The sequence below is a fragment of the Isoptericola halotolerans genome, from assembly GCF_013149785.1.
Classification (GTDB): domain Bacteria; phylum Actinomycetota; class Actinomycetes; order Actinomycetales; family Cellulomonadaceae; genus Isoptericola; species Isoptericola halotolerans.
Genome location: NZ_JABEZU010000002.1, coordinates 621,490 through 852,175 on the forward strand (window position 1 = coordinate 621,490; position 230,686 = coordinate 852,175).

The following is a 230,686-nucleotide window of genomic DNA, read 5'->3' on the forward strand; positions in this document are numbered from 1 at the left end:
ACGGCGAGCAGCTCACCTACGGTGGCGAGCTGCGGGAACCCACCTTCTTCCTCGCGGTGCAGACCGCCCAGCGGGCGTCGGTGTCGTTCGAGGTGTCGGCCTGGGGTGCCTACATCAAGGCCGCCCAGATCGTCGCGCTCGTCGTGGTGGCAGGGGTGGTGGCCATCGCCGCCGGGGTGGCGATGGCGGTCTGGCAGGCGAACCGGCTCTCCGCGCCCCTGGTGTACCTCGCGGCCTCCGCGGAACAGCTCGGTTCCGGTCAGGTGCGCCCGAGCCTCGAACCCTCCGGCGTGGAGGAGATCGACCTGGTCGCGGCAGAGCTCGCCCGCAGCGCGGACCGGTTGGCAGGGCGCCTGGCCGCTGAACGACAGTTCGCGCAGGACGCCTCCCACCAGCTGCGCACCCCGTTGACGGCCCTGACCATGCGGCTCGAGGAGATCATGCTCACCAGCGGCGACGACGACGTGGTCGAGGAGGCGCGGGTGTCGCTGGAGCAGGTCGAACGGCTGGTGACCGTGGTCGACGACCTGCTCGCCACCTCCCGGCGCTCGACCGGTGGCACCACCGAGGCGGTCACGGTCCTCGACGTCGTGCACCAGCAGGAGGAGGAGTGGGCGGAGACGTTCCGCGCCGCGGGCCGTCGGCTCGCCGTCGACGTCCCCGAGGAGCACCGCGTCCTGGCCACCCCCGGGGCGCTGGCACAGGTCATCGCCACTCTGCTGGAGAATTCCCTGAAGTACGGCGACGGGACGACGACGGTCCGGTCCAAGCCGTCGGGTCCGAAGGGTGCGGTGGCGCTCGAGGTCTCGGACGAGGGCCCCGGGGTGCAGGACGAGATCGCGCCGCGGATCTTCGAGCGGGGGGCGACGACGGGAGGCAGCACCGGTCTCGGGCTCGCGCTGGCCCGGGACCTGGTCGCGGCCGACGGCGGACGTCTCGAGCTGGCACAGCGGCGGCCGCCGGTCTTCCGTATCTTCCTGGTCGGCGTCCCACGCACCCTCGACCCGAGCGTGGTGCTGCCACCGGGGACGACCATCTCGTCGCGCGGCCGGCGCCGCGGCTGGCTCCATCACCACGATGGCTGACCGAAGGTTGTGGGCGTGATTTCTGGTCCGTCTCGCCCGTTTCGAGGGGCGAGACGGACCAGAAATCACGCCCACAACACCGCGGTGCAGTGGAGTGGGCGGTCGACGGTCAGCTCGCTCCGCGGAACACGACCGTGCGGTACATCACGTAGCGGAACACGGTGCTCAGCACGAGCCCGATCCCGTTGGCGGCCACGTTGTCCGCGAGGGGCGAGTCCAGCCCGAGCACGTAGCGGGACACGGCCAGGCAACCTGCCGAGATGGCCAGCCCCCCGACGTTGACGGCTGCGAACTCCAGCAGCTCACGGGTACGACGGCGGGTGCGACGGGCCGCGAAGGTCCAGTACCGGTTGCCGACCCACGCCACGAGCGTCGCGACCGCCGCGGCGATGACCCGCACGGTGATCGGCTTGTGGGCGAGGACGTCGACCGGTCCGTGCAGCATGAGGTTGAACACCGCGAGGTCCACCACGAAGGCGACGGCCCCGACGGATCCGAAGCGCAGCAGCTCGCCTCGGCGCCCCCAGAGCCCGGAGACCAGGCGGCCTGCCCAGCCGCGGGCTGCGGGGGTGGCCGGGGCGGGGGCGCGGGACATGCGGGTCACCTTATCGGCCTGGCCGGTATCCTCGACGTCCGTGACGTCCCCTGCCAGTGCTCCAGTCCCTCCCGTGGTCGCCGTCGTCGGCGGTGGCCAGCTCGCGCGCATGATGGCGCCGGCCGCCGCCGAGCTCGGTGTGCACCTGCGGGTGCTCGTCGAGGACCCGACGACGGCGGCCGCGCAGGTCGTCGTCGACGCCCCGGTGGGCGCCGCGTCCGACGAGGAGGCGATCCGCGCACTGGTGACGCCCGGTGGCGCGAGCCCGGGTGCCGACGTGCTCACCTTCGAGCACGAGCACGTCCCGAACGCCCTGCTGGCGGCGCTGGTCGACGAGGGCACCCCGGTGCGGCCCGGTCCCGCCGCGCTGGTGCAGGCGCAGGACAAGATCGTGATGCGTCGCCGGCTCACCGAGCTCGGGATCCCCTGCCCCCGCTGGGCGGCCCTGCCCTCCGACCCGGACCAGGCGCGTGCCGCTCTCACGGAGTTCCTCCGGGCGACGCCGGGCGGCGAGGCGGTCGTCAAGACCGCCCGCGGCGGCTACGACGGCAAGGGCGTCCGGGTGGTCGCGGAGGCGACCGCGGCGGACGACTGGATCGACGCCCATCTCGCGGGCGGCCCCGAGCTCCTGGTCGAGGACAAGGTGCCGTTCACCCGAGAGCTGGCGGTGCTCGTGGCCCGGCGGCCCTCCGGCGAGGTCCGCACCTGGCCGGTGGTGGAGTCGGTCCAGCGAGACGGGGTGTGCGCCGAGGTGATCGCACCGGCGCCCGGTCTGGCACCGGAGCTGGCCGAGCAGGCCCGGGCCGTGGCGGTGCAGGTCGCGGAGGGTCTCGACGTCACGGGGGTGCTCGCCGTGGAGATGTTCGAGGTGCCGGAGCGTGACGGCCGAGGTTCCGGCCCGGCTGTGCTGGTCAACGAGCTCGCCATGCGACCGCACAACTCCGGGCACTGGACGATCGACGGGGCGGTGACCAGCCAGTTCGAGCAGCACCTGCGAGCGGTGCTGGACCTGCCGCTGGGGGGGACGGCACCGACGGCTCGGTGGACCGTCATGGCGAACGTCCTCGGCTCGACGCTCGAACGCCTCACGGACGCGCTGCCGGAGCTCGGCGCGCGCTTTCCCGAGGCGCGCGTCAACCTGTACGGCAAGGGCGTGCGCCCGGGCCGCAAGCTGGGCCACGTGAACGTGAGCGGTGAGGACCTGGACGAGGTCCGCCGTCGGGCCGTCGCAGCGGCAGCCCTGCTGCGCGGCGAGAGCATCGAGGAGAGCTGATGAACGACAACGCACCCGTCGTCGGGATCGTCATGGGGTCGGACTCGGACTGGCCGGTCATGCAGGCCGCGGCCGAGGCCCTCGACGAGCTGGGCGTGCCGAGCGAGGTGGACGTCGTCTCCGCGCACCGCATGCCGACCGAGATGATCGACTACGGCCGCCAGGCGGCCGACCGCGGGATCCGGGTGATCGTCGCCGGGGCCGGGGGAGCTGCGCACCTGCCCGGGATGCTGGCCGCCGTGACACCGCTGCCCGTCATCGGTGTCCCGGTGCCGCTCAAGCACCTGGACGGCATGGACTCGCTGCTGTCGATCGTCCAGATGCCGGCCGGCGTGCCCGTCGCCACGGTCTCGATCGGCGGGGCGCGCAACGCGGGCCTCCTGGCGGCGCAGATCCTCGGGGCCGGGGTCGACGCCGAGTCGCTCGCGCTGCGCGAGCGCATGGTGGCCTTCCAGGCGGAGCTGCGGGACGTCGCGCACGCCAAGGGCGAGCGGCTGCGTGCGAGCCGTCGCGGCGCCACCACCACGGGCTTCACCGCAGGGTAGCGCTCCCTCGGCGAGACCTGCTCGACCCTCCGAGAGCCCTCCTCGACGTCGCGGTCAGAGCCCGCCGACGGTCGAGCCGGGCTCGAGGTCGCCGTCGCGCACGTCGACCCAGAACTGGTCGGCGTCGTCGGCGAGGAGGACGGTCGACCCGACGCCGCCGCCGGGGTTGTACCCCGGGTTGGCGATCGGCGGGGTGCCGGTGACGCCCTCGGGCCCGGTCGCCGCCTTGAAGGCCAGCGCGAGGCGGCCGAGGTCGACCAGTCCCGTCTTCTCGTCCACGACCATGGCGTCCGTCCCGGCGCCCACGAGCTGGACCTGGTCGATCGGGTTCAGGAGCACGCTCGGCTTGACGACCGTGTCCGCGAGGGCGCCGATGACCTGCTGCTGGCGCTCCCCGCGACCGATGTCGCCCGTGGGGTCGGAGTACCGCATCCGGGAGAACGCGAGGGCGGTCGTGCCGTCGGCCTCGTGGCAGCCCGCCTCCCACTCCAGCTCGGACCTCTTGTCGGAGACGTCGTAGTCCAGGCACAGCTCCACGCCCCCGACGGCGTCGACGAGCTGCTCCAGGCTGCCGAAGCCCACCTCGGCGTAGTGGTCCACGGTCAAGCCGGTCAGCTGCTCCACCGACCTGACCAGCAGCGGCGCGCCGCCCCAGGCGTAGGCGGCGTTGATCTTGCTCATGCCCTCGCCGGGGATCTCCGCGTAGGTGTCCCGCGGGATCGAGATCAGGGCCGTGGGGCCGCTGCGGGGCTTGTGCAGCACCATGATCGTGTCCGTGCGGGCTCCGGAGGTGTCGTCGTCCACGCCTCCCGAGCCCCGGGCGTCGGAGCCGGCCAGCAGGTACGTCGTCCCGGCGGTGTTCTCCGCGTCCGAGAGGGCGTCGACGTGCTGGATCTGTCCGTTCGCCCACACGACGAGCCCGATCGGCCAGGCGAGCAGCAGCACCAGGACGAGGAGGGCCACCAGTCCGGCCACCCGGCCCTTGCGCAGACGGATGCCGCCGGACCCGCCGGTGGGCGTGGCCGGAGCGCCGCGGCGTCCGGCGCCCCCGCCGGATCCGTGCGCGGCGGCAGCGGCCGGGGCGGCCGCCGCCGGGCGCTGCCGGGCGGGCATCACGCGGGTGCCGTGGTCCGGGGCGGGCCGCGACGCCCCGGGGGCGGGCCTGGCGGCGCCGGGGGCGGGGCGGGCCGCGCCGGTGCGAGAGCTGCCGACGGCCGGCGCGTACGACTGCGGCGGGCGGGCCGGGGCGGCCGAGCGCCGCTGCGGCGGCGGGGTGACGGGGATCTCGCGGGACGACTGCCGGCGGACCCGGGGCTCCCGGGGCTCCATCGGCACGGCGTCGTCGCGGCGACCCACGCGGGCTCCGGCGGGGGGCGGCGGGGACGGCGGACCGCCGACGGAGATCGCGTCACCCGTCGGCTGCGGGCGCGATCCTCGGCCGCCGGACGGCGTGAAGCTCGGGGGGATGCGTCGTTCGTCGTTCATGCGATCACCCGCAGACCGAGGTGACGTCGGCGCCGGTGAAGGCCTCCGCGCCCGCCTCGCGAGTCTCGGCGGGTTCCGGGTCCGGCTCCGCCTCGGTGGTGTCGTCCGTCGCGGGCTCGTCCGCTGCCGGCTCGTCGGTCTCGTCCTGGGCCGGCTCGTCCTGGCCGTCGCCGTCGTCGCCGGACGTCCCGGAGCCCTCGCCGTCCTCGGCGGGCGCGTCGGCCTCGTCCTCGGGAGCCTCGTCCTCCACGATGACGTCGCTGAGGAGACGGTCGTGCTTCAGGTTGTCGAACACGGTCGCGGCTTCTTCCGTCAGGACGACGTTGTTCGGGTTCGACGGGTCGTACTGCCAGGGGACCGTCATGAAGGCGATGGTGTCAGGTCGCACCCCGCGGGCGCTGTACGCCAGCCCGGCGAGTCCCTGGATCGAGCCGAGGTTGCTGCTCATCGTCAGCGACCCGGTCACGGCGCCGAGGAACTGCAGGAGCTGCGGCGAGTCGGTGAGCAGGTTCTGGTCGAGCACGGTGCGCGACAGCGCGGCCATCAGCTCCTGCTGCCGTCCGATGCGCCCGATGTCCGACCCGTCGCCGAGGCCCTTGCCGGTGCGGGCACGGGCGTACTGCAGGGCGGTCTTGCCGTCGAGCGTCTGCACCCCGGCCTGGAGCACGAGGTTGTCGGCCTTGGGCGCGTCGATGTCGGTCGGGATGCACATCTCGACGCCGCCGAGCGCCTCGATCATGTTCTCGAACCCGGCGAAGTCCACGACGATGAACCCGTCCAGGAACACGTCGGAGATCGTCTCGACGGTCTTCATCGCGCACAGCGCCCCCGACTCGACGTCGCCACCGGTCATGATGCCCTGGGCGAACGCGGCGTTGAACTTCACGCCGTACATCGGTGAGGTCTCGCCGCCGGACGTCGTGGGGCAGGAGGGGACGTCGACCGTGGTGTCGCGCGGGATGGACATCAGCTCGATGCGTGACCGGTCCGCGGCGATGTGCAGCACCATCGTGGTGTCGGCGCGGGCACCGGACACCCCGTCGTTCACGACGTCGGCGTTGTCGCCGCCGCGGGAGTCCGAGCCCAGCAGCAGGATGTTCAGCGGCATCCCGGCGGACGGGTCCTCGGGGGCGACGACCTCCGGCCGGTCGGTCCCCAGAGCGGCGTCGGCGTCGACGGTCTGGATGTTGCCGGTCAGGGTGACCGCGGCCGTCGCGGCACCCACGCCGGCGAAGGCGACGACGGCGGTCGCCACCATCCCGACCGCACGCAGCACCGAGTGCCGTCGCAGGGTGCGGGCGTGCGCGGGCCCCCGGGACGGGACGTGCCGCGGCGCGACGTGGCGGGCAGGGGTGTGCTTCACGATAGGTGAGCATAGATGCCGCAGCCGTCCGCGCTGCGGTCTCCCCGGTCCGATGCCGTAGAGGTCCTGTGACGGTCAGAGCCGCGAGCCCTGGGGAAGCTCCTTCATGGTGCGGGCGAGGACCACGTGCACCCGCGGCATGGTGCCGCCGTTGACCTGGCGGGCTCGGGCGTTCGTCACGGGCCGCAGGACGCCGTCCCGCAGGATGTACACCTGGTCCTTGTTGCGCTGCCGCACCGCGACGACGCTGGGCCGTCCGGAGATCCGGGGCACGTTCGCCATGGTGACCTTGCCCCAGTTCTGGCCGGTGGAGGAGGCGCGGAGCCTGCCCGTCCCGTCGACCCGCACCAGCCCTCGTGTCGTCAGCAGGAACTGGCGGCCGTTGGACCTCTTGACGATGCCGGTCGTCGTGCGCACGTTCGGCATGCGGGCGACGCTCGCGCCGTCGAGGCGTTCGCGGTCGAGCTTCTGCAGCGGGGTGCGGTCGCGCATCGCCGACCCCAGGAACCCGTGCTTGCGACCGGCCACGACGAGCCGGTGGTTGCCGTTGTCGCGGTTGACCACGACCACGCCGGGACGCACGATCGGATTGCCGTGGCTCAGCTTCTTGATCGCGTTCGCGTGCAGGGTGACGACCTTGGTCTTCTTCTTCGCGCGCTCGAGCGACGCCATGTCGAACGCCTCGCGCTTCTTGCCGTTGACGACCCGGTAGAGCCGGCCGTCGGTGGTCTTGACGGTGCGCTGCAGACGGCCGCCCGGCACGAAGGCCTTCCACTGCGCGGACGTCACCTTCCTCGCGCCGCTGCACTTGCCCCCGAAGTCCTGCACCACGGAGCAGTGGGCGACGTGCTTGCGCCCCTTCTCGACCATCGCCAGGTTCCCGTTCGGGTTGACGACGAAGCTGCCGTCGGGGATGTTCCCCTGGATCTGCTGCGCCGCGGCCTTCTCCTGCGCCGCGGCGGCACGGCGGCGGATCTCACCCATCTTGGCGTACAGGGTGCGCCCGGGGCAGGCGGTCGCGGAGACGTCGCGGTGCCCGAAGATGCGCTGCACGCTGCGCCCGTTGATCGTCGTGCTGCCCGTCGCCGGCACCCCGTGCAGGGAGAGCTTCCAGGCGACGAGGCGGACGACGGCGCTGACCGCGGCGTTCGAGACGGTCGCGGTCTCGTAGTTGCCGAGCACCGAGATGCCGGTCGCGTTCGTGTTGTACCCGACGGCGTGCCCGCCGATGGTCTGCCGGTTCACGCCACCGGCGCGCCCCTCCCAGACCCGGCCGTACTTGTCGACGACGAAGTTGTACCCGATGTCGCCCCAGCCACGTGTCTGGGCGTGGTAGGCGTAGATGCCGCGGATGATGCCGGGGACCTGGGCCTGGGAGTAGGAGTTGGTGCCGGCGGTGTGGTGGATCGTCGCGCCGCGGATCGAGCCCTGGCGTGGGGTCCACGTCATGATCCGTTCGTCCGCGCCCCAGGCGGCCCGGCTGGAGATCGTGGGCCGGCTGGTCACGGCGGCCGCCGCGACCGAGGCGCCGGCAGGAGAGGTCTCGGCCGGGGGGACGGGGACGTCGTCGTCCGCGGCGGACGTCCCCGGGTCGACGACGGTGAGCTTGAGGTCACGGACCGGCTCGGGGCTCGTGATGCGCGCCTGCACGCGGGCGACGTCCCCGACGACGACGGGCTCGGTGCCGTCGAGCGTGCCGTCGGGGGACGGTTCGGCGTCGACCTCCTCCCAGGCACCCCAGCCGGTGTCACCGGCGTCGGGTGCGGACGGGTCGTCGGTGGTGCGCACCTCGATGACGAGCGCGTCCTCGGCGACGTCGCCGGACCAGGTGACCCCGACGACGGCGAACCCGCTCGCGTCGGCCGTGGCGACCAGCGGCGCGACGGCGCCCGGAGCGAGCAGGGGGGCGACCTCGTCGGGCTCGCTCGCGCCGACGGTTCCCTCGGCGGAGGCTGATGGGGCGGGGCCGTCCGGCTCGGGCGCGAACGTGGCCTCCTCGGCCTGCGGCGCGACGGGCCGGGCGTCGCCGGTGCTCAGGTCGTCGGCGGTGTCCTCGGCGACCTGCTCGTCCGTGGACCCTTCCGCGACGAGAGGGTCCGCCTGCGCGCCCGGCGGGACGACGAGGGCGAAGGTCAGCAGTCCGACGACGCCGGACGCGAACGCGGTACGGCCCCGGGCCAGAGTGGTACGTGTCACAGGTGGCACGCTACGACCGCCCGAGCAGTTGCGCAGGGCGACAACGGGCGGATCGCGACGCGGGCGGAATGTCGGATCCGTGCACCTCCGTCGACCGAGATTTCACCTGCCCGCCACCCGGGTTTCGTCTGGCTGCTCTGCCCGGGACGCCGGCCCTCCCTACACTCGCCAGCATGCGGATCTCCGTGATCGGTCTGGGTTACCTCGGTGCCGTGCACGCGGCGGCGCTCGCGGCGTCCGGGCACGAGGTCGTCGGCGTCGACGTCGATGCCGAGCGGGTCGCCTCGCTCGCCCTGGGCAAGGCGCCCTTCTACGAGCCCGGGTTCGACGACCTGCTCGCCGACGTCGTGCGCGACGGTCGGCTGCGGGTCGGCACGGACGTGAGCGAGGTGGCCGGGTGCGCCGTGCACTTCGTGTGCGTGGGCACACCGCAGGCCGCGGACTCGGCCGCGGCGGACCTGCGGTTCGTGGACGCGGCCGTGGACTCGCTGCTGCCGCACCTGGGGGCCGGTGACGTCGTCGTCGGCAAGTCGACGGTGCCGGTGGGCACCGCCGAGCGGCTGGCCGCCGTCGTCGGCGCCGCCGCACCGGAGGCCGTCCTGGTCTGGAACCCCGAGTTCCTGCGCGAGGGGCACGCGGTGGACGACACGCTGCACCCCGACCGGATCGTCTACGGGGTGCCGGCGGGTCCCGCGGGAGTGCGAGCCGCGGAACGGCTCGACGCGGTGTACGAGGCCGCCCTGTCCCGGGGGGTCCCCCGGATCCTCGCGGACTACCCGACGGCCGAGCTGGTCAAGGTGGCGGCGAACTCGTTCCTCGCCACGAAGATCTCGTTCATCAACGCCATGGCCGAGCTGTGCGAGGTGGCCGGCGGCGACGTGACGCAGCTGGCGGACGCGATCGGCCACGACGCGCGGATCGGGCGGTCGTTCCTCAATGCCGGTCTCGGGTTCGGCGGAGGCTGCCTGCCGAAGGACATCCGGGCGTTCACCGCCCGTGCGGACGAGCTCGGTGCGGGGGAGGCCGTCGCGTTCCTCGGCGAGGTGGACCGCATCAACAACCGCCGTCGGGAACGGATGGTCGAGCTGGCGACCGAGGTGCTGGGCGGGTCCGTGTCAGGGCGGCGGGTGGCGGTGCTGGGCGCGGCGTTCAAGCCCGAGAGCGACGACGTGCGCGACTCGCCGGCGCTCGACGTCGCGGCGCGTCTCGGAGAGGCCGGTGCCGACGTGATCGTCACGGACCCGCGAGCGGTCCCCACGGCCAGGGTGCGCCAGCCGCGGCTGGCCTTCACCGAGGACCTCGAGGTGGCGCTCGCCGGCGCGGACGTCGTCCTCGTCCTGACCGAGTGGCGACAGTTCCGCGACCTCGACCCGGTGCGTGCGGGGGAGCTGGTCGCCCGCCGCACGGTGCTCGACGGCCGCCATGCTCTCGACCGCACGGCGTGGGAGTCGGCAGGCTGGCGCTACCGCGCGCTGGGCCGGGCCTGACCGGTCCTCACGACCGCGTGACCTGCTCGGTGGCGAGCAGGCGTTCGAACCGGGCCGGGTCAGCGCTGAGCTCCCGGGTGGTGGCGGCGGACGTGAGCACCACGGAGCCGCCGCCGGCCCACGTCCCGAGGGTCTCGCCGAGCACCGTGGCGACCCCTCGGTCGCCACGGACCAGGGTGCGGCCGCTGCCCGCCTCGCCCGTGCCGACTGCGCCGCTCGTGGCACCCGGCAGCGCGGTGAGCGCGGGCGGGTTGCCGGCCACGGGGTCGAAGCCGATGACGTCGCCGTAGGTCATGACGGCCGCGGCGGCGTCGATCGCCCCGGGCGGGAGCTCGCCGTCGAAGCGTCGCGCCAGCGCGGGCAGGGCGACGGCGACGAGGTCGGCCGTCGTGGCGGTCCAGGTCCCGGGCCGGGACGTGACGACGACGTCGGCGCCGTCGGTCGGGGCCGCGGGGCTGCCGGGCACGGCCGGGTCGCCGAAGGTGACCGTCGCCCCGCAGCGCGCCGCGGACAGCGCCCACACGGTCTGGCGCCAGCCGACGGGCAGGTCGACGACGACGTGGGTGCCGGGACCGGCGTCGAACTCCTCGACGAGGAGGTTGACCGTCTTGGCGACCCAGTTGCCGAGCACCGCGCCGGAGAGCTCGATGCGCTCGCCGTCGTCGCCGTACCAGGTCAGGGCCGGTCGGCCGGCGGTGGCGACGAAGTCGTCGAGGAGGGCGGTCACGGTGCCGGGTGCGGTGCTCACGCCGCCAGCCTACGAGCAGCCGGCAGCCTCAGGGGGACCTCAAGTCGACCTCAGACAGTTGTGAACACGCGGTGCAGTTTGGCGACTTAGCACATTTCGGCTTGACGCCCTGGAAAGACACGCGTGTAATTCCAGGTATGCAGTTTCCGACAGAACGGCATGGAGGGGCACGCCATGTGGAACTTGCTCGACGGGGGCGAGGTCTTCCCGTCTGATGTGACGAGCGAGCCGGACCGGGTAGCACCGGTCCTGCCGCTGTTCGGGCAGGAGGTCGTCGAGGACGACGAGACCCTGCTGGGGTGGCAGGAACGAGCTCTGTGCGCCCAGACCGACCCGGAGGCCTTCTTCCCGGAGAAGGGCGGGTCCACGCGCGAGGCCAAGAAGGTCTGCGCCTCCTGCGAGGTCCGGTCCGAGTGTCTGGACTACGCCCTCGAGAACGACGAGCGCTTCGGGATCTGGGGCGGGCTGTCGGAAAGGGAGCGACGCAAGCTCAAGCGGCGCGCCGTCTGACGGATATCCCACGCGGTCCGCCTCCGGCGCCGCATCATGGCGGACAGGATGACTGCTCCGCACCTGACCCAGGAACCTCTGCACGGCGGGGACGCGCCACCCGGCGCGACCCCGGGGCCGCTGCCGTCCCCGCCCGGGAGCGGCCGCGTCGCGGTCACCGTCACGACGGTGGTCGTCACCCAGGGCCGCACGCCCTACCTGCAGGCGACGCTCGACGCCGTCGCCGCGCAGGATCGCGCGCCCGAGGAGGTCGTCGTCGTCGACGTCGACACCACGGCATCGACGGCGGGCCACACCGACCTGCGCATGGGCGGGCGCCGGTTCGTCGGCGGTGCCGGTGCCCGTACCCTCGGCGAGGCGGTCGACCGCGCCCTCGCCGTGACGGACCTGCCGCCGACCACGTGGCTGTGGATCCTGCACGACGACTCCATCCCCGCACCCGACGCCCTCGGCCGGCTGCTGCGGGCCGTGGAGCACTCCGCCGCGGTCGCCGTCGCCGGCTGCAAGCAACGCCGGTGGCGGGCCGCCGAGGACGGCCACGCCACCGCACCCGACCCGGACCGGCCGGGACTGCTCGTGGAGGTCGGCTACACCGTCTCGCCGCTGGGTCGGCGGATGACGGGGGTCGACGACAGCGAGATCGACCAGGGTCAGCACGACGCGAACGAGGACGTGCTGGCCGTCGGGCTCGCCGGAGCCCTCGTGCGCCGCAGCGTCTGGACCGCTCTGGGCGGCACCGACCCGGAGCTCGGCCGGTTCGGCGACAGCCTCGACCTCTGCCGCCGTGCCCGCCTCGCCGGACACCGGGTGATCGTGGTGCCCGGCGCCGTCGTGCACCACGTCCAGGCCTCGCTGCACGGGCTGCGGGGTCACCGGGCGCACGGTGGGACCGAGTCCTCCGCGTACGCCCGACGGCGCAGCCAGCTGTACGCCCGGCTCGTCACGGTGCCGCTCGGGCTGCTGCCGGTGGCCGTGGTCGCGATGCTCGTCTGGGCGCCGTTCGCCGCGGCGTACCGCCTGGCGCTCAAGCGTCCGGCGCGCGCCCGCGACGAGGTCGTCGCGCCCCTGGTGACGGTCCTGCGGGTCGTGCCGTGGGTCCGAGGACGACGCCGGGCCGCGCGTACCCGCACGCAGCCGCGTCGGGTGCTGCGTCCGCTGCAGGGGAGCTGGCGGCGAGTCGTCGCCGAGCGACGCGACGCCCGCCTCGCCCGCGCCGAGGTGCACCGTGCCGTGCGACAGCCGACCGACCTGGAACGCATCGAGCTGCGACACCTCGCTCGCCGCCGGCGCACCGCGCTGCTCGGCGTCCTGACGGTCACCGTCGCGGTCGCGGCCGCAGCCTTCGGGTCCTGGCAGGGCCTGCTGGCCGACGGCGGCCGGATCGTCGGTGGCGCGCTGCTGCCCGCGCCCGCCGGTCTCGGTGAGACGGCCGTGGCGGCGACGTCGGGATGGGTGCGCGACGGCCTGGGCACCGGCGCCCCGGCCGACCCGGTGCTGCTGGTGCTCACCGCGCTGGCCGCCCTGGCCGGCGGGAGCGCCCAGACGGCCGTGAACACGCTCGTGGTGGCCGCCGTGCCCGTCGCGGCGCTCGGTGGGTGGTTCGCCGCGGGTGTCGTGACGCGGTCGGTCTGGGCCCGGGCTGCCGGAGCGCTCGTCTGGGCGGCCGCGCCCACGTCCGTCGAGAGCCTCGGGTCCGGACGCACCAGTGCGCTGATCGCCCACCTGACGCTGCCGTGGGTGCTGGTCGCCGTGACGCGGGCCGTCGGTGCGCAGGCCCGCGACGCGGCCTCGCCGGCCGCGCCGCACCGAGGGTCCCTCGGTGCCGCCGCCGCCGCCGGGCTGCTCCTGGCCGTCGCGGTCTGCGCGGCGCCGGTCCTGCTGCCGGTCGCGGTGGTCGCCGTCCTGGGCGGGCTCGTCGTGGCCTGGCGTCAGTGGCGGCGCCTCGTGCTCGTGCTCGTGCCGGCCGTCGTCGCCCCGCTGCCGTTCTGGTGGCACGCCGTGGCGACGTGGTCCGACGGCGGTTGGCGACTGCTGCTCGCGGAGCCGGGCGTCCCGGTGGCCACCGCGTCGCCGCACGGCCTCATGCTGCTGCTGGGCCGGCCGACGGACCCGGACCCGTGGCTGTCGGGGACGATCCCGGCCGACGGTCCGGCAGGGGTCCTGCTCGGCGCGGGTCCGTGGCTGCTCGGGGCCGGTGTGCTCGTGCTCGCGACCGCCGGGCTGCTCGTGCGACGCCGCCTGGTGGCGTCACGGGCGGGGATCGCGTTGGCGGTCCTGGGCCTGGGGGCGGCGCTGCTCGCCGCCGGGACCACCGTCGCGTCCGGGCGTGCTGCCGACGGCGCCGTCACCGCGGTGCACGGCTGGCCGGGCGCGGGACTGTCGGTCCTCCTGCTGGGACTGGGTGTCGCGGCGCTGGCGGCGACACCCGAGCCCGGGTCGGGACGCCCGCGACGCATCGCGGTCGGCGCGCTCGCCGCCGTGGCGCTGCTCGTCCCGGTCGCGGGACTGGCCGCCTGGTGGCAGGACGACGCGCGAGGCGAGTCCGTGGCAGGCCTGCGGGTGACGGACGCCGCCGTCGTCCCCGCCGTCGGGCAGCAGATGCAGGCCGATCCCCGGGCGGCCCGCGTGCTCCAGCTCGACCGGGCCGACGGCGTCGTCGACTACGCGCTGCTGCACGCCGACGGCACCAGCCTGCTCGACTCCTCGGTCGTGGTGCGGGCCCGGGACGCCGGCCTCGTCCCCGGTCCGCGCCGTGACGACGTCGCCGCGCTGGACGAGCTCGTCGCGCAGGTCGCCGTCGGCCGGGCACCGGACCTCGCCGCCCGCCTGGGCACGATGGGCATCGGGGCGGTCCAGCTCCCGCGCGGCGGGGACGCCGAGCTCGCCACCACGCTCGACCTGGTGCCGGGACTGACCCGCGTGACCGAGGGTGGAGTGCCCCTGTGGCGCGTCGACCTCGAGGACGGGCCGCCCCCGGGCTGGGCCACCGTCCTCGAGGCTGCTCCCGAGGACGGAGCCAGCGGCGTACCGGTGCAGACGCTCGCCGCGGACGGCGTTCGTGTCGTCGACGTCGTCGACGAGGGCGAGGAGGCCAGGGTGCTCGTGCTCGCCGAGACGGCCGGTCCCGGATGGCGTGCCGGCCTGGACGGACGCCGGCTGACGGCGCTCGAGGTGGACGGCCGGCAGGCGTTCGAGCTCGGGGCGGCCGCAGGCCGTGTGGAGGTGTCCTACGACGCCTCGTCCAGGCCACCGTGGTTCGCGCTGGCCGGGTTCGTGCTGGTCGTCTACACGCTGCTCGCGCTGCCGGTCGGCCGACGGAGGTCCCGATGAGCCGCCTCAGGAACGCCGGACGGACCGCGCTCGCGACCGTCTCGGGACTCGCCGTCGTCGGCGTGCTCGGGGTGACCGCGGCGGTCGGTGACCAGTGGGTCGGGCGCTGGACGGGAGCGAGCCAGGCGGCCCTCGACGCCGGCACCCGGGAGATGCCCGTCGAGCCTGCCGAGCTGCCGTCCGTCTGCCCCGGCCCGGTGGCGCTCCCCGCCGGTGCGGACGTCGGCGACCAGCAGTTCAGCGCGGCACCCGTGCAGACCTCGACCACGCTCGCCGCGGCCGTCGACGGTGCGACCCGGGCCCCCGGTCTGACCGGTCTCGACGGCTCGGACGCCGGTGCGCTGACCGAGGGGCCGGAGGCGGACGTGTCCGTCGGGCCGACGGACGACGTCCGGGTCCTGCGCGTCCAACCGTCCGCGGCCGACCCGCTGCGGGGCTCCGCCGCGGTCGCGTCGGTGACGACGGCCGGAGACCTGCGCGGGCTCGCCGCCGCCTCCTGCACGACGCCCAGCACGTCGCACTGGCTGGTCGGCGGCAGCAGCCGGGTCGGCTCCAGCGCCCTGCTGGCCGTGCAGAACCCCAGCAGCCGCCCCGCGTCCGTGGCGCTGGAGGTCTTCGGGCCGTCCGGCCCGGTCGCGGTGGGCGGCCAGGCCGCCTTCACCGTCGCGCCGGGCGAGGAGGTCGTCACCCGTCTCGACTCGCTCGCGCCCGAGCAGCGGCGTCTCGGGGTGCACGTGCAGGCCAGGGGCGCCCGCGTGACGGCATCGTTGCAGAGCCAGGAGATCGACGGGCTGGTCGCCGCGGGGACGGACCTGGTCGAGCCGGGCGGGGTGCCCGCGTCCTCCTTCGCCGTGACGGGTGTCGTCAGCCGCGGCGAGCCGGCGGACGACGAGCACGCGGCAGCGCTGTGGCTGCTGGCCCCGCAGGAGGCCGGCACCGCGCACGTCAGCGTCTACGGCCCGGAGGGTCGGGTGACGCTGCGTGGCGCGGAGGAGGTCCCGCTCGCGGCGGGCGCCGTCACCGGGGTACCGCTCGGCGGCCTGGAGGCCGGCACCTACGCGGTGGTCGTGGACGCCGACGTCCCCGTGACCGGCGCGGCACGGTTCGCCGTCCCGGGGGAGCTTCCCGACGACGACGTCGTCGACGGCACCCCCTACGACGTCGCGTGGAGCGCCGCACGGGCGGTCGCAGCCCCCCAGGAACCGGCGTCGGGCCAGGTGGCGCTGCCACGGGGGGCCGACGGCGCGACCGTCGTCCTCGCGGGCGTCCCCGCGGTGCGCGACCCCGACGTGGCGCCCGACGGCGAGGTCGTGGCGACGGTCCGTGGGCTGGACGCCGAGGGCGCGGTCGCCGGCGAGCGGGAGGTCCGGGTCCCCGTGGGCGGGAGCGTCGAGGTACCGGCCGAGGACGTCGGGGCGTCGACGGCGGTCGTGGTCGACGCCGCGGCCGGCCCGGGATCGCTCGCCTGGTCGGTGCGGCTCACGACGGCCGACGCCGCAGAGACCCCCGGCGCACTGGTCGCCACGCTCGACCCGACGCCGACGCTCGTCGCACCCGGCGGGGTCGAGGTCCGGCGCGTCGACGCCTGGTGACGCGCCGGACGACCTGCTCGGCCGACCCGCTCAGCGCCGCCCGAACCCGGGGTCGATCTCCTCCGGCGTGCGCGCCAGGAGGTGTGCCACCTGCTCCACGACGACGTCGTGCACCAGGACCGCGAGGTCCTCGCCGTCGAGGCTGCGCGACTCGACGGGTCGCCGGTACACGACGATCCGCGCGGGCTGCCCCGACTCGGCAGGGAAGAGCCTGCCCAGCAGGACGCCGCCGGACTCCCACGGTGCCGGGTCCGACGGCGGTACGTCCTCGACGGCGAGCTCGGTGCCACCCACCGCGGGCCAGGAACGCTCCACCCGGGCCAGGGCGTCCAGGACGAGGTCGTCGAACCGCTCGGCCCGTGTGCGGTACCCGGGCGAGCCCGGGGGCAGCAGCGGGCCGCGGATCCCGCGCCCCCGGCGGTCCCGCCGACGACGCGCCTCCGGCGCGGGCGCCGTCTCGACGTGCCGGTCGCCGCCCGCAGGGCTCAGGTCGGAGCTGCTCACCGTCCGAGGGTATCCGTGACCGGCGCGCCTGGACGGGGAGGGCGCAGCGGGCGCGTATCCTCCCTGCGTGAGATCGACCAGGCAGTGCTCGCGCACGGCATGCACGGAGGCTGCTGTGGCGACCCTCACCTACGTCTACGCGGACTCCACCGCGGTGCTCGGCCCCCTCGCCCAGCACGCGGAACCGCACAGCTACGACCTGTGCTCCGTGCACGCCGAGCGACTGACCGCTCCGCGCGGGTGGGAGGTCGTCCGCCTGCAGCCGGAGTTCGCGGTCCCGCCGCCGTCGAAGGACGACCTCTCGGCGCTGGCCGAGGCGGTGCGCGAGGCGGGACGGGCGCGTCCCGAGGTCACACCGTCCTCCGGTGAGCCGGACACGGTCACCGAGACCGCGCGCCGGGGTCATCTGCGCGTGCTGCGCGCCGAGTCCGACTGACCGTCACGGCACCCACGCGCACACGAGGTGCCCCGCACCGGTGGCGTGCAGCGGACCGGCGTCGTGCGGCACGAAGGCCGAGGACCCCTGGGGCAGGACGGCCGGTTCCGCGGCACTCTCCGCGCACAGGGTGACACGACCCCCCAGGCAGAGCACGACGCGCGGCCCGACGGCCGGCAGCACGACCTCCTGGCCCGGGCCCACGTCCGCGGTCGTCAGGGCGAACTCCGTGACCGGCGCGCGGTACGTGTGCACCGTGCCGTCCGGCCCGGACACCGTGCGCTCCGGCGCCACGGGTGGGCGCGGGACGAACGACGCGCACTCGAGCAGCGCGTCGCTGTCGACCCGCTTGGTCGTCAACCCGGCGCGCAGGACGTTGTCGCTCGACGCCATCACCTCGACCGCCAGGCCCGACAGGTAGGCGTGCACCTCGCCCGGCGGGAGGAACAGCCCCTCGCCCGGGTCGAGCGTGACCCGGTTGAGCAGCAACGAGGCGAGGGCACCGGGGTCGCCCGGGTGCTGGGCGGCCAGCGCCAGGACGGTCGCGTCGGCCCGGGCCGACGGCGAGGAGGCCAACCGGTCCCGGACGGCGTCGACGGTGGCGGCCACCTCCTCGGCGCACCGGTCCGTCCCGCGTGCCGCCAGGAGGTGCGTGAAGGCTGCCCGGATGCCCCGCGGCGAGCGGTCGGCCTCCAGCGCGCCGCGGACCCGCTGGATCAACGGGCCGTCGAGACCGGCGAGCAGCTCCAGCACGGTCCGCGCCGTGCGGAACCCGGCCAGCCCTTCGAACTCGGTCAGGGCGACGACCATCTCGGGCTTGTGCTGGTCGTCGTGGAAGGACCGGTCGGGCGAGCCCGGTGCGACGCCGAGCCGGTTCTCCCGGTTGAAGCCGGCCCGGGCGAGGTGCGGCCGGGGGTGCACCTGCAGGGAGAGCGCGCGGTCGGCGGCCAGGACCTTGAGGAGGAACGGGAGCCGGGGGCCGAAGAGGTCCGAGACCCGTCGGCCGAGCATCGCCTCCGGCGCCGACCGGACGAGCTCGTGCAGCGGGACGCCGTCGGCGCGGCTCGGGGCGCTCGGGTGCGCACCCAGCCACAGCTCGGCGACGGGGCCGCCGTCCGCGGGCGATCCCAGCAGCGCCGGGATGCGCGTCGGGGAGCCCCAGTCGTAGCGCCGCAACGGGTTCTCCAGAGGGTGCAACGCGGTCACGGAGCCAGCCAACCACAGCAGCGCGGCGCGTCCAGGCAGGCGTCTCGTGTTCACCCGCAGGTCGCCTCCCGGCCACCGGCCGGGGCTAGCGTTCGTCGGACGTGCCGAGACGCTCGGCTTCCGGACGTGAGGAGTGGTCGTGGCGGAGTCCGCGCGCGCCGTCGACCGGCCCCTCACCGGCGGGCCGCGGCACATCGTCGAGCTGCACGGGCTGCGCGGCCTGGCCCTGCTGCTCGTCGTCGTCTTCCACCTGTTCGGCGACGGCCGGGTCTCCGGCGGGGTCGACGTCTTCCTGATGGTCTCAGGGTTCCTCGTGACGACCGCGCTGGTGCGGCGGGCGGGCAGCGGGCGGCTGTCCCTGCGCGAGCGCTACGGCAGCTACGCCACGCGGCTCGTCCCTCCTGCGCTGGTGGTGCTGGTCTTCGTGGCGATCGCGGCCCGGACGGTGCTCCCTGCGGAGCAGGCGCTGCAGACCGGCCGAGAGATCGTGGCCTCGGCGCTGTACGTCGAGAACTGGGAGCTCATCGTCTCGCAGCTCACCTACGACGCGGCGGGAGCGGCGACGAGCCCCGTCCAGCACTTCTGGTCGCTGGCGGTCCAGGGCCAGTTCTTCCTCGTCTGGCCGGCCGTCGTCGTCGCGCTCGCGATGCTCGCCCGTCGACGCTCGCTGCGCCTCGAGCTCCTCGTGGCCCTCGTGGCGGGGGCAGGCACCGTGGCCTCGTTCCTGTGGGCTGCCCAGATGGTCGACAGAGACCAGCAGGTGGCCTACTTCCACTCGGCCGCCAGGTTCTGGGAGCTCGGTGCCGGTGCCCTGCTGGCGGTCGCCCTGCCGTACCTCGCGCTGCGCGGACCGGTGCGGGACGCGCTGGCGTGGGTCGGGCTGGTGATGGTGGTCGCCTCGGGCCTCCTCGTCGACGGCGCGACGCAGTACCCGGGCCCGTGGGCCCTCGTGCCCGTCGGTGGGGCCGTCCTCGTCGTCGTCGGCTCCGGCAGCGCGACCGGCCGCGGGCCGTCCATGGTGCTCGGGGCAGCGCCACTGAGGGGTGTCGCCCGGATCTCCTACTCGTTGTACCTGTGGCACTGGCCGTTGCTGATCACCTACCTCGCGCTGCGTCAGCGGGACGCCGTCGGCTGGCGGGGGGCCGTGCTGGTGCTCGTCGCCTCGGTGCTGCTCGCCTGGGCGACGCACGGTCTCGTGGAGGAGCGTGGCAGAGCGCTGCTGGTCCGTCGCGGGACCGGGCGCGGGGGACTGACGGCAGCGGTCGCCACGTCCGTCCTGTGCCTGGTGGTCGGTGGAGCCGTGGCCGTGGTGGAGTCCCGCCAGAGCGCACACCTCGACCTGCTCGCCGAGCCGTCCCGCGACCACCCCGGCGCAGCGGTGCTGGCAGCGGGCTACACCGGGCCCGGCACGTGGACGGCGGCGCCGCGTCCGCAGCCGGAGATCGCGAGCCGGGACGCGGCGCAGAGCAACGTCGACGGGTGCGCCGTGGACTCCGGTCCCGCAGAGGCCGAGGTCCGGGTGTGCCCGGTCGTCGAGCCGGCCCGCGCGACCCGCACCGTGGTCCTGCTCGGCGCCTCGCACGTCGTCCAGTACGAGCCCGCCTTCGAGATGCTCGGTGCGGCGCACGGCTGGCGCGTGCTGACGGTCTCCAAGTCGGGGTGCCACTTCCAGCGGCCCGACGACGGCACGGAGGCCAGCTGTGCGACGTGGAACCGGGGTGCGCTCGACCGCGTCGTCGCGCTCGAACCCGACCTGGTGGTCGTCCTCGGGGCGGTCACGCGACGCGACGGCCCGGACCGGGTCCTGCCAGGGCACGTGGAGGCATGGCGAGACCTGGAGGCCGCCGGTCTGCGGGTGGCCACGCTGCGCGACAACCCGCGGTTCGAACGGTCCCCGACGATGTGCCTGCGGGACGACGGCCCGGACGCATCCTGCGGGAGGAGCCGCGACGAGGTGCTCGCTCCGCGCAACCCGGCGGAGCACGCCGACGGTGTCCCGGCGACGGTGGCCCACGTCGACCTGACGCGCTGGATCTGCGACGGCGCGCAGTGCCCTGCGGTCGTCGGCAACGTGCTCGTCTACCGGGACAAGGGCCATCTCTCGGCGACGTACGTCCGGTCGCTCGCGCCCTACCTCGACGAGCAGCTGCGCCGCGAGGTGCCGTGGCTCCACGCCGCCGGTGAGCAGGCCGTCGCACCGTAGGCTGGCCCGGTGACCGACCTGTCGAGCATCATCAAGGCCTACGACGTCCGTGGCGTGGTCCCCGACCAGCTCTCGCCCTCCGTGGCCCGGGCGATCGGCGTGGCGTTCGCCACCGCCGTCGTGCGGGCCGACGGCGCCACGCGCGTCGTCGTCGGGCACGACATGCGCGACTCCGGGCCCGCCCTGGTGGAGGCCTTCACCGAGGGCGTGACGGCGACCGGCGTCGACGTGGTGCGGATCGGCCTGTGCTCCACCGACGGCCTGTACTTCGCCTCGGGCCGGCTCGACGCCCCCGGTGCGATGTTCACCGCGTCGCACAACCCCGCGCGCTACAACGGCCTCAAGCTCTGCCGCTCCGGCGCCCGGCCCGTGGGGCAGGACACCGGGCTGGCGCAGGTCCGGGAGCTGGCCGAGCAGATCCTCGACGGCGACGGCGTCGCGGCAGCCGACGCTCCGGGCCGGGTGAGCGACGTGGACCTGCTGGGCGAGTACGCGGCGTTCCTGCGGGACCTGGTGGACGTCTCGGACGTGCGGCCGCTGAAGGTCGTGGTCGACGCGGGCAACGGCATGGCCGGTCTCACCGTCCCCGCCGTGCTCGGCACCGGCGCGGGCCTGCCCGCGCTGCCGCTCGACGTCGTCCCGCTCTACTTCGAGCTCGACGGGACCTTCCCGAACCACGAGGCGAACCCTCTCGAGCCCGCGAACCTCGTCGACCTGCAGGCCGCGGTCGTCGCCCACGAGGCGGACCTCGGTCTCGCCTTCGACGGCGACGCCGACCGCTGCTTCGTGGTGGACGAGCGCGGAGGGGCGGTCTCGCCGTCCGCGATCACGGCGCTGGTCGGCATGCGCGAGGCCGCCCGCGAGCAGGCCGCCGGACGCACCCCGACGATCATCCACAACCTCATCACGTCGCGTGCCGTCCCCGACCTGCTCGGGTCGGGCGCCACGCGCCTGGTGCGCACGCGGGTGGGACACTCGTTCATCAAGCAGTCCATGGCCGAGCACGACGCGGTGTTCGGCGGGGAGCACTCGGCGCACTACTACTTCCGGGACTTCTGGTTCGCCGACACCGGGATGCTCGCGGCGCTGCACGTGCTCGCCGCCCTGGGCGAGCAGGCCCACCCGCTGTCGGCGCTGGCCGAGATGTACACGCCGTACAGCGCCTCCGGGGAGATCAACACGGCGCTCGGCCCGGGCGCCGACGTCACCGCCGTCGTCGACCGTGTGCGGGACGCCTACGTCCGGGCCTACCCGGACGCGGTCGTGGACTCGCTCGACGGCATGACGATCGCCCACTGGGACGGGATGCACCCGCAGTGGTGGTTCAACCTGCGGGCGTCCAACACCGAGCCGCTGCTGCGCCTCAACGTCGAGGCGGCCGACGAGGACATCATGATCAAGGTGCGCGACGACGTCCTGTCGCTCGTGCGGGAGGAGAAGGCATGACCACCGACCACACCCCCTGGATCGACCCCTGGGTCCGCTCCGTGCTGCGGTGCCCCGTGACCGGCGCCGAGCTCGTCGACGCGCACGGTCCGGACGGTGAGCCCGAGCTCCGCTCGACCGACCCCGAGCGGCCGCTCGCCTACCCGGTGCGGGACGGCATCCCGGTGCTCCTGGAGTCGGAGGCGCGGGCGGTCTGATATCGCTCGAATGAACTGGCGGTGAATAGATGTCCGCCGCGGAGTGAACATCTGTCCAGCGGCTCTTTTTCGCCAGAATGCGTCTTTGCTCTCGCTACGATTCCTCGGGTCAGCAGGTGTCTGAGGGAAGTTGAGATCGATGAGCCGGACGGTGTCGGTGGCCAAGCAGAGATTGCGCGGCGCCGCGATGGAGCGGTTGCGAGGAGGGCCACGGACCCGGCGTCAGAACGTCGAGCTCTCGGTCCTCGTCGCCGAGCTGGGTGAGCTCGCCTCGGTCCTGTCGGCGAGCGCCGCGTGGCGGGACGTCCAGCTCGTCCGCGCCGTCGTCGACCTCCAGGCCGCGCTGGCGGCCGACCGGACCGACGAGGACGTGGCCGTGGACCTCGCCCTCGGCAGGCGGTCCTGGCACGCACGCCCCTCGCAGGCGTGGGAGGCCCTGCTGCTGGTCGCCCGTCGCGCACGAGCCGGCGAGCCCGACCTGGCGGCCCGTGCGGCCGCGCTCCTGCTGGCAGCCCGCCCCGACGACCCCGACGCCACGGCGGTCTCCCAGGAGTCGCTGCGGGCGCTGCAGGCCCGTGGGGACCAGTCGTGGCGCAAGCGCGCCGCGCGGCGGTCTGCCGACGACGCCGTCGCCGCGACGCTCGCGGCGCTCACCGTGCCGGGCGCGCCCGGTACGGGATGGTTCGGTGTCGAGGAGTCGCTGCGTGAGGGGACCGACCTCGCGGAGGCCGCCGCCCACGAGCTGCGGCAGGCCTACCTGGGCGACCCGTCGGCCGCCCGCCCCTACCTGCCGGCGCTGCGGGCCACGGTCGCCCGGGGCCTGGCGAACGACCTCCCGCTCGCCCGCACGCGGGAGATCTTGGCCGCCACGGCCGAGGAGTTCTCCGCCAAGGCGCGACCGGAGCTGGTCGATATCGACACGGTGAACATCTCCGGGCTGCGCGACGAGCTCGCCGGCAGGTCGGTCTGTCTCGTCGCGAACTCTGCCGTCCTGCTCGAGCACGAGCTCGGTGCGCAGATCGACACCTATGACGTCGTGGTGCGATTCAACTCCTTCGCGATCGACCCGGTCCGCACCGGTGAGAAGACGGACGTGCACGCGACGATCCACCTGCACGACTTCAACTGGGACGTCCCCGTCGACGTCCGGCTCGTGTTCGGAGGGGCCCCGGCAGCGTGGGCCGAGAACGTGCGCGGCTTCGTGCACCCGGGCGCGCAGCGGCTGCTCGGTGACGAGTCGCTGCGATGGCCCCGGCGCTCCCTGCTCGGACCGGCGCTGCGCGAGCGCTGCACGGTCCCCACGACCGGGTTCAACATGCTGCTGCTGCTCGACTACCTCGACGTCAGCACCCGGATCGACCTCTTCGGCTTCGACTTCCACTCCGGGGCCCCCTACCGCCGTGACGACGCCATGCACCTCCCGATCGCGGAGGCCCACTCCTACGAGGTGGAGCGTGAGTGGGTCGCCGAGCGAACCGTCGCGACCGCCCCGGGAAGGATCTCCCTGCGATGACCACGAACACCGGACGACGCGCCTACGTCTCGTTCGTCGACGACAACTACTTCGTGGGGTTCGTCGCGCTGCTCAAGAGCCTGCACCTGACGGAGCCGGGCACCACCGCCGACCTGGTGGTGCTGCACGACGGGCTCGACCCGACGAACGTGGCTCGCCTGCGGGTGCTGCGGCCCGACGTACGGTTCGTCCGTATCGACCCCGCGCCGTACGAGAGGTACCGCAAGGGCGACGACGCGAACTATCTGTACACCAAGGCGTACTACATCCTCGACGCGTTCCGGCTGCGCGACTACGACCGGGTCGTGACGCTGGACACCGACATGATCGTGACCGGCCCGATCGAGGAGCTCTTCGACCATCCTGCGGCGTTCGCCGCCGTGCCACAGCTCTTCGACTCCGACGACGGCCGCAAGCTCAACAGCGGACTGCTGGTCTTCGGCCGCGAGCACATGAGCGACGAGTTCGTCGCACGGCTCGACGAGATCGGCGAGTCCGGGCGGTACGAGCTCGAGCGGCACGACCAGGGGGTGCTCACCGCCGCGCTGGACGGCGACTACACGCCTCTGGACAGGATCTTCAACTGGGTCAAGCGCGCGACGAGACCGGGCGGCGCACCGCCGGCCGACGCCCGCATCATCCACTACACGGGCCGGTTCAAGCCCTGGACCGGGGGCGAGCAGGGCTACGCGCAGCTGGAGAGCGTCTGGCACCGGTACGCCGTCTCGGACGCGGCGTTCTTCTGCCGGTTCGTCGAGGCCGCCCGTGCGCACGCCGCTGCCGGCGGGACCGTGCACGAGGAGCTCGTCGCCTACTGCGCGGACCAGGTGACCGACCTGCCCGCGGAGCTCGTGGCCGGGCTCCAGCAGGAGGACCTGCCGGTCAAGGCGCTCATGCAGACGGCGGGCGAGCTGTCGGCCCAGGGCGACTTCGCCGCGGCCGTCGCGGTGCGCCGTCTGGTCGCCGCGCAGCTCGGCAGGGTCGACCAGGGGCTGCGCCACGCCGCGGACCTGCGAGCCGTCGGGCGGTACGACGACGCCATGGCCGTCGCCGGCCTCGCGGCCCTCGACGGGGACGCGGCCGACGGCCGGTACTTCCAGGGCGAGACGGCCTGGGTGCGGGGCGACGTCGAGGCCGCCGCCGCGTACGTCGACGACGCCCTCGCACGCCAGCCCGTGCACGCCAAGGCGCGTTCCTTGCGGCGCCGCCTCGCGTGGCCCAGCCCTGACGCCCGGGTCGAGTCGACCCTGACCGAGGGTGGGCTCCGCCTCTCCCACGCTGCCTTCTACGTGGACGAGCTCGGGAACTTCGGGGACGAGCTCCTGCCGGTCGCCGTCCGCGAGAGCGTCGCCGCGCTGCGACCGGTCGAGTCCTGGACGGGCGTGCACGTGCACCAGGTCTTCGACGGGGAGGTCGTCGACCGGGTCAACGCCACCGACGCGCTGCTCGTCGGAGGGGGTGGGCTCTTCCTGCCGGACACGATGCCCAACGCCCACAGCGGGTGGCAGTGGAACGTGCCCGACGAGAGCCTCCGCCGGTTGAGGGTGCCGCTGGCGCTGACGGCGGTCGGCTACAACCTCTTCGACGGCCAGCAGATCCACGGCAGCAGGTTCGCCGAGTCCTTGCGGCAGACGGTCGACACCGCGGCGCTGGTCGGGCTGCGCAACCACGGGTCGATCGACAGGGTGCGGTCGATCCTCCCGGCGGACCTCGCCGAGAAGGTCGTCTACATGCCGTGCCCGACGACGTTCCTGGGCCTGCTCGACCACGGCCCGGCTGCCCGGGTCCGACGTCGCACGGAGGCCCAGGCGGCCCCGGTGGTCTATCTCAACATCGCCTACGACCGGTCGTCGTTGCGGTTCAAGGACGACTACCCGGCCTTCCTGGCGGCGATCGACACGTTCGTGCGCGCCGTGCGGGACACGGCAGACGTCCGGGTGGCTGCTCACACCGTGGGGGACGAGAAGGTGGCGCACGACCTCTACGCCCACCACGGCACCCGGATCCCGGTGGACGCCTTCTTCCGGATGGGTGTCGGGCGCGCGGTCCAGGCCTACGCGGACGCAGCCGTCGTCGTCGGTATGCGCGGCCACGCGGGCATGATCCCCTTCGGCGTCGGGACGCCGATCGTCTCCCTGGTGTCGCACCCCAAGCTCCGCTACTTCCTGGAGGATGTCCAGCACCCCGAGTGGGGTCTGGACATCCGCGAGCCGGACCTCGCCGAGCGCCTGGTGGAGCTGGTGAGTGACGTCGTCGGTGACCAGGAGCGGTACCGCGCACAGGTCGCGGCGGCCCGGGAGACGCTGCGCGACGGCTACGACGAGGCGCTCGGCAAGCTGCTCGCCCTGCTCTGAGCGGGGGCGGCCGGCGCGTTCAGGCGAGCAGCTCCGCGAGTCCTCGGGCCACCGTGGCGCCGTTGGTGCGCGCGCTGTGGCGCACCTGCTGGCGTGGTGCCCGGCGGCCCGCGACGTCGCCGACGGCGAGGGTCAGCGCCTCGGCCTGGGCCCGGCCACCGGTGAAGAACGGCTGCTCGTCGGCCCGCCACCCGCTGTCGACGACGTCGAGCAGCGACCGGGTCTTGTGGGAGTTGGACGCCATGAGCAGGAACGGCGTGCCACCGAGCGAGGCCAGGATGCTGGGGTGGTACCGGCCCGAGATCATCGCGGCGGCGTGCCAGAGCAGCAGGGACGCCGCCGCGAGCGGCACCCGAGGGTCGACCTGGTGCACGTCCAGGCCGGTCAGCGACTCGGCGAGCTTGCGGTCCGGGGTGTCCGAGCCGGCGAACACCAGGTGGGTCCCGTCAGCACGCAGGCGTTCACCGAGCGGGGCGACGGTCGCGCGGAAGTCGTCCGTGTCGACGCCGGCGAGGGACGTCCCGGACAGGACGACGTACGGGTCGCCGTCCGCGAGCATCCGGTGAACCGCCAGGGGCAGGCCTTCTGCGACGGGGGAGAACCCGACGCGGTCCGCGAGCCGGTCGGCGTGGGGTGCCCAGGCGAAGAGCGCATCCGGCAACCACGAGGCCGAGATCTCGGGGTAGAGCTCGCCGTGCAGCGCCAGGCTGGCGGGGTCGCGGTAGCAGACCGCGTCGCACCGGGCGAGCGTGCGCCCCACCTCCTCGCGGGCGAGCGCGTGGGCGTCCGACCGGCCCCCGGCGTAGGACAGGATGCTGTTCACCAGGAACACGGGCTTGCCGAGCAGCTTCGCCGCCCGCATCATCGCCATCGTCCGCACGAGGGTCAGGCGCTCGGTGAGGATGAAGTCTCCCTCGCCGTTCACGACCAGCTCGTCGGCCGCGGTGAGGGCGTCATGGATCTCCGCGAGCTTCGTCGTCGCCGGTCGGGGGGCAGCGATCTCGACCGCCAGGTCGTCGACCAGCTCGAACACGCTGCGGCCGTCCGTGCGGACGTCGATGTCGCAGAGCTGGCCCAGGATGTGCGGCGCGCCGATCGTGGAGACGATGCTGCGCCCGGCGTGCTGCTCGAGGATCTCCGCGAGCGCCAGGCTCGTCGACCGCCCTCCCCAGTTCAGCCGGGTCTGTGCCTCGTGCATCCGCAGCACGCACGTGCGACGCCTCACCTGGTTGCCTCCTCGTCGGACCGTCTCGTGACTGTCCGGCCACGTTAGTCCGGCGAGGAGCTCCGTCCGTCGCGGCAGCGATGAACGTCAGGTGAACGTCAGGAGCCTCGGATCCCGGTGATCCACGCCGCCGGCATGCTGCCGTGCGTCGTCGCCCGGCCCACCCAGGCGCGCATCTGGTCGGCCTTGCCGGTGATGGTCGCCGTGCGGCCGTTCGGCTGGGTGGCGGTGAGGGTGCGCACCTGGCCGCTGGACCAGGTACGGGTCACCGTGATGGAGGCGACGTTGTTGAGCCCGAAGAGGTTCCTGGCCTGCTGCTGCGTCATGGTCCTGGTCCAGGACGCCATGGAGTTGCCGGGTGCCCGCAGGCTGTACGGGTCGTCGACGCTGCGCTCGTACGACAGCACCGAGGACCACACGTCCTCGGAGTTGGCGGTGCGTCCGCCGCTCGAGGAGAAGTAGTGGGCGGCGACCGAGCGGCCGCCCACCTGGAGCACCCGGGCCGAGCTCGCGCTGCGGGTGGTGGCGTCGACCGCCTTCTTCCACACCGCGCCGTACCGGCCGCCGCTGCCCTCGTTCTCCTTCTTCCAGCCGCTGAAGTACTGGTCGCGCACGTCGTCGACGAGGTGGCAGCGGCAGGCGGGCTTGCCGGTGTGCTTGGAGATCGCGTAGGAGCGGGCGGTCATGGCCTGAGCCCGCAGGGCGTTCGCGCCGCCGTTGAGGCCCCACGAGGACGGCATCTCCGCGATGCCGTACAGGTACTCGGTGTTGAGCAGCACGTCGTTGGTGATGTTCGGCGTCGACTTCCGGTTGACCACGGTCAGCCGCCCGTGCCGGTAGGAGCCGTGCGCGCCGTCGATCGTGGCCACGGCCTTCTTGCCGTTCGGACGCCAGTACGTGGTCCCGGACCACTGGATCCGCATCATGTCGCCCTTGTAGACCTTGCCGTTCACCTTGACGCGTACCGCGCCCTTGGTGCCGATGCGCACCTTCATCCGCACGTCGCCCGAGCCCCTGGCGACCTCTCCCGTGCCGGGCTTCATCACGCGCCAGTCCCCGCCCCGGATCGTCACCCAGGTGTTGCGCCCCGAGTCGCCGTAGCCCGAGAAGCTGTACGGGTCGGGACCGTGGACCTGCACACGGACGCGCTTCGGCGTCGACGTGTACGGCGCCTTCGACCCCGTGTAGTAGTGCTTGAGGATGCCCACGCCGCTCTTGCCCTGCCGGGCGAGCTCGTAGGCGCCGTACTGGCTCATGCCGACCCCGTGCCCGTAGCCCGACCCGGAGATCGTGAACCGGTCGGGATAGCTCGCGGCCGATGCGGGCGCGCCGACCGCCACCCCTCCGGCTGCTGCGACGAAGAGCGCGGTGACGACGGCGACGGTGCGTCGGTACCAAAGATGTTGCTTCATGTGGACTACCCCCTCAGCCACTGTGCCTCAGGCATCCGTCGTGGGCATCTCGAAGCGTTCGGTCGCCACGGATGCCGTCCCGCGCGGTCGACTATCGTGGCCTGCGATCTCCCGCCATGCCGACCAGGAGCACCATGACGACGAACCGTCCGAGCCCTCACGACCTGCTGCTGCCGGAGCGCTCCCGGCTGCTGCACATCGGCCTGATGAAGACGGGCACCACGAGCCTGCAGCACGCGGCGTCGGTGCTGCGTGACGAGCTGCTGGAACGCGGTGTGCGCTACCCGGGCACCGGGCTCAACCACCGCACCGCGCTGACGGCGGTCATGGGACGCGGGTGGGGGTGGGACTCCGCGCCGAACCCGGCCGCCTGGGAGACCCTGCGAGCCGAGATCGACGCCGAGACCTCGCGGCGCGTCTGGGTCGGTCACGAGCTCGTCTCGGAGGCCGAGGAGACAGACGTCGAGGCCTACCGCGACGGACTCGGCGACCGCACCCACGTCGTGGTGACGCTGCGCAACTACGCGGCGATGCTGCCTTCCGCCTGGCAGCAGATCATGAAGGGCGGCCGGCACCGGACGTTCGAGAGCTGGTTGCGCGGCCACCTGTCCGCGAAGCCGAACCTGGAGCGCACCCGACTGGAGCAGGAGCGGCTCGACCAGGGGGCCGTGGTCCGGCGCTGGGCGCAGGTGTTCGGTCCCGAGAACGTCACCGTCGTCGTGGTGGACAAGTCCACCCCGAACCTGTTGTTCGAGGCGTTCGAGGACATGCTGGGGCTCGACCGCGGCTTCCTGTCGACGGCGGAGCAGGACGGCTTCGCCTCGAACCGGGGGATGAGCGCCGAGGAGGCCGAGCTGTTGCGGGCGATCAACGTCGAGCTGCGCGACGAGATCTCCTGGCCCGACTACCGCCGGTGGGTGCGGACGGGGGCTGCCGGCACGATGCTCGCGCAGCGCTCCCCGGGCGAGCACGACACCAGGCTGGTGCTGCCCACCTGGGCCGCGGAGAAGGCCGCCCGGCGCGCCGCCCGGTTCGTCGAGGAGATCGACACGTCGGGCGTGCGCGTCGTCGGCGACCTCGCGCTGCTGAACCAGCCCGTCCCGCACACCGACGAGCCGCTCACCGAGCCCACCAGCGTGCCGGTCGACGCGGCGGCCCAGGCCGTCCTCGGGGCCGTCCGGCAGGCGCAGGCCGAGCGGGAGCGGGCCGAGTACTACCGCGAACGGCTGCGCATCTGGGCGGAGTCGGGCCGCACCTACGGTCCCCGGGTGGGCAAGGCCTCGGGCCGGGAGCTGGCCGTCGCGCTCGCGCAGCGCGTGCGCCGTCGCCTGGCGGGCGCGGGCCGTCCCAGCCGGGTGGACGACGCCGAGAACCTGGGCGCCGTGGAGCAGTACGAGGCCGACGCGCTCCGACGCGAGGAGGAGAGCCAGTAGGCTCGCCGTCGTGCATCTCGCCCACCGCCTGATCTTCTCCGACCGGCCCGAGCGGCGGTTGCTCTGCCTCGAGGAAGGTCCGGGGGTGCTCGACGACGGTGCGCTGCGGGTTCCCCCCGGCACGACGCAGGGGATGGGCGCCTACCTCAACGGCTTCCCGGGCGCGTACTGGGCCTGCTGGGCCGGCGCGACCCGGGTCCGGTTGCAGCTCCATGCCTCCGGGGACGGGACCGTGCGGCTGCTGCGCTCGGACGCCGCGGGGCGGGTGAGCGAGGTCGCGTCCGGCCCGGTCGGCGAGCCGCTGGAGTCGGACCTGAGCGCCGTCGGCGGCTGGCTGTGGTGCGAGGTGACGGCCGGCGCCGCCCCCTCGGCGTCCGCGGACCCGCCCGGTGTCGTGGTCACCGGCGGCGAGTGGTCGGTGGACGCCTCCGTGCGCCGGGACGGCGAGGTCGTGGTGTCCGTCACCACCATGGACAAGCCCGAGTACTGCGTCGCCACGCTGGCGACCCTCGCGGGCGCACCGGAGCTGGCCGAGGCCGGTGTCCGGATCCAGGTCGTCGACCAGGGCACCCGCAAGGTGGCCGGCCACCCCGGGTTCGCGGAGGTCGCCGCGGCGCTCGGGCAGCGGCTCCGGATGGTCGACCAGCCCAACCTCGGGGGGTCGGGCGGTTTCTCGCGAGGCATGCTGGAGACCCTCGACGGCGGCGCCGACGCGGTGCTGATCTGCGACGACGACGTCGAGGTCGAGCCCGAGGCGCTGCTGCGGGCCGTCCGGTTCCACCGTGCCGCCACCGCGCCCGTGGTCGTGGGCGGCCACATGCTCGACCTCGCCCGGCCCACGGTGCTCAACTCGTTCAGCGAGGTGATCCACCGGCGCGCGTTCAACTGGGGGCCGCCCGTCATGGACCGCCAGTGGCACGACCTCGCCGGTGGCCTGCGCGCCACGCCGTGGCTGCACGAGCGCGCCGACTCCGACTTCAACGGCTGGTGGATGTGCCTCATCCCCACCGCCGTGCTGCGCGAGGTCGGCCTCAGCCTGCCGCTCTTCCTCAAGTGGGACGACGCCGAGTTCTGCCTGCGCGCCGGCGAGGCCGGCTTTCCGACGGTCTCCCTGCCCGGCGCCTGCCTGTGGCACATGGCCTGGACCGAGAAGGACGACTCCGTCGAGTGGCAGGCCTACCTGCACGTGCGCAACCGGGTGATCACCGCGCTGCTGCACGCCGACGGTGCCGGGCTGCTGCCCCTGGCGCTCCTCGCGACCGACCTCAAGCTGTTGCTGGCCCTGCGCTACTACCCCGTCGACCTGCACGTGCGCGCGCTGCGCGAGGTGCTCGCCGGGCCGGGTCGCCTGCACCCCGAGCTCGCGTCCGTCGTCGGGCAGGTGCGGGCCGTCGGGGTCGGGCACCCCGAGACGGTGCGGCACCGCGCGGGCGACCCCGCCTTCGACGCGGTCGCGCCGGCAGGGGCGACGGAACAGGACGGGACGACACCCGGTGGTGGCCCCACGGCACGGCCCTCGGGGCCGCTCGGGCTGGCCGGGTTCGTCCTGCGCGGCCTGGCCCGCACCCTGCGGCCGCTCCCTGCCGACGCGCGCCGGGCGCCGACCGCGGTCCTGCCACGGACGGAGGCGACCTGGTGGCGGGTCCCCGCCCACGACTCCGTGCTGGTGCTGGACTCCGACGGCGGCTCGGGCGTGTGGCTGCGCCGGGACAGCCGGACGTTCTGGCGCCTGGCGGGTGCCGCCGTCGTCGGCCACGTGCGGCTGGCGCTGCGCTGGCGGTCCCTCGCCCGCACCTGGCGTGAGGCCGCACCGGGCCTGGTCTCCCCGGAGGCCTGGCGGGCGGACTTCGCACCTGCTCACGCCGACTAGGATGTTCCGGATGCCCGCCCCCGTCGTTGTCGCCGTCGTCGTGTCGTACAACCGAGCCGAGCTGCTCGGTGCCGCGCTCGACGCCCTCGGTGACCAGAACCGCCCCGTGGACCGTGTCGTCGTCGTGGACAACGCCTCGACCGACGACGCGCTCGCCGTCGCGCGCGGCCACGCCACGGCCCCGCACGTCGTCGCCCTGGCGCGCAACACCGGGGGAGCGGGCGGGTTCGCCGTCGGTATCGCGACCGCCGTCGCGGAGCTCGGCGCCGACCTCGTGTGGGTCATGGACGACGACACCATCCCGACCCCCACGGCGCTGTCGGCTCTCCTGGAGGCCCGCGAGGCCTACGACGGCGAGGTCGCCGCGCTGTGCAGCCGGGTCGTGTGGACCGACGGCTCCGACCACCCCATGAACACGCCGCGACGGCGGCCCGGTGCGTCCGCCGCCGACGTGGAGCGGGCGCGAGCCGTCGGCGCGATCCCCGTGCGGTCGATGTCGTTCGTGTCGATGATGATCGACGCCGCCGCCGTGCGGCGTGCGGGCCTGCCCGTCACCGACTACTTCATCTGGAACGACGACTTCGAGTACGCGACCCGCCTGCTGCGCCATCGCGTCGGGCTGGCCGTGCCCGGCAGCGTCGTCGAGCACCGCACCAAGAAGCTCGGCGCCACCGACGCCGACCCGGGTCCGCGCTTCTACTACGAGGTGCGCAACAAGATCTGGATGTTCTCCCGGTCCGGTGCCCTGTCGTTCCGCGAGCGGGTGCTGTACGGCGGGTCCACGGTGCGACGCTGGTTGCGCACCGTGGTGCGGTCGAGCGACCGGCGGACCCTCCTCGGCGCCGGGTGGCGGGGTTTCTGGCACGGCATCACCCGTGGGCCGCGCCCGGACACGGAGGTGCTGTCCGGCGTCGGGCCGGCGGCGCTGACGGTCGCACGTCTCGAGGCGGGCGCCTCCCTGCCCGCGCCGGTGCACGTCAACCGCAGCGCGGCCTCGGCCGGCACCTTCGGTGCGGGCGAACCTCTGGACGACCAGCGCTTCTCCGTGCTGCTACCCGTGTACCGCGGCGACGACGCCGGGCACCTGGAGCGTGGCTTCCGTTCCGCGACCGTGGACCAGACGCTGCGACCCGACGAGATCGTCGTCGTGCGCGACGGGCCCGTCGGCGACGACATCGCGGCGGTGCTCTCCCGGCTCGAGGAGATCACCGACGTGCCCGTCACGGTCGTGGCGCTCCCGCACAACCTGGGCCTCGCCCGGGCGCTGGAGGAAGGGCTGGCCGTGTGCCGCCACGAGATCGTGGCCCGCGCCGACGCCGACGACATCTCGCTGCCCGAGCGGTTCGCGGAGCAGGTGCCGCTGGTGGCCAAGGGGTACGACATCGTCGGCTCGGCCATCTGGGAGTTCGAGGACGACGAGGACGACCACGGGATGGTGCGGGTGCCGCCCACCGGCGAGGGCATCGCCGAGGCCGCGCGGTTCCGGGACCCGTTCAACCACCCGTCGGTGGTCTACCGGAAGTCCGCCGTCGCCGCCGTCGGGGGCTACCAGCACCTCGACCTCATGGAGGACTACCTGCTGTTCGCCCGGATGCTCGCCGCCGGGGCGCACGCGCAGAACATCACCGACCCGCTCGTGCTGTACCGCGTGGGCGCCGGCGCCTACGCGCGGCGGGGCGGACGACGACTGCTCGCCTCCGAGCTGGCGCTGCAGCGCACCCTGCACGAGGAGGGCTTCGTGTCCACGCCGCAGATGGTGCGCAACGTGGTCGTGCGTGCCGGGTACCGGCTCGTGCCGCAGCGGCTGCGCCAGGCCGGGTACCGCCGCTACACCCGCCAGCGGGGCGGTTACGTCCCCGACGACCTCTAGTCCTTCCAGGAGCTGTGCATGAACGTCGACCTCGTCGTCGTCGGGACCGGGTTCTTCGGTCTCACCGTGGCCGAGCGCATGGCCGCCGCCGGGCGCCGCGTGCTGATGATCGACCGCCGTGACCACCTCGGGGGCAACGCGTACTCCGAGGACGAGCCCACCACCGGCATCGAGGTGCACCGCTACGGGGCGCACCTGTTCCACACCTCGAACGAGAGGGTCTGGGAGTACGCCAACCGGTTCACCGACTTCACGGCCTACCAGCACCGGGTGTACACCACGCACCGCGGCGAGGTGTTCCCCATGCCGATCAACCTGGGGACCATCAACCAGTTCTTCCGCTCGGCGCACGGGCCCGAGGCGGCGCGCGCGCTGGTCCGCGAGCAGGCCGCCGAGCTGGGGGGCAAGGAGCCGGAGAACCTCGACGAGCAGGGCGTGCGCCTCATCGGGCGGCCGCTGTACGAGGCATTCATCCGCAACTACACGGCGAAGCAGTGGCAGACCGACCCGCGTGAGCTGCCGGCGTCGGTCATCTCGCGGCTGCCGGTGCGGTACACCTACGACAACCGGTACTTCAGCGACCGGTTCGAGGGGTTGCCCGTGGACGGGTACACGGCGTGGCTGGAGCGCATGGCCGACCACCCGAACATCGAGGTGCGCCTGGGTGTCGACTTCTTCGACACCTCGCAGCCCGTCCACCAGGCCGCCGTGGTGGGCCAGGTGCCGGTGGTCTACACCGGACCCGTGGACCGGTACTTCGACTACGCCGAGGGCGAGCTGTCCTGGCGGACGCTGGACTTCGAGACCGAGGTGCTCGACGTCGGCGACTTCCAGGGCACGACCGTGATGAACTACGCCGACGCCGAGGTGCCGTACACCCGCATCCACGAGTTCCGGCACTTCCACCCGGAGCGGGACTACCCGAGCGACAAGACCGTGATCATGCGCGAGTTCTCGCGGTTCGCGGCGCGCGAGGACGAGCCGTACTACCCGGTGAACACTGCCATCGACCGGGCGCGTCTGCTGCGTTACCGCGAGCTCATGGGCGGGGAGGCGCAGGTGCACTTCGGCGGCCGGCTGGGGACGTACCAGTACCTCGACATGCACATGGCGATCGGCTCGGCGCTCTCCATGGTGGACAACCACCTCACCTGACCCCGCCGGTGCCGAACAGGAACCTGGGCCCGCTTTGGCACGCCAAAGCGGGCCCAGGTTCCTGTTCGGCACCGATCGGACGCCGTCCCCAGGGGTGCGGTGCCCACAGCTGGGCCCGACGGCGCAGCGCGCGCCGGCGCAGGGTCGCTGTCATGGCCTCCATGCGGACCTTCGCCCAGCTCCCGGATGCCCTGACCTGGACCGCCGAGGCCCAGGAAGGGCTGCTCAGCGCCCACCAGTGCGACCTGCACGGCGTCGGTTCGTCCCGACGCTCTCGCCTGGTGCAGGCGGGACGGTGGCGTGCCGTGACCCGCGGGGTCGTCGACACGATCCCCACGGACCCGTTCCGTCGGACGGCCGAGGACGTCCCCGTGCGACCGGCGCTGCCGCTGGTGGTGCGCGACAGTGCTGCCGCCCGGGCGCGGTCGCGGGCAGCCCGCGCGGCCGCGCACCGGCCTCGGTCGGACACGGACCGGCTCTTCGACCACCTCCGCCGACGCGCCGCCTGGATCGGCCTGCTCGCGCACGGCCCCGGCGCGATCGCCGTCGGGACCAGCGCCCTGGCGCTGCACGGCGTCGAAGGGCTCGCCTGGCCGGCGATCCCTGAGGTGGCGCTGGACCGCGCGGGACGTCGTCCGCACCGTCCCGGCGTCCGGCTGCGACAGTTCGACGACGGGATGACCGTGGTCGGGTTCGGCGATCCCCGGACGGCGGAGGCACGTGTCGCCACGATGGGCTGGGCCCTGGCGCAGGCGGTGCCCGAGCAACCGCCTGCGCGAGGACTGGCACTGCTGGACTCGGCTCTGCAGCTCGGGCTCGTCGACGCGCGAGGCCTCGAGGTGGCGCACGACCAGGCGCGGGGTCGTCGCGGTGTGGCGTCGAGGCACGTCCTGTGGGAGGTGGCCGACGCGCGGGCGCAGTCGCCGCTGGAGTCCTTCGGGCGCTGGCAGTGCATCGAGGCGGGGGTGCCGCCCGACGTCTTGCAGCTGCCGGTCAGTGGCCGGGACGGGTCCCTGCTGGGCCTCGGCGACATGGCGTGGCGGCAGACGTCGGGCCGGACCCTCGTCGTCGAGATGGACGGTCGTGACTGGCACGAGTCGAGTACTGATGGCGGGCGGCGGGACCGCGACCGGGACAACGCCTTCGCGGCGGTCCCGGGCGTCGACGTGCTCAGGTTCGACGTGCGTCACGTGCGCGACGGGGTGGTCGGCCGCCGCGTCCGCACCTTCCTCCGCCGGTGAAAGCTCGGTGTCGAACAGGAACCTGGGCCCGCTTTGGCGGAGCAAAGCGGGCCCAGGTTCCTGTTCGACACCGAGGGGTCAGGGGACCCAGGCGCACACGAGGTGGGCGGCGCCGTCCGCGGTCACCGGCCCGGCGGCATCGGGCACCAGGCAGGACTCGCCACGGCGCAGCTCGGTCTCGCCCGACTCCGTGAGCAGCCGCACCGCACCGTCCAGCACGAGCACCACGCGCGGGCCGTCGGGGGCGAGCGCCACCGGTTCGGCGGGGTGGACGTCGGCGGTCATGAGCGCGAACTCGCTCACCGGCGCCCGGTAGCTCGTCACCAGGCTCTCGGTGCCCGCCACGACGGTGTCGGGGCGGACCGGCGGACGGGGGGAGAACGCCGAGCACTCGACCAGCGCGTCCGCGTCGACGTGCTTGGTCGTCAGGCCGGCCCGGAGCACGTTGTCCGAGGCGGCCATGACCTCGACGCCGAGCCCGGACAGGTAGGCGTGCACCTCGCCCGCCGGGACGAACATCGCCTCGCCCGGCTCGAGGGAGACCCTGTTGAGCAGCAAGGAGGTCACGGCACCCGGGTCGCCGGGATGCTCGTCGGCGAGCTGCAGCACGGTCGCGTCGGCGCGGTCCGACGGCGAACCGGCCGCCGCGCGCGCCCGGACCGACGCGACGGTCGTCGCGACGTCCTGCGCACACCCGGCGGTGCCGCGTGCCGCGACGAGCAGCTCCATGGCGGCGCGCAGCCCGGCGGAGGACCGGGTGCCGTCCAGCGCACCGCGGATCCGGCCGACGAGCTCACCGTCGAGACCGTCGAGCAGCTCCAGGACGGCGCGCGGGCTGCGGAACCCCGCCAGTCCCTCGAACGGGGTGAGGGCGACGAGCATCTCGGGCTTGTGCTCGGTGTCGTGGAACGACCGGTGCGGTGCGCCCGGCGCCGTCCCTGCGCGGTTCTCCCGGTGGTAGCCGGCCCGGGCCTGGTGGGGGCGGGGGTGCACCTGCAGCGACAGCGCCCGCCGTGCCGCCAGGACCTTGAGGAGGTACGGCAGCCGCGGCCCGAACCGGTCCGCCACGCGGCGCCCCAGCACCTCGACCGGCGCGGTGGCGATCAGGTCGGCGAGCGTCGAGCCGGCGCTCAGGCGCGACGGTGCCGAGGGGTGGGCACCGAGCCACAGCTCGGCGGCGGGCCGCCCGTCGCGCGGCAGGCCGAGCAGGTCCTGGATGTGGTCGTGCGACCCCCAGTCGTAAGGCTGGACGGTGTTCTCGAGCCGGTGCGCGGAGGCGAGAAAGACCGGTGCTGTTGGTGAGGTGTTCATCAGCAATTCATCGACTTTCGTGAGGCGGTTGTGATTCACTCGGCGCTCGATCTACGCGCCTCGAAAGACCGGAGCCCCCGTGCACGCTTTTCATTCCCTGGCCTATCTCGACGTCGAGAAGTCCGGCTCGACGTACGTCTCGCGCTTTCTGCGTGACTTCCTGGACGACGACGAGGTCGCGTTCCGCAAGCACGTCGAGCTGGAGGACCGGCCCCCGGCGGGTCGCCTGCACGTCATCTCGGTGCGTGACCCGCTGGACACCTACCTGTCGCTCTACTCCTACGGCTGCCAGGGCAAGGGCGGTCTGTCCGGCACGATCCGGGAGGCCGGCCTCGGTCACCTCTACGACGGCACGGCCGAGGGGTTCGACGGGTGGTTGGACGTCGTGCTCGACCCGGCGTACGCCTCGGCCCTCAACCCGCGCAGCTACGACAAGTCGGGCGTCGCGCCGCACACGGGGCTGCTGTCCTACCGGGTGGCGCGCCTGTCGAGCCCGCGACCGCGCCGTTGGATGCGTCAGGCCACCTCGGCGGACGACTTCGTGGCCCGGTACCGCAGCAACACCGTCGTCGACGTGGTGCTGCGCAACGAGTCGCTCACCGAGGACCTCGAGGCGCTGGTGCGACGCACGGACCTGGAGTGGCGCCCGTCGCGCGCCGTCGCGCTCGAGACGCTGCGGGCGCAGCGGCGGCTGAACACGAGCCGCCGGCTCGACGACGACGGCGCCTTCACCGTCCCGCACGACGCCCGACGCCGCGTGGCGGCCCGCGAGCGCCTGCTCACGGAGGTCTTCGGCTACGACGACGGTCATCGCAGCTCCACCACCGAGGCGACCCACGCGAGGTCCTCGGCGTAGCGCTCGTCCAGGGCGGAGACGGCGCCGTCGTCCAGGAACGACGCCGGGACGTCACCGGGGGCGGGGTGGCGACCGAGCGCCCCGGTGACGAACCGGTGGAAGGCCACGCGCTCGTCGGACCCGCGCAGCAGCGGGAGCACGTCGAGGGACAGGTCGGCCATGCGCTGGGTGTACCGCGTGTTGGTGCGGCGGGAGACCTCCTCGCCGACCTCCACGCCGCGCGCGCCGAGCCGGTCGAGGGCGTCGGCGAGGATCTGCCCCACCAGCGGGCGGCTGCCGCTGCGGTCGCGGTCGTAGTCGTAGACGGTGACGTGCTCGGCGCCGAAGGTGCGCACGAGCTCCTCGACGACGCCGCGCCAGGACAGCGTCGACCCGACGCGACCGGCCAGCTCCTCGAACCGGACGACCTTGCCGTGCTTGAGCTGCTGCTGGTAGGCGGACTCCAGGAACGCGGCGTAGCCGCGCACGGTGAACTGCACGTGGCGGGGCACGCCGTCGGTGGCGCGGTCGATCCCGGCGAGGTTCTCGGCGATCCGGGGGTACAGCTCGGCGCTGTCGGGCGCGAAGGCCGGTCCGGTGTTGGACTCGCAGGAGTAGAACAGCCCGGGTGACCGGCTGGTCCGCCACGCGTCGTCGAGGAACTCGCGCAGCCGCTGGTCGGCGCCGGGCCTCGCGACGTCGTACCACCCGTCGAGGGCGGCCCGGATGTCGGGCTGCGTGGTCCGTGTGGTGACCCCGGCGGCGGCGAGCTCGGCGGTGTGCTCGCGGCACCAGGACTGCACGGCGGTCGTGCCGGTCTTCTGCGAGCCGAGGTGCAGCACGACCTGGTGCCCGGTGGGCAGGGGGCGGCGCGCGGCGAGGGTGTCGCGCAGCCGCTGGGCGAGCTTCATCGGACCTCCACGATGTCGCGCAGTCGGGCCAGGTCGGCGTGGTCGCGGGCGGCGAGCTCGGCCTCCTGGACAGGGCTGAGGGGCTGGGCGGGGGCGCCGCCGTCGTCGACGTGATGGTCGACGAAGGCGCGCAGCTCCCGGCGCTCGTCGTGGGAGCGCAGGTGGGGCAGCGCGGTGCGTGCCACCTCGAGCTGGCGTGCGCTCCAGTGCTGGGCGTCGACGTGCTCGACGTCGTCGAGGGGCAGCGCCCCGACGTCGTCGGTGAGATGCCCGAGAGCGCTGGTGAGCACGGAGCGTGCGACGACGGCGCTCGCCGCGGCGGGGTCGGTGGCGGTCCGGACGCCGGTCGCGTCGTGGACGCGGACCCGGTCGGGGCCCACGGCGGCGACGAGCGCCTCGACGAGCGGGACCCAGCTCGGCTCCTGCACGCCGGCCCAGAAGGCGTCCAGGCCGACGTCGTGCCCGTGCCGCACGGAGGCCACCCACGCGGTGGCGACGGCGTCGGCGTGGGCCGTCAGGGTGACGTCCACGGTCCAGGGGACGTCGCGGAGCGCCGCCGCGAGGCCGTCGACGCCGGCACCTGCGTGCGGGTACAGGGTGCCCCCGCGCGGCAGGTAGGCGGGGCCGAGCGGGGCCGAGCCGGAGAAGAGCACCGGGCCGTCCGCGACGAGGTGCGCGCGCAGCCGGGCCCGGCTCTTGTCGGAGCGCCAGTCGAGCCCGGGGACCGCGTCGCGCAGGTCCGACCAGGACGTCCGAGCCGCGACCTGGCGTTCCGTGAGCGACGCGCGGTGGACGCCGCACCACGTCCGCACGGCACGCACGGTGGGCCGGTGGGTGCTCAGGTGGACGGCCACCGGCGATCTCGCCTCGGGCATCTTCTCGAACTCCTTCTCGCCATGTTCCGGACGGAGGGAACGTTAGTCCCCTCGATGGGTCGGAAGTGACATCTTCATGGCCTCGGAGCACAATGCGCGACGGAATGGGCGAACTGTTCACCGACGGGTCACGGAGTGTTCGTCGACAGTTTCCAAGATATGGCCGAATTCGCCGTCTCGGGCTCATAGTGTCGCCGCCATGAACGAATCCGTGCTCGTCGTCGTCCCCGCTCGTGGCGGGTCGGCCGGCGTGCCGCTGAAGAACCTGCAGCGGGTCGGGGGCAGCTCCCTGGTGGCCCGCGCGGTGCGTTCGGCGGCCGCCGCGCCGGCAGTGACCGACGTCGTCGTCTCCACCGACCACGCCGAGATCGCCCGCGAGGGGGCGCTGCACGGCGCCCGGGTGGTCGAGCGTCCCGCGGACCTGGCGGGAGCGACCGCCAGCTCGGAGTCCGCCGTGCTGCACGTCCTCGACGCGCTCGTGGCCGAGGGTGCCGAAGAACCGGCGGTCACCGTGCTGCTGCAGGCGACGAGCCCGTTCGTCGACCCCTCCGACCTGGACACCGCGGTGCGCCAGGTGCTGGCCGGGCGGCACGACGTCGTCGTCGCCGTCGCGCCGACGCACGACTTCCAGTGGCGGATGGACGACGACGGACCGGTGCCGGTCGGGCACACCGCCGACCACCGCCCGCGGCGGCAGGACCGCGCCCCGCACTTCCGAGAGACCGGCGCGTTCTACGTGATGCGTACGGCGGGCCTGCGCGAGCACGGGACCCGGTTCTTCGGGTCGGTCGGCCTGCAGGCCGTCGCGCCGCAGTGGGCCGTGGAGATCGACGACCCCCGCGACCTGTGGCTCGCGCGGACCCTCCTCGACCAGCCCGCCGACCAACCGTCCGACGCCGAGCCCGGCCCGGTGGAGCGGATGGACGTGGACGCCCTCGTCACGGACTTCGACGGCGTGCACACCGACGACGGCGTGTACGTCTCCCAGGACGGCGTCGAGCAGGTGCGGGTCCACCGCGGCGACGGCCTGGGCGTCGGCCACCTGCGCGCGGCCGGCATCCCGCTGCTCATCCTGTCCAAGGAGACCAACCCGGTCGTGACGGCCCGGGCTCGCAAGCTCGGCGTCGACGTCCTGCAGGGCATCGACGACAAGGAGACGGCGCTGCGCGACTGGTGCGCCGCGAACCGGCTCGACCCCGACCGGGTCGCCTACGTCGGCAACGACGTCAACGACCTCCCCGCCCTGCGCGTCGTCGGCTGGCCCGTGGCCGTCGCCGACGCCCACCCCGACGTGCTCGCCGCCGCGCGGGTCGTCACCGAAGCGCGAGGCGGCCACGGCGCCGTCCGCGAGATCTGCGACCGCATCACCACCCATCGGAAGGACCCCGTCATGACCGCCACCTCCACCGCCCCCGTGGCCCAGCCCGTCCAGATCGGCGAGCACGCCGTGGGCGTCGGCGAGCCCGTGTACGTGATCGGGGAGATCGGCATCAACCACAACGGTGACGTCGAGATCGCCAAGCAGCTCATCGACGTCGCGGTGGCCGCGGGCTGCCAGGCCGTGAAGTTCCAGAAGCGCACCCCGGAGATCTCCACCCCGAAGGACCAGCGGGACAAGATCCGTCAGACGCCGTGGGGCGAGATGACGTACCTGGAGTACAAGTACAAGGTCGAGTTCGAGCACGAGCAGTACTCGGAGATCGACCAGTACGCCAAGGCGCAGGGCATCCAGTGGTTCGCCTCGCCGTGGGACGTGCCCTCGGTCGGGTTCCTCGAGGAGTTCGGGGTGCCCACCCACAAGATCGCCTCGGCCTCGGTGACCGACCACGAGCTGCTGCGGGCGCTCGCCGACACCGGCAAGCCGCTCATCCTGTCGACCGGGATGTCCACCCTGGAGCAGATCGACCAGGCCGTGGAGATCCTCGGCAGCGACGACCTGGTGATCCTGCACTCCACCTCGACGTACCCGCTGCCTCCCGAGGAGGCCAACCTGCGCACGATCAACACGCTCCAGGAGCGGTACGGCGTGCCGGTCGGCTACTCCGGCCACGAGACCGGTCTGCAGATCTCCGTGGCCGCCGTCGCCCTCGGTGCGGTCGCCGTCGAGCGGCACATCACCCTCGACCGCGCCATGTGGGGCTCGGACCACGCCGCGTCGCTGGAGCCCAAGGGCCTGACCAACCTCGTGCGTGACATCCGCATCCTCCAGGACGCCCTGGGCGACGGCGAGAAGAAGGTCATGCCGGGCGAGCTCGCGCCGATGTCGCGCCTGCGCCGCGTCGACGCCTGATCGCCGAGCACCACCGAGCCCGCCCGAGCAGCTCCGAGCAGCCCGAAGGACCGTCCGCATGACCGCCTCCCGACCTCAGGTGTCCGTCGTCGTCCCCGCCCGGGACGCCGGCGGGCACCTGCCCGACGCCCTGGGCAGCCTGCAGCGGCAGGGCCTGGACCTGTGCGACCTCGAGGTGGTGGTGGTCGACGACGGCTCCACCGACGACACCCTCGCCGTGCTGGAGGAGGCCTCGTCCCGGCTGCCCGTCCTGCGGTGGGTGCACCACCGCACGCCGTTGGGGGTCTCCGCGGCCCGCAACCGTGGTGTCCGTGAGTCGCGCGGTCGCTGGGTGACGTTCCTGGACCCGGACGACTGGTTCTTCCCCGGTCATCTGGCCGCGATGGTGGACGCCGCCGCACGGTACGAGGTGGACTTCCTGGTGTGCGACCAGGTGCAGGCGTACGGCAACGACCGTCGCCGGGTCCGGGCGCCCGAGCCGCGCCGGCACGTGCCGCTCGACCCGCGCAGCGGCATCATGCCGACCTCTCGTTCCACGATGGTCAACTACGTGCAGGTCTCGTCGCGGTTCCTGTCGCGGCGGGTGGTCGACGACGGTCTGGTGGTCTTCGACGAGGACCTGCCGACGGCGGAGGACCGCGAGTGGGCGTGGCGCCTGCTGCTCGGGACCCGCCGCTACGCCGTCGTGGACGCGCCGGGGTACGTGTACCGGCGGGCGGTGTCCGGGTCGCTGACCGACGTCGGTGACGCCCGCCAGCTCGGCTTCCTCGAGGCCTATGACGCGGTCCTGGACCGGCTGCGCCGCGACGACCTGCCGCAGTACGAGCCCAAGGTGCTGCGTGACGTGCTCGCCGTGCTCCACCATCACGTGGCGCGCCGCACGGTCTACCCGGACGACGTCTGGCGGACGATGACGGCGCGTGCCCGCGAGGTGGTCGGGCGCTTCGACAAGCAGGTGGTCGCCCAGCAGGTCGCGGCGCTCGGTCCGGAGCGGGTCCGCGCGGTCCGCAAGCAGGGGGTGTCCCTGTGAGCGCGGTGACCACCCAGATCGTCACGGCGTCGACCCTGTTCGGCGCGGCCACGGTCGCGGCGGCCTGGGACGCGGGGGCTCTGCCCCGGCGCGACCGCACGGTGCTCGTGGTGCAGCACAACGTGCCGGCACCCGAGTGCTCCGACGACTTCACGGCGAGCCCGGCCTTCGCGGCGCTCGGCGACCGGTTCGACGCCGTCGTCGCCTGGAACGACGTCGTCACCCCGCACCACCCCAAGGAGTGGAAGCCGCGACCTGCGGACGTGCCCCTGTGGGAGCGGCTGCTGCGGCAGCGGTGGGACCTGGGCGACGGTCCGCTGGAGATCGTGGGGGAGTCGGTGGCCACACCGCCGACCGGTGCCCTGGTCGCGATCTTCGCGTCGGCCGCCGTGAGCGTGTATGCGGACGGCCTGATGGTCTACGGCCCGACCCGCTTCGACCTGCGCCACGAGGTCGGCGGACGGGTCGAGCGGCTGCTCCACCTGGACCTGCTGCCCGGGGTGCGCCCCACGCTGCTCGCGGAGTGGGACGTTCCCGGAGCGGTGGTCCCGGCCGAGGCGTTCCGCAAGGTCGTGGGTGCGCTGACCGAGCAGGCCGTCGCCACCGACGTGGCGCGCGCGGAGCGGGAGGGGCCCACGAACGGCCACGCCGCCGTCGTCCCGCGCACGCTGGCCGACCGGCTGCCGGAGGAGGGCACGTACGCCCTGCTGCTGGGTCAGTACATGGCGGCGATCGGGTTGCTGACCGAGGCCGAGGAGGCCGAGTTGCACCGCGGCATGGTGGACGCGGCTGCTGAGCGGGGGTTCACGCGGGTGCTGCTCAAGCCGCACCCGTCGGCGCCCCGGCAGGGCACCGCGGAGCTGGTCGAGCACGCCCGCACCGTGGGGGTGGACCTCGAGGTCGCTCCGGCCGCGGTGCTGGCCGAGTCGTTGTACGGCGAGTCGGCCCCTGGCCTGGTGGTGTCGTGCTTCTCGACGGCGCTGGCCACGGCCCGGGCGTTGTACGGCGTGCCGACGCTCAACGTGGGGACCGGGATGCTGCTGGAGCGGCTGGAGCCGTACCCCAACTCGAACCGGGTGCCCGCCGTCGTCGTGGACGCCCTCGGACGGCAGGACGGGCGGTGGCAGGACCCGGCCGCGATGCAGCGCCTGGTCCGGGCGGTGTCGTACTGCCAGCAGCCGCGGCTGCTGGCGCGCTTCCGTGACGAGTCCGCGGATCTGCTGCGGGAGCTCGACGACGCGACGCTGCGGCAGTGGTTCCGCCGCAAGCGGCTGACCGCGCTCGCGCTGCCCGGTGGGATGCCGGTGCCGCGCTGGCGCTCGGCGCGGGTGATCGCCTCGGTCGACGCCCTGGACCGTCGCCTGCTCGGGGGTCGGCTGCGGCGCCTCGTGCGACGGCGGTACGCCGGTGCGGGGGACGACCTGCAGGCGGCGGTCGGTGCGGCGAAGGGGCAGCTGGATGGCTGAGCCGCTGGACGCCGGCGCGCTGCGGCTGGTGGGCGACCTGCCGGTCGACTGCGGGGTGACGGTCGTCGCGTGCGTGCGCGACGAGGAGGCCTACCTGGCCGCGGCCGTGCGGTCGGTGCTGGCGCAGGACCACGACGGCGACCTGCGGCTGGTGCTGGCGGTGGGGCCGTCCCACGACGCGACGGCGGCGATCGCCGAGCGGCTCGCCGAGGACGAGCGGGTGACCGTGGTGGACAACCCGACCGGGTCCCGGTCGATCGGTCTGAACCTGGCCATCGAGCACGGCGCGCGGGACCAGGCGTCGGCCGAGCACGCGGTGGTGGTGCGCGTCGACGGTCACACGGAGCTCCCGCCGGACTACGTGCGGCGCTGTGTGGAGCTGTTGCGGACCACGGGCGCCGTGGGCGTGGGCGGGATGATGACGCCGGTGGGCCACGGGACCGTGCAGGAGGCGGCGGCCCGGGCCATGAGCCACCCGGCGGGCATCGGAGCCGTGCAGTTCCACACGGGTGGTCGTGCGGGGGAGGCGGAGACCGTCTACCTGGGGGCGTTCCGCCGCGCGGCCGTGCAGGCCGTGGGGGGCTACGACCCGACGCTGTTCCGCGCGGAGGACTGGGACCTGTGCCTGCGGCTGCGACGAGCAGGTGGTCTGCTGTGGTTCGACCCGTCGCTGGTGGTGGAGTACCGACCGCGGCGGACGTTGCGGGCGGTGGCCAAGCAGTTCTGGCGGACGGGGATGTGGCGCCGCGAGGTGGTGCGGCGCGACCCGTCGACGGCGGGTCTGCGGTACCTGGCGCCGCCGCTGCTGGTGCTGGCGCTGGGGCTGTCGGTGCTGCTGGTGGTGTGCGGTGCGGCGGTGGGCTCGTCGTTCGTGCTCGTGGCGGGGCTGGCCGTGCCGGTGGGGTACGTGGTGGGAGTCCTGGGCGCGGCCGTCCATGCGGCGTCGCGGCGTCCGGCGCTGCGTGGGCAGGCGGCGGTGGTGCTGCCGGTGGTCCTGGTGGTGATGCACGTGTGCTGGGGATGCGGGTTCGTGCGCGGGCTGACGGCGAGGGCCGCGGCGGACCATCGCGCCTGACCTCCACCCCGGGTGCCGAGCAGGAACCTGGTCCCGCATTCCGGCTTGATAGCGGGACCAGCTTCCTGCTCGGCACCGACTTCGGGGAGGTCAGCGGGTCAGGCGGGCGGAGAGCGCCACGGGCAGCGCGGACCGGGCCACCGACCACAGGTGCCGTGGCCGGGACCAGGGCACGACGGCGTCGCGCGGGGCGAGCGTCCCGGCCCGGGAGCTCTCGGCGAGCTCGCGGACCGCTCCGGCGAGCTCGTCGCCGGTGTGCAGGTAGCCGTCCTCGCACCAGGCCCGGTCCGGTGTCGGCCCGCCGGCGCGCAGCGTGGCGGCGACCTCGTCGAGGCGGCGCAGGCAGCCTGACCCGGTGTAGGCCTCGTTGAGCTGTTCCGGCCCCACCCCGAAGTCGGTGAGGAACACGGTGGGCAGCCCCCGGGCCAGCGACTCCAGCGCGGCGGTGGAGCTGACGGTGAGCAGCGCGGTCCCCGGGGTGAGGTGGTCGCCCATGGGCCCGACGGCGAAGCCCACCGTGTCGGCGGACCTGCCGAGCCGACGGTGCTCCGTGGCCCACAGGGTGTCGAGCGGGTACGGCTCGTTGTGCGTCTGGCGTTCTCCGGCGCGTGCCCGCAGCTTGACGGTCACCTCGAGACCGTCGTCGGCGAGCCGGGCCAGACCGTCGAGCAGCGCGACCCTGTCCTCGCGGGTCGCGGGCACCTTCGCCTGGGCGGCGAGCACCACCCGGTGCGGGACGCCCTGCGGCGGGGTGCCCGTTGCACGGGTGCCCGCCGGCGGGTCGAGGAACGGCAGCCGGGACAGCACGATCCGTGGGTCGGCGTCGTGCCGGGCGAACGCGTCGCGGTAGGGGGCGGCCTCTCGCCGCCCGTGCACCACGAAGGCGTCGGTCCAGCGTCGCCAGCCCGTCCCGCGATCGGTCGCGGGCAGCGCCATGCCGGGCAGCCCGGTGACCAGGGCCGGCCGGTGCCCGTGCCGGGTGGCGCGCAGCACCCGGTGGGCGACGAGCTCGGCGACGGGGCCGGTGGCGGCGACCAGCACCACGTCGGGCAGGTGGGTGCGCACGTACCGGGTGAGCGCTCCTGGCGTGAGCACGGACGGTGGGTGCAGGCCGGTGCCGGCGACGGCGGCTCGTGCCTGCTCGGCCGTGGGGGCCAGCGGTGAGCGGAGGACGACGACGGCGGGCTCGACGACGGGCTCGCCGTCGTGATCCCGCAGCCGGGCGAGGCTCCATGCCGCCCACTTGAGGTAGGAGTCGGCGTCGGCGACCGCGAGGACGCGCACGCGACTCATGCGACGGAGCGAGAACCGTGCCGGCCGGCGGTGCTGCGAGGTCCGGCGGCGCGCGCGAGGTGCGCGGCGAGGCCGAGGTGGTCGCGCAGCGCGGGCGTGGCCCGGGTGGTCCACCACGCGTCCGGCACGTCCTGCGGCAGCACGGCGACCCCGCGGGGCGTGAGGAGCCGGGTGAGGGTGACGGCAGAGGTGGACGGCAGCGACACGACCCGCTGGTCGGGACGGAGACCCCGCAGCCGCAGCTCGACCGGGGCGCCGGGGTCGTCCACCCGCACCCCGGGCAGCTGCTCGAACAGGGCGGTCACCAGCGTGTCGTGGCGGCGGTGCGGGATGTAGCGCACGGGGCCGTCGGCGGCGAGGCCGGTCAACCAGGCGGCGTACTGGTCGGCGTGGACGAGCCGGTCGGCGACGAGACCGGAACCGACCACGACGGTCGGCTCGTCGACGTCGGACGAGGCGTCGTCGGCGGGCCGGGAGGCCAGCCAGCCGAAGGCGTGGCCGACGACGTCGACCCCGAGAGCGGTCAGCGCACCGGTGAGCTCGTCGTCGAGCGGGAGCATGGTGCACAGGGTGAGGCGACCGGCCCGCGCCAGGCGCCGCAACCGGCGCGTGGTGAGCATGCCGAGGGTGTGGCGCAGCGGCCCGGCCGGGGCGGTGAGACGGATCATCGGCGCGGCGTCGACGAGGCGCCGCGCGACGTCGAGGGTGGCCAGGCCGTCGTCGACGACCACGAGCCGCCCTACGGTGCGGCTGCGGGCCAGCGCGGTCTGGAACACGCCCGAGAAGGGGTCGCCGACCAGGTGCACGGGGGCGTCGTCCAGGGTGCGGCTCGTGGGCCCGACGGTGACGTCGAGGCCGTCGGGCAGCCCGAGGTCGCGGACGGCGCCGACGGCGGTGGCGAGCGTCGGGACGTCCGAGCGGGCCACCACCCGGGTGCGGTCGCCGGGCGGGGTGCGCAGGTGTCCGTCGGCGAAGGCCTCGACGGCGCACAGCAGCTGCAGCGGGGACTCGACCAGGGCGCTCACGCCCTCAGGGAAGCACGGCCGGGCGTCGTGCGGGCGACCCGCGGGTGTCCACGGGGTGAACGCGGGACGCCGGGCCGTTCCCCTCTACGGGAGCGTCGTGACGTCCGGGCCGACGAACAGGTGCAGCACCTGGTGCAGGCCGAGGCCGAACGCACGGTGGTCGGCGAGGACGACGTCGGAGAACCGGCGCCGGCGCAGCTCGTCGAGGTCGAGCACGAGGACGCTGGTGTCGAACGCCTCGAAGTCGAACACCTGCCGGGCGTGCATGGAGCGGTAGAGCTCGAACGCCACCTCGGGCCGGTCGTCCAGCGCGCGGGCCGCCCGGTACAGGACGCCGAACCCGCTCGTGTCCCAGTGCGCGCTCGGTCGGGCACCGACGGGCCGGCCGGCCAGGTCGACGGCACCGAGGGCGGTGGCGTCGACGTCGGTCTCGCCGACCGGCACGACGACCACCCGGTCGAGGTGCAGCAGCACGCTCGGCAGGAGCATCCCGGCCCGTTGCCCGCCTCCCTTCGTCGTGGGGCCGAGGACGTCGTCCAGGGCGCCCGCGGTGTCGGGCTCGACGACCCAGACGCGGACCGGCCCGGACGCGGCCTCCTCGATCGAGCGGACCGCGTCGTCGACGGCATCGAGCTCGGAGCGGTCGGGCAGCAGGACGACGTCGGTCCCGGTCTCGGTGGTGTCCGCCTCCTGGTCGGTGGTCGTCGCCCGCTGCGAGACGGAGAGGCGCCCGGCCAGCTCGGCCGCGGGGACGGACAGCGGCGGAGGAGCGGGCTCGGCCTCGTGCCGGCGTCGGGCCTCGGCGACCTCCGGGGCGACGGTCTCGCGCCAGGCGGCGTAGACCTCGTCCGCGGGACGCCCGGCGAGGATCGCGTCGAGTGCGGGCCGCAGCCGCTCGAGCATGCCGGTGCGGATGGCCTCGAACTCTTGCGCGGAGAGGCGGAACAGGCCGTTGAACCGGACGTCGGCGTTGTGGGCGGGCCGGAAGTCGACCTCCATCCCGAGCGAGGTGGTCGGCAGGTAGCAGTGCAGGCGCTTGGTGACCACGCGGGTGAAGCTCGTGCGGTACCAGTCGAGCAGCCGGTAGGCCTCGCGCATGTTCTCGACGTAGGTGCGGTCCTTGACCTTGCGGTAGCTCTGGCGGACCTTCGTCGCACCGTCGGGCACCGGTTCGCGGACGGCGTCGACGTACACGGTGGCAGGTTCGGGGCGGGCGTCCGTCGGGGGGAAGACGGTGCTGACCGTGGTGGTGAGGCAGCCGGAGAAGAACGCGGGCACGTCGAGCGAGAGCAGCAGGTCCACGGTGGTCCAGTCCCGGCAGCCGATCGGGCCGTGCTCGCGCAGGTAGTCCAGCACCTTCGGGGTCAGGAGCCCGCGCTTGTTGCAGTGGAACGAGACGAACAGCGGACGCAGGTTCCGGTGCGGGGGGAAGTCCCACACGCCGGTGCCGGCGAGGTCGTGCATGAACCACCCGAACTCCAGGAGCCACGTCTCGTCGGGAAAGCGCTGGAAGGTGGACCCGTCGCGGTCCACGCGGTAGAGCTCGACGTCGGTCGGCTCGTCGCCGTCGAGGTGCAGCTCGGGCCGGACGTTCCCCTGCAGCTCGGACACGAAGTCCGCCAGGTCCGGGTCGTCGCTGTGGAAGCGCAGGTTCGTCCGGCGGGCCAGGTGGCCCATCGACGCGAGGGTCTGGACGTGGTCGCCGATGTTCTGCGAGGACTTCCCCTTGCCGGGCTGCACGTAGTCCAGCACACCGAACGCCACCCGGCCGGCAGGGGCGGGGGCGTCCTCGTGCTCGCCCGCGCCACGCCACCGCTCCAGCCACGCGATCTCGGCGGTGCCCTCGGGCCATCGGTCCTCGTCACCCGCGTAGGTCTGGACCATCCGGTCGTGGACGGTGTGGCGCAGCTCCGGCACGCCCAGCGGGAAGAGGTGCCTCAGCACGGTGTGCCAGGTGCGGGCGCGCACGGTCAGGGACCCGTCGGCCAGCCACTCCTCGGCCCGGGCCACGCCCTGCGTCGGTTCGACACGGAACAGGGAGTCGACGTAGGGCACGGGGGTCACGTGGGACGCGCGCTCCTCGTCGTGGCGGAAGTGGGCGAGCGCCCTGCGGTAGTGGCGCCGGTCGTGGTCGATGAGACCGGCGGCCAGGTGCGTGTCGCTCGACTCTCCCGACCGGGCCAGCTCCGCGTCCAGGAGCGCCTGCGCGGCCTCGTGGCCCTTGTTCCGGAGGGCGCGGCGAACCGTGCGCACGAAGTCGTTGCGCGAGCGGTCCGGCGGCGGGCTCGCCGGGGGAGGGGTCGGCGGCGGCACCGGATCGGGTCGTGCGGTCGCCCGTGTCAGCCTGTTCCAGATCTGTCGCAACAACGGTCCTCCTCGGATCCAGCGGGTGTCCGTCCGGCGGGCTCGGTCCCCGCGTGCCTACCATCATGGGATGTCGTTGCTCCGCGCACTACGCGACAGGCTGCGAGAACCGGACCCGGGTTCGTCCACCGCTGCCGGGAAGGTGCTGCCCGCCGGGAACCACGTGGCGGTGACGTGGACGGTCCCCTCGGACTACGGAGGGATGACCTCGGCGATGCTGCGGCGGTCGCGCGCCTTCGCGCAGGACACCGCGTCGCCGGTCCGGATCCTGACGTTCGACCCCACGCTGGATGCCGCGGCGGCGCGGACGCGGCTGAGCCGGGCCGGTGAGCTGGTCGGAGGGACGTTGCTCCAGCACCTGTGGGAGGACCTGGCGGCCTGGCCGGACGAGGACCTCGGCGTCGAGCCGGACGCCCGGCCGGCCGTCTGGCCGCGGGCCGACGGTGGCCAGCTCTACCGCTCGGAGACGGACGAGGCGGGCAACCTCGTGCGACGGCTGCACTTCCGGCCCGACGGCACGCCGGCGGCGGTGGAGCGGGTGCGGGGCCGGGGACGTGTCGTGCGGCTCGTCGACCGCCAGGGGCGCCGAGGACGTCGGTGGACGTCGATCTGGCAGCTCTACGCCGACTGGATCGACCGGATCCTGCCGCCCGGGCCCACGTACGTGGTGGTCGACAGCAAGTCGATGGTCCGGCCGTTCGCACGGCTCGACCGGCCGCGCACGGTGGTGGCGCACGTCGTGCACGGGGCGCACCTGCGCAGCGGGGCCACCGACCCGCACGGGCCGCTCTCCGGGAGCCGCCGGGCTCTGGTGCAGCACCTGGACGACTTCGATGCCGTGGTGCTGCTCACGGACGGGCAGCGTCGCGACCTCCTGGAGCGCGTGGGGCCGCGGGACCACGTCCACGTGGTGCCCAACAGCACCGACCTGCCGCGGGTCGACCCGGACCGGCCCCGGCCGCGAGGGGCCGGGGCGGTGATCGCCCAGCTCTCGGACCGCAAGCGGGTGGACCACGCCGTCGCGGCGCACGCCCGAGCCGTGGAACGGACCGGATCGGCGCTGCGGCTCGACGTCTACGGGGACGGTCCGCGCCGCCAGGACGTGGAAGCACTGGCCAGGACGACGCGCGGGGTCCGGCTGCACGGCTACGTGCCGCGGGCCGCCGACCGGCTGAGCGAGGCGTCGTACCTGCTCCTGACCAGCCGGAGCGAGGGGCTCCCGCTGGTGCTGGCCGAGGCCATGTCGCGAGGCTGCCTGCCCATCGTCTACGACGTGCGCTACGGCCCGGCGGACTTCGTCACCGACGGCACCGACGGGTTCCTGGTGCCGGACGGCGACGTCGACGGAGTCGCTGCCCGTGTCGAACGGCTGCTCCGCCTCGACGACGACGCCGTGCGCCGGATGCGCCGGGCCGCACGGAGGACGGCGGAGCAGTACGCCGACGACGCCGTGGTGGCGCGGTGGGCGCAGGTCTTCGAGGCGGCGATGCGACGGGCGGACGCACGGGTGGCCGGTGGGGCCGTGCCCGTGACGTCCTCCCCGTCGTGATCAGCGGGTGCCGGACGCCCTGGCGGTGACGAGCTCGTCGCGGTGCTGGACGCACTCGTCGACGAAGTCGAGGAACCGTGTGCTCGACTCGCCCCGCTCGAAGCCGAAGTAGTGGTTGCGGGCGGTGGTCCGGGCGTCGCGGTGCGGGTCCTCGGACAGGTTGCGGCGGATGATGCCGGCAAGGTCCCCCACGGTGTCGGCGTCGACGACGTCGACGGCGCCGGCGATCGGCGACTCCGAGACGAGCTGGGCCCGGTCGGTCCGCCGGTCGGTGAGCACGACGGGCGTCTGCGGGTGCAGGTAGAGGAAGTCGAGGCCGATGGAGGAGATGTCCGTGACCAGCAGGTCGACCCCCTCGAAGACGCTCAGCGGGTCGGCGTCGAACGGCAGGAGGTGCTTGCCGCCGTCGTCGTTCGCCGCCTGGACGAGCTGGAGGATCTCTTCGTGCGCGGCACCGCAGCCGGGGTCGGTGTTGTTGATGACGCGCGGGTGCGGCTTGTAGACGACGCGCACGTCGTCCTGGGCGAGGAGGGTGCGCACGATGTCCACGCCGTAGGGGTCGAGCGAGGTGTAGTTGTTGGCGTCGTTCTCCCCGGACCAGGTGGGGGCGTAGAGGACGGTCCGGCGGCCGGAGCCGTCGGGGTGGAGGGTCGGCGCGACGTCGAGGTCGAGCTGGGGGCGGCCGCAGACGGCGAGCCGGCTCGCGTCGAAGTTGACGAGGGCGCGTCGGTGACGCTCGATCGCGGCCTGACCGGCGACGACGACGCGGTCGTACGCCTTGGCCTGGTTGGAGACCATGGAGACCTTGTCGGACTCGCCGTGGTTGACGTGCACGTGCAGCGCGCTCTGGTAGATGAGGGACTGGAAGTTGCGCATCCCGTTGTTGACGTAGACGACCGTCTTGACCTCGACCTGGTCGTAGAGCGCGATGACGCCGTCGATGGTGCGGGCGTAGGCCACCGGGAGGTCCGTGAGCCCGCGCAGCTGGCGGGTCGTGTCCATCTTGCGGGTCACGATGAGGAAGGGCTGGCGCTGCGCCACCTGCTCGAAGACGGGTAGCCACTGCTTGATCTGGTAGATCGTCGCCGGGGAGTCCGCGAAGTACGCCACGACCGGCACCTGCGGCATCTGCGTCAGCGGTAGGTCGAACGGTGGTCCGCTGCCGGCGGTCGTGCGCAGGGTTCGCTTGAGTCGCGCCCCGAGGGACAGGATCGCGTTGGCGACCCCGGCGCGGGCGCGGGCGAACGGGTGACGGGCAGGGGCGCTGGTTCTCGGCATCGGTTCATTCCTCGGCCATGGGCCGTCGTCCTGGGGGCGGGCGGCGCTCAGTATCTCACCTTGTGGGTAGTATCAGGCGGTCGGATCCCCCTGAAGGACAGGTTCGCAACCCACCGTGACCTCTGAGAAGACCCCGGCCGCGGGCGCGGCCTCGCCGGGCGGCGAACGACCCCCGGCGCCGGTGCCCCCGGACCCGATCGTGCCGGCCATCTCGTCGGCCGAGCGCCTCGCGCTGGCCGAGCGGTACGGCCTGACCAAGATGGGCGTCCGGCCCCCGTTGTGGGCGTACGTCAAGGACGTCGCCTCACGCTGGGCGTTCATCCGCGTGCTCGGCACGGCGTCGGCCTACGCTCGCAACCAGAACACCTACCTCGGCCAGCTCTGGGCCGTGCTGAACCCGATCCTCAACGCGACCGTCTACGTGCTGATCTTCGGGCTCCTGCTCGACATCGCCCGCGGCGGCGTGGAGAACGTCGTCGCGTTCATCGTCATCGGCGTCTTCCTCTTCCGCTTCGTGGAGCAGTCCGTCAACGGCGGGGCGCAGTCGATCGCGAAGCGGACCAACCTCATCCGCTCGTTGCACTTCCCCCGGGCGGTGCTGCCGATCTCGAACGTGATGTCGCACCTGACCACGCTCGTCCCGGCCCTCGTGGTCATGTGCCTCATCGTGTGGAGCTCGGGCTACATGGGGGAGAACGACCTCGTGCCGGTCACCTGGGAGTGGCTCCTGCTGGTCCCGGCGGTGGCCCTGCTGTGGATCTTCAACATGGGCCTGGCGTTCATCATGGCCCGCGTGGTGGCGATCACCCCGGACCTGGACAACGTCATCTCGTTCGTCCTGCGGTTCGCGATGTACGGCTCGGGCGTCATCTTCCCGGTGGTGCGGTACGTCCAGGAGCTGCCGGACGCCCTCCAGGTCTGGCTGGGTCCGATCCTGGAGTACCAGCCGATCGCCGTCTACCTCTACCTGGGCCGCTCGTCGTTGATGGACGAGGAGGCCTTCGTGCAGGACCCCACCATGTGGATCCTCGGCGTGATCTGGGCGATCGTGTTCTTCGTGGCCGGGTTCATCATCTTCTGGCGCGGTGAGGAGAGGTACGGACGTGACTGACGACGTGACCGAGGCCGACGCCCATCTCGACTTCGACCTGGAGGTCGAGGAGGACGACGTCGGCGAGCACGCGGAGGCGATCCCGCTCGGGGACCCGTGCCTCGTCGTGGACGACCTGCACATCGTGTTCCGGGTGTTCGGCGGCAAGAGCCGCGAGCAGGCGGAGAAGTCCGGGGCGCACGTCGAGAAGGCCGCGCCGCCGAAGAAGCCGTTCGTCAAGCGCCTCCTCGGCGCGGGACGCCAGCACGTCGGGGCGGTGAGCGAGGTGCACGCCGTGCGCGGGGTGTCGTTCACGGCGCGCCACGGCGAGTCGATCGGCATCGTGGGCATCAACGGGTCGGGCAAGTCGACGCTGCTGCGGGCGGTGACGGGACTGATCCCGCCGCACTCCGGCTCCGTCTTCGTCGACGGGGAGCCGGCGCTGCTCGGCGTGAACGCTGCGCTGATGCCGCAGATGACCGGGGCGAAGAACATCGAGATCGGTGGTCTGGCCCTGGGCATGACGCCCAAGCAGATCGACGAGAAGTTCGACGAGGTCGTGGAGTTCGCCGACATCGGCAGCTTCGTGGACCTGCCGATGAAGACGTACTCCTCGGGCATGGCTGCCCGCCTGCGGTTCGCGATCAGCTCGGCCGCGATCCCGGACATCCTCATGGTGGACGAGGCGCTGGCCACCGGCGACGCCGCCTTCAAGGCGCGGTCCAAGGCCCGGATCGAGGAGGTGCGTCAGCAGGCGGGCACCGTGTTCCTCGTCAGCCACTCGATCTCGACCATCGAGGCGATGTGCACCCGCGTGCTGTGGATGCACCAGGGCAAGCTCGTCATGGACGGGCCGGTCGAGGAGGTCACCGCCGCCTACCGGCAGTTCGTCCGGGCCCACCGTCAGGCGCGCTCGGGCGGCCGTGCCGGGGGTACCCGCCGCGGTCGCAACGGGGGGAAGAACAAGCGGAAGGGCTGACGGCCCTGCCCGGTGCGCGCGGTCAGAGGACCGAGCGCACCTGGGCGACGGCGTCCTCGACGGACGTCACCGACGTGTCGATGACCAGGTCGGCGTCGTCCGGCTCCTCGTACGGCGAGGAGATGCCGGTGAACTCAGCGATCTCGCCGGCGCGCGCCTTGGCGTACAGGCCCTTGCGGTCGCGTGCCTCGCAGACCTCCAGCGGCGTCGACACGTGGACGAGCACGAAGCGCCCCGCGGCCTGCGCGAGCTCGCGCACGCGGGCCCGCCCGCTGGCGAACGGTGCGATGGGGGCTGCGACGGCGATCCCGCCGTGGTGGGCGACGAGCGAGGCCACGTAGCCGATCCGTTCGACGTTCAGCTCGCGGGAGGCCTTGTCGAAGCCGAGGCCCTTGGACAGGTGCTGGCGCACCTCGTCCCCGTCGAGGAGCGTGGTGGGCAGCCCCTCGTCGTCGAGCTCGGCGGCCAGCGCACGGGCGACCGTCGACTTGCCCGAGCCGGACAGGCCGGTGAAGAACACGACGGTGCCCTCGCGGCGGGCGCCCTGGGCGGTGCGGGAGATCTCTGCGGCGACCGGGTCGGGGTACAGGGCGGCGACCTCGTCGGCCCAGAGGCGGTCGAGGCGCGCCAACCGGTCGCGGGTCTCCTGGGTGCGGCGGTCGGCGAGCCGGAGGGCCCGGTCCGCCCCGTAGGCGGCGGCGACGTCGTCCCAGCGCAGCTCGGCCGTGACCGGCATGGCCGCGGGCCAGGGGACGACGGCCGCGGTCGCGCGCGCCCCGGCGCCCAGGAGCGCGTCGCGCACGACGGCGGCGGCGCGGGCCAGGCCGGGGCCTCCGAGCGTGCCGGGCGGGGGGGTGCGGCGCGTGGCGGGTGCGAGGACGACGACGGCGGCAGTGCCGGCCGCGAGGTCCGCGAGGGCGTCGATCTCGTCCCGGGTGGGCGGTTCGTCGACGACCAGGGCCAGGACGTCGGCGTCGGGTCCGACGGCACGCCGGACCTCGTCGCGGACGTCGTGGGCGCCGCGGCGCAGGGCGGCGTCCCAGTGGGGTCCGGCGGCGCGGGCCAAGGGCTTCACGGGGGTGGCGCGCCCGTCGCTCTCCAGGACGGCGAGGGGCGTGTTCTCGGCGTCGGTGAGGGTGACGGGTCGGTCCGTCACCGTGCCGAGCGCCATCGTGGGCGTGCCGCCGCCCAGGTGGAGCTCGAGCAGGTCCAGCTCGTCCGAGGTCAGGACGTGCGTCGTCGCGGGGAGGTTCATGGGATCGTGGTGCCGTCCGGGGTGCCGGGTCGTGGGTGTCTCGGCCGTCGGTGGATCCGGGTGGCAGGCATGCTCGAAATGGTAGCCTCAGCGACGGCCTGGAGCCGACGCGCGCCACCTCCCGAGACACCGAGGAGCTCGATGACCACGATCACCCCCGCCTACCCGGAGCGGGTGCTCGACGACGCCGCCCTGGCGGCCGCACTGGCCGAGGGTGCCGGGTCCGTCCTGCTCGCGCTGCGTGCCGAGACCGACGCCGCCGGTGGCACGTTCGAGCCACGCGTGTTCAAGGACGCCGGTGACGCGGCCGCCCAGTCGTGGCTGGCCGCCGCGCTCGCGCACGCCCGACCCGGCGACGCCGTGCTGTCCGAGGAGGCCAAGGACGACGCCGCGCGGACGGACGCCGACCGGGTCTGGATCATCGACCCGCTGGACGGCACGCGCGAGTTCGCCGAGCGTTCGGCGGACGTTCAAGCGGGCACGGCACCCTGGCGCGACGACTTCGCCGTGCACGTCGCCCTGTGGGTCCGTGGCGTCGAAGACGTCACGGACGGTCCCGGTGGCCTGGCCGCCGGGGCGGTGGCCCTGCCCGCGCGCGGCGTGGTGCACACGACCGGTGCGCCGTCTCCGGCCGCTGACCGGGAGGCGGACGCCCGTGCCGTGCTCGCGGGGGAGCGGCCGCTGCGGATCGCCGCCAGCCGGAGCCGTCCGCCCGCGTTCGTCGCCGAGCTGGCCCGGCGCGACGACGTCGAGCTGGTCCCGATGGGGTCGGCCGGTGTGAAGGTCGTCTCCGTCGTGGACGGTACGGTCGACGCCTACGTGCACGGCGGCGGCCAGTACGAGTGGGACTCCGCGGCTCCGGTCGCGGTCGCGCTCGCGGCCGGGTACGACTGCACGAGGCTCGACGGCACCCCGCTCGAGTACAACCGCCAGGATCCCTGGCTCCCCGATCTGTTCGTCTGCCACCCGGCCCTGGCCGTGCACCTGCGCGCGGCGCTCCAGGGAGTCGGCGTGGCGATCAAGGAAGGTGCCCAGTCGTGACATCCCACGTCCTGAGCCAGCTCCGCAGCCTCGAGGCGGAGAGCATCCACATCATCCGTGAGGTGGTCGCCGAGATGCAGCGGCCCGTGCTGCTGTTCTCCGGCGGCAAGGACTCGATCGTCATGCTGCACCTGGCGGCCAAGGCCTTCGCGCCGGCGCGGATCCCGTTCCCGATCATGCACGTCGACACGGGGCTGAACTTCCAGACCGTGCTCGACTGCCGTGACCGGTGGGTCGAGCGGCTGGGCATCCAGCTGGTCGTCGCCTCCGTGCAGGACGCGATCGACCGCGGTCTGGTCAAGGAGGAGCCGAACGGCTCGCGCAACCGGATCCAGACGCCGGTGCTGCTGGAGGCCGTCGAGAAGCACGGCTTCGACGCGGCGTTCGGCGGGGGCCGCCGCGACGAGGAGAAGGCACGGGCCAAGGAGCGCGTGTTCTCCTTCCGTGACGACTTCGGTCAGTGGGACCCCAAGAACCAGCGCCCGGAGATCTGGAGCCTGTACAACGGCCGCGTCCACCAGGGCGAGTCGATCCGGGTCTTCCCGCTGTCGAACTGGACCGAGCTGGACATCTGGTCCTACATCGCCGCGGAGAACATCGACATCCCGGACCTGTACCTCGCCCAGGAGCGCGAGGTCGTGGAGCGCGACGGCATGCTGTTCGCGGTCAACGAGTTCACGCCGCTCAAGGAGGGCGAGACGTCCGAACGTCGCTCGGTGCGCTACCGCACCGTCGGTGACGCCAACCTGACGGCCGCCGTCGCGTCCGACGCCACCACGCTGACCGCCATCGTCGAGGAGACCGCCGCGGTGCGCATCACCGAGCGCGGCGCCACGCGAGGCGACGACAAGGTGAGCGAGGCAGCCATGGAGGACCGCAAGCGAGAGGGCTACTTCTAAGCCATGAGCACCACGACCGAGAACCTGGCCGAGGCCCTGACCGACGGCTCCACGGACCTGCTGCGCTTCGCGACGGCCGGGTCCGTCGACGACGGCAAGTCGACCCTCATCGGCCGCCTGCTGTTCGACTCGAAGACGATCTTCGAGGACCAGCTCGACTCCGTGGAGAGTGTCTCCAAGGACCGCGGCAACGACTACACCGATCTCTCGCTGCTCACCGACGGCCTGCGGGCCGAGCGGGAGCAGGGCATCACGATCGACGTCGCCTACCGCTACTTCGCGACGCCGAAGCGCAAGTTCATCATCGCGGACACCCCGGGCCACACCCAGTACACGCGGAACATGGTCACGGGCGCCTCGACGGCCGACGTCGCGCTCATCCTCGTGGACGCGCGCAAGGGAGTCATCGAGCAGTCGCGCCGGCACACCTTCCTCGCGACGCTCCTGGGCGTGCCGCACATCGTGGTGTGCGTCAACAAGATGGACCTCGTGGACTACTCCGAGGAGGTCTTCGAGAGCATCCGTCGCGACTTCACGGAGTTCGCCTCACGGCTGCGCGTCCCGGACCTGACGTTCATCCCCATCTCCGCGCTGGAGGGCGACAACGTCGTCAACCGCTCGGAGAACACCCCGTGGTACGAGGGCTCGCCGCTGCTCAGCCATCTCGAGCGGCTGCACGTGGCCTCCGACCGCAACCTCGTGGACGTCCGCTTCCCGGTGCAGTACGTGATCCGGCCCCAGTCCCACGACTCGCGCGACTACCGCGGGTACGCGGGCACGGTGGCCTCCGGCGTGATGAAGCCCGGCGACAAGGTGGTGGCGCTGCCGGCCGGCCTGGAGACGACGATCGCGTCGATCGAGACCGCCGACGGCCCCGTCGAGGAGGCCTACCCCCCGATGGCCGTCACGGTGCGCCTGACCGACGAGATCGACATCTCGCGCGGTGACATGATCGCCCGTCCGAACAACACGCCGGCCTCGCTGCAGAACATCGACGCGCAGATCTGCTGGATGGACGAGTCGGCTCCGCTGACGGTGGGCAAGAAGTACGCGATCAAGCACACGACCCGCTGGGCGCGTGCCATGGTCAAGAACATCAACTACCGCGTGGACGTCAACACGCTGCACCGCGACGAGGACGTCACCGAGATCAAGCTCAACGAGATCGGTCGCATCCAGCTCCGGGTCACCCAGCCGTTGTTCGTCGACCCGTACCAGCAGAACCCGGAGACCGGGTCCTTCATCCTGGTCGACGAGTCCACCAACAAGACGGTCGCCGCCGGCATGGTCGGCGGACTCCCGCACCGGGTCTGAGGGGCGCTGCCATGCCGATCTTCACCAAGGACGGCCGCGGGGTGCTCTTCATCCATGTCCCGAAGACGGGGGGCTCCTCGATCGAGAAGCACTTCGTCGGTGCAGGGTGGAAGATGTCCTACCACGACGGGCGTATCGGCAAGGGGACGGTCAACGACTACCGGCGGACGACGCCGCAGCACATGCATGCGGCGATGTTGCGGCAGAACTTCCGGCTGGGCAGGTTCGACGCGGTCTTCATGGTCGTGCGCGAGCCGGTCGCGCGCTTCAGGTCCGAGTACGCCTGGCGCAACGGTTCCGAGATGCGGCCCGGTGCCGCTGAGGTCGACACCTCGGCGGACGCCGTCGACGCCTGGGCCGACAAGGTGCTCGACCGCTACGGTCGGAACCCCTATGTCCTGGGCAACCATCTGCGGCCGCAGGTGGAGTTCCATGTCGACCGGGCGAAGGTGTTCTGGTTCGAGGACGGCTTGGACCGCGCGATCACCGTCCTGAACCAGGACTACGACCTCGGCCTCCCCTCGGGGATCGGCCGGGCGCGCACCAGCGAGAAGGCCAGCGGGGTCCCGAGCGGCGACGTCGAGGTGAGCCGACGGCTGGAGCGGCGCCTCAAGAAGTTCTACGCCAAGGACTACGAGACCTTCAGCTACTGACGCGGCCCCCCGGCCGGCCTCCCCGCGAGGGGGAGCCGGCCGGGGACGCGCACCGACAGCCCCGCTACCCGGGCAGCCAGCGTCGTGCGCGACGCTTGGCCCGCCGCGCGGCGACGTGCCACAGCGGTTCGGACTCGAGGTCGGCGGCGCGTCGGCGCGCGTCGGCGAGCTGCCGTTCGGTGTCCCGGAGCAGTGCGGCGACCTCCTTGCGCTCCTGGTTGAACTCTCGTGCACGGGTGCTCAGGGCCCCGATGCGCTCGTTCGCGGCCACCTGGGCACGGACGTTCGCCAGCGCGTCGTCGCTCCAGGAGTCGACGAACCGGACCTGGTCGAGAGTCCAGCGGCCCGGGAAGGCCTCGAAGTCTGCGGCGTAGGCGTCCTCGACGGAGCGGCGCACCTCGTCGTCGAACAGGTCTCGCACCGGGGGGAGCGGTGTCTCGTTCGCACGGGGGACGTAGAGCTCCTGGTCCCTGCCGAGCGCTGCCAGGTGCTGGTGCACGTCCGCGAGCAGCTCGGGCATCGTGTGGACGTCGTACACGCGCGAGTAGGGAACGACGTCCAGCGCCAGGGCGGCGGACTGCGTACGGAAATGAGTGTCCGTCGACAGCAGGGGGTGGCTCCGCCAGGGCTGCTGGACGGCGAACTGCCTGAAGTCCTCGATCACCTCGCCGGCGCTGGTCGGTACCCGCGGGTAGAACGGCTCGTCCGCGTAGTCGCGCAGGTACTTGCCGTGCTGCACGAGGAACTTCGACTGCCACGCGGACCAGAGCCGGCTCCAGGGATCGCGCACGACCGCGAAGACGAACCAGCCGTTGTCCGGGTGGACCGCGCTCAGGGCCTCGGCACCGAGCTCGCCGAGGGTCGGCGTCTTCTTCCACCGTTCCCGTCCACCGTGGATCGTCATGAGCTGGGTCTGGGTCGCTCCGGTGCTCCGAGGGAAGCTCGCGAGGTCCTCGCCGGACAGGTCGGCGACCATCCAACGCAGGGAGGTGCAGGCGGCCTTGGTGACCGACAGGTAGGCGATCTTCCGGTCGGGGATGACGAAGGAGTTGGGGGGAGCGGTTCGTGTCGTGAGCGGGGAGGCCATCAATCCGGTCCGGGGTCGTCGAGTACGGGGGATCGGATCATATCGTCGGCGGGGCGCGGACGGCTCCGACGGTCACGCCGGCGGCGCAAGGGCGCCACGAGCCGACCCCGTACCCTTCTCCTGGGACAGATCGTCCTGATCCCGCCAGTCGGGACCATCGACAAGGAGTTCCTCTATGACGAGTGCCCTGGTGATCGGCGACCTGGGGTTCACTTCGATGTACCACCTGGGCGACGAGGCGATGTCGGAGGCGGCGGCCGAGGTGCTGACCGGGGTCGGCATCGACGTCACCCTGATCGCCGGCCAGCCTGCCGCGGCGACCGAGCGCTACGACCTGCCGGCGGTCGCACGCCCGGGTTTCCGCAAGGTCATGTCCCGGCAGCAGAAGGACGCGCTGCTCGAGGAGATCACCGACGCGCTCGCGTCCTCGCGCCCGCTTCCGGGCCCCGCCGCAAAGGTGTTCCAGGCGGTCGAGGCCGCGGACGTCATGGTCATCGGCGGCGGTGGAAACCTCAACTCCCAGGGGACGCACCACCTGTACGACCGGGTGGCCCTGGCGCGGATGGCCGGCGCCACCGGTACGCCCTTGGTCGTGAGCAGCCAGACCGTCGGCCCGGCGCTCACCGACCGTGACCGCGAGCTCGTCACCGAGCTGGGCAGGTCCGCGGTCGCCTTCGGCGTCCGTGAGGCCACGACCTACCAGCTCATGCAGGAGCTCGTCGGGGCGGACGGACAGGTCGTGCTCACGATGGACGACGCGGCCCTGCTGTCGCCTGCCCCGTCCGTCGAGGCCGCAGGGCCCGCCGTGCTCGCCCGCAAGGGCCGCTACATCATCGCGAGCTTCACGTCGCACACGGGAACGTCCGGCATGAACCAGGAGACCTACGTCTCCGAGCTGACGCGCCTCCTGGACGAGCTCGTCGCCGAGCACGACCTGGACGTCTATCTCGTCGCGCACATGGGCTCGTTCGTCGAGCCCGCTCGCAACGACCAGCTGCTGAACACGGCCATCGAGGCAGCGTCCACCAGCGGTCGTGTGCACGCCCTGCCGATGATCGACGCCCGGACCACCCTGGCCCTCACGCAGGGTGCCGAGTTCACCCTGTCGACCCGGTACCACCCGGTCGTCTTCGGGCCGGCGCTCGGGGTTCCCTCGTTCGGGCTCGTGCTCAGCCACTACTCGTCGGTCCGGATGCGCGGTGCGCTCGGCAACGTGGGGCTGACGGATCTTGCTCTCCCGCTCGACTACTGGCTGTCGGGCGGGCTGCAGCGCTCCGTCCGTGCCGTGATCGAGAATCGAGCGTCCTTCGACGAGCACGTGGCGCACGCGTCGTCCGTGCGGCGGGCGGAGCAGCTGGCCTGGTGGGCCGCTGTCGAGGGGTTGGCCAGGACCGGCCGCTGGACGCCACCTGCCGCACGAGCAGAGCTGCCTGAGTGGGCGGTGCCGGGCGTCTCCGGGTGGGAGTTCGACACCCTGACGTCGACCTCGGACACCCTGGCCCTCCAGCGGCGGGAGGTCGCGGACCTGGCGAGGCAGCTGAGCGAGACCCTCGAGCAGAACTCCCGGCTCGAGGAGCAGAACGCCAAGTTCAAGGGCCGGATCGAGCGACTGACGGGGAAGCTCGATCGTTCGCGCACGCAGCTCGACCGCGTGCGCCACGAGAAGGTGGCGGCCGTCAAGCAGATCCGCGTCCTGCGCGACGAGCGAGACCAGGCCCTGCGGATGGCTCTGCCGCACGCGCTCAAGCGCGACATCCGGCGGGCGCCGCGGGCGGTCGCACGGCGCCTGCGGCGCCTCGTCCCCTCCCGCTGAGCCGAGGGCCCGGCCGTACGGCACGGGCGAGACGCAGGGACGAGCAAGGCCTCGGGGCCCGAGCGACGACGTCGCTCGGGCCCCGAGGCCTTGCTGGGTCCGTGGCCGCCACCAGCCGTCGGGCTGGTGGCCCCCTGCCTACGAGCTGCTCGTCATCGCGTCGACCGGCGCCGCGACGGGCGAGCCCTGACCGGTCCAGCTGATCGCCGCGAGGAACTCGTCGAGAGCCTCGAGGTTGTACTCGCCGACGTCGAAGGGCTTGTGGGGGATGCCCTGCTCCAGGAACCGGAGCATCCCGCCTGCCAGGGCATCGGTGTCCCGGGCGACGACGAGTCCCTCGTCGTCCTGGAGGGCCCCGGCGGCCGACCCGAAGCTGGTGGTGATGACGGGTACGCCCAGGGTGCGTGCCTCGAGGATCACCATGGGTTGTCCTTCGTAGTCGCTCGAGAGCACGAAGCAGTCGGACGCTGCCAGTGCGGCGTACGGGTTCGACTGGAAGCCTGTCAGGTGGACGTTGCCGGCGAGCCCGTGCAGACCGACGAGTGCTCGGAGCTCGCCTTCGAGCGGCCCGGTCCCCAGGATGGCGAGCTGTGCGTCGGGATGCTCGACGACGACCTGTGCGAAGGCGTTGATGAGTCGTGCGTGGTTCTTCTCCGGGGAGAGCCTGCCCATCGTGATGAACCGCGGCCCCGTGCCCTCGAACGCGCGGGACACGCTCTCGCGTCGTGCGGTCAGCTCCTGGATCCGCTCGGGGCCGTAGAGGTCCTCGAGGAGGCTGAGGTCCGTCGCCAGATCCTTCCCGAACTCCTCGCCGGGGCGGAGCGCCCGGTCCGGGCCGAGGTCGGCCTCGCGGCCTGACAGCCGGAGCACGCGCTCGCCGTCGAGGAGGTTGCGCGCGTGCGTGAACTGCTCGGGGCGAGCGTGGTCCGCGAGCTTCTCCCGGTTGATCGCCGCGAGCGTGCTGGACACCGACACGATGCTGTCGAAGTACCGGTACGTCGAGAAGACGGCACGCAGACCCTGTTCCAGGGGTCGCTTGCCGTCGACCTCGCGCTGCGAGTCGGCTACTACGTCGTTGTGGAGCCAGATGGACTTCCGTCCGGACGGCGCCGCCAGCAGGATGTTGGGCCACATCGGGCCGTAGCCGCTGAAGTCGATGACGTGGTCGAACTCGGCCTCGCCGAAGCACCGGTGCCACTCGTCGCGGAAGTAGGGGCGGATCTGTTCGGGGTTCACCTCGTGGTGCGACTCGTGGAGACCGTTGAAGAGCGACCGCCGAGCCGCGCGGTGGCGCTTCGAGCCGTTGTAGCCGCCGACGCGCGGGAAGACCCGCACGGACTCGGGGAGCAGCTTCTCGTTCTTGCGCTCGTCGGCGCTCCCCGGCGGTCCGTAGAAGGCCGAGACGTCGTACTTGGTCGGGTCGAGCGCGGAGAGCATGCTGAGCATCGACGTGGTGATGCCGTTCGATCGCAACCCGCCCACGTAGACGAGGAGCGACGTACGGCCGTCGTCGTCGAGGCCGTCGTGCACGGTGCCGCTCGCGCGCCCGCCGAACACGTTCTCGATCACCCGCTGCGTGGCCCCGCCGTCCTCGTGCGGTACGTACTGCTCCACGAAGCGGTCGTAGGCCGCGGCCCGCTGGGGGTCGAGGCCGTCCAGGCCCGACTCGACGAGCTCGCGCACCGCTGCTGCGAGCTCGGCGAGGCTGGAGGCCACCGGGCCCGGCAGGTCCTGGGGAGCTTCGTAGAGCCCACGGGTGGAGTCGTACTCCTGCCCGTCAGGCATGTAGAACGCCAGGGGCGTGCGGGTCGGCAGGGCGTCGAAGAAGATGCTCGAGTAGTCGGTGACGAGGGTGTCGGTCGCCGCGAGGACCTCGTTCGTCGGGATGTCGTTCGGCACGATCACGCCGCGCCCGAGCCCGCTGCGCACGGCGGCCTGGTAGGCCACCTGGTGGGTCTTGAGCAGGACGAGGTGGTCGGTGCCGACCTCTCTCTGCAGGGTCGCGACGGTCTCCAGCAGCTGCGTGGTCTCGTCGCTGGGCCGGTAGAACGAACCGCGCCACGTCGGCGCGTAGAGGATGACCCTGCGGTCGCCGACCTGGACTCCGGCCTTCTCGAGCGTGCGCCGCGCCCGTGCGCGTGCTTCGTCCTCCAGCTGGACGTCGATGCGCGGCAGGCCCGACTCGAGGATCGATCCACGGTAGATCCCACGGAGCTTGTACCCGGTGAGATACATCTGCTCGGTCATGAAAGGGCTCGACGACACGAGGTAGTCCGCCATGACGAAGTTGCGCAGCACGTTGCGCGAGCTGCTTCCCCCGCCCGGCATGTCGTACCCCATCTTCTTCAGAGGGGTGCCGTGCCAGGTGTTGAGGTAGATCTGGCCGCTTCGCTTGCTGAACTGGTTCGGGAAGGTCGCATTGTTCACGAGGTACTGCGACGTGGCCAGGGCCCGGTAGTAGGCGCGGGACTCCTTGCGAACGAACTGGACATTCTTCGGCCAGCTCGACCGCGCTGCGCGGATGGCCTCGTCGGAGTCGAGGACCCAGATATGCTTGAGTCGTCGGTAGGCGGGATCCGCGAGCAGCGCCTCGAAGATCGCCCGGGGGTTGCACAGCATGCCGTTGCCGGCGAACGACTCGTAGACCACCGTGTCCGGCACGATCGGTCGCTCACGCCAGTAGGCGTGTGACTCGAAGTCGAGTGCGCGGCCATACCGCCGGACCAGGCTCTTGATCGCGGGCTTGCCTGCCATCCAGGTTGCTCCAAGTTCGTTCTGTACGTCAGTGTGCACCGTGGCCGGAGTCTGTTCGGCGCAGGAGCGACGAGTCTAGCCGCTGCGTGAACTTTCGATGAACCCTGCCCGAGCCTTGTCCGTCGGGGCGATGTCTCGGCTGACCGGCCGGTGACTAGACTGCTCCGAAGTGTCTGGCGCTCGCCAGGCCGGAGGCAGAAGCGAGGTGCTCATGGCCGGTGCGACGCGCGTCGCTGGGCTGCGCCGTTCCGTCCGTTCGTCCGGCGGCAAGCTGATCCGCCGCCTGGGTCTGCTGCCGGGCGGGGTGCCCGACGGGCTTGGTGAGGATGCCGTGCTGCAGGGCACCACGCTGTCGGCGCGTGCCGTCGTCTTCTTCGGGGACCCGCCGGAGAGCATGTACCAGCTCCGGCAGTGGTACACGGCCCTGGAGGCGTTGGACCGACGGGTCCCGCTCGTGGTGATCACGGGCGACTCGCGCACGGCACGGCTCGTTCGCGCGGAGACGCCGCTGCGTGTCGTGACGGTCGCTCAGCATGCGACGCTCGACGAGATCCTGACCGACAGCGACGTCCGCCTGGCCCTCTACGTCAACCACAGCCCGCAGAACTTCACGATGCTGAGCTTCGGCGGGCTCGTCCACGTCTCGCTGCTCCACGGCGACTCGGACAAGACGGTCTCGGTCTCGAACCAGCACAAGGCCTACGACCTCGTGTTCGTCGCCGGCAAGGCGGCCGTCGATCGGTTCGCGCGCAACCTGCCGTACTTCGACGCCGAGTCGAGGTGCATCCCGGTCGGACGGCCCCAGCTCGATCTTCTCGGGCCGGACCCGGTGAGCCGGGAGCGTTCCGAGAGGTCCGAGCGGTCGACCATCCTGTACGCGCCGACCTGGGAGGGTGCCAACCCGTCGGTGGCCTACGGGTCGGTCGACGTGCTGGGGCCGGAGCTTGCCCGTGCCGTCGTCGCCGATCCCGGCCTGCGGCTGCTCTACCGACCGCATCCGTTGACGGGGGTGCGTTCCCAGCCGTACGCCGACGCCGACGCCGAGGTGCGGGAGGTCGTCTCGACCGCTGCGGCTGCCGACCCCGGTGCGGGACACGCGGTGCGGACCGCCGGTGAGCTGGCTGCCACGTTCGCCGAGGCGGACGTCCTCGTCTGCGACATCTCGGCCGCTGCGACCGAGTGGCTGCCGACGCTGCGGCCGCTGATCGTCACCGACGTCGCCGCTCCGTGGGCGACGGTCGCGGCGACGCCGCTGCTCCGCGTGGCGCGGAGACTGCGGGTCGACGACGTCAACGGTGCCGCCGAGCTGTTGCGCACGGAGGCGGCGGAGGATCCGTCACGTGAGCAGCGCCGCCGGCTCGTCGAGTACTACCTCGGAGACGTCGCCCCGGGTGCGTCGCTGGAGCGGTTCGTGTCGGCGTGCGAGTCCGCCATCGAGCGTCACGAGGCGGAGCTGGAGCGGCTAGGGCGCTGACAGCAGCAGGTCGCTTGCGGATGAGAATCGTTCTCCGTAAGGTTCCGTCGCGTGCCCATCTCATCGACCTCGCGCGCCTCGACCACGGCGGAGGCGGGATCGGCGTCGAACCCACGGCTCAGCGCTCGCCGTCGACTGGCGCGCCGGACGTGGTGGACCTGCGTGGCCCTGGTGCTGTGCCTCCTCCTGCTCGTCGTGGTCTCGGGCGCCGTCGGTGCGGTGGACGTCGACCCGACCCAGGCCGCCCAGATCGTCCTCGGGCACCTGGTCCCGGGGATGCCGTGGATGTCGGACGGCTCGCTCACCCCGCTGCAGGACCAGGCGGTCTGGCAGTTCCGGCTGCCGCGCGCCCTGCTCGCCGGGCTGGCCGGGGCGGGGCTGGCGCTGGCCGGCGCCCTGATGCAGGTCACGGTCCGCAACCCGCTGGCTGAGCCCTACATCCTGGGAGTGTCCTCCGGCGCGAGCGTGGGAGCTGTGCTCGTGATCGTCTTCGGTTCCGCGGCCCTGGGCGGTCTGTCGTTGAACCTTGCGGCCTTCGCCGGCGCCCTGGGGGCGTGCCTGTGCGTGGCTGCGCTCGCCCGCAAGGACGGGGCGCTGTCGCCGACACGGATGATCCTGGCCGGGGTCGCCCTGGGAACCCTGTTCAGCGCGGTCACGAGCTACCTGACGATCACCACCAGCGCGCAGAACGTGGTCAGCGTGCTGTTCTTCCTGCTCGGCAGCGTGTCCGCGGCCACGATGTCGAGCCTGATCGGCCCGGCGCTCGCCCTCGGTGCCGCCGTCGTCGTCTCCGGCCTGCTGGCACGTTCCCTCAACGCCCTGATGACCGGCGACGAGTCCGCCGTCTCGCTCGGCGTCGACGCCACCCGGCTGCGCGGCCTGCTGCTCGTGGTCGCCTCGCTGCTCACCGGCACGGTGGTGTCCGTCGCGGGCGGGATCGGGTTCGTCGGCCTCGTCATCCCGCACATCGCCCGCATCGTCGTCGGTGCGGACCACCGGCGGATGCTGCCCGTCACCGTGCTCGGCGGGGCGGTGTTCCTCATGGGGGCGGACCTTCTCGCCCGTACCGTGGCCGCCCCCACCGAGATCCCCCTGGGCATCCTCACGGCGTTCGTCGGGGCGCCCTTCTTCCTCTGGCTGATGCGTCGCGGCGGCGCGGAACGAGCGGGGTTCGGACGATGAGGGTCGAGCTCGACGACATCACGGTGACCCTCGGCGGTCGCGACGTGGTGCAGCATGCCTCGCTGGTCGCCGAGCCGGGCGCGGTGGTCGGCCTCGTCGGGCCGAACGGCAGCGGCAAGTCGTCATTGCTGCGCACGGTCTACCGTGCCGTGCGGCCACGGCTCGGCACGTGCCGGATCGACGGACGCGACGTCCAGAGGCTCCGCGGCCGGCAGGCGGCCCGGGCCGTGGCGGTCATGCTCCAGGACCCGCCCACGGACTTCGACCTCAGCGTCGAGGAGACGGTCATGCTCGGCCGGGTGCCGCACCACGCCTCCTTCGGCCGCGACACCGCCGAGGACGTCGAGGTGGTGGCCGACGCGATGCGTCGCGCCGAGATCACCGACCTCGCCGACCGCATGGTCGCGACGCTGTCCGGCGGGCAGCGGCAGCGCGTCATGCTCGCCCGCGCCCTCGCGCAGCAGAGCGATGTCATGGTGCTGGACGAACCGAGCAACCACCTGGACATCAGCCACCAGCACGAGCTGCTGAGCACGGTGCGCAGCCTCGGGCGCACCGTGATCGCCGCCCTGCACGACCTCAACCTCGCCACGCAGTACTGCGACCACGTCGTCGTGCTCGACGCCGGACGCGTGATCGCTGCCGGCCCGCCGCAGCAGGTCCTCACCCCCGAGCTCATCCGCTCGACGTTCCGGGTCGACGTGCGCGTGCTCGGCGGGCACGACCCCGTCTTCGGCTTCCGCCGGCTCGAGCCTGCTACCGAACGAGCCGCAGAACGAGCCCCTGAGCCCTCCTCCCACGATCTCCGGACAGAAAGCAGCATCCCCACATGAACCCCCGAACCTTCCGTCACGCCGCCGCGATCGGCACCCTGAGCGCGACCGCTCTGGTGATCTCCGGCTGCGGGTCGTCCGTGACCTCCGAGGCGAGCGAGACCGACGCCGACGCCGCCACCACGGTGACGCTGGAGAACTGTGACCGCGAGGTCGTCGTCGAGGGCGCCCCGGAGGCCGCCGTCGGCATGCACCCCGCCCAGACGGAGCTGATGCTGCGGCTCGGCCTGGCCGACCGGCTCGCCGGACAGGCCCAGGCGGCCGCGCAGGCGCTGCCCGACGACGTCGCGTCGCTCGCGGCGGACGTCCCCGTCATCGGTGAGGTCATGCCCCCGAGCCGCGAGGACCTCCTGGCCGTCGAGCCCGACTTCGTGTACTCGCCCACCACGTACGAGTTCACCGCCGAGCAGGGCTTCGCGAGCATCGACCAGCTCGAGCAGGCCGACGCCACCGTCTACGTCGCCACGGGCGGGTGCGCCGAGCGCCGCATGACCGGCGAGGTGACCGACCTGTTCGACGACCTGGAGAACCTCGGCGAGATCTTCGGCGTCCAGGACGAGGCCGCCGACCTCGTCGTGCAGAGCCGGGCGCAGCTCGACGAGGTCGCCGCGGCGATCGAGGACGTCGACCCGCTGCGCGTCGCCCAGGTCTACGTCGAGGGCACCACGCTGCAGGCCATCGGTGCCGGCATCGAGTACGACATCCTCGGGCTGGCGGGCGCGGACAACGTCTACGGCCCCGAGGACCCGATGTTCGCGGACTTCTTCGCCGCGACCATCACGCCCGAGTCGCTGGCCGCCGAGGAGCCGGACGCCCTGGTCTTCTCCGCCTACGACGCCGAGCACGAGGCCGCCACCCGCGAGTACCTGACGACGACGTTCCCCGACCTGCCGGCCGTCACCGAGGACCGGCTCATCGCCGTCTCCAGCTCCGACGTCTTCCCCGGCACGCTGGGCAACATCACGATCGTGCGGGACATCGCCGAGCAGCTCTACCCCGACGCGTTCTGACCGGTGGTCCACCGCCGGCTGTTGCAGCTCGCCGGCGCCGTGCCGGGCGTGATCCTCGCCCTGGCCGGCGTCGGCGTGCTGCTGTCCGCCATGCACGTCGGGTTCGCACTCACCGCGGGCTCGGTGATCGCCACGCTCGTGCGCGACGACGGCGACCTGGCCTCGACGCTGCCCGCTCTCGTCGCGCTGGCGGCGATCGCCGTCGTCCGCGGTGTGGTGGTCGCGGTACGTGAACCGGTCGCGACCCGGCTCGGGGCGTCGGTGCGGCTGCGGCTGCGGCGTCGGCTGCTCGCCCGGCTCGTCGCGGTGCCCGCCGCGGAGCGGGACGCGGGCGAGGTGGCGGCCACGGTGATCGACGGCGTCGACGGCCTGGACGCCTACTACACCCGCTACCTGCCGCAGCTGGTCGTCGTGCTCGTGGTGCCGGCCGCCGTCGTCGGTCTCGTGGCGGTGCGCTCGACGGCCGCCGGGGCCGTGCTCGCCGTCGCGGCCGCCGTCGCGGTCCTCGCACCCCGGGTGTGGGACGCGCGGCTGCTGCGCAACGGGCGCCGACGCTGGGACGTCTTCACCCGGCTCTCGGCGGACTTCGTCGAGGCGCTGCAGCAGGTCCCGTTGCTGCGTGCCTTCGGGGCCACCGGCCGCGTCGCGGACCGGCTGGCCACCACCGCCGAGGGCCTGCGCCGCTCCACCATGACCCAGCTGCGGGTCTCGCTCGTCGAGACCGCGGTCAGTGCGCTGGCCCTGCACCTCGGTACCGCACTGGCGGTCGTCGCCGCCCTGCACGGCGTGCTCACCGGCGACGTGCGCGCCCCGGTGGCCGTCACCGTGCTGCTGCTCGCCCGCGAGTGCTTCCGCCCCGTGCAGGACCTCGGCACCACCTGGCACGCCGGCTATCTCGGGCTGACCGCCGTCGACGGCCTCGACCGGCTGCTGTCGATGCGGCCGTCGGTCGTCGAGGCCGGCGACCATGCCGCTCCCGCCGCCACCGGGACGATCGAGCTCACGGGCGTCACGTACCGCTACCCCGGGAGCACCACCGGCGTGCGAGACCTGAGCCTGCGCGTCGCCGCGGGGGAGACCGTCGCCGTCGTCGGCCCCTCGGGTTCCGGCAAGAGCACGCTGGCGCGGCTCCTGGAGCGTGACGTGGACCCGCAGCAGGGCGTGGTGCGGGTCGGCGGCCTCGGCCTGCCCGACTACACCCCGACGGCGCGCAGCCGCAGCGTCGTCGTCGTCCCGCAGGACCCGACGCTCTTCGCGTGGACCGTGCGGGAGAACCTGCGGCTGTACCGGCCCGACGCGACCGGGTCACAGATCGAGCAGGCTGCCCGCACCGCGGACGTCCACGAGGTGGTCCAGTCCCTGCCGGACGGCTACGACACCGTCCTGGCCGAGGACGGCGGGCAGCTCTCCGGTGGCCAGCGTCAACGCCTCGCGCTCGCCCGGGCGCTGTTGTCCCCGGCGCCCGTGCTCGTCCTCGACGAGATCACCTCGGCGCTCGACGTCGGCACCGAGCGCCGGGTCATGGATGCGGTCGTGGCCGCCACGCGGGAGCGCACCGTGATCGTCGTCGCGCACCGCGAGAGCGCCTGCACGCACGCCGACCGGTGGGTGCGTCTCCAGGACGGTCGGATCGTCGCGACCGGCGACGGGGCGCCGGTCGTCGAGGCCCCGGCGGGTGCGCGATGAGGGCCGTGCTGCGCCTGCTGCCGGTGGTCACCCTTCACCGCGGCCGGTTCGTCGAGACGGTGCTGTGGAGCGTGGTGTCCCAGGCGGCGGTGCTCGGGCTCGCGCTCGGCCTGGCCGTCGTCGTCGGACGGGTCGTGGCGGGCGAGCCGCTCGGGCTGATCGGCCCCGCCGCCGCGCTGGTCTCGGTGGGTGTCCTGGCGTCGCTCGCGGCGTGGCGGGAGTCGTGGGTGTCGCACGACCTGGCCTACCGGCTCATCGGGGTGCTGCGCGGCCGGGTCTTCGGTGCGCTGCGCCGGGCCCTGCCGTCCAGGACCCGGCAGAAGCGCACCGGCGAGCTGGCCACCACCGTGGTCTCCGACATCGAGACGCTGGAGTGGCTCTACGCCCACACCGCCGCCCAGAGCCTCAGCGCGCTGCTCGTCCTCGCCGTGAGCACCGGGGTGTCCGTCACGATCGACCCGTCGCTGCTGCTCGTGTGGGTGCCGCTGCTCGTCCTCGGTGTGGTCGTACCCCTGGCGACCGCCCGGCGGGCCCGGCGGGACAGCGACGCGCTCGCGGCCGGCTCCGCCGCCGTGCGCTCCGAGCTGCTCGACACCGTCCGGGGGCTGCGTGAGCTCACCGGTGCCGGAGCCCTCGACGCCCAGCTCGACCGTGTCGCGCAGGACACGCGCGACCTCGCCCGTCTGCAGGTCCGCGAGTCGGCCCGGCTGGGCCTGGAGCGCGGCATCGCCGACGTCGCGCTGGCCGCCGCCGCGCTCGGCACGCTCGCCGTCGTGCTGCTGCAGCGCGACGCCATCGCCCCGGCCGACATCCCCCTGGCGGTGACCGTCGCGGTCGCGGGCCTGGGGCCCGCCGCGCAGATCGCGGACCTGCTGCGCAGCGCGAGCACGCTGCGGGCGTCGGCCGAACGCATCGGCGGCGTGCTCGACCTGCCGCCCGCCGTCGTCGGACCCGAGGGCACCTCCGACGACGACGCCGTGGCGGCGCCCGGTGCCGGCCTGCGGCCCGACCCGGTGCCGGAGGAGGCGGGCCTGGTGCTGGACCGCGTCAGCTTCGCCTACGACCCGGCGCGGCCCGTGCTGGAGCACTTCAGCCTGCACGTCCGGCCGGGGGAGGTGGTGGCCCTGGTCGGTCCGTCCGGCGCGGGCAAGACCACCGCGGCCCGCCTCGCGCAACGGCTGTGGGACCCGGACAGGGGTGCCGTGCGGGTCGACGGCGACGACGTGCGCACCCTGCCGGACGTCGAGCTGCGCGCGCGCCTCGCCGTCGTCCCGCAGTCCTCACCGCTGCTGCGCGGCACGGTGCGCTCCAACATCGTGCTCGGGGACCCCGATGCGTCCGACGCCGCGGTGGAGGCCGCGGCCCGCGCGGCCGGGCTGCTCGACGCGGCGGCCGGGCTGCCCGCCGGGCTCGGCACGCCGGTGGGGGAGCACGGCAGCGGGCTCTCCGGCGGCCAGCGTGCCCGGGTCGCGATCGCCCGGGCGCTCCTGCGCGAGCCGCGCGTCCTGGTCCTCGACGAGCCGACGGCGTCCCTCGACCCCGAGGCCGACGCCGCGCTCCTCGAGCTCCTCGGCCGTGCCGAGCACCGGGCGACGCTGCTGGTCGCGCACCGGCCGGCCACGATCGCCGCCGCCGACCGCCAGGTCTCCCTCGGCGACCGGTAGGGATTCCATGTGGCAGCCAGATCGGACAACATGGATTCCATGTCTGCAGCGACACGACGACGCATCCACCTGACGGAGACGGCGCGGCTGGCGGCGATCATCGACCGGAACGCCATGGCCGGGGAGCCGCGCGCAGCCACCGTGGCGCGACTCGTCGAAAAGGCTGACCTGCTCTCCGCCCGGGACGAGGACTTCCTCGTCTTCGACCCGGACCGCCCGACGATCACCACCGAACAGGTGGCCGATCTGCTCGACGAGGACGACGTCGATGCCGTCGCGGAGACCCGGCGTGGCTGATCGCGTCTACCTGCCGGACGTCAACGTCCTGTTCGCCGCCCATGTCACGGCGCACGTGGACCACGCGACGGCCCTCGGCTGGTTGCGGGGAGTCCTGGCGTTCGCCACGTGCGCGACGACCGAGCAGGGGCTGGTGCGGTTGCTGTCGAACCCCGCCGCCAACCCTGGTGCGTCCACCGCCGATGCGCTCGCCGCACTGCGTCGTGTCCGTGCACGGCGACAGCACGAGTTCTGGCGCGACGACACGAGCCTTGCCGACCCGGTCGTCGACCTGGCGCGCATGGTCGGGCATCGCCGGGTGACGGACTTCCACCTGCTGAACCTGGCTGCGGACCGTCGTGGCGTGCTCGTCACGCTCGACGCCAAGATCGAGCGTGCGCTGGCGCCCTCGGACCGGCGACACGTCCTGACGCTCGCCGGCTGACCGACGGGCAGGAGGAGCGGTCAGGCCGGTGTCGTGCACGCCGCGAGGCGGGCCGCGATGGTGGCGACGTCGTTCAGCTCGCTTGATGCGATCGCCATGACGAGGTCGTACGCATCAGCGTGGTCCATGCGGAGCGCTTGGCCGTTGTAGGCGTAGAACAGCCTGACGGCGACCCAGCCGACGCGCTTGTTGCCATCGACGAACGCGTGGTTCTTGACGACGGAGTCGAGAAGGGCGGCAGCCTTCTGGTGGATGCCTGGGTACGCCTCGGTTCCGAGCATGCTCGCTCGGGGTCGGCCGACGGCGGAGGACAGCAGTCCTGTGTCTCGGACCCCCGGTGGGCCGCCGAGCACCGCAGCGGCTGCGGCCAGAAGGTCGTCCTCGTCGACGAAGGTGGTCACGGGGAGCCCGTCATGCGAGGCGGTCGAGCAGCGGCTTGTCCTCGGCGACGATCTGGCGGATGAGCTCGTCGCGCAACGCGGTCCGCTTGTTCGCGTACTCCTGGACGGCACGGTTGATGACAGCGTTCTCGGAGATGTTCTCGTCGCGGGCGACCTGCTTCAGCGCCTGCTCGGTCGCCTGGTCGAAGCGGATGGTCCGGGGCATGAGGTCCTCCCTTGTGCAGGGCGCAGCACGGTGTGGTACTGCCACAGTACCACTGGGTCATCTGCCGACGGCATACCCCTGCGCCCCGCGGGAGTTCGCCGCCGCACCAAGAACCCCGGTGGCCGGGTCCCGCGTCACCGCGGAGATCCGCCCGAGCGACCACGGCCCCGCGTCGGTCAGCACGTGTCCCCGTGCCGTGAGCCCGGCGAGCACCTCCGCCCCGAGCCGCGACTCGACGACGGCCCCGCCCGGTGTCCAGGTGCGCGGCCAGAACGAGTCGACAGCCGACGTCGTGTGCAGCGTCGGGGCGTCGATCGCCTCCTGCGGGGTGTACCCGCCCACCAGCACGCGCAGCAGGAACGGCAGCTGCCACTGGTCCTGCTGGTCGCCGCCCGGCGTCCCGCACGCCATCACCGCCTCGCCCTCCGGTCCCAGCACGATCGTCGGTGACAGGGTGGTCCGGGGCCGCACGCCCGGCGCGAGCCGGGACGGCGAGTTCTCGTCCAGCCACGTCATCTGCAGCCGCGTGCCGAGGCAGAACCCGAGTCCGGGCACCGTGGGCGACGACTGCAGCCAGCCGCCCGACGGCGTCGCGCTGACCATGTTGCCCCACCGGTCGACCACGTCGAGGTGGCAGGTGTCGCCGCGCGTGGTGCCGTCCGTCTGCACGGTCGGCTCGCCCACCCCCGAGCCGTCCGGCGGCGCCTCACCGGCCACACGCAGCGGCGGCAGCGGGGGCGTGGTGCGCCCGGGGACGACGCCGGGACGCAGCTCGTGCGAGGCGTTCTCGCCCACGAGCGCTCGCCGCTCGGCCGCGTACTGCGCGGACAGCAGGTGCTCCAGGGGGACGTCGGCGTCGCCGTACCAGGTGTCACGGTCCGCGAGCGCCAGCTTGAGCACCTCCAGAACGGTGTGGGCCCCGCGCTCGGTGGAGGGGTCGAGGCGGTCGTCGTCGAACCCGTCGAGGAGCCGCAGGGCCTGCAGCAGCACCGGCCCCTGCCCCCACGCGCCGGTCTTGACGACCGTGTGCCCGCGGAAGTCCGCCGTCGCCGGGGTCTCGTAGCCCGCCCGGAAGCGGGCGACGTCGTCGGCGGTGAGGACGCCGGCGTGGTCCCGCCCGTCCGCGTGCCGGTGCGGGGTGGCGACGAAGTCCTCCACGGCCGGGCTGACGATCTCGCGCCAGGCCGCGCGGGCGGCGTCGACGCCGGCCTCCCGCCCGGGGGCACCGTCGGCGGCCTCGACGAGACGCCGCAGGACGTCGGCGTACTCGGGGTTCGTGACGAGCTCACCGGGCCGGGGGACCCGGCCACCGGGTGTCCAGCGGGCGGCGGAGGTGGGCCAGTGCTCGGCGAACAACCTCGCGACCCGGTCGATCGTCGCGCTCGCGGCGGCCAGCAGGGGATGCCCGTCCCGGGCGTAGCCGACGGCGTGGGCGAGCACGTCACGCACCGGCCAGGTGCCGTGGTCGCGCAGCAGCAGGAGCCAGGCGTCGACGGCGCCCGGGACGGCGGCGGCCAGCGCGCCGGCGCCGGGCACCAGGTCGAGGCCCTCGGTGTCGCGGTAGTGCTCGATCGTGGCGCGCGCCGGTGCAGGGCCCTGGCCGACCAGGACCTGCGGGGAGCCGCCGGCGGGGGCGACGATGCCCGTCATGTCGCCGCCGGGACCGTTGAGGTGCGGCTCGACCACGTGCAGGACGAACGCGGCGGCGGTGGCGGCGTCGAAGGCGTTGCCGCCTCGTTCCAGCACGGACTGGGCGGTGGCGGTGGCGAGCCAGTGGGTGGTGGCCGCCATCCCGAAGGTGCCCTGCAGGTCGGGACGGGTGCGGTGCGGGTCGGGCGGTGTGTACGTCATGCCGTCGCCTCCCGCCCGCGCGCGTGACCGACGACGGCCACGGCCACCGTGATGAGCGCACTGAGGCCGACCCCCCAGGCGAGGTGGACCTGGAGCAGCAGCGCCCCCACGCACGCGCCGGCACCGATCAGCCCGATCGCACCGAGCCGCCGCAGCGCGTGGTTCCCGTGCCCTCCCAGGACGCGGGAGTCCATCGCCAGGCCCGTGATCGTGCTCGTGACGACCACGGTGGTGATCTCCTTGACCGCCAGGTGCCGAGCCACCGCCGCCTGCAGGCCCATCGCCGCGGCGAGCAGGCCGGTCACCGTGAGCTGGACGCCGTGCGGCATCCCGTCGTCGAACACCACGAGGATCACGGTGAGTGCCACCAGGACGGCCCCGACGAGCCCGAACATCGCCGTCGTCCGTCGGGACCACCCGGCCTTGATCGGCCGCAGCGCGACCCCGCCGATCGCGGCCCCGCCCATGAACGTGGCGAACGCGAGCAGCGGGCCGGTCACGGGCAGGTCGTCGCCACCGGCGAGCGCCATGCCGAGGATGACCACGTTGCCGGTCATGTTCCCGGTGAAGACGCGGTCGAGGCCGAGGTACCCGACGGCGTCGGCGATCCCCGTGGAGAACGTCAGCGCGAGCATGAGGCCGAGATGGAGGCGTTCGCGAGGCACGGTCGTCACTCTAGGCGTGGTGAGGGCGTGAGGATGTTCACGGGAGTTCTGCACGCCAATTCCAGGTCGATCGCCCTCGTTCGGTCACAGGGTGATAAAGATCATCGCTCAGCAAGGCCTCACGTGACGGAGCAGCGAAGGCCGTGACCTACGCTCGTGCAAAGAACGTGAAGGCCGACCCGTGGCCGAAACTCCCGGGTGCGGGTCGAAGGACCCGCTCGGACACGTCCATCAGCGGTCCGACGGCACGTCAATGTCCCCGACCCGGGAGAACCGTGCCAGCCATCGAGGCAAACGGCCTGACAAAGATCTTCGGACGCCGCCCGCAGCGCGGCGTCAAGCTGCTCGCACAAGGTGCCGACCGCGCCCAGCTTCGACGAGAAGGCCTCACACCGGCCGTCATCGACGCGACCTTCGAGGTCGCACCCGGTGAGATCTTCGTCGTCATGGGCCTGTCCGGCTCCGGCAAGTCCACCCTCATCCGCATGGTCAACGGCCTGCTGGAGCCGACCGACGGCGTCATGCGCATCGACGGCCAGGACGTCACGCACCTGTCCGCGGCCGCCCTGCGCGAGGTCCGGCGCACCAAGGTCTCCATGGTGTTCCAGCACTTCGCGCTGCTGCCGCACCGCACCGTCGGCGAGAACGCCGCCTACCCGCTCAAGCTGCGCGGCGTGAACAAGGTCGAGCGCGAGGCGAGGGCCGAGGAAGCGCTCGCCATGGTGGGGCTCAAGGGCTGGGGCGGCTCGCTGCCCTCCGAGCTCTCCGGCGGCATGCGCCAGCGTGTCGGCCTGGCCCGGGCGCTCGCGGCCGGCACCGACATCATGCTCATGGACGAGGCGTTCAGCGCGCTGGACCCCCTCATCCGCAAGGAGATGCAGGATCAGCTCCTCGAGCTCCAGGCCGAGCTCGGCAAGACCATCCTGTTCATCACCCATGACCTCAACGAGGCCATGCGCCTCGGCGACCGCATCGCGATGATGCGCGACGGACGGATCGTGCAGGTGGGCACCGCTGAGCAGATCCTCAACGAGCCGGCGACCGACTACGTCGCGCAGTTCGTCGCCGACGTCGACCGCAGCCGCGTGCTGACGGCCGGCGCGGTGATGGAGCGCCCCGTCGCCGTCGTCGGCCCGGAGGCCGGCCCCAAGGCCGCGCACAAGCTGATGCGCGAGCACCAGACGTCCTCGTTGCTGGTCACCGGGCGTGACCGCAAGGTCGAGGGCCTCGTCTGGGAGGACGACGTCGCCGAGGCCGTGCGCACCGGCAGCGAGGCGTTGCCGGTGAAGAGGGACGAGGTGGTCCGCGTCGCGCCCGACGCGCCGCTGGCCGACCTCTTCCCGTACGCGGCTGCGAGCCGGGCGCCGCTGGCCGTGGTGAACGACCAGGGTCGGCTGGAGGGCGTCATCCCCCGGGTGACGCTGCTCAGCGCCCTGGCCGTGCCCGGCAGCGACAGCGCTCTCAGCCCCGCCGACGCACCGGGCGACGACCCCGCCGACGGCGAGCCCGTCCTCGACACCGCAGGAGCCCGCTGATGACCCCGACGTCCGTCGTCGTCCCCAACGTGCCCATCGGCGACGCCGTCTCCGACGGCGTCGACTGGATCAAGGCCACGTTCCGGCCGCTGCTCAACGGCATCAGCGACACGATGTCGCTGCTCGTCGACTCCATCGCGGACCTGCTCCTGCTCCCGCCTGCACTCGTGGTCGTCGGGCTGTTCACCCTGCTCGCGCTCCTGGTGCGCTCCTGGGGCTTGGCGGTGTTCACGCTGCTCGGCACGCTCCTCATCGTCAGCATGGGGATGTGGGAGCCGGCCATGGAGACGCTCGCGCTGGTGCTGGTGGCCACGCTGATCGCCGTGGTCGTCGCGATCCCGGTGGGGATCCTGGCCGCTCGGAACAACACGGTGAGCGCCGTCGTCAAGCCGGTGCTGGACTTCATGCAGACCATGCCGGCCTTCGTCTACCTGGTTCCCGTGGTGATCTTCTTCGGCATCGGTGTCGCACCGGGCGTCGCCGCCACCATCGTCTTCGCCCTGCCCCCGGGGGTGCGCCTCACCGAGCTGGCCATCCGCCAGGTCGACCGCGAGACCGTCGAGGCCGGCGAGGCCTTCGGCGGGACCAACCGCCAGATCCTGCGGGACATCCAGCTCCCGCTCGGCCTGCCGACCATCATGGCGGGCGTCAACCAGGTCATCATGCTCGCGCTGTCGATGGCGGTCGTCGCCGGGCTGGTCGGCGCGGGCGGCCTGGGTGCCGAGGTCGCCAGGGCGATCTCCCGGGTCGACGTCGCCCTCGGCTTCGAAGCCGGCCTGGCCGTCGTCATCCTCGCCATCTATCTGGACCGGCTCACGGGTGCCATCGGTCAACCCACGGGCCGGTCGCTCGTCGCTGTCCTCCGTCGTCGACAGGCCGCGACGGCCGGATCCCCGGTCTGAGACCCCGTCGACACACCACCACGAACGAACGCCCCCGGCACGGGACACCCACCGGGCATCCAGCGGACACGAACCGCACGGACGAAAGGAGCTCTACATGAGCACCCATCGTAAGAACCACCGGACGCGTCAGACGGCGGCGCTGGTCGCCACCGCTGCGCTCGGCCTGTCGCTCGCGGCCTGCAGCACCGACGACGGCGGCGACGACACCGGCAGCGAGGGGGAGGACATGACGATCACCCTCGGGTACCTCCCCTCCTGGACGGACGGCCTGAGCTCGGCCTACCTCCTCGACAAGGAGCTCACGGCGGCCGGGTACACCGTCGAGCACGAGGAGATGAACGAAGTCGGTGTCCTGTTCACCGCGCTCGCCGAGGGCGACATCGACATGTACCCCTCGGCCTGGTCCGACCTGCACTCCACGTACCTGGACCAGTACGGTGACGACCTCGAGAACGTCGGCTCGTACTACCCGAGCGCTGACAAGTTCCTGGCGGTGCCCGAGTACACCGAGGTCGACTCGCTCGACGAGCTCGCTGACAACGTGGACCTGTTCGACGGGACCATCACGGGGATCGAGCCGTCGGCCGGCATCATGGAGGCCACGACGGACGACGTCATCCCGGCCTACGGGTTGACGGAAGCCGGCTACATGCTCCAGGAGTCCGGCACGTCGCCGATGATCACCGCGCTCGACGAGGCCATCGCCAACGAGGAGGACATCCTCGTCACCATGTGGACGCCGTTCTGGGCGAACGAGGAGTACCCGCTCAAGCGGCTGGAGGACCCGCAGGGCGCGTTCGGCGAGAGCGAGAACCTGGAGTTCATCGCCACTGCAGGCTTCTCGGAGCAGCACCCGGAGGTTGCCGAGTGGCTGGGGCAGATCGATCTCACCGAGAGCTTCCCGGAGCTGGACAGCATGGTCAACGACTCGACCGACGACCCGGCCGCGGCCGTGGACGCCTGGCTCGCGGAGTACCCCGACGCCGTCCCGCCGTTCGAGGGCTGAGCCTGACGCTCTGACCAGTCGTTCGCGATGCCCGCTCCGGCCTGTGCCGGGGCGGGCATCTGGCGTCAGAGATCCGCGTCGGTCCCGGCGCAGGTCTTCGCGCGACCGGGGGGCCATCGGTAAGGTGACGACGCTCAGGTCCACCGACGAGGAAGGCATCCCATGACGACGGCCCGGAGGCTGGTGGCCGCCGCCGTGACATTGACGGTGGCCGGCGCCTTGGCCGCCTGCGGTACCGACGAGCCCGCGCTGACCTCGCTCGCGGAGCAGCAGGCGTCGGCGAGCCCGAGCCCGAGCCTCACCGAGGAAGAGTCGACGAAGCAGGAGCGGATCGCGGAGGCCGAAGCGGTGCTCGCCGAGTACCGCGGGCTGGAGTTCGAGGTCGCCCAGGGCGGCTACGGGAACTGGGCGCTGCTGGCCCCCTACTGGGGTGCCGAGCTCGCCGACTCCGTCGCCGGGACGTACCGGGAGTTCTCCGAGCGGGGTCTTTACACCACCGGCGAGGCCGAGCTGGTCTCGTCGGAGGTGACGGCTTACGACGGTGAGCGCGTGGGCTACGAGGACGTCGAGGTCACCGCGTGCCTGAACACCTCGGGCCTGCGCATCTTCGAGGAGGACGGCACGGAGCTGGACCTCCCGAACGACACGCTCGAGCAGTACGTCAACGTCTACCGCCTGTCGCACACCGGCCCGGACGGCCGGTGGCAGGTGCTGGAGTCCACCGCCCGTACCGACAGGGAGTGCTGATGCGCCGCCTCGTCCGACCGCTTGCCGCTCTCAGCCTGGCGACCGCGGTGGTCGCCGGACCGGTGCCACAGCTCGGTGCGTCCGCCGACCCGTCGTGCGACGGGAGCACCACGGGCGGGATCTCGGCAGGTTGTGAGGACCCGCCCGGCGGTGGCGGCCCCGGGGAGGAGAGCGGCGGTCCCGGTGGTGGCGGCGGCGGTGGTGGTCCGCGGGTCTGCAGCGTCCCCGGTGTCGAGGGCGAGGACGACTTCGTCGTCGACTGTGAGACGTCGGCCGGCGTCTGGAGCAACGACCGGCTCTGCTACCTCCAGGTGGTGGACCCGCCGCCTCCGAAGAGCGACGACGTCTGGGACGGCAACGACGAGGGCGTCATCGTGCAGTGCTCGCCTTCGGAGGCGTACTGCAACTCTCTCGATCCGAACCCGGGTGCGGCGTGCGTCCGGCCGAACACCCGCTGGGAGGCCCAGCCGCCGGCGGTTCTCGACCCCCCCGACCCGGCCGAGCTCGCCCGCCAGGCGTTCGCGTCGTTGGCATTGGACCCGATCGACATCGGGATCGTGCCGGAGGACGAGCCGGGCCGCATCGGCCTGGTCGGCCTTCCCGTGTGGATGTGGGTCGAGAACCCCGACGAGCGGACCTTCGGCCCTGACGAGGCCTCGGCGTCGGACCAGGGGCTGACCGTGACGGTCCGGGCCGAGGTGGACAGGATCGTGTGGGACCTGGGTGACGGCACCACGGTGACGTGCACGGGCCCGGGTTCACCGTTCGAGGACCGGTTCGCCGGCGAGCCGTCCCCGGACTGCGGGCACCGGTACACGCGGCAGGGCGAGTTCGAGGTGACGGCGACGTCGTACTGGACGGCAACCTGGAGCGGAGGCGGCCAGAGCGGGGAGCTTTCCGCGGACCGCACCACGAGCACCACGGTCCGTGTCGGCGAGCTGCAGGTCGTCGCGCAGTGACCCGGGGCACCGTGGCAGGAGCGTGACCCCGAAGAACTACCCGGCTTCGTCGATGTCTGACATGCTAGGAATGCCCGGATCATCGTCCTGCAGACTTCCTGGCACGCCTCGAGGATGGGCAACCGGTCCTTCCGCTGACAGCAAAGGCACTCGTGCGCCACTTCGTCAGACCGCTGCATTGGACCCGCCGACACGCGATGGTGGGGTTGGCGACAGTCCTGACTCTGGTCGCGACGACCCTCGCTGGCGCTGTGCCGGCGCAGGCGGCCCGGGGGGCCGCCACCGAGCAGGTTGCCGGACAGGTCGTCGCCTCGCCTGGCGGCCGTCCCGGCATCGCCGAGGCCGTTCAGGCAGCGATGGCTACCGTCGAGCGGTTCACCACGACGGCCGAGCCTCGGATCACGGGCCTGGCCAACGGTCGCGCTCGCATCGGGAAGACGCTCACGGCGCGACACCGGCCGGGCCAGTGGTCGCCGAAGCCCACCTCCGTGCGCTACCAGTGGCGAGCGAACGGCACGGCGATCACGGGCGCGACCCGGTCGACGTTCACGCCGCGTGCGCGGCACCACGGCCAGCGGATCTCCGTGCGGGTCGCGGTGACTCGGCCCGGGTACGAGACGGTCCGGGCGACGAGCAAGGCCGTGGTCGCGGCGAAGTCGTACACGAAGGCGCCACGGCCGAAGGTCGTGGGGACGGCACGAGTCGGTCAGACGCTCACCGCGCGCCCGGGGGAGTGGCGTGCCTCGCCACGGACGTTCGCCTTCCAGTGGAAGCGCGACGGCAAGCCGATCAAGAAGGCGACCTCGCGCACCTACCGGCTGAAGAAGGCGGACCGCGGCAAGCGGATCACGGTGACGGTCGTTGCCCAGCGCAAGGCCTACGTCCTGACGCACCGGACGAGCGCGGCCACGGCGAAGGTGCGGTGGCCGGTCGGCGTCAAGCACAAGCCGCGCATCACGTCCCAGCCGAAGGACGCGACCGTCAACTCCGGCAGGACGGTCACGTTCTCGGCGTCCGCCAGCGGGGGCAAGCTGAAGTACCAGTGGCAGCGCCGCACCGCGACCGGCACGTGGAAGAACATGTCGGGCAAGACGTCCCGGTCGATCTCGGTGAAAGCCACGTCGAAGCGGACGCTGTGGGACTACCGGTTGCGGGTCAAGAACCGTGCGGGCACCACGTTCAGCCGGCCTGCGCTGCTGGTGGTGAACTCGACGAAGACGGACCCTTTCCGGCCCGGGCAGTGGTACGCCGGTAAGGCCCATACTCAGCGGATCTCCAAGTCCTGGAACGTCCGGCTGCGAGAGCCGGACGGCGCGGACCGGAAGAGGTGGCGGACCGCCGCCGTGCTGACGGCCTGCTCACCGCCCGGCGAACCGAAGCCGACCCTGCGGAGGCTGGACATCCGGTACACGTGGCGGGGGCCCGAGCCGGTGTGGAGCGAGAGGATGGAGTGGGCGGAGCTCCAGTGGCGCGATGGCCAGTGCGCGGCGTGGACGATCTACGCCGGTCCCGGTCCGCGCCTGGCGCCCGGCGGGATGTGGCAGGTCCGAGACAAGGGCAAGTCTGGCCGGTATGGGAAGGCGACCCAGTTCGTGCGGGGCATCCCCTGATCGGGCCAGCTCATCGGTGCGACGAACCGGCCAGGGGCCGCGGACGTGATTGCTCGACCCGCGCAGCCGCCGTCTCCTCGGCGGGTTCGGTCGCCGGCGCCGGGTCGGTCGCCGGCGTCGGGTCGGGCTGAGGCGTGCGCGACGATCCCTGCGCGGCCGAGGTGCCGCCGTCGGACCGTGTCGCGACGTCGGACCGGCTCAGCGCGCGGGTGACCGCCCGCCGCAGCCGGGTGGAGAAGACGCGCTCCGCGCCGTAGTGGATGGCCAGCGCGACCACGAGCGAGACTCCCGTCGCTGCGGCCAGCGTGACCCAGACGCCGGCTCCGGCCGCGCTGAAGAACTCGGTGACGGCCCAGCCGAACTGGGTGTGCACCAGGTACAGCGGATACGTCAGCGCACCTCCGAGCGTGCAGGCGGCGGCGAGCCGACGGTTGCGCACGACGGCCCGCGGGTGCATCGAGAACCACACGGCGACGATGATGGCCAGCAGGATCGCCACGGCCACGCGGCCGTCGACGGGGTTTCCCTGCAGGTCCGTGGCACGGTCGGCGGCCTGGAGCACCTCGTGCACGCTCAGGGCCAGCAGGATGGCGCCGGCACCGAGGACGACGGCGGTGCCGTGGCGCTCCTGCGCGCCCGTCGCCTGCCCGGATCGCCGCTTCGTGGCGTCCTGGTAGAGCAGGAACATCAGCATCCCCAGCCCGATGTACGGGGAGTGGCGCACCACGAAGTGCTCGGCCAGCTCCGGGTAGCCGAGGCCACGCATCACGAAGCCGACGGCGGGCCAGGCGAGCGCGAGGGTCACGACTCGGGTGCGGGTCAACGGGCCCAGCAGGAGCAGCAGGGCGACCAGCAGGTAGAACTTCAGCTCGACGAGCAGCGTCCAGTAGACGACCTGGGAGCTCGTGACCCCGAAGAGGTCGGGGGTCAGGGTGAGGTTGACCAGGGTCTCGCCGACGCTGAGCTGACGACCGCTGGTCCAGACGGCCTGGAGGGCGGCGGTGACGAGCACGCACGCCCAGAACGCCGGGACGAGGCGGCCGATGCGGGACCCGGTGTACTGCGCGAGGGTGCGCCCCTGGCTGCTCCACAGGATCGCGAAACCGCTGATGATGAAGAACGCCTCCACCGCGAGCCAGCCGTAGCTCACCACGCCTTCCAAGCCTGCGAACTCGCTGGTCGGAGCATCGCCCCAGTAGCGATCGGCGGTGGGTGAGGCCGTGAAGTGGTACAGCACGACTGCCATCGCTGCGGCGAAGCGCAGCACGTCCAGCAGGTGCATGCGCTGCGGTGTCTGCGTCGTCGAAGTCATCCCGGCACCCTAGATCACGAATTGATAACATTCTAGCCCGGAGCAAGTGGGGAGCGCCAGCAGGGTGAAATCTGGGCGGGGGTGCGACATCGAAGGTTGCCGTGCCATAGCATCCCTCCACGCCTCCCTGGAGCCGTGACCAGCAAGGACGCGGGCCAGGGGCGACGTCGGAGTCGCGTTGGCGTTCGACCGGTCGGCAGCCTTGTCCCTGCCGCCAGAGCCCGGAGTAGCCGTGAAACTGTCCTCCTTCGCCCCTGCGCGCCTACGTCCTGTTGCGCTGATCGCTGTCCTGGCGCTCGGTGTGGGGCCGATCGTCGCGGCCCCGGCCGCAGCCGCGCCGGCCGCGACGTCGGCCGTCGCCGTACCCGCGGCGGTCGCCGCAGCAGCGCCGACCTCCGCTCTGCCGGCCCGGCTCGGGACCGCGCTCAAGAGCTCCAAGCCGACGATCAAGGGAGCTGCCCGGGTCGGCAACCGACTCACCGCCAAGCCGGGGACGTGGGCGAAGGGCACCACGTTCTCCTACACCTGGAAGGTGGGCGGCAAGAAGGTCGCCACCGGCAAGACGTTCACGCCGAAGAAGAAGCACCTCGGCAAGAAGGTCACTGTCACTGTCAAGGGCAAGAAGTCGGGGAGTACCGCCACCCGGACGAGCGGGTCGAAGAAGGTCGCCAAGGGAACGTTCGCGGCTCCGAAGCCGAAGGTCTCCGGCACTGCCAAGGTCGGCGCGACGCTGATCGCCAAGCCGGGCACCTGGAAGCCGAAGCCCGCCAAGCTGCGCTACCAGTGGCTGGCGAACGGCAAGGCGATCAAGGGTGCGACGAGCAAGAAGTTCACGATCAAGAACGCTCAGCACGGCAAGAAGATCACGGTCCGGGTCAAGGCCACGCGCAGTGCCTACAAGACCCGCTCCCGGGTCAGCGCCGCGACGGCGCAGGTGGTGAGGAAGCCGGCCATCCGGACGCAGCCGTCGTCGGTCATGGTCGACGCCGGCAAGACCGCGAAGATGACCGTCGCCGCGACCGGTGGTGGCCTGAAGTATCAGTGGCAGCGCAAGGCGCCGGGGAGCAGCAAGTGGGCCAACCTCTCCGGCAAGACCTCGAGCACGCTCAGCTTCAAGACCCAAGCCAAGGACACGCTCGGCGAGTACCGCGTCGTCGTGAAGAACGCCGCCGGGACGGTCCGGAGCAAGTCGGCCATCCTCTTCGTCGAGTCCACCCAGACTCAGCCCTACCCGGCAGACACCATCTACGTCGGCAACTACTGGATGCAGGTCGTCGGTGAGACGGGCAAGGTCGAACTGGACGATTCCACCTTCGGTCTCTACGCCTTCCTCTACGCTTGCCCGCTCGACGACGACGTCTCCAGCCGTCCCTACTGGGACCTGGACTCCGCCTACCAGGGTGCGAAGAACAAGACGTGGTACGCGGGCACGGAGTGGGACGAGGGTGTCGACAGTGACGGGTGCGGACTGTTGGAGATCAACGCGTCGGTACCCAAGACGCAGGCCAAGGGCGGGATCTGGTCCATCACGGACTACAGCGGTTCGCAGACGTACTACCCGACGACGCAGTACGTCGCCGGGCTGAAGTAGTCGCGACGAGGGGCGCCGTGGGTGAAATTGCCCACGGCACCCTGTCGGCGAGGCGAGCCCCGCTCTCGTGGCTCTACGATCGAGCGCCCCCAACACGCCGGTCGTCCCGGCCCTTCGCGAAGGATCCCCCCATGCGCTCGTTGCTCGCCTCGCTCGCCCTCGGCGCGCTGCTCGCCTCCGGGGCGGTCGTCGCCACCGGTTCCGCTGCGACCGCCGCACCGTCGGCCGGCGCCCCGGCGGTCGTCCAGGCGGGCTCGGTGCAGAGCAGCATCGCCACGGCCACCAAGCCCGCGAGGGTCACGATCAAGAAGATCGGGACGAGGACCGCGCCCTACGGCGGCAAGGCGAAGATCAAGCCTCGCGTGTCGAAGTCCGGGCAGGTCAAGGTCACGTCGAAGACGCTCACCGTCAAGAAGGCGGGCAAGACCGTCGCGAAGAACAAGAAGACGGTCTCCCTCAAACCCGGCACCTACCGAGTGGTCACGAAGGCGAAGTACAAGCGCTACACCGTGAAGACGACGGCGCAGGGCACCACGAAGGTGTGGGGCCCGACGAAGACCAAGACGCTGAAGCAGAAGCTCGTCGTCAAGCAGGGCAAGCGGCCCACGAGCACGGCCCCGGTCAGCAAGTGGAACTGCCCGAGCTGGGCGCCGGTCAAGGGCAACCAGTCCGGCATCTACCACCTGCCGGGCGGCCGCTACTACGACATCACCACACCCGAGAGGTGCTTCACCACCGCGGCCGCCGCGCGCAACGCCGGCTACCGAGCCTCCAAGAACGGCTGACCTCCACCGGCCGCCGCCCACCTACTACCCTGGGAGTGGCGCGCCACCGGCGTGCACCCAGCGCACACGGGAGCCCCCAGCGCGCGACAGCACCCGACGTCCCAGGAGGGCACCCATGACCGACACCACCGCGGCCACCGCCACCGCACCCACACCCGGCTTCGACGAGCAGCCCGGGCGCTACAAGGTCCGCTCGCTCGCGCTCGCGGAGGCGGGCCGCCACCAGATCCGCCTCGCCGAGCACGAGATGCCCGGGCTGATGGCCCTGCGCGAGGAGTACGGCGCCGCCCAGCCGCTGGCCGGCGCCCGCATCGCAGGCTCGCTGCACATGACCGTCCAGACCGCCGTCCTCATCGAGACCCTCACGGCGCTCGGTGCGGAGGTGCGGTGGGCGAGCTGCAACATCTTCAGCACGCAGGACGAGGCCGCGGCCGCCGTCGTCGTCGGCAAGGACGGCACGCCCGAGGACCCGCAGGGTGTGCCCGTGTTCGCCTGGAAGGGCGAGTCCCTCGAGGAGTACTGGGACTGCACCGAGCAGATCCTCGTCTGGCCCGCGGGCGAGGGCCCCAACCTCATCCTCGACGACGGCGGTGACGCCACGATGCTGGTCCACCTCGGCCTGCAGTACGAGCGTGCCGGCGTCGTCCCCCCGGACACGCTCCCCGGCGAGCCCGACCACGCTCACGAGATGAACGTGGTGCGCAGCGTGCTGCGTCGCGCGCTGGAGGCCGACCCGCTGCGTTGGACGGGCATCGCCCAGCAGATCGGCGGCGTCACGGAGGAGACCACCACCGGCGTGCACCGCCTGTACCACCTGGCGGAGTCGGGCGAGCTGCTCTTCCCGGCGATCAACGTCAACGACTCGGTCACCAAGTCGAAGTTCGACAACAAGTACGGCATCCGCCACTCGCTGCCCGACGGGATCAACCGCGCCACCGACATCCTCATCGGAGGCAAGGTCGCCTTCGTGGCGGGCTACGGCGACGTCGGCAAGGGCGCGGCCGAGGCGTTCCGCGGTCAGGGCGCGCGCGTCATCGTCTCCGAGGTCGACCCGATCTGCGCGCTGCAGGCCGCGATGGACGGCTTCCAGGTGGCACGGCTCGACGATGTCGTCGGTGAGGCGGACTTCTTCATCACCACCACCGGCAACTTCGGGGTCATCACCGCGCAGCACATGCTCGCGATGAAGGACAAGGCCGTGGTCGGCAACATCGGCCACTTCGACAACGAGATCGACATGGCGGGTCTCGCCGACGTCCCCGGCGTCGTCAAGACCGAGATCAAGGCGCAGGTGCACGAGTGGACCCTGCCTGCCGGCTCCGGACCCTCGCTGCCCGACGGCAGCGAGCGCCCCGAGCGGTCGATCATCGTGCTGAGCGAGGGGCGCCTGCTCAACCTGGGCAACGCCACCGGCCACCCGTCGTTCGTCATGTCCAACTCGTTCGCGAACCAGGTCATCGGCCAGCTCGAGCTGTTCGCGGACATGGCGCGCGCGGCCGGCGAGCGTCAGTACGCCCGGCAGGTCTACCGCCTGCCGAAGGTCCTCGACGAGAAGGTCGCGCGCCTGCACCTCGACGCCCTCGGCGTGCGCCTGACCGAGCTGAGCCCGCAGCAGGCCGACTACCTCGGTGTGCCGGTCGAGGGACCGTACAAGCCGGAGCACTACCGCTACTGACCGGTGTCGTCGGGTACGGGGGACAACCCCCGTGCCCGACGGCGGCACGCACCCTGGGCACGGCGGCGCGCACTGGCGAGGATGGTCACCATGACCACGTCCTCGCCGGCCCCCGGCTTCCTCGAGGCGCCCTTCGCGCGACGCACCTGGCGCGCCTACGGGTTCCTGTGGATCGCGCTCCTGCTCGCACCGTTCGCGTTCGCCTACGCGTTGCTCACCACGGTGCTCACCGCCGGGCTCGCTGTCACCGTGGTGGGCCTGTTCGTGGCGGGCGCCCTCGTGGTCGGTGGACGCGGCTGGGGCGCGATGTACCGCCGGATGGCGCGCAGCCTGCTCGGGGTCGAGATCGCCGATCCGGCGCCGCGGCGGCGGCGCGCGGGCTTCTGGCGCCGGCTGGGCGGGTCGATCGGCGACGCCACCGGCTGGCGGGCGATCCTGTACCTGCTGGCAACGTTCCCGCTGGCCCTCGCCTCGTTCGTGGTCAGCACGGTGTTCCTGGCAGTCGCCCTGGGCGGAGCGAGCCACTGGGTGTGGTCGCGGTTCCTCCCGCTGCAGGAGGCCCCGGACGGGACGCTGCACCGTGGGTTCTCCGTCGTCGCGGGGGACTGGTACTGGTTCGCGGACACCCCCGCCCGCCAGGTGCTGCTCGTGACTGCGGGGGTGGGGCTCTTCTACCTCTGGCCGCTGGTCCAGGCGCCCTTCGTGGCCCTCTTCCGCCTCCTCGCGGGCGCGCTGCTCGGACCGACCACGGCGAGCGTGCGCGTCGCCGAGCTGGAGGCCACCCGGGCCGTGGTGGTCGAGGACGCCGACGGCCGGCTGCGTCGCATCGAACGGGACCTGCACGACGGCACCCAGGCGCGGCTCGTCGCCGTGGCGATGCAGCTCGGCGAAGCCCGGGACCTGCTCGCCACCGGCACCGGCACCCCGGAGGACGTCGCTCTGGCCGGAGACCTCGTCGGGACCGCCCACGACTCCACCAAGGAGGCGCTCGCCGAGCTGCGGGAGATCGCACGCGGCATCCACCCCCCGGCCCTGGACAGCGGCCTGGCTGTGGCGCTGGAGACCCTCGGTGCCCGTGCGGCAGCTCCCGTCACCGTCGACGTCGACCCGGCCGTCGAGGCCGGCGGGCGGCTCAGCCCCGCGATCGAGTCCATCGCCTACTACACCGTCGCCGAGCTGGTCACGAACGTCGTCAAGCACGCCCGCGCGACCGGCGCGTACGTGCTGGTCCAGCGCACGGCCGACGGGCTGCGTCTGCGTGTGCGCGACGACGGCCGAGGGGGCGCCGTCGTCGTCGCACCGGACGGCAGCGGGAGCCGCACGGGCCTGGCCGGACTGATCGACCGGGTCCGCGCCGTCGACGGCACCTTCGACCTGTCGAGCCCTGCCGGAGGTCCTACGGTGGTCACCGTGCTGCTTCCCGACCAGGCCAGGCCGACGCTCCCGACCACCACGCGCGCATGAGCCCGGGACCGGGCGTGCGACGCGCCACACCCTCGTCCCTGCGGGTCGGGATCGCCGAGGACTCCGCCGTCCTGCGCGACGGACTGGCCGCGCTGGTCGAACGGCGTGGCCACACGGTCGTCGCCGCGGTGGCCGACGGCGCTGCCCTGGAGCGGGAGGTCGCCCTGCTCCACGCCGCCGGCGAGCTGCCCGACGTCGTCGTCGTCGACATCCGGATGCCGCCCACCTTCACCGACGAAGGGCTGCGCACGGTGCTGGCGCTGCGCGAGACCCATCCGGACCTGGGCGTGCTGCTCTTCAGCCAGTACGTGGAGACCCGGTACGCCGGGCGTCTGCTCGCCGGGAGCTCACGCGGCGTGGGATACCTCCTGAAGGACCGGGTGGCGGACGTCGGCGACTTCCTGGACGCGCTGGCACGGATCGCGGACGGGCAGACGGTGCTCGACCCGGAGGTGGTGTCCCAGCTCATGGGGGCCTCGCACGGTGACGACGGGGTCGCACGGCTCACCGCGCGCGAGCGCGAGGTGCTCGACCTCATGGCGCAGGGGCGCTCCAACGGCGCGATCGCCGACCTGCTGGTGCTGTCGTACGGCGCGGTCGAGAAGAACGTCGCCTCCATCTTCACCAAGCTCGACCTGCCGCAGGACTCCGCCGACCACCGCCGGGTCCTCGCCGTGCTGCGCTATCTCGGGGCCGACAGCGCAGAGTAGGGAGAACCCCCGAGCTTTTCCGGGGGTCGACGGCGCCAAGACCGGGGGAAGCACCCATGGTCCGTGTCGTCGCAGGTCAGCAGGCTGGAGGGGTACCGACGCCCCCCCGACCTGCGGAGCCTGCCATGACCCTGACGACACCGGTGCCCACGGCGCCGGCCACACCCGCTCGCACCGACGACCCGGGCCGGGCTCCACGCGACGGGTTCGTCGACGCCGTGCGTGGTCTCGGCGTCGTCGCGGTCGTCCTGCTGCACTGGCTCATGGCCGACGCGACCTGGGACGGCACGACGCTCCAGATCGGCAACGCCCTCGCCCACGGAGCCGGGTGGACCGTCACCTGGCTGCAGACCCTTCCCCTGCTCTTCCTCGCCGCCGGGGCAGCAGCCGCCTACCGCGGCTCGCGCACCCTCGGTCTGCCCGGTCGCTGGTGGCGCGCCCTGGGCGGGAGCGTGCTCGGCGCGGCACGCCCCGTCGTCGTGCTGCTGGGCACCTGGGCGCTGGCGGTCGCGGTGCTGCTCGCCGCGGGCGTGCCCGACGACGCCGTGTGGCGGCTGGCACGCATGGTCCCGCAGCCGCTGTGGTTCCTCGGGGTGTGGGTCGTGCTGGTCGCCCTGGCGCCGCTGCTGGTGCGGGCGTGGCGCCGGTGGCGGTGGCGTGCCGCGGCCGTGGTGGTCGCCCTGCCGCTGGTCGTCGACGCCCTACGGTTCGGCGCCGGTCTCGGCGACCTCGCGTGGGCGAACGTGCTCCTCGCCTGGGCCGTGCCGTTCGGTGCGGGTGTTGCGTACGCGACCGACCGCACCGACGGGCGCCGTGCCGTCCCGCGGGCCAAGACGTTCCTGGTCGGTGCCGCACTGGTCGCGCTGGCCGCGGCGGTGCTGCTGATCGCCCTCGGCCCGTACCCGGCGAGCCTCGTCGGGATGCCCGGCGCCGAGATCTCCAACCTGGCGCCCCCGACCGCGCCCGTCGTCCTGCACGCCGTGGCCATGGTGTGCCTGGCGCTCACGGTACGGCGTCCTCTGGCCCGGTGGGCGGCCGGGCGCGGCCGCCCGGTCGTGCAGGTGGTGGCGCGGCGCTCGATGACCGTCTACCTGTGGCACCTGACCGCGATGTTCGCCGTCGTCGGCTCCGTGGTGCTCGGTCTCGGCCAGCGGCTGCCGGACGCGTGGACCGCCGCCTGGTGGGCGGGGCGGCCCTTCTGGTTCGCCGCCTACCTGCTCGTGCTGCTCGGGCTCGTGGCGGTCTTCGGACGCTTCGAGACGTCGCGGGCCGGGTCTCGGGGCGTGACGCTCACCCGCGCGGCGACCGGACGATGAGACGGCGACGCCCCGCCCGGTCGAGGACCGGGCGGGGCGCCAGCAACGTCAGGAGGAGACGGTCAGGAGCAGTTCTCCGCCGTGTACTCCTCGAGCTCCGTGCTGGCCGCCGTGAACTCCTCGTCGGTGAAGGCGCCCATCGCCTCGGTCAGCGCCGTCGGGTCGGCGTTCTCGAGGTCGGACAGGGTCTCGGTGGCGGCGTCGCTGAAGGTGCGGAACGCCGAGGTGATGACCGCGTAGGAGTCGGAGATCTCCGCGGGTGCCTCGATCGACTCGACCTCGGCCGTCAGCTGCTCGAGCGAGGCGACCGCGGCGTCCGGGTCGTTGGGGTCGACGTTCTGCAGGTCCGCGGTCAGCTCGTCCATCGAGCCGAAGGAGTCGCAGAACGCCTGAGCGCTCTCGTCCGAACCGCCGCAGGCCGCCAGCGAGAGGGTGAGCACGCCGGCAGCAGCCAGAGCAGTGGTACGGGAAAGGTGGTTTCGCATACAGCCACCCTAGAGGTTGCTCCGAGGAACGGCACAGGTGGTCTGGTGGTCGAGACGATGAACGCCCGGGATCAGTCGCGCGGGTCCGCCACCGCGTAGGGCAGCCGGTGGAGGACCTGCGCCTGCTGCGTCGCGCGCTCCCGCTCGGCCTGCCCCCGCACGAGCTCGCGGTCACGGCGCTCGTACAGCACCGCGTGCAGGAACGCCTCGGCCGGGGTGCCCGGCGGCGGGCCCGGAGCGACGTAGGCCTCGACCTGGCCGGCCAGCTCGTTCGTCAGCCGCGCGCGCGACGACGGCGCCAGGCGGGGCCCGCGGTCCAGCACCTGACGGGCGCGCAGCGCGAGCCCGTCGGGCAGGCGGCGGATGTCCGCCGCGCGCGCCCAGCCCACCAGGTCCGGAGCCATCACCAGGGGGCGCTCCCAACCCCGCGCCCCGCGGACCCGCACCGCGTACGTGCCGGCGAGGAGGTCACCCAGCCGCTTGCCCCGGGCGTTGGAGAGCGAGGTGATGATCGCGATCGCCCCGAAGGTGAACCAGATCTCGAACACGCCCACCAGGGCCCGGACGAACGCGTGCCGGAAGCGGACGGGACCGCCGTCGTCGCGCACCACCCGCAGCCCCGTCGCGAGCTTGCCCAGGGAGCGCCCGCGGGTGAGCGTCTCCACCGTGACGGGCAGCCCGACGAGGAACGTCACCATCAGCACGACCGCGAGCGTGTTGCCCCACTGGGCGTTCAGACGGTCGATCGCCGTGCCCACCACGAGGCTCATCGTGCCCACGAACAGCACCACCGTCACCAGCGCGTCCAGCAGCGCGCCGAGCGACCGCGTCGCGAACGACGCCGGGCGTGCGTCGAGGACCACGCCCTCGCCGATGAGGATTCCGTCCTGCACGGTGCCTCCGTCTCCTGGATTCGTCCCGGCCCGGCCGGCGGACCGACCCGGGGTGGGGGACACCGTCGTCGTCGCGGCGTCTCCTGTGGCAGGGTATCGGGCGTGGACCTGGATGCCTTCACCGCCGTGCACCGCCCGGAGTGGGACCGCCTCGACCGTCTCGCCAAGCAGCGCCGGCTGGACGGCGCCGAGGCCGACGAGCTCGTGCGGCTCTACCAGGCCGTCGCCACCCACCTGTCCACCGTCCGCTCCGCCGCCCCCGACCCCGTCCTGGTCACCCGGCTGTCGGAGCTCCTGAGCCGTTCGCGTACGCGGATCGCGGGCGCCCACGAGCCCGCCTGGTCCGAGGTCGTGCGCTACGCCACCGTCACCGTGCCGGCGGCCCTGTACCGGATCCGCTGGTGGACCTTCTGGGTCACGGCCGGGTTCCTGCTGGTGGCGGTCGTCGCCGGTGTGCGGGTCGCGACCGATCCCGAGGCGCTCGCCGCGCTGGGCACCCCGTCGTGGCAGGAGCAGTACGTCGACGAGGCCTTCGCCTCCTACTACGACCCCGGCACGTCGTTCGCCGCCATGGTGTGGACCAACAACGCCTGGATCGCGCTGCAGATGATCGCGTTCGGGGTCACCGGTGCGTGGCCCGTGTACGTCCTGCTGCAGAACGCCGTGAGCATCGGGGCCATCGGCGGCATGATGGCCGCCCACGGCGAGCTCACCCTGTTCCTGCAGCTGATCACCCCGCACGGCCTGCTCGAGCTCACCAGCATCTTCGTGGCCGGGGCCGCAGGGCTGCGGCTGTTCTGGGCGTGGGTGGACCCGGGTCCGCGGCCCCGGTCCACGGCCCTCGCGGCCGAGGGGCGGGCGCTGATCACCGTCGGGGTCGGGCTCGTCGGTGCGTTGGCCCTGTCCGGCGTGGTCGAGGGCTTCGTCACCGGGTCCACGCTGCCGTGGTGGCTCAAGATCATCATCGGAGCGCTCGCGCTGGCGGCCTTCCTGGCCTACTACCTCGTGCTCGGCCGCCGGGCGGTCGAGGCGGGGGAGACGGGGGACCTCGACGTCGACAAGGCCGGCGCCGTCCTGCCCACCGCCGGCTGACCCTCGTGCGGTCGTGCCCGTGCGGTTGTGGGCGTGATTTCTGGGCTGCCGTATCGGACAAAAACGGGCATAGCGGGCCAGAAATCACGCCCACAACACTGAGGTCAGAGGCGACCGGCTGACTTCAGCGCGAGATAGGTGTCCGCCAGGCGCGGCGCCAGGTCGTCCGGCAGCGCCTCGAACACCTCGGCCCCGTGCTGGCGCAGCACCGCCGCCACGGCAGAGCGCTCCAGGTCCCCTCGCGCCGCCGCGGCCGCGTCGTAGACCTCCTCGACGTCGGCGCGGCCCGCGCGCATCTGCGCCACCTCGGCATCGGTGACCGCCGCGACGACGACCTGGTGCTCGGCTGCGAGCTGGTCGATCACGGGGAGCAGGCCGTTCTCGACGACGGCGGGGTCGAGCGAGGTCAGCAGCACCACCAGCGCGCGCTGCGAGACCCGCGTGCGCACCTGGCCCACGAGCCCCGCCCAGTCCGTCTCCAGCAGCACCGGCTGGACGGCGGACAGCGCGTCGGCCATCGCGGGCAGCAGCCGTGGTCCCGAGGCGCCGGCGACCCGTGACCGCAGCGTGCGGTCGTAGGCCAGGACCTGGACGCGGTCGCCCGCCCGGTCGGCCAGGGCCGCCAGCAGCAGCGCCGCCTCGACGCTCGCCTCCAGCCGGGTCCCCCCGCTGTTCAGCGAACCGTCCGACGTCGTCCCGATCCGTGCCGCCGACGTCCGGCCGGTGTCCAGCACGATCACCACGCGCCGGTCCCGCTCGGGGCGCCAGGTGCGCACGACGACGTCACCACCGCGGGCGGTCGCACGCCAGTCGATCGAGCGCACGTCGTCGCCCACCACGTACTCGCGCAGCGAGTCGAACTCCGTCCCCTCGCCCCGTACCTGCACCGAGGCGCGCCCGTCCATCTCGCGCAGGCGGGCCAGACGGCTCGGCAGGTGTCGCCGGGAGGCGAACTCGGGCAGCACCCGGATCCGGCCGCCGACGTCGATCGAGGCCTGACGGCCCGCCAGCCGCAGCGGGCCGAGCGTCCTGATCGTCACCGGCCCGGCGACCCGGTCGCCGCGTCGGGTCGGCAGCAGCGGGGTGCTCAGCCGCGCCGACTCGCCGACGGGCAGCTGCACGGAGTGCCGCGCGGTGCGGGCCGGCTGCGCGGCGTCGGTGTGCGGGCGCAGGCCCCCGTCGTCGTCGCGCGCCGCAGCCAGGGACGGCGGCCAGGCGTCCCGCACCAGCGCGCGCAGGCGCCGTCGGCCCGCGTTGGTCAGCACGAGCCGGGACGTCGCCGGGGTGCCGAGACGGACCGACGCCGGGACCGTGCGCTGCAGCGTGACGTCCCGCGGAGACGCGGCGAGGGCCACGTCGAGCAGGCAGACGACCACGATCACCAGCGCCCAGATCAGCACCGTCCCGGGAACCGGCCAGATCGCGACCGGCACGAGGCCGAGCGCGGCCAGGACGACCGCGCGCCAGGACAGCGCCATGTCAGCGGGGGACCGGGACGGCGGCGAGGACGGTGCTCAGCACCGACTCGGCGGTCACGCCCTCGAGCTCCGCCTCCGGTCGCAGCTGGACCCGGTGCCGCAGCGTCGGGTGGGCGAGCGCCTTGACGTCGTCCGGCGTCACGTACATGCGGCCCGACAGCCATGCCCAGGCGCGGGCGGTGGACAGCAGGGCCGTCGCGCCACGGGGCGAGACGCCGAGCTGCAGCGACGGGGACTGGCGCGTGGCCCGGCACACGTCCACGGCGTAACCGAGGACCTCCTGGGACACCTCGACCTGGCGGACCTCGGCCCGGGCCGCCGCGAGCACTCCGGGATCCCCCACGGCGCGCACGCCGGCGGCACCCAGGTCACGCGGGTCGAACCCGCCGGCGTGGCGCGCCAGCACCTCGACCTCGGCGTCCCGCTCGGGCAGCGGGAGCAGCACCTTGAGCAGGAAGCGGTCGAGCTGTGCCTCGGGCAGCGGGTAGGTGCCCTCGTGCTCGACCGGGTTCTGCGTGGCGATGACGAGGAACGGCTCCGGCAGCGGCCGAGGCTGGCCGTCCACCGACACCTGGCGCTCCTCCATGGACTCCAGCAGGGACGCCTGCGTCTTGGGGGGCGTGCGGTTGATCTCGTCGGCGAGCAGCAGGTTGGTGAACACCGGACCCGGACGGAACGAGAACTCCGCGGAGCGGGCGTCGTAGACCAGCGACCCCGTCACGTCGCCGGGCATGAGGTCGGGGGTGAACTGCACGCGCTTGAAGTCGAGGTCGAGGGACGCCGCCAGGGTCCGGACCAGCAGGGTCTTGGCCACGCCGGGGACGCCCTCGAGCAGCACGTGGCCCGAGCAGAGCAGGGCGATGAGCAGGCTGGTGACCGCGGAGTCCTGGCCCACGACGGCCTTGCCGACCTCCGTGCGGACCGCGGCCAGCGCGCGCCGCAGCTCCAGCGAGGGCTGCGGGGGCTCCACCGGCCCGGCGGGGGCGTCGGCCTGCGCGGTGGTGGTGGCGCCCGCGGGCGGTTCCGAGGAGCCGGTGGCGACGGGCGCAGCCGTCGCCGTCTCCGGGGGGCCGGGGACGGGGGGCGTCTGCTGGTTCTCGTCGGGTGGGGTCACGGTCGGTGAACCTCGCTCTCCAGGGTGTCGAGCCGGCGGGCGAGCTCGCTGAGCGCGGCGTCGTCGGCGGGTGGTGGTCCGTAGATCAGGTCGGCGACCTCACGAGGGTCGCGCCGGGTGGCACGCACGACGGCGTCGACCACGGAGTCGGGGTGGCTGGACCTCGGAAGGCCGAGTCGCAGGGCGACCGCCTGGGCGGTGGCGGCGCGCAGCCCGGCCGCTGCGTGCCCGCGGGCGCGCGCCCGCCGGTACAGGCGGGCCCGCCCCCGGGTGGACTCGGCGGAGGGCACGACCACGGGAAGGTCCTCGGCGACGAGCCGCCCCAGGCGACGACCGCGCCAGAGCACGGTGACCAGGGCGACCAGGACGGCCCACCACAGGGCGGTGCCGAACCAGGAGGGCAGCACGGACCCGGGTGCCGGGTCCGGGGAGAGGCCCTCGTCGACCGTCGAGTCGGCCGGGTCCGCCACGAGCCACACGAGTCGTTCGTGGGCACCCAGCAGGTGCAGCGCGAGGGCAGCGTTCCCCTCGGTGAGCACCTCGTCGTTGCGCAGCAGGACGGGGTCGTCGACCACGACGACGGAACGACCGCCGCGCTCGAGCGCCGCCAGCACCGAGGCGCCGTCGGCGTCCGCCCAGCAGGTGGACACGTCGGGGGTCGTGCTCTCGAGACCGGGGGCGAGCAGCGAGGGTCCCGCCACCACCGCCGCCGGGACGGCGCACCCCGGTTCGACCGGTGCGTCCGGGGCCGGGCGCCAGGAGGTGCGCTGGACCTGGTTGCCGGTCGCCGCCCGCAGGAGCCCGTCGTCGGCGCCGGCGAGGACCAGGTCGGCGTCGACGGCGGCCAGCGCCTGGACCTGCTCCGGCAGCAGGTAGGTGGCGGGGGTGACCAGGAGCGTCGTCCCGGGCCCCGCGGCTGCCACCGCGTCGGCGACCCTCGTCACGTGCTCCACCTGGACACCCTGCCGTCCGAGGACCTGGGCGAGCGCCTTCGACCCGTCCGGGCGGGAGTTCTCGGGGTCGTAGGGGATCACGGACCCGGCCGGGCGCATGACGGCGAGGACCAGCACGGTCAGCAGCAGGGCGGCGATGCCGCCGACCACCCAGCGCGCCGCACGCCACCGGCGACGGCTCCGCGAACCGAGGGTCGTGCCGTCGCCGGTCACGGCGGCGGAGGTCCAGGTCCCTGTCGGCGACGTCGTGGGCGCGCTCACGACACCTCCTCGGCCGTCGTGGTCGGTGCCGTGGGCCGGGTCGCGGCCGCCTGCGCGTCGAGCGCGCGCAGGGCGGCGTCGTCGTCGGGGCCGGCCGGCAGGTGGCCGTAGCAGACGCCGTCGAACCGGCCGGCCGCGTCGTGCAGAGCCGTGCTCAACCCGGGCAGGCGGACGCTCGCAGCGACCGCGGCCTCGCGGGCGGTCCGACCGGGACGTTCGTCGAGCACCACGCGTTCCTCCAGCCCGCGCACCACGGCGCGGAAGCGTTCGAGCACGGCGAGCGCCCAGTCCTGCCGACGGGCGGCGTCGTCGGCGGCGGCACGCATCTGGTCGGCGGTGCGGGTGTCGTCGTCGTGGACGACGGCGGAGCCCCGGGCGGCGTGGCGGCGCAGCCGGGCCGGGCCCGCCACGAAGTACGCGACGGCCACCACGACGACGAGCACGACGAACAGGATCAGCGCCAGCCGCCACGGGCTGACGTCTACCGCACCGACCCCCTCGAAGAGGTCGACGATCCACAGGATGAGCCGCACCAGCAGCGACGGGTCCTCGGAGTACTCGGGCTTCGCGAGCTCCTCGACCAGCCAGCCGCGGGCCGTCTCGCGATCCGGTTCCACCGGTACCTCGGTCGCGTGCAGCAGGAGCAGGTCGCGTGCCGTCCCCACGCTCACCACTGCGGGGCGCCTCCTGCGGCCGCCGACGGGCCGGCCGGTCCGGGCGGCGGCTCGTTCGCCGCGCGCTCCGCGGCCGCGGCGAGCTGCACGTCGAGGCCCTCGCGGCGCATCCGCACGTCGGTGTAGACCAGAGCGACGACGCCGGAGACGAACACGAGGTAGACGATGCTCGCGACGACGGACGCCACCACGGTGGTCAGGAGGAAGCCCCAGCCGACGTCGTCGCCGTCGATGAAGATCCCGAAGAAGATGAGCGGTGTGGTGACGACCTGCCCGACGAACCCCGTGATGATGCCGGCGAGCAGCACCGTGCCGAAGACCCGCCAGAACGATCCGCGGGTGAGGCGCCAGGCGCGGGCGATCGTGCGGCCCAGGCCGCTGCCCTCCAGCACCAGCGCCGGTGCGACGAGCACGATCCGGACCCACAACCAGGCCACGAGCGCCACGAGCCCTACCGCCACCAGCACGCCCAGCAGGACGGTCAGGGCCACGGACTCGGTCGCCACGGCGACGCCGGCCACCAGCAGGACCAGGCCGATCGCGACGACGTAGACCGCGACGACGAGGACCACGGACCGCAGGATCATCCACCCGATGAGCACCGCGAGGCGGGGGCGCACCTTGTTCCAGACCTCGCCCACGGACATCTTGCGGCCGATCACCGACTGGCTCACCGAGACCGTGATGAGGCCCTCGGTGATGGGCTGGGCGATGAGCAGGGTGAGCGACAGGGCGCCGGAGACGGCCATGAGCTGGGCGAACATGGAAAGGTCCGTCGCGGTGAAGCCCTCAAGCCCCGTCTCGCCGCTGAACGGCTCGGCGAACAGGCGTGTCAGGGCCGGGACGGCGAACTGCGCGAGCAGGGCCGCGAGGAGAGTGGCGGCGGCGACCACCACCGACACGAGCCCGAGCATGACGGCGGGGTTGTGGCGGACCGCGCTGAAGGCGCCGTCGAAGATCTCGCCCAGGGAGAGCGGCCGCAGCGGGACGATGCCGGGCTTGGTCGCGGACGGTCCGTACGGGTTGGGCGGCTGCGGGCCGGCCGAGGGAGTCCCCGGGCCGTACTGGCCGGTTCCCTGCTGGTCGGAGCCGTACTGGCCCGGACCGTACTGTCCGGAGCCGTACTGGCCCGGACCGTACTGTCCGGAGCCGTACTGGCCCGGACCGTACTGCCCGTAGGCGGGAGGGCGTGGTGCCTCTCCCCACCCGGAGGGCGGCGTCGGCTGGTCGGGCGTGCTCATGCGGCCTCCTGGGGCACGGCGAACGGGACGGGTGCGTGACCGCCACGACCCTATAGGTTCGGGCGCCCCGCGGGCGCGCCCGGGACGGGACCTCGTGGACACTGGCACACTGTGGCCATGAAGTCCCGCGTCCTGGTGGTCGACGACGACACTGCCCTCGCCGAGATGATCGGCATCGTCCTGGAGTCCGAAGGGCTCGATCTGAGCTTCTGCTCCGACGGCGATGCCGCGATCGGCATGTTCCGTTCGACCCAGCCCGACCTCGTCCTGCTCGATCTCATGCTGCCCGGCAAGGACGGCATCGAGATCGCCCGTGAGATCCGCGCCGAGTCGGGCGTGCCCATCATCATGCTCACGGCGAAGACGGACACGGTCGACGTCGTGCTGGGCCTCGAGTCCGGTGCCGACGACTACGTCACCAAACCGTTCAAGCCGAAGGAGCTCGTCGCCCGCGTGCGCGCACGGCTGCGCCGTTCCGACGAGCCGGGACCCGAGCGGCTCAAGATCGGCGACATCGACATCGACGTCACCGGCCACACGGTCACCCGCGACGGGGAGCGCATCAGCCTCACCCCGCTGGAGTTCGACCTCCTCGTCGAGCTGGCCCGCAAGCCGTGGCAGGTCTTCACCCGCGAGGTGCTGCTCGAGAAGGTCTGGGGATACCGCCACAGCGCCGACACGCGCCTGGTGAACGTCCACGTGCAGCGGCTGCGCTCCAAGATCGAGACCGACCCCGAGAACCCGGTGGTCGTCCAGACCGTGCGAGGGGTGGGCTACAAGGCCGGTGCGCCCCGCTGACCGGCGCGTCACCGGTGCCGTGAGCAGGTGGGCCCGGTCGGTCGTGCACCGCTGGCGCTCCTCGATGCAGGTGCGCGTCGTCACCTCGGCCGTCGCGCTCGGGGTGGTGGCGGTGGCCGTCCTCGGGGTCTACGTGTCGACGTCGATCCGTGACGGGTTGTTCGACCAGCGCCTGGACCAGATCGAGCGGGAGAACGCCGCGGTGATCCAGGAGGTGCGCACCCGGCTCGCCGCCTCGCCGGCGACGCAGACCGGGGAGCAGCAGGCGCTGCTGCGTGACGTCATCCTCTCCCTCAGCGCGGGCGGGTCCAGCGCCCAGGACTACTTCCTGCGGCAGGCCCCCGACGAGCAGCTCCCGCTCGCCGACCCGTCGTCGCGCCAGGGTCTGGCGGTGACCGACGTCGTCACCCCCGAGATGCGCCAGGCGACGCTCGAGACGGGGGACCAGGTGCTGCAGTCCGTGCCGGTCCCCGCGGACTTCACCGAGACGGGCATGGAGGAACCGGGGGTCGTGGTCGGCGCCACGGTCGAGCTGCCCTCGGCCGGGACGTTCGAGCTGTACTCGTTGTACTCGCTCGCGTCCGAGCAGGAGACCCTCGGTTTCGTCCAGCGCACGCTCGCCATCGGCGCGGTGGCGATCCTGGCGATGATCGGGCTGCTGACCTGGACCGTCACGCGGCAGACGGTCGCCCCGGTGCGGCGGGCAGCGACCGCGGCGGCCCGCCTGGGCGAGGGCCACCTCGACGTGCGCGTGCCCGGCTCGCGCGGCTACGACGAGATGGCCACGCTGGCACGGACCTTCAACGAGATGGCTGACAACCTCGAGGACCAGATCGCCCGGATGGAGGAGCTCTCGGCCGCCCAGCGGCGGTTCGTCTCGGACGTCTCGCACGAGCTGCGCACGCCGTTGACGACGATCCGGATGGCCGGCGAGGTGATCCACGCCGCGCGAGCTGGCCTCGAGCCGTCGGCCCGGCGATCCGCGGAGCTGCTCCAGACCCAGCTGGACCGGTTCGAGGAGCTGCTCACCGACCTGCTCGAGATCAGCCGGTTCGACGCGGGTGCCGCCGTGCTGGACGCCGAGCAGCGCGACGTGCGCGGTGTGGTCAGCGCCGTGGTCGACACCTGTGCGCCCCTGGCGGAGCGCAAGGAGGTCTTCCTGTCGGTGGAGATGCCGGACGAGCGTGCCGACGCGGACATCGACCCGCGCCGCGTCGAGCGGATCGTGCGCAACCTCGTCGTCAACGCGATCGAGCACGCCGAGGGCCGGCCGGTCGAGGTCACGGTGGGTCAGGACGCCCAGGCCGTCGCGGTGGTGGTGCGCGACCACGGCGTCGGGCTGACACCGGAGCAGCTCAACCGTGTCTTCGACCGCTTCTGGCGGGCCGACCCGGCCCGTGCGCGGACGACGGGCGGCACCGGGCTGGGCCTGGCGATCTCGCAGGAGGACGCGCACCTGCACGGCGGGCGTCTGGACGTGTGGGGCCGCCCCGGGCACGGTGCGAGCTTCCGCCTGACGCTCCCGCGGCGGGCCGGCATCGAGATCGGCCGCCCCCCGCTGCCGGTCGAGGGCCCGCCGCGCTCCGGCGGGCAGCACGTGCCCACCGGGCAGGTACCCGTGGTCAACCCCCCGACCGGGCCTACCCCGACCGCTATCCCCGTCCTGCCGCCCGAGGAGGAGCACCGATGAGCCGGTCCACCCGACACCTGCTGTCGGCGGTCTGCGCCGCCACCCTCGCGGTGTCCGTCGCGGCGTGCGCGAGCATCCCGATGTCGGGTGGCGTCATGGAAGGGTCGGCCGAGGTCGACAGCGCCGAGGATATCGCGTTCGACGTGCAGGGCCCCGCCACCGACGCCGACCCGCAGCAGATCGTGCAGGGCTTCGTGAGCGTGGCGCAGTTCGGGCCCGCGTCGGCACAGACGTTCGACATCGCCCGGGAGTACACCACGCAGGCCGCGTGGTCCTCGTGGGACGAGTACACCCGGGTGCTGCTGCTCTCGGAGTTCCCGGAGTGGACGGTCGAGGAGCACGACGACGCGGCGGCGGCGACGACCGTGCGCGGGGAGGCCACCGTGGTCGCCTCCCTCGACGAGTCCGGGGTGTTCACGGAGCTTCCCGAGCCCAGCGTGGTGGACGTGACGTTCGACCTGACGCGCGGACCGGACGGGCAGTGGCGCATCAACGCGCTGGACGACGGCATGCTGGTGCTCGCGAGCTTCCTCACCTACGCGTTCCACCGCACGCCCCTGTACTACCCGACGTCGGACCGCCGGTGGTGGGTCCCCGACGTGCGGTGGTACCCGAACCAGTCCTGGCGGACGACGGCCACGCAGGCGATCCTCGCCGGCCCGCCGCCGTGGCTGGCGCAGTCGACCGTCTCGGTGGTGCCGGAGGGCGCCACCCTGGCCATCGACGCGGTGACGGTGGCCGACGACGGCACGATCGACGTCAGCCTGACCTCGGCGATCACCGAGGCGCCCCCGGACGACCGGGCACTGCTGGTGGCGCAGCTCGAGGCGACGCTGCGCGAGGGCGACGGCCGCAGCGTCGTGCTGTCCGAGGGGACCTCTCCGTTGGCCCCCACGACAGCGGCCGAGCCGTCCCGCCCGCTCACGACGGGTGACGCGGTCGTGGCTCTGGACGCCGACGAGGGACCGGAGCTGCGCCGTGTCGTGGGGCGGGAGCTGACGGACCTGGCCGCGCCGGTGGACGTCTCCGGGCTCGACGTGACCGCCGTGGGCGTCGGGCCCGACGACGGCACGATCGTCGTGCGGGACGGCGCCGACCGGCTGGTGCGGGTGTCCGACGAGGAGAGGTCCGAGCTGCTGGTCGGCGAGTCCCTGGTGGCCCCGTCGGTCGACCGCTTCGGCGTCGTGTGGACGGCGGACGGCGCCGGGCTGCGGGTCGCGCTGTCGACCGGTGGGACCGTGACCGTCGGGGCGGACTGGCTGAGGAACCAGACGGTCCGCTCGCTGCGGGTCTCGCCCGAGGGAGCACGGATCGCCCTGGTCACCGACGGCCCGGACGGCACCGAGGTCTGGTCCGCGGCCGTCGAGCGGGACGCCGACGACGTCCCGACCGGGTTGTCGGCACCGGTGCCCGTCGGCGGACCGGTCCAGGACGTGCAGTCCGTCGACTGGTCCGAGGAGTCGACACTCCTGCTGCTCGCCGGGTCGTCGGCCGCTGCGCGGAACCTCTACGTCGCGGGCGTCGGGGGCCTCGCCGGGTCGAACGACGGTCTGTCGCGCGTGCTGCCCACCACGACCGCGCCGGCGTCGGTGACGACCGGGGTCGGTGCGAGCCCGGCGCTCGTGATCGACGCCGAGGGGATGCTGCGCGTGCGCCAGAGCGCGGCGCTGTGGCCGACGATCGCGACCGACGTGGTCGCGGCGGCCTACCCGGGCTGACGGACCGCCCCGGTCGGAGCCCGTCCACAGCCCGCCATGGTCCACGTCGGCCTGAGCGCCCGTCGCTGCCGGTCACGCGCCTCGCCCATGCTGCACCGGTGCTCACCCGCCTCGCCCGCCTCGTCGTCCCCGTCTCCTGCCCCGGCTGCGGGCGGTACGACGTGCGGTGCTGCGCCCGGTGCGCGGGCGCCGTCGTCGGCGGGCCGCTGCGCCGGGTCGAGCACGACGCGCCGCGGCTCGACCGGCTGGACGACGAGGGGCCGCTGCCGGTCTGGGCGGTGAGCCGCTGCACCGGACCGGTGCGCGACGTCGTCGTGGCGTGGAAGGACCGTGAGCGCGCCGACCTCGACCGGCTGCTCGTGCCCGCCATGCGTCGGGCGGGGACGTGGGTGGCCCCGGCGGTCCGCGCCGCGGTCGGCGGATCCCCGGTGGCGGTCGTGCCCGCGCCCTCGGCGCCGTCGTCCCGGCTGCGTCGCGGACGCGAACCCGTCCGGGTGCTGGCGCGAGCGGTCGCCGACGGGCTGCGGGCCGGCGACGTGCGCGCCACGGTCGTGCCGGCGCTGCGGCGTCGAGGTGCCACCCGCGACCAGGTCGGGCTCGGCGCCCGGGCGCGCGGGCGCAACCTCGCCGCGTCGCTCGTCGTGCGGCGGGGCGCCGCCGTGGCCGGCACGCCGTGCCTGCTGGTGGACGACGTCCTGACCACCGGCGCGACCCTCGCCGCGGCCGAGCTCGCCCTCGCCCGCGCGGGAGCCGCGGTCCTCGGCGCCCTCGTCCTGGCCGCGACACCGCCACCGGACAGCGTCACCGAATCTCCCCACGCCGGACCGTCGCCAGCGGTTCACCCCGACGACACCTTGGGGTTAGTGTGAGAACCCGACGGCGAGCAGCCCGCGGCAGCGGACGGCTCGTCGCACGCGAGCGGACCGGGCGCAGCCCGGCGGCGGGAGGTGGTGTCACGACCGGCACCGACCGCGGTGCCCAGACAGCACAGCGGGCCGCCCCGAGGGATGCAGCGTGGGTGGCCCACGACGAAGTGGAGCACACGATGGAGATCGCCGTCGTCGGCAGGCACACGGACGTCACGGACAGGTTCCGTGACCACGTGGAGGACAAGCTCGCCAAGGTCTCGCAGCTCGCGCCGAACGCGCGCCGCGTGGACGTCGAGGTCACGCACGAGAAGAACCCCCGGCTCGCCGACCTGAGCGAACGGGTCGAGCTGACCGTCCGGGACAAGGGGCCCGTCATCAGGGCGGAGGCGGCCGCGGACGACCGCTTCGCGGCCCTGGACCTCGCGATCGACAAGCTCAGCGAGCGGTTGCGCCGATCCCGGGACCGGCGCAAGGACCACCGGCGTCGCGGACCGGACGTGATGCCCCCGGTCGACGTGCGCCCCTACGACGAGGTCCTGGCCGGCCGGCCCGAGCCCGAGCCGGAACCGGCGTCGCTCACCACGCCCGGCGACGCCGTCGAGCACCAGCTCGGGGACTCACCCGTGGTCATCCGCCAGAAGCTCCACCGTGGCGAGCCGATGACCGCCGACGAGGCCGTGGAGCACATGGAGCTCGTCGGGCACGACTTCTTCCTCTTCATCGACAAGGAGTCCGCCCGCCCGGCCGCCGTCTACCGGCGGCGCGGCTGGACGTACGGCGTGATCGAGCTCGACGCGACGTGCAGCGGCGTCGCGCCGGTGACCGACCTGGGCTGATCCCGGTCCGCTCCGGACGAGGAAGGCCTCCCGTCGCACGATCGCGTCCACGGACGCTGCGCGTCCTCCACTTCGGGGAGGACGATCGTGCGACGGGAGGCCTTCCTCGTCCTCGTCGGCCGTCGTGCGTGTCGGTGCCGACCGGCAGGATGCGGGCATGGAGTCGCTGACGAACGCCGAGGCGCGCCGGATGGCGCTGCGGGCACAGGGCCTGGACCGACCGCGCCGCGAGGCCCCCGTCACCCTGCGGCAGGTCACCGGCGTCGTGGACCGGCTGAACCTGCTGCAGATCGACTCGGTCAACGTGCTGGCGCGCGCCCACCTCGTGCCGTTGTACTCCCGGCTCGGCCCCTACGACACCGGGCTGCTCGACCGTGCGGCCGGGAAGGCACCACGACGGCTGGTCGAGACGTGGGCGCACGTCGCCTCCTACGTCCCCGCCTCGACGTACCCGCTGCTCGCCTGGAGGCGGCGGGCCTACGAACGAGAGGCCTGGGGCTCGATCTCCGCGGTGCCGCAGGCGCACCCGGCGGAGCTCGGGCTCGTGCGCGCCCTGGTCGCCGAGCAGGGGCCGGTGACCGCGAGCCGGATCCACGACGAGCTCGAGCGCACCGGCCGCACAGCCCCTCGCTCCCGCCTCGAGTGGGGCTGGAACTGGACCACGGCCAAGCGCTGCCTGGAGTACCTGTTCTTCACCGGCGAGGTGATGTCGGCCCGACGCAACGGTGCCTTCGAGCGCTGCTACGACCTCCCCGAGCGGGTGCTGCCGCCGGCCGTGCGTGACGCCCCGGACGTGCCGGACGACGAGGCGCTGCGGCGCCTCCTCGAGCTCGGTGCCCGCGCCCACGGCATCGGCACGGCGCGGTGCTTCCGCGACTACTTCCGGCTGCGCGGCCCCGGAGCCCAGCGGGCTCTCGCCGACCTCGTCGACGCCGGGGTGCTCGTCCCGGTCGCCGTCGACGGCTGGGCCGAACCCACCTACCGCCACCACGCCGCCGTCGTGCCGCGGCATGCCACCGGGTCCGCCCTGCTCAGCCCGTTCGACCCGCTGGTGTGGGAGCGCCGGCGGCTCGAGGCGCTGTTCGACGTGTACTACCGCATCGAGATCTACGTGCCGGCGGCGCGTCGTCGGCTCGGGTACTACGTGCTGCCGTTCCTGCAGGGCGACGAGCTCACCGCGATGGTCGACCTCAAGGCGGACCGGGGTGCCGGCGTGCTGCGCGTCGTCGCCGCGCACCGCACGCCCCACGCCGGCGCCTCGACGCCGGAGGCGCTGGCGGCCGAGCTCCGGCTGCTCGCGTCCTGGCTCGGCCTGGCCGAGGTGGACGTCGCGCGCGTCGGCGACCTGGCGCCGGACCTCGCCGCGGTGGTGCGCGGCGCGGCCGCACACGGTGCGCGGACGGTCGCCGGCTGAACAGGCACCGGTTGCTGCGCCGGTAGACTGCGAGCTCGATGCGTCGCGCGCGGGAGGAGTTCGGATGACAGCAGGCCTTCCCGCGGACGTCTGGATCCTCGCTGCCGGTGCCCTGCTCGTCGCCGCGATCCTGGCGGCCGGGTTCGCCGGGAAGGTCCGCATCCCAGGACTGCTGCTGTTCCTCGTCCTGGGGATGCTCGTCGCCGACGACGGCCTCGGCCTCGTGCGGCTCTCCGACGTCGAGCTCGCCCAGACGCTCGGCACGGTCGGCCTGCTGCTCATCCTCTTCGAGGGTGGGCTGACGACCAAGCCGGGGGACGTCCGCCGGGCGGCCGGTCCCGCGCTGGTGCTGGCCACCGCCGGCGTCGTGGTCACCGCGGCCGTCGTGGCGCTCGCCGGATGGTGGCTGCTCGACCTGGACCCGCTGACCGCGATGCTCATCGGGGCGGTCGTCTCCTCGACCGACGCCGCCGCGGTCTTCGCCGTGCTGCGGCGCTCGCCCCTGCCGCGCCGGATGTCCGCGCTGCTCGAGGTCGAGTCGGGGGCCAACGACCCGGTCGCGATCATGCTCACCGTCGGGCTCGTCGCGACCTTCACGGGGAGTCCCGACCCCACCGACTGGGTCGTGTTCGGCGTCACGCAGATCCTCGGCGGTGTGCTGGTCGGCGCGCTCGTCGGGCTGGCGGGCAGCTGGATGCTGTCGCGGGCAGCCCTCGGGCCGACGGGGGTGTACCCGGTGCTCGCGCTGGGGATCGCCGGGCTGGCCTACGGGACCGCGGCCCTGGTGGGTGGTTCGGGCTTCCTGGCGGTGTACATCGCAGGGCTCGTGGTCGGTGCGAAGGTCACGCTGCACCGGCGCGAGATCCGCACCTTCCACGAGGGCCTGTCCAACACGGCCGAGGTCGGGCTCTTCCTGCTGCTGGGCATGCTGGTCTTCCCGTCCCAGCTCCCGCCGGTGGCCGGCACCGCCGTGCTCGTGGCGGTCGTGCTGGTGCTCGTCGCCCGCCCGCTCGCCGTCGGGCTGTGCCTGGTCTGGTTCGGGTACTCGTGGCGCGAGATCCTCTTCGTCTCCTGGGTCGGGCTGCGTGGTGCGGTCCCCATCGTGCTGGCGACGTTCCCCGCGGTGGCGGGCTACCCCGAGGGCGACCTCATCTTCAACGTCGTGTTCTTCGTGGTGCTGACGTCCGCGGCGATCCAGGGAGTCAGCATCCGCTGGGTCGCGCGCGTGCTCGGGATCGAGGCGACACCGCACGACCTCGACCCCGTCACCTCGGGCCGCCCGCTCGCAGGGACCGGGGCCGAGCTCTTCGAGGTCCCGGTGCGGACGGACCTGGCGCTGGTCGGGCGCGCCGTCGCCGCCGTCGTCCCGCCGTGCGGGACGATCGCCGCCGTCGTCCGCGGCAAGGAGGCGCTCGCACCCCAGGCCCCCGTGGTGCTGGTACCCGGCGACGTGCTCCTGCTCATCGTGCCCCACCGTCCCGACGCAGCCCGTCAGGTCACGGCGTGGGCACGGGGCGAGGCGGTCGAGGAGCGACCGCACGACGTGGTCGACGAGCGACCGCACGACCCGAACCAGAAAGGCTGACGGCGCATGGACGTCCTCGCGTTGTACCTCGGAGCCGCGTTCGCCGGAGGGCTGCTGGCACGTCTGGCCAAGCTGCCGCCGCTGGTCGGGTTCCTGGTGGCAGGGTTCGCCCTGGGGATGGCGGGTGCACCGCACCTGCCCGGGATCGAGACGATCGCGGAGGTCGGCGTCGCGCTGCTGCTCTTCACCATCGGTCTCAAGCTCGACGTGCGGACGCTCGCCAAGCCGGTGATCTGGATCACGATGGCGACGCACATGGCGCTCAGCGTGGTCATCGGCCTGGGGTTCCTCGGTCTGCTGGCCGTCGCCGGTGCGGCGCTCCTGGGCGGCGAGTCCCTGCAGACCTTGGCCCTCGTCGGGTTCGCCCTGTCGTTCTCGTCGACGGTGTTCGTCATCAAGGTGCTCGAGGACCGGTCGGACGCCACCAGCCTGTACGGGCGGGTCGCCGTCGGCATCCTCATCATGCAGGACATCGCTGCGGTCGCGTTCATCGTGCTCGCCACCGGAGAGCCGCCCAGCCCGTGGGCGTTGCTGCTCGTCCTCCTCGTCCCCGCCCGGAGGGTCCTGCACCGGATCTGGGACGCGGTCGGGCACGGGGAGCTGCAGGTACTGTTCGGCGTCGGTCTCGCCCTCGGTCCGGGCTTCTACCTGTTCGAGCACCTGGGCATCTCGGGTGACCTCGGTGCGCTGGTGATGGGGATGCTGCTGGCCTCGCACTCCGGCTCCGGCGAGATGTCCCGGTCGCTGATGTCGTTGAAGGACCTCATGCTGGTCGCGTTCTTCCTCGAGATCGGGCTGCACGGCACGCCGACCCTCCAGCACCTCGGCATGGCGGCCGGCCTGCTCCTCCTCCTGCCGCTGCAGGCGGCCGGCTTCGCGCTGCTGCTGTGGATGCTGCGACTGCGCCGCCGGACGGCGATCCTCACCGGGCTGGTCCTCGGCAACTTCTCCGAGTTCGGCATCATCGTGGCCGCGGTGGGGGCTGACGTGGGGATGCTCGACGAGGACTGGCTGATCGTCATCTCCCTCGCCGTGGCGATGAGCTTCGTGCTGGCGGCGGTGGTCAACCGGCGGGGGGTCGAGATCGCCTCCGCCCTCACCCGCTTCCTCCCGGCGAAGGACCCGGCGTCCCTGCACCCCGACGACCGGCTCGTCGACATCGGCGACGCGGATGCCGTGGTGCTGGGGCTCGGCCGCGTCGGCACCACGGCCTGTGCCCGGCTCCGCGACGAGTACGGTCTGCACGTGGTGGGGGTCGAGCACGACGAGCAGCGGGTGGCCGCGCTGCGGGAACAGGGTGTCGACGTGGTGCTGGCCGACGCCACGGACCTCGAGTTCTGGGCCCGGGTCAAGCGCGCCGGCCACGTGCGGATGGCGGTGCTCACCATGCCGTTCCACAACGCGAACCTCATCGCGTTGTCGCGGTTGCAGGAGGCGGGCTTCGACGGGCAGGTGGCGGCGATCGCCCGGTACGACGACGACGCCGCCGAGCTGCGTCGGCACGGGGCGGACGCGGTGTTCCACCTCTACGGTGCCGCGGGCGCCGAGCTCGCCGACCGGGCCGCCGAGGCGCTGTCCACCGAGCGGTGACGTTCGTCGGTCGCGAACCTGGCCCCGGGGCCCGCCACGGGGGAATAGGATGACAGGCGGTGCGACCGGGACGACGGCGCCGTCGTCGGGCCCTGGTCGATGCCGCCGAACGGGCCCGGGAGGTTTCCCGGGCACCACCGACACGGGAGAACTGCGTGCCTGCGATCCTCGAGAAGATCCTCCGTCTGGGCGAAGGCCGGATCCTCAAGAAGCTGACCGGACTCGCCGAGCAGGTGAACCAGCTCGAGCCGAGCTTCCTCGAGCTCAGCGACACCGAGCTGGCCGAGGAGACGGGGCGGTTCAAGGAGCGGCTCGAGCACGGGGCGACGCTCGACGAGCTCCTGCCGGAGGCGTTCGCGACGGTCCGTGAGGCTGCCCGGCGCACGCTCGGTCACCGTCACTTCGACGTCCAGCTCATGGGTGGCGCGGCCCTGCACCTCGGGAACATCGCCGAGATGAAGACCGGTGAGGGCAAGACGCTGGTCGCGACGACGGCCGCGTACCTCAACGCCCTGACCGGCAAGGGCGTGCACGTCGTGACCACCAACGACTTCCTCGCCAAGTACCAGGGCGAGCTGATGGGCCGGGTCTTCCGGTTCCTGGGGATGACGACGGGTGTCATCATCTCGGGCCAGAACCCGGCCGAGCGCCGCGAGCAGTACGCGGCGGACATCACGTACGGCACCAACAACGAGTTCGGGTTCGACTACCTGCGCGACAACATGGCCTGGTCCCCGGACGACCTCGTCCAGCGCGGCCACCACTTCGCGATCGTGGACGAGGTCGACTCGATCCTCATCGACGAGGCCCGGACCCCGCTGATCATCTCGGGTCCGTCCGCGGGCGACACCAACCGGTGGTTCGTCGAGTTCGCCAAGGTCGTCAAGCGGCTCCACCGGGAGTCCGACTACGAGGTCGACGAGAAGAAGCGCACCGTCGGCGTGCTCGAGCCCGGCATCGAGAAGGTCGAGGACTACCTCGGCATCGACAACCTCTACGAGTCGCTCAACACGCCGCTGATCGGCTTCCTCAACAACGCGATCAAGGCCAAGGAGCTGTTCAAGCGCGACAAGGACTACGTCGTGCTGAACGGCGAGGTGATGATCGTCGACGAGCACACCGGCCGCATCCTGGCCGGGCGGCGGTACAACGAGGGCATGCACCAGGCCATCGAGGCCAAGGAGGGTGTGCAGATCAAGGCGGAGAACCAGACCCTCGCCACGATCACCCTGCAGAACTACTTCCGCCTGTACGACAAGATCGCCGGCATGACCGGTACCGCCGAGACGGAGGCGGCCGAGTTCCAGGGCACCTACAAGCTCGGCGTGGTCCCGATCCCGACCAACCGTCCGATGATCCGCAAGGACCAGCCCGACCTCGTCTACAAGAACGAGGAGGGCAAGTTCAACGCGGTGGTGGCGGACATCGTCGAGCGGCACGCCAAGGGCCAGCCGGTCCTCGTGGGCACCACGAGCGTCGAGAAGTCCGAGCTGCTGTCCCGGCTGCTCAAGAAGGCCGGTGTCCCGCACGACGTCCTCAACGCCAAGGAGCACGAGCGCGAGGCGTCGATCGTCGCGCAGGCCGGCCGTAAGGGTGCCGTCACGGTCGCGACCAACATGGCCGGCCGTGGTACCGACATCATGCTCGGTGGCAACGCCGAGTTCACCGCGGTCGCGGAGATGGCGGCACGGGGCTTCGACTCGACGGAGGACCCGGAGGCGTACGAGGCTGCCTGGCCGGAGGTGCTGGAGAAGGCGACCGAGTCGGTGGCCGCCGAGCACGAGGAGGTCGTCGATCTCGGCGGGCTCTACGTGCTGGGTACCGAGCGCCACGAGTCCCGCCGTATCGACAACCAGCTGCGTGGTCGTTCGGGACGACAGGGCGACCCGGGCGAGTCCCGCTTCTACCTGTCCATGCAGGACGACCTGATGCGGTTGTTCAACTCGGGTCTCGCCGAGACGATGATGGGCCGGGCGGGCTTCCCCGACGACATGCCGCTCGAGTCGAAGATGGTCACGCGCGGCATCCAGAGCGCGCAGTCGCAGGTCGAGTCCCGCAACTTCGAGATCCGCAAGAACGTCCTCAAGTACGACGACGTCCTGTCCCGGCAGCGCACCGTCATCTACGACGAGCGCCACCGTGTCCTGGAGGGGGAGGACCTGCACGAGCAGGTGCAGCACTTCCTCACCGACGTCGTCACCGCGTACGTCGAGGGCACGGCGGACGAGGGCAACGCCGAGGGTTGGGACCTCGACGGTCTCTGGACGGCGCTGCGCTCGGTCTTCCCGGTCTCGATCACCGTCGACGACGTCGCCGAGGAGGCCGGTGGCCGCGACCGCATCACGCAGGAGATGTTGCTCGAGGAGCTGCTCTCCGACGCCCGTGTGGCGTACAACGCCCGAGAGGAGTCCCTCGGTTCGCCCGCCATGCGTCAGCTCGAGCGTCGCGTGGTGCTCTCCGTCCTCGACCGCAAGTGGCGCGAGCACCTCTACGAGATGGACTACCTCAAGGAGGGCATCGGCCTGCGCGCGATGGCCCAGCGCGACCCGCTCATCGAGTACCAGCGGGAGGGTTACCAGCTCTTCCAGGCGATGACCGAGGCCATCAAGGAGGAGTCGGTCGGCTACCTGTTCAACCTCGAGGTCGAGGTCAAGCAGGCCGGTGAGGAGTCCGGAGACTCCGCCGGCGACGGGCCGGCGATCTCGGTGACGGCTGCGGCCGCTACCGCGGGCTCGTCCGCCGCGCAGGCGATCGGGGCGGGGAGCACGACCGTCGTCGGCGCCGACGCCATCGAGGACAGCCCGCAGGAGGAGCCGGCGGCGGCTCCCGACGGCCCGGAGGTCCCGGCGGCGTTCGGCGGTGCGGAGGAGCCGGTGCTGGTCGCGAAGGGTCTCGAGACCCCGAAGCCGCCGCAGAACCTCCAGTACTCGGCTCCGGGGGAGGACGGTTCCCCGTCCTCCGGCGGTGACACCCGGTCGGCTCGCCGCGCGCTGCACGGCGAGGCCTCCGCGGCCAACGCCGACGGCCGGACGTTCCCCGGGACGCCGCGCAACGCCCACTGCCCGTGCGGGTCGGGCAAGAAGTACAAGATGTGCCACGGCGTCAACGAGTGAGGTTCGCCCGGGGGTGAGGGCCCGCGGGGAGCCTGACACGGTCGGGCTGGTATCGGCTGAGTCTGCGGTTCCGCTGCGGGCGAGTGCCTCGTGCCTCGGCCCTCACCCTGCGCTGCACCTCCGCCTCAGCCGGGCTGGTATCGGCTGAGTCTGCGGTTCCGCTGCGGGCGAGTGCCTCGAGCCATCAGCCGAGCTCGAGGACGGCGACGCGCCAGACGCCTCGGCGCGCCTCGAGCCGGACGGCGGCCGCCCGGACCCGCCCGGCGTCCTCGAGGACCACGGTCGCCTCGGCCGTGCCGTCACCGAGTCGCACGGTGCGGATGCGCCGCACCGTGACCGGCACGCCGGTGCGCCCGGTGCCGCGACCGGGCTGGACGAGGCGCGCACGGTGCACGAGCTGGTCCAGGACCTGGGGGGTCACCCAGCGCGCGAGGTGCGTCGCCGGGCGTTCGCCGCGCAGCACCTCGACGGCGGCACGCACGACCGAACCGCACATCGCGGTCGGGTCAGGCAGCCGGGGTGACGGTGACTGGTCCGCGACCAACGGGCGGCCGGGCGTCGGCACGGGCTCCGCAGGGACGGTGCCGATGCGTACCCGCCGAGCCGGTGCGGGGCGTCTGGTGGTGGCGCGGGGTGGCTCTGCCGGTCTGCGGGTGCGTGGTGGCGTGGAGGTGCGCAGACGGCGGGAGGCGGTGCTCGTCGGGAGGGCGTTCTCGGACGTGGTCGCGGTCATCGTGACTCCGGGAGAGGTGCGGGTCGTGCTCGGGCCGGGCGTCGGTCGTCGTCAGTGGGCCTGAGTAGGCCTGAGTGGGCCTCAGCGGGGTTCGGGGGGTCGGTCAGGGTGCACGCAGAACCTGCCCCGGCAGGATGACGTCCGGGTCGTCCCCGATGACGTCGCGGTTCGCGTCGTGCCAGGAGGTCACCGCACGCAGCACGTCGGCGTCCGAGGCGTCCGGGGGGAGGTCGCGGGCCGCGATCGCCCACAGCGTGTCCCCTCGCACCACGACGACCTCGTCCTGCTCGTCGACCTGGTTCGAGGCCCGTTGGGCGTCGGTCACGTCGTCGTCCGTGCTCTCGGTCGGGGGCCGGGGGTCCGGCGCCACGGGTCGTTCGTCGTCGGTGGCCTGCACCGGGGGAGACGGCTGCTGCGAGGTGGTCTCCCACCCGAGGGAGACGACGGCGGCGGGCCCGTCACCGGGTGCGGGTCGGTCGTCGGCGAGGGCTGCTGCCGGTGTCAGCGCCATGCCGGCCCCGAGGCTCGCGCCGACGGCCCCACGGGCGAGCCGACGGACGACGCCTGGTGCCCAGCGGCCCACCACGTTGTCGGTGGTTCGGCCGGCCCGACCTCTGCGGACGGCGGCGACACCGACCAGAGCGGCGGTGGCCCCGAGCAGGACCCAGGTCGCGGCGGCGAGACCGGCGGCCAGCACGACCAGCTCGACCCAGTCGTCGACGCGCAGCGCCCCGGCGGCCTCGGGGCCGGTCGGCACGACGTCGCGTGCCCGCCTCCCCAGCAGAGCCACCGCGCCGGCCGACGCGGCGAGCACCGCGAGCAGGCCGGCGGTGCTCCTGGTCGACCCAGGAGCCCTGCGGCGAGCTCCCTGGGTCGTCGTCGCGCTGCCGTCCATCGGGCATCCTCCATCGGATCTGCCATGATCATGCTGGTTGATAGCGTTTGATGCTGCTGGATGGCAGATATTGAATCGCAGTGTGGCGATCCTGTCCAGGGGGAGGGCATCCTGGACCCGCTCCGGCCGGTCCGGGCAGGGAGGGAGTGGCAGGTGACGACCCCGGGCGCCGCGCGCTGGACGTTGCTCTTCGCGGACCTCGAGGCGCAGCTCGCGGCCGAGGAGGCGGCCGAGCGTGACGGCGCGGTCGCCGAGCTCACGCGCGCCGAGCAGGCCTCCGTCCCCCTCGTGGACCGGCTGCGCGCTGCACAGGGGCGTCCGGTGCGCATCGACCTGTGCGACGGCGAGGTCCTCGCCGGACGTCTCGCCCGCGTGGCGACCTCGTGGTTCCAGCTCGACGCGCGCAGGGCGCAGGGCGGACGGGTGCAGCACCTGGTGCCGCTGGCCGCCGTCGTCGGCGTCACCGGGCTGGGGCCGTACGCGACGCCGTCGAGCCGGCGCACCGACGGTCTCGGGCTCGGCACCGCGCTGCGGGCACTCCAGCGGGACCGCGCCCGTGTGCAGGTGCGCACCACCGCCCGCACGCTCCTCGGGCGGGTCGCCCGGGTCGGTGCCGACCACCTCGACGTGGTGGAGCTCGACACTCCGGCGGGGGAGGTGCGTGTCGTCCCGTTCGCCGCCCTGGTGCGCGTCAGCGAGGCGTGAGCGGCGCGGCAGGACTCAGCGGCGGGAGGACGCCGGCAGGCTCACAGGTCCCCGGAGTCGATCCGCGCGCGGGTGCGGTCGTACTGCCGGGCGATGTACTCCTCGAGCTTGGCCGACTCGACCCTCCAGACCTTCTTCGGTCCCACCTGGATCGCCGGCAGGTCGCCGGACCGCACGAGCGAGTAGGCCTGTGCGGCGGAGATGCTGAGGATCTCCTGCACCTCGGCGAGGGAGAGGAATCGGCTGGCCATGTCGTGATCTTCCCACACGGGTAGCGGTTCGTGCCGGTTGTCCACAGGGGGTGGCGGATGCTTCCCTTCGGTGCGGGCGTCCCGGATGATGGATCGCGCCGCCGTCGGCGGTCCGCCGGTCGCTAGCCTGCCTCGCGCCCGACGGACCGACCACCCGCACCGGACACCGCCACGCGTCCGGACGACTCCGAAGGACCACCGTGAGCAGAGAAGCCCTCCCGGCCCCTGTAGCCCCGCGTCTGCGCCGCCCGACCTGGCGTGATCCCCGGTTCGTCATCGGTGTGGTGCTGGTGGCCCTCGCCGTCGCCCTGGGCTCCTGGGTCGTCGCCGACGCCGACCGTACCGTCCCGGTCTACGCCGCCGCCGGCACCCTGACCCCCGGCGAACCCGTGGACGAGTCGCGGCTGCGGGCCGTCGACGTCAACCTCGGTGCCGAGGCGGACCGCTACCTGCGCGTCGACGCCGGGCCGCCCGACGGGAAGGTCGCCCTGCGGGTGGTCGGTGACGGGGAGCTGGTCGCCGTCACCGCGCTCGGGGACGCCACGGCGGTCGACGTGCGGTCGGTCGCCGTCCCGGTCGGAGCAGGGCTCTCGGAACGTATCCGCGAGGGCGCCGTCGTCGACCTGTGGTTCGTCCCGGCCACGGCGCACGGCGGGGCCGAGCAGCCCGAGCCGGCCCCGCTGGTGGCCGACGTCGTGGTCGAGCAGGTGGACGTCTCCGACGGCGGGCTGGTGCTGGCCGACCGAGGCACCCTCCACGTCCTCGTCGGCTCCGAGGACCTGGCCCCCGTCCTGGCCGCGCTGGGCGCCGACGGGCACGTCGCCGTCGTGCCGGTGACCGGCGCATGACGTCCGCCGAGGTCACCGTGCTCTGCGCGGTGAGCGGGCCTGCCGAGACGGACGTGGTGCTGGCGCTCGGTGCCCCCGGGTCCGGGGCCCAGGTCACGCGACGCTGCGGGGACCTGACCGAGCTCCTGGCGGCGGCCGCCGCGGGAGCGGGGCAGGTCGCCCTGGTCTCCGCCGACCTGCCCGGCCTCGACCGTGAGGCGGTCGGTCGCCTGCACGGTGCCGGCACGCGGGTCGTCGCGCTCGCGGACGACGGACCCGCGGACAGGCTCCAGGCGCTGGGCTTCGAGGCGGTCCTCGACGGGCCTGCCGACCCGCGCCTCCTGGACGCCGTGCGCGACACCGCGCGCGTCGACGACCCGCTCGCCACCTCGGAGATCGACCTGTCGGGCCTCGCCACCGGTGACGCCGGCCCGGGACGCGCCGGGACGGTCGTGGCCGTCTGGGGGCCCGTCGGCGCGCCGGGACGGACCACGACGGCCGTCGAGCTGGCGGCCGAGCTGGCAGGTCTCGGCGGACGACGACCAGGTCGTCGGCAGGCCCGGAAGCAGGCGCCGGCTGGACCGACGCAGTCGGCCCTCGTCGTCGACGCCGACACCTACGGGTCGTGCATCGCCTCTCGCCTGGGTCTGCTCGACGACGCCCCCGGGCTCGCGGCCGTCGCCCGGGCCGCCGCTCACGGCACCCTCGACCTGGCGACCCTCGCTCAGCACGCTCCCGTCGTCGAGGGGAGGCTGCGCGTCCTGACGGGGATGACCCGTGCCGCGCGGTGGCCCGAGCTGCCGGCCAGCGCGCTGGAGGTGGTGCTCGAGCGTGCGCGGTCGCTGACGGACTGGACGGTGGTGGACTGCGGTCCGCTGATCGAGGCCGACGAGCTGCTCATGTACGACACGCACGCCCCGCAGCGCAACGCAGCGACGCTCGCGGCGCTGCAGGCTGCGGACGTCGTCGTGGTCGTCGGCGCCGCCGACCCGGTGGGCATCCAGCGCCTCGTGCGTGCTCTGGAGGACCTGGCCGAGGCCCCGGTGCCCGTCCCGGCCGCACGCGTCGTCGTGGCCAACAGGGTGCGGTCCTCCGCCGTCGGCCCGGACCCCGAGCGTGCGGTCGCCGACGCCCTCGCCCGCTATGCCGGCGTCGGCGAGGTGCACGCGGTCCCGGACGACGGGCCCGCGCTCGACGCGGCGCTCCTGGCCGGACGCACCCTGGCCGAGCGTGCGCCGTCGTCGCCCGCCCGGCTGGCGTTCGCCGACCTCGCCGCGCTCGTCCGGCAGAGGGTCGGCGTACCCGTGCCGGCCTGAGGCACACTGGGCTCATGCGCCTCTACGTCCCCGCGACCTTCGACGACCTCGATGCTCTGTCCGTGACGTCCAGGGGTGCCCGGTGGGACGTCCCGGCCCGTGGGGCGCACGCCGTCACCACCGCCCTCGTGGAGACCCTGCCCGAGGAGGACGTGGAGACGCACGAGTACGCGGCCTTCCTCGCTGCGGCGGACGCCTCCCTGGTGCTCGTGGTGGGCCGCGGCGACGCCGTCCCGCTGCGGGTCGTGATCACCGTCGACGTCCCCGACGACGCCGTCACCGCGACCGGGAGCAGGACGGTCCCGTCGGGCGTCGACGTGGTGGCCGTCCCGGGCACGACGGTCGAGGCGATCCACGTCGACGAGCCCGCTGCGGCGAGCGACGTCCGGGCGGCGCTGGCGGCGGTGGACTCGGCCGACGACGCCGCGCTGGAGGTCCTCACCGAACGCGTCGGTGAGCGGGACCTGCTCTGGTACGACGCCACCGAGGTCCACGAGATCCCGCGCTCCGCCTGATCTCTGCCGCCGGGGGGCCTCAGCCGAGGTAGACGAGGGCCTTGTCGTGCAGCAGCCCGTTGGTCGCCAGCGCGTTGCCGCCCCACGGGCCGCTCGCGCCGTCGAGCGACGTGAAACGCCCTCCGGCCTCGACCACGATGGGGACGAGCGCGGCCATGTCGTAGAGCTCGAGCTCCGGCTCGGCGGCGATGTCCGCCGCTCCCTCCGCCACGAGCATGTACGACCAGAAGTCGCCGTAGCCGCGCGTGCGCCAGCACTCCCTGGTCAGGTCCAGGAACCCGTTGAGCTTGTCACGCTCCTCCCACCCGTCCAGGGAGGAGTAGGCGAAGGACGCGTCGCCCAGCGAGGAGACACCGGAGACGTGCATCCGCGTCGCCGCCGCGATGGACTTGCCCGTCCAGGCGCCCGAGCCCTTGGCCGCCCACCAGCGCCGCCCCAGGGCGGGGGCGGAGACGAGCCCCACGACCACCTCGTCGCCGTCGGCGAGAGCGATGAGCGTCGCCCACACCGGGACGCCGCGCACGAAGTTCTTGGTCCCGTCGATCGGGTCGATGATCCAGCGGCGTGCACCGCTGCCCGACTCGCCGAGCTCCTCGCCGACGATCGCGTCCCGCGTCCGGGCGCGGGCGAGCTGGGCGCGGATGAAGTCCTCGGCCCCGCGGTCGGCGTCCGACACGGGGGTCTGGTCGGGCTTGGTCTCCACGTGCAGGTCCACCGCCCGGAACCGGGCCATCGTCATCGAGTCCACCTGGTCGGCGATGACGTGGGCGAGGCGCAGGTCGTCCTCGTACGTGCGTCCGTGCCCGTGCTGGCTGGTGGTTCGCTGGAAGGTGGCCACGAGTCACACGGTAGCGGTCCGTGAGCCCAGCAGGCGGCGGAACGACGACAGGCGAGACTCGCGTGTCGTCCGGACCTGTCCTTCGGGCGCCTGCGCGACCCATTCGTCGAGGGCACAGTCGGGGGCGTCGGCCAGGTGGGTGCAGCCCCGTGGGCACCGGGCGGCGACCTCGTCGAGGTCGTCGAACGCTGCCAGGAGGTGGCCCACCTCGACGTGCGCCAGGCCGAAGGAGCGCACCCCCGGGGTGTCGATGACCCAGCCGTCGTGCGCACCGGGTGGCCCGCCGGGGTCCGGCAGCCGGAGCGCCACGGCGGAGGTGGACGTGTGGCGACCCCGCCCGGTCACGTCGTTGACCACGCCGGTGGCGCGGGCGGCGTCGGGGACGAGGGCGTTGATGAGGGTCGACTTCCCGACGCCGGAGTGTCCCACGAGCACGGAGGTGCGACCGAGCAGGTGCTCGCGCACCGCCTCGACGGTGTCGGTGGAGTCCTGGCGTGCCACCACCACCTCGACCCCGAGCGGGGTGTACAGGTCGCGCAGCTCGTCCGGGGAGGCGAGGTCCGCCTTCGTCAGGCAGAGCAGGACGTCCATCCGGGCGTCGTAGGCCGCCACCACGCAGCGGTCGATCATCCCCGTGCGGGGCTCCGGCTGGGCGAGCGCCGTGACCACGACGAGCTGGTCGGCGTTGGCCACGACGATGCGTTCGTACGGGTCGGTGTCGTCGGCGGTGCGACGCAGCACCGAGGTGCGCTCGGTGATCCGGACGATCCGGGCCAGCGTGCCCTCGGAGCCGGTCGTGTCCCCGACGACGTCCACCCGGTCCCCGATGACGGCGCGGGTGCGGCTCAGCTCGCGGGCCTTCATGGCCGAGATCTCCCGCTCGTCCGGGCCGCCGTCGTCGATCACCAGGGTGTAGCGGCCCCGGTCGACGCCGACGACGAGGCCCGTCACGGCGTCGGCGTGCTCGGGCCGCTGCTTGGTGCGGGGGCGTGACCCGTGCTTCGAGGGGCGTGCGAACCGTGCGTGCTCGTCACGGACCCGGCGCGCCATCAGGCCTCCTGTGCCGTCCGGCCCAGCATGCGCAGCCACATCGCGTCGAACCCGGGAAGGGTCTTGGCGGTGGTGGCGACGTCCTCGACCTGCAGGCCGGGCACGCGCAGCCCGAGCAGCGCTGCGGACGTCGCCATCCGGTGGTCGGCATAGGTGCGGAACACCTCGCCGTGCAGCGGGCGGGGAGTGATCACCAGGCCGTCGCGGGTCTCCTCGCAGCGCCCGCCGAGGCGGGTGATCTCCGTGGCGAGCGCGGCCAGGCGGTCGGTCTCGTGCCCCCGCAGGTGGGCGATGCCGCGCAGTCGGCTGGGGGAGTCGGCGAGTGCCGCCAGGGCGGCGAAGGTCGGGGCGAGCTCCCCGCCGGCGCGCAGGTCGAGGTCGACCCCGTGGATCTCGCCGGTTCCCGTCACGGTGAGGACGCCGTCGGTCACGGAGGCGCTGCCGCCCATCTGCTCGAGCAGGCCGGGCACCATCGCGCCGGGCTGCGTGGTGCTGGACGGCCACCCGGGCACGCGCACGGTCCCGCCGGCGACCAGGGCCGCGGCCAGGAACGGCGCGGCGTTCGACAGGTCGGGCTCGACGCGCACGTCGCGCGCGGCGACGGGGCCCGGGGTGACCTGCCAGATGCCGTCGCGGGAGTCGTCGACGTGCACGCCGACCTCGCGCAGCGTGGCGACGGTCATCTCGATGTGCGGCAGGCTCGGCAGGGTGGTGCCGATGTGCCGCAGCGTCAGCGGCCGCTCGAAGCGAGGCGCGGCGAGCAGCAGCGCCGAGACGAACTGTGACGACCCGGAGGCGTCCAGGTCGACGGCGCCGCCGGCGACCCGCCCGCGCCCGTGCACCGTGAACGGCAGGTGCGTCGGCAGGTCCGGCCCGTCGCCGGAGACCTGCACCCCGAGGGCGTGCAGGCCGGCGAGCACCGGGAGCATCGGGCGGACACGGGCCTCGGGATCGCCGTCGAACCGGACCTCGCCGTCGGCCAGCGCGGCCACGGGGGGCAGGAACCGCATGACCGTCCCGGCCAGGCCGCAGTCGACGTCGGTGTCGCCGGTGAGCCGACCCGGCGTGACGTGCAGCGTGCTGGGTGCTTCGCCCTCCGTGACGGTCGTGCCCAGGGCGCGCAGGGCGCCGATCATGAGATCGGCGTCGCGTGAGCGCAGCGCGCCCCTCAGGGTGCCCGGGCCCCCGGCGAGCGCGGCGAGGACGAGCAGCCGGTTGGTGAGCGACTTGCTGCCCGGGACCTCGACCGTCGCGTCCAGGAGGCCGTCGGCCACGGGGGCGTCCCAGAGCGGCGCGGTGGTCTGGTCGGGCGTTGTCGTCATGGGTCCGAGCCTAGTTGACGTCGGTCGCACGCCCTGGCCCGGTCCGGCGGTCAGGACAGCTTGGCCTTCACCTTGGCAGTGGTCACCTTGGCGTCCTTGGCCGCGGACTCCACGGCGTGCTGGGCCGACCTCGACGCCGACGCGCGGCGCTGCCCGATCCGGTAGCCCACGCCGGGCCTGCCCTCCAGGTCGATGCCGGCGATCACGGCCGCGCCGACGGCGCCGAGGTTGCGGACGAACCGGCCGGTCTTCTCGCGGCGCTCGTCCCCGCGGGACGAGAACGGCTGGTTGACCACGGCCAACGGCGCGCTGAGCGCTGCGAGCGTCAGCGCCGCGGTCCGGGGGGCGCGGCCGACGGCGAGCAGGACGGCCGCGCCGACGGTGGCGGCACCGTGGGCTCGCACCAGGAGCGAGACCTGCGTGTCGTCGAGCGGGTCGACCCCGAGTGCCTGCGTGACGCGGTCGGCACCCTCCCGGGCGGCGTCGGTGTGCTCGGCCGGGTGCAGCGCGGCCGAGAGCCCGTCATGGACGAACGGGACGGCCAGCAGGGGGCGGGCGAGGCGTCGCAACAGCATGGGCCCACTGTGGCAGAGCATGCGCCATCTTGCCTACCGGCGGCTGCTCGGGGGGGCCGCCTCGGACCTGTTCAGGACAGTCCGGCTCCTTCCCACCACTCGCGGTGGGAGCGGGGAGGGCGCCGTGTGCCGAGGCCGTCGCGTCGGACGGCACGGCGCAGGGCGAGCACTCCGGCGAGGACGGCCATGGCGGTGAGGAGCAGCAGGAGAGTGGTCATGGCAGTAATGCTGCGGCAGTCGATATCGAGACACGAGAGGGCTGGATGCCGAAGTCCGTCGACTTCCTGCCATCAGGTGCCCGGTGCCCGTGCGAACGACCCCGCGCCGGTGTCACGATGGCCGCGTCGGTGAAGCAGCCCGCCGCTCGCGCAGCAGCACTCGAGAGGAAGAGCATGAGCGACGACACGAGAGCCTTTCCCGCCCAGCAGCAGGAGCCACCGGGATGGACCGGCCAGATGACGCCGCGACCGGACCACGGCGAGGAGAGCTATCGCGGCTCGGGGCGCATGGTCGGCCTGCGCGCCCTGGTCACGGGCGGCGACTCGGGGATCGGGCGCGCGACCGCGATCGCGTTCGCCCGGGAGGGCGCCGACGTCGCGATCGGCTACCTGCCCGAGGAGCAGCAGGACGCCGAGGAGACGGCGCGCTGGGTGCGTGAGGCCGGCCGTCAGGCCGAGCTGCTGCCCGGGGACCTCACCGACGAGGCCGCGGCGCGGGCCCTCCCGGGCGACGCCGCGAAGGCGCTCGGTGGTCTCGACGTCCTGGTGAACAACGCCGGGTTCCAGATGGCGCGCCGCGAGTCGATCGAGGACGTGACCACCGAGGAGTTCGACCGCGTGCTCAAGACGAACCTGTATGCCCTGCTCTGGGTGACGCAGGCCGCGCTGGAGCACCTGTCGGACGGGTCGAGCATCATCAACAACTCGTCGATCCAGGCCTTCCAGCCGTCGACGTCCCTGCTGGACTACGCCTCGACGAAGGCGGCGATCAACAACCTGACCGTCAACCTCGCCGCAGAGCTGGGCCCGCGCGGCATCCGTGTCAACGCGGTCGCGCCCGGGCCGATCTGGACACCGTTGCAGCCCGCCACGCAGCCCGAGGAGAAGCTTGCCTCCTTCGGGCAGGACACTCCGCTGGGACGCGCGGGCCAGCCGGCGGAGGTGGCGCCGGCCTTCGTCTTCCTCGCCTCGCCCGCGGACGCGAGCTACGTCTCCGGCACCGTCCTGGGCGTCACCGGGGGCAAGCCGGTCTTCTGAGACGCCCGGCGACTTCTTGGTGTGCGTCGACTTCCGGCCACAACCGTGCCAGGCTGGCGGCATGATCCGACAGGTCGCTGCCGTCGTCGTCCCCGGTGTCGCGCCGTTCGAGCTCGGCATCGCCTACGAGGTGTTCGGCATCGACCGGAGCGCCACGGGCGGACCGAGCTTCGCCTTCACGCTCTGCACCCCCGAGCCCGGCCTCGTGCCGACCAAGGGCGGCTTCCCGATCGTGGTCGAGGCCGGGCTCGACGCGACCGAGCAGGCCGACGTCGTCGTCGTGGTCGCCTACGACGTCCTCACCGACGCCGTCCGGCCCGACGTGCCCGCGGCCTACCTCGACGCCGTCCGCCGCGCCCACGCGCGCGGCGCCTGGATCCTCTCGCTGTGCTCCGGAGCGTTCGTGCTGGCCGCGGCAGGCCTCCTCGACGGGCGCCGGTGCACCACCCACTGGATGTTCGCCGACCGGCTGGCCGCCGCCGCGCCCCTGGCCTCCGTCGACCCGGACGTGCTCTACGTCGAGGACGACCGACTCATCACCAGCGCGGGCACCGCCGCAGGGATCGACGCCGCTCTGCACCTGGTGCGTACGGAGCTCGGCGGGGAGGCGGCGCGCGCCATCGCCCGCCGGATGGTCGTCCCGCCGCAGCGTGACGGCGGACAGGCCCAGTACGTCGTCGACCCGCTGCCGTGCGAGGCCGACTCGCTGTCCGACCTGCTGGCCTGGATGCGGGAGAACCTCGCCGAGCCGCACACCGTCGCCACGCTCGCTCGCCGCGCCATGCTCTCGGAACGGACCTTCGCCCGCCGGTTCCGCGACGAGACCGGGACCACCCCCGGCGCATGGCTCGCGCGCCAGCGCGTGGCGCGCGCCCAGGAGCTCCTCGAGTCGACGGACGCCTCGGTCGACGAGGTCGCCCGGCTCGTGGGCTTCGGTGGGGCCGCCGCCATGCGGCACCACTTCGCGCGCCGCCTCGGGACCAGCCCGCTGGCCTACCGACGTCGGTTCGCGGCGGCCCTGGGGGCCTGACCGGGCGCGGCGAGCCGGTGACCGTCAGGGAATGCGAACCGCGACCCGCTGGTTGCACACGGATGTGACCGCCTGCCTGACCCGCGCCGCGCCCGCGGCCGACGTACCGCTGTTCAGCGTCCCCGCGACCGCCTTCGACCCGGCCGGGAACGTGGCGGACGCAACCCGCATGCACGGCCCTGCTGAACTACTCTCGACGGTGATGACCGACGAGACCGAGCGCACGCCGGGTGCGCACACGACCGCGGACGAGATCGGCGAGGACACCGAGCGAGCCCCGGAGGAGACGACGGCGGACCGCGCCGCGCGCTTCGAGCGTGACGCGCTGCAGTACCTCGACCAGCTCTACTCGGCGGCGCTGCGCATGACGCGCAACCCGGCCGACGCCGAGGATCTCGTCCAGGAGACGTTCGCGAAGGCCTTCGCCGCCTTCCACCAGTACAAGCCGGGGACCAACCTCAAGGCCTGGCTGTACCGCATCCTCACGAACACCTTCATCAACAACTACCGCAAGAAGCAGCGTCAGCCGCAGCAGGCGCAGACCGACGACATCGAGGACTGGCAGATCGCCCGGGCCGCGACGCACACCTCGCAGGGGCTCCGCTCCGCCGAGGCCGAGGCGCTGGACCGGTTGCCCGACTCCGACGTCAAGCGGGCGCTCGCCGAGCTGCCCGAGGACCGCCGCATGGTGGTGTACTACGCCGACGTCGAGGGGTTCCCGTACAAGGAGATCGCAGAGATCATGGGGACACCGATCGGGACGGTGATGTCCCGCCTGCACCGTGGCCGGCGCCAGCTGCGCGACCTGCTCGCGGACTACGCGGTCGATCGCGGCCTGACGGCAGCACCCGGAGGACAGTCATGACCAGCAACATCACCCCGGTGCCCCACGAGCCCGCCGAGGGCGAGAGCGACTGCGAGCACGTGCTCACGCACCTGTACGAGTACCTCGACTCCGAGATGACCGAGGCGGACGAGCACCGCATGCGTGCGCACGTCGCGCACTGCTCGCCGTGCCTGGCCGAGCTCAGCCTCGAGGAGCTCGTCAAGAAGCTCGTCAAGCGGTCCTGCGCCGAGCAGGCGCCCGAGACGTTGCGTCTGCGCATCCGTGAGCAGATCACGGTCATGACCGTCGTCGACTGACCGGTCCGGCGGCTGCACGAGATCGACCCTGCCGGTTCGAGATCGACCCGTGGTGGGTCGATCTCGAACCGGCAGGGTCGATCTCGTGGCGGGGTCCTCAGGCGTTGGGACGCTTGCCGTGGTTGGCGGCCTTGCTCTTCCGGCCGCGTCGCTTGCTTCCGCGCTTGCTCATGGCTGTCTCCTCAGGAGAAGGTTGACGTGGGGTCGTCCCATGATCCCACACGGCCGCCGCACCACGGCAGCCCGGCACCCCCTGGCACCACGGAGGCAGCATGAGCACCGAGTCCTGGGCGGTCGCCGCCCCGCAGTCACTCGAGGTGGAGCAGGTCTCGGCCGTGTCGGTCCGTCTCCAGGACGGCCGTGCCGACGTCGTCGTCGACGCCACGGCGGGCCGGACCACCCTCGAGGTGATCGAGGTCGGCGCCAAGCCGCTCCAGGTCGTGCGCGAGGGGGACCGGCTGAGGGTCGGGTACGAGCGGTCCAAGGTCGAGGCGTTCGTCGCCCGCGTCAGGGCGCTGGGCGACTCCGAGCGTGCCGTCGTGCGGCTCACCGTCCCGCCCGGCGTGAGCGTGGACGTGGGCACCACGGAGGCCGACGTCGACGTCACCGGGACGGCGGGGACGGTCGTCAAGACGGTCACCGGCACCATCAGGACGACCGGCACCACCGGCTCGCTGTACGTGCGCTCGGTCTCCGGTGACGTCGCGGCCTGCGGGCACTCCGGCGACGTCTCCGCCCAGGTCGTCTCCGGGGCGCTCGCCCTGGACGGCGCGCTCGGTCGGGTCTCGGCCAGCACCGTCTCCGGGGCTGTCGCCGTCACCGCCGCCGGCACGTGCCCGATGGTGACCGCGAAGACGGTCTCGGGTGACGTGGCGCTGCGCCTCGACGCGGGCACGCCCGTCAGCCTCAAGGTGCGCGGGGCCGCCGGGCAGGTCGTGGTGGACGGCGAGGTCCAGCCCTCGGCCCTGCGGACGCTGGCGGTGGACCGGACGGAGACGGGCGCCGGGAGCGTCGCCTACCTGACGGCGAACGTGACGTCGGCCCGCGTGATCGTCTCGCGCGGGTGACGCCGCTCAGGAACCGTCGGAGTCGCCGGGCAGGCCCAACCACGAGTGCCACCCCGTGTGCAGCACCAGCCAGGCCATGAGGCCGTAGCCGGCCTGGCCCGGGTACGTCGCCCCCGTGGTGGCGAGGTCGGCGAGCCACTGCTCGTGCTGGGCCAGCGGCGTGTACGTGTCCACGTAGGGCACACGGCGCCGGTTCGCGACGTCCGAGAACGCTGCCGAGAGCTCGGCGATGCGGTCCCCGTCCTCCGGACGCCCCGGTGGCGGGCCGACGACGAACGTCGCCAGCCGGCGCGAGTCGGCCACGTCGAGGATGTTCGCCAGGTTCAGCCGGGACCGCGCCACGGACAGCCCGGCAGCGAGGTCGTGCCGGCCCAGGGCGACGACGAGCCGGTTGTCGTGCGTCGACTCGGGGCCGAACCGGGGCTCCGTCTCGGCCTCCCAGCGAGCGCCGAGCGCCGACGTCGTCTCGCCGGGCACGGCCAGGACGAAGGACATCGCGGGCCGGTCGAACCGGGTCCTGGCCAGCACGCGGCCGGTCCACCCCAGGGCACGGGCGTCACCGACGCCGACGCCGAGCTCGTCGCCCACCACACAGATGCGCACCTCGCGCTCCGTCACGAACCTTCACCACCCTGCCGTTGCCGTTGCGCCGCCATTGTCCCGTGCTCGGACGCGGCATCGCATGATCCCACGCCGAGCCGGAGGGCTCAGCGCAGCGTGGCGCCCCAGCGCACCGTGTGCGCCTGTCCCGGTGCGAGAAGCACGAGCCGGTCGCCGGTGTTGAAGGCGTCGGCGTAGCAGCTCATCGGCTCGGCGGCGAGGCCGAACCGCCGGTGGCCGGCGATGTGGTCCGCGGAGCACACCTGCCAGCAGTCCATCGAGTCGTCCATCCAGACGGCCGGCGTCCGTCCGTCGGGGCAGCCGAGCAGGCACCAGGACAGGCCGTCGGCGTCGCGCGTCGCACCGACCCACGCGTCGTCCAGGTCGAGGCCCGCCAGCGATCGCGTCTCGCGCAGGTCGTGGTCGCCGGTGACGGGTTCGACGCCGGTGGGCAGCAGGCGGTCGTCGACCGTCACGTGCTCGGTCGCGTCGAGCCGGACGGTGCACTCGTCCAGGTCCGCGCCGCCGGAGGACAGCCACGGGTGGAATCCCACCCCGTAGGGGGCCGTGCCCTGGCCGACGTTGCGGGTCGTCACGCGGACCTCGAGACCGTGCGTGGCGTCGACCGAGTAGCGGACCTGGCTGGTGAGCTGGAACGGCCACCCCTTCTGGGCGGGCAGCGCGAGCTCCAGGGTCACGGCGTCGGCGGCGACGTCGACGGCGGTCCAGCGGTACCAGCAGCCGAGGCCGTGCAGCGCCGTCCCGCGGTCGGGCTCGCTGACGGCGAGCTGGTAGGTGGCGCCGTCGGCGTGGTAGCGGCCGTCCCGCAGCCGGTTGGGCCAGGGCAGCAGGACCGCGGCGTTGAAGACGGGTGCGGGTTCGTCCTCGGCGAAGGGGACGAAGACGTCGCGGTCGTCCACGGTGTACTCGCGCACCATCGCCCCGACCTCGGTGATCGTGGCGACGTGCGTCCCTGCGGTGATGCGGTACTGGGTGCCCGACGGCGCCACCGGCGCCGCGGGGTTCGAGGTCGTGTTCACGGTCACACCGTAGTCGCCGCGCCGTCGGGCGGCGGCACGCGTACCGTGTGGTGGTCACGTCAGAGGGAGAAACTCATGGATCAGCGGGTGCTCGGCCGGACCGGAAAGATGGTCTCGGTGATCGGCCTGGGAACCTGGCAGCTCGGGGCCGACTGGGGCGAGGTGGGCGACGACGAGTCGCGCGCCGTGCTCGAGGCGTCGCTCGAGGCCGGCGTCAACTTCTACGACACCGCGGACGTCTACGGCGACGGTCGTAGCGAGCAGGCCCTCGGTCGCTTCCTCGCCGCCCACCCGGGCGAACGGATCACGGTGGCGACCAAGATGGGTCGCCGCGTGGACCAGGTGCCGGAGAACTACGTCCTGGCGAACTTCCGCGAGTGGGTCGACCGTTCGCGGCGCAACCTCGGTGTGGACCGGCTCGACCTGGTCCAGCTGCACTGCCCGCCGACCGCCGTGTACTCCAGCGACGAGGTGTACGACGCGCTCGACACCCTGGTCGCGGACCAGGTGATCGCTGCCTACGGCGTCTCCGTGGAGACGGTCGAGGAGGCGCTGACCGCCGTCGGCCGCCCCGGGGTGGCGACGGTGCAGATCATCCTCAACGCCTTCCGCCACAAGCCGCTGGAGGAGGTCCTGCCGGCGGCCTCGGAGGCAGGTGTCGGGATCATCGCCCGTGTGCCGCTCGCCTCCGGGCTGCTCTCGGGCCGCTACACGAAGGACACGACGTTCGCGGCGGATGACCACCGGACGTTCAACAGGTCCGGTGAGGCGTTCGACGTCGGCGAGACGTTCTCCGGGGTGCCCTTCGAGACGGGGGTCGAGGCCGCGACACGGTTCTCCGCGCTGGTGGACTCCGCGCTGCAGCAGGACCTCACCCCGGCCCAGGCCGCGCTGGCGTGGGTGTGGCAGCGTGCAGGCGTCTCCACGGTGATCCCCGGGGCTCGCAACCCGGAGCAGGCGCGTCTCAACGCCGCGGCGGGTGACGCCAACGTGCTGGGCCCGCTGTTCGTCGCGGGCGTGCGCGAGCTCTACGACGAGCTGGTCCGCGACCACGTCCACGATCGCTGGTGAGCGCACCCTCCGCGCACCGCTGACGACGACGAAGGCCCTGGTCACACGCACTGCGTGCGACCAGGGCCTTCGTCGTCGCGGGACGTCAGCGGGTGAAGACCTGCTCCAGGAGCACTCGCTGCTCCTCCTTGTGACGCTTGGCGGTCCCCGCGGCCGTGGAGGCGGAGGCCGGCCGGGAGATCACGTCGACGCGCGGCAGGTCCTCGGGCAGCGCCAGGTGGAGGTACCACCAGGCCCCCTGGTTGCGGGGCTCGTCCTGCACCCACACGACCTCGGCGCCCTCGTACCGGGCGAGCTCGGCGCGCACCTGCTCCTCGGGGAACGGGTAGAGCTGCTCGAGGCGGACGATCGCGGTCGCGGTGTCGCCGCGCTGCTCGCGCTCGGCGATCAGGTCGTAGTAGACGCGACCGGTGCACAGCACCACGCGCTCCACGGCCGAGGCCGAGATCGTGCCGTCCGCCACCGCCACGTCGCCCAGCACCGGCTCGAACGTGCCGGTGGTGAAGTCCTCGACGCTCGACGCCGCGGCCTTGAGCCGCAGCAGCTGCTTCGGTGTCAGGACCACCAGGGGGCGGCGTGGCCGTGCGTACGCCTGCTTGCGCAGCAGGTGGAAGTACGACGCCGGGGTGGAGGGCTGCGCCACGGTCATGTTCTCCTCCGCGGCGAGCTGCAGGAACCGCTCGATGCGTGCCGAGGAGTGGTCGGGGCCCTGGCCCTCGTAGCCGTGCGGCAGGAGCATGACCACCGAGGAGTTCTGCGCCCACTTCTGCTCGGCGGACGAGATGAACTCGTCGATCACCGTCTGCGCGCCGTTGACGAAGTCGCCGAACTGCGCCTCCCAGAGCACGAGGGCGTCCGGCCGCTCGACCGAGTAGCCGTACTCGAAGCCGAGCGCCGCGTACTCGCTCAGCGAGGAGTCGTACACCCAGAACTTCGCCTGGTCGCCCGACAGGTACAGCAGCGGCGTCCACTCGGCGCCCGTGTTGCGGTCGTGCAGGACGGCGTGGCGCTGGACGAAGGTCCCGCGGCGGGAGTCCTGCCCGGCCAGACGCACCGGGGTGCCCTCCATGAGCAGCGACCCGAAGGCGGCGAGCTCGCCGAAGCCCCAGTCGACGCCACCCTCCTTGGCCATGAGCTGGCGCTTCTCCAGCATCTTGGCCAGCTTGGGGTGGACGGTGAAGCCCTCCGGCGGGGAGACGTGGACGTCGCCGACGCGCTCGAGCACCGAGTGCGGCACCGACGTCTGCCAGCCGACCATCGTGCCGGCGTCCTCGCGCTGGGACTCGGGCCGCTCCAGACCGGCGACCTCCTCGGCGCCGTCGGGGGCCGTGTACCCGCTGTCCTTGGTCTCGGTGAACACCCGCTCGAGCTGCGCCTGGTAGTCCTTGAGCGCCTGCTCGGCCTCCTCGACCGTGATGTCGCCGCGCGCCACGAGGTTCTTCGTGTACAGCTTGCGCACCGACTGCTTCGCCTCGATGAGGTTGTACATCAGCGGCTGGGTCATCGAGGGGTCGTCGCCCTCGTTGTGCCCGCGGCGGCGGTAGCACACCATGTCGATGATGACGTCGCGGTCGAACTGCTCGCGGTAGGCGAAGGCGAGCTCGGCCACGCGGACGCAGGCCTCGGGGTCGTCGCCGTTCACGTGCAGCACCGGGACCTGGTAGCCCTTGGCGACGTCCGTCGAGTAGGTCGTCGAACGGGACGACGACGGGCCCGTGGTGAAGCCGACCTGGTTGTTGATGACCACGTGGATCGTGCCGCCGGTGCGGTAGCCGCGCAGCTGTGCCAGGTTCAGCACCTCCGGCACCACGCCCTGGCCGGCGAACGCAGCGTCACCGTGGATGAGGATCGGCAGCACCGAGAAGCCGTCGCCACCGAGGTCGATGCGGTCCTGCTTGGCGCGCACGATGCCCTCGAGCACCGGGTCCACGGCCTCCAGGTGGGAGGGGTTCGCCGCGAGGTAGACCTTGGTCGTCGCGCCCGACTCGGCAGTGAAGTTGCCCTCGGTGCCGAGGTGGTACTTGACGTCCCCGGAGCCCTGGACGGACTTGGGGTCGATCTGGCCCTCGAACTCCTTGAAGATCTGCCCGTAGCTCTTGCCGGCGATGTTCGCGAGCACGTTGAGGCGCCCACGGTGCGCCATGCCGATGCCGACCTCGTCGAGCCCGTTCTCGGCGGCCTTCGACAGGATCGCGTCGAGCAGCGGGATGACGGACTCGCCGCCCTCCAGCGAGAAGCGCTTCTGCCCGACGTACTTGGTCTGCAGGAACGTCTCGAACGCCTCGGCGGAGTTCAGACGGCGCAGGATGCGCAGCTGGTCCTCGCGCGGGGTGCGGGCGTAGCCGTGCTCGAGCCGGTCCTGCAGCCACTTGCGCTGCGCCCGGTCGGCGATGTGCATGTACTCGATGCCGATCGAGCGGCAGTACGAGTCGCGGAGCAGCCCGAGGGTGTCGCGCAGCGTGGCCTTCGGGGTGCCGCCGAAGCCGCCCGTCGGGAAGATGCGGTCGAGGTCCCACAACGTCAGCCCGTGCGTCTGGATGTCCAGGTCCGGGTGCTTGCGCTGACGGTAGGCCAGCGGGTCCGTGTCGGCCATCAGGTGACCGCGGGACCGGTAGGAGTGGATGAGCTCGGCGATCTTGGCGGGCTTGGCCGCCTCGACCTCGGCGTCGACGGTGTTGTCGCGCACCCAGCGCACCGGCTCGTAGGGGACCCGCAGAGCGGCGAACACACGGTCGTAGAAGCCGTCGAGCCCGAGCAGCTTGCCGGCGAGGATCTTGAGGAACTCGCCGGACTGCGCGCCCTGGATGATGCGGTGGTCGTAGGTCGACGTGATCGTCATGACCTTCGACACGCCCAGGCGGGCCAGCCGCTCCTCGGAGGCCCCGGCGAACTCCGCCGGGTAGTCCATGGCGCCGACACCGATGATCGTGCCCTGTCCCTGCATGAGCCGAGGCACCGAGTGGACCGTGCCGATGCCGCCAGGGTTCGTCAGCGAGATCGTCGTCCCGGCGAAGTCGTCCATGCCGAGCTTGCCGCCGCGGGCCTTGCGCACGAGCTCCTCGTAGGCCGCCCAGAAGGCGGCGAAGTCCATCTCCTCGGCCTTCTTGATGCTGGGCACGAGCAGCTGGCGGGACCCGTCCGGCTTGGCCAGGTCGATCGCGAGGCCGAAGCCGACGTGCGCCGGCTGCACCACGTGGGGCTTGCCGTCGGTCTCCTGGTAGTGGGCGTTCATGACCGGCATGTCGGCCAGCGCCTCGACGAGCGCGAAGCCGATGAGGTGCGTGAAGGAGATCTTCCCGCCCCGGCCACGCTTGAGGTGGTTGTTGATGACGATCCGGTTGTCCACCATCAGCTTGGCGGGCACGGCACGGACCGACGTCGCGGTCGGTACCGCGATCGAGGCCTCCATGTTCGTCACGACGCGCGCGGCCGGGCCACGCAGCTTCTGGACGTCGTCGGTGGCCTCGGCGTCGTCGTCCTTCGGGGCGGACCGAGCGACCTCGGCGTACGGAGCGGTGGCGGGCAGGGCCTCGGCGACGGGGGCGTCCGCGGCGGAGACCTCGGGGTCGGCGGGGACCGGGGCCGGTTCGGCCGGCTGGGACGCCTCGGCGGCGGCCGTGCCGGACGCCGGTGAGGCGGTCGCGGACTCCTGGACGGGGTCCGAGGTCCGGGGCTCCTGGGTCGGCTCCGCGGGCGCAGGGCGCGAGGGTGGCTCCGCGGGGGACGCCGTGGGCTTCTGCGTGCCGTCCGCCGACTCCTCCGGGGTGTAGTCCGCGAAGAAGTCCCACCACGCGGGGTCGACCGCGTTCTTGTCCTTCAGGTACTGCTCGTAGAGCTCGTCCACGAGCCACTCGTTGGCTCCGAACGACGCACTCTCGGCGTTGATCGACTCTGACCCTGCCTTGGGGGACACCACGCCCGGATCGCCCACTTTCCCACATTGCTCGACTGCTTGGTCGGACGGCTCGGTCGAGCCGGTCCTCCTTGGACCCTGCACCCGGTCTCGGGCGCCTCCAGCCTATGCCCTCGACGCGCTCTGCGGAGCCTGCGCGACGGCGGTCCCTCGCGGTTGACGGCCCAGTCCCACCCTCGCGTGGTGCCTCGGTAATAGAGCAGGAAAGCGATGGCCGGGGTTGCTTCCTCCGGCGTCATGCGTGCCTCACGAAGGCGATGGTGGCACCAACGGGTGTGATCGATGTCACGGGGTCATGCGGCAGACTCCGTGGTGACGCCGGGAGCCGGTCGTGCCAGCGCCGGGAGCGCCACCCGCATCGTCGCCCCCGACTCGGTGTCCGCGACCTCGACGTGCCCGCCGTGCAGGTCCACGGCCCACCGCACGATCGCGAGACCGATCCCCGTGCCGCCGCTCGCGCTCGGCTGCGGACGGACGTCGGAGGTGCCGCGGGCGAACCGTTCGAAGACCCGGTCACGGTCCTCGGGGGCGATGCCGGGTCCTTCGTCCCCGACCTCGACGATCACGTGCTCGCCGTCCGGATAGGCGTCCAGGCTGACGGTACCGCCGTGCGGGGAGTGCCGGATCGCGTTCTGCAGCAGGTTGGTCACCACCTGGCGCAACCGTTCCACGTCGGCCTCGAGCGTCAGGTCCTCCGGGGTGACGTCCACGACGTAGGTGAGTCCCTTGGCGGCCTCGACCATGGACATCGCCTCGGCGCACTCCTCGAGGAAGTCACCCACCGAGAACTCGGTCAGCATCAGCGCCGACGCCCCGGCCTCGACCCGCGAGAGGTCGAGCAGGTACGTCACCAGCCGGCTGAGCCGCTCGGTCTGCTCCAGGGAGAGCTCGAGGGACGACGGCGTCGGTTCCGTGACGCCGTCGACCATGTTCTCGAGCTGGGCCTGCAGGGCTGCCACCGGGGTGCGCAGCTCGTGCGACACGTTCGCGATGAGGTCGCGGCGGACGTGGTCGGAGGCCTCGAGGTCCCCGGCCATGGTGTTGAAGGCCTCGGCGAGCTGGCCGACCTCGTCCTGGCTCGTCGACCGCACCCGGATGGAGTAGTCGCCGTCGGCCATCGCCTGCGCGGCGGCGGTCATCTGTCGCAGCGGCGAGGTCATGCCGCGGGCGAGGACCTGGGTGAGCAGCAACGAGACGATGATCGCCAACGGGAACGTGCGACTGGGTCCCAGCTCGTTGCGCAGGCCCACCCACGTGATGACGACGGCGACCGTGACGCTCGCGACGACCAGCAGCCCCAGCTTGACCTTCAGCGAGTGGACCGGGTCGAGCGGACGGACGTCCGGGATCCGGTGGTGGTCACGCCACCGCGTCCCGTCGTCGTGCGCAGCGGCCACGTCAGCCGGCCGGGGGCTCGAAGGCGTAGCCGACGCCGTGGACCGTCCGGATCAGGTCCGGCCCGAGCTTGCGGCGCAGTGCCTTGATGTGCGAGTCCACGGTCCGGGTGCCGCTCGCGTCGGCCCAGTCCCACACCTCGGCCAGGAGCTTCTCGCGCGTCTGCACCGTCTTGGGGGCGCTGGCGAGCATCACCAGCAGCTCGAACTCGGTCGGCGTGAGGTGGACCTCGTCGCCCGCCCGGTGCACACGCCGCTGGGCGCGGTCGATGGTGACGTCCCCGGCCACGAGCGGGGGGTCGGCGGGTGCGGCGGCGGCGGCCTGCGCGGCGCGCTCCACCCGTCGCAGCAGCGCCTTGACGCGGGCCACGAGCTCGCGCATCGAGAACGGTTTGGTCATGTAGTCGTCGGCGCCGACGCCGAGCCCGATGAGCATGTCGGTCTCGTCGTCGCGGGCGGTCAGCATGAGGATGGGCGTGGGGTGGTCGGCCTGGATCCGTCGGCACACCTCCAGCCCGTCGATGCCCGGCAGCATCACGTCGAGCACCACGGCGTCGGGGTGGAGCCGGGAGGCGGCCTCGACGCCGGACGTCCCGTCGCGCGCGACCTCGACGCGCCATCCTTCTGCGGAGAGCCGCTGGGCGATCGCCGTGGCGATCGCCGGCTCGTCCTCGACGACGAGGACCGTGGCGTTCTGCTGGCCCTGCCCCGGGTTGGTCGCGGTGGTGGTCATGGTCCCATCTTGCACGCAAGACCTGGGTGTGCGCTGGGGATGCGCTGGCGTGGCGGATCAGCGCGACGGAGCGCGGCTCGCGGGGATAGCATCGGGCCACGATGGACGACAGTCGAGATACCGGCCTGCGGGGCCTGCCGTGCTGAACGAGACGATCATGATCGCCGTCGGCGTCCTGCTCACCGCCGGGACCGCGATCTTCGTGGCGAGCGAGTTCTCGCTGGTCACCCTGGACCCTGCCGTCGTCGGTGGCGACGACGAGGAGGGCGACAGTCCGAGGCCCGGCCGACGGGCGCCCGACCGCCGGGACCGCATCGTCCGGTCCGGGCTGAAGCACCTGTCCACGGAGCTCAGCTCCGCGCAGGTCGGGATCACCGTCACCACGATCCTGCTCGGGTACACGGCCCAGCCGGCCCTGCTGAGCATGTTCGGCGCAGGGCTCGCCGCGACACCGCTCGGCGTGACGGCGGCCACCGTGCTGGCCGCCGTCCTGGCGCTGGTGGTCGTCAACGCCTTCTCGATGTTGTTCGGGGAGCTCATCCCCAAGAACTTCGCGCTGTCGGCACCGCACCCCACGGCACGGGCGGTCGTGCCGCTGCAGCGGGTGTTCACCATCGTGTGCGGCCCGCTCATCGGCGTGCTCAACGGGTCGGCCAACGCCATCCTGCGGCGGCTCGGGATCGAGCCGCGCGAGGAGCTCTCGGGGGCGCGTTCCGCGACCGAGCTGCTCTCGCTCGTGCGCCGCTCGGCCCAGGAGGGCACGCTCGAGAAGGGCACGGCGACGCTCCTGGCCAACTCGCTCGAGCTCGACGAGCTCGTGGCACGGGACGTCATGACCGACCGCACGCGCATGTCGGTCGTCCGTCGGGACACCAGCGCCGCGGAGGTCGTGGCCCTGGCGCACCGGACGGGCCACTCCCGCTTCCCGGTCATCGGCGACGACCGGGACGACATCGTCGGGCTCGTGCACCTCCGCCGCGCCGTCGGTGTCCCGTTCGCGAAGCGGGGCGAGGTGCCGGCGGGTGCCCTCATGACCGACGCCCCGCGGGTCCCCGACACCGTCAGCCTGGGACCGCTGCTCGTCGAGCTGCGCGGTCTCGGGCTGCAGATGGCCGTCGTCGTGGACGAGTACGGGGGCACCTCGGGCGTCGTGACGCTGGAGGACGTGGTCGAGGAGCTCGTGGGCGACGTCGCGGACGAGCACGACCGCCGGCGCGGCGGCGTCGCCCGGGCCGCCGACGGGACGTGGAGCGTCCCCGGGGTGCTGCGCCCGGACGAGCTGGCCGAGACCACCGGTCTGCAGGTGCCGGAGGGCCCCGCCTACGAGACGCTCGGAGGGCTCGTCATGGCTCGGCTGGGCCGGCTGCCCGAGGCGGGTGACACCGTCGAGGTCGACGACGTCAGGCTGCGCGTCGAGCTCGTCGACGGGCGTCGCGTCGAACGCCTGCGCGTACAGCTGGTGCAGGAGGTGCCGCGATGAGCAACGCGACCGCTCTGTGGGTCGGGCTGCTGCTGCTCGTCGGCAACGCGTTCTTCGTCGGGGCCGAGTTCGCCGTCCTGTCGGTGCGGCGCAGCGCGATCGAGCCGCGGGCCCAGGCGGGGGAGAAGCGTGCCCAGGTCGTGCTGTGGGCGATGGAGCACGTCTCGCTGATGCTCGCGTGCGCCCAGCTCGGGATCACGGTCTGCTCGACAGGGCTCGGCATCATCGCCGAGCCGGCGCTCGCGCACCTGCTGGAGGGTCCGTTCGCGGCGCTCGGCGTCCCGGAGCAGCTCGTCCACCCGGTCGCTCTCGTCATCGCGCTGGGGATCGTGGTCTACCTGCACGTGGTGCTCGGCGAGATGGTCCCCAAGAACCTCGCGGTGACGGGCCCGGAGACGGCCGCGCTCTGGTTCGCGCCGCCGCTGGTCGTGATCGCCCGGCTGGTCAAGCCTGTGATCGTGGCGCTGAACTGGGTCGCGAACCACGCGGTCCGGGCGTTGGGCGTGGAGCCCAAGGACGAGGTGGCCTCCGCCTTCACGGCCCAGGAGGTGCAGTCGATCGTCGAGCGCTCGCGGGCGGAGGGTGTGCTGGCCGACGAGCAGGGCCTGCTCTCGGGAGCGCTGGGGTTCTCCGCGCGCACGGCACGGGACGTCATGGTGCCGCTCGGTTCGCTCGTCACGCTCACCCCGGGGGCGACGCCGGACGACGTCGAGCGGCTGGTCTCGCGGACCGGGTACAGCCGCTTCCCGGTCGTCGAGCCGGCTGCGGACCAGCCCGGGGGTGACGTGCCCGGTGCCCTGATCGGCTACCTGCACCTGAAGGACGTCCTCTACGCGACGAACGGTGACCGGGAGCGTCCGGTGCCCGCGTGGCGCGTGCGTGCCACGGCGCAGGTCGGTCCCGACGACGAGGTCGAGGACGCCCTGCGGGCCATGCAACGGTCGGGCGCGCACCTGGCGCGGGTGGACGACGGCGGCCGGACGGTCGGGGTCGTGTTCCTCGAGGACATCCTCGAAGAGCTCGTGGGCGAGGTCCGTGACGCGATGCAGCGGCGGCACTGAACAGGTCTTGAACAACGGGGGACTTGGCGGTGCGCCACGTCACCGCTAGGGTGCGGGCACGGAATGATCACACGGTGGGGCACAGTCGTGCCGTGAGATCGCACGAGCTCGGATCGACGGGTTGACCAGGGGTCGCGCGAGCGCGCGACGTGAGGCACGGAGGTGGCGTGGACACGACGTCGCAGGGCGGCGACGCCCCCGTCCCCCGGTCGCGACGTGAGATGCGTGAGGCTGCCGAGGCGCGCACCGGCCGCACGCCGCGTCGGCGCAGCCCCGGGCAGACCCGCAAGGGCGGTCGCGGTGCCCACGCGGCACCGGCCGGTCACACCTGGGTCACCCGCGTCACCGTCCTGGGTTCGCTGGCCGCCGCGACCATCGCGGTCCCCCTGACGGGCACGGCGGACGCGGACGACGGTTCCCCGTTCGACCTCGAGTCCCGTCCGACCGGTCCGAGCACCCTGGCGCTGCTGGAGTCGGGTGCGGACACCCCGGGCACGGCGGCCGCCATCGCGGCAGCCCCGCGCGAGCGCAGCGTGGCCGCCGCGAGCCGGTCCAGCGACCGCAACCCGCTGCCGGACTGCGACATGGACGCCCCGGTGGACGGTGGCAACGGTCAGCTCGCGGACCACTCGCTGTGCGACCTGTGGCAGAGCGGGGAGCAGCTGCGGCCCGACGCCGCCGTGTCGCTGAGCGCGCTCAACGAGGCGTTCCGTGCCCGGTTCGGCCGGGACCTGTGCCTCGTGGACAGCTACCGGTCGCTTTCGTCGCAGTACTCGGTCAAGGCGAGCCGCGGCTTCCTCGCGGCGACACCGGGGACCTCGATGCACGGGTGGGGCCTGGCGATCGACCTGTGCTCCAAGGAGACCGGCAGCGCCGAGGTCTACAAGTGGTTGTGGGACAACGCCCCGGCCTTCGGGTGGGAGAACCCTCCGTGGGCGCAGCGCGGCGGCTCGGGGAAGTACGAGCCCTGGCACTTCGAGTACCGGGCCGGCGTCGAAGAGGTCTCCACCTGGCACTGACGGTGACGGCAGGTCACGGGGACTCCAGCCGTTCGTTCTCCCCGAAGTCCTCCCGGAACCGCGGTCCCGTGCGTGCGAGCTCGTGGGCGTGGGCGGCGAACCACTCCGCGTAGGGCTCCACGGCGAGGGACTCGTTGGAGAACCGGCGGTCGTCGGTGATCTCGGTGACGCAGAAGTCGGGGATCTGCAGGCCGGTGACCGGGCCCGAGCGTTCGCACTCGGCGACGACGAGCGGGTGGTTGGCCCCTCCGAAGACGTCGATCGACCAGCCGTCCGCACCCAGCCAGACGGCGTAGCGGGTCTTGACGACGCGTGCCCCGCCGCGTCGGACCAGCTCGACCCCCACCAGCGGGTCGAGCTGGCGTTCCGCCTCGTACCGGGTCCCGCCCGCCGACGGCCCCTTGACGGTGACCGCGGCGAAGTCGAACCGGTCCTGGTGGGTGTCGAGGACGTCGCGCGGGTCGCTGTCGCCGTCCACCCGGGCGTCGACCCCTCCTGCCTGGACCCGCACGCGCAGCGCGTACCCGCCGTCGGACAGGTAGTAGGACTGGACGATGAGGGACGGGGCGTCCCGGAGCACGTCCGGGAGGTCGCGCACGAGGAAGCGGCGTTCGAACTCGAAGTCGGAGTAGCTCGTGGACATGCCTCCGACACTACTCGGAGGGAACCTCGCGGCGTTCGGGCCCGACGTACTGCGACAGCGGCCGGATGAGGGAGTTGGCGCCGTGCTGCTCGGCGACGTGCGCCGTCCAGCCCGTCACCCGTGCGGCGACGAAGATCGGTGTGAACGTCGGGGTGTCGAACCCCATGAGGTGGTAGGCAGGGCCGGCGGGGTAGTCGAGGTTCGGGTAGATGCCCTTGCGCTCGACGAACGCGGACTCCAGGGCGTCGTACAGCTCGCCGAGGTCCGGACGGTCGTAGTACGCCACGAGGGAGTCCAGTGCGGCCTTCATCGACGGCACCCGTGAGTCGCCGTGGCGGTAGACCCGGTGGCCGAAGCCCATGACCTTGCGCTTGGCGGCGAGGGCTTCGTCCAACCACGGCTCGGCCCGGTCGGCAGAGCCGATCTCGGCGAAGGCGTGCATGACGGCCTCGTTCGCGCCGCCGTGCAGCGGCCCCTTGAGCGCGCCGATCGCACCCGTGACGGCGGAGTACACGTCGGACAGCGTCGAGGCGATCACCCGGGCGGTGAAGGTCGAGGCGTTGAAGGAGTGCTCGGCGTAGAGCACGAGGGAGACGCGGAACGCGTCGACGACGGCGTCGTCGGGCACCTCGCCGAAGGTCTGCCACAGGAAGTTGCGGGCGTGGTCGAGGTCGTCGCGCGGGGCGACGGGCTCCAGGCCGTGCCGGCGTCGCTGGCTGTACGCGACGATGCCGGGCAGCTGGGCGAAGAGGTGGACGGCGCGGCCACGGTTCAGCTCCGGGTCCAGCACACCGTCCTCGCGGCCGAGGGTGTCGTCCAGGCCGCCGAGCTGGCTGACGGCGGTGCGCAGCACGTCCATCGGGTGCGCCTCGAGCGGCAGGTCGTCGATCGCGCGGCGGGTGCGCTCGTCCATCGGGCGCAGGGAACGCTCCAGGGCCTCCAGCTCGGCGAGCTCCGTGGCGGTGGGCAGCTCCCCGTGCCACAGCAGGTGCGCCACGGCCTCGAACGGCTGGGTGGCGGCGAGGTCCTGTACCGGGTACCCGCGGTACAGCAGGGAGTTGGTCTCGGGGTCGACCTTCGAGATCGCCGTGGTGTCGGCGACCACGCCGGCGAGGCCCTTGCGGACCTCGGGTGCGGGACGGGCCTCGGTCATCGGTGCTCCTTTGCTCTCAACGACGCGCGACGCCGGGTGGGCGCCGCCTCAGGTGGTGCGGTGGCGGTGGTGGTCCACCAGGGAGAAGTCGTACACGCCGGTGTCGAAGGTGTTGTACGCCGGGTAGTCGAGGAGCTCGTAGAGCTCGGCGCGGGTCTGCATGTGCTCCACCTGCGAGGTGAGGGAGCCCTCGGCCCGCAGGGTGTCGAGGGCCCGGTCGGCGGCGCCCATCGCGAGACGCAGCAGGGAGACCGGGTAGATCACCATCGCGACGCCGGCGTCGCGCAGCCGCGCGGCGGTGAACAGCTCGGACTTGCCGAACTCGGTCATGTTCGCCAGCACCGGGACGTCCAGCGCGTCGGCCATCACCTCGAACTCGTCGAGGTGCTGCATCGCCTCGGGGAAGACGGCGTCGGCGCCGGCGTCGACGAGGGCCTGGGCGCGCTCCACCGCCGCGTCGAGCCCTGCGCCGGCGCGGATGTCCGTGCGGGCCATGATCAGCAGGTTCTCGTCACGACGGGCCGTGACGGCCGCGCGGATGCGTTGCAGCGCGGTGGCCTCGTCGACCACCTGCTTGCCGTCGAGGTGGCCGCACCGCTTGGGGTTCACCTGGTCCTCGACGTGCAGGCCCGCGACCCCGGCGTCCTCCATCGTCTGCACGGTCCGAGCGACGTTCATCGCCTCGCCGAAGCCGGTGTCGGCGTCGACCAGCGTCGGCAGGTCGGTCATCCGGGCGACCTGCCCTGCGCGTCCGGCGACCTCGCTCAGCGTGGTCAGGCCGACGTCCGGCAGGCCGAGGTCGGCCGCGACGACCGCCCCGGAGACGTAGACGCCGTCGAAGCCCTTGGCCTCGATCAGCCGGGCGGACAACGGGTTGAACGCGCCCGGGAGCTGCAGCAGCTCGCCGGAGCCCAGGCGCTCGCGGAACGCCGCGCGCTTGGCGGCGGGGGTGAGGGTGGAGTACAGCATCAGAAGATCCCGGGGACGACGGCGGCACCGGCGGCCGGGTCGTCGGCCGGCGTCACGGTGAGCCCGGCCAGCTCGTCGGGGGTGAGCTCGGGCAGGCGCTGGGCGACGTCCAGGAACCGCTCGGCCTCCTCCGTGGTGAGCACGCCGTCCGCCAGGGTGCGGAACTTGTGCACGTACTGCTCGCGGCCGAACGGGCGGGCGCCCAGGGGGTGGGCGTCGGCCACGGAGATCTCCTCGACGACCCGCCCGCCGTCGACCAGCTCGATCTCGACGCGGCCACCGAAGGACTTCTCGTCCGGGTCGGACGAGTGGTACCGCCGCGTCCACTCCGGGTCCTCGGCCGTGGTGACCGTGCGCCACAGCTCGATCGTGTCGGGACGTCCGGCCCGCTGGGGCGCGTAGCTGTCGACGTGGTCCCAGGCGCCGTCCTGGAGAGCGACGGTGAAGATGTAGGGGATGGAGTGGTCGAGCGTCTCGCGGCTGGCCGTGGGGTCGTACTTCTGCGGGTCGCCGGAGCCGGAGCCGATCACGAAGTGCGTGTGGTGCGAGGTGTGCAGCACGATCGAACGCACCGAGCCCGGCTCGCGCAGCTCGGGGCGCTCTGTCCCGAGACGCCGCGCGAGGTCGATCCACGCCTGGGCCTGGTACTCCGCGGAGTGCTCCTTGGTGTACGTGTCGAGGATGGCGGTGCGCGGCTCGCCCTGCTCGGGCAGCGGGACCGTGTAGCGCGCCTCGGGCCCGGACAGGAGCCAGGCGATGAACCCGTCGGAGCCCTCGTAGATCGGGCTGGGGGAGGTCTGGCCACGCATGGCCCGGTCGACGGCCTCGATCGCCATCTTGCCCGCGAAGGCCGGCGCGTGGGCCTTCCAGGTGGAGATCTCGCCCTTGCGCGACTGCCGGGTGGCGGTGGTGGTGTGCAGGGCCTGCCCGACCGCCTGGTAGACGGTCTCCGTGGTCAGCCCCAGGAGGGTGCCGATCCCTGCGGCGGCGCTGGGACCGAGGTGGGCGACGTGGTCGATCTTGTGCTCGTGCAGGCAGATGCCCTTGACCAGGTCGACCTGGATCTCGTACCCGGTGACGATCCCGCGCAGCAGGTCCGCGCCGTCCCGACCCAGGTGCTGGGCGACCGCGAGGATCGGCGGGATGTTGTCGCCGGGGTGCGAGTAGTCCGCGGCCAGGAAGGTGTCGTGGTAGTCGAGCTCGCGGACCGCGACGCCGTTGGCCCAGGCGGCCCACTCGGGGCTGGTGCGCTCGCGGCTCCCGACGATCGTGGCCCCGGCGCCTCCTCGTGGCACCGGGTGCGCCTCGGCCTGGGCGCGGGCCGCGAGGATCGGCGCCCTGCCCAGCGAGGCGGTGGCGACCGCGGCGTTGTCGATCACGCGGTTGATCACCATGTCGGTGACCGCCTCGGTGGGCTCCGGTGCCGAGGTCGCCACGTCGGCGATCTTCCAGGCGAGCTGGTCGGTCCGGGCCAGAGGCTCGCCGGCCCCGTAGGTGCGCACGGTGTGGTCGATCATGGGTCCTCCGGATCGCGGGGGCTGGTGGCCGCGCGGGCAGCTGGGTCGTGCGGACCACGCGTCGTCGTCGACTGCTGCTTGGAACCTAACGCCTGGGCCCGACGGCGTCCAAGCCGGACGGGGGCGCCTCTGACTTCCTGCCGTGGCGGAGCAGGCCCCGGACGGCGAACCGGTGACGGTCTTCCTCTACGACTTCGGGACGGACAAGCCCTTCACCGCCGCGAGCCAGGTCCCGCCGAACGACATCATCGAGCTCTCCGGCGGGGTGAACGTCTTCGGCGACGTCGAGGCCCGCTGGACCGAGGTGACGTGGGAGGCCGTGGTCGACGCGGAGCCCGAGGTGATCATGATCCTCGAGTACAACGACCAGCCGGCGCAGGACAAGATCGACTTCCTGCGCTCGAACCCGACCACCGCCGGGCTGCCCGCCGTCGTCGGGCTCCTGCCGTTCACGGTCTTCTCGACGTTCCTCGTCGCGATCGCGGGGGACGCCTCGGCCGACGAGGCGTTCGTCGGGACGTTGCGAGGGCTGGGCGGGGTGGCGGCGCTGGTGACGGGCCTCGCCGTCGCCCCGCTGCTGGCCCGTTGGCGGTCTCCCCGCACCGCGGCGGTCGGTTTGGTCCTGCTGTCCGTCGCGGCGCTCGCCGGCTGCGTCGCCACCGTCCCGGCGCTCGTCGTCTTCTGTCTCGGTGTCGGTGCGGCGACCGCCGTGCTGACCCCGGCGCTCCTGCACGTCGCCACGGCGAGCTTCGCGGCTCGCGCCGACGGCGCCCGGGCGGCGACCCTCGTGACGGCCTTCCAGTCGCTCGGAGCGGTCCTCGCCGGTCCGGTGATCGGCGCGCTGGCCTGGTGGCTGGGATGGCGGGGAGTCCTGCTGATGACGTCGGTGCTGGCGCTCGTGCTGGCGGCGGGTCTGCTCCGTTCCTCCTCGGTGACGACTGCCGCACGGGCGCCGGCGGCCGGCTACCGGCAGGCCTGGTCCCGTCTGAGGTCACGCCCGGACCTGGTGGGGGAGGCATTCACACTGGTCTGGACCCTCAGCGGGACGTCGTTCTGGTCTTCACCGCGACCGGGCTCGTCGTCGCCCTGACCGCCACCGTCGTCATGGGCTTCAGCCACGCAATCGTCGCGGCGCAGGTGACCGCGGCCATCGCGCAGCGTGGCGGGGACGACACCGTCACGGCGTTCGGCCTCAACGCCGCGGGGATGAGCGCCGGGGTCTTCGTCGGTGCGCTGCTCGGCGGCGCCGGGCTCGCCGTGGCCGGTCCTGCGGGTCTTGCCGTGGTCCTCGCCCTGCCGGTGGCGGTGGCCGGGGCTCTCGTCCCGTGGGCCACCCGGCAGGTCGTCGGCGCCGAGTGACGAGCGAGGGCGAGGGATCGTTCACCGCTGTCGAAACCCTTGCTCCGCATGGTCGGCGAAGGCACGGATCACCCGTCCTGGTGTCGCCGCCATCCAGGTGGCGTCCAGGACGACCGGCGTGCCCCACCTCCGCAGCGACTGCTCGGTCCCTCGCAGCCCGGCGGACTGCCAGCGGGCCGTGACCTCGGCGGTGTCCGTCACGGCGACGACGATCACGCGGCCCCGCCGGTACACGTGCGGCGTCCGGTAGCCGCGGACCTCCGTCCATGCCACCCGCAGGCCGCGGTACGTGAAGCCGTCGGCATCGAGCCGCAGGACCACCCGTGACGGGCGGAGCGCTGCTGCCAGGAGACAGATCGCGGCGAGGGCGCATGCTGCGGCGATCACCGCGACGACGCGGCCGTCCGGTCGGGTCGGGTCGTGCACGAGCAGAGCGGACCCGGCGGCGGAGAGCAGCGCGCTGACGAGCGCGGTGCCGACGAGCCGGAGCCGTGAGGAACGGAGCTCGACGGGCGGGACCACGGTCGCACCCTAGCGTTGCGCTGACACGATGAGCAGGAGGACGCCGGCCAGGGCGGCCCCGGCCAGCGGGACGCCGAGGAAGAACGCGGTGTGCAGGCGTCTGCGGGTGCGGTGGTTCGCGACGGCCTCGTGCTCGCCGTCATGGAGCTCACCGAGGGGCCCCTCGGTGAGCCAGCGGTTGATCGCACGCGCCGACCCGCCGTGCGTGCGCGAGGTGGACGGCACGTGCAGGACAAGACGGAGCGGCCGGGCGCGCCGACGGTCGACGACGAGAGTCTGGAGCGGCTGGAGGTAGTACCAGGCGGTGACGTCGTCGAGGTGGATGCGGTGTCGTCGCGTGCGACCCCAGGCGCTGCGCGCGACCTCCACCGTCCGGGCTCCGGCGTCGTGCGTGATCAGCAGCTCGTAGGTGCAGGCCCGCAGCAGCACGAGGGCGAGCCCGCAGGTGAGGGCGGCGAACGCCATCGCGGCCGCCAGCGCCGTGACCAGGTGGTCCATCCCCGCGAAGACCAGGTAGGCGGCCGCCGACATCGCCGGGACGACGAGCGTGACGAACGGACCCACGGCATAGCCGCGAACCCCGGGCGGCGAGCGAAGGGCGGCGGGTGTGCGCACGGCTCGATGCTACGCAGGGCTTCTCGGGTATGGGACTCCTTCTCAACAATATAAGTGTATTGCAAGATGTTTATATGTGTGGTCTGATCGAGACATGGACACGGAGCCAGGACTGGCCGCAGCGGCAGAGCTCTTCAAGGTGCTCGGCAACGAGTCGAGGCTCCGCCTGCTGCACCTGATCGGGCAGGAGCCGCGTGCGGTGGGGGCGTTGGCGGACGTGACAGGCATGTCGCAGCCGCTGGTCTCGCAGCACCTGCGCACCCTGCGCCAGGCGGACCTGGTCACCGCAGATCGCCGGGGCAGGGCGCTGATCTACCAGGTGGCCGACCTGCACGTCACCCATGTCATCTCCGACGCGCTCGTCCATGTCCGAGAACCGGCCGCAGCCGTCAGTGCTGCGGACGAGGAGTCCCACCCAGCACAGGAGGAACCAGCATGACTGTCACCGACGTCCACGCCGAGCACACCACGTCCGAGCACGAGCACGGGGCCGACTGCGGCCACGAGGCCGTCCAGCACGGCGACCACGTGGACTACGTCCACGGCACCCATCGGCACGCCCTGCACGGCGACCACTACGACGAGCACGAGTCGGTCGCGGAGCACTCCGTCTCCGACCACACCCACGGCACGGACTGCGGCCACGAGGCCGTCGAGCACGACGACCACGTCGACTACGTCCACGACGGCCACCGGCACGCGGCCCACGCCGACCACTACGACGAGCACTGAGGATCGCCCGGGGCGTCGAGAGCGACCGCACCCCTGGGCACGACGGGTTCGAGCAACGACGAAGGGCGGCCTCGCATCAACGAGGCCGCCCTCTTTCGTGACGGTGCGCCTGAAGGGACTCGAACCCCCGACCTTCTGCTCCGGAGTTCGACGGCTCATCCAGCAACCGCGTGAACGTGCCGCCCGAGTCGCCCGAGACGCCCGAGTAAGGGCACGTCGAGGGGACGGGCCGGGACGTTTGGCGGGCACCGTGGCGGGCACTGCCGCACCTGAGAAAGCCCCGGCTGCGCTGGAACGCACCGGGGCGGGACAGGTGCAGTGTGAGTACACCCGTCAGTTCCGAGAGTATCGCTGGGGGCAGGTCCGGCGCGACTGGTCTGGCCGCACTTGGCCGGAGCCGCAAGCAGTTGGCGGAGTTGGTCGATGCGGTGGGGGTCGCGCAGCCGTGTCAGCGGCCGGTGGTCAAGAAGTGCAGGACGGCGTCGGGCGAGGCGCGGGAGGTGTCGATCCGGTGTGGTACCCGGTTTCGTCGCCGCTGCCCGAGTTGCGCGCATCTCTACCGCGGTGATGTGCGAGCCGTGATGTACGACGGCCTGAACGTGATTCGTGATGCGGCGGAGGGTGTGGGCGACGCACTGTTTTTCTTGACCTTCACGGCGCCGTCCTTCGGCCGGACGCATCGTGCGGCCAAGGGCTACGAGAAGGGTGGTCGGCGGTGTGGGTGCGGGCGTCGGCACGAGCCGGGCAGCGCGTGGCGCGGGGTACCGCTGCGCTTCTCCGAGTACGACTACGTGTCCCAGGTCCCGTGGAACTACTGCGCGGGCCGACTGCTGTCGCGGACGATGGACGAGGTGGGAAGACTCCTTGAACTGGACGGCCGGCCGACCTACATCACGGTGGCGGAGTACCAACAGCGCGGCGCTATCCACTTCCACACGCTGCTGCGGGTAAATCGACATCTGGTGCCGCAGATCAAGGCGGCGGTGCTGAAGGCCACCGAGGCGACGAAGGTTTACGCGGGAGCGGGTACTACGGGCGACAAGATCGGGCGGGGCGAGCAGATCGACGTGAAGCACGTCGAGATGAAGACCGGTGCTGAGGCGTACAAGACGGCGGGGTACCTCGCGAAGCTCGTGGGGTACAGCGCGAAGGATCTGGGCCGGGATCTGCTGGACGAGTCGGCTGCGGCGGATGCTCTCGGGGTGGCGGAGCGTGCCCGCGCGGTCCACGTGGGCTTCATGCGGGGTGCTGTGTCAGACGCCATGTACGGCCTGGATGATGTGGGCGGTCTGCCAGCACCGAAGAAGGTCGGGGAGTCCCGTCAGTTCGCCACCCCGGCGGCTGACCTGCTGGATGGTCCGCCGTCCGCGATCTGGGCTCAGGTCCGCAAGAGCGTCGAAGGGCTTCGGGCGCATGCTGTCGAAGTCGGTCGGCGTGATCTAGTGCCGATGCCGAGCGTTGATGCCCTGGGCGGACTGGATGACGCCACTCTGGGTGCTTCGGCCGGGGTGGCTCCGTGGGATCGTGAGTCGGTCCCACCCGGTCGTGATGGTGCCGGACCAGGGCAGGGCGTGCTGGTCGAGGTCATCCGTGACCGGGGACTGCGCTACGACCTTGTGGACCAGGACGTGGCTGACGACGTGGCGGCTGTGCCTGCTGAAGATGTGGGAGAGGTGGCACACCCTGCTGCCACGGGTCGGGTCCTGGAGCAGTGGGGGTGGCGGGGCCACGTGGTGAGGAAGAGTCGTCGGTGGGGCATGACGATGACGGAGTGTCGTGAGCGGCGCCGTCGTCATGCTGCCGAGCAGCGCGAGACGATGGGATGCGTTGAGGCCGTCGAGTGGCTGCCTGGCACGAGGGTGATGGAGCGCACCGAGTGGGAGGACCTGATCGCAGCGGCCAGTGCTGCGGTTCCCAGACCACACGGTTAAGCGAGTAGTCGGCCTGGTGGCAACCCCCGCGCGGAGCGAAGGGAAGCGGGTGCGGACCCGGCGCAGTGGGCGCCTAGTGTAGGCCGTTGCGCGGGTATCCGGGCAGAGATAGTCCACCACGGGAAAGAGCAGCCGAAGTTGCTTTCCGACGGTTTCTACTCGCTTGAGGAGATGGTTCGCCTTTTGCTTCGCCACCGGCTAGGTGTCGCCTCCGAAGCGTGGCCGCTGGACATTCAAGAGACCAACCTAAAGCGTCCGCTTGGGAAGGTCGCCGAGCGGCTTAGGGGAAAGGCGAAGGTCACGATGCGCCTACTGCACGATCGAGACGCGGCAGAGTCGCCCGACGGCTGATGGAGCGCCCCGCGTACTGGCCCGCCCCTGAGCATCTGATGCGCCGCGAGGGATCGATCATCGGCCCGCACAGGGACGACGCGGACCAGGTTCTGGCGGCCGCTGCGTTCCGCCGTTCGCTGCTCCGGGGCCCGACCCCGGCCGCGGTCGACAGCGACGGCTTGCCGTCGCTGAACGCGCACGACATCATCCGGGGTGTGTTCAACCCCGTATCGAAAGATCCGCCTGCAACCTGGGGCGCGACTAGAGTCCACGGCCTGTGAGGAACCGGTGGGCCTTGTCGAGCAGTGGGGCGGTGAGGCCGACACGGGGTGGTACTTGCAGGAGCATCGGTTGGCCCTGGGCGTAGTGCTCGGTCACGTAGTGCTGTCGCTCCTGAGTGAGGTCGTCGTCGATCCACGCGAACCGGGTTCCGCCTGCGAGGCAGCGTTGAACGGTCTTCAGCTTAGGCCAGGTGTCGTGTGGCTCGTCGCTGATCGGGACCTCGCCGAGCAGGGGGAAGTCGTCGAGCCCGAGAACGGGGGAGACCGTGCGTGCATCCTGCCCCCAGGACGTCAGCCATCGCAGTTCCACCAGCCCACGACGGCTGATGCCGTTCAGGTGCGCGATGACGTCGGGTCGGTACAGGAGCCGGTATCTCCCGACATGTGCCAGGGCCAGGTCATCGGTGGGCTCATCGCCGTACGGGCTGACGACACCGTCGAAGTCGAGGAGCAACATAGGTGGGCTGCTCATCGGAGCCTCCCGGGCCCATGCGTCGATGATGCGCCTGGAGGTGTCACGGGCTGTGGACTCTAGTCGCGGTTGGTGCTAGTACGGCGGACTTCGAGCGTGATGGGGTCGCGGAGTCTCGTGCCGTGCAGGACGGATAGGACGCGGGAGAGGGCCCGCTCGATGGTGGGTTCGTCGAGCGTGGCGACCACTTCGGTGTGCCCGAGCGGGTGCTCGCTGATCGTGGCGTGGTAGTCGCCGATCGCGACGGCAAGGGTGTCGTCCTCGGGGTCCGGGGATCCGGTGTAGGTGACGGTGACGGTGTACGTCGTGCTGGTACGGCCCACCAGGTCGTCGCCGCGGGTCCTAGCGTCGTCGGCGGACGCTACGTGACCTCGGGCGAGTGCCTTCAACCACTCGGGCGTACGCCGTCCCCGTCGCTGATCGATGGTGACGCGTGCTCGTGCGGCAGCGCGTAGTTCTCGTGGCGAGGTTGGACGTTCCGTCATGCGATGACCGTAGGCATGCGATCCGGGCTGCGCGACCACATGTTCCACCCGAGTGCGTGTGGTCGGGGCCATGGGTCCACACCCACCCATGGGTCCCCACCCACCCATGGGTCCACACCCACCCATGGGTCCCCACCCACCCATGGGTCCCCACCCACCCATGGGTGGGTGATGGGTACTCCAGTAGGCCGACAATTAGCAATGTGGACAGTTAGTCACGTGTCTATGATGGGGCATCACCCACCCATGGGTGGGTGTGATTGATGGATGGTGCGGGTGCTCGTGGGAGGGCGCGTTATGGGGGGGGGGGTGCCCACCCATGGGTGGTCTCTGGTCTATGGAGGTGCGCGACCTCAGTCGTCGTTTCCCCTGCCTCGCACCTGCTGTGCTTGCAGTGCTATGACCTGGGCTGTCGTGCGCGATGTGGAGATTCGGTGAGAAAATATCGACGTGATGCACGGGGCAACTAACTGTCCTGACCTGCACAGATGATATGACAATGCGTCGCAATGCCGTATTCACAAGCCTATTGCAGCAGGTCCCATCGCCGAGATCGTGGCATACGGGTGTGCGAGGGTCTGTGCGGAACCGAGAAACGGCTCGGTCTACGAGGTTCACGTGGATCTCGTGCACAGATGAGGAGGGACGCAGAATGCCGACGTACGCGGTGGATGGGAAGCGACAGGACATGGTCGCGACCGGTGTGGTGGAGCCGGAGATGGAGTGGTTCAAGAATGCTGAGGGGCAGTGGCGCTCCGGCGATGTGCAGGCTCGTCAGGAGGGCACGGGGCTGCCGCTCTGGGGTGTCGAGGTCGCCTATGCCTCCGAGGAGTGGGGGCGGGTGGAGACCGTCACGGCGATGGTGGTGGTGGGGTCGGCGACGCAGCCCGCTCCGTCGAAGTTCGCCCCGGTGACCTTTGGCGACCTGGTGGTGAGTGTGCGGGTCGACCGGAATAAGAAGCTGCGGGAGTCGTGGGTGGCGGGGAGCGTCGACCTGCCAGCAGGAAAGGCGCCTCGGTCGGCGGGTGCCTCGGATGCCTGAGGCGCAGGTCCGGGCTGTCTGGATTGCCGTGGTTGCCGCACTGCTTGGTGCGCTGGTCGCCGTGCCCTTCGCCTATGGGGCGGGCCTGGACCGAGGTGGGGAAGGGGCGCAGGGGCAGGCCGAGGCTTTCGTTGCAGAGCAGGAACTTCCAGATGGCGTGGTGGTCAGCATCTCCCGCAACTGCGGGGCTGTAGGCCTCACAGGGGTCGATCGAGACAGCGGGCTGCTCGAAGCGTCCGCCTGGGGTGCGTATGGGACCCCTGAGCGAATGGGAGCTACTGACACCTACGCGTACATCGAGGCGAGCCCAGACGTCACGAGTGATGGCTCGCACGTCGTGGTTGGAAGGCGCGGCTCACTGGAGTGGGGCGACGACCCGCTGGCCGAGGCGGTCGGCTTCGCGACGGACCTCGTTTCGTCGTCGTCGGGGGTGCCGATGGAAGCTGCGAGCTTTGACGCGTGGTGGGCCGTGTCTATGGGGGCTCCATTGATGGGTAGCTGGCCCCGTGTTCTGGTCGATCCAAACCGCCAGGAACGTGTCATGAGACCTGGCTCTGACGACGCTCACGTCTGCCACTGGGAGGCTGTAGCGGGAGACCGTGAGGTCACAGTCAACGGTCTCGTCGAGGGACGGGATCTGGACCTGATCCTGGTTAACGTGCAGGCCAAGCCGCTAAGGGACCGCTCCCTCTTCGGCCAACCGGCGGCCTTGCGGGCGCACCGGATGACGATGGTGGGCCAGAACGAGACGGGGTCGTGGGCATCCCTGCAGGAGTCCGGCCCGGATACTGCGCACCACTGGCGGGGGGTGGCCCAGTGAGAACGATCGGACGTGTCGTGCTCGCCCTGCTCGCGCTCACATTGCTCTACAGGTGGGCGACGTCCATTCCTCGGGACATCGTGGCGGGCCTGCTCGGTCTGGTCGCGTTGTTGGTGCTGCTACGGCGCCTGCTGCGGCGAGGGCTCCGCCGCTTGCGTGTCGGGTTGACGCTGTGGCGCCGGTTCGGACGGCGTGGCGGACGCATCGTGAAGCTGGCCCTGAGGGACTGGCCGGAGGTCGCCGAGCGCTCCGGCCTGACGCGGCGTGCGCGCGACCAGCACGGCGCCAGCGTTAGAGAAGTGCCTCTGGTTCGACACGTGGACCTCAACAACGGCAACGCGGTCCTGGAGGTCGAGCCAGTGGGTGGTTCCATCGCGGAGTACTCCGCGCGGGCTGCCGCGCTGGCGGGAGCGTTCGGCGCCGTGCGGGTGAGCATTGAGCCGGGTCGGTCACCTGGAATGGTGCGCCTGACAGTCGTCGACGCCGACCCCTTGTCCGACACGAGGGTGTCAACGAACCCGTACGTGGTGGGCGATGGCGTGCGCGTCGCGTTGGGGGTGTTCGAAGACGGTTCGCCATGGGAGCACGACTGGGTTGACGCCTCCCACGTGGCCCTCCAGGGTGCAACGCGCTCTGGGAAGAGTGTCATTACATACAGCTTGCTCGGGGGCGTCGCGGGCCGTGATGACGTGATCGTGACCGGCGTCGATCCTACGGGCGTCCTGTTTAGGCCCTGGCTGAATCACCCAGCTTCGGACCTGCGGGTCAGCGGGACGCGAGATATGTCAGCAGCAGCCGCAGTGCTTCACCGGCTGACCGAGATCGTGGACGCGCGAATTGCGGCGCTGGGTGACCGGGACAAGGTCGAGGCATTCTCGGCGGAGGAACCCTTGCTCTTGGTCGTGCTGGAGGAATACCCGGGGGTTCTCGCTGCTTCGATGGCGGAGGACGCAGGTCAGGCACGCAAGCCAGCTGAGCGGGTTCAACCCAGGATCAAGCGCAGTGTTCAGCGCCTCGTCCAGGAAGGGGCGAAGGTCGGGGTCAGAGTCCTCATCCTTGCGCAGCGCATGGACGCCGAGATCATCGGAGGCGCGGAGCGGTCGAACCTTGGTACACGCGTCTCGATGCGTGTGGATGCCCCGGAAGCGGTCCGAATGCTCCATCCGCAGGCACCGCAGGACGTGCCGGAGCGGATGACATATGCGAGCCCTGGCGTCGCATATGTGGATGTTCCTGGTCGTGGCGGTCGGTGGACGAAGGCGAATCTTATGGAGTACGGCGACTATCTCGCTGTCGTTCGGGGAGAGAACAAGAATGTGGTGCCGTCGTGATCGAGAAGAGAGGCGAGAAGGACTGCGAGGGCATGCTCAAAGTGTCCGACGTCGCGGCGGTCTTGAACGTGTCGACGTGGCAGGTTCGTCACCTCGTTCGTGGGAGGGGCCTGCCTGCCTACCGGGTCGGCGACCAACTCCGAATCGCACCCGATGACCTGAAGGCGTGGTTGGAGAGCAACCAGGAAGGCGGTACTGATGCCTGATCTGCGAGAGCGGCAGGTTGTCCTGACCCAGGGCGAGGTCGCGACTCTGCTCCGCGTGCCGGAAGGGACGCTGCAGGACCTCGCGCGACGTGGAGATGACAGCATTCCGCGTCCGTGGAAGGTGGGGCGGGCTTGGCGCTGGGCGGCCGACGACGTGTACGCGTATGTCGAGTCCCGCGGGCGGGTGACCTCTGCGTGAGCGTGACGAAGCGTACCCGCCTCGGAGTCGACGGTAGTGCCCGTGTCGTGTGGCGAGCGCGGGCCTGGACATATCCGCCTCATGGTGAGCGCAGGGAGGTCGAGAAGACGTTTAGAACGCGCCGTGAGGCCCTGGCCTGGGAGCGGGAGGCGGCCTTGTCGGCTCGTGGTCGAGACGTCGTGGTTGAACGGCTGCGGCTTGCGGACGCAGGGCTCTGGGAGCGGGCGGAGCCGGTGCTGCGGTCGCGTCTGTCTCCGAAGACTCTGGACCACTACCGCCGGGGGTACGCGGCGCGGGTGCTGCCGACACTCGGCGGGCTCGCGCTCGGTGACCTCGCGGTCGGGGACGTCGAGCGCGCGATGGCCTCGTGGGCTGCTGAGGGTGCGGGCCCGTCGACGGTCCGGCAGGCGCGTCTTGCGCTCAGTGCTGTCCTCAACGTCGCGGTCCGGGACGGGCTGCTTCGGGCGAACCCGGCGCGCGACGCTCGTCGTCCGGTAGGGGACTTGGCGGCTCGTCGGGCTCGTCGGGTCGGTCAGACCCTCACGCCGAGCCAGGTGCGGGCCCTGGTGGCTACGATCCGCCGTGTGGCGGGCGACCCGTACGCGACGATGGCGGATCTCGCGGCCGGGTCAGGGCTCCGGTATGGGGAACTCGCGGCGCTCCGGTGCGGGGACGTCGACACAGCGGCCGGGACGCTCCATGTTCGGCAGGCGGTCACGGAGGTGACGCGCGACGACGGTCCTGTGCCTGCGGGGCGCACCCGGGACGGCTCCCTCGTGTGGGGTGCACCGAAGGGTGGTCGGCAGCGTGTGACAGTCATCCCCGCGCACCTGCGGACGGTGTTGGCGTCGATGGTCGACGGCCGTCGATCGCATGAGCTGGTCTTCGTGTCGGTGCGCTCGGGGGAGGTGCCGCGTCCGATCCGGCGGAACACGTTCGCGCGGGCGACTCGCTGGACCGAGACGGTTCGAGGGCTCGGGTACCCGGGCTTTCGCATCCACGACCTGCGGGCGTGCTTCATCACGAACAGCCTCGCGGCGGGTGTGCCCCCGCACGTCGTCCGGGAGATGGCTGGGCACCATGACCTGACCGTCACGAACGGATACGCCCGGGCGCATGACGACGCGCTGACCAGGGCAGCCAAGCAGTTGGACGTGTGGTTCAAGACCGCGTGAAGGACCCCCGCTCAGCACGTCTGGCGGGCACCGTGGCGGGCACGAGGACGGGCCCGCAGTCAGAAATGAAGAGTGTGTGCGGCGATGTCAGCAACGAAAAGGGCGGCCTCGCATCAACGAGGCCGCCCTCTTTCGTGACGGTGCGCCTGAAGGGACTCGAACCCCCGACCTTCTGCTCCGGAGGCAGACGCTCTATCCACTGAGCTACAGGCGCGGGCGCCGACATCGACCGCAGAGCGATCGTTCGGCACGGTCACCGAGACTATCACCGCGGGGCCTCAGGTCGGAAACAGGAGGCGGAGGGCCGTCGTCGGGCCGATAGGATCGTCCGGTGACACCCGACGAGCTCTCCCGAGCACTCAGCGCTGCCCTCACCTCGGCCGTGGCCGACGGCTCCCTCGACCTGCCTGCCGACGCCGTGCCGGCGTCCGTGCACGTCGAGCGACCCCGGCAGCGCGAGCACGGCGACTGGGCGACGAACGTGGCGCTGCAGCTCGCCAAGAAGGCGGGTGTCGCACCGCGGGCGCTCGCCGAGGAGCTGGCGTCCCGGCTGGGCGCGACGCCGGGTGTCAAGGCGGTGGACGTCGCCGGGCCGGGCTTCCTGAACATCACGCTCGACGCCGCCGCCGCCGGCGAGCTCGCCCGCACGATCGTCGAGACCGGCGCCGTGTACGGCCGCACGGACGCGCTCGCCGACCAGACGATCAACCTCGAGTACATCTCGGCGAACCCGACCGGCCCGCTGCACATCGGTCACACCCGGTGGGCGGCGCTCGGTGACGCGATGGTCCGTATCCTTCGTGCCGCCGGCGCCGACGTGACGGCCGAGTACTACGTCAACGACGCCGGTGCGCAGATGGACCGCTTCGGCGGTTCGGTGCTCGCGCGGATCCGCGGCACCGAGGTGCCGGAGGGCGGCTATCGGGGCGAGTACGTCGCCGAGCTGGGGGCGAAGGTCCTGGCGGAGCACCCCGAGATCGTCGACCTGCCCGACGACGACGCGCTCGCGCTGGCCCGGGAGTCCGGCTACCGGGTCCAGCTCGCGGAGATCCGCGAGGTGCTGGAGTCCTTCGGCGTGCACTTCGACGTGTGGTTCTCCGAGCGTTCGCTGCACGAGTCGGGCGCGGTGGAGCAGGCGGTCGAGCGGTTGCGCGAACAGGGCCACGTCGACGACCGCGAGGGTGCGGTCTGGCTGCGCACGACCGACTTCTCCGACGACAAGGACCGGGTGCTCATCCGGGCCAACGGCGAACCGACCTACTTCGCGGCCGACGCGGCGTACTACCTGTCCAAGAAGGACCGGGGATTCCCGGGGAAGATCTACCTGCTCGGGGCCGACCACCACGGGTACATCAACCGCCTCAAGGCGATCTCCGCCGCGGCGGGGGACGACCCGGAGCGGAACATCGAGATCCTCATCGGGCAGCTCGTCTCCGTCGAGGGCGCCAAGCTCTCCAAGCGGGCGGGCAACATCGTCGAGCTGCGCGACCTCGTCGAGTGGATCGGTGCCGACGCGGTGCGCTACTCGCTGGCGCGCTACCCGGCGGACACCCCGTTGGAGCTTGCCGGCGAGGAGATGCTCAAGCAGTCCAACGACAACCCGGTCTTCTACGTGCAGTACGCGCACTCGCGCACCTGCGCGGTGGACCGCAACGCCGCGGAGCGCCAGGTCCGTCGTCACCACGACGACGGCGCGGACGCGTTCGACCCGGCGCTGCTGGACCATCCGACCGAGGCCGCGCTGATCGGCCGCCTCACGGAGTTCCCACGGATCGTCGCGCAGGCCGCGGAGCTGCGCGAGCCGCACCGCGTCGCCCGCTACCTGGAGGCGCTCGCCGCCGACTACCACAAGTGGTACGGCGAGTGCCGCGTCCTGCCGTACCCCGACGAGCCCGTCGAGGCGGTCCACCGCACCCGTCTGTGGCTCAACGACGCGGTGCGCCAGGTGCTCGCCAACGGCCTGGACCTGCTCGGCGTGTCCGCCCCGGAGCGGATGTGAGCGGCCTGGAACAGGCACCGACGTCGGCGCTGCCGACCGGCGGGCAGGGTGCGGCGGGCACGCCCTGGCCGTCGGGCGCCCGGCGTCGGACCGACGGCGAGCTCGAGGTCGCGGGCGTCTCGGTGAGCGGGCTGGCTGCCGAGCACGGCACCCCCGCCTACGTGCTCGACGAGGCGGACTTCCGGGCGCGTGCCCGTGCCTATCGCACCGCGTTCGAGGCCGCCTTCGCCGAGGTGGGCGCCGGCGTCGACGTCTACTACGCCGGCAAGGCCCTGCTGACCGTGGCGGTCGCGCGGTGGGCCACCCAGGAGGGTCTGCGGGTCGACACCGCCTCGGGCGGCGAGCTCGCGGTGGCCCTGCGTGCCGGCGTGCCGGGCACGTCGATCGGGCTGCACGGCAACAACAAGTCCGACGCCGAGGTCCTCGCCGCGCTCGACGCCGGGGTGGGCCGCCTCATCGTCGACTCGCTCGTGGAGATCGAGCGGGTGGCGGACCTCGCGGCGTCCCGCGGCGTGACCGCACCGGTGATGGTGCGCGTCACCACGGGCGTCCACGCGGGCGGGCACGAGTACATCTCGACGGCGCACGAGGACCAGAAGTTCGGTCTCGCGGTCGCCCCGGGGCCCGACGGCGGCACGTCCCCGGCGCTCGCGGCCCTGGAGGCCGTGGTGGCCCGCCCGGAGCTGGAGCTGCTGGGGATCCACTCGCACATCGGGTCCCAGATCCTCGACGCGTCGGGGTTCGAGGCGGCGGCGCGGGTCGTGCTGCAGCTCCGGGCGGACCTGGCTGCGCGGACGGGCGTGCTCGTCGGCGAGGTCGACCTGGGCGGCGGGTACGGCATCGCCTACCTGCCGGGGGAGGTGCCGTTGGATCCTGCGCGGATCGCGAAGGACGTGGCGGGCACCGTCGCGGAGGTCTCGGACGAGCTCGGTACGCCGCTGCCGCGGTTCTCGATCGAGCCCGGGCGGGCGATCGTCGGGCCCGCGGGTCTGACGCTGTACACCGTGGGGACGGTCAAGCCGGTCACCGTCTCGGAGTCGGACGCCGACGACGGCGGGACCACGTTCACCCGTCTGTACGTCTCGGTCGACGGCGGCATGAGCGACAACATCCGTCCCGCGCTGTACGGCGCCGACTACCACGCGGAGATCGTGGGGAGGGAGTCCGACGCCGGGCCGGTGCTCGCCCGCGTCGTCGGCAAGCACTGCGAGAGCGGCGACATCGTCGTCCACCAGGTCATGCTCCCCGGCGACGTGCGTGCCGGGGACCTGCTGGCGGTCGCCGCGACGGGCGCCTACGGGCGGTCGATGGCCTCGAACTACAACGCGCTGACCCGCCCGCCGGTGCTCGCCGTCGCCGACGGCGCCGCACGGGTCCTCGTACGGCGCGAGACCGTCGAGGACCTGCTCGCGCTCGACCAGGGCTGATCCGTCCTCACCATCCGGGACGGTGGCCCGCGGCAGGTCGGCCGCGGCTATCCTGAGCCACGTCCTCCCCGACCTCGACCAAGGTGGTTTCGTGCCTGCTGCAGCTGACCCGCCCACCGTGCCTGCACCGTCGGGCACCCCACGCGCCGAGGATCGTCCCCTGCGCGTCGCCCTGCTGGGCTGCGGCGTGGTGGGGACCGAGGTGGCGCGGGGCCTGCTGGAGAACTCCGCCGAGCTGTCCGCCCGCGCCGGGGCACCGCTGGAGCTCGTCGGCATCGCGGTCCGTGACGCGTCCCGGGAGCGCGAGGGCATCCCGTCCGGGCTGCTCACCGAGGACGCCGAGGCCCTGGTGGCCGAGGCCGACGTCGTCGTCGAGCTGATGGGCGGTATCGAGCCGGCCCGCACGCTCATCCTGCGGGCCCTCGAGCGCGGCGCGAGCGTCGTCACCGCGAACAAGCAGCTGCTCGCCGAGCAGGGCCCCGTCCTGTTCGAGGCCGCGGACGCGGCCCGGGCCGACCTCTCCTTCGAGGCGGCCGTCGCCGGGGCCATCCCGATCGTGCGGCCCGTGCGCGAGTCCCTGGCCGGTGACCAGGTCCAGCGGGTGCTGGGCATCGTCAACGGCACCACGAACTACGTCCTGGACGAGATGACCAGCCAGGGCCTCGATCTCGAGGACGTCGTCAAGCGCGCCCAGGAGCTGGGTTACGCCGAGGCCGACCCGACCGCCGACGTCGACGGGTACGACGCCGCGGCCAAGGCCGCGATCCTGGCCTCGCTGGCGTTCCACACGCGGGTGTCGATCCACCAGGTCGCCCGGGAGGGGATCCGGGCGATCACGCGCGACGACGTCGACTGGGCGCGGCGCACCGGTTACGTGCTCAAGCTGCTCGCGATCGCCGAGCGGACCTCGGAGGGCGTCGCGGCGCGGGTGCACCCCGCACTCGTGCCGACCGACCACCCGCTGGCGGCGGTGCGGGGGGCCTTCAACGCGGTGTTCGTCGAGGCCGAGTCCGCCGGTCCGCTGATGTTCTACGGCCAGGGTGCCGGTGGCCGGCCGACGTCGTCGGCGGTGCTCGGCGACCTGGTGTCCGCCGCGCGCGACCGGCTCGTCGGCGGCAAGGGACCGCGCGAGTCGGCCTATGCTTCCCTGCCGGTGCTGTCGGCGGACGCCGCCGTGACGCGGTACCAGATCCGCCTCGAGGTCGCGGACCGCACCGGCGTGCTGGCCCAGGTGGCCGGCGTGCTCGCCGACCACGGCGTCTCCATCGACACCGTGCGCCAGAGCGAGGCGCTGACGGCGTCGTTCGAGGCGGAACCGGCGTCCGAGCCCTCGGCCGAGGTCGAGCCGGAGGAGACCGAGCCCGTCGCGCGCCTGGTCATCACCACCCACGCGGCGCGCGAGGCGTCGCTGGCCGCCACCGTCGCGGCCCTGGACGGGCTCGATCCCGTCCGCCAGATCACGTCCGTCCTGCGAGTCGAGGGAGTCTGAGATGCCGGCACACCAGTGGCGGGGTGTCATCACCGAGTACGCCGACCGCCTGCCGGCCCACGTCACCGAGAGGATCGTGACCCTGGGGGAGGGCGGTACCCCGCTCGTCCCCGCGCCCGCGCTCTCTGAGCGCACGGGTGCCGAGGTGTACGTCAAGGTCGAGGGCATGAACCCGACGGGTTCGTTCAAGGACCGGGGCATGACGACGGCGATGTCCGCGGCGGCCGGCCGCGGGGCGAAGGTCGTCGTGTGCGCGTCCACGGGCAACACCTCCGCCTCGGCGGCGGCCTACGCGACCCGGGCGGGGATGACCTGCGCGGTGCTGGTGCCGGACGGCAAGATCGCGATGGGCAAGCTGAGCCAGGCGATCGCCCACGGCGCGAGGCTGCTCCAGGTCGACGGGAACTTCGACGACTGCCTCGTGGTCGCGCGCAAGCTCGCCGAGGCCTACCCGGTCGAGCTCGTGAACTCGGTGAACCCGGACCGCATCGAGGGCCAGAAGACGGGTGCGTTCGAGGTCGTCGACGCCCTCGGGGACGCCCCGGACATCCATGCGCTGCCGGTGGGCAACGCCGGGAACATCACGGCCTACTGGAAGGGCTACCGCGAGTACGCGGGCGTGCCCACCAGCGACGAGGGCCCGGGCGCGGCGCCGCAGGCCGTCGCCACCCGCACCCCGGCGATGTGGGGCTTCCAGGCGGCGGGCGCGGCCCCGATCGTCAAGGGGCACCCCGTGGACCCGGAGACGATCGCCACGGCGATCCGGATCGGCAACCCGGCCTCCTGGGCGCAGGCCGAGGCGGCGCGCGACGACTCCGGCGGCGTCATCGAGGCGGTCTCCGACGACCAGATCCTCGCGGCGCACCGGGTGCTCTCGGCCGACGTCGGTGTCTTCGTCGAGCCGGCGTCCGCGGCCGGCGTCGCGGGCGTGCTCGCCCGTGCGGAGCGCGGCCTGGTGCCGGCGGGCGCACGGATCGTGATCACGGTGACGGGCCACGGCCTCAAGGACCCGCAGTGGGCGCTGCGCACGCTCGACGGCGGCGAGGTGACCCCGACCCGCGTCACGGCCGACGTCGTGTCGGTGGCCGACGCGCTCGGGCTGGAGTGAGATGAGGCTCGGCGCCGACCACGTGCTGGTCCGGGTCCCCGCCACCAGCGCGAACCTCGGCCCCGGCTTCGACGCGATGGGGCTCGCCCTGGGGTTGCACGACGAGATCGAGGTCCAGCTCGTCGCGAGCGACGACGTGCGGGTCGAGGTCGTGGGAGAAGGCGCCGGGGAGGTTCCCGACGGCGCCGAGCACCTCGTGGTGCGGGCACTTCAGCACACGCTCGAGGCAGCGGGCGCACCACTGACGGGCGTGCACCTGCGCTGCACGAACCGCATCCCCCACGGCCGTGGTCTGGGGTCGTCCGCCGCGGCCGTGGTGTCCGGGATCGTCGCCGCCCGCGGGCTGCTGGCCGACCCGCACGCCCTGGACGCGCGGGCCATGCTCAGCATCGCCACCGCGTTCGAGGGGCACCCGGACAACGCCGCCCCCGCGCTGCAGGGTGGTGCGACGCTCGCATGGTCCGGCGCCGACGGGCCGCGGGCGGTGAGTCTCGAGGTCGACCCTCGGATCCGTGCGACGGTGCTGGTCCCCGAGGCGCGGCTCGCCACGAGCCGCGCGCGCGGTGTGCTGCCGCAGCAGGTCCCGCACGCCGATGCGGCCTTCACGGCGGGTCGGGCGGCTCTCCTCGTCGAGGCGCTCGCACGACGGCCTGAGCTGTTGCTGGACGCGACGGAGGACAGGCTCCACCAGGACTACCGCGCCGAGGTGATGGCGTCGACGACCGAGCTCGTGCGGGCCCTGCGGGCCGAGGGTCTGGCGGCCACCGTCTCCGGTGCGGGCCCGACGGTGCTGGTCCTGGCCACCGCCGAGCAGGAGCCGGCGCTCGACGCGTTGCTGGGTGAGCTGCTCGGCGGCGGGCGTGACGGCGCCACGGACGGTGGCTGGAAGGTCGGTCGCCCGGCGATCGATGCGACCGGAGCGACATGTCGCAGCGTCGGCCCGTAGCGGACCCTGAAAGTGATAGCATGAGGCAAGCCTTCGGGATCGACCACGACGGCACCCACCCCACACTGCTCCGCGCGAGTTCGCGCGTCGTGGCAGTCCGAGGAGTGTCAGGCCGCGGCGGCAGCGTCAACGTCACCGATATCCCGTGCAGAAGGCCGACAGCAACCTCGTCAGCCGACGTCGTCGTACCACTGACGTGAGGTTCCGCGTCCAGGCGCCCCCTGTGCCCGGACGCCCACCACCCCGGCCCGAGCGGTTCACCCCGCCGGACCGCATACGAGGGGGAAGGGTCCTTCGTGACGAACTCCAACGACAACCTGAGCTCGATGAAGCTTGCCGAGCTCCAGGCGCTCGCGTCCCAGATGGGCGTCAAGGGCACGAGCCGCATGCGCAAGGGCGACCTTGCCGAGACCATCCGGGCTCGACGCAGCGGTGGCGCCGGAGCTCCGGCGGCCGAGTCCCAGCGCTCGTCCCAGCGACAGCCCGCCACCGAGCGCCCCGCCACCGAGCGTCCCGCTGCTGCGACCGTCGAGCAGGCGCCGTCCGCCGCTCCGGTCGCCGCGGCGACCGCCGGCGCGACGGCGGTCCGGACCGACGCCCCGACCGAGTCCGGCCAGCGACGTCGTCGCGCCACCCGGCCGACCGGGTCCACCGGAGAGGCGGGGGGCCGGTCGGGCGAGCAGACCGGCGAGAGCAGCGTCGACCGGGAGGCGCGGCTCGCCGAGCTCGCCGACGCCGTGGCTGCCCCTCGCGAGCGCGGTCAGCGTCAGCGCGGCGAGCGTCAGTCCGGCCAGAACGCCCACCAGGGTGGGCAGCAGCCGGCACAGGGCTCCGAGCAGTCGGGCCAGGCCGGCCAGTCGGCGCAGTCCGGGTCCGAGGACCGCGGTGCCGGCGGCCAGAACGACCGGCAGCGCGCCGACCAGCAGGACCGCAACGGGTCCCGTCGCCGTCGCGGGCGTGACCGTGGCCGCGACCGCAAGCGCGGCCGCACCGGTGGACGCGGACCCGGCGCTCCCGACCTGGGCCCGGAAGAGGTCGTCGACGTCCGCGAGGACGACGTCCTGCTGCCCGTGGCGGGCATCCTCGACATCCTCGACAGCTACGCCTTCGTGCGCACGAGCGGCTACCTGCCCGGCCCGAAGGACGTGTACGTCTCGCTCAACCAGGTCCGCAAGGCGGGCCTGCGCCGCGGTGACGCCGTCGTCGGTGCGATCCGTCAGCCCCGCGACGGCGAGGAGCCGCCCGCCGGTGGCAGCCAGACGGGCAAGAACGTGCGCAGCAAGTTCGCGGCGCTCGTGCGCCTGGACACCGTCAACGGCATGACGCCGGACGAGGCGCGCCAGCGCCCGGAGTTCACCAAGCTGACGCCCCTGTACCCGCAGGACCGGCTCCGGCTCGAGAACCCCGAGGCGACCCGGCTCACCCCCCGCGTGATCGACATCGTCGCCCCGATCGGCAAGGGTCAGCGAGGCCTCATCGTCTCGCCCCCCAAGGCCGGCAAGACGATCATCATGCAGCAGATCGCGAACGCGATCACGGCCAACAACCCTGAGGTCCACCTCATGGTCGTGCTCGTCGACGAGCGCCCCGAAGAGGTCACCGACATGGAGCGCACGGTCAAGGGCGAGGTCATCGCCTCGACCTTCGACCGCCCCGCCTCGGACCACACGATCGTCGCGGAGCTCGCGATCGAGCGCGCGAAGCGCCTCGTGGAGCTCGGCCAGGACGTCGTCGTGCTCCTCGACTCCATCACGCGTCTCTCGCGGGCCTACAACCTGGCCGCGCCGGCGTCGGGCCGCATCCTGTCCGGTGGTGTCGACGCCGCGGCGCTCTACCCGCCGAAGAAGTTCTTCGGCGCTGCCCGCAACATCGAGGAGGGCGGTTCGCTGACGATCCTCGGTTCTGCGCTCGTCGAGACGGGCTCGAAGATGGACGAGGTGATCTTCGAGGAGTTCAAGGGCACCGGCAACATGGAGCTGCGCCTGTCCCGCAACCTCGCCGACAAGCGCATCTTCCCGGCCGTCGACGTCAACGGTTCCGGCACGCGGCGCGAGGAGATCCTGCTGTCGAAGGACGAGCTCGGGATCGTCTACAAGCTGCGTCGTGTCATGGGGGCGCTGGACCAGCAGCAGGCGATCGAGCTCCTGCTGGGTCAGCTCAAGAAGTCCAAGACCAACGTCGAGTTCCTCCTGCACGTGCAGAAGACGACGCCGGCAGGGCTCTCGGACGGGGACCCGGGCGAGACCATCTGACGTCACACCGGGAACACGCCCTGGCGCGCACGCGTTCTGGCACAATGGTTCGTCGGTCGACCGGTTCACGGCTCGCGGTCCTGCGAGGCGACCCGGCGGCATCACACCAAGGAGCATCATGAAGTCGGCTATCCACCCCGAGTACGTCACGACCGAGGTCACCTGCACCTGCGGCAACACGTTCACGACCCGCAGCACCGAGAAGTCGGGCAAGATCTCGGCCGACGTGTGCAGCGCCTGCCACCCGTTCTACACGGGCAAGCAGAAGATCCTGGACACCGGTGGCCGCGTGGCCCGGTTCCAGGCGCGCTACGGCAAGAAGTAGCACCCCGCACAGCGCCGGTGGTCCGCCCGACAACCTCTCCAGGGGCAGTCGGACGTCGGACCACCGGCGCTGTCGTGTCTCCCCGCCCACCGGTCCCCACGACGAGAGAGAAGAGCCGACGTGACCGAGGACTTCGCGGTGGCCGAGCCGTTGCTGGCCGAGCACGCCGACATCGAGCGCGCGCTCGCCGACCCTGCGGTGCACGCCGACGCCGCCCGGGCGCGGACGCTCGGCCGGCGGTACGCGGAGCTCAACCAGGTCGTCGGCGCCTACCGGGCGTGGGCGTCCGCGCGTGACGATGCCGCGACGGCCGCCGAGCTCATCGAGATGTCGGGCGACGACGCACCCGAGCTCACGGCCGAGCTGCCGGCACTGCGCGAGGCGGAGTCCGACGCCGCGGAGCTGCTGCGGCGCGTGCTGGTCCCGCGCGACCCCGACGACGGTCGCGACGTGATCCTCGAGATCAAGGCCGGCGAGGGTGGGGACGAGTCGGCGCTCTTCGCCGGCGACCTGCTGCGCATGTACCTGCGGTACGCCGAGCGCCGCGGCTGGAGCACCCAGGTCCTCGAGTCCACGGGGACCGAGCTCGGCGGCTACAAGGACGTCCAGGTCGCCGTGAAGTCCAAGGGTGTGCTGCAGGACCCCGGCGACGGGGTGTGGGCCCACCTCAAGTACGAGGGCGGCGTCCACCGCGTGCAGCGCGTGCCCGTCACGGAGTCGCAGGGACGCATCCACACCTCCGCAGCAGGCGTGCTCGTGTTTCCCGAGGTCGACGACCCGGGCGAGGTCGAGATCGACCCGAACGACCTGCGCATCGACGTCTACCGTTCGTCCGGGCCGGGCGGGCAGTCGGTGAACACCACCGACTCGGCGGTGCGGATCACCCACCAGCCCACCGGGATCGTGGTGTCCATGCAGAACGAGAAGTCGCAGCTGCAGAACAAGGAGCAGGCGATGCGCGTGCTCCGGGCGCGGCTGCTGGCCGCCCGGCAGGAGGAGGCCGCCGCCGCCGCGGCCGACATCCGCCGGTCCCAGATCCGGACGGTCGACCGCTCGGAGCGCATCCGCACGTACAACTTCCCGGAGAACCGGATCGCGGACCACCGCACGGGCTACAAGGCGTACAACCTCGACCACGTGCTCGCCGGGGACCTCGACCCCGTGGTGCGGTCGGCGATCGACGCCGACGAGGCGGCCCGGCTGGCCGCTGCCGGCGATGCCTGAGGCGGGGCCGAGCAGGGCGGCGGTGGACCAGCGCCCCACGGCGCTGCTCCGTACGGCGTCTTCCACCCTCGCGGCCGCCGGCGTCCCGTCCCCGCGCGTCGACGCCGAGGTCCTCCTGGCGCACGTCCTCGGTGTCGACCGTGCGGAGCTCCGCCGTCTCGCCGTGCTCGACGACCCGGTCGGGAACAAGGGGTCCGACGGCGGCACCGGGGACAGTGCACCGGTCGCCGAGGTCTTCGCGCGCCTCGTCGAGCGGCGTGCCCGGCGAGAACCCCTGCAGCACCTGACGGGCCGCGCCGCCTTCCGGTACCTCGAGCTCCACGTCGGTCCCGGGGTCTTCGTGCCCCGGCCCGAGACGGAGGAGGTCGCCCAGGTCGCCGTCGACGCGGCCGTCGTCTCCGTGCGCGAGCGCGGCAGCGCCGTCGTCGTCGACCTGTGCGCCGGGTCGGGTGCTATCGCGCTGGCCGTCGCGACCGAGGTCCCGGGGGCGTCGGTGCACGCGGTCGAGCTCGACGAGCAGGCTCACTCCTGGGCCGCGCGCAACGTCGCGAGGCTGTCGCCCGGCGGAGCGGCGTCGGTCGTGCACCTGGTGCGCGGCGACGCGCGCACCGCGCTGGGTGCGCTCGACGGCACCGTCGACGTCGTCGTCTCCAACCCTCCGTACGTGCCCCCGGGTGCGGTGCCGCACGACCCCGAGGTCGCGGACCACGACCCGCCCGTCGCCCTGTACGGGCTGGGCGGCGACGGGCTCGAGGTGCCGCGCGGCGTGACGGCGGCGGCCGTCCGTCTCCTGCGTCCGGGCGGGCTCTACGTCATGGAGCACGCCGAGGTGCAGGCCGAGGCCGCCCGCTCGATGGTGGCGGCCGCGGGCTTCGCCGAGGTGCGGACCCGGCAGGACCTCACGGGGCGGCCGCGCATGGTGGTCGGCAGGGCCCCCGGGCGTGCGCCGGGCGACGTGCGAACCGTGACAGACTGGGGCGTGTGAGCAGCGTGCACGACGTCACCGACGCGAACACCTGGGGCCCCGGCATCGACGAGGCGGTCAACACGATCTCCCGCGGTGGCCTGGTGGTCCTCCCGACCGACACCGTCTACGGGATCGGCGCCGACGCGTTCGACGCCGACGCCGTCGCCGCCCTCCTGGCGGCGAAGGGGCGCGGGCGCCAGATGCCGCCCCCGGTGCTGGTCCCGGACGTGCGGACCCTCGACGGGCTCGCGACCGAGGTGCCCGACGAGGCGCGCGCCCTGGTCGAGGAGTTCTGGCCCGGTGGCTTCACCATCATCCTGCGCGCACAGCCCTCCCTCCAGTGGGACCTGGGTGAGACGCACGGCACGGTGGCCCTGCGCATGCCCGACCACGAGGCCGCGCTCGCGCTGCTGCGTCGCACCGGTCCGCTCGCCGTCTCCAGCGCCAACCGGACCGGGCAGCAGGCCGCCCGCGAGGCGTCCGACGCCGTCGAGCAGCTCGGAGACGCCGTGGGGTGCTACCTCGACGGCGGCACGGCGCCCGGCGGGGTCGCCTCCACGATCGTCGACGCGACGGGGGAGCACCTGCGGGTGGTGCGCGAGGGTGCGGTGTCGCTGGACGAGCTCCGTGCGGTCACCCCCGTGCTCGGTCTCGGCGAGCAGCCGGACGAGCGGTCGGACGAGGAGCCCGGAGCGGGCCCGAGCGAGGTGCCCGCCGGGTGAGGGCCTACCTCCTGGTCATGCTCATCGCCGCGGCGGTGACCTACCTGGCCACCCCTGGCGCTCGGTGGGTCGCCACCCGGACGAACGCCATCTCCGCGGTCCGGGCGCGCGACGTCCACGTGCTGCCGACGCCGCGCCTGGGAGGGCTGGCGATGCTGTTCGGCCTCGTGGTGGCCGTGCTCATCGCCGGACAGATGCCGTTCCTCGACGGGGTGGCCGACGAACCGCAGGTGCTCGGCATCCTCGGGGGAGCGGTGATCGTGTGCCTGCTGGGGTGGGCCGACGACGTCTGGGACCTCGACTGGATGACCAAGCTGGCCGGCCAGGTGCTCGCTGCCGGCTTCATGGCCTTCAACCAGGTCCAGCTCACGTCGTTGCCGACGCCCGGGGGCCTCACGATCCCGTCGGCGAGGTTGTCGCTGTTCGTCACGATCCTCGTGGTGGTCGTCGCGATGAACGCCGTGAACTTCGTCGACGGGCTCGACGGGCTCGCGGCCGGGATCGTGGCGATCGGCGGCTCGGCGTTCTTCCTGTACACCTACTCGCTCACCACGCAGGCGAGCCCGACGGACTTCTCGAGCCTCGCGGCGATGATGACGGCCGTTCTGGTCGGCGTGTGTCTCGGGTTCCTGCCGCACAACTTCTATCCCTCGCACATCTTCATGGGCGACTCGGGGTCGATGGTCCTCGGGCTCGTCTTCGCCGGGGCGGCCATCTCGGTGACGGGGCGGATCGACCCGACGATCACCGACGCGCTGTCCGGCGCCCAGCGCGCCCCGCTGTTCATCCCGCTGCTGCTCCCGCTGGCCGTGGTGGTGCTGCCGTTGCTGGACATGACGATGGCGGTGGTCCGGCGGCTCGCCGCCGGCAAGTCGCCGATGGCGCCCGACCGCATGCATCTGCACCACCGGATGCTCGCGCTCGGGCACTCGCATCGCCGGGCCGTCCTCATCCTCTACGTCTGGACGGCCGTCTTCGCCTTCGGCGCCGCGGCGTTCGTGCGCTGGCGCTGGCAGGTGGTCGTCGTCTGGCTGCTCGTCGCGATCGTCGTGGCGCTCGTCCTCACGTTGGGCCCGCTGCGGACGCGAGGGCGCTTCCTCGACGACGACGTCGCCTCGGGCGCGCTGCCCACGGCCCACATGGCGGCGCCACCCGTCGTCCCGCCCCCCTCGAACCCGCACCCCAAGGAGTCGGACCATGACCGCACAGCCTCCCGCCCCGGACAGCCCTGAGGAGACGGGGCCGGACCCCGTCGCGACCGGGCGGTCGTTCGAGGAGGTCCATGCCGAGGAGCGCTTGATCCTGCGGCGTGCCATGCGCGACACCTTCGTCCTGGTCGTGTCGCTGCTGGTGCTCGGTGCCCTGGTCGGTGGCCTGGTCGTCGGTCCGGCCGGGGTGTGGGGCGCCGCGCTGGGTGCGGGTGTCGCCGCGTTCTTCTGCGGGACCACGATCTGGTCGATGCAGCGGACCGTGGGGGCGCCGCCGGCGCGGATGGCAGCGTTCGTGATGGGCGCGTGGCTGGCCAAGATCGTCGTGCTGCTCGTGGTGCTGGTGGTCCTGCGGGGCGCCGACTTCTACGACCCGTACGTCTTCGGTGCGGTGCTCCTGGTGGGTGTGATCGGCTCGGCGCTGCTCGACTACCGTGCGGTGGCGCGGGGGCGGATGCCGTACGTGCAGCCCTGATCGTCCCGGCGTGACCCGCGGTTTCGTGCTTTCTTTCACAAGTCGCAGGATCTTGCCGCTGATCGGCCCTCCGCGTGTCGGAGCACGGGTGATCATCCGGTAGGCTGTGCCTGAATCCATGACGGCCAGGTCCGACGACGTGCCATCTCCTGCGGTGTGCACCGGACCTAACGACCACCGGGAGTCCTCCTGTTCACGTCAGCGACCCCCACGTTGCTCGCCGCCTCTGACGAGGACGGCGGCTTCCACGCCCCATCGATCGCGGAGTTCTTCCCCGAGGCGATCCTGTTCGCGGGCACGCCCTTCGAGTTCAACCGGATCCACCTGATCCGGATCATCGCGGCCGTCGTCCTCCTGACGATCTTCGTGCTGGCGGCCCGTCGGGCCAAGCTGGTGCCCGGGCGGTTCCAGAACGTCATCGAGATGATCCTGGACTTCGTCCGCAAGAACATCGTCGAGGACATCATGGGCTCCGAGCGTGCGCGCCGGTACGTGCCGATGATCACGACGATCTTCGTGACGATCCTCGCGTTCAACCTCACGGGTGTGATCCCGTTCCTCAACCTGGCGGGCACCTCGGTGGCCGGTGTGGCGATCCTCCTGGCGCTGTGGGTCTTCGTGGCCTACTGGGCCGCGGGCATCCGTCAGCACGGGTTCTTCGGCTACCTGCGGGCCAACATGTTCCCGCCCGGTGTGCCGGCGCCGATCTACGTGATCCTCGCGCCGATCGAGCTGCTGCAGATCCTCATCATCCGACCGGCCTCGCTGGTCCTGCGTCTCACGGCCAACATGGTGGCCGGGCACATCATCCTCGTGCTCTGCTTCGCCGCGACGCACTACCTGCTGCTCGAGGCGACACCGGCGCTCAAGCCCATCGCGGCGCTGACCTTCGTCGGTGCCATCGCCGTCACCCTCTTCGAGGTCTTCGTCGCGCTGCTCCAGGCCTACATCTTCGCCCTTCTCGCCTCCGTGTACATCAACATGTCGCTGGAGGAGGAGCACTGACCCCACGGGTCGGACACCTCGGCGTCACCCCCTTACTCACCGACGCAAGTCACGACGCCGGACCGCCCGGTCCGGCGCCCAACGGAAGGAACCACAGTGGACATCGACGGCAGCATCAACACCATCGGTTACGGCATTGCGGCGATCGGCCCGGGTATCGGTCTCGGTATCCTCATCGGCAAGACCGTCGAGGGCATGGCCCGTCAGCCTGAGGTCGCCGGCCAGCTCCGCACGACCATGTTCATCGGTCTTGCCTTCGTCGAGATCCTCGCGCTGCTCGGCTTCGTCGCGGGCTTCATCTTCTGATGCCCGCCGCGGATCACCAGGTCATCCTTGCCGCGGAGGGCGGTGAGAACGACCCCCTGCAGCTGTTCATCCCACCGTTCTACGACTGGTTCTGGTCCGCGGTCGTGCTGGTCATCATCGCGGTCGTCTTCTACCGGATGGTGCTGCCGAAGTTCCAGGCGGTCCTGGACGAGCGCACCGCGAAGATCGAGGGCGGGCTCGCCCAGGCCGCCAAGGCCCAGGAAGAGGCCGCTGCTGCGCTGGCGGAGTACCACCAGCAGCTCGCCGAGGCCCGTGCCGAGGCGTCGAAGACCCGCGAGGAGGCTCGTGCCGAGGGCACGGCCATCGTCGCGGAGCTGAAGACGAAGGCCTCGGAGGACGCGTCGCGCATCATCGAGACGGCTCACCGTCAGATCGAGGCCGAGCGCCAGTCCGCGGCGGTCTCGCTGCGGGCCGAGGTCGGCACGCTGGCCACCGAGCTCGCGTCGAAGATCGTCGGCGAGTCCCTCGAGGACAGTGCCCGTCAGTCACGCGTGGTCGACCGGTTCCTCGAGGAGCTCGAGGCTGACCAGTCGGCGACGACGAGCGTCAAGGAGGGCTGATGCGAGGAACGAGCGGAGCATCGCTGGCCGCCGCTCAGGAGCGGTTCGAGCCGGTGCTGCGATCTGCGGCCGGCGAGGGCCTGGCACTCGGCGAGCAGCTGTTCGCCGTGGTGACGGCGCTCGACGGGTCCGGTGCGCTGCGCCGCTCGCTCGCGGATCCGTCGCGGGACGGCGAGGACAAGGCTCGCGTGGTGTCGGCCGTGCTCGCCGGCCGTTTCGACGAGCGTGTCGTCGACCTCGTGTCGGGCCTGGCCCGGTCGCGCTGGTCGCACGACGCCGACCTGGTCGACGCCGTGGAACGGCTCGCCCTGGACGCGACGCTCGCAGCGGCCGAGTCGCGGGGCGTCCTCGAGACGGTGGAGGACGAGCTGTTCCGCCTCACGCGGTCCCTGGTGGGGCAGCGTGAGGCCAAGCAGGCGTTGTCCGACGAGTCGTCGGCGCCGGCCCGCCGGGTGGCGCTGGCCGACGCCCTGGTCGAGGGCAAGGTCGACGAGGTCACGCTGGTGCTCGTCCGCCGTGCGGCGACCTCGCTGCGTGGCCGCCGGTTCGTGCCGACGCTCACGTGGTACGGGTCGGTGGCGGCGGAGCGTCGTCATCGCCTGGTGGCCTCGGTCACCAGCGGCTCGGTGCTGACCGAGGCGCAGGAGCAGCGCCTCGGCGCGATCCTCGAGCGGGCCTACGGCCGGCCCGTGCAGCTCAACGTGTCGGTCGACCCGGCCGTCGTGGGTGGGCTGCGTATCCAGGTCGGCGCTGACGTCGTCGACTCCACCGTGCTGTCCCGCCTGGCTGACGCCCGTCGCCGGCTGGCCGGCTGATCCATTCGACGCCCAGCCGGCCACCGGTCGGCGCAGATGAACGTTCGGTCGCTGCGGCGGCCACGACAGGAGAAGAGCAATGGCTGAGCTGACGATCAGGCCGGAGGAGATCCGCGCCGCTCTGGACAGCTTCGTGAAGTCCTACGAGCCCGAGGGCGCGGTGACCGAGGAGGTCGGTCGCGTCACCTTCGCCGCCGACGGTATCGCCCGTGTCGAGGGCCTGCCCGGCGCGATGGCGAACGAGCTGCTTCGTTTCGAGGACGGCACGCTCGGCCTCGCGCTGAACCTGGACGTGCGCGAGATCGGTGTCGTCGTCCTGGGCGAGTTCACCGGCATCGAGGAGGGCCAGGAGGTCCGCCGCACCGGTGAGGTCCTGTCCGTCCCGGTCGGTGAGGGGTACCTCGGTCGCGTCGTCGACCCGCTGGGCAACCCCATCGACGGACTCGGCGAGATCGAGACCGACGGGCGCCGTGCGCTCGAGCTGCAGGCGCCGGGCGTGATGCAGCGCAAGTCGGTGCACGAGCCGCTGCAGACCGGCATCAAGGCGATCGACTCGATGATCCCCGTGGGCCGCGGTCAGCGGCAGCTCATCATCGGTGACCGCCAGACCGGCAAGACGGCGATCGCGGTCGACACGATCATCAACCAGAAGGCCAACTGGGAGTCGGGCGACCCGACGAAGCAGGTCCGCTGCATCTACGTCGCGATCGGCCAGAAGGGTTCGACGATCGCCTCGGTGCGCGGCGCGCTCGAGGAGGCCGGCGCGCTGGACTACACCACGATCGTGGCGGCCCCGGCGTCCGACCCTGCCGGCTTCAAGTACCTGGCGCCGTACACCGGCTCGGCCATCGGCCAGCACTGGATGTACGACGGCAAGCACGTCCTGATCATCTTCGACGACCTGTCGAAGCAGGCCGACGCCTACCGTGCGGTCTCGCTCCTGCTGCGCCGCCCGCCGGGCCGCGAGGCCTACCCGGGTGACGTGTTCTACCTGCACTCCCGTCTGCTCGAGCGTTGCGCCAAGCTCTCGGACGAGCTCGGAGCGGGCTCGATGACCGGTCTGCCGATCATCGAGACCAAGGCGAACGACGTGTCCGCCTTCATCCCGACCAACGTCATCTCCATCACGGACGGGCAGATCTTCCTGCAGTCCGACCTCTTCAACGCCGACCAGCGTCCGGCGGTCGACGTCGGTATCTCCGTCTCCCGAGTCGGTGGTGACGCGCAGGTCAAGGCGATGAAGAAGGTCTCCGGCACGCTGAAGCTCGAGCTGGCGCAGTACCGGTCGCTCGAGGCCTTCGCGATGTTCGCGTCCGACCTCGACGCCGCGTCGCGCGGCCAGCTCGCCCGTGGTGCGGTGCTCATGGAGCTGCTCAAGCAGCCCCAGTACACCCCGTACCCGGTCGAGGAGCAGGTGGCGTCGATCTGGGCCGGGACGAAGGGCCGCCTCGACGACGTCCCCGTCCCGGACGTCAAGCGGTTCGAGTCCGAGCTCATCGACCACCTGCGCCGCAACACGGACGTCTTCGAGACGATCGTCGCGTCGGGCAAGCTGGAGCAGGAGACCGAGGACGCCCTCGCGGCCGCGGTGGACGACTTCCGCAACGGCTTCCTCAAGGGCGACGGCACCCCGCTCGTCGGCGGCGAGGACGCGGTGGCGGAGTCCGAGGTCGAGCAGGAGCAGCTCGTCGTGAAGAAGAAGGCCTGATCGTATGGCCGGAGGATCCCAGCGCGTCTACAAGCAGCGGATCAAGTCGACGCAGTCGCTGAAGAAGATGTTCCGCGCGCAGGAGCTCATCGCGGCGTCCCGCATCAGCAAGGCGCGGGGTCGCACCGCGGCGGCCGCGCCGTACGAGCGGGCGATCACGCGTGCCGTCTCGGCCGTGGCCACCCACACCTCGACAGACCACCCGCTGACGAGCGAGCGGCACGACACCAACCGTGCCGCGGTGCTCGTCATCGCGTCGGACCGGGGGATGGCCGGGTCGTACTCGGCGTCGCTCATCCGCGAGTCGGAGCGCCTCGTCGCCCAGCTCACGGCCGAGGGCAAGGAGGTCACCCTCTACGCCGCCGGGCGTCGGGCGATCTCGTACTACGGCTACCGGGGGCGCGAGCTGTCCGGGCAGTGGTCGTACGGCTCCGACAACCCGCAGTCCGACGTCGCCACGGAGATCGCCGACACGCTGCTCGGTGCGTTCCTGGCCCCGGTGGCGGAGGGCGGTGTCGCCGAGCTCCACGTGGTCTACACGCAGTTCGTCAACATGGTCACCCAGCGGCCGCGCGTCGTGCGGATGCTGCCGCTCGAGGTCGTCGAGGGCGTCGCGGTGCCCGGCGAGGACGAGGCGCTGCCGCTGTACGACTTCGAGCCGTCCCCGGAGCAGGTGCTCGACTCCCTGCTCCCGCGGTACGTGCGGAGCCGGATCTTCAGCTTCATGCTCGACGCCGCAGCCTCCGAGCTGGCCTCCCGCCAGCGCGCGATGCACACGGCGACGGACAACGCCGAGGACCTGATCCGTACCTACACACGCCTGGCGAACCAGGCCCGCCAGGCGGACATCACCCAGGAGATCAGCGAGATCGTCTCGGGTGCTGACGCCCTCGCGGCGTCGTGACCACCGTCCGACGCCGTCGACCGACGAACTCACACCCGAACCTTTCGAAGCGAGGCATGCAATGACCGCCACCACCGTGGAAGCACCACACGGCGCGGGCCCGACCGGGCCGGGGACCGGCCGCGTCGCGCGCGTGATCGGCCCTGTCGTCGACATCGAGTTCCCCGACGACGCGATCCCCGACATCTACAACGCCCTGACCGTCGAGCTGGACCTCTCGGCCCAGGGCGAGGGCGAGGGGAAGTTCACCCTCACCCTCGAGACCGCTCAGCACCTGGGCGACTCGCTGATCCGCGCCATCGCGCTGAAGCCGACCGACGGCCTCGTCCGCGGCGCCGTGGTCACGGACACGGGCGAGCCGATCTCCGTGCCCGTCGGTGACGTCACCAAGGGCAAGGTCTTCAACGTCACCGGCGACGTGCTCAACCTCGCCGAGGGCGAGAAGCTCGAGGTCACCGAGCGCTGGCCGATCCACCGCAAGCCGCCGGCCTTCGACCAGCTCGAGTCGAAGACCCAGATGTTCGAGACGGGCATCAAGTCGATCGACCTCCTGACCCCGTACGTGCAGGGCGGGAAGATCGGTCTCTTCGGTGGTGCGGGCGTCGGCAAGACCGTCCTCATCCAGGAGATGATCCAGCGCGTCGCGCAGGACCACGGCGGCGTCTCGGTGTTCGCCGGTGTCGGCGAGCGCACTCGTGAGGGCAACGACCTGATCGCCGAGATGGACGAGGCGGGCGTCTTCGACAAGACGGCCCTCGTCTTCGGCCAGATGGACGAGCCGCCGGGCACCCGTCTCCGGGTCGCGCTGTCCGCTCTCACCATGGCGGAGTACTTCCGCGACGTGAAGAAGCAGGACGTGCTGCTCTTCATCGACAACATCTTCCGCTTCACGCAGGCGGGTTCCGAGGTCTCCACGCTGCTCGGCCGCATGCCGTCGGCCGTGGGCTACCAGCCGAACCTCGCGGACGAGATGGGCCTCCTGCAGGAGCGCATCACCTCGACGCGTGGTCACTCGATCACCTCGCTGCAGGCGATCTACGTGCCGGCCGATGACTACACCGACCCGGCGCCGGCGACGACGTTCGCCCACCTGGACGCGACGACGGAGCTCTCCCGTGAGATCGCCTCGAAGGGTCTGTACCCGGCGATCGACCCGCTGACCTCGACGTCCCGCATCCTCGACCCGCGTTACGTCGGGCAGGAGCACTATGACGTCGCCACGACGGTCAAGCAGATCCTGCAGCGGAACAAGGAGCTGCAGGACATCATCGCCATCCTCGGTGTCGACGAGCTGTCGGAGGAGGACAAGACGCTGGTGGCGCGTGCTCGCCGAATCCAGCAGTTCCTCTCGCAGAACACCTACATGGCGAAGAAGTTCACCGGTGTCGAGGGTTCGACGGTGCCGCTGAGCGAGACCGTCGAGGCCTTCAAGAAGATCGCGGAGGGCGAGTTCGACCACGTCGCCGAGCAGGCCTTCTACAACATCGGTGGCCTCGAGGACCTCGAGGCCAACTGGGCGAGGATCCAGAAGGAGTACGGGGCCTGAGGTCCCGTCCGCGGACGCCCACGCACCGTCCCGCCGGCACCCTCGGTGACCGGCGGGACGGTGCCCCACCCTTGACTGAAGAACTCTGGAGCCCGACATGGCAGAGCTGAACGTCGATCTCGTCGCTGCCGACCGCAAGGTCTGGTCCGGTGGTGCGCGTGAGGTCAGCGCCCCGTCCGCCGACGGTCAGATCGGCATCCTCGCCGGACACACGCCGCTGCTCGCCGTGCTGCGGCCCGGCATCGTCAAGGTCTCCACGGCCCCTGGCCAGGTGGCGGTCGAGGCGCAGGTCAGCGGTGGCTTCGTCTCGGTGGACGCCGACGTCGTGACGATCGTCGTCGACGAGATCACCGAGGTCACCGGCCGCGAGAGCTCCCTGGCCTGAGGCGGGGCTCTCGTGGGGTATGCGCTCGGGGTCGTCATCGCGGTCGCGGTGGTGCTCGCCCTGGTGCTGGTACTGGGGGCGTCCCGCCTGCGGACGCTCTCGCGCCGCGTCGGCTCGTTCCAGTGCGGTGCGCGACCGGCGCGACCTCAGGCACCGTGGTCCGCAGGGATCGCCCAGTACGGGGTCGGGAGGATCGACTGGTGGCGCTGCTGGTCGCTCGCGCCCAGGCCCGCCCGTACCTGGCACCGGGACCGGCTGACGGTGACGGGCCGCGCGCCGCTCGACCAGGCCGGTCAGGTTGATCAGTACCTGGTCCGCTGCCGGTACGACGACGTCGACTTCGAGCTGACGATGTCGTCCGGCGCGTACGCGGGTCTCGCGTCCTGGCTCGAGTCCGCTCCGCCAGGGCGACGGGGTCTCGTCGTCTGACCGACCAGCCCACGAAGGAGGACCGTGCGACTCGTCGTCGCTCGATGCTCGGCCCGGTACACGGGCCGGTTGACCGCCCATCTCCCGCTCGCCGTCCGGCTCCTGGTCGTCAAGAGCGACGGGAGCGTCCTGCTGCACTCCGACGGCGGTTCGTACAAGCCGTTGAACTGGATGAGCCCGCCGTGCTCGATGGCGGTGGCGGAGCCGGAGCCGGCGGCCGTCGACCGCGGCGTGACCGAGGTCTGGACCGTCCAGCACCAGAAGTCGGACGATCGCCTCGAGATCGAGCTCCATGAGGTGCACCACGACTCCACGCACGATCTCGGCGTCGACCCGGGGCTGGTGAAGGACGGTGTGGAGGCTCATCTGCAGGAGCTGCTCGCCGCGCAGATCGAGCTGCTCGGAGCAGGGCACACCCTGGTGCGCCGGGAGTACATGACCGCGATCGGTCCCGTCGACATCCTGGCCCGGGACGGCGACGGCGGTACGGTCGCCGTCGAGCTGAAGCGACGGGGTGACATCGACGGTGTGGAGCAGCTGACGCGGTACCTGGAGCTGCTCAACCGGGACCCGCTGCTGGCACCCGTGCGCGGGGTGTTCGCCGCGCAGGAGATCAAGCCGCAGGCGAGGGTGCTCGCGACGGACCGGGGGATCGGCTGCCTCGTGCTGGACTACGACGCGATGCGCGGCGTCGACGACCCGGGGTCACGTCTCTTCTGACCACCGCCTCACTTTGTGAGGCAAGCTTCGTTATTGCTCGCTCGTGGTGCAGGATGGACACATGGCCCACTCCGCACCGCCTGCCGAGCCACCGGAGGCTCCCAGCGCCCCCGAGGTCTTCGCCGTCCGGGGCGACGTCGTCACGCCGACGGCTCTCGTCCCTGACGGCGCGGTGGTCGTCGCCGGGGACAGGATCGTCTGGGCAGGCCCGCTCGAGGACGCCCCCGCGGCGGGTGTCGGCGACGCCGTGCGTGCTGCGCCGGAGCCCGCGCCCGGCACCCACGTCCTCCCGGGGCTCGTGGACCTCCACGACCACGGCGGTGGTGGCGCGAGCTTCCCGGACGCCACCACCTACGCCGAGGCGTTGATCGCCGTCCGGCAGCACCGCAGCCAGGGAACGACCACGCTGCTCGCGTCCCTCGTCACGGCCGACCGTGCCGTCCTCCTCGAACGTGCCGCGCTCCTGGCCGACCTGGCCGACGACGGCGAGATCGCCGGCATCCACGCCGAAGGCCCGTTCCTCGCTCCGGAGCGACGGGGTGCGCACGACCCGGCCCACCTGCTGACGGGCGACGTGACCCTCGTGCGCGAGCTGGTCGAGGTCTCCCGCGGGCACCTGCGCACCATGACCGTCGCGCCGGACGTCGAGGGCGTGCGCGGCCCGGGTGGCGTCGCTGACGCCCTCGTGCGGGCGGGGGTGATCCCCTCGATCGGCCACACGGACGCCAGCACCGACCAGGCAGAAGAGCTGATCGCGCAGGTCGTCGCGGCGTTGGCCGCGGCTCCTGGGCCCTCACGCAGGATGACGGCGACCCATCTCTTCAACGCCATGAAGCCGCTCCACCACCGGGACGCCGGACCCATCCCGGCCTGCCTGGCGGCAGCCCGTCGTGGCGACCTGGTCGTCGAGCTGATCGGCGACGGCGTCCACCTCGATCCCGCCGTGGTGCGGACCGTGGTGCAGACCGTCGGCGTCGACCAGACGGTGCTGGTGACGGACGCGATGGCCGCTGCCGGGATGTCGGACGGGGCCTACGACCTCGGGCCGATGTCCGTCGCGGTGACGGACGGTGTCGCACGCGTCGTGGACGCGGCGCACCCCGAGGGCGGGCCCATCGCCGGTGGCACCGCGCACCTCGTCGACGTGGTGCGCTCGACCGTCGCGGCGGGGGTCCCGCTCGTGGCCGCCGTGCGCAGCGCGTCGTGGGTGCCGGCAGGGGTGCTGGGGCTCGACGACGTCGGGGGCATCGTCGCCGGCCGACGGGCCGACCTCGTGGTCACCGATCGCGGCCTGGTGGTGCACGAGGTGTGGCGCGGCGGTCGGCGGGTCTGAGCGGCCGCGCGGCACGTTGCCCGGAGCCCACCGACATCGGTAGCGTACGTCGAAGCGCTTCGACGCGCCGAGACACCGATCAGGCCGCACCGCTGCGGCTGGAGGAGACCCATGGACGTGCCACCGTTCCGCGACCACCGGCTGCCGGCACCGGAGCGTGCCCGCGACCTGCTCTCCCGGCTGACCCCCGACGAGCGCGTGGCGATGCTGCACCAGCGCATGCCCGCCGTCGACCGGCTGGGCCTCGCCGCCTTCCACACGGGCTGCGAGGCCCTGCACGGCGTCGCCTGGCTCGGCCGGGCCACCGTGTTCCCCCAGCCCGTCGGCCTCGCCACGACCTGGGACCCGGACCTGCTGCGGCGCATCGGCGACGCGGTGGCCACGGAGGTGCGGGCGAAGCACGCGGCCGACCCGACGGTCAGCCTCAACGTGTGGGCGCCCGTCGTCAACACCCTGCGCCACCCGGGATGGGGCAGGAACGAGGAGGGCTACTCCGAGGACCCGCACCTCACCGCCCACCTGGCCACGGCCTACTGCCGGGGGCTGCGCGGTGACCACGACCGGGTCTGGAAGACCGCCCCGACGCTGAAGCACTTCCTGGCGTACAACAACGAGACCGACCGGTCCTCCACCAGCTCCGACCTGAGCGCGCGGACCCTGCACGAGGAGGAGCTCCCCGCGTTCCGCGAGCCGGTCGTCTCGGGCGCGGTCGCGGCCGTGATGCTCGCCTACAACAAGGTCGACGAGGTGCCGGCGCACCTGCGGGCGGACCTGCTCGCGGAGCTGAGGTCCTGGACGGACCGGTCGCTCGCCGTGGTCTCCGACGCAGCGGCCCCGACCTTCGTCGTCACCGTGCAGCACGCGTTCCCGGACCGTGCGAGCGGCAACGCGGCCGTGCTGCGCGCCGGTGTGGACTCCTTCACCGACGACGACGCCGACCCCGCCCCGACGATCGCGCGGGCCGAGGAGGCGCTGGCACGGGGGTTGATGAGCAGGGAGGACGTCGACCGCGCCGTCCTCCGGCTGCTCGAGCTGCGGGTGCTCACCGGCGAGCTCGACGGCGACGACGACCCGTACGCCACCGTCGACGCGGACGCGATCGACCTGCCGGAGCACCGGTCCCTCGCCCGCGAGGCCGCGACCCGGTCCGTGGTGGTGCTGCGCAACGACGCGGGGCTCCTGCCCCTGGCTCCCACGGGATCCGTGGCCGTCGTGGGCCCGCTCGCCGGCGCCGTGCTCACCGACTGGTACTCCGGCACGCCGCCGTACGGCGTCGGCGTCGCGGACGCCCTGCGGGAGCGCTTCGGGGCGTCCTCCGTGGTGGAGGCGTCCGGTGCCGACGTCGTCGCGCTGCGTTCGGTCGGCGCAGCACGCTACGTGACGGTCTCCGGGAGCGGCGACCGTGTGGTCGCCGACGGGGTCGAGGTGGAGCAGAGCTGCCTGTTCGAGGTCACCGACTGGGGCGACGGCGTGCTCACCCTGCGGTCGCGGCGCACCGGTCGACTGCTCACCGGCGGGTCGTGGCCCGTGCGCGCCGACGCCGAACGCGTCGGCGGCTGGGTGGCCCAGGAGGCCTTCCGGCGGCACGTCCACCCCGACGGCACCTGGTCGCTGCTGCACCTCGGGTCGGGCCGGTGGCTGCGCACCCAGCGGGGGACCGGCGTGCTGTGCGCCGAAGGCGTCACCACCGTGGACGCCGACCGGTTCGTCCCCCGTCTGCTGGAGTCCGGCACGGCCGTGGTGGCGGACGCCGCGTCCCGGTGCGACGCCGTCGTCGTCGCCGTCGGGAACGACCCGCACCTCAACGGGCGCGAGACGCAGGACCGACCCGACCTGTTCCTGCCCGACGCCGCCGTCGAGATCTGGCAGGCGGCCGTCGAGGCCAACCCTCGTGCCGTGCTCGCCCTCGTCTCGAGCTACCCGTACGTCCTCGGTCCCGTGGCCGGGCGCGCCGAGACGGTCGTCTGGAGCAGCCACGGTGGCCAGGAGCTGGGCCACGGCGTCGCCGACGTCCTGGTCGGCGCCGTGGAGCCGACGGGGCGGCTGGCGCAGACCTGGCCGGCCCGGCCGGAGCAGGCCGGTGACCTCTTCGACTACGACGTCCGCGAGCAGCAGGTGACGTACCGTCACCTGCCGTCGACGGACCCCGGGAGGCCGGCGTTCCCGTTCGGGCACGGTCTGACCTACGGGGACGTGGCCTACGACGGACTGGCGCTCTCGGCGAGCGTCGTCGAGGCCCCGGCCGCCACCCGGGCCCACCCACCGCTGCACCCCGAGGACCTCGAGTCCCCGAGCGTCGTCACCGCGCGGGTGCGCGTGCGCAACGACGGGGCGCGCCCGGCGGAGGAGCTCGTCCAGGTCTACTCGCTGGGCTGCCCGGACGTGCCGGAGCCGACGCCGGTGCGGTTGCTGCTGGGGTTCCGGCGGGTCCGGATCGAGCCGGCGCAGGAGAGGGTGGTCGAGGTGCCGGTCGACGTCGCTCGCCTCGCCGTCTGGCGCGCCGCAGGCCCCGGACAGCTCGACGGGGCCCTGGAGGTCCAGCGCGGGACCTACCTGCTCGCCGCCGGGGCGTCGAGCGTCGAGCTGCCCGCGCGGGCCGAGCTGAGCGTCGTGGAGCCGGTGCGATGAGGATCGACCCGGAGGGCCGCAACGCCCAGGGGATCACGACGTTCGTCCTGTTCGTGGTCCTCAACGTCCTGTACATCGTGACGTGCCTGCCGCTCGTGACGATCGGCGCGGCCACCAGCGCGCTGTACGAGGTGACGTTGCGGTACGCGGACGAGGAGCGGGGCGACCTGATCCGCGGGTACTTCCGTGCCCTGCGGAAGACCTGGTGGAGAGCCACCCTCGTCCAGCTCCTCCTGGGCGTTCCCACCGCGATGCTGGCCTTCAGCGCCGTGTTCTGGCTGACCATGGACGGGGTGGTGACGGCGGTGGCCGGCCTGCTCGCCGCGCTCGGCTCGCTGCTCGGTGCAGCGGCCCTGCTGTACGGGTTCGCGCTGGTCGCCTGGTTCGACGCCCCCTTGCGCCGCACTCTGCACAACGCCGTCCTGCTGCCCCTCGTGGAGCCGGCCCGGACCATGGGGCTCGTGCTCCTGCCGGTCACGGCGGGATGCCTGGTGTTCGTGATGCCGCAGGCCGTCGTCGTCGTGGCGACGATCGGGTTCTCCGTCGGTGCCTACGTCAGTGCTCTCGTGCTGCACGACGTCTTCCGCCGGCGGCAGGCCGACCCCTCCGAGCTGGAGCCGATCAGCCCGCACTCGGGGCAGTGATCGGGCGACGTCACCGACGTCCACGGCGCGGGGCGGTGCACGACGGAGGGCCTGGGCACCGGTGCCCAGGCCCTCCGTGCGATGCCGCCTCGCGGTGTCCGGTTCAGCGGACGACGGCGCAGCTCACCCGAACTCTGCCGCGACGGCCTCGCGGGACTCGTTCTGTGCCTGGGCGTTGGCCATGTCGAACTCGAGGACGGCCTCGTAGCCGAGACCGTTGGCGGTGTTCTGCATCGAGGTGAGCAGGCTCTCGAACTCGGCCTCGTCCTTGGCGAAGACCATCTTCCAGGAGTGCTCGATGATGGCGGCCTTGGCCTGGTTGCGGTTCGCCTCGATCTCGCTGCCGTCCGGGGGTGCGACGTAGCTCGCGCCCGGTGCGACGATCAGCTCGCCGGCGGTCTCGAGGTACTCCATGGCGGTCGTCGCACCACCCACGCGAGAGCTCCAGTCCTCGGTGAGCGGGTTCGCCACCGACTCCTGGTAGCTCGGCCAGTAGGTGTAGCTGTAGGGGGAGTCGATCTCCGGGTTCACGTCCTTGGGCAGGACGGTGTTGATGTTGAGCGCCGACACGCCGTCCTCGTAGGCGCCGCCACCCCACTCGGCGGGCACGTCGGCGCCGCCCTCGAGGAAGACCTGCCGGCCGAAGTCGGTCAGCGCCGGCTCGCCGTCGTCGCCGAGCTCCCAGGTCAGGCCCTCCGGGCCGGCGGAGCCCATGGTCTGCGAGGAGTTGGCCATGACACCCTCGGGCGAGTACAGCCAGTCGATGAACGCCGCGAGGCGCTCGGGGTCCTCCGCGCCGGACCCGATGCCCAGGATCTGCTGACCACCGTAGACCTCGGCACCGTAGGAGAAGACCTTCTGGTCGTCCAGGGGGAGGAGCTCGAATCCCTTGCCCTCGGCCATGCGCTCCTCGGTGTTGTACGCGGACTGGCCGAGCCAGGGCCACCAGGCGAGGAGCACCTGCCCGTTCTGGTACTTGGAGAACATCGTGTCGTAGTTCTGCGTGGTCGACTCGGGGTCGACGAGGCCCATCTGGTTGGCGTCGAAGTAGAACCTCAGCGCGCGGACGTACTCCGAGTCGGAGTCGATGATGCTCTGGTAGTCGGAGCCGTCGGCCGCTGCCAGGACGAATCCGAGCTCGTCGTACCCGTAGAGCGTGGCGGGCTGCTTGGCGGTGACCATCATGTTGCCGTCCCAGTCCCCGAAGAGCGAGATCGCATAGGTCGGCTGGCCGTTCTCGGCCTCCGGCTGCGCCCGCTGCATCTCCTGCAGGACGGGCAGGAGGTCCTCGAGCGTCGAGACGTCCGGGTAGCCGATCTCACCGTAGAGGTCCCACCGCAGGTAGGCGCCGAACGTGGGCTCGAGGCCCTCGGACGGCTCGGTGGGCAGCAGGGTCGAGACCGCCGTGGGGAACCCGTAGACGCCGTCGGAGCCCTCGTTGAGCTTCTCGACCGCAGGGTCGAACGGGGCGACGTTCTCCATCGACTCGTAGTAGCGCGACGCGTCGAGCAGGAGCCCGCCCTGGATGAGCTCGTCCATCTGCTGGCCCTTGTCGACGATGACGAGGTCGCCCAGGTCGCCGCCCGAGACGCGGGTGTTGTACAGCGTGTCACCCCCGCCGGCGACGTTGGGAGCGATGATGTTGAGCTCCATGTTGAACTTGTCCTCGACGATCTTGCCGAACCACCCGGACTGGATCCCCATGTAGTTGGCCAGCCCGGAGAAGACGTCGACCGTGATGGGGTCGGCCTGCGACCAGTCCTGGTCGATGCTCACCGCCTCGGTGGACTCGTTCTCACCTCCCGGCCCGGAGCAGGCGGTCAGGGAGAGAGCCCCGACCAGTGGTGCGACCAGGATCGCCGCTGCCTTTCTCGACTTCATGACACCCCTTCGTGTTGCGTTGGCGCGCGGTCAGCCCTTGACCGCGCCGAGCATGATGCCCTTGACGAAATACCGTTGGAAGAGCGGATAGATGAAGATGATCGGCAGCACCACGATCACGGCGACGGTCATCCGTATCGACGTCGGCGTCTGGGAGGTCGCTGCCGACACGATGGAGCCGAGGTTTCCCTGCGCGTTCTGAGCGGCCTGCGCCAGGCTGCTCGCCTGGTTGGTGTAGGTGTAGAGCAGGTACTGCAGCGAGTACAGGCTCTGGTCGGTGACGTAGAGCAGCGTGTCCTGGAAGGAGTTCCACTGCGTGACCGCGGTGAAGATCGCCACCGTCGCGAGGATCGGTGTCATGTTGGGCAGGATGATCCGGAAGAACGTCCGGAACGTGCCGGCGCCGTCGATCTCCGCCGCCTCCTGCAGGGACCGTGGCATCGCCTCGACGTAGGTCTTGACGAGGATGATGTTGAAGGGCTGGACGATCAACGGGATGATGTAGACCCAGAACGAGTTCGTCAGCCCGAGCGTCTTCATCGTGATGTACATGGGGATGAGCCCGGCGCTGAAGTACATCGTGAAGATCGTCAGGCGGTACCACAGGGAGCGCTTCCACATGCGTTCCTGGGTGAACATGAACCCGAGGAACGCCGAGGCGAGGACGGTGCAGACCGTCCCGATCACCGTCCGTGCCACGGAGACGATCGCGGCGCTCGACAACCCCTGCAGCCCGGCGATCTGCTCGTAGTTGGACAGGTGGAGGCCCTGGGGGAGCAGCCGGACATCACCCAGTGCGCTCGCGTCGTTGGCGCTGACCGAGTTGATGATGAGGTAGTAGAACGGGTAGGCGCACAGCAGCGCCATGAGGAGGAACCCGGTGTAGTTCACGATCGCGAACGGGATGTCCCCCCGCGTCCGCTGCGAGCTCGGGGGAGTGCTCTTGCGAGGCTTCCTCACCGGCAGGGGAGACGGTGTCGTCACCATGTCTTGACGCCCTCCTCAGATGATCGACGTGCCACGGGCACGCTTGGCGACGGCGTTGGCCGCCACGAGCAGCAGGACCGATATCAGGCTCTTGAGCATGCCGATGGCCGTGGCCATCGACAGGCTGTTCCCCGTGATCCCGATGTTGTAGACGTACAGGTCCAGCACCTGGATGTACTCCTTGTTGAACGCGTTCTGGAAGACGTAGTACTGCTCCATGCCGTTGTTGAGCATGTTGGCGATGGACAGCACCAGGAGGACCACGTAGGTGGGCATCAGGTGCGGGAAGGTGATGTACCGCATGATCTGGAAGCGGCCGGCGCCGTCGATCCGCGCCGACTCGTACAGGGCGGGGTCGATCGCCGCGATCGCGGCGAGGTAGAGGATCGCCCCCCACCCGAGGCCTTTCCACAGGCTCCACAGGAGCATCGCCAGCCACACGTGCTGATCGGTGTCGAGGAACTTGATGGGCGTGGTGATGAGTCCCGAGTCGTGCAGGACCGAGTTCACCAGCCCCGAGGTGGAGAACAGCGAGAACGCGATCATGTAGACGAGCACCCACGAGATGAAGTTCGGCAGCGTTGTCAGCGTCTGGACGCTGTTGCGGAACCAAGGGGCCCTGATCTCGTTGAGCAGCATCGCGAAGAACACGGGCAGCAGGGACGTCGCGAATCCCAGGAAGCTCATCGCGAGGGTGTTCGTCAGCACCTGCCCGATCTGCTGCATCTGCGTCGGGGAGGACACCAGCATCTCGAACCACTGGAACCCGACGAACTCGCTGCCGGACATCCCGAGGGCGGGGCGGTAGTCGTAGAAGGCGGTGACCCAGCCGGCGAGCGGGAGGTACGAGAAGAGGAAGATCAGCACCAGGAACGGCAGGATCATCAGGAAGAGCGTCTTCGAGGACTGCGCGCTCCTGACCTCCCGCGAGCCGCGCCGACGCCGCGGGTCCGGCGCGGGGCGGAGCTTCGCGGGCGCCGCAGCGTTGGCCTCCGCCGTCGTCGGCGTTCCCTGGGTCAGGCTCACCTGTCACTCCCTCGTGATGGTTCGGCGCGAGGACGACCGTTCGTCGAAGCGCTTCGACATTAGTACCACCGGGAACCGTTCCAGCGCAACGATGTCCACCGGCGATCGGCCGCGCGGGGGCAGCAGTCGTGACCAAGATGTGATCTGGCCGTCTTGACCGACGCTTTCGGCTGTGGAAGTTTATCGATCAACGTAAATCGTTTTCGGCCCTTTGCACCGGATGCAGGGACGGACGCGGCACTCCCGGCGACGGCGCCGGGCGGACTCGAGGGAGAGAGCCATGACCAGACGACACGCGGGGCGGACCGGGCGCAACCGGCGGCTGGCCGCCGGGACGGCTGCCATGACATCGGCAGCGCTGGTGCTGGCGGCGTGCAGCAGCGGCAGCACGGGGGGCGACGGCGGCGGTGACCGTGACGGTGACGGTGACACGGTGGCTCTCGAGTGTGCGCAGGACAGCGAGGCGGACGCGCAGTTCACCGCAGCCGAGGCCACCTCGCTCGGGATCCTGTGGACGGACTGGCCGGACTACCCGATCAAGGACTCGTGGCAGATCTTCGACGAGATCGAGAACCGCACCAACGTGCGGCTCGAGACGACGAACATCCCCTTCAGCGACGCCGAGGAGAAGCGGGGTCTGCTGATCAGCGCCGGCGACGCGCCACCCCTGGTCCCTCTCATCTACACCGGGGACGAGCAGCAGTACGCGGCGTCGGGGGCGGTCCTGCCCCTGAGCGACTACGCCGAGTACATGCCGAACTTCCAGAAGTACGTCGAGGAGTGGGAGCTCGGCGAGATGGTCGAGAACCTGCGCCAGGCCGACGGCAAGTACTACATGACCCCCGGCCTGCAAGAGGTGTCCGTCCCGGTCTTCACGCTCCTGATCCGCAAGGACGTCTTCGACGAGGTCGGCGCTCCCGTCCCGGACACGTGGGACGAGCTGCGCGAGGGTCTGCGGCTGATCAAGGAGGCCTACCCCGACAGCCGTCCGCTCGCGGACGGGTTCGAGGGACAGTCGATGCTCAACTACGCCGCCCACGCGTTCGGCACCGTCGCGGGCTGGGGCTTCGGCAACGGCATGTTCTACGACGAGCAGACCGACGCCTTCGAGTACGCGCCCACCACCGAGGGCTACAAGAACATGGTGGAGTACTTCCACGGCCTGGTCGAGGACGGGCTGCTCGACACGGAGTCGTTCACCGAGCAGAACGACGGCATGGGCACCGTCCAGGAGAAGTTCGCCAACGAGGTCGTGTTCGCGGCGTCCGGGGCGGCCGGCACGGTGCAGGAGTTCGGCTCGGCGCTGAAGGCTGCCCAGCCCGACGCCGAGTTCGAGATCGTCCAGCTGCCGCCCCCCGGCGGCGACGCCGGCGCCGTCGTCGAGCCGCGGAACTTCTGGAACGGCTTCATGATCACGTCCGAGGCCGCGGACGACCCCGACCTGTGCACGTACATCCAGTTCGCCGACTGGCTCTACTACAACCAGGACGCCCGCGAGATGCTGCAGTGGGGCATCGAGGGGGAGACCTACACCAAGGACGCCGACGGGACGATCACGCTCAACCCGGAGTACAAGTACGAGTCGTACAACATCAACACCGACGAGGGTTCCATCGACATCAAGGCGGACCTCGGCTGGGCGAACGACGTCCTGGCCGGTTCCACCGAGTCCCGGAGCCTCAAGGAGTCGTACAACCCGGAGCAGTTCGTCGACTACCTCGACGTCGTGACGTCCACGCGGACTCCCCGCGAGCCCTTCCCGCCCGCGCCCCTGACGGAGGACGAGCTCGAGCGGGCGTCGCTCATGGCGACTCCTCTGAAGGACACGGTCGACACCGCCACGCTGCAGTTCATCCTGGGCCAGCGGGACATGAGCGAGTGGGACGACTTCGTCACCCAGCTCGACGGCCAGGGGCTGCCGGCCTACGTCGAGCTCATCAACGAGGCCAAGGACCGGTTCGCCGAGAACCAGGGTTCCTGACCGTCGCCGATCGATCGGTCCCGGGACGGGTCGGACGCCCTGTGCGTCCCGGCCCGTCCCGGGGCCCGACGAAGGAGTTCGCATGAGCGTCATCCCAGCGCGGGGCGGCGGGGAGAAGGTCGGCGTGGTGCCGAGCTCTGCGGTCGCCCCGGCGTCACCGCCGGGGGCCGGGCCCGGTCAGCAGATCGCGGTGCGTCGCCGGTCCGCCAAGGTCCCCTGGCGCACCGCGTTGCGCCGCGACTGGCCGCTGTACGCGATGGCACTGCTGCCGGTCGTCTTCCTGCTGATCTTCCGGTACGTCCCGATGCTCGGGAACGTCATCGCCTTCCGGAGGTTCCGCCCCGGAGGGTCGATCTTCGGTGACGAGTGGGTCGGCCTGCGCTACATCGACATGTTCATCGCCGACCCGACCTTCTGGCAGGTCTTCTGGAACACGGCGATCCTCGGCGGGCTCTCCCTGGTCATCGTCTTCCCGCTGCCGATCGTGCTGGCTCTCATGCTCAACGAGGTCCGCAAACGGGCCTTCAAGCGCACGATCCAGTCGATCACGTACCTGCCACACTTCCTGTCGATCGTCATCGTCGCCGGGATGGTCATGCAGCTGCTGTCGCTCGAGGGCACGGTGAACCAGATCATCGGTGCCTTCGGGGGTGAACCGATCGCGTTCCTGCAGCGGGCCGAGTGGTTCCGGACGATCTACGTCACCTCGGAGATCTGGCAGACCGTCGGCTGGGGCACGATCCTGTACCTCGCGGCGCTGACCACGATCGACCAGCAGCTCTACGAGGCCGCCGTCATCGACGGCGCCAACCGGTGGCGGCAGACATGGCACGTCACGCTGCCGGGGATCCGGCCGATGATGGTGACCCTGCTCATCCTCAACGTGGGCACGTTCCTCAACGTCGGGTTCGAGAAGGTGCTGCTGCTCTACAACCCGCTGACCTACGCCACCGCGGACGTGATCTCCACGTACCTGTACCGCGTGGGTCTGGTGGCCAACAACTTCAGCTATGCCGCAGCGATCGGACTGTTCCAGGCCATCATCGGCCTCGTGATGGTCCTGGGGGCGAACCTCGTCGCGCGTCGACTGGTGGGGACGAGTCTATGGTGACCAAAGACATCTTGAGCGCGCCGACGACGCACGGCGCCGTCGGGCCGCGTGACAGCAGGGGCTACCGCGTGTTCACGAGGGTGAACCTCACGCTGCTCGTCCTGATCTCGCTGATGATGCTCTACCCGTTCGTCACGATCGTCGCCCAGTCGCTGTCCGACCCGGCGGCGATCCGGGCAGGCATGGTGAGCTTCTGGCCGGTCGGGTTCAACACCGACACGTACAGCGCCGTGGCGCAGAACTCGATGTTCTGGACGAACTACCGGAACACCGTGGTGTACACCGTGGTGGGAACCACCATCGCCATGATCCTGACGACGACGTTCGCGTACGTCATCGCCAAGCCGCACCTGCGTGGTCGCGGGCTGCTCGTCGGGATCGCCGTGTTCACCATGTTCTTCAACGGCGGGCTGATCCCCAACTACGTCCTCATCTCGTCGTTGGGGATGACGAACACGATGTGGGCGATCGTGCTGCCCGGGGCGATCAACGTCTTCAACCTGCTGATCATGAAGTCGTTCTTCGAGAACCAGCCCCAGGAGCTCGAGGAGGCGGCGGCGATCGACGGGCTCGGATGGTTCGGCATCTTCGGCCGGATCGTCCTCCCGCTGTCGAAGGCGGTCATCGCGACGATGATCCTCTTCTACTCGGTGTTCTTCTGGAACGACTGGTTCGCGGCCTTCCTGTACCTCGATCGCCAGGAGCTCTTCCCGGTCACGCTGTACATCCGCAACCTCATCGCCGGTGCGTCGTCGGCGACCTCCGAGGGCGCCGCGCTGTCGGGGATGAGCACCGAGCTCCTCAGCGCGAACATCCGCGAGGTGACGATCATCCTGACGATCATCCCGATCCTGTGCGTCTACCCCTTCGTGCAGCGCTACTTCGTCTCGGGCATCATGCTCGGTTCGGTCAAGGGCTGAGCCGCGATGAGGACCCCGGCCGAGCACGGCAGCGGACCGCTCTCGCAGATCGCGGGAGCGGTGTTCCGCTACACCGTGCTCGGCCTGTGCCTGGTGGTGACGTGCGCCCCCACCCTGGTGGTGATCGTGCTGCTCGGCCAGGGGTCGTCCACCGTGCCGTTCCAGGTGCTCGCGCTGCTGCCGGTGGCGCCGGCGCTCTCGGCCGGGCTCTGGGCTGTCCGCGGGTGGCAGCAGGACGCCGACGCCTCGGCGTTCCTGCTCTTCGTCCGCGGGTGCCGGCGCAACGTGGGCGACGTGCTGAGGTGGTGGGTGCCGACGCTCGCGGTCGGCGGGGTGCTCGGGGCAAACGTCGCGCTCGCCGACGTGGTCCCGGGGGCCGAGCTCGTGCGGGGGCTGTCGATCGTCGTGGCCGTGCTGCTGCCGCTCTGGTCCGGGCAGATGCTGATCGTGACGACGTTCTTCGCGTTCCGCACGAGGGACGCCGCCCGGATCGCCGCCGCCGAGCTCTTCTCGTCCTGGCGGGTCACGCTCGCCCACGTGTCGCTGCTCGTCGTCGCGGTCGGGGTGGTCCGCCTGGGCACGGAGGCGCTCCTGCTGTTCTGTGCCTGGGCGTTCGTCGCCCTGCTCGAGGTCTCCTCGCGGCCGACCGTCCGGGACGTCCGCGTGCGGTTCACGGTCCGAGCCTGAGGCCGGACGCCTCAGCCCGGGGTGCCCGGTCCTTGGGCTGAGCTGCCGCGTTCGGTGAGCACCGGCGCGAGCAGCCGGGTCTCCGACGGTCGGGCGTTCTCGAGCCGTGCCATCGCCATCTCCACGGCCACCGCGCCGATCACCTCTCCGGGGATGTCGATGCTCGTCATCGGCACGTGCTGCGACAGGGCGATGTCGTGCGGGCACACGGCGACGACGGCGGTGTCGCGGCCGACGTCGCGGCCCCGTTCCCGCAGGTGCGCGAGGACGTGCGGCAGCGCCCTCTCGTTGTGGACCACGAAGCCGGTGGTGTCGGGGGCCTGGTCGAGCACGGCGTCGACGGCGCTGCGCGCGGCGTCGGGCGTCGACCCGCACGCCTGCACCACGCCGGTCAGGGAGCTCTGCGCGCACTCGGCGGTGAACCCGCGGAACACTCGGTCGGCGTACGACGTGTGCCGGGCCATGACCTCGGGCGGGGACCCGATGAGCACCACGTCGCGGTGGCCCGTCTGCGCCAGGTGACGGGCAGCGAGCCGCCCGGTCGCCTCGAAGTCGAGGTCCACGCAGCTCAGTCCACCGGCGTCGCGGGGCAGTCCGATGAGCACGGCCGGCTGCTTCACGGTGCCGAGCAGGGGGATGCGCTCGTCGTCCGCCTCGACGTCCATGACGACGATCGCGTCGACCATGGAACCGGCTGCCACCCGTTCGACCCCGGTCACGTCGTCCTGGGTGAGCAGCAGCACGTCGTGCTCGAAGTCCCGGGCCCGCGTGACCACCCCGGTGACGAACTGCATGATGACGGAGACGTCGACGCCGGAGCGCAGCGGTGCCATGAGCCCGATGACGTGCGTGCGCCGGGAGGCCAGCGCCCGGGCGCCCATGTGCGGTCGGTAGCCGAGGTCGGCGATCGCCTGCTCGACCCGTCGGCGGGTCGGCGCCGAGATCGAGCGCTTCTGCGACAGCACGTACGACACCGTGGACGACGACACGCCGGCGGCACGCGCGACGTCCTCGATGGTGGCCATGGCTCAGCTCCTCTGGGTGGTGACGGGGGACGAGGTCAGGCTCACGCTAGCGCCCCGCGCCAGGTGTCTCGTCTCGGGAGGACCGTCCGGGCGTGCGACGACGACGTCCAGGTCTCGCCCAGCGGTCAGGGTCGCTGCGGTGAGACGCCCGTCGTGCCACGCGAGGTCGACGACGACGCCTCCGCGGCCGCGCAGGCCGCGCACCCGTCCCGTCGGCCAACCGCCGGGCAGCGCCGGCAGCAGGTCGAGCCTCACGGCCCCGTCGCTGGTCCGGTGGGACTGCAGCAGCATCTCGGCGACGCCCGCGGTCAGTCCGCAGTTGCCGTCCATCTGGTAGGGCGGGTGCGCGCTGAACAGGTTGGGGTACGTCCCGCCCCGCTCGCCGGAGCCGCTGATCGCGGGTCGCAGCGCGAGGCGGACCTGCTCGGCCGCGCGCTCCGCCTCACCGAGCCGAGCCCACAGGGCCATCCGCCAGGCCAGCGACCATCCGGTGCTCTCCGGCCCTCGTCGCTCGAGGGTGCGGGCTGCGGCGCGGGCGAGCTCCGGGGTGCTCGTGGGGTCGATCTGGTCGAAGGGGTACAGCCCGATCAGGTGGGACAGGTGCCGGTGCTCGGGTTCGGCCTCGGGCAGGTCGGTGGCCCACTCGGCCACCGCGCCGCGGTGGTCGACCCGGGGGTCCGGCAGCGCGGCGGCCACGGCCTCGAGCCGCTCGACCCAGTCGTCCTCGTCGCCCAGCTCGCGGGCGACCGCCCGGCACGACGCAGCGAGACGGCGCACCAGGGCCACGTCCATGGTGGCCGACGTCGTCACGGCGGCAGGTGCGCCGTCGTCGGCCACGAAGTGGTTCTCGGGCGAGGTGGAGGGGGCGGTCCAGGCACGCAGCGGGCCGCCGTCGTCGGACGTTCGCACCCAGCCGAGGACGAACTGCGCCGCTCCGCGCAGCACGGGCCGGACGACGGTGCGCAGGAACTCGGGGTCGGGCCGGAAGCGGTGCCGCTCGACGAGGTGGTCGGCGAGCCAGACCCCGCCCCAGGGCCACGCCGACCAGCAGGCGTCGCCGTGCCCGGCGCCCACGGGCGCTGCGTGCCCCCACACGTCGGAGTTGTGGTGGCAGGCCCAGCCGTCGATGCCGTAGAGCTCGCGTGCGACGACGGCTCCCGGGCCGGCGGCGAGGTCGACGACGAGCTGCAGCAGGGGTTCATGGCACTCGCCGAGCCCGGTGACCTCGGTGAGCCAGTAGGCCATCTGCAGGTTGATGTTGGTGGTGTAGGCGCTCGACCACGGTGCGGGCAGCTCGGTGTTCCAGATGCCCTGCAGGGTGGCGGGGGACCCGCCCGGGCGGGAGGAGCACAGGAGCAGGTAGCGGCCGTAGTGGGCGGTGAGAGCGACCAGCCCGGGGTCGGGACGTGCAGCGGCGGCCGCGATCCGTGCCTCGGTGGTCAGCTCGGCGGCGCCGTCGGCCGCGGGCAGGCGCAGCTCGAAGCGCTCGTACAGCTCCCGGTGGGCGGACTCGTGCTCCCGGCGCCGGGTCGCCAGGTTCTCCGTCGCCGTCGCGCGGGGGTCGGCGTGGTCCGGTCGGCTCCGGGGGAGGGGCTCGGTCGTGGTGTCCACGAGCAGCACGTGCTCCCGACGGGCGGAGGTGCGCAAGGTCCCGTCCCGCACCCCGGCGCCGGGATCGTCCAGGGCCGTCACGGTGACGCGACCGGTCCGTCCGCGGTCGGTGTCGTAGCGGACCGGGTCGGCGACTTCCTCGTGGCCGGGAGCGACGTCGACCGGCAGGTGCCAGGTGGCCTCGAGACCGGGCGGACCGCCGACCGGGCGGCCCCCGAGCGTGCGTCCACCGTCGTCCTCGGCGTCGCCGCCTGCAGCGAGCAGGAGGCTGGTCAGCGCGACGGACACCTCGACGGGCCGGTCGGCGCGGACGACGTGGACGATCGGCCCGCCGCGGGCGTCGGCCCAGGTCTCCTGGGTGACCTCGCCCGTGGAGGCGGAGACCCAGGTGTGACGAGCGGTCGCCGTGCGCAGGTCGAGCTCTCGCCGGGTCAGCCGTTCGTCCTGCGGTGGCGCGGACGGCCGTGGCTCCGCGGGCTGCACGGTGATCTCGGCCGTGGCGAGCGGGAGGTACGCCTGCGCCCACAGGCTCTGCGTCCGGGCGAGCAGCGCCTCCGCGCGGCGGACGTCCCCGTCGTCGAGGGCACGGCGGGCCGTGGCGAGGTGCTCGGGACCGCGCGCGGCCACGCCGGCGAGCGGGTCGGCGCCGGGCACGCCCGACCAGGCGGAGGAGTCGTTGAGCCAGAGCCGCTCGGTGCCGGGACGCCCGGCGCACAGGGCGCCACGGAAACCGTTACCGACCGGAAACGCTTCGATCCATTTCGACGCGGGCCGGTCGTCGTGAAGCACGTGCTCCGCACGGAGGTGGTGCCGGTCCGTGCCGTCGGTCGCGGCCCCGTCCGTGGCCGTCGAGCGGCCGGATGTCGCGTACCGGTCGGCCCGGGGTCGGGTCGGGCTGCTGGGCACGTCGTCGTGCTCGGGGCCGTGCCCCGGGTGCTGGACTTCCGGCATGGAAGCAGGCTAGCGTGTTGAAACGCTTCGACAGAACGACCGCGGGCGAGACGCGCCGGTCGTACGACGTCGAGAGGCCGGCGCGCACGGTGGCGCGCCACAGGGAGGGGACGACGGTGTCGAGTCAGGGCGCGACGGCGCGCCGAGCAGCCGGGGGCAGGTTCGCGGAGCTGACGGGCGACCTCGGGATCCTCTACGGCGGCGACTACAACCCGGAGCAGTGGGATCGGACGACGTGGCGCGAGGACGTGCGCCTCATGGCGGAGGCCGGTGTCAACCTCGTCACCGTCGGGGTCTTCTCCTGGGCGCGCTACGAGCCCCGCCCCGGGGTGCGTGAGTTCGGTTGGCTCGACGAGGTCCTCGGCCTGCTGCACGCCGGGGGCGTCGCGGTGGACCTCGCGACGCCGACCGCCTCACCGCCCCCGTGGCTCGGCAGGCTGCACCCCGACACGCTGCCGGTCGACGCCGACGGCGTGCGGCTCGTGGCGGGCTCGCGCAACCAGTTCAGCCCCGCCTCGCGGGTCTACCGGGAGCACGCGCTGTCGATCACCCGCGACCTGGTGGACAGGTACGCGGACCACCCGGCCGTGCGGATGTGGCACGTCGGCAACGAGTTCGGGCAGGTCTGCCACGGAGAGGAGTCCGCGGTCGAGTTCCGCCGCTGGCTGCGGGCGCGCTACGGCACGATCGACGCCCTCAACGAGGCATGGGCCACCACGGTGTGGTCTCAGCACTACGCCGACTTCACGGAGATCGTTCCGCCACGACGCATGCCGTACCACGTCAACCCGTCGCAGGCTCTGGACTTCCGCCGATACTCCTCGGACCAGCTGCGCACGCTGTACCGCGAGCAGCGTGACGTCATCCGCGCCGTCGACCCGGAGCGACCCGTGACGACGAACCTCATGGGCTTCTTCCCGCTCGCCGACTACTGGTCGTGGGCCCAGGACCTGGACGTCGTCGCCGACGACGCCTACCCGGACCCAGGTGATCCGTGGGCTCCCGCCGACGCCGCCCTCGCGTGCGACCTGATGCGTTCCCTCGGCGGCGGAGCCCCGTGGATGCTGATGGAGGCCGCGGTCGGGTCCGTGAGCTGGCGGGACCACAACCTCCCCAAGTCGCCCGGGCGGTCACGCCTCGAGGCGCTGCAGGCGGTCGCCCGCGGGGCGGACGGTGTCTGCTACTTCCAGTGGCGGGCGTCGCGCGCCGGGGCCGAGAGGTTCCACTCGGCGATGCTGCCGCACGCGGGACCGGACACCCGGGTCCATGACGGTGTCCGGAAGGTCGGTGCCGACCTGCGCCGGCTGCGGGACGTCGTGGGCTCACCGGTCCCGGCGCGGGTGGTCTTGCTCTTCGACTGGGAGTCCTGGTGGGCGGCGGAGGAGCAGGCACGGCCCACGGACCGGCTGCGCACCCTGGAGGTGCTGCGTTCGTGGTACCGGGTGCTGTGGGACGCGGGTGTCACGGTCGACCTGGCGCACCCCGACGACGTCGCGGTGACGGGTGCCGCGGGCTACGACGTCGTCCTGGTGCCGCAGAGCTATCTGCTGTCCGTCGACGCGGCCCGAGGGCTCGCGTCGGCGGCGTCCCGTGGTGCGAGCGTCGTCGTGGGGCCGTTCACCGGCGTGGCCGACGAGAACGCCCACGTGCGGACCGGGCGGTCGCCCGTGCTGCTGCGCGACCTGCTCGGTGTCAGCGGCGAGGAGTGGGTCCCGTTGCCGGACGACGGGGTGCCGCTCACCCTCGACGAGACGTGGCCGCACGGCGGCGCCGAACCCTCCGGTGGCGCGCAGGGCGACGGGCACCGTGCCACGATCCTCGGCGAGCTCCTGCGTGCCGACGACGCGCAGGTGCTGGCCACCTTCGACGGCGGTCACCTCGCGGGCGGCGCCGCGGTCACCCGCCGGTCGCACGGAGCGGGAGCGACCTGGTACGTGGGCACGGTGCTCCCCGGGCCGCTGCTGCGTGACGTGCTGGTGGACGCCTGGGAGCGAGCCGGTGTCACGGGCGTGCTGGGAAGGGTCAGGACGGCATCTGGAGTCGAAGCGGTTCACCGGGGTCACGCGGTGTTTCTGCTCAACCACTCCGAGCGCCCCGCCACGATCCGCCTCGAGTCCGCGATGACGGACCTGATCAGCGGTGTGAACTGCACAGATACGACCACCATCCCCGCTCTGGACGCCGCCGTCCTGGTGCCGCGGGAGGCCTGAGGCCTCGCTGCCGAGGGGCGATGCCTTGACTCGACCACCGTGCTCCCTGATACTCGGTCATCGAAGCGCTTCGACGACGCAGTGACATCCCGGCTGAGCCGGCTCGACGAGGAGGACCGATGATCAACCGCACCCGCAAGGTCGCGAGGACCACCGCGCTGGTGGTGCTGCCGCTGGCCGCACTGACGGCCTGCGTCGGCGGGGGAGGGGGCGCCGCGCCGACCACGGGCGGCGACACCGATGCCGACACGCTGACGATCTGGCACTACGAGAACGACGACTCCGCGATGGGTCAGGCGTGGGCCGAGGCGATCGAGATCTTCGAGGCCGAGCACCCCGAGGTCGAGGTCGTCCTCGAGAAGCAGACGTTCGAGCAGATCCAGAAGAACGCCAAGATCGTGCTCACCGGCGACGAGGTGCCGGACGTCATGGAGTACAACAAGGGCAACGCGACCGCCGGGCAGCTCGCCTCGCAAGGCCTGCTGCGCCCGCTGACCGAGGTCGCCGAGGAGAAGGGGTGGGCGGACTCCCTGCCCGGCTCTCTCGCGACCACGGCGCGCTACGACGAGTCGGGCCTGATGGGCGACGGCGAGTGGTACGGGGTGCCGAACTACGGCGAGTTCGTCGGCGTGTACTACAACCAGGACATGTTCGACGAGCACGGTCTGGACGTGCCGACCACGCTCGACGAGCTCGAGGACGTCATGCAGGCCTTCGCCGACGAGGGCGTCACCCCGCTCGCCGAGGCGGGCGCCGAGTACCCGTTGGGCCAGCTCTGGTACCAGCTCGTCCTGGCGCACGGTGACCGCGACCTGGTCGACCGGTACCAGCTCTTCGCGGGGGACGCCGACTTCCACGGTCCTGAGATGACCGCGGCGACCGAGCAGCTCGACGAGTGGATCGAGGCCGGCTACGTGGCCGGCGACTCGGCCGCACTGACGGCAGAGGACATGGGGGTCTCGTTCATCAACGGCACCTACCCGATGATGGTCTCGGGCTCCTGGTGGTTCGGGCGCGTCGTCGAGGAGATGGACGCCGAGTGGGGCCAGTTCAACTTCCCCGGCAACGAGCTGCACGCCGGGTCCTCCGGCAACCTGTGGGTCGTCCCCACCAACGCCGACTCGCCGTCGCTCGCCGCCGAGTTCATCGACATCACGTTGCGCCCCGAGGTCCAGGACGTCCTCGCCCGGACCGGCGGGCTGCCGGTGGCCGGCGACCCGACGGTGATCGACGACGACAAGACCCGCGAGCTCACCGAGAACTTCCAGGAGATCCTCGACGCCGACGGGCTGGCGTTCTACCCGGACTGGCCCGTCCCTGGCTACTACGACGTGGTCGTCACCCAGCTGCAGTCCCTCGTCAACCAGTCGAAGTCGCCCGACGAGGTGCTCGAGGGGCTGGAGGCCGCCTACACCGACGGCAGGTCCGACCTGCTCGGTAGCTGAGCCGGTCCCGGCACCGAGGAGCCTCGAATGTCCGCACCACCCGTGGCGCGCACGCGCCGCCGTCGGCCCGCCTGGCTGCCGTACCTGCCCTACCTGATCCCCGGCGCGGTCGGGTTCGTCCTGATCATCGGGTACCCGCTGGTCACCAACGTCTACATCAGCCTCTTCTCCTGGCCCGGCGGCCTGGCACCGCTGGAGTGGGTCGGGTTCGACAACTACGTCGCCCTCTGGGGCGACTCCGCCTTCTGGACGTCGTTCCGGAACTCCGTCGCGATGATCCTGGCGATGGTGGTCGTGCCGACCCTGATCGGTCTCCTCCTCGCCGCGGTGCTCTTCGACTACCTCGGGCGGCGCTTCGGCGCCCGGGTGGCGTCGGTGCTGCGGGCGACGTACTACCTGCCGCAGATCCTGCCGGTCGCCGTCGCCGGCGTGCTGTGGAACTGGATCCTCAACTCCCAGACGGGAGCCCTGAACGTCATCCTTCGAGGTCTGGGCGTCGAGAACCCGCCCAACTGGCTCGGGGACCCGGCGACAGCGATGCCGAGCGTGATGCTCGTGCTCATCTGGGTCCAGATCGGCTACCCGGTGGTGATCTTCATGGCCGCGCTGCAGCGCGTCGACCCGGAGCTCTACGAGGCCGCCGAGCTCGACGGCGCGGGCTGGTGGCGGAGGTTCCGGGCCATCACCGTCCCGCAGATCAGGCCGGAGACGTTCGTCGTGACGCTCACCTCGACGGTCGCCGCGCTGAAGGTGTTCGGCCCGATCTACGTCCTGACGCGCGGTGGACCGGAGAGCTCGACGCTCGTGCCGAGCTACTACTCGTACCTCAACTTCTTCGACAAGTCCCGGGTCGGCTACGGGTCGGCGGTCGCGACCGTGCTGACCGTCGTGATCATCGCGGTGGCCGCGGTGATCCTCGTCCTGCAGGCGCGAGCCGAACGCCGTGAGGAGGCCGGACGCTGATGGTCACCGACACCCGCTCCACCACCGAGGTGGTACCGACGACGCCGGCGGCGACCGGCGTGCACCCCCGGAGGCGGCGACGTCGCGGCGCGGCCCGCTGGTTCGTGCTGGCCGCCGCGGTCGTCGTCGCGCTCGCGATGCTCGCCCCGTTCGTCATCATGGTCCTCAACGCGGTCAAGTCGCCGGCGGACTACGCCCAGAACGGTCCGTTGAGCCTGCCCGGTTCGCTGTACCTGGACGGGATCGTCACCTTCTGGCAGCGCGTGGACTTCCCCGTGAAGCTCTGGAACTCGTTCTTCATCGCCGGCGTCGTCGCCGTGCTGGGGTGCCTGATCTCGCTGCTCAACGCCTACGCGATCGGCATCGGCAAGGTCAGGGGCAGGCTCTGGATCGTGATGCTGTTCCTGCTGGCGAACATGCTGCCCCAGGAGGCGCTGATCTACCCGCTGTTCGACATGGCGCGGCAGGTGGGCCTGACGAACTCGCAGTGGTCGGTCATCATCATCTTCACGGTGGTCCAGTCGGCGTTCGGCACCTATCTCCTGGCGTCGGTCCTCGGCACGTTCCCGCCGGCGCTGCTGGAGGCCGCCGCCCTCGACGGAGCAGGCCGGTGGCGCATCCTCTGGCAGGTCGTCTACCCCATCGTGCGGCCCACGCTCGGCGTGCTGATGATCTTCTTCTTCATCTGGACCTGGAACGAGTTCTTCATCCCGTTGGTGATGCTGACGACGAACGACACCCAGACGATCCCGATCGCCCTGGCCTCCCTGCAGGGCGATCGCATGATGGATGCACCGACGACGAATGCCGGCGCACTGATCTCGCTCCTTCCCGCGCTGATCTTCTTCCTGCTCTTCCAGCGCACCTTGACCCGGGGCGTCACCGCGGGAGCGGTGAAGTGAGCCCGACGCCCCGCACCACCACCGACGAGAAGGTGAACCGACCATGAAGTTCACGGACGGCTACTGGCAGTCCAGGCCCGGCATCGAACCGCTCTACGCCGTCGAGGTCGACGACGTCCGCGTCGACGAGACGGCGGGCACGATGACGGTCTTCGCCCCGACGACCGTGATCCGCCACCGGGGCGACACGCTGAACAGGCCTCTGCTCACCCTGACGTACTCCTCGCCGGCGCCCGGTGTGGTCACCGTGCGCGTCGAGCACCACGCGGGCGGGGTGCGCCGCGGCCCGGACTTCGCGCTGCACCGCGAACCCGGCTTCGTGCCGGTGGTGAAGGTCGACGAGGCCGCCGGCGTCCTCGAGACCGGTGGGCTGACCGTCCGCGTGCACCGGCAGGGGCCGTGGCGAGTCGACTTCGAGCTGGACGGCCGGGTGCTGACCTCGAGCCTGCCGAAGTCGGTGGCGGCGGTCTCGGGGGACGACGGCGGGCACTGGATGCACGAGCAGCTCGCGCTGGCGCCGGGCGAGCACGTGTACGGCCTGGGGGAGCGGTTCGGCCCGTTCGTCAAGAACGGTCAGGAGGTGGACGTCTGGAACGCCGACGGCGGCACCTCCAGCGAGCAGGCGTACAAGAACGTGCCCTTCTACCTCACCAGCGGTGGCTACGGGGTGTTCGTGGACCAGCCCGAGAAGGTCTCCCTGGAGATCGCCTCCGAGGTGAGCTCACGCGTGCAGCTCTCGGTGCCGGGCCAGTCGCTGACCTACCACGTCGTCGCCGGCCCGGAGCCCAAGGACGTGCTGCGCCGGTACACCGCGTTGACGGGGCGTCCGCCGCACGTGCCGGACTGGTCCTACGGGCTGTGGTTGTCGACGTCCTTCACGACGGACTACGACGAGCGGACCGTGATGTCGTTCATCGACGGGATGGCGGAGCGCGACCTGCCGTTGAGCGTCTTCCACTTCGACTGCTTCTGGATGCGCGAGTACCAGTGGTGCGACTTCGAGTGGGACCCGCGGACGTTCCCCGACCCGGAGGGCATGCTCGCCCGCCTGCACGAGCGTGGCCTGAAGGTCAGCGCCTGGATCAACCCGTACATCGCCCAGCGCTCGCCGCTGTTCGCCGAGGCCGCCGAGCGGGGATACCTGCTGCGCACGGACGACGGCGGCACCTGGCAGTGGGACCTGTGGCAGGCGGGCATGGGCCTGGTGGACTTCACCAACCCGGAGGCGACGGCCTGGTACCTCGGGCACCTCGAGCGCCTGCTGGACCAGGGTGTGGACTGCTTCAAGACCGACTTCGGCGAGCGGGTGCCGGTCGAGGGCGTGGTCTGGCACGACGGCTCCGACCCCGAGCGCATGCACAACTACTACGCGCAGCTCTACAACGAGGCCGTCTTCGGTCTGCTGGAGCGCCGCCGCGGGACGGGGGAGGCGGTGGTGTTCGCCCGGGCCGCGACCGCCGGCGGCCAGCAGATGCCGGTGCACTGGGGCGGGGACTGCGACTCCACCTACGCGGCGATGGCCGAGTCGTTGCGGGGCGGGCTGTCGCTGGCGATGTCGGGGTTCGGCTACTGGAGCCATGACATCGGCGGCTTCGAGGGGACGCCGGACGCGGGCGTCTTCAAGCGGTGGCTCGCCTTCGGGCTGCTGTCGAGCCACTCGCGGCTGCACGGGTCGTCGTCGTACCGGGTGCCGTGGGTGTTCGACGACGAGGCGGTCGAGGTCGCGCGCCGTCTCACCCACCTGAAGATGCGGCTCATGCCCTACCTGGGCCGTCTCGCCGAGGAGGTCGTCGGGGACGGGACCCCCATGATGCGTCCGATGGTGCTCGAGTTCCCGCAGGACCGCGCGACGTTCGGCGTGGACACGCAGTACACGCTCGGCGACGCGCTCCTCGTCGCCCCGGTCTTCAGGGAGGACGGCACGGCGGAGGTGTACGTGCCCGAGGGCCGCTGGACGCACCTCGACCCCGGTGCGGTCGCCGACGGCGGTCCGATCGACGGTGACGTGGTGACCGGACCGCGGTGGGTCACCGAGACCCACGGGTTCGCGAGTCTGCCCCTGCTCGTGCGACCGGGTAGCGTGCTGCCTGTCGGGGCCCGCACCGACCGTCCCGACTACGCCTGGGCCGAGGACGTGACGCTGCACTGCGTGGAGCTGGCAGTCGGTCACGACTCCGAGGTCCGTGTGCCCGGTGGCGAGGGCGCACCGGCGACCTTCCGTGTTCGACGCACCGAGGACGCCGTCGTCGTCTCGAGTGGGAACGCTTCCACCCGATGGGCGGTTCAGGTCGGTGGCCTGCGGACCGAGGCCATCGGTCCGGGAGAAGTGAGGATCGACCTGTGAGCACCATCAGCACGACCGGACAGTTCCCGCCAGGATTCCTGTGGGGCACCGCCACCGCGGCCTACCAGATCGAGGGGGCGGCCGCCGAGGGTGGCCGCGGGCCGTCGATCTGGGACACGCTGTGCCGCGTGCCCGGCGCCGTCCAGGGTGGGGACACGGGCGACGTCGCCTGCGACCACTACCACCGCTGGGCGGAGGACGTGGACCACCTCGACCGGCTCGGGGTGAGCGCCTACCGGCTGTCGATCTCCTGGTCGCGCGTGCAGCCCGGTGGACGCGGCCCGCTCAACCGTGAGGGGGTGGAGTTCTACCGCAACCTCCTCGACGCGCTGCGCGAGCGGGGCATCACCCCGTACGTGACGCTCTACCACTGGGACCTGCCCCAGGAGCTGGAGGACGCCGGCGGCTGGGCCGTGCGGGAGACCGCCGAGGCGTTCGCCGACTACGCCCGCGCCATGGCCCGTGAGCTCGGCGACCGCGTGGCGCTGTGGACCACCCTCAACGAGCCCTGGTGCTCCGCCTACCTCGGGTACGCCTCGGGCGTCCACGCACCGGGCCGCACCGAACCGGCCGCGGCGCTCGCGGCGGTGCACCACCTCAACCTCGCCCACGGCCTGGCCGTGCGCGCGATCCGCGAGGAGATCCCGGGTGCGGCCTGCTCGATCACCCTGAACCTGCACGTGTTCCGGGCGGCGTCGGGCTCGGCGGCGGACGCGGACGCGGTGCGCCAGGTCGACGGTCTGGCGAACCGGGTGTTCCTGGGGCCGTTGCTCGAGGGCGCCTACCCGGCCGACGTCCAGGCCGACACCGCGGGCGTCTCGGACTGGTCGTTCGTGCTGGACGGCGACCTCGAGCTCGTGCGCCAACCGCTCGACGTGCTGGGGGTCAACTACTACTCGTCCACGCGGGTGCGCCGCTTCGTCGGCGACGGCGAGCCGGTGCGCGCCGACGGGCACAAGACGACGGCGGTCTCGCCGTGGGTGGCCGCCGACGACGTCGAGTTCCTCCCGCAGCCCGGCCCGCGCACGGCGATGGGGTGGAACGTCGAGCCCGCCGGGCTCACCGAGCTCCTGCTCGGCCTGCACGAGACGTACCCCGACCAGGCGCTGGCGGTCACCGAGAACGGTGCGGCGTTCGACGACGAGGTCGTCGAGGACCCGGCGCTGGGCATCGACCGGGTCCACGACGTGGCACGGGTCGCCTACCTGCGCGACCACGTCGCCGCCGTCGCTGCGGCGATCGACGCGGGCGCGGACGTGCGCGGCTACTTCGCGTGGTCGCTCATGGACAACTTCGAGTGGGCCTACGGCTTCTCCAAGCGGTTCGGCCTGCTGCGCGTCGACTACCCCACCGGCGAGCGGACGTGGAAGGACTCGGCGTACTGGTACGCCCGGCTGGCACGCAGCGGGCGTCTCCCGGCCGTGTTCGAGGCCGGCCCCACCGACTGACGACACGCCGGCCGACGACGCGCCCGGGTGTGCTCGACACGCCCGGGCGTCGTGGTGTGAGGAAGATCTGAGGCTCGGCGCTGCCAGGCGACCCGTAGCCGACCCGCAGACGACGCCCGTCGTCGTGCACAGGGTGTGGACCGCCGTCGTCCACGAGCTGTGGACGACGGCGGGCGAGCCGCACCAGCGCGCCCTCCGTGCGGCCTGCGAACGGTGGACCACGGGGTGGACGACGAGGGTGTGTCAGGGGCTCGTGCGACGATGCTCGCAGGTCTTCCCGAGGGCTCCTCCGAGGGCTCGCAGGGGCCATTCCGGGCGAATCACACCGGTGTAACCACAACAGTGTCGACCACTACATGTCGTGGGCGAGCGTCCGGCAAACACTAGGTGTAGTGTTTGAGGCACGCGGAAGCCACCGGCAGCCGCGGCAACAACATCGGCGTAGTTCCACTGGTGTCGTCACTGGTCACAGGCTCTCGGCAAGGGTGCCGACGGCCGACAGCGGCGGGCCGGGGACAGTCGCCAGGAACCACCAGACATGACACGGGACGACCGCCGATCGGGCGGCGAGACAGGGAGTGCGACATGAGCGTCACGGTCTACAGCAAGCCGGCCTGCGTGCAGTGCGATGCGACCTACCGCGCCCTCGACCGCAAGGGCGTGGAGTACACGGTCGTGGACATCACCGAGGACGCCGAGGCGCTCGAGATGGTTCGCGGGCTCGGGTACCTGCAGGCCCCCGTCGTCGTCGCCGGCGACACGCACTGGTCGGGCTTCCGCCCCGACCGCATCAGCGCCGTCGCCGCGCAGCAGGCCGTCTCGGCCTGATACTGCTCCGGCCCGGTCGCGGGTGCACCTCCGCGACCGGTTCGGCACGGCAGCACGTCCTTCGGGGGGAGGGTGACATGGGGTCGCTCGTCTACTTCTCCAGCGTGTCGGAGAACACGCACCGGTTCGTCCAGAGGCTCGGGCTCGAGGAGCTCGGGATGTCGGTCCACCGCATCCCGGTGCGCCCGGCCGACGGATTCCTGACGGTCGACGAACCGTACGTCCTCATGGTCCCCACCTACGGCGGGGGCAACGAGGGCGGTTCGGTGCCCCGCCAGGTCCGCCGGTTCCTCGGCGACACCCACAACCGGTCGTTGATCCGCGGCGTCATCGCTGCGGGCAACACCAACTTCGGCGCTGCCTACTGCATCGCCGGTGACATCATCTCGGCGAAGTGCCAGGTGCCGTACCTGTATGCCTTCGAGCTGCTCGGGACGGCCGAGGACGCCCAGCGCGTCCGTGACGGATTGGGACGATTTTGGCAACGACAGTCACTGATCTCGGCGTGAGCAGCACGCCCGGAGCGACCGAGCAGGACAGCGCGGTCGCCGTGCCCCTGCAGCAGTCGGAGCTCGACTACCACGCGCTCAACGCGATGCTGAACCTGTACGGTCCGGACGGCAAGATCCAGTTCGAGAAGGACCGCGAGGCGGCGTCCGCGTACTTCCGGCAGCACGTGCTGCCGAACACGATCGAGTTCGACACGCTCGACGCGAAGCTCGACCACCTGGTCGAGAACAAGTACTACGACCCGGCCGTGCTGGCGAGGTACTCCCGCGCGTTCGTCAAGGAGCTGTTCCAGCGCGCCTACGCCGCGGACTTCCGCTTCGAGTCGTTCCTCGGCGCGTTCAAGTACTACACCTCGTACACGCTGAAGACCTTCGACGGCAAGAAGTACCTCGAGCGCTTCGAGGACCGTGTCTCGATGGTCGCGCTCGGCCTCGCGGACGGTGACGAGCAGACGGCGCGCGACATCGTCGACGAGGTCATCTCCGGACGCTTCCAGCCGGCGACCCCGACCTTCCTCAACGTCGGCAAGGCGCAGCGCGGCGAGCCCGTGTCCTGCTTCCTGCTGCGCATCGAGGACAACATGGAGTCCATCGCGCGCGGCATCAACTCCGCGCTGCAGCTGTCCAAGCGGGGTGGCGGCGTCGCCCTGCTGCTGAGCAACGTGCGCGAGCACGGCGCGCCGATCAAGCACATCGAGAACCAGTCCTCCGGCGTCATCCCCGTGATGAAGCTCCTGGAGGACTCCTTCTCCTACGCCAACCAGCTCGGCGCGCGCCAGGGCGCCGGGGCGGTGTACCTGCACGCGCACCACCCGGACATCCTGCGGTTCCTCGACACCAAGCGGGAGAACGCCGACGAGAAGATCCGCATCAAGACCCTCTCGCTCGGCGTCGTCATCCCGGACATCACGTTCGAGCTGGCCAAGCGCAACGAGGACATGCACCTGTTCAGCCCGTACGACGTCGAGCGCGTCTACGGCAAGCCGTTCGCGGACATCTCGATCACCGAGAAGTACGACGAGCTCGTCGCCGACGACCGCGTCCGGTCCACGACGATCAAGGCGCGCGACTTCTTCCAGACCATCGCCGAGCTGCAGTTCGAGTCCGGCTACCCGTACGTCATGTTCGAGGACACGGTGAACCGGGCGAACCCGATCGCCGGGCGCATCACCCACTCGAACCTCTGCTCGGAGATCCTGCAGGTCTCCACCGCCTCGACGTTCCACGAGGACCTGTCCTACGACCACGTCGGCCGTGACATCTCCTGCAACCTCGGCTCCCTCAACATCGCCAGGACGATGGACTCGCCGCACTTCGGCCGGACCATCGACACGGCGATCCGCGCCCTGACGGCGGTCTCGGACCAGACGAGCATCGAGTCGGTGCCGTCGATCAAGCGTGCCAACGAGCTCGGGCACGCGATCGGGCTCGGTCAGATGAACCTGCACGGGTACCTGGCCCGCGAGCGGATCCACTACGGGTCCGACGAGGGCATCGACTTCACCAACATCTACTTCTACACGGTGGCCTACCACGCCATCGCGGCCTCGAACAGGCTGGCGAAGGAGCGCGGCCGGGCGTTCGGCGGGTTCGAGGACTCGACCTACGCCTCCGGCGAGTACTTCGACAAGTACACCGACGCGGAGTGGAAGCCCGCCACCGCTCGGGTCGCCGAGCTCTTCTCCCAGGCGGGCGTGCACATCCCGACGCAGGACGACTGGCGCGAGCTCAAGGCCTCCGTCATGGAGCACGGCATCTACAACCAGAACCTCCAGGCGGTGCCCCCGACCGGGTCGATCAGCTACATCAACAACTCGACGTCCTCCATCCACCCGGTGGCGGCGAAGATCGAGATCCGCAAGGAAGGCAAGCTCGGGCGTGCCTACTACCCGGCGCCCTACATGACGAACGACAACCTGGAGTACTACCAGGACGCGTACGAGATCGGCTACGAGAAGATCATCGACACCTACGCGGCGGCCACGCAGCACGTGGACCAGGGTCTGTCGCTGACGCTGTTCTTCCCGGACACCGTCACCACCCGCGACGTCAACAAGGCGCAGATCTACGCCTGGCGCAAGGGCATCAAGACGCTGTACTACATCCGCCTGCGCCAGCTGGCGCTGGAGGGCACCGAGGTCGAGGGCTGCGTCAGCTGCATGCTCTGACCTCCTGGGGGCGGGCGCCGCGCGCCCGCCCCGACCTCTTCCGCCTCACGTTCTCGAAGGACCCTGCCATGTCGCCCACGGGCAAGCTCAAGCTCATCGACCGCGTCACCGCGATCAACTGGAACCGCGTCCAGGACGAGAAGGACCTCGAGGTCTGGGACCGCCTGGTCGGCAACTTCTGGCTGCCGGAGAAGGTGCCGGTGTCCAACGACATCCAGTCGTGGCACACGCTCTCGGACGCCGAGAAGGTCATGACCACGCGCGTCTTCACGGGCCTGACGCTGCTGGACACGATCCAGGGCACGGTCGGGGCGGTGTCGCTCATCCCCGACGCGATCACGCCGCACGAGGAGGCGGTGTACACCAACATCGCGTTCATGGAGTCGGTGCACGCCAAGAGCTACTCCTCGATCTTCTCCACCCTCATCTCGACCAAGGAGATCGACGAGGCCTTCGCCTGGTCCGAGGAGAACCCCGCCCTGCAGCGCAAGGCCGAGATCGTCCTGGACTACTACCGGGGTGACGACCCGCTCAAGCGCAAGGTCGCCTCGACCATGCTGGAGTCGTTCCTGTTCTACTCGGGCTTCTACGCGCCGATGTACTGGTCGAGCCGCGCCAAGCTGACGAACACCGCCGACCTGATCCGCCTCATCATCCGCGACGAGGCCGTGCACGGGTACTACATCGGCTACAAGTACCAGAAGGGTCTCGCCCAGCTCACCTCGGCGGAGCAGGACGAGATGAAGGGCTACACGTTCGAGCTCCTCTTCGAGCTGTACGAGAACGAGGTCGAGTACACCGACGCGCTCTACGGCGAGCTGGGGCTCACCGAGGACGTCAAGAAGTTCCTGCGGTACAACGCCAACAAGGCCCTGATGAACCTGGGCTACGAGGGCCTGTTCCCGAAGGACGAGACGGACGTGAACCCGGCCATCCTCGCGGCGCTCAGCCCGAACGCGGACGAGAACCACGACTTCTTCTCAGGCTCCGGGTCCTCCTACGTCATCGGCAAGGCCGTCGAGACCGAGGACGACGACTGGGACTTCTGACCTCGTGTCGGACACCCGTCGCCCGTCGCGGCTGATCAGAGGCCCGGAACCGCAGATCCCTGCGGTTCCGGGCCTCTTTGCGTGCCGACTCTCCCTGGACACAGGAGGTCGGAGACGGACGGGAGCACCCGTTCGGTCGTGCCATCGCGCGTCAGGCGTGATGAACCGGGCTCGTCGCTGCAGAACCGCTCACCGCCCGTCGAGCACCGCTCCTCGAGCAGGGCTCAGACGCCCCCCGTTCTGACCTCCGGAGCGAAGGGGTACCTCCTCAAGCGACGCAGAACTCGTTGCCCTCGGGGTCGAGCATGACGACGTGACCGAGAACTGAACCGCGTTCGTCGGCGTACTCCTCCTCGCGCACGGTGGTCGCCCCCGCGGCCTCGAGCTCGGCGACCTTCGCGCGGATCAGGTCGGCCCGCTGGAGCCAGTCCCACGGTGGTTCGCCGGCAACCCGGATGTCGATGTGGAAGCGGTTCTTGGACGTCTTCGGCTCCGGGACTCGCAAGAAGCCGATCGCCGGGCCGGCTCCGTCCGGGTCGACCAACGAGGCGCCGTCGGCGTCGTCATAGCCCGGCTCTGGGACGTACCCCAGCGCCAGCGCCCAGAACTCAGCAAGCCGCAGCGGGTCGCCGGCATCCGCCCCGATGCTCCAGTGCACAGCCATCACCCGATCATAGAGCGGGCCGCCCTGAACCGCTGCTGACTCACCTGCACCCGACGCCGGCCGCGGGCCGCCCGCAGGAGCCGAAGGGCCTTGATGCCTCTCCCGGGTCTGTGCTCGACCGCCGGACTGCGTCGGGCGGACGACGGACCTCTTCCCGACCCGGCTTGACCCTGTGCCAGCCACATGGTCTTCACTCGGCGTGCCGGTGTCCACGCGGGCATCCGTGCGCGAGGACCGGGTCGGCATCGACGTCACGACGTCGACCGTGGTGAACCTGGCGCAGTCGTACACATCGACGGAGGGGTTCATCATGACCACGCAGAGACAGCGAGCAGCCATCGTCACCGGCGCGGGAAGCGCACAGGGGATCGGGTTCGCGGCAGCCCGTCTTCTCGGGGCCGACGGCACCCGGGTGGTGATCACGTCGACGACGGATCGCATCTTCGAGCGGGTCGCAGAGCTGCGCGCCGCCGGTGTCCGAGCCGAAGGGGTGGTGGCCGACCTCACCGACCAGGCGGGTGTCGACGCCGTCGTCGCGTGCGCGACGGACTCGTTCGGTGGCGTGGACATCCTCGTCAACAACGCCGGGATGACCTCCGTGTCCGACTCGTACGCGTCGGGCACCGCCGGTGCACTCTCCCGCAACCACTGGCAGGCCTCGATCGACCGGAACCTGACCACGACGTTCCTCATGACCCGTGCGGTGACGGGCCGCATGCAGGCTGCCGGCTACGGCCGCATCGTCAACGTGTCCTCGGTGTCGGGGCCCGTCGCCGCCTACGGTGGCGACGTCGCCTACCACGCGGCGAAGGCCGGCATCGTCGGGCTGACGCGCGCGATGGCGATCGACACCGCCGCAGCAGGCGTCACGGTGAACGCCGTCGCCCCGGGATGGATCGACACGGCGTCCGCCTCCGAGCACGAGCGGGTGATGGGCGCGGCAACACCTGTCGGTCGGTCCGGCACCGCGGACGAGGTGGCCTACGCGATCGCGTTCCTCGCCGGTGAGGGCGCGTCGTACATCACGGGACAGCTCATCACGGTCGACGGGGCGAACACCATCATGGAAGAGCGAGGGCGTTAGACCCCCGGCGGAGCTGCTCGCGTCGACGAGGTCGCGGCACGGGAACGGCGGGCCCTCGTGAGAGGGCCCGCCGTTCGTCGTGGTGCGTGCTCGGTCGAGAGTGCTCAGCCGGCGTCGAGGATGTCGACGACGAAGATCAGGTCCTCGCCGGCGAGCTCGTGGGAGCCGTCGGCCTCCGCCCCGTAGGCCTGCTCGGCCGGGACGACGAGGAGCACCTGGCTGCCCACGGCCTGGCCGGCCAGGCCCTCGATCCACCCGGGGATCATCTGGGCCAGGGGCCGGGAGAACGGGTCGCCACGCTCCCAGGACGAGTCGAAGACCTCGCCGTCGAGCGTCCAGCCGGTGTAGTGCGCGGTGATGGTCTGCTCGGCGTCCATCTCCTCGCCCTCGCCCTGGATCAGGGTCTGCACCACGAGCTCGTCCGAGCCCTCGTAGCCGTCCGGGATCTCGACCGACGGCGCACCCTGGTCGTCGAGCGTCACGGTCGGCAGGCCGTCGGCGGGCTCGACGGCCTCGCCCTCGGCGCGCGCCGGGATCTCGACGGCCTCGGTGATCTCCACGAGGTTGACGACCGTCGACGGCTCGTTCTGCGCGTCGTAGGTCGGGTTCGCGATGAGGAACCGTGTCCCCACGGACTGGCCCACCAGGGGCGCGGTGAGCAGCTCGTAGGTCGGGTCGCCGAGCAGGAAGCTCTCGGGGTAGTCCTGCTCCCAGGTGGAGCCGATGCGCTCCCCGGCGGCGTCGTAGGCGACGTAGTGCATCGTGACCTTCATGCCCTCGGTCAGCTCGTCGCCGTCTCCGGAGTCGACCACGACGGTGGTCGGCACGGACACCTCGAGCGCGTCGAACGCGAGCTCGGGCTCGTCGCCCACCTCGCCGGTGACCTCGATCGCCTCGACCGCCGCGATGTCGGCCTCGGTGGGCTCGGCCTGCCCCGGGGCGGCGGCGGACTCCGAGGCCTCGGCGGAGGCTTCGGCGGACGGGGAGTTCTCCTCGGGCGCGCCGCTGTCGTCGGCGCAGCCCGCCAGCACGAGCGAGGCGGTCAGCGCGACGCCTGCGGCGGCGGGGATACGGAGCTTCACGGGTTGCCCTTCGGTCGACGGTGGATCCGGCATACTCTAACGGCCGAACCTGGGCACCCTTTCCCCGGTTGCGGGTCGTGCGCGCACCGTGCCAGGACGCGTGACAATGGACGGTATGCCGTCGCGTCGACCGTCCCGGAAGCGTCCGTGGGGTGCGGAGCACCAGCCCCTCGACATGGACCGCGCCCTCGGCGGTGTCCGCCGGGTCAGCGCCGGCGACGGTGAGTGGACCGTCCGCCGGGTCCGGGGCAGCGACAAGGTCTACACCTGCCCCACCTGCCGCCAGCAGATCCCGCCGGGCACGCCGCACGTGGTCGCCTGGGCCGTGGACGCGCTCGGGGGAGAGGCTGCCGGGCTGGAGGCACGGCGGCACTGGCACTCGTCGTGCTGGGAACGGCGCGAGCGCCTGCGCTGACCTGCTGGGGCGCTCTCGTCCCGGCGAGCGTGAGCCGGCCGCCGAACTAGGCTGGGAGGGTGAACGACGACGCCACCGGACACCAGATCCGCTCGATGACCGTCCTGCCCGCACGTCGTGAGGACGTCGAGCTGCACACCGCCGACGGGCTCACGCTCGTCGGCGAGCTGGCCCTGCCGGCCGAGAACGATCCGGCGGCCAGCCTGCTGACGCTCCACCCGCTGCCGACCCACGGCGGGTACATGGACTCGCACGTCTACCGCAAGGCGGCCTGGCGGCTCCCGGCGCTGGCCGACCTGGCGGTGCTCCGTTTCAACACGCGCGGGACGTCGTCCCCCCGGGGCACGTCCGAGGGCGAGTTCGACGGCGGGGAGGCGGAGCGGTTCGACGTCGCGGCCGCGCTGGAGCTCGCCGAGTTCCGCGGGCTGCCGCACCCGTGGTTGGTGGGCTGGTCCTTCGGGACGGAGCTGGTGCTCAAGCACGGTGCCGACCCCAGCATCGAGGGCGCGATCCTGCTCTCGCCACCGCTGCACCGCGCCACGGACGACGACCTGGACCGTTGGGCGGACTTCGGCAAGCCACTCGTCGTCCTGGTCCCCGAGCACGACGACTACCTGCAGCCCGCCGAGGCGCGCGAGCGGTTCGCCCGGGTGCCCCAGGCCGAGGTGATCGGGGTCGACGGCGCCAAGCACCTGTGGGTGGGGGAGCCGGCCGTGCGGCGGGTGCTCGACGAGATCGTGCAGCACGTGCGACCGGGGCACGCCCCGCTGCCCGTGCGGTACGACGGCGAGGTGCAGCAGGCCTCGGACCTCGCCCCGGCCACGACGAGAGGATGAGGACGATGACGAGCCCGACCTTGGCGACCTTCCAGCTGCGAGACGGTGCCGGTGTGCCGCTCGTGCTGTTGCACGGCTTCCCGCTCGACCATCGCATGTGGGCGGCGATGGTCGACGAGCTCCCGCCGGGGCCGCGGATCGTCGCCGTGGACCTGCCCGGCCACGGCCACAGCGACCTGGGCCACCTCCCGCCGAGCCTGGACGCCGCCGCCGACCTCGTGCACACGACGCTGCGCGGGCAGGGGGAGGGGCACGCCGTCGTGGTCGGGTTGTCCATGGGCGGCTACGTGGCGCTCGCGCTGGCCGAGCGGCACCCGGAGTTCGTCCGCGGGCTCGGGCTCGTCGACACGAAGTCGACGGCGGACGACGACGAGGTGCGCGAGGTGCGGCAGCAGGTCGCCGCCGCCGTCACGAGCTCGCAGAACCTCGACGCGGTGATCGGGATGGCGGCGAAGCTGCTCGGCCCCACGTCCGAGCGTGAGCGACGGGTCCACTACCCGGCCGTCTACGAGTGGATCCGGTCGCAGTCGGTGGCGGGCGTGGCCTGGGCGCAGCGGGCGATGGCCGCCCGGCCGGACCGGACCGCCGTGCTGCGGTCCTTCACCGGGCCGGTCGCCGTCGTCGTCGGCGACGAGGACCGCATCACCCCGGAGGAGGACGCCCAGCACATGGTCGACGCCGCCGTGGACGCGACGCTGACCGTCGTGCCGGGCGCAGCCCACCTGAGCGCGCTCGAGGAACCTGCCGTCGTGGCGAAGGCGCTGGTCGACCTGTACGGGCGCGTCCACCGGCCCTGACCGGGCGCCGGCCCCGGGACACCCGACTACCGGGATCCCGGGACGGCGGCGGCCACGATCAGGCGCGGCTGGGAGCCGTCTCGTCGGTGGGCGAGGTGCTCTCCTCGGCGGACTGGGCCGAGGCCGCCCGTGCCCGCTGACCGGGCGTCTGGTCGAGGGCGGCGACGGCCGGGCTCTCGCTGCTCTCCGTCGCCCGGTCGTCCGCGCTCTCCGAGGAGGGCGCCGCCACGGTCTGCACGGGCGTCTCGTCGGACGACTTCTCGGTGCCCAGCAGGCTGCGGAGCTCCTCGAGGTACGAGTTGATCGAGTCGTGCCGGCGGGTGAGGTCCTCGAGCTGGCGCTCGGACGTCGTGCGGCTCTGCTCCGCCTCGGCCTGCGCGTCGGAGACCGTCTGCTCGGCGAACGTCCGTGCCTCGGCCACGATCTTGTCGGCCGTGCGACGGGCGTCGGCGACGAGCTCCTTGACATAGGTGTCGGACTCGGTGCGGACCTGGTCGGCCTGCTGGAGCGCGATGGCGACCCGCTTCTCGGCCTCGGCGGCGTGCTCCTCGGCCGCGGCGACGAGCCGCTCCGTCTCGGCCCTGGCGACCTCGTGCCGTTCGAGCGCCTCGGTCTCGACGCGCTCGCGCGTCTGCGCCGCCTCGAGCTCCGCGTCGGACAGCGCACGGCGTGCCCGTTCGCGCAGGTCCTCGAGCTCCGTCGTCACGGCGTTGGCGGCCTCGGCGGCCTGGTGCTTGGCGTCCGCGACGATGCGCGCGGCCTCGCTGCGGGTCCGCTCGAGCAGGTCGTTGGACTCGCGTTCCGCCTCCTCGCGCAGGGCTGCGGCCTCGGCCGCGGCCTCGGCGCGCAGCTGGGCGACCTCGCGGTCGGCGGTGACCCTCGCCTCGGTGACCTCCCGCTCGGTGGTCGAACGCAGGGTGCCGATCTCACGTTCGAGGCTGGCGCGACGCTCGCTCTCCTCCGTGGTGAGGGTGCTCATGATGAGCGCCGACTCCCGCTCGGCGGAACCGACCAGCTCCTCGGCACGGCGCTGCGCGCCCTGCAGCGTGCCCTCCGCCTCGGACGCCGTCGTCGACCGGATCTCCTCGGCCTCGCGGCGTGCGCTGGACAGCAGCTCGGACGCCTCGGTCTCCGCGCGCTGGCGCACCTGCCCGGCGGCCAGCTTCGCGCGGGCCATGACGTCCGACGCCTGCTGGTTGGCCTGCGTGAGGACCTCCGCGGCCTGCTCGTCGGCCGACCGCAGCAGCCGCTCCGCGCGGGCGCCGAGGCCGGCATAGGAGGGCTTGTCGTTCTCCCGGAGCTGGCGGTGCGCCTCCGCGAGCTCCGAGGAGAGCTGCATGGCGCGGGAGTCCGTGGCCTCGACGTTGCGTCGTGCCTCCTCCACGGCCTGCTCGAGTCGGGAGATCTGGTTCTCGACCGCAGCGCGGTCGTAACCACGCATGGTGATCGGGAAGAGCGTGCGCTCGTCGGACACGTGTAGACCTCCGTCTGTCGTGGGTGTCCAGGCTCCGGCCTACGATAGTGGTCGCTGACGGCCTCCGACACCTGAACCGTCCGTGAGATCCACCCGAAAGGGAAAGATCGACCGCTGCGGTGGTCGTGCCACCCGCAGTCGTGGGAGGCTCGGAGACGCTGGTACCGGACTCGTGAAGGGTTCGTGAACCGATCCGTCCGAGGAACCTTCCTGGTCCAGGGGGATCGCCACGCCTCCCTATCCTGAGGAGTCCACGTCGAAGGGAAGCTTGGTGCTGCAACGCATTCTCGGTGCCGTCCTGGTCGTCGCCGGCCTGGCCGCCATCGCGTTCGGGGTCGCGACCGCGACCGTCCTGCGCGAGTCGGACACGGTCGTCGCGACCGCTCGGCCCGTCGGTGACGGCACGGTGGTGGTCACCGACCCCGGGGTCCTCGACCTCGTCGACGCCGACGTCACGGTCACGGCCTCCGTCCCTGCGGGGCAGGAGGTCACGGTGGTCGTCGGTCGCGACGTCGACGTCCTCGGGTGGCTCGAGGGCGACCCCTACGCCCGGGTCACCGGGCTGGCCGACTGGGAGACGCTCACGACGTCGGCGGTGACGCCGGAGGAGGCCGAGGATCCCGAGGCCGAGCCCGCGGAGGGTGACGCCGAGGAGCCGCAGGACGTCGAGCTCCCGGACCCCGCCGGCTCGGACATGTGGATCACCGAGCTCACGGCGGCCGAGCAGGTCAGCCTGCGCTGGAACGACCGCCCGGGCCCGTGGGTGCTGCTCGCGGCCGGCACCGGTGCCGCCCCGGCCGACGAGGCGGACGAGGAGGCGGAGGAGGAAGGCACCGAGGCGTCCGACGCCGACGCGCAGACCGAGGCGTCCGACGCCGACGCCGTGGCTCCCACCCTGGAGCTCACGTGGGAGCGCGAGGTGAGCACGCCGCTGCTGTGGCCCGCGGTGGGGCTGGGAGGCCTCCTGCTGCTCCTGGGCATCGTGCTCGTCGTCGTCGGCGGGCGGCGGAAGAAGAGGTCGCGTCGGGGGAGCGCTGCTCCGGCTGCCGGCGCTGCGGCGGCCGCGGCCGGTGCGCCGTCGGCGTTGTCCGGCGACAGCCCGATCGCCCCCGACTCCCCGCTGTCCCCTGACTCGCCGGCGTCGCCCGCGTCGCCCCTCGGCTCGGCGGGCGGGGCATCGCCCTGGGCCGCCCCGGGCGCCGAGCAGGCACGGCCCACGCCCGTGGAGGAGCCGGGCGGTGCGTGGGAGCCCGCCACGGCGACCCGGCCCGACCCCGTCGCGCCGGAGGACGAGGGTTCCGGGACCGCACCCGTGCCCGTCGCCGGGCGCTTCTCACGACGCTCCCGGCTGCGGCCGACGCGGTCGGCGCCCGAGGTGCCGCTGCACGACGAGGGCGGGTCGCCGGACGTCGTGGAGGAGCACCAGGACGATGCGCCGGCCACGACCACGGGCTCGATGCCCGCGCTCGCCGACGGCAGGCCCCTGACGCGGCGTGAGCTGCGCCGTCGCGAGGAGGAGCGCCGAGCCGGTGCGCAGTCCGGGATGAGCCGGGCGTTCCGTGCGCTCACCGGTCAGACGCCGGTGGTCCCGCCCGCGGACGCGGCACCACCGGAGGTGGCCGACCCCCCCGCGGCCCCGGGCCGCCGGGCTGCTGCGTGGCGCGAGACCTGGGGTTTCGACGCCACGAGCACCGCGCAGGACGCCTCGCAGGACGAAACGACCGAAGGGGGGACCCGATGATCGCCCGCAGCACGCGCGCCACGCGTCGCGCCACCGCCGTCGCCGGCGTCGCGGCCACCGCAGCGCTTCTCGCCGGATGTGCCCAGGAGCTGCCGACCCCGTCGGCGGACGAGCCCTTCACCGGTCCGGTGCTGACCCTGGACCAGGAGGTCGCGGTCGTGGAGGACGTCGCGGCCGTGCTGGAGGAGGCAGAGGCCGAGGCATCCCCGAAGCTGCTCCGCGAGCGGGTCGCCGGTCCCGCCTTCGAGGTCCGCCGGAGCCAGATCGAGGTCGCCGCAGAGCTCGACGACGACTCGTTCGTCACCCGGATCCCCACGGATCTCGCGGCGACGATCATCCCGACGACCGAGACGTGGCCCCGGGTGTCCTACACGATCACCCAGCCCACCGAGAACCTCGAGGCTCACCGGATGGTGGCCTACCAGCAGGAGTCGGCGCGGGAGAACTACAAGCTGTGGCTGTGGGTCCAGCTCATCCCGGGGACCACGATGCCCAACTTCGCGGACCCCGAGGCGATCGGGTCGGAGGCGGTGGCCGCCGACGACGACTCGCTGGAGGTGACACCCGCCGAGGCTCTCGTCCAGTACGCGGACCTGGTCGCCCAGGGTGACGACTCGGACTACGCGGACGCCTTCGAGCTGCCCGAGGACAGCCAGGACCTCGTCAAGCGGGTGCAGGCCGACGCCCGCAACCTGCGGGGGTCCGAGGGCTTCGAGGAGGCCGACGGCCGGTACCGCCTGACCTACGCCGCGCGGGACGACGACCCCGTCGCCGTCCGCACCTCCGACGGCGGTGCCGTGGTCATGGGAGCCCTCGACGGCAACGTCCGGATCGACGTCGAGGAGGACGGCTCGATCGCCCCGTTCACGCAGACGCAGACCGCCCTGATGGACGGTGACGACGAGACGAACGAGCTGTACGTCGAGTACACCGACCAGGTGGCGCTCTACATCCCGCCCGCGGGGTCCGGCGAGCCGGTCCGCCCGCTCGGGTACTCCCACGACACGGTGACCGCCGCGAACGAGTTCCCCAGCGAGCGCAACACCGACCGTGAGGAGCCCGAGGAGTCGGAGGAGTCCGAGTGATCGGCGTGACGGCCGGAGGAGTCCCTCGCACCCGCCGGTCCTTCGTAGGATGAGCGCATGACCAACCCCGTGCCCGACCCGAGCTTCAGCCCGCGTGGCGCCGTCGACCTGTCGGCGCTGAACCGCCCGCAGTCCCCGCCGCCGGGAGAGCCGGGCGGCGCCCCCACCGCCGGTGGGTACGTCGTCGACCTCTCCGACGCGAACTTCCAGCAGGTCGTGCAGGACTCCACGAAGCACCTCGTGGTGGTCCTGCTGTGGAAGCCCACGGACCAGGCGAACGCCGACCTGGCCACCGCGCTGGGAGCGATCGCCGACGAGTACGCCGGCAGGTTCCTCCTCGGGCGGCTCGACGTGGACGCCCACCCCCAGATCGCCGCGGCCTTCCAGCCCGAGGGCGTGCCGACCGTCGTCGCCGTCCTGCAGGGGCAGCCGGTGCCGCTCTTCGCGGGTGGCGCCTCGGACGAGCAGGTCCGTGGCGTCCTCGACCAGCTGCTCGCGGCCGCCGAGCAGAACGGTGTGACGGGCCGCGCCCCCGCCCAGGGCGGGTCGGCGCCGTCGGCCGACGAGCCGGTCGAGGAGCCCGAGGCGCCGCTGCCGCCCCTGCACCAGGAGGCGTACGACGCGATCGAGCGCGACGACCTCGAGGCGGCCGCGGCAGCGTACGACAAGGCCCTGAAGCAGGACCCCAAGGACGCACAGGCGACCGCCGGGCTCGCGCAGGTGGCCCTCATGCAGCGCACCCGCGGTGCGGACCTCCACCAGGTCCGCGCGGCGGCCGCGGACGCGCCGGCCGACGTCGACGCCCAGCTCGCCGTGGCCGACATGGACATGCTGGGCGGCAAGGTGGACGATGCGTTCGCCCGCCTGCTCGAGATGCTCCCGTCGGCCGACGCCGACGCCAAGGAGAAGCTGCGGACGCGGCTCGTCGACTACTTCGAGGTCGTCGGGACCGCCGACCCCCGGGTGGGCAAGGCCCGCCGTCACCTGGCGATGTACCTCTACTGACCGCCACCGGCGCGGGCGTGGGCGAGCGCCCGCGCCCGCGCCGGCGTCACGCCGGGCGCAGGACGAGGCCGCCGAGCGGCGGCACCCGCAGCGCCACGGAGCGCTCCCGGCCATGCCATCGCACGTCCTCGGCGTGCAGCGTGCCGGTGTTGACCACCCCCGAGCCGCCGTAGTCGAGGGCGTCGGAGCTGAAGGCCTCGACCCAGGAGCCGCCGTCGGGCAGGCCGATGCGGTAGCCCTCGTGCGGACTCCCGGCGAAGTTGACCACGACGACGACGGGTGAGCCGTCGGCCGCGCGCCGGACGTACGCGAGGACGTTGGCCGCGGCGTCGTCCGCCTCGATCCACTCGAAGCCGGAACCGTCGAAGTCCCGCTGCCACAGGGCGGGAGTGGACCGGTACAGGGCGTTGAGGTCGCGCACCGCCCGCTGGACGCCGGCGTGCGCGGGGTCGTCCAGGTGCCACCAGTCGAGCCCCCGGCTCTCGTCCCACTCCGCCTCCTGGGCGAGCTCGGAGCCCATGAAGAGCAGCTGCTTGCCCGGGTGGGTCCACTGGTAGGTGAGGAAGGCGCGCACGCCCGCGAGCTGCTGCCAACGGTCGCCGGGCATCTTGCGCAGCAGGGAGCCCTTGCCGTGCACGACCTCGTCGTGGCTGATCGGCAGCACGTACTGCTCCGAGAAGGCGTAGACGAGCGAGAAGGTGAGCTCGCCGTGGTGGTGGCTGCGGTACATCGGGTCCTTGGCCATGTACCGCAGGGAGTCGTTCATCCAGCCCATGTTCCACTTCAGGCCGAACCCGAGCCCACCGGTGTCGGTGGGCCGGGTGACGCCCGGGAACGCCGTGGACTCCTCGGCGATCATCATGACGCCGGGGCTGCGGCGGTAGGCGGTGGCGTTGGCCTCCTGCAGGAACGAGATCGCCTCGAGGTTCTCGCGCCCGCCGTGGACGTTGGGGGTCCACTCGCCGTCGTCGCGCGAGTAGTCGAGGTAGAGCATGGAGGCGACCGCGTCCACGCGCAGCCCGTCGGCGTGGAACTCCTCGAACCAGTAGGTCGCGTTCGCCACGAGGAAGTTGCGCACCTCGCGTCGGCCGAAGTCGAACACCAGCGTGCCCCAGTCGGGCTGCTCGCCGCGGCGGGGGTCGGCGTGCTCGTACAGCGGGGAGCCGTCGAACCGTGCGAGCGCGAACTCGTCGCGGGGGAAGTGGGCGGGCACCCAGTCGAGGATCACCCCGATGCCCGCCTGGTGCAGCCGGTCGACCAGGTACCGGAAGTCGTCGGGGGAGCCCAGGCGGGCGGTCGGCGCGTAGTAGCCGGTGACCTGGTAGCCCCACGAACCCCCGAACGGGTGCTCCGCGACCGGCATGAGCTCGACGTGCGTGAAGCCCTGCTCGACGACGTAGGCCGTCAGCTCCTCGGCGAGCTCGCGATAGCTCAGACCGGGACGCCACGAGGCCAGGTGCACCTCGTAGACGCTGATCGGTCCGTCGTGCGGGTCCGACGACGCCCGGCGGGCCATCCAGTCCTCGTCGGACCACACGTGCTCGGAGCGGGCGACGACGGAGGCGGTCGCCGGGGGTGTCTCGCTCGCCTTCGCCATCGGGTCGGCCTTGGCGCGCCAGGTGCCGTCCGGGCCGCACACCTCGTACTTGTAGCGTGTGCCGGCGCCCACGCCCGGCACGAAGATCTCCCACACGCCGCTGGACCCCAGGGACCGCATGGGGTGCACCGCCGTCCAGCGGTTGTGGTCGCCCACGAGCCGCACGCCGCGGGCGTTGGGGGCCCAGACGGCGAACGCCGTGCCGTCGACGTCGCCCAGCGCGCTCGGGTAGGTGCGGTGGTTGGCACCCAGGACCTGCCAGAGCGTCTCGTGGCGCCCCTCGCCGATCAGGTGCAGGTCCATCTCGCCCAGGGAGGGCAGGAACCGGTACGGGTCGTCGACCGTCGCCGTGTGGTCGCCGTACCGGGACCTGACCCGGTAGTCGGGTGCGTGGCGCGTGCCGTCGTCGTCCTGGGCGACGGGCACGACCGCGGACCACACGCCGGCGGCGTCGTGCCGGGCGACGTGCTCGGTCGGGGGCGAGCCGTCGGGGCCGGCGAGGACGAGCACGACCTCGTCGGCCAGGGGTCTCAACGTCCTGACGACGGCGAACGCCCCCTGGGCCGGTCCGAGCAGGTGCGGTCCGAGCACGGCGTGCGGGTCGTGGGTGGTGCCCTGCGCGACGGCGGTGAGGACCTCGGGATCGACGGCTGGCGGCTCGGGTGTCATGAGGTCCACCCTTCCACCGCCGCCGCCAGTTGTCAGGACCAGCGCGCGACCGTCCTCGGCCCGCTCCGCCCCGGCCGGGGTGAGGACGTACGATCCTGGGCGAGGAGAGGTGAGGAATGGCCCGCATCACGATCGCCGACATCGCCGACCGCGCCGGCGTGTCGACGGGAGCCGTGTCGTACGCGCTGAACGACCGGCCGGGGGTGTCCGCGGCGACCCGTGAGCGGATCCTGGCGATCGCCGCCGAGATGGGCTGGCAACCGAGCCAGGCGGCCCGCTCGTTGTCCGGGGCGAAGGCCGAGACGGTCGGGCTGATCCTCGCCCGTGCACCGGAGACGCTGGGGTTCGAGTCGTTCTACATGCAGTTCGTCGCGGGCATCGAGCAGGTGCTCTCCGAGCGCTCGTACGGGCTGCTCCTGCAGGTCGTCCCCGACGTCGCGGCGGAGATCGCCGCGCACCGGCGCTGGCGTGCCGCCCGGCGCGTCGACGGCGTGGTCGTGGTCGACCCCCGCCAGGACGACCCGCGGCTGCCGCTCCTGAACGGCCCCGACGCGCTGCCCGCCGTCGTCGTGGGGGACCCGGCGCTGGCCGGCGGGGTCACGGCCGTCTGGACGGACGACGGCTCGGCGCTGCGCGAGTGCGTGCGCTATCTCGACGGGCTGGGTCACCGGCGGATCGGCCGGGTCACGGGCACCGAGGAGTTCGGGCACACGCACATCCGTGACCTGGCGTTCTTCGACGAGTCGAGGGCTCGGGGCCTGGAGCCGAGGGTGGCACGCGCTGACTTCACTCCGGAGGCGGGGGCTGCGGCCACGCGCACGCTGCTGACCTCGCCCGACCCCGTGACGGCCGTGGTCTTCGACAACGACGTGATGGCGCTGGCCGGTCTGGGCGTGGCCCACGGGCTGGGGATCCGGGTGCCGCAGGAGCTGTCGCTCGTCGCCTGGGACGACTCCCCGCTGTGCGAGGCCGCCTTCCCGCAGCTCACGGCGCTGAGCCACGACGTGACCCGCTACGGCGCGCACGTCGCGCGGCGGCTGTTCGACCGCATGGAGGGCGCGCCGTACGGCAGCTTCCTGGACGCGACCCCGGAGCTGCGGGTCCGTGGCTCGACCGGCCCCGCGCCGTCGGCCGCCTGATCGCCGCAGGATCACAGATCGGCAACGCCGGTGCCGGAGTGGTTGACCGCCGACTACTTAACCGCTTAATGTGCGTGACGACACCCCGTCAACGACGACTGGAATCGAGCGCGACATGGCAACGAAGCACAGGATCACCGGCGTGGCGGCCACCGCGGCCGCCGCGCTCGCACTGACCGCATGCGGCGGCGACGCCGAGCCGGGCCAGGCGGCCGACGACGGCGAGCCCGCGGGCGAGATCACCGTCATCACCCAGCGGACCGACATCGTGGACACCGTCTTCCAGGACTACAAGGCGCAGTTCGAGGAGCTGTACCCCGACGTCACCGTCACCTTCGAGGCGCTCACCGACTACGAGGGCGAGATCGCCGTCCGCATGAACACCGCCGACTACGGCGACGTCCTGCTCATCCCGACCAGCGTCACGAAGGACCAGTACGCGACCTTCTTCGAGCCGCTCGGCGGCGTGGACGAGCTCGGCGAGACGTACCGGCTCGTGGAGGAGGCGGCGTACGAGGACGAGGTCTACGGCGTCTCCATCACCGTCAACACCCAGGGCCTGGTCTACAACAAGAAGGTCTGGGAGTCCGCAGGGATCACCGACCTGCCCACCACGCCGGACGAGTTCCTCGACGACCTGCAGGCCGTCGCCGACCACACCGACGCGGTCCCGTACTACACCAACTACGCCGACGGCTGGCCCCTGAGCCAGTGGGACGGCAACCGCGGCGCCATGGGCGACCCCGAGTACCAGAACACCCACGTCGCCCACAGCGACACCCCCTGGGCCGACGACCAGTGGCACGGCATCTCGGACGGCCTGCTCTACGACGTCGTCGCGGCAGGCCTCAGCGAGAACGACCCGACCACCACCAACTGGGAGGAGTCCAAGACGCTCCTGGGGTCGGGCCAGGTCGCCACCATGCTCCTCGGCTCGTGGGCCATCACCCAGATGCAGCAGGCTGCCGAGGACGCCGGCGGCTCGGCGGACGACATCGGCTACATGCCGTTCCCGCACCAGGTCGACGGCACGTTCCACGCCCAGGTCGCCGGGGACTACAAGAACGCGATCAACGTCAACTCGGACAACAAGGCCGCGGCGCGCGCCTGGATCGACTGGTTCGCGGCCGAGTCGGGCTACGCCTACGACGAGGGCGGCATCTCCCCGCTCCTCGACGGCCCCACCCCGGAGACGCTGGGTGACTTCGACGCCGCCGAGGTGGAGTACGTCGAGATGACCCCTGCCCCGGCGGGCCAGGAGGCCTACGAGACCGACGTCGTCAACGCCGCCGAGATCGACCTCTACGGGAACATCTACCGACAGAAGCTCGTCGACATCGCCCGCGGCGCCGCCGACGGTGACAAGGAGTCGTACTTCGCCGACCTGAACCAGCGCTGGGCGGACGCCCGCGCGACCGTCGGCGAGTGACCCGGCTCCCCGGGGCGGCGGGAAGTCGCCGCCCCGGGGACATCACCGAGAGGAGGGCCGCCATGTCGACGGTCTCGTCCCCGGTCCGTGGGGCAGCAGCACGCGCCACGGCCACCCCACCACCGGCACCCCCGCGGCGCGGTCCGGGACGTGGCTGGAGGGTCACCCCGTGGCTCTTCCTCGTCGCTCCCCTCGGGCTGCTGGTGCTCTTCACCTACGTCCCCGTGGCCAACATGGTCTGGTACAGCTTCACGAGCTGGGACGGCATGGCACCGGTGAAGGAGCCGGTCGGGCTGGACAACTACACCCGGATCTTCACCGACCCGGACATGTTCAGCGTCTTCCTCGTGAGCCTGTACTACCTGGCGGGGGCGTTCCTCCAGCTGGCGCTCGCGCTCTACTTCGCCACGATCCTCAGCTTCCGCACGCGGGTCCGGAACTTCTTCAAGGGGATCATCTTCTTCCCCTACCTGATCAACGGCGTGGCGATCGGTCTGGTCTTCCTGTTCTTCCTGCGGCCGGGAGGGACCCTGGACGCCCTGCTCGCCCTCGTCGGGGTGGCCGAACCGCCCCAGTGGCTGGGCAACCCCGACCTGGCGAACATCTCGCTGGCGTCGACCAGCGTGTGGCGCTACATGGGCCTGAACTTCGTGCTGTTCCTCGGGGCGATCCAGTCGATACCGAACGAGCTCTACGAGGCGGCCGACCTCGACGGTGCCACGAGCTGGCAGAAGTTCCGGTTCATCATCGCCCCGGGCATCAAGCAGGTCATCGGCCTGACCACGATCCTGGCGATCTCCGGTTCTCTCGCCGTGTTCGAGATCCCCTGGATCATGACCGGCGGCGCCAACGGCACGACGACGTTCGTCATCCAGACCGTGCAGCAGGCCTTCGAGTTCAAGAAGTTCGGCCTCGCCTCGGCCATGGCCGTGGTGCTGCTGCTGATCGTGCTGCTGGTCACCTGGATCCAGCGCCGGATCTTCCCCGACGAGAAGGTGGACCTGACGTGACCGCCGTCCAGAACCCCCCTCGGGCAGAGGGACGTCCCGCCCCGACGCCGGGGCCCTTCGAGGGAGCGTGGCTCCGGCTGCGCCGCGGCGTGCGGCAGCTCCACCCGCTGCTCGGACCGGTGGCCATCACCGCGAAGTACGCCAGCCTGGTGGTCGCCTGTGCCGCCGCGCTCATCCCGCTGACGACGGTGTTCATGGCCGCCTTCAAGACCAAGGAGGAGTTCGCCACCTCCGACCCGCTGACCCCGCCGGAGAGCTGGACGAACCTCGACAACTTCGTGACGGCCTTCATCCAGGGCGGCATGGTGCGAGGGTTCCTCAACACCTCGATCATCCTCGTCGTGGCGCTCGTCGGGACCATCATCATCGGGACGATGACGGCCTACGCCGTGGACCGGTTCGACTTCCGCGGACGCCGGCTGGTCATGGGTGCGTTCCTGCTGGCCACCCTGGTCCCCGCGGTCACGACGCAGGTCGCCACGTTCCAGATCGTCAACGGTCTGGGCCTGTTCAACACCCGCTGGGCAGCCATCGTGCTGTTCACCGGGACCGACATCATCTCGATCTACATCTTCCTGCAGTTCATGCGGGGCATCTCGCGATCTCTCGACGAGGCGGCGATGCTCGACGGGGCAAACCGTCTGACGATCTACGCCCGGATCATCTTCCCGCTGCTACGACCCGCCATCGCGACCGTCGTCATCGTCAAGGGCATCGCGATCTACAACGAGTACTACATCCCGTTCCTGTACATGCCCTCGCGGGACCTCGGTGTCGTCTCCACCTCCTTGTTCCGGTTCATGGGGCCGTTCGGGGCGCAGTGGGAGGTCATCTCGGCCGGTGCGGTGCTCGTGATCGTCCCCACCCTCGTCGCCTTCCTGCTGCTGCAGCGCCAGATCTACAGCGGCCTGACCTCCGGAGCCACCAAGTGACCCAGCCATCCCCCCGCCGCCGTGCCGTCGAGCTCCACGAGGGCTGGACGGTCCGCAGCACGTCCCGGGCGGTACCCGGCCACCTCGCCGAGCGGCTCGCAGGGGCCGGCGTCCCGGCCGAGGTGCCCGGTTGCGTCCACACCGACCTGCTGGCGGCCGAGGCGATCCCGGACCCGTACCTCGACGACCACGAGCGCCTGCTGACGTGGATCGGTCGCAGCGACTGGGAGTACGCCACGACGTTCACCCACCGCGCCGACGGCCACGACCGGCACGAGCTCGCCTTCGACGGCCTCGACACGGTCGCCACGGTGCTGCTCAACGGCGTCGAGGTCGCCCGCACGGCCAACCAGCACCGGTCCTACCGGTTCGACGTCACCGGGCTGCTGCGCGAGGGCGACAACGAGCTCGTGGTGCGGTTCGCCGCGCCGGTGCCGTTCGCCGACGCGCAGAGCCTCGCCCTGGGCCAGCGTCCGCAGGTCAACCACCACCCGTTCAACGCGATGCGCAAGATGGCGGCCAACTTCGGGTGGGACTGGGGGATCGACGCCGCCACCGCCGGCATCTGGCGCCCGGTCCGTCTGGAGTCGTGGTCGGCGGCGAGACTCGGCACCGTGACGACGACGGCGACGGCGGACGCCGCGACGGGGGCCGGGCGTCTCGAGGTGCGTGCCGCCGTCGAGCGGGCGCCCGGCGCGCCGGACGAGACGCTCGAGGTCACCGTGCGGCTCACGGGTCGGGGGGTCGAGCACACCGGGACCACGAGGGTGACGGCCGGCGACGACCTCGCGACGCTGCGCCTGGAGGTGTCGGACGCCGAGCTCTGGTGGCCCCGCGGGTACGGGGACCAGCCGCTGTACGACGTCGAGGTGACCCTCGCCGCCGACAGCGCACCGCTCGACGCGTGGACCACGCGCAGCGGGTTCCGTTCGGTGCGTCTGGACATGACCCCCGACGACGACGGCACGTCGTTCGTCCTGGTCGTCAACGACCGTCCCGTGTGGGTCAAGGGAGCCAACTGGATCCCCGACGACGCGTTCGTCCACCGCGTCGACCGCGCGCGCTACGACCGCCGGATCGTGCAGGCCGAGTCGGCGGGGATCAACCTGCTGCGGGTGTGGGGCGGCGGCATCTACGAGTCGACCGAGTTCTACGAGCTGTGCGACGAGCGCGGGATCCTGACCTGGCAGGACTTCGCCTTCGCCTGCGCGGCCTACGCCGAGGAGGAGCCGCTGCGCGCCGAGGTCGAGGCGGAGGCCCGCGAACAGGTCGCCCGCCTGGCACCGCACCCGTCGCTGGTGCTGTGGAACGGCTCCAACGAGAACATCTGGGGATTCCACGACTGGGGCTGGCCGGCGGTGCTCGACGGCCGCACCTGGGGACTGGGCTACTACACCGAGCTGCTGCCCCGCGTCGTGGAGCAGGTCGACGGCACCCGGCCCTACACGCCGTCCAGCCCGTGGTCCGGCTCGCTCGACGTGCACCCCAACGACGTCCGGCACGGGTCGATGCACTCCTGGGAGGTGTGGAACCAGCTCGACTGGACGCACTACCGCGACGACGTCCCCCGGTTCATGGCGGAGTTCGGCTGGCAGGGGCCACCCACCTGGGCCACGCTCACCCGTGCGGTGAGCGACGCGCCCCTGACGCCGGAGTCGCCCGGCATGCAGGTGCACCAGAAGGCGACGGAGGGCAACAAGAAGCTCGGCCAGGGGCTCGCCACCCACCTGCGGGTCCCCGACGACATGGACGACTGGCACTGGGCGATGTCCTGGAACCAGGCCACCGCCGTCCGCGTGGCCGTCGAGCACCTGCGCTCCTGGGGGCCACGCTGCATGGGGTCGGTCGTCTGGCAGCTCAACGACTGCTGGCCCGTGACCTCGTGGGCGGCCGTCGACGGCGACGAGCGTCCCAAGCCGCTGCTGTACGCGCTCGGGCAGGCCCACGCCGACCGGCTGGTGACGATCCAGCCGCGGCCCTCCGAGCAGGCCGGCACCCTGGCGGCGGTGCTCGTCAACGACACCGACGAACCCTGGACCGGGGACCTCGTCGTCCAGCGTCTCGACCTCGCCGGGACCGAGCTCGCCAAGGGGCGTGAGGCCGTCCGGGTCGCGGCGCGCGGCACGCTCACGGTGCCGTTGCCCGACGACGTCGCGGCCACCGCCGACCCCGGGACCGAGCTGGTGCGCGCCACGGTCGGCACGGAGCGGGCGCTGTGGTTCTTCGCCGAACCGCGTGACTCCGGGCTGGAGGCACCGGCGCTGACCACGGCCGTCACCGCCGTCGACGGCGGGTACCGGGTGGACGTCCGTGCCGAGAACCTGGTGCGGGACCTCACGCTGCTGGTGGACAAGGTCCACCCGGACGCCCGCGTGGACGAGCAGATGGTCACGCTGCTGCCCGGCGAGAGCACCGAGCTGAGGGTCCGCGTGCCCGACGGCGTCGCCCTCGACGCCGGTTCGCTGACGGCCGGGCCCGTGCTCCGGTCGCTCAACCAGCTCGTCGCAGGTGCCCGGTGAGCGCCGTCGTGCCGCTGCCCGGCGGTCCCGTCCTCGGGATGACGTGGGGCTGGACCGGTGTGCGCGGCACCTGGGGCACCCCGGGGGCCGAGGCGTCGATGGACGCGATGGTCACCGAGCTGGCCACCACCTGGACGGCGGTGACCTACGCCGCCGAGCAGGCCACCGCCCAGTCCACGCGGATCCCGTTCCGCGACGCCCCGGCGCTCACCGACGAGGAGGTCCGCTGGGCCGTGCGGGCCGCCAGGGCACGGGGGCAGAAGGTCTGCCTCAAGCCGGTCGTCAACGTCGCGGACGGCACCTGGCGCGCCCACATCGGGTTCCTGCACCCCGACGTGCCGAACGAGCCGACCTGGGACGAGTGGTTCGCCTCCTACACCGCGTTCGTGGTCCACCACGCCCGGATCGCGGCCGAGGAGGGCGCGGAGATGTTCTGCGTGGGCTGCGAGATGGTGCGCTCCGACGAGCACGCCGAGTCCTGGCGCGCGGTGGTGGCCGCCGTGCGCGAGGTGTACGACGGCCTGGTGACCTACAACTGCGACAAGTACCAGGAGGACCGCCTCACCTGGTGGGACGCCGTCGACGTGATGAGCGCCTCGGGGTACTACCCGCTGGGGGAGTGGGAGGCGCAGCTCGACCGCATCGAGCCGGTCGTCGCCCGGGAGAGCAAGCCGTTCTTCTTCATGGAGACCGGCTGCCCGAGCCGCGCCGGGTCCGCGGCGCTGCCCAACGACTGGACGCTGCAGGGCCCGCCCGACCCCGACGAGCAGGCCCGTTGGTACGCCGACATGCTGACGGCGACGGCGGCGCGTCCCTGGGTGCAGG

At 72.1% G+C, this 230,686-nt stretch carries 202 protein-coding genes, 1 tRNA gene and 1 pseudogene (2 of these 204 running past the window's edge); 141 read left to right on the plus strand and 63 right to left on the minus strand.

The window, feature by feature from the left end:
• On the plus strand, positions 1–1,085 hold the 3' portion of the coding sequence (locus HDG69_RS10570; protein ID WP_171783732.1) for an ATP-binding protein. 259 nt of this gene lie to the left of the window's left edge; the window shows 1,085 of its 1,344 coding nt (coding positions 260–1,344); the start codon falls outside the window, past its left edge; its stop codon occupies positions 1,083–1,085.
• Between the two features lie 109 nt (positions 1,086–1,194).
• On the opposite strand, the gene HDG69_RS10575 is transcribed toward HDG69_RS10570, so the two are convergent.
• Positions 1,195–1,680 carry a GtrA family protein gene (locus HDG69_RS10575; RefSeq protein ID WP_171783733.1) on the minus strand — a complete coding sequence of 162 codons (486 nt, stop codon included), beginning with the start codon at positions 1,678–1,680 and terminating at the stop codon, positions 1,195–1,197.
• Between the two features lie 73 nt (positions 1,681–1,753).
• On the opposite strand from HDG69_RS10575, the gene HDG69_RS10580 reads away from it, so the two are divergent.
• On the plus strand, positions 1,754–2,953 hold the full coding sequence (locus HDG69_RS10580) for a 5-(carboxyamino)imidazole ribonucleotide synthase (protein ID WP_425484022.1): 1,200 nt from the start codon (positions 1,754–1,756) through the stop codon (positions 2,951–2,953).
• Positions 2,953–3,498, plus strand: a complete 546-nt coding sequence (gene purE / locus HDG69_RS10585; RefSeq protein ID WP_171783735.1) for a 5-(carboxyamino)imidazole ribonucleotide mutase — start codon at positions 2,953–2,955, stop codon at positions 3,496–3,498. The genes HDG69_RS10580 and purE overlap by 1 nt, the downstream gene beginning before the upstream one ends.
• A 54-nt stretch (positions 3,499–3,552) precedes the next feature.
• Here the strand turns inward: purE and HDG69_RS10590 are convergent, their stop codons facing one another.
• The 3 genes from HDG69_RS10590 to HDG69_RS19595 all read right to left on the minus strand — a co-directional run bounded on the left by HDG69_RS10590 (position 3,553) and on the right by HDG69_RS19595 (position 8,542).
• Complete coding sequence (locus tag HDG69_RS10590; protein WP_171783736.1) at positions 3,553–4,983, minus strand: LCP family protein; 1,431 nt, start codon at positions 4,981–4,983, stop codon at positions 3,553–3,555.
• 4 nt (positions 4,984–4,987) lie between these two features.
• Positions 4,988–6,346 carry an LCP family protein gene (locus HDG69_RS10595; protein WP_343036380.1) on the minus strand — a complete coding sequence of 453 codons (1,359 nt, stop codon included), beginning with the start codon at positions 6,344–6,346 and terminating at the stop codon, positions 4,988–4,990.
• A gap of 75 nt (positions 6,347–6,421) precedes the next feature.
• On the minus strand, positions 6,422–8,542 hold the full coding sequence (locus HDG69_RS19595) for an N-acetylmuramoyl-L-alanine amidase (RefSeq protein ID WP_171783737.1): 2,121 nt from the start codon (positions 8,540–8,542) through the stop codon (positions 6,422–6,424).
• Between the two features lie 173 nt (positions 8,543–8,715).
• Between HDG69_RS19595 and HDG69_RS10605 the strand changes: the two genes are divergently transcribed.
• Positions 8,716–10,029 (plus strand): UDP-glucose dehydrogenase family protein, encoded by a 1,314-nt coding sequence (locus HDG69_RS10605; RefSeq protein WP_171783738.1) that lies wholly within the window; start codon positions 8,716–8,718, stop codon positions 10,027–10,029.
• 7 nt (positions 10,030–10,036) lie between these two features.
• On the opposite strand, the gene HDG69_RS10610 is transcribed toward HDG69_RS10605, so the two are convergent.
• Positions 10,037–10,777, minus strand: a complete 741-nt coding sequence (locus tag HDG69_RS10610; protein WP_343036381.1) for a TIGR03089 family protein — start codon at positions 10,775–10,777, stop codon at positions 10,037–10,039.
• 174 nt (positions 10,778–10,951) lie between these two features.
• Here HDG69_RS10610 and HDG69_RS19395 point away from each other — a divergent pair, with 174 nt between their 5' ends.
• From HDG69_RS19395 to HDG69_RS10625, 3 genes are read left to right on the plus strand one after another with little or no spacing between them, the layout of a single operon-like run.
• On the plus strand, positions 10,952–11,287 hold the full coding sequence (locus HDG69_RS19395) for a WhiB family transcriptional regulator (RefSeq protein ID WP_281360166.1): 336 nt from the start codon (positions 10,952–10,954) through the stop codon (positions 11,285–11,287).
• A 48-nt stretch (positions 11,288–11,335) separates the two neighbouring features.
• On the plus strand, positions 11,336–14,617 hold the full coding sequence (locus HDG69_RS10620; protein ID WP_171783739.1) for a glycosyltransferase family 2 protein: 3,282 nt from the start codon (positions 11,336–11,338) through the stop codon (positions 14,615–14,617).
• Positions 14,614–16,209, plus strand: a complete 1,596-nt coding sequence (locus tag HDG69_RS10625) for a DUF5719 family protein (RefSeq protein ID WP_171783740.1) — start codon at positions 14,614–14,616, stop codon at positions 16,207–16,209. The genes HDG69_RS10620 and HDG69_RS10625 overlap by 4 nt, the downstream gene beginning before the upstream one ends.
• A 30-nt stretch (positions 16,210–16,239) precedes the next feature.
• Here HDG69_RS10625 and HDG69_RS10630 read toward each other — a convergent pair whose 3' ends face one another.
• On the minus strand, positions 16,240–16,713 hold the full coding sequence (locus HDG69_RS10630; RefSeq protein ID WP_425484023.1) for a metallopeptidase family protein: 474 nt from the start codon (positions 16,711–16,713) through the stop codon (positions 16,240–16,242).
• Positions 16,714–16,780: 67 nt separating this feature from the next.
• Between HDG69_RS10630 and HDG69_RS10635 the strand changes: the two genes are divergently transcribed.
• The gene (locus HDG69_RS10635) at positions 16,781–17,149 is read left to right on the plus strand and encodes a DUF3499 family protein (RefSeq protein ID WP_171783741.1); all 369 of its coding nucleotides are present in this window, start codon (positions 16,781–16,783) and stop codon (positions 17,147–17,149) included.
• A gap of 3 nt (positions 17,150–17,152) precedes the next feature.
• On the opposite strand, the gene manA (HDG69_RS10640) is transcribed toward HDG69_RS10635, so the two are convergent.
• On the minus strand, positions 17,153–18,355 hold the full coding sequence (gene manA / locus HDG69_RS10640) for a mannose-6-phosphate isomerase, class I (protein ID WP_343036383.1): 1,203 nt from the start codon (positions 18,353–18,355) through the stop codon (positions 17,153–17,155).
• Between the two features lie 139 nt (positions 18,356–18,494).
• On the opposite strand from manA (HDG69_RS10640), the gene HDG69_RS10645 reads away from it, so the two are divergent.
• The 5 genes from HDG69_RS10645 to HDG69_RS10665 all read left to right on the plus strand — a co-directional run bounded on the left by HDG69_RS10645 (position 18,495) and on the right by HDG69_RS10665 (position 26,068).
• Positions 18,495–20,558, plus strand: coding sequence for an SGNH hydrolase domain-containing protein (locus HDG69_RS10645; RefSeq protein WP_171783743.1), 2,064 nt, complete (start codon positions 18,495–18,497; stop codon positions 20,556–20,558).
• A 9-nt stretch (positions 20,559–20,567) separates the two neighbouring features.
• Positions 20,568–22,004, plus strand: a complete 1,437-nt coding sequence (locus tag HDG69_RS10650) for a phosphomannomutase/phosphoglucomutase (RefSeq protein WP_171783744.1) — start codon at positions 20,568–20,570, stop codon at positions 22,002–22,004.
• A complete protein-coding gene (locus tag HDG69_RS10655) occupies positions 22,001–22,201 on the plus strand; it encodes a Trm112 family protein (protein WP_171783745.1) in 201 nt (66 codons plus the stop codon). The genes HDG69_RS10650 and HDG69_RS10655 overlap by 4 nt, the downstream gene beginning before the upstream one ends.
• Positions 22,202–22,340: 139 nt before the next feature.
• Positions 22,341–23,714 carry a glycosyltransferase family 29 protein gene (locus HDG69_RS10660; protein ID WP_171783746.1) on the plus strand — a complete coding sequence of 458 codons (1,374 nt, stop codon included), beginning with the start codon at positions 22,341–22,343 and terminating at the stop codon, positions 23,712–23,714.
• Positions 23,711–26,068: a glycosyltransferase gene (locus HDG69_RS10665; RefSeq protein WP_171783747.1), complete on the plus strand. Its 2,358-nt coding sequence runs from the start codon at positions 23,711–23,713 to the stop codon at positions 26,066–26,068. Before HDG69_RS10660 ends, HDG69_RS10665 begins: the two co-directional genes overlap by 4 nt.
• A gap of 19 nt (positions 26,069–26,087) precedes the next feature.
• Here the strand turns inward: HDG69_RS10665 and HDG69_RS10670 are convergent, their stop codons facing one another.
• On the minus strand, positions 26,088–27,293 hold the full coding sequence (locus HDG69_RS10670; RefSeq protein ID WP_171783748.1) for a polysaccharide pyruvyl transferase family protein: 1,206 nt from the start codon (positions 27,291–27,293) through the stop codon (positions 26,088–26,090).
• A 98-nt stretch (positions 27,294–27,391) separates the two neighbouring features.
• Positions 27,392–28,705, minus strand: coding sequence for a SpoIID/LytB domain-containing protein (locus HDG69_RS10675; protein ID WP_171783749.1), 1,314 nt, complete (start codon positions 28,703–28,705; stop codon positions 27,392–27,394).
• Positions 28,706–28,839: 134 nt separating this feature from the next.
• Between HDG69_RS10675 and HDG69_RS10680 the strand changes: the two genes are divergently transcribed.
• The 5 genes from HDG69_RS10680 to HDG69_RS10700 all read left to right on the plus strand — a co-directional run bounded on the left by HDG69_RS10680 (position 28,840) and on the right by HDG69_RS10700 (position 36,274).
• A complete protein-coding gene (locus tag HDG69_RS10680) occupies positions 28,840–30,138 on the plus strand; it encodes a hypothetical protein (protein ID WP_171783750.1) in 1,299 nt (432 codons plus the stop codon).
• A 10-nt stretch (positions 30,139–30,148) separates the two neighbouring features.
• Entirely contained in the window at positions 30,149–32,008 is a 1,860-nt protein-coding gene (locus HDG69_RS10685; RefSeq protein WP_171783751.1) for a glycosyltransferase, read from the plus strand.
• Positions 32,009–32,018: 10 nt separating this feature from the next.
• Positions 32,019–33,878, plus strand: coding sequence for a glycosyltransferase (locus HDG69_RS10690; RefSeq protein WP_171783752.1), 1,860 nt, complete (start codon positions 32,019–32,021; stop codon positions 33,876–33,878).
• Between the two features lie 18 nt (positions 33,879–33,896).
• The gene (glf, locus tag HDG69_RS10695) at positions 33,897–35,033 is read left to right on the plus strand and encodes a UDP-galactopyranose mutase (protein WP_171783753.1); all 1,137 of its coding nucleotides are present in this window, start codon (positions 33,897–33,899) and stop codon (positions 35,031–35,033) included.
• 152 nt (positions 35,034–35,185) lie between these two features.
• The gene (locus HDG69_RS10700; protein WP_171783754.1) at positions 35,186–36,274 is read left to right on the plus strand and encodes a hypothetical protein; all 1,089 of its coding nucleotides are present in this window, start codon (positions 35,186–35,188) and stop codon (positions 36,272–36,274) included.
• A 78-nt stretch (positions 36,275–36,352) separates the two neighbouring features.
• Here HDG69_RS10700 and manA (HDG69_RS10705) read toward each other — a convergent pair whose 3' ends face one another.
• Positions 36,353–37,585, minus strand: a complete 1,233-nt coding sequence (gene manA, locus HDG69_RS10705) for a mannose-6-phosphate isomerase, class I (RefSeq protein ID WP_171783755.1) — start codon at positions 37,583–37,585, stop codon at positions 36,353–36,355.
• Positions 37,586–37,664: 79 nt separating this feature from the next.
• Between manA (HDG69_RS10705) and HDG69_RS10710 the strand changes: the two genes are divergently transcribed.
• Positions 37,665–38,441 carry a sulfotransferase family protein gene (locus HDG69_RS10710; RefSeq protein ID WP_171783756.1) on the plus strand — a complete coding sequence of 259 codons (777 nt, stop codon included), beginning with the start codon at positions 37,665–37,667 and terminating at the stop codon, positions 38,439–38,441.
• Here HDG69_RS10710 and HDG69_RS10715 read toward each other — a convergent pair.
• Together HDG69_RS10715 and HDG69_RS10720 are read right to left on the minus strand one after the other, a co-directional pair.
• Entirely contained in the window at positions 38,393–39,331 is a 939-nt protein-coding gene (locus HDG69_RS10715; RefSeq protein WP_171783757.1) for a hypothetical protein, read from the minus strand. The genes HDG69_RS10710 and HDG69_RS10715 overlap by 49 nt on opposite strands.
• Positions 39,328–40,206, minus strand: a complete 879-nt coding sequence (locus HDG69_RS10720; RefSeq protein WP_171783758.1) for a hypothetical protein — start codon at positions 40,204–40,206, stop codon at positions 39,328–39,330. Before HDG69_RS10720 ends, HDG69_RS10715 begins: the two co-directional genes overlap by 4 nt.
• A gap of 199 nt (positions 40,207–40,405) precedes the next feature.
• Between HDG69_RS10720 and HDG69_RS19060 the strand changes: the two are divergent.
• The 5 genes and pseudogenes from HDG69_RS19060 to HDG69_RS10740 all read left to right on the plus strand — a co-directional run.
• Positions 40,406–41,485: pseudogene (locus HDG69_RS19060) on the plus strand (cytidylyltransferase domain-containing protein); the annotation flags it as partial.
• A gap of 111 nt (positions 41,486–41,596) precedes the next feature.
• Positions 41,597–42,496, plus strand: a complete 900-nt coding sequence (locus tag HDG69_RS19065; protein ID WP_246256581.1) for an N-acetylneuraminate synthase family protein — start codon at positions 41,597–41,599, stop codon at positions 42,494–42,496.
• A 58-nt stretch (positions 42,497–42,554) separates the two neighbouring features.
• Positions 42,555–43,526: a glycosyltransferase family 2 protein gene (locus HDG69_RS10730; RefSeq protein WP_171783760.1), complete on the plus strand. Its 972-nt coding sequence runs from the start codon at positions 42,555–42,557 to the stop codon at positions 43,524–43,526.
• Positions 43,523–44,992, plus strand: a complete 1,470-nt coding sequence (locus tag HDG69_RS10735) for an alpha-2,8-polysialyltransferase family protein (RefSeq protein WP_216645453.1) — start codon at positions 43,523–43,525, stop codon at positions 44,990–44,992. The genes HDG69_RS10730 and HDG69_RS10735 overlap by 4 nt, the downstream gene beginning before the upstream one ends.
• On the plus strand, positions 44,985–46,067 hold the full coding sequence (locus HDG69_RS10740; protein ID WP_171783761.1) for a glycosyltransferase family 2 protein: 1,083 nt from the start codon (positions 44,985–44,987) through the stop codon (positions 46,065–46,067). The genes HDG69_RS10735 and HDG69_RS10740 overlap by 8 nt, the downstream gene beginning before the upstream one ends.
• A gap of 90 nt (positions 46,068–46,157) precedes the next feature.
• On the opposite strand, the gene HDG69_RS10745 is transcribed toward HDG69_RS10740, so the two are convergent.
• The 3 genes from HDG69_RS10745 to HDG69_RS10755 form a co-directional block, all read right to left on the minus strand.
• A complete protein-coding gene (locus HDG69_RS10745; RefSeq protein ID WP_171783762.1) occupies positions 46,158–47,360 on the minus strand; it encodes a DUF6716 putative glycosyltransferase in 1,203 nt (400 codons plus the stop codon).
• The gene (locus tag HDG69_RS10750; protein WP_171783763.1) at positions 47,357–48,385 is read right to left on the minus strand and encodes a hypothetical protein; all 1,029 of its coding nucleotides are present in this window, start codon (positions 48,383–48,385) and stop codon (positions 47,357–47,359) included. The genes HDG69_RS10745 and HDG69_RS10750 overlap by 4 nt, the downstream gene beginning before the upstream one ends.
• 84 nt (positions 48,386–48,469) lie before the next feature.
• Positions 48,470–50,698, minus strand: a complete 2,229-nt coding sequence (locus tag HDG69_RS10755) for a hypothetical protein (RefSeq protein WP_171783764.1) — start codon at positions 50,696–50,698, stop codon at positions 48,470–48,472.
• Positions 50,699–50,819: 121 nt separating this feature from the next.
• On the opposite strand from HDG69_RS10755, the gene HDG69_RS10760 reads away from it, so the two are divergent.
• The gene (locus HDG69_RS10760; RefSeq protein ID WP_171783765.1) at positions 50,820–52,298 is read left to right on the plus strand and encodes a glycosyltransferase; all 1,479 of its coding nucleotides are present in this window, start codon (positions 50,820–50,822) and stop codon (positions 52,296–52,298) included.
• On the opposite strand, the gene HDG69_RS10765 is transcribed toward HDG69_RS10760, so the two are convergent.
• On the minus strand, positions 52,299–53,576 hold the full coding sequence (locus tag HDG69_RS10765) for a CDP-glycerol glycerophosphotransferase family protein (RefSeq protein WP_171783766.1): 1,278 nt from the start codon (positions 53,574–53,576) through the stop codon (positions 52,299–52,301).
• Positions 53,577–53,691: 115 nt separating this feature from the next.
• On the opposite strand from HDG69_RS10765, the gene HDG69_RS10770 reads away from it, so the two are divergent.
• On the plus strand, positions 53,692–54,687 hold the full coding sequence (locus tag HDG69_RS10770) for an ABC transporter permease (protein ID WP_343036384.1): 996 nt from the start codon (positions 53,692–53,694) through the stop codon (positions 54,685–54,687).
• Positions 54,680–55,645 carry an ABC transporter ATP-binding protein gene (locus tag HDG69_RS10775; RefSeq protein ID WP_343036385.1) on the plus strand — a complete coding sequence of 322 codons (966 nt, stop codon included), beginning with the start codon at positions 54,680–54,682 and terminating at the stop codon, positions 55,643–55,645. The genes HDG69_RS10770 and HDG69_RS10775 overlap by 8 nt, the downstream gene beginning before the upstream one ends.
• A gap of 22 nt (positions 55,646–55,667) precedes the next feature.
• Here HDG69_RS10775 and cysC read toward each other — a convergent pair whose 3' ends face one another.
• Entirely contained in the window at positions 55,668–56,900 is a 1,233-nt protein-coding gene (gene cysC / locus HDG69_RS10780) for an adenylyl-sulfate kinase (RefSeq protein ID WP_171783767.1), read from the minus strand.
• Positions 56,901–57,041: 141 nt separating this feature from the next.
• Here cysC and HDG69_RS10785 point away from each other — a divergent pair, with 141 nt between their 5' ends.
• The 4 genes from HDG69_RS10785 to HDG69_RS10800 are packed head-to-tail and all read left to right on the plus strand — an operon-like array spanning position 57,042 to position 60,807.
• Positions 57,042–57,941, plus strand: a complete 900-nt coding sequence (locus HDG69_RS10785) for an inositol monophosphatase family protein (protein ID WP_171783768.1) — start codon at positions 57,042–57,044, stop codon at positions 57,939–57,941.
• Positions 57,938–58,840: a sulfate adenylyltransferase subunit CysD gene (gene cysD, locus HDG69_RS10790; protein WP_171783769.1), complete on the plus strand. Its 903-nt coding sequence runs from the start codon at positions 57,938–57,940 to the stop codon at positions 58,838–58,840. Before HDG69_RS10785 ends, cysD begins: the two co-directional genes overlap by 4 nt.
• Positions 58,841–58,843: 3 nt before the next feature.
• Positions 58,844–60,154 carry a sulfate adenylyltransferase subunit CysN gene (gene cysN, locus HDG69_RS10795; protein WP_171783770.1) on the plus strand — a complete coding sequence of 437 codons (1,311 nt, stop codon included), beginning with the start codon at positions 58,844–58,846 and terminating at the stop codon, positions 60,152–60,154.
• Between the two features lie 11 nt (positions 60,155–60,165).
• On the plus strand, positions 60,166–60,807 hold the full coding sequence (locus tag HDG69_RS10800) for a sulfotransferase family 2 domain-containing protein (protein WP_171783771.1): 642 nt from the start codon (positions 60,166–60,168) through the stop codon (positions 60,805–60,807).
• A gap of 64 nt (positions 60,808–60,871) precedes the next feature.
• On the opposite strand, the gene HDG69_RS10805 is transcribed toward HDG69_RS10800, so the two are convergent.
• Positions 60,872–61,894, minus strand: coding sequence for a sulfotransferase family 2 domain-containing protein (locus tag HDG69_RS10805; RefSeq protein ID WP_171783772.1), 1,023 nt, complete (start codon positions 61,892–61,894; stop codon positions 60,872–60,874).
• Positions 61,895–62,069: 175 nt separating this feature from the next.
• Here HDG69_RS10805 and HDG69_RS10810 point away from each other — a divergent pair, with 175 nt between their 5' ends.
• Entirely contained in the window at positions 62,070–63,707 is a 1,638-nt protein-coding gene (locus HDG69_RS10810; RefSeq protein WP_171783773.1) for a polysaccharide pyruvyl transferase family protein, read from the plus strand.
• A 138-nt stretch (positions 63,708–63,845) separates the two neighbouring features.
• On the opposite strand, the gene HDG69_RS10815 is transcribed toward HDG69_RS10810, so the two are convergent.
• Entirely contained in the window at positions 63,846–66,461 is a 2,616-nt protein-coding gene (locus tag HDG69_RS10815) for a glycosyltransferase (RefSeq protein WP_171783774.1), read from the minus strand.
• Between the two features lie 211 nt (positions 66,462–66,672).
• On the opposite strand from HDG69_RS10815, the gene HDG69_RS10820 reads away from it, so the two are divergent.
• The 8 genes from HDG69_RS10820 to HDG69_RS10855 are packed head-to-tail and all read left to right on the plus strand — an operon-like array spanning position 66,673 to position 75,031.
• Positions 66,673–67,935 carry a CDP-glycerol glycerophosphotransferase family protein gene (locus HDG69_RS10820; RefSeq protein WP_171783775.1) on the plus strand — a complete coding sequence of 421 codons (1,263 nt, stop codon included), beginning with the start codon at positions 66,673–66,675 and terminating at the stop codon, positions 67,933–67,935.
• Between the two features lie 51 nt (positions 67,936–67,986).
• Positions 67,987–69,117 carry a FecCD family ABC transporter permease gene (locus HDG69_RS10825; protein WP_343036386.1) on the plus strand — a complete coding sequence of 377 codons (1,131 nt, stop codon included), beginning with the start codon at positions 67,987–67,989 and terminating at the stop codon, positions 69,115–69,117.
• The gene (locus HDG69_RS10830) at positions 69,114–69,950 is read left to right on the plus strand and encodes an ABC transporter ATP-binding protein (RefSeq protein WP_171783776.1); all 837 of its coding nucleotides are present in this window, start codon (positions 69,114–69,116) and stop codon (positions 69,948–69,950) included. The genes HDG69_RS10825 and HDG69_RS10830 overlap by 4 nt, the downstream gene beginning before the upstream one ends.
• The gene (locus HDG69_RS10835) at positions 69,947–70,960 is read left to right on the plus strand and encodes an ABC transporter substrate-binding protein (protein WP_171783777.1); all 1,014 of its coding nucleotides are present in this window, start codon (positions 69,947–69,949) and stop codon (positions 70,958–70,960) included. Before HDG69_RS10830 ends, HDG69_RS10835 begins: the two co-directional genes overlap by 4 nt.
• Positions 70,961–70,963: 3 nt before the next feature.
• Complete coding sequence (locus HDG69_RS10840; protein ID WP_171783778.1) at positions 70,964–72,646, plus strand: ATP-binding cassette domain-containing protein; 1,683 nt, start codon at positions 70,964–70,966, stop codon at positions 72,644–72,646.
• The gene (locus HDG69_RS10845) at positions 72,643–74,310 is read left to right on the plus strand and encodes an ABC transporter ATP-binding protein (RefSeq protein WP_171783779.1); all 1,668 of its coding nucleotides are present in this window, start codon (positions 72,643–72,645) and stop codon (positions 74,308–74,310) included. Before HDG69_RS10840 ends, HDG69_RS10845 begins: the two co-directional genes overlap by 4 nt.
• Before the next feature lie 39 nt (positions 74,311–74,349).
• Entirely contained in the window at positions 74,350–74,607 is a 258-nt protein-coding gene (locus HDG69_RS10850) for a hypothetical protein (RefSeq protein ID WP_171783780.1), read from the plus strand.
• The gene (locus HDG69_RS10855) at positions 74,600–75,031 is read left to right on the plus strand and encodes a TA system VapC family ribonuclease toxin (RefSeq protein WP_171783781.1); all 432 of its coding nucleotides are present in this window, start codon (positions 74,600–74,602) and stop codon (positions 75,029–75,031) included. Before HDG69_RS10850 ends, HDG69_RS10855 begins: the two co-directional genes overlap by 8 nt.
• 20 nt (positions 75,032–75,051) lie before the next feature.
• Here the strand turns inward: HDG69_RS10855 and HDG69_RS10860 are convergent, their stop codons facing one another.
• From HDG69_RS10860 to HDG69_RS10875, 4 genes are read right to left on the minus strand one after another with little or no spacing between them, the layout of a single operon-like run.
• Complete coding sequence (locus HDG69_RS10860; RefSeq protein ID WP_171783782.1) at positions 75,052–75,432, minus strand: type II toxin-antitoxin system death-on-curing family toxin; 381 nt, start codon at positions 75,430–75,432, stop codon at positions 75,052–75,054.
• A gap of 10 nt (positions 75,433–75,442) precedes the next feature.
• Entirely contained in the window at positions 75,443–75,637 is a 195-nt protein-coding gene (locus HDG69_RS10865; RefSeq protein ID WP_216645454.1) for a hypothetical protein, read from the minus strand.
• 57 nt (positions 75,638–75,694) lie between these two features.
• A complete protein-coding gene (locus tag HDG69_RS10870; protein ID WP_171783783.1) occupies positions 75,695–77,488 on the minus strand; it encodes a gamma-glutamyltransferase family protein in 1,794 nt (597 codons plus the stop codon).
• Positions 77,485–78,153 (minus strand): YoaK family protein, encoded by a 669-nt coding sequence (locus tag HDG69_RS10875; RefSeq protein WP_343036387.1) that lies wholly within the window; start codon positions 78,151–78,153, stop codon positions 77,485–77,487. The genes HDG69_RS10870 and HDG69_RS10875 overlap by 4 nt, the downstream gene beginning before the upstream one ends.
• Positions 78,154–78,428: 275 nt before the next feature.
• Here HDG69_RS10875 and HDG69_RS10880 point away from each other — a divergent pair, with 275 nt between their 5' ends.
• The 6 genes from HDG69_RS10880 (at position 78,429) to HDG69_RS10905 (ending at position 84,915) form a co-directional block, all read left to right on the plus strand.
• Positions 78,429–79,688: a betaine/proline/choline family ABC transporter ATP-binding protein gene (locus tag HDG69_RS10880; protein ID WP_171783784.1), complete on the plus strand. Its 1,260-nt coding sequence runs from the start codon at positions 78,429–78,431 to the stop codon at positions 79,686–79,688.
• Positions 79,688–80,590 (plus strand): ABC transporter permease, encoded by a 903-nt coding sequence (locus HDG69_RS10885; protein ID WP_171783785.1) that lies wholly within the window; start codon positions 79,688–79,690, stop codon positions 80,588–80,590. Before HDG69_RS10880 ends, HDG69_RS10885 begins: the two co-directional genes overlap by 1 nt.
• Positions 80,591–80,687: 97 nt before the next feature.
• Positions 80,688–81,599 carry a glycine betaine ABC transporter substrate-binding protein gene (locus HDG69_RS10890; protein ID WP_171783786.1) on the plus strand — a complete coding sequence of 304 codons (912 nt, stop codon included), beginning with the start codon at positions 80,688–80,690 and terminating at the stop codon, positions 81,597–81,599.
• Between the two features lie 162 nt (positions 81,600–81,761).
• Complete coding sequence (locus HDG69_RS10895) at positions 81,762–82,346, plus strand: hypothetical protein (RefSeq protein WP_171783787.1); 585 nt, start codon at positions 81,762–81,764, stop codon at positions 82,344–82,346.
• Positions 82,346–83,305, plus strand: coding sequence for a hypothetical protein (locus HDG69_RS10900; protein WP_171783788.1), 960 nt, complete (start codon positions 82,346–82,348; stop codon positions 83,303–83,305). The genes HDG69_RS10895 and HDG69_RS10900 overlap by 1 nt, the downstream gene beginning before the upstream one ends.
• Before the next feature lie 356 nt (positions 83,306–83,661).
• Positions 83,662–84,915 (plus strand): hypothetical protein, encoded by a 1,254-nt coding sequence (locus tag HDG69_RS10905; RefSeq protein ID WP_171783789.1) that lies wholly within the window; start codon positions 83,662–83,664, stop codon positions 84,913–84,915.
• A 10-nt stretch (positions 84,916–84,925) separates the two neighbouring features.
• Here the strand turns inward: HDG69_RS10905 and HDG69_RS10910 are convergent, their stop codons facing one another.
• On the minus strand, positions 84,926–86,227 hold the full coding sequence (locus HDG69_RS10910) for an acyltransferase family protein (protein WP_171783790.1): 1,302 nt from the start codon (positions 86,225–86,227) through the stop codon (positions 84,926–84,928).
• A gap of 232 nt (positions 86,228–86,459) precedes the next feature.
• On the opposite strand from HDG69_RS10910, the gene HDG69_RS10915 reads away from it, so the two are divergent.
• From HDG69_RS10915 to HDG69_RS10940, 6 genes are all read left to right on the plus strand, one after another.
• The gene (locus HDG69_RS10915) at positions 86,460–87,818 is read left to right on the plus strand and encodes an immunoglobulin domain-containing protein (protein WP_171783791.1); all 1,359 of its coding nucleotides are present in this window, start codon (positions 86,460–86,462) and stop codon (positions 87,816–87,818) included.
• 131 nt (positions 87,819–87,949) lie between these two features.
• Entirely contained in the window at positions 87,950–88,603 is a 654-nt protein-coding gene (locus HDG69_RS10920; protein ID WP_171783792.1) for a sunset domain-containing protein, read from the plus strand.
• A gap of 115 nt (positions 88,604–88,718) precedes the next feature.
• Positions 88,719–90,278: an adenosylhomocysteinase gene (ahcY, locus tag HDG69_RS10925; RefSeq protein WP_171783793.1), complete on the plus strand. Its 1,560-nt coding sequence runs from the start codon at positions 88,719–88,721 to the stop codon at positions 90,276–90,278.
• Positions 90,279–90,368: 90 nt separating this feature from the next.
• Positions 90,369–91,742 carry a sensor histidine kinase gene (locus HDG69_RS10930; RefSeq protein WP_246256417.1) on the plus strand — a complete coding sequence of 458 codons (1,374 nt, stop codon included), beginning with the start codon at positions 90,369–90,371 and terminating at the stop codon, positions 91,740–91,742.
• A gap of 38 nt (positions 91,743–91,780) precedes the next feature.
• Entirely contained in the window at positions 91,781–92,452 is a 672-nt protein-coding gene (locus HDG69_RS10935; RefSeq protein ID WP_216645555.1) for a response regulator transcription factor, read from the plus strand.
• Positions 92,453–92,577: 125 nt separating this feature from the next.
• Positions 92,578–93,768: an acyltransferase family protein gene (locus HDG69_RS10940; RefSeq protein WP_171783796.1), complete on the plus strand. Its 1,191-nt coding sequence runs from the start codon at positions 92,578–92,580 to the stop codon at positions 93,766–93,768.
• Positions 93,769–93,830: 62 nt separating this feature from the next.
• Here the strand turns inward: HDG69_RS10940 and HDG69_RS10945 are convergent, their stop codons facing one another.
• Positions 93,831–94,253 (minus strand): hypothetical protein, encoded by a 423-nt coding sequence (locus tag HDG69_RS10945; RefSeq protein WP_171783797.1) that lies wholly within the window; start codon positions 94,251–94,253, stop codon positions 93,831–93,833.
• A gap of 71 nt (positions 94,254–94,324) precedes the next feature.
• Complete coding sequence (locus HDG69_RS10950; RefSeq protein WP_171783798.1) at positions 94,325–95,146, minus strand: RDD family protein; 822 nt, start codon at positions 95,144–95,146, stop codon at positions 94,325–94,327.
• Positions 95,147–95,248: 102 nt separating this feature from the next.
• Here HDG69_RS10950 and HDG69_RS10955 point away from each other — a divergent pair, with 102 nt between their 5' ends.
• Positions 95,249–96,238: a stage II sporulation protein M gene (locus HDG69_RS10955; protein WP_171783799.1), complete on the plus strand. Its 990-nt coding sequence runs from the start codon at positions 95,249–95,251 to the stop codon at positions 96,236–96,238.
• A 104-nt stretch (positions 96,239–96,342) separates the two neighbouring features.
• Here the strand turns inward: HDG69_RS10955 and HDG69_RS10960 are convergent, their stop codons facing one another.
• The 5 genes from HDG69_RS10960 to HDG69_RS10980 are packed head-to-tail and all read right to left on the minus strand — an operon-like array spanning position 96,343 to position 101,710.
• A complete protein-coding gene (locus HDG69_RS10960; protein ID WP_171783800.1) occupies positions 96,343–97,716 on the minus strand; it encodes a DUF58 domain-containing protein in 1,374 nt (457 codons plus the stop codon).
• Position 97,717: 1 nt separating this feature from the next.
• Positions 97,718–98,830, minus strand: coding sequence for an AAA family ATPase (locus HDG69_RS10965; protein ID WP_171783801.1), 1,113 nt, complete (start codon positions 98,828–98,830; stop codon positions 97,718–97,720).
• Entirely contained in the window at positions 98,827–100,044 is a 1,218-nt protein-coding gene (locus HDG69_RS10970) for a DUF4350 domain-containing protein (protein WP_171783802.1), read from the minus strand. The genes HDG69_RS10965 and HDG69_RS10970 overlap by 4 nt, the downstream gene beginning before the upstream one ends.
• On the minus strand, positions 100,041–100,709 hold the full coding sequence (locus HDG69_RS10975; RefSeq protein ID WP_343036388.1) for a DUF4129 domain-containing protein: 669 nt from the start codon (positions 100,707–100,709) through the stop codon (positions 100,041–100,043). The genes HDG69_RS10970 and HDG69_RS10975 overlap by 4 nt, the downstream gene beginning before the upstream one ends.
• Positions 100,710–100,711: 2 nt before the next feature.
• Positions 100,712–101,710 carry a DUF7847 domain-containing protein gene (locus HDG69_RS10980; RefSeq protein ID WP_484496831.1) on the minus strand — a complete coding sequence of 333 codons (999 nt, stop codon included), beginning with the start codon at positions 101,708–101,710 and terminating at the stop codon, positions 100,712–100,714.
• Here HDG69_RS10980 and HDG69_RS19705 point away from each other — a divergent pair.
• The 10 genes from HDG69_RS19705 to secA all read left to right on the plus strand — a co-directional run bounded on the left by HDG69_RS19705 (position 101,645) and on the right by secA (position 115,572).
• The gene (locus HDG69_RS19705) at positions 101,645–101,998 is read left to right on the plus strand and encodes a pentapeptide repeat-containing protein (RefSeq protein WP_484496832.1); all 354 of its coding nucleotides are present in this window, start codon (positions 101,645–101,647) and stop codon (positions 101,996–101,998) included. The two genes, HDG69_RS10980 and HDG69_RS19705, sit on opposite strands and share 66 nt — an antisense overlap.
• A 78-nt stretch (positions 101,999–102,076) precedes the next feature.
• Positions 102,077–102,757, plus strand: coding sequence for an MtrAB system response regulator MtrA (gene mtrA / locus HDG69_RS10985; RefSeq protein ID WP_171783804.1), 681 nt, complete (start codon positions 102,077–102,079; stop codon positions 102,755–102,757).
• A 19-nt stretch (positions 102,758–102,776) separates the two neighbouring features.
• On the plus strand, positions 102,777–104,447 hold the full coding sequence (mtrB, locus tag HDG69_RS10990; RefSeq protein ID WP_343036389.1) for an MtrAB system histidine kinase MtrB: 1,671 nt from the start codon (positions 102,777–102,779) through the stop codon (positions 104,445–104,447).
• Entirely contained in the window at positions 104,444–106,165 is a 1,722-nt protein-coding gene (locus tag HDG69_RS10995; protein ID WP_171783805.1) for an LpqB family beta-propeller domain-containing protein, read from the plus strand. The genes mtrB and HDG69_RS10995 overlap by 4 nt, the downstream gene beginning before the upstream one ends.
• 98 nt (positions 106,166–106,263) lie before the next feature.
• Positions 106,264–107,034 (plus strand): phosphoribosyltransferase family protein, encoded by a 771-nt coding sequence (locus tag HDG69_RS19600; protein WP_171783806.1) that lies wholly within the window; start codon positions 106,264–106,266, stop codon positions 107,032–107,034.
• A gap of 176 nt (positions 107,035–107,210) precedes the next feature.
• Positions 107,211–107,870, plus strand: coding sequence for a ribosome hibernation-promoting factor, HPF/YfiA family (gene hpf, locus HDG69_RS11005; protein WP_171784044.1), 660 nt, complete (start codon positions 107,211–107,213; stop codon positions 107,868–107,870).
• Positions 107,871–108,027: 157 nt separating this feature from the next.
• Positions 108,028–109,284 carry a winged helix-turn-helix domain-containing protein gene (locus HDG69_RS11010; RefSeq protein ID WP_171783807.1) on the plus strand — a complete coding sequence of 419 codons (1,257 nt, stop codon included), beginning with the start codon at positions 108,028–108,030 and terminating at the stop codon, positions 109,282–109,284.
• Positions 109,285–109,348: 64 nt separating this feature from the next.
• On the plus strand, positions 109,349–110,869 hold the full coding sequence (locus tag HDG69_RS11015; protein ID WP_171783808.1) for a potassium/proton antiporter: 1,521 nt from the start codon (positions 109,349–109,351) through the stop codon (positions 110,867–110,869).
• A 6-nt stretch (positions 110,870–110,875) separates the two neighbouring features.
• Positions 110,876–112,459 carry a cation:proton antiporter family protein gene (locus tag HDG69_RS11020; RefSeq protein ID WP_171783809.1) on the plus strand — a complete coding sequence of 528 codons (1,584 nt, stop codon included), beginning with the start codon at positions 110,876–110,878 and terminating at the stop codon, positions 112,457–112,459.
• Positions 112,460–112,614: 155 nt separating this feature from the next.
• Complete coding sequence (gene secA / locus HDG69_RS11025) at positions 112,615–115,572, plus strand: preprotein translocase subunit SecA (RefSeq protein ID WP_171783810.1); 2,958 nt, start codon at positions 112,615–112,617, stop codon at positions 115,570–115,572.
• A gap of 184 nt (positions 115,573–115,756) precedes the next feature.
• On the opposite strand, the gene HDG69_RS11030 is transcribed toward secA, so the two are convergent.
• Positions 115,757–116,053, minus strand: coding sequence for an Rv3235 family protein (locus tag HDG69_RS11030; RefSeq protein WP_171783811.1), 297 nt, complete (start codon positions 116,051–116,053; stop codon positions 115,757–115,759).
• A 106-nt stretch (positions 116,054–116,159) separates the two neighbouring features.
• Here HDG69_RS11030 and HDG69_RS11035 point away from each other — a divergent pair, with 106 nt between their 5' ends.
• A complete protein-coding gene (locus HDG69_RS11035) occupies positions 116,160–116,369 on the plus strand; it encodes a hypothetical protein (RefSeq protein WP_171783812.1) in 210 nt (69 codons plus the stop codon).
• A gap of 39 nt (positions 116,370–116,408) precedes the next feature.
• Here HDG69_RS11035 and HDG69_RS11040 read toward each other — a convergent pair whose 3' ends face one another.
• The gene (locus HDG69_RS11040) at positions 116,409–117,200 is read right to left on the minus strand and encodes a LysM peptidoglycan-binding domain-containing protein (protein WP_171783813.1); all 792 of its coding nucleotides are present in this window, start codon (positions 117,198–117,200) and stop codon (positions 116,409–116,411) included.
• A 153-nt stretch (positions 117,201–117,353) separates the two neighbouring features.
• Here HDG69_RS11040 and HDG69_RS11045 point away from each other — a divergent pair, with 153 nt between their 5' ends.
• The gene (locus HDG69_RS11045; RefSeq protein ID WP_171783814.1) at positions 117,354–117,905 is read left to right on the plus strand and encodes a hypothetical protein; all 552 of its coding nucleotides are present in this window, start codon (positions 117,354–117,356) and stop codon (positions 117,903–117,905) included.
• Positions 117,906–117,946: 41 nt separating this feature from the next.
• Here HDG69_RS11045 and HDG69_RS11050 read toward each other — a convergent pair whose 3' ends face one another.
• Positions 117,947–118,156 (minus strand): helix-turn-helix domain-containing protein, encoded by a 210-nt coding sequence (locus HDG69_RS11050; RefSeq protein WP_171783815.1) that lies wholly within the window; start codon positions 118,154–118,156, stop codon positions 117,947–117,949.
• Positions 118,157–118,356: 200 nt separating this feature from the next.
• Between HDG69_RS11050 and HDG69_RS11055 the strand changes: the two genes are divergently transcribed.
• From HDG69_RS11055 to HDG69_RS11065, 3 genes are read left to right on the plus strand one after another with little or no spacing between them, the layout of a single operon-like run.
• Positions 118,357–119,004, plus strand: a complete 648-nt coding sequence (locus HDG69_RS11055) for a hypothetical protein (RefSeq protein ID WP_171783817.1) — start codon at positions 118,357–118,359, stop codon at positions 119,002–119,004.
• On the plus strand, positions 119,001–120,299 hold the full coding sequence (locus HDG69_RS11060; RefSeq protein WP_171783818.1) for a CpaE/TadZ family protein: 1,299 nt from the start codon (positions 119,001–119,003) through the stop codon (positions 120,297–120,299). The genes HDG69_RS11055 and HDG69_RS11060 overlap by 4 nt, the downstream gene beginning before the upstream one ends.
• Positions 120,300–120,313: 14 nt before the next feature.
• Positions 120,314–120,814: a DUF6912 family protein gene (locus HDG69_RS11065; RefSeq protein ID WP_171783819.1), complete on the plus strand. Its 501-nt coding sequence runs from the start codon at positions 120,314–120,316 to the stop codon at positions 120,812–120,814.
• A 19-nt stretch (positions 120,815–120,833) separates the two neighbouring features.
• On the opposite strand, the gene hisN is transcribed toward HDG69_RS11065, so the two are convergent.
• The 5 genes from hisN to HDG69_RS11090 form a co-directional block, all read right to left on the minus strand.
• The gene (gene hisN / locus HDG69_RS11070; RefSeq protein ID WP_171784045.1) at positions 120,834–121,553 is read right to left on the minus strand and encodes a histidinol-phosphatase; all 720 of its coding nucleotides are present in this window, start codon (positions 121,551–121,553) and stop codon (positions 120,834–120,836) included.
• Between the two features lie 102 nt (positions 121,554–121,655).
• On the minus strand, positions 121,656–122,702 hold the full coding sequence (gene rsgA, locus HDG69_RS11075; RefSeq protein ID WP_171783820.1) for a ribosome small subunit-dependent GTPase A: 1,047 nt from the start codon (positions 122,700–122,702) through the stop codon (positions 121,656–121,658).
• Positions 122,702–124,024: a 3-phosphoshikimate 1-carboxyvinyltransferase gene (aroA, locus tag HDG69_RS11080; protein WP_171783821.1), complete on the minus strand. Its 1,323-nt coding sequence runs from the start codon at positions 124,022–124,024 to the stop codon at positions 122,702–122,704. Before aroA ends, rsgA begins: the two co-directional genes overlap by 1 nt.
• Positions 124,025–124,074: 50 nt before the next feature.
• On the minus strand, positions 124,075–124,599 hold the full coding sequence (locus tag HDG69_RS11085) for a DoxX family membrane protein (protein WP_171783822.1): 525 nt from the start codon (positions 124,597–124,599) through the stop codon (positions 124,075–124,077).
• Between the two features lie 71 nt (positions 124,600–124,670).
• The gene (locus HDG69_RS11090) at positions 124,671–124,817 is read right to left on the minus strand and encodes a hypothetical protein (protein WP_171783824.1); all 147 of its coding nucleotides are present in this window, start codon (positions 124,815–124,817) and stop codon (positions 124,671–124,673) included.
• Between the two features lie 174 nt (positions 124,818–124,991).
• Here HDG69_RS11090 and HDG69_RS11095 point away from each other — a divergent pair, with 174 nt between their 5' ends.
• The 4 genes from HDG69_RS11095 (at position 124,992) to rsrA (ending at position 128,028) form a co-directional block, all read left to right on the plus strand.
• Entirely contained in the window at positions 124,992–125,855 is an 864-nt protein-coding gene (locus HDG69_RS11095; protein WP_171783826.1) for an SDR family oxidoreductase, read from the plus strand.
• 61 nt (positions 125,856–125,916) lie between these two features.
• Positions 125,917–126,885, plus strand: a complete 969-nt coding sequence (locus HDG69_RS11100; RefSeq protein ID WP_171783828.1) for a helix-turn-helix domain-containing protein — start codon at positions 125,917–125,919, stop codon at positions 126,883–126,885.
• A gap of 31 nt (positions 126,886–126,916) precedes the next feature.
• Positions 126,917–127,750, plus strand: a complete 834-nt coding sequence (locus HDG69_RS11105; protein ID WP_216645455.1) for a sigma-70 family RNA polymerase sigma factor — start codon at positions 126,917–126,919, stop codon at positions 127,748–127,750.
• The gene (gene rsrA, locus HDG69_RS11110) at positions 127,747–128,028 is read left to right on the plus strand and encodes a mycothiol system anti-sigma-R factor (protein WP_171783830.1); all 282 of its coding nucleotides are present in this window, start codon (positions 127,747–127,749) and stop codon (positions 128,026–128,028) included. Before HDG69_RS11105 ends, rsrA begins: the two co-directional genes overlap by 4 nt.
• Positions 128,029–128,125: 97 nt before the next feature.
• Here the strand turns inward: rsrA and HDG69_RS19680 are convergent, their stop codons facing one another.
• Positions 128,126–128,200 (minus strand): 50S ribosomal protein bL37, encoded by a 75-nt coding sequence (locus tag HDG69_RS19680; RefSeq protein ID WP_402375911.1) that lies wholly within the window; start codon positions 128,198–128,200, stop codon positions 128,126–128,128.
• A 100-nt stretch (positions 128,201–128,300) separates the two neighbouring features.
• Between HDG69_RS19680 and HDG69_RS11115 the strand changes: the two genes are divergently transcribed.
• The gene (locus HDG69_RS11115; RefSeq protein ID WP_171783832.1) at positions 128,301–129,095 is read left to right on the plus strand and encodes a DUF4097 family beta strand repeat-containing protein; all 795 of its coding nucleotides are present in this window, start codon (positions 128,301–128,303) and stop codon (positions 129,093–129,095) included.
• A gap of 6 nt (positions 129,096–129,101) precedes the next feature.
• Here the strand turns inward: HDG69_RS11115 and HDG69_RS11120 are convergent, their stop codons facing one another.
• Both HDG69_RS11120 and HDG69_RS11125 read right to left on the minus strand, forming a co-directional pair.
• On the minus strand, positions 129,102–129,713 hold the full coding sequence (locus HDG69_RS11120; protein ID WP_343036391.1) for a GDSL-type esterase/lipase family protein: 612 nt from the start codon (positions 129,711–129,713) through the stop codon (positions 129,102–129,104).
• Between the two features lie 89 nt (positions 129,714–129,802).
• Positions 129,803–130,735, minus strand: coding sequence for an aldose 1-epimerase family protein (locus HDG69_RS11125; RefSeq protein ID WP_171783834.1), 933 nt, complete (start codon positions 130,733–130,735; stop codon positions 129,803–129,805).
• A gap of 75 nt (positions 130,736–130,810) precedes the next feature.
• On the opposite strand from HDG69_RS11125, the gene HDG69_RS11130 reads away from it, so the two are divergent.
• Entirely contained in the window at positions 130,811–131,806 is a 996-nt protein-coding gene (locus HDG69_RS11130) for an aldo/keto reductase (RefSeq protein ID WP_171783836.1), read from the plus strand.
• An 85-nt stretch (positions 131,807–131,891) separates the two neighbouring features.
• Here the strand turns inward: HDG69_RS11130 and HDG69_RS11135 are convergent, their stop codons facing one another.
• From HDG69_RS11135 to HDG69_RS11145, 3 genes are all read right to left on the minus strand, one after another.
• Positions 131,892–135,719 carry a multifunctional oxoglutarate decarboxylase/oxoglutarate dehydrogenase thiamine pyrophosphate-binding subunit/dihydrolipoyllysine-residue succinyltransferase subunit gene (locus HDG69_RS11135; RefSeq protein WP_171784048.1) on the minus strand — a complete coding sequence of 1,276 codons (3,828 nt, stop codon included), beginning with the start codon at positions 135,717–135,719 and terminating at the stop codon, positions 131,892–131,894.
• Between the two features lie 293 nt (positions 135,720–136,012).
• Positions 136,013–137,116 (minus strand): ATP-binding protein, encoded by a 1,104-nt coding sequence (locus HDG69_RS11140; RefSeq protein ID WP_171783837.1) that lies wholly within the window; start codon positions 137,114–137,116, stop codon positions 136,013–136,015.
• Between the two features lies 1 nt (position 137,117).
• Entirely contained in the window at positions 137,118–137,846 is a 729-nt protein-coding gene (locus HDG69_RS11145) for a response regulator transcription factor (RefSeq protein ID WP_171783838.1), read from the minus strand.
• A 157-nt stretch (positions 137,847–138,003) separates the two neighbouring features.
• On the opposite strand from HDG69_RS11145, the gene HDG69_RS11150 reads away from it, so the two are divergent.
• The 3 genes from HDG69_RS11150 to HDG69_RS11160 all read left to right on the plus strand — a co-directional run bounded on the left by HDG69_RS11150 (position 138,004) and on the right by HDG69_RS11160 (position 141,406).
• Complete coding sequence (locus HDG69_RS11150; RefSeq protein ID WP_216645456.1) at positions 138,004–139,326, plus strand: hemolysin family protein; 1,323 nt, start codon at positions 138,004–138,006, stop codon at positions 139,324–139,326.
• Entirely contained in the window at positions 139,323–140,387 is a 1,065-nt protein-coding gene (locus HDG69_RS11155; protein ID WP_171783840.1) for a hemolysin family protein, read from the plus strand. The genes HDG69_RS11150 and HDG69_RS11155 overlap by 4 nt, the downstream gene beginning before the upstream one ends.
• Before the next feature lie 167 nt (positions 140,388–140,554).
• Positions 140,555–141,406 (plus strand): D-alanyl-D-alanine carboxypeptidase family protein, encoded by an 852-nt coding sequence (locus HDG69_RS11160; RefSeq protein WP_171783841.1) that lies wholly within the window; start codon positions 140,555–140,557, stop codon positions 141,404–141,406.
• Between the two features lie 13 nt (positions 141,407–141,419).
• On the opposite strand, the gene HDG69_RS11165 is transcribed toward HDG69_RS11160, so the two are convergent.
• From HDG69_RS11165 to HDG69_RS11180, 4 genes are read right to left on the minus strand one after another with little or no spacing between them, the layout of a single operon-like run.
• A complete protein-coding gene (locus HDG69_RS11165) occupies positions 141,420–142,049 on the minus strand; it encodes a CYTH domain-containing protein (RefSeq protein WP_171783842.1) in 630 nt (209 codons plus the stop codon).
• A 10-nt stretch (positions 142,050–142,059) separates the two neighbouring features.
• Entirely contained in the window at positions 142,060–143,202 is a 1,143-nt protein-coding gene (locus tag HDG69_RS11170; RefSeq protein ID WP_171783843.1) for a bifunctional 2-methylcitrate synthase/citrate synthase, read from the minus strand.
• Positions 143,203–143,250: 48 nt separating this feature from the next.
• Positions 143,251–144,171, minus strand: a complete 921-nt coding sequence (prpB, locus tag HDG69_RS11175; RefSeq protein ID WP_171783844.1) for a methylisocitrate lyase — start codon at positions 144,169–144,171, stop codon at positions 143,251–143,253.
• Entirely contained in the window at positions 144,171–145,688 is a 1,518-nt protein-coding gene (locus HDG69_RS11180) for an MmgE/PrpD family protein (RefSeq protein WP_171783845.1), read from the minus strand. The genes prpB and HDG69_RS11180 overlap by 1 nt, the downstream gene beginning before the upstream one ends.
• Positions 145,689–145,830: 142 nt before the next feature.
• On the opposite strand from HDG69_RS11180, the gene HDG69_RS11185 reads away from it, so the two are divergent.
• Positions 145,831–146,778 carry an MFS transporter gene (locus tag HDG69_RS11185; protein ID WP_171783846.1) on the plus strand — a complete coding sequence of 316 codons (948 nt, stop codon included), beginning with the start codon at positions 145,831–145,833 and terminating at the stop codon, positions 146,776–146,778.
• 14 nt (positions 146,779–146,792) lie between these two features.
• Positions 146,793–147,047, plus strand: coding sequence for a hypothetical protein (locus HDG69_RS11190; RefSeq protein WP_171783847.1), 255 nt, complete (start codon positions 146,793–146,795; stop codon positions 147,045–147,047).
• Positions 147,048–147,068: 21 nt separating this feature from the next.
• Here HDG69_RS11190 and HDG69_RS11195 read toward each other — a convergent pair whose 3' ends face one another.
• Together HDG69_RS11195 and HDG69_RS11200 are read right to left on the minus strand one after the other, a co-directional pair.
• Complete coding sequence (locus HDG69_RS11195) at positions 147,069–147,569, minus strand: hypothetical protein (RefSeq protein ID WP_171783848.1); 501 nt, start codon at positions 147,567–147,569, stop codon at positions 147,069–147,071.
• 9 nt (positions 147,570–147,578) lie between these two features.
• Positions 147,579–148,184, minus strand: coding sequence for a hypothetical protein (locus HDG69_RS11200; protein WP_171783849.1), 606 nt, complete (start codon positions 148,182–148,184; stop codon positions 147,579–147,581).
• A gap of 94 nt (positions 148,185–148,278) precedes the next feature.
• Here HDG69_RS11200 and HDG69_RS11205 point away from each other — a divergent pair, with 94 nt between their 5' ends.
• The 4 genes from HDG69_RS11205 (at position 148,279) to HDG69_RS11220 (ending at position 151,461) form a co-directional block, all read left to right on the plus strand.
• Positions 148,279–148,623 carry an ArsR/SmtB family transcription factor gene (locus HDG69_RS11205; protein ID WP_171783850.1) on the plus strand — a complete coding sequence of 115 codons (345 nt, stop codon included), beginning with the start codon at positions 148,279–148,281 and terminating at the stop codon, positions 148,621–148,623.
• Positions 148,620–148,916, plus strand: a complete 297-nt coding sequence (locus HDG69_RS11210) for a hypothetical protein (protein ID WP_171783851.1) — start codon at positions 148,620–148,622, stop codon at positions 148,914–148,916. The genes HDG69_RS11205 and HDG69_RS11210 overlap by 4 nt, the downstream gene beginning before the upstream one ends.
• 458 nt (positions 148,917–149,374) lie before the next feature.
• Positions 149,375–150,847 (plus strand): replication initiator, encoded by a 1,473-nt coding sequence (locus tag HDG69_RS11215; protein WP_343036409.1) that lies wholly within the window; start codon positions 149,375–149,377, stop codon positions 150,845–150,847.
• A 350-nt stretch (positions 150,848–151,197) separates the two neighbouring features.
• On the plus strand, positions 151,198–151,461 hold the full coding sequence (locus HDG69_RS11220; RefSeq protein ID WP_171783853.1) for a hypothetical protein: 264 nt from the start codon (positions 151,198–151,200) through the stop codon (positions 151,459–151,461).
• Here the strand turns inward: HDG69_RS11220 and HDG69_RS11225 are convergent.
• Both HDG69_RS11225 and HDG69_RS11230 read right to left on the minus strand, forming a co-directional pair.
• Positions 151,442–151,918 carry an HAD domain-containing protein gene (locus HDG69_RS11225; RefSeq protein WP_171783854.1) on the minus strand — a complete coding sequence of 159 codons (477 nt, stop codon included), beginning with the start codon at positions 151,916–151,918 and terminating at the stop codon, positions 151,442–151,444. The two genes, HDG69_RS11220 and HDG69_RS11225, sit on opposite strands and share 20 nt — an antisense overlap.
• 74 nt (positions 151,919–151,992) lie before the next feature.
• Positions 151,993–152,256, minus strand: a complete 264-nt coding sequence (locus HDG69_RS11230) for a hypothetical protein (protein ID WP_171783855.1) — start codon at positions 152,254–152,256, stop codon at positions 151,993–151,995.
• Positions 152,257–153,070: 814 nt separating this feature from the next.
• Here HDG69_RS11230 and HDG69_RS11235 point away from each other — a divergent pair.
• The 6 genes from HDG69_RS11235 to HDG69_RS11260 all read left to right on the plus strand — a co-directional run bounded on the left by HDG69_RS11235 (position 153,071) and on the right by HDG69_RS11260 (position 157,191).
• Positions 153,071–153,460, plus strand: a complete 390-nt coding sequence (locus HDG69_RS11235; RefSeq protein WP_171783856.1) for a hypothetical protein — start codon at positions 153,071–153,073, stop codon at positions 153,458–153,460.
• Positions 153,453–154,280, plus strand: coding sequence for a hypothetical protein (locus tag HDG69_RS11240; RefSeq protein ID WP_171783857.1), 828 nt, complete (start codon positions 153,453–153,455; stop codon positions 154,278–154,280). The genes HDG69_RS11235 and HDG69_RS11240 overlap by 8 nt, the downstream gene beginning before the upstream one ends.
• 206 nt (positions 154,281–154,486) lie before the next feature.
• A complete protein-coding gene (locus HDG69_RS11245; protein ID WP_171783858.1) occupies positions 154,487–155,611 on the plus strand; it encodes an FtsK/SpoIIIE domain-containing protein in 1,125 nt (374 codons plus the stop codon).
• Positions 155,608–155,817 (plus strand): helix-turn-helix domain-containing protein, encoded by a 210-nt coding sequence (locus HDG69_RS11250; RefSeq protein ID WP_171783859.1) that lies wholly within the window; start codon positions 155,608–155,610, stop codon positions 155,815–155,817. Before HDG69_RS11245 ends, HDG69_RS11250 begins: the two co-directional genes overlap by 4 nt.
• Positions 155,810–156,016: a helix-turn-helix domain-containing protein gene (locus tag HDG69_RS19685; RefSeq protein ID WP_171783860.1), complete on the plus strand. Its 207-nt coding sequence runs from the start codon at positions 155,810–155,812 to the stop codon at positions 156,014–156,016. The genes HDG69_RS11250 and HDG69_RS19685 overlap by 8 nt, the downstream gene beginning before the upstream one ends.
• Positions 156,017–156,195: 179 nt before the next feature.
• On the plus strand, positions 156,196–157,191 hold the full coding sequence (locus tag HDG69_RS11260; RefSeq protein WP_171783861.1) for a tyrosine-type recombinase/integrase: 996 nt from the start codon (positions 156,196–156,198) through the stop codon (positions 157,189–157,191).
• A gap of 141 nt (positions 157,192–157,332) precedes the next feature.
• On the opposite strand, the gene HDG69_RS11265 is transcribed toward HDG69_RS11260, so the two are convergent.
• Positions 157,333–157,405: transfer RNA gene (locus tag HDG69_RS11265), tRNA-Arg, on the minus strand.
• A gap of 117 nt (positions 157,406–157,522) precedes the next feature.
• Here HDG69_RS11265 and argS point away from each other — a divergent pair.
• From argS to HDG69_RS11390, 25 genes are all read left to right on the plus strand, one after another.
• Complete coding sequence (gene argS, locus HDG69_RS11270) at positions 157,523–159,190, plus strand: arginine--tRNA ligase (protein WP_171783862.1); 1,668 nt, start codon at positions 157,523–157,525, stop codon at positions 159,188–159,190.
• Between the two features lie 5 nt (positions 159,191–159,195).
• Complete coding sequence (gene lysA, locus HDG69_RS11275) at positions 159,196–160,617, plus strand: diaminopimelate decarboxylase (protein ID WP_246256596.1); 1,422 nt, start codon at positions 159,196–159,198, stop codon at positions 160,615–160,617.
• A gap of 118 nt (positions 160,618–160,735) precedes the next feature.
• Positions 160,736–162,106 carry a homoserine dehydrogenase gene (locus tag HDG69_RS11280; protein ID WP_171784050.1) on the plus strand — a complete coding sequence of 457 codons (1,371 nt, stop codon included), beginning with the start codon at positions 160,736–160,738 and terminating at the stop codon, positions 162,104–162,106.
• A 1-nt stretch (position 162,107) separates the two neighbouring features.
• Positions 162,108–163,214, plus strand: coding sequence for a threonine synthase (gene thrC / locus HDG69_RS11285; RefSeq protein WP_171783863.1), 1,107 nt, complete (start codon positions 162,108–162,110; stop codon positions 163,212–163,214).
• Between the two features lies 1 nt (position 163,215).
• Positions 163,216–164,160 (plus strand): homoserine kinase, encoded by a 945-nt coding sequence (thrB, locus tag HDG69_RS11290; RefSeq protein ID WP_171783864.1) that lies wholly within the window; start codon positions 163,216–163,218, stop codon positions 164,158–164,160.
• Positions 164,161–164,456: 296 nt separating this feature from the next.
• The gene (gene rho, locus HDG69_RS11295) at positions 164,457–166,412 is read left to right on the plus strand and encodes a transcription termination factor Rho (protein ID WP_343036392.1); all 1,956 of its coding nucleotides are present in this window, start codon (positions 164,457–164,459) and stop codon (positions 166,410–166,412) included.
• A 118-nt stretch (positions 166,413–166,530) separates the two neighbouring features.
• Complete coding sequence (rpmE, locus tag HDG69_RS11300; RefSeq protein WP_171783865.1) at positions 166,531–166,737, plus strand: 50S ribosomal protein L31; 207 nt, start codon at positions 166,531–166,533, stop codon at positions 166,735–166,737.
• Between the two features lie 120 nt (positions 166,738–166,857).
• Positions 166,858–167,961: a peptide chain release factor 1 gene (gene prfA / locus HDG69_RS11305; protein WP_171783866.1), complete on the plus strand. Its 1,104-nt coding sequence runs from the start codon at positions 166,858–166,860 to the stop codon at positions 167,959–167,961.
• A complete protein-coding gene (gene prmC / locus HDG69_RS11310) occupies positions 167,954–168,946 on the plus strand; it encodes a peptide chain release factor N(5)-glutamine methyltransferase (protein WP_171783867.1) in 993 nt (330 codons plus the stop codon). Before prfA ends, prmC begins: the two co-directional genes overlap by 8 nt.
• Positions 168,947–168,951: 5 nt before the next feature.
• Positions 168,952–169,650 carry an L-threonylcarbamoyladenylate synthase gene (locus HDG69_RS11315; protein ID WP_171784052.1) on the plus strand — a complete coding sequence of 233 codons (699 nt, stop codon included), beginning with the start codon at positions 168,952–168,954 and terminating at the stop codon, positions 169,648–169,650.
• A complete protein-coding gene (locus tag HDG69_RS11320; protein ID WP_171783868.1) occupies positions 169,647–170,882 on the plus strand; it encodes an undecaprenyl/decaprenyl-phosphate alpha-N-acetylglucosaminyl 1-phosphate transferase in 1,236 nt (411 codons plus the stop codon). The genes HDG69_RS11315 and HDG69_RS11320 overlap by 4 nt, the downstream gene beginning before the upstream one ends.
• Positions 170,848–171,333 (plus strand): Cg1360 family ATP-synthase-associated protein, encoded by a 486-nt coding sequence (locus HDG69_RS11325; RefSeq protein WP_171783869.1) that lies wholly within the window; start codon positions 170,848–170,850, stop codon positions 171,331–171,333. Before HDG69_RS11320 ends, HDG69_RS11325 begins: the two co-directional genes overlap by 35 nt.
• Positions 171,334–171,546: 213 nt before the next feature.
• A complete protein-coding gene (atpB, locus tag HDG69_RS11330; RefSeq protein WP_246256420.1) occupies positions 171,547–172,338 on the plus strand; it encodes a F0F1 ATP synthase subunit A in 792 nt (263 codons plus the stop codon).
• A 96-nt stretch (positions 172,339–172,434) separates the two neighbouring features.
• A complete protein-coding gene (locus HDG69_RS11335; RefSeq protein ID WP_171783870.1) occupies positions 172,435–172,644 on the plus strand; it encodes an ATP synthase F0 subunit C in 210 nt (69 codons plus the stop codon).
• The gene (locus tag HDG69_RS11340; protein WP_171783871.1) at positions 172,644–173,225 is read left to right on the plus strand and encodes a F0F1 ATP synthase subunit B; all 582 of its coding nucleotides are present in this window, start codon (positions 172,644–172,646) and stop codon (positions 173,223–173,225) included. Before HDG69_RS11335 ends, HDG69_RS11340 begins: the two co-directional genes overlap by 1 nt.
• A complete protein-coding gene (locus HDG69_RS11345) occupies positions 173,225–174,040 on the plus strand; it encodes a F0F1 ATP synthase subunit delta (RefSeq protein WP_171783872.1) in 816 nt (271 codons plus the stop codon). The genes HDG69_RS11340 and HDG69_RS11345 overlap by 1 nt, the downstream gene beginning before the upstream one ends.
• A 79-nt stretch (positions 174,041–174,119) precedes the next feature.
• Positions 174,120–175,748, plus strand: coding sequence for a F0F1 ATP synthase subunit alpha (atpA, locus tag HDG69_RS11350; RefSeq protein WP_171783873.1), 1,629 nt, complete (start codon positions 174,120–174,122; stop codon positions 175,746–175,748).
• A gap of 4 nt (positions 175,749–175,752) precedes the next feature.
• Positions 175,753–176,652 carry a F0F1 ATP synthase subunit gamma gene (locus HDG69_RS11355; protein WP_171783874.1) on the plus strand — a complete coding sequence of 300 codons (900 nt, stop codon included), beginning with the start codon at positions 175,753–175,755 and terminating at the stop codon, positions 176,650–176,652.
• A 61-nt stretch (positions 176,653–176,713) separates the two neighbouring features.
• Positions 176,714–178,198, plus strand: a complete 1,485-nt coding sequence (gene atpD, locus HDG69_RS11360; protein ID WP_171783875.1) for a F0F1 ATP synthase subunit beta — start codon at positions 176,714–176,716, stop codon at positions 178,196–178,198.
• Positions 178,199–178,295: 97 nt separating this feature from the next.
• A complete protein-coding gene (locus HDG69_RS11365; protein WP_171783876.1) occupies positions 178,296–178,583 on the plus strand; it encodes a F0F1 ATP synthase subunit epsilon in 288 nt (95 codons plus the stop codon).
• 12 nt (positions 178,584–178,595) lie between these two features.
• A complete protein-coding gene (locus tag HDG69_RS11370) occupies positions 178,596–179,012 on the plus strand; it encodes a DUF2550 family protein (protein ID WP_171783877.1) in 417 nt (138 codons plus the stop codon).
• 24 nt (positions 179,013–179,036) lie between these two features.
• Positions 179,037–179,732 carry an endonuclease NucS gene (gene nucS / locus HDG69_RS11375; protein ID WP_171783878.1) on the plus strand — a complete coding sequence of 232 codons (696 nt, stop codon included), beginning with the start codon at positions 179,037–179,039 and terminating at the stop codon, positions 179,730–179,732.
• 61 nt (positions 179,733–179,793) lie between these two features.
• On the plus strand, positions 179,794–181,065 hold the full coding sequence (locus HDG69_RS11380; protein ID WP_171783879.1) for an N-acetylglucosamine-6-phosphate deacetylase: 1,272 nt from the start codon (positions 179,794–179,796) through the stop codon (positions 181,063–181,065).
• 111 nt (positions 181,066–181,176) lie between these two features.
• Positions 181,177–183,693, plus strand: a complete 2,517-nt coding sequence (locus HDG69_RS11385) for a glycoside hydrolase family 3 C-terminal domain-containing protein (RefSeq protein WP_171783880.1) — start codon at positions 181,177–181,179, stop codon at positions 183,691–183,693.
• Positions 183,690–184,337 carry a YesL family protein gene (locus HDG69_RS11390; protein ID WP_171783881.1) on the plus strand — a complete coding sequence of 216 codons (648 nt, stop codon included), beginning with the start codon at positions 183,690–183,692 and terminating at the stop codon, positions 184,335–184,337. Before HDG69_RS11385 ends, HDG69_RS11390 begins: the two co-directional genes overlap by 4 nt.
• Before the next feature lie 123 nt (positions 184,338–184,460).
• Here HDG69_RS11390 and HDG69_RS11395 read toward each other — a convergent pair whose 3' ends face one another.
• The 3 genes from HDG69_RS11395 to HDG69_RS11405 are packed head-to-tail and all read right to left on the minus strand — an operon-like array spanning position 184,461 to position 188,231.
• Positions 184,461–186,218, minus strand: coding sequence for an extracellular solute-binding protein (locus tag HDG69_RS11395; RefSeq protein WP_171783882.1), 1,758 nt, complete (start codon positions 186,216–186,218; stop codon positions 184,461–184,463).
• Positions 186,219–186,248: 30 nt separating this feature from the next.
• A complete protein-coding gene (locus HDG69_RS11400; protein WP_343036395.1) occupies positions 186,249–187,178 on the minus strand; it encodes a carbohydrate ABC transporter permease in 930 nt (309 codons plus the stop codon).
• A 42-nt stretch (positions 187,179–187,220) separates the two neighbouring features.
• Positions 187,221–188,231, minus strand: a complete 1,011-nt coding sequence (locus HDG69_RS11405; RefSeq protein ID WP_343036396.1) for an ABC transporter permease subunit — start codon at positions 188,229–188,231, stop codon at positions 187,221–187,223.
• A gap of 280 nt (positions 188,232–188,511) precedes the next feature.
• Between HDG69_RS11405 and HDG69_RS11410 the strand changes: the two genes are divergently transcribed.
• From HDG69_RS11410 to HDG69_RS11425, 4 genes are all read left to right on the plus strand, one after another.
• Positions 188,512–190,212 carry an ABC transporter substrate-binding protein gene (locus tag HDG69_RS11410; RefSeq protein ID WP_171783884.1) on the plus strand — a complete coding sequence of 567 codons (1,701 nt, stop codon included), beginning with the start codon at positions 188,512–188,514 and terminating at the stop codon, positions 190,210–190,212.
• Between the two features lie 82 nt (positions 190,213–190,294).
• Positions 190,295–191,323, plus strand: coding sequence for an ABC transporter permease (locus HDG69_RS11415; protein WP_171783885.1), 1,029 nt, complete (start codon positions 190,295–190,297; stop codon positions 191,321–191,323).
• Complete coding sequence (locus HDG69_RS11420; protein ID WP_171783886.1) at positions 191,317–192,243, plus strand: carbohydrate ABC transporter permease; 927 nt, start codon at positions 191,317–191,319, stop codon at positions 192,241–192,243. Before HDG69_RS11415 ends, HDG69_RS11420 begins: the two co-directional genes overlap by 7 nt.
• 6 nt (positions 192,244–192,249) lie before the next feature.
• The gene (locus tag HDG69_RS11425; RefSeq protein ID WP_171783887.1) at positions 192,250–192,930 is read left to right on the plus strand and encodes a hypothetical protein; all 681 of its coding nucleotides are present in this window, start codon (positions 192,250–192,252) and stop codon (positions 192,928–192,930) included.
• Between the two features lie 11 nt (positions 192,931–192,941).
• Here the strand turns inward: HDG69_RS11425 and HDG69_RS11430 are convergent, their stop codons facing one another.
• Positions 192,942–193,955, minus strand: coding sequence for a LacI family DNA-binding transcriptional regulator (locus HDG69_RS11430; protein ID WP_171783888.1), 1,014 nt, complete (start codon positions 193,953–193,955; stop codon positions 192,942–192,944).
• Positions 193,956–193,958: 3 nt separating this feature from the next.
• Positions 193,959–196,517: a glycosyl hydrolase family 95 catalytic domain-containing protein gene (locus tag HDG69_RS11435; RefSeq protein WP_171783889.1), complete on the minus strand. Its 2,559-nt coding sequence runs from the start codon at positions 196,515–196,517 to the stop codon at positions 193,959–193,961.
• 116 nt (positions 196,518–196,633) lie between these two features.
• Here HDG69_RS11435 and HDG69_RS11440 point away from each other — a divergent pair, with 116 nt between their 5' ends.
• The 10 genes from HDG69_RS11440 (at position 196,634) to nrdF (ending at position 210,383) form a co-directional block, all read left to right on the plus strand.
• The gene (locus HDG69_RS11440) at positions 196,634–198,727 is read left to right on the plus strand and encodes a beta-galactosidase (protein WP_343036397.1); all 2,094 of its coding nucleotides are present in this window, start codon (positions 196,634–196,636) and stop codon (positions 198,725–198,727) included.
• 119 nt (positions 198,728–198,846) lie between these two features.
• Positions 198,847–200,172, plus strand: coding sequence for an ABC transporter substrate-binding protein (locus tag HDG69_RS11445; RefSeq protein WP_171783891.1), 1,326 nt, complete (start codon positions 198,847–198,849; stop codon positions 200,170–200,172).
• 27 nt (positions 200,173–200,199) lie between these two features.
• Positions 200,200–201,135 (plus strand): carbohydrate ABC transporter permease, encoded by a 936-nt coding sequence (locus HDG69_RS11450; RefSeq protein ID WP_171783892.1) that lies wholly within the window; start codon positions 200,200–200,202, stop codon positions 201,133–201,135.
• Positions 201,135–202,037 (plus strand): carbohydrate ABC transporter permease, encoded by a 903-nt coding sequence (locus HDG69_RS11455; protein WP_171783893.1) that lies wholly within the window; start codon positions 201,135–201,137, stop codon positions 202,035–202,037. The genes HDG69_RS11450 and HDG69_RS11455 overlap by 1 nt, the downstream gene beginning before the upstream one ends.
• 43 nt (positions 202,038–202,080) lie before the next feature.
• Complete coding sequence (gene yicI / locus HDG69_RS11460) at positions 202,081–204,381, plus strand: alpha-xylosidase (RefSeq protein WP_171783894.1); 2,301 nt, start codon at positions 202,081–202,083, stop codon at positions 204,379–204,381.
• Entirely contained in the window at positions 204,378–205,829 is a 1,452-nt protein-coding gene (locus tag HDG69_RS11465; protein WP_343036398.1) for a GH1 family beta-glucosidase, read from the plus strand. The genes yicI and HDG69_RS11465 overlap by 4 nt, the downstream gene beginning before the upstream one ends.
• 585 nt (positions 205,830–206,414) lie before the next feature.
• A complete protein-coding gene (gene nrdH, locus HDG69_RS11470) occupies positions 206,415–206,657 on the plus strand; it encodes a glutaredoxin-like protein NrdH (protein ID WP_171783896.1) in 243 nt (80 codons plus the stop codon).
• 77 nt (positions 206,658–206,734) lie between these two features.
• Complete coding sequence (gene nrdI / locus HDG69_RS11475) at positions 206,735–207,166, plus strand: class Ib ribonucleoside-diphosphate reductase assembly flavoprotein NrdI (RefSeq protein WP_171783897.1); 432 nt, start codon at positions 206,735–206,737, stop codon at positions 207,164–207,166.
• A 41-nt stretch (positions 207,167–207,207) separates the two neighbouring features.
• The gene (gene nrdE, locus HDG69_RS11480) at positions 207,208–209,334 is read left to right on the plus strand and encodes a class 1b ribonucleoside-diphosphate reductase subunit alpha (protein ID WP_343036410.1); all 2,127 of its coding nucleotides are present in this window, start codon (positions 207,208–207,210) and stop codon (positions 209,332–209,334) included.
• Positions 209,335–209,402: 68 nt separating this feature from the next.
• Complete coding sequence (gene nrdF / locus HDG69_RS11485) at positions 209,403–210,383, plus strand: class 1b ribonucleoside-diphosphate reductase subunit beta (protein ID WP_171783899.1); 981 nt, start codon at positions 209,403–209,405, stop codon at positions 210,381–210,383.
• A 268-nt stretch (positions 210,384–210,651) separates the two neighbouring features.
• Here the strand turns inward: nrdF and HDG69_RS11490 are convergent, their stop codons facing one another.
• The gene (locus HDG69_RS11490; protein ID WP_171783900.1) at positions 210,652–211,047 is read right to left on the minus strand and encodes a VOC family protein; all 396 of its coding nucleotides are present in this window, start codon (positions 211,045–211,047) and stop codon (positions 210,652–210,654) included.
• Positions 211,048–211,357: 310 nt separating this feature from the next.
• Between HDG69_RS11490 and HDG69_RS11495 the strand changes: the two genes are divergently transcribed.
• The gene (locus HDG69_RS11495) at positions 211,358–212,131 is read left to right on the plus strand and encodes an SDR family NAD(P)-dependent oxidoreductase (RefSeq protein ID WP_171783901.1); all 774 of its coding nucleotides are present in this window, start codon (positions 211,358–211,360) and stop codon (positions 212,129–212,131) included.
• A 104-nt stretch (positions 212,132–212,235) separates the two neighbouring features.
• Here the strand turns inward: HDG69_RS11495 and HDG69_RS11500 are convergent, their stop codons facing one another.
• Positions 212,236–213,213: an FKBP-type peptidyl-prolyl cis-trans isomerase gene (locus HDG69_RS11500; RefSeq protein ID WP_343036399.1), complete on the minus strand. Its 978-nt coding sequence runs from the start codon at positions 213,211–213,213 to the stop codon at positions 212,236–212,238.
• A 115-nt stretch (positions 213,214–213,328) separates the two neighbouring features.
• On the opposite strand from HDG69_RS11500, the gene HDG69_RS11505 reads away from it, so the two are divergent.
• The 3 genes from HDG69_RS11505 to HDG69_RS11515 all read left to right on the plus strand — a co-directional run bounded on the left by HDG69_RS11505 (position 213,329) and on the right by HDG69_RS11515 (position 215,261).
• Positions 213,329–213,628, plus strand: a complete 300-nt coding sequence (locus HDG69_RS11505; RefSeq protein ID WP_171783903.1) for a hypothetical protein — start codon at positions 213,329–213,331, stop codon at positions 213,626–213,628.
• A gap of 95 nt (positions 213,629–213,723) precedes the next feature.
• A complete protein-coding gene (locus HDG69_RS11510) occupies positions 213,724–214,464 on the plus strand; it encodes an alpha/beta hydrolase (RefSeq protein ID WP_171784055.1) in 741 nt (246 codons plus the stop codon).
• Positions 214,465–214,469: 5 nt separating this feature from the next.
• Positions 214,470–215,261, plus strand: coding sequence for an alpha/beta fold hydrolase (locus HDG69_RS11515; RefSeq protein WP_171783904.1), 792 nt, complete (start codon positions 214,470–214,472; stop codon positions 215,259–215,261).
• A gap of 58 nt (positions 215,262–215,319) precedes the next feature.
• Here the strand turns inward: HDG69_RS11515 and HDG69_RS11520 are convergent, their stop codons facing one another.
• Positions 215,320–216,735: a coiled-coil domain-containing protein gene (locus HDG69_RS11520; protein WP_343036400.1), complete on the minus strand. Its 1,416-nt coding sequence runs from the start codon at positions 216,733–216,735 to the stop codon at positions 215,320–215,322.
• Positions 216,736–217,006: 271 nt separating this feature from the next.
• Between HDG69_RS11520 and HDG69_RS11525 the strand changes: the two genes are divergently transcribed.
• The 3 genes from HDG69_RS11525 to HDG69_RS11535 are packed head-to-tail and all read left to right on the plus strand — an operon-like array spanning position 217,007 to position 220,566.
• Complete coding sequence (locus HDG69_RS11525; protein ID WP_171783905.1) at positions 217,007–218,476, plus strand: hypothetical protein; 1,470 nt, start codon at positions 217,007–217,009, stop codon at positions 218,474–218,476.
• A complete protein-coding gene (locus HDG69_RS11530; protein WP_171783906.1) occupies positions 218,473–219,561 on the plus strand; it encodes a DUF8094 domain-containing protein in 1,089 nt (362 codons plus the stop codon). The genes HDG69_RS11525 and HDG69_RS11530 overlap by 4 nt, the downstream gene beginning before the upstream one ends.
• 57 nt (positions 219,562–219,618) lie before the next feature.
• On the plus strand, positions 219,619–220,566 hold the full coding sequence (locus tag HDG69_RS11535) for a tetratricopeptide repeat protein (RefSeq protein ID WP_171783907.1): 948 nt from the start codon (positions 219,619–219,621) through the stop codon (positions 220,564–220,566).
• 46 nt (positions 220,567–220,612) lie between these two features.
• On the opposite strand, the gene glgB is transcribed toward HDG69_RS11535, so the two are convergent.
• Entirely contained in the window at positions 220,613–222,832 is a 2,220-nt protein-coding gene (glgB, locus tag HDG69_RS11540) for a 1,4-alpha-glucan branching protein GlgB (RefSeq protein WP_171783908.1), read from the minus strand.
• Between the two features lie 116 nt (positions 222,833–222,948).
• Between glgB and HDG69_RS11545 the strand changes: the two genes are divergently transcribed.
• The 6 genes from HDG69_RS11545 to HDG69_RS11570 all read left to right on the plus strand — a co-directional run.
• A complete protein-coding gene (locus HDG69_RS11545; RefSeq protein WP_171783909.1) occupies positions 222,949–223,971 on the plus strand; it encodes a LacI family DNA-binding transcriptional regulator in 1,023 nt (340 codons plus the stop codon).
• 115 nt (positions 223,972–224,086) lie between these two features.
• Positions 224,087–225,400, plus strand: a complete 1,314-nt coding sequence (locus HDG69_RS11550) for an ABC transporter substrate-binding protein (protein ID WP_171783910.1) — start codon at positions 224,087–224,089, stop codon at positions 225,398–225,400.
• 62 nt (positions 225,401–225,462) lie between these two features.
• A complete protein-coding gene (locus tag HDG69_RS11555; RefSeq protein ID WP_171783911.1) occupies positions 225,463–226,410 on the plus strand; it encodes a carbohydrate ABC transporter permease in 948 nt (315 codons plus the stop codon).
• Positions 226,407–227,342: a carbohydrate ABC transporter permease gene (locus tag HDG69_RS11560; protein ID WP_425484025.1), complete on the plus strand. Its 936-nt coding sequence runs from the start codon at positions 226,407–226,409 to the stop codon at positions 227,340–227,342. Before HDG69_RS11555 ends, HDG69_RS11560 begins: the two co-directional genes overlap by 4 nt.
• Positions 227,339–229,861, plus strand: coding sequence for a glycosyl hydrolase 2 galactose-binding domain-containing protein (locus tag HDG69_RS11565; protein ID WP_171783912.1), 2,523 nt, complete (start codon positions 227,339–227,341; stop codon positions 229,859–229,861). The genes HDG69_RS11560 and HDG69_RS11565 overlap by 4 nt, the downstream gene beginning before the upstream one ends.
• Positions 229,858–230,686, plus strand: partial view of a glycoside hydrolase family 113 gene (locus HDG69_RS11570; RefSeq protein ID WP_425484026.1) — the 5' portion only. It continues 143 nt past the right edge of the window; only the first 829 of its 972 coding nucleotides appear in the window; its start codon is at positions 229,858–229,860; its stop codon lies off the right edge, out of view. Before HDG69_RS11565 ends, HDG69_RS11570 begins: the two co-directional genes overlap by 4 nt.

Coding starts and splice junctions, on each gene's coding strand:
- HDG69_RS11510 (WP_171784055.1), top strand. CDS start 213,724: ATGACCGTCCTGCCCGCACGTCGTGAGGACGTCGAGCTGCACACCGCC.
- nrdF (WP_171783899.1), top strand. CDS start 209,403: ATGTCGCCCACGGGCAAGCTCAAGCTCATCGACCGCGTCACCGCGATC.
- manA (WP_171783755.1), bottom strand. CDS start 37,585: ATGAACACCTCACCAACAGCACCGGTCTTTCTCGCCTCCGCGCACCGG.
- HDG69_RS10870 (WP_171783783.1), bottom strand. CDS start 77,488: ATGACGTACACACCGCCCGACCCGCACCGCACCCGTCCCGACCTGCAG.
- HDG69_RS10575 (WP_171783733.1), bottom strand. CDS start 1,680: ATGTCCCGCGCCCCCGCCCCGGCCACCCCCGCAGCCCGCGGCTGGGCA.
- HDG69_RS11535 (WP_171783907.1), top strand. CDS start 219,619: ATGACCAACCCCGTGCCCGACCCGAGCTTCAGCCCGCGTGGCGCCGTC.
- HDG69_RS10850 (WP_171783780.1), top strand. CDS start 74,350: ATGTCTGCAGCGACACGACGACGCATCCACCTGACGGAGACGGCGCGG.
- HDG69_RS11010 (WP_171783807.1), top strand. CDS start 108,028: ATGGAGTCGCTGACGAACGCCGAGGCGCGCCGGATGGCGCTGCGGGCA.
- HDG69_RS10590 (WP_171783736.1), bottom strand. CDS start 4,983: ATGAACGACGAACGACGCATCCCCCCGAGCTTCACGCCGTCCGGCGGC.
- HDG69_RS11435 (WP_171783889.1), bottom strand. CDS start 196,517: ATGCCGGAAGTCCAGCACCCGGGGCACGGCCCCGAGCACGACGACGTG.
- rsgA (WP_171783820.1), bottom strand. CDS start 122,702: ATGGCGCGCCGGGTCCGTGACGAGCACGCACGGTTCGCACGCCCCTCG.
- HDG69_RS10805 (WP_171783772.1), bottom strand. CDS start 61,894: ATGGCCTCCCCGCTCACGACACGAACCGCTCCCCCCAACTCCTTCGTC.
- HDG69_RS10920 (WP_171783792.1), top strand. CDS start 87,950: ATGCGCTCGTTGCTCGCCTCGCTCGCCCTCGGCGCGCTGCTCGCCTCC.
- HDG69_RS11020 (WP_171783809.1), top strand. CDS start 110,876: ATGGACGTCCTCGCGTTGTACCTCGGAGCCGCGTTCGCCGGAGGGCTG.
- HDG69_RS10995 (WP_171783805.1), top strand. CDS start 104,444: ATGAGCCGGTCCACCCGACACCTGCTGTCGGCGGTCTGCGCCGCCACC.
- HDG69_RS11530 (WP_171783906.1), top strand. CDS start 218,473: ATGATCGCCCGCAGCACGCGCGCCACGCGTCGCGCCACCGCCGTCGCC.
- mtrA (WP_171783804.1), top strand. CDS start 102,077: ATGAAGTCCCGCGTCCTGGTGGTCGACGACGACACTGCCCTCGCCGAG.
- rsrA (WP_171783830.1), top strand. CDS start 127,747: ATGACCAGCAACATCACCCCGGTGCCCCACGAGCCCGCCGAGGGCGAG.
- HDG69_RS10960 (WP_171783800.1), bottom strand. CDS start 97,716: ATGGCGCTGTCCTGGCGCGCGGTCGTCCTGGCCGCGCTCGGCCTCGTG.
- HDG69_RS11445 (WP_171783891.1), top strand. CDS start 198,847: ATGATCAACCGCACCCGCAAGGTCGCGAGGACCACCGCGCTGGTGGTG.
- HDG69_RS11100 (WP_171783828.1), top strand. CDS start 125,917: ATGATCCGACAGGTCGCTGCCGTCGTCGTCCCCGGTGTCGCGCCGTTC.
- HDG69_RS11040 (WP_171783813.1), bottom strand. CDS start 117,200: ATGGACGGCAGCGCGACGACGACCCAGGGAGCTCGCCGCAGGGCTCCT.
- hisN (WP_171784045.1), bottom strand. CDS start 121,553: ATGACGATGGCCCGGTTCCGGGCGGTGGACCTGCACGTGGAGACCAAG.
- HDG69_RS10940 (WP_171783796.1), top strand. CDS start 92,578: ATGACCCTGACGACACCGGTGCCCACGGCGCCGGCCACACCCGCTCGC.
- aroA (WP_171783821.1), bottom strand. CDS start 124,024: ATGACGACAACGCCCGACCAGACCACCGCGCCGCTCTGGGACGCCCCC.
- HDG69_RS19395 (WP_281360166.1), top strand. CDS start 10,952: ATGTGGAACTTGCTCGACGGGGGCGAGGTCTTCCCGTCTGATGTGACG.
- HDG69_RS11205 (WP_171783850.1), top strand. CDS start 148,279: ATGGACACGGAGCCAGGACTGGCCGCAGCGGCAGAGCTCTTCAAGGTG.
- HDG69_RS11395 (WP_171783882.1), bottom strand. CDS start 186,218: ATGAAGTCGAGAAAGGCAGCGGCGATCCTGGTCGCACCACTGGTCGGG.
- HDG69_RS10760 (WP_171783765.1), top strand. CDS start 50,820: ATGTCGTTGCTCCGCGCACTACGCGACAGGCTGCGAGAACCGGACCCG.
- HDG69_RS11385 (WP_171783880.1), top strand. CDS start 181,177: ATGGACGTGCCACCGTTCCGCGACCACCGGCTGCCGGCACCGGAGCGT.
- HDG69_RS11155 (WP_171783840.1), top strand. CDS start 139,323: ATGAGCAACGCGACCGCTCTGTGGGTCGGGCTGCTGCTGCTCGTCGGC.
- HDG69_RS10835 (WP_171783777.1), top strand. CDS start 69,947: ATGAACCCCCGAACCTTCCGTCACGCCGCCGCGATCGGCACCCTGAGC.
- HDG69_RS11065 (WP_171783819.1), top strand. CDS start 120,314: ATGCGCCTCTACGTCCCCGCGACCTTCGACGACCTCGATGCTCTGTCC.
- thrC (WP_171783863.1), top strand. CDS start 162,108: ATGCCGGCACACCAGTGGCGGGGTGTCATCACCGAGTACGCCGACCGC.
- HDG69_RS11170 (WP_171783843.1), bottom strand. CDS start 143,202: ATGACCGAGGCCCGTCCCGCACCCGAGGTCCGCAAGGGCCTCGCCGGC.
- HDG69_RS11145 (WP_171783838.1), bottom strand. CDS start 137,846: ATGACCACCACCGCGACCAACCCGGGGCAGGGCCAGCAGAACGCCACG.
- HDG69_RS11210 (WP_171783851.1), top strand. CDS start 148,620: ATGACTGTCACCGACGTCCACGCCGAGCACACCACGTCCGAGCACGAG.
- HDG69_RS10800 (WP_171783771.1), top strand. CDS start 60,166: ATGCCGATCTTCACCAAGGACGGCCGCGGGGTGCTCTTCATCCATGTC.
- HDG69_RS10655 (WP_171783745.1), top strand. CDS start 22,001: ATGACCACCGACCACACCCCCTGGATCGACCCCTGGGTCCGCTCCGTG.
- HDG69_RS11060 (WP_171783818.1), top strand. CDS start 119,001: ATGACGTCCGCCGAGGTCACCGTGCTCTGCGCGGTGAGCGGGCCTGCC.
- HDG69_RS10900 (WP_171783788.1), top strand. CDS start 82,346: ATGCGCCGCCTCGTCCGACCGCTTGCCGCTCTCAGCCTGGCGACCGCG.
- prmC (WP_171783867.1), top strand. CDS start 167,954: ATGCCTGAGGCGGGGCCGAGCAGGGCGGCGGTGGACCAGCGCCCCACG.
- HDG69_RS11410 (WP_171783884.1), top strand. CDS start 188,512: ATGACCAGACGACACGCGGGGCGGACCGGGCGCAACCGGCGGCTGGCC.
- HDG69_RS11425 (WP_171783887.1), top strand. CDS start 192,250: ATGAGGACCCCGGCCGAGCACGGCAGCGGACCGCTCTCGCAGATCGCG.
- HDG69_RS10845 (WP_171783779.1), top strand. CDS start 72,643: ATGAGGGCCGTGCTGCGCCTGCTGCCGGTGGTCACCCTTCACCGCGGC.
- HDG69_RS10715 (WP_171783757.1), bottom strand. CDS start 39,331: ATGAAGCTCGCCCAGCGGCTGCGCGACACCCTCGCCGCGCGCCGCCCC.
- HDG69_RS11095 (WP_171783826.1), top strand. CDS start 124,992: ATGAGCGACGACACGAGAGCCTTTCCCGCCCAGCAGCAGGAGCCACCG.
- HDG69_RS10690 (WP_171783752.1), top strand. CDS start 32,019: ATGCCCGCCCCCGTCGTTGTCGCCGTCGTCGTGTCGTACAACCGAGCC.
- HDG69_RS11355 (WP_171783874.1), top strand. CDS start 175,753: ATGGCCGGAGGATCCCAGCGCGTCTACAAGCAGCGGATCAAGTCGACG.
- HDG69_RS10680 (WP_171783750.1), top strand. CDS start 28,840: ATGACGACGAACCGTCCGAGCCCTCACGACCTGCTGCTGCCGGAGCGC.
- HDG69_RS11455 (WP_171783893.1), top strand. CDS start 201,135: ATGGTCACCGACACCCGCTCCACCACCGAGGTGGTACCGACGACGCCG.
- HDG69_RS10605 (WP_171783738.1), top strand. CDS start 8,716: ATGCGGATCTCCGTGATCGGTCTGGGTTACCTCGGTGCCGTGCACGCG.
- HDG69_RS11235 (WP_171783856.1), top strand. CDS start 153,071: ATGCCGACGTACGCGGTGGATGGGAAGCGACAGGACATGGTCGCGACC.
- prpB (WP_171783844.1), bottom strand. CDS start 144,171: ATGCTGTACTCCACCCTCACCCCCGCCGCCAAGCGCGCGGCGTTCCGC.
- HDG69_RS10740 (WP_171783761.1), top strand. CDS start 44,985: ATGGCTGAGCCGCTGGACGCCGGCGCGCTGCGGCTGGTGGGCGACCTG.
- HDG69_RS11180 (WP_171783845.1), bottom strand. CDS start 145,688: ATGATCGACCACACCGTGCGCACCTACGGGGCCGGCGAGCCTCTGGCC.
- HDG69_RS11090 (WP_171783824.1), bottom strand. CDS start 124,817: ATGACCACTCTCCTGCTGCTCCTCACCGCCATGGCCGTCCTCGCCGGA.
- HDG69_RS11380 (WP_171783879.1), top strand. CDS start 179,794: ATGGCCCACTCCGCACCGCCTGCCGAGCCACCGGAGGCTCCCAGCGCC.
- HDG69_RS11415 (WP_171783885.1), top strand. CDS start 190,295: ATGAGCGTCATCCCAGCGCGGGGCGGCGGGGAGAAGGTCGGCGTGGTG.
- HDG69_RS10620 (WP_171783739.1), top strand. CDS start 11,336: ATGACTGCTCCGCACCTGACCCAGGAACCTCTGCACGGCGGGGACGCG.
- yicI (WP_171783894.1), top strand. CDS start 202,081: ATGAAGTTCACGGACGGCTACTGGCAGTCCAGGCCCGGCATCGAACCG.
- HDG69_RS11490 (WP_171783900.1), bottom strand. CDS start 211,047: ATGGCTGTGCACTGGAGCATCGGGGCGGATGCCGGCGACCCGCTGCGG.
- HDG69_RS10910 (WP_171783790.1), bottom strand. CDS start 86,227: ATGACTTCGACGACGCAGACACCGCAGCGCATGCACCTGCTGGACGTG.
- HDG69_RS11495 (WP_171783901.1), top strand. CDS start 211,358: ATGACCACGCAGAGACAGCGAGCAGCCATCGTCACCGGCGCGGGAAGC.
- atpA (WP_171783873.1), top strand. CDS start 174,120: ATGGCTGAGCTGACGATCAGGCCGGAGGAGATCCGCGCCGCTCTGGAC.
- HDG69_RS11555 (WP_171783911.1), top strand. CDS start 225,463: ATGTCGACGGTCTCGTCCCCGGTCCGTGGGGCAGCAGCACGCGCCACG.
- HDG69_RS11450 (WP_171783892.1), top strand. CDS start 200,200: ATGTCCGCACCACCCGTGGCGCGCACGCGCCGCCGTCGGCCCGCCTGG.
- cysC (WP_171783767.1), bottom strand. CDS start 56,900: ATGAACCTCCCCGCGACGACGCACGTCCTGACCTCGGACGAGCTGGAC.
- ahcY (WP_171783793.1), top strand. CDS start 88,719: ATGACCGACACCACCGCGGCCACCGCCACCGCACCCACACCCGGCTTC.
- HDG69_RS10815 (WP_171783774.1), bottom strand. CDS start 66,461: ATGGCAGGCAAGCCCGCGATCAAGAGCCTGGTCCGGCGGTATGGCCGC.
- HDG69_RS10675 (WP_171783749.1), bottom strand. CDS start 28,705: ATGAAGCAACATCTTTGGTACCGACGCACCGTCGCCGTCGTCACCGCG.
- cysN (WP_171783770.1), top strand. CDS start 58,844: ATGAGCACCACGACCGAGAACCTGGCCGAGGCCCTGACCGACGGCTCC.
- HDG69_RS10730 (WP_171783760.1), top strand. CDS start 42,555: ATGACCGCCTCCCGACCTCAGGTGTCCGTCGTCGTCCCCGCCCGGGAC.
- HDG69_RS10625 (WP_171783740.1), top strand. CDS start 14,614: ATGAGCCGCCTCAGGAACGCCGGACGGACCGCGCTCGCGACCGTCTCG.
- HDG69_RS11545 (WP_171783909.1), top strand. CDS start 222,949: ATGGCCCGCATCACGATCGCCGACATCGCCGACCGCGCCGGCGTGTCG.
- HDG69_RS11420 (WP_171783886.1), top strand. CDS start 191,317: ATGGTGACCAAAGACATCTTGAGCGCGCCGACGACGCACGGCGCCGTC.
- rpmE (WP_171783865.1), top strand. CDS start 166,531: ATGAAGTCGGCTATCCACCCCGAGTACGTCACGACCGAGGTCACCTGC.
- HDG69_RS10830 (WP_171783776.1), top strand. CDS start 69,114: ATGAGGGTCGAGCTCGACGACATCACGGTGACCCTCGGCGGTCGCGAC.
- HDG69_RS11340 (WP_171783871.1), top strand. CDS start 172,644: ATGCCCGCCGCGGATCACCAGGTCATCCTTGCCGCGGAGGGCGGTGAG.
- HDG69_RS10945 (WP_171783797.1), bottom strand. CDS start 94,253: ATGCGAAACCACCTTTCCCGTACCACTGCTCTGGCTGCTGCCGGCGTG.
- HDG69_RS11130 (WP_171783836.1), top strand. CDS start 130,811: ATGGATCAGCGGGTGCTCGGCCGGACCGGAAAGATGGTCTCGGTGATC.
- HDG69_RS11505 (WP_171783903.1), top strand. CDS start 213,329: ATGCCGTCGCGTCGACCGTCCCGGAAGCGTCCGTGGGGTGCGGAGCAC.
- HDG69_RS11390 (WP_171783881.1), top strand. CDS start 183,690: ATGAGGATCGACCCGGAGGGCCGCAACGCCCAGGGGATCACGACGTTC.
- HDG69_RS19685 (WP_171783860.1), top strand. CDS start 155,810: ATGCCTGATCTGCGAGAGCGGCAGGTTGTCCTGACCCAGGGCGAGGTC.
- glf (WP_171783753.1), top strand. CDS start 33,897: ATGAACGTCGACCTCGTCGTCGTCGGGACCGGGTTCTTCGGTCTCACC.
- HDG69_RS10720 (WP_171783758.1), bottom strand. CDS start 40,206: ATGCCCGAGGCGAGATCGCCGGTGGCCGTCCACCTGAGCACCCACCGG.
- HDG69_RS10820 (WP_171783775.1), top strand. CDS start 66,673: ATGGCCGGTGCGACGCGCGTCGCTGGGCTGCGCCGTTCCGTCCGTTCG.
- HDG69_RS10865 (WP_216645454.1), bottom strand. CDS start 75,637: ATGCCCCGGACCATCCGCTTCGACCAGGCGACCGAGCAGGCGCTGAAG.
- HDG69_RS11325 (WP_171783869.1), top strand. CDS start 170,848: ATGACCGCACAGCCTCCCGCCCCGGACAGCCCTGAGGAGACGGGGCCG.
- HDG69_RS11515 (WP_171783904.1), top strand. CDS start 214,470: ATGACGAGCCCGACCTTGGCGACCTTCCAGCTGCGAGACGGTGCCGGT.
- HDG69_RS10895 (WP_171783787.1), top strand. CDS start 81,762: ATGACGACGGCCCGGAGGCTGGTGGCCGCCGCCGTGACATTGACGGTG.
- HDG69_RS10745 (WP_171783762.1), bottom strand. CDS start 47,360: ATGAGTCGCGTGCGCGTCCTCGCGGTCGCCGACGCCGACTCCTACCTC.
- nrdH (WP_171783896.1), top strand. CDS start 206,415: ATGAGCGTCACGGTCTACAGCAAGCCGGCCTGCGTGCAGTGCGATGCG.
- HDG69_RS10810 (WP_171783773.1), top strand. CDS start 62,070: ATGACGAGTGCCCTGGTGATCGGCGACCTGGGGTTCACTTCGATGTAC.
- hpf (WP_171784044.1), top strand. CDS start 107,211: ATGGAGATCGCCGTCGTCGGCAGGCACACGGACGTCACGGACAGGTTC.
- HDG69_RS10660 (WP_171783746.1), top strand. CDS start 22,341: ATGAGCCGGACGGTGTCGGTGGCCAAGCAGAGATTGCGCGGCGCCGCG.
- HDG69_RS10905 (WP_171783789.1), top strand. CDS start 83,662: ATGGCTACCGTCGAGCGGTTCACCACGACGGCCGAGCCTCGGATCACG.
- HDG69_RS11220 (WP_171783853.1), top strand. CDS start 151,198: ATGGAGCGCCCCGCGTACTGGCCCGCCCCTGAGCATCTGATGCGCCGC.
- HDG69_RS11105 (WP_216645455.1), top strand. CDS start 126,917: ATGCGAACCGCGACCCGCTGGTTGCACACGGATGTGACCGCCTGCCTG.
- HDG69_RS11365 (WP_171783876.1), top strand. CDS start 178,296: ATGGCAGAGCTGAACGTCGATCTCGTCGCTGCCGACCGCAAGGTCTGG.
- HDG69_RS11150 (WP_216645456.1), top strand. CDS start 138,004: ATGATCGCCGTCGGCGTCCTGCTCACCGCCGGGACCGCGATCTTCGTG.
- HDG69_RS10890 (WP_171783786.1), top strand. CDS start 80,688: ATGAGCACCCATCGTAAGAACCACCGGACGCGTCAGACGGCGGCGCTG.
- HDG69_RS10765 (WP_171783766.1), bottom strand. CDS start 53,576: ATGCCGAGAACCAGCGCCCCTGCCCGTCACCCGTTCGCCCGCGCCCGC.
- HDG69_RS11165 (WP_171783842.1), bottom strand. CDS start 142,049: ATGTCCACGAGCTACTCCGACTTCGAGTTCGAACGCCGCTTCCTCGTG.
- HDG69_RS11190 (WP_171783847.1), top strand. CDS start 146,793: ATGGGCTTCAGCCACGCAATCGTCGCGGCGCAGGTGACCGCGGCCATC.
- HDG69_RS10700 (WP_171783754.1), top strand. CDS start 35,186: ATGGCCTCCATGCGGACCTTCGCCCAGCTCCCGGATGCCCTGACCTGG.
- HDG69_RS19065 (WP_246256581.1), top strand. CDS start 41,597: ATGACCGCCACCTCCACCGCCCCCGTGGCCCAGCCCGTCCAGATCGGC.
- HDG69_RS11015 (WP_171783808.1), top strand. CDS start 109,349: ATGACAGCAGGCCTTCCCGCGGACGTCTGGATCCTCGCTGCCGGTGCC.
- HDG69_RS11550 (WP_171783910.1), top strand. CDS start 224,087: ATGGCAACGAAGCACAGGATCACCGGCGTGGCGGCCACCGCGGCCGCC.
- HDG69_RS10930 (WP_246256417.1), top strand. CDS start 90,369: ATGACCACGTCCTCGCCGGCCCCCGGCTTCCTCGAGGCGCCCTTCGCG.
- HDG69_RS11035 (WP_171783812.1), top strand. CDS start 116,160: ATGCGTACCCGCCGAGCCGGTGCGGGGCGTCTGGTGGTGGCGCGGGGT.
- HDG69_RS11240 (WP_171783857.1), top strand. CDS start 153,453: ATGCCTGAGGCGCAGGTCCGGGCTGTCTGGATTGCCGTGGTTGCCGCA.
- HDG69_RS11115 (WP_171783832.1), top strand. CDS start 128,301: ATGAGCACCGAGTCCTGGGCGGTCGCCGCCCCGCAGTCACTCGAGGTG.
- HDG69_RS11430 (WP_171783888.1), bottom strand. CDS start 193,955: ATGGCCACCATCGAGGACGTCGCGCGTGCCGCCGGCGTGTCGTCGTCC.
- HDG69_RS11225 (WP_171783854.1), bottom strand. CDS start 151,918: ATGTTGCTCCTCGACTTCGACGGTGTCGTCAGCCCGTACGGCGATGAG.
- HDG69_RS10885 (WP_171783785.1), top strand. CDS start 79,688: ATGACCCCGACGTCCGTCGTCGTCCCCAACGTGCCCATCGGCGACGCC.
- HDG69_RS11050 (WP_171783815.1), bottom strand. CDS start 118,156: ATGGCCAGCCGATTCCTCTCCCTCGCCGAGGTGCAGGAGATCCTCAGC.
- HDG69_RS11085 (WP_171783822.1), bottom strand. CDS start 124,599: ATGCTGTTGCGACGCCTCGCCCGCCCCCTGCTGGCCGTCCCGTTCGTC.
- nrdI (WP_171783897.1), top strand. CDS start 206,735: ATGGGGTCGCTCGTCTACTTCTCCAGCGTGTCGGAGAACACGCACCGG.
- glgB (WP_171783908.1), bottom strand. CDS start 222,832: ATGACACCCGAGCCGCCAGCCGTCGATCCCGAGGTCCTCACCGCCGTC.
- HDG69_RS10665 (WP_171783747.1), top strand. CDS start 23,711: ATGACCACGAACACCGGACGACGCGCCTACGTCTCGTTCGTCGACGAC.
- purE (WP_171783735.1), top strand. CDS start 2,953: ATGAACGACAACGCACCCGTCGTCGGGATCGTCATGGGGTCGGACTCG.
- HDG69_RS11345 (WP_171783872.1), top strand. CDS start 173,225: ATGCGAGGAACGAGCGGAGCATCGCTGGCCGCCGCTCAGGAGCGGTTC.
- atpD (WP_171783875.1), top strand. CDS start 176,714: ATGACCGCCACCACCGTGGAAGCACCACACGGCGCGGGCCCGACCGGG.
- HDG69_RS10785 (WP_171783768.1), top strand. CDS start 57,042: ATGACCACGATCACCCCCGCCTACCCGGAGCGGGTGCTCGACGACGCC.
- thrB (WP_171783864.1), top strand. CDS start 163,216: ATGAGGCTCGGCGCCGACCACGTGCTGGTCCGGGTCCCCGCCACCAGC.